This is a genomic window from Chitinophaga sp. CCNWYY40, from assembly GCF_037483205.1.
In the GTDB taxonomy this organism is placed as follows: Bacteria; Bacteroidota; Bacteroidia; order Chitinophagales; family Chitinophagaceae; genus Chitinophaga; species Chitinophaga ginsengisegetis.
This window is the reverse complement of sequence record NZ_JBBHLF010000002.1, coordinates 1-230686: the sequence shown is the minus strand read 5'-3', so window position 1 is coordinate 230686 and position 230686 is coordinate 1. Positions and strand designations below refer to the sequence as shown.

The window sequence follows — 230686 nt, the reverse complement described above, 5'->3', positions numbered from 1 at the left end:
TTCCACCGATCCATCACTCTATGCCCTTCCGGAAGACTCCGCCGACATCATCAAGCATATCAGACGCATGTATGTTACCGCAAAGGGGATCGTTCCTGTCGATAGCGCCCTGGACAAAATTGCCACTATCATCGAAGAACAGCAGCTGAAAACGGATCTCCTTTTGTTTGATATCAATTCCACAAAAGAGGATATCGAGATCTATAGCGGCCATCTCTCCTCCCAGTCCTTTCAGAAAGAATTCCCTTTTATATGGCAGGACCCGATCTATTCCAGACCTCTAAAAGATATCATTAAGTTCTCCATTGCTAAGGAGACTATTACCCTCCTCTTTTATGTGGAAGATCATTTTATCAGGATATGCTTTATGTTTATAATGCTGCTTGGCTCGTGGTACTTTCTCCGCGCTTTAAAGAAGCAATTACTGGAGTCGCCGCATTCCAATGCCGATAACCTGGTTGTTGCCCATCCCCTGCCAGCGGCGATCCTTATTACCTTCTCCCTTTTTCAATTCCTGTTTGCATCACCGCCCTTTATTTTCAACTTTGCGCTCTGGCTGCCTGCAGCGATTTGCCTGGGGATCGTTTTCAGGAGCTACATCAGTGTTTACTGGCAGCGGTTCTGGGCAATCACCACCCTTCTTTTTGTATTGGCGTGCATAGATAATATGATTTTACAGGCCTCCAGGCCGGAGCGGTATTTTATGCTGGCGGTATCAATAGGAGGAAGCATTTTTATGGCTTCCTTATTAGCGAATAAAAAGAAAAGTGAACTGAAAGAGAGAAAGATTTTATACTTCATTGCTATATTCCTGTTATTTGAAATCAGTTCTTCCTTACTGAACCTGCTGGGCCGGTTCAATGTAGCAAAAGCGCTCATGATCAGCGGGTATGTGAGTTTGATCATGGGGATTATTTTTCTGTGGGTGATCCGGCTTATCAACGAAGGCCTGGTACTGGCCTCCAGTGTATATAAACAGCCCAGCCGACAATTATTCTACCTGAATTTTAACAGGGTAGGGAAACAGGCGCCGGCCATTTTCTATATAATACTCGCCCTGGGATGGATTGTAATAGTCGCCAGGCACTTTTATCATCTCAGGGGATATGCCGCTTCAGTTAATAATTTCGTGACAATGGAGCGAACCATAGGTGATTACAATTATTCCATTACCGGTATTTCCGTTTTCATTCTTGTGCTGCTGTGTTCTTTTTTCCTGTCAAGACTCGTTTCTTACTTTGCCGCTGAACACGACGTACCTAATGATACAAACGGTACCCGGAAAAAATTCTCGCCCGGAAGCTGGCTGCTGGTTATCCGGATCTTTATCATTACAGCAGGACTGATACTGGCATTTGCAGCAGCGGGTATCCCGATCGATAAATTCGTGATTGTTCTGGGCGCGCTTGGCGTGGGTGTAGGACTCGGATTACAGGGATTGGTAAATAACCTGGTAAGCGGTTTGATCATCTCTTTTGAAAAACCGGTAACGGTAGGTGATATCATTGAGTTCGACGGAAAAATTGCCACCATAAAATCTATTGGGTTCAGAAGCAGCGTTGCCAAAAGTATAGATGGCGCTAATTTAATTATACCTAACGGCGACCTGCTAAGTCAGCATCTCACCAACTGGACAATGGGCAACAACTTCAGACGATGCCACTTAGTGGTGGGCGTTGCCTATGCCACGGATATTAACGTAACCCAAACATTACTAACCGATCTCCTGAAGGGAGATGAGAGAATCCTCTCCTACCCTTCACCCGGCGTATTTTTTAAAGATTTTGGCGACAGCGCTATAGAAATTGAACTGGTCTACTGGATCAGGGATATTAAAGAATATATGCTGGTAAGAAGCGATCTTATCGCAAAGATATTTGATGCCTTCAAAAAAGAGCATATCACCATCCCATTCCCGCAGCAAGACATACATATCAGGAATGGAGCACCAAAGAATGATATCTCCTGATTGCAGGAAAGGATATACATTTATTTACACCCAATTTCATCCGATGAACAAACGATCCATCTATATTATCCTTCTTGCCATCATACTGCTGTTCACGCTCTATGAAGAGTTGAAACTAAGACCTTACTTATTAAAGCATCATATTACCACCTTTTACATAGCGGATTCCCTGCCCAATTTCCTTGCGGTAGTAGTCTTTTTCCTGGGATATATGGTGATAAGATTCCCTGTCGCCGAACAAAAAGTGGCCAGCCTGATTTTTGCATTTGTGGCCGGGCTCACGCTGTATGAAGTTTTCCAGTTGTGGATGCCCGGCCGGACCTTTGATGTAAAAGATGTAATTGCTTCTGTACTTGGAGGCGTGTTCTGCTACCTGGTATCCCTGATCGTTAATAAAATGAGCAGGGCGAAGGCGTAAGGTAAAGAAAGAAATAAACAAAAAAGTATCCCACTTTTTCATCTAATCTCCATCTATTTTATAACAATCTTTTGCGCCTGCCGGAAGCCAGGACTATCAACCGCTACGAGGTATAAACCAGGCTGAAAATTACCGGTTTCAATCACAAATTTGTTCACTCCTTTCTCCACCCGGATGCTCCGGGTTAAAACAATGCTTCCATTCACACGGGTGAGACTTAGTTTTGCGGCGCGGGACGCAGTGCTGTTATACTGAACCACAAACCGGTCAACAGCCGGATTAGCATATACGATCATGGTGTTACCTGCCAGATCTTTCGTACTTTTTTGGCCCAGCGCCATCAACCTGTTATCCGCTTCCCCCGTGCCCAACATCATGATGGATGCTGCGGTAATATTCAGTATAAAATCGTGCGTGGTTGTATAGTCGGCCTGGCCGCACGGCCCCGGATCTGTATTCCATGCATCATAATAGCGTATACGCATAGGTATTTTGCCCGTAGCCGCAGTAGCCGGAACGGCTAAGGAAGCTGCAATATTTAACATGGTAGCACTATTATCCTGGCTGGCGTTGCCTACAGACAACACCGTTTCGCCTGCGTCTGAAAAGTTGCCGTTGTTATTCCAATCCACATATATTTTTGCCCTTGCCCATTTTGTGTTGGGGGTGTTAATAATGTTCATATTGCAGGAGCTTCCCTGTGCCACGGTTATGGAGTCTGCCGTATAAATACCATAGCCATTGGGCGGGTAGGCACTGTTGGTGTAGCTGATGTTGTGTGTAGCGCCGGTGGTAGTGAAGGAGGTGATATACCGGTCCTGCGCGTGGCTTCCTCCGGCAGGCACACAAAGCACGGGGGAACCGCCGCTGCCGCCCTTCTGAAATTCAAGGTCGTCGAGTATTACGGCACTGCCGCCGGTATTTGAAAAGGTTACTTTCACCGTTTTCATATTGGCGCTATACTCAGCGCCGGTGCTGAAATCAAGGGTTTGTTGCGTAAATGCTGACGATACAGCCGTGGTAAGTGAATATAAATTCTGTGAAGTGCCGGTTACAGGCGTAATATTTTCAACCGTTGCTTTTAACGATCCGCTTCCGCTCATCCAGTACTTCAGCTGGTAGCTGGTGCTGTTATCAAGATATACATATTGTGATAACGTTTGACCCGCGGCCAATACAAAGCAATTATTCCCTGATCTTTTTCCCACAGTGGAAACGGTGGCAGTTCCTTCCCAGGGAAACAGCTGGCTGCTGTATTCAGCGCCCCCGTTGGGCAGTTCATTACCGTTTACAACCGGCCACTGATAGCCGCGGATATAATCCACTTCCATATTGGAGCTGTCTCCGGTACCATACATCCCCAGGAAAACATTCATAAAATGATTTGGCGATTTGATACTGCTTTTATCTGACCACTCCTTCACCAGGGTTCCGTTGAGATAGTATTTAATACTGGTGGGAGTCCAGAGCAGGCCATGTGTTGCCCAGTTGGTGTGGTTGGTTAAACTGGCATTATACGTTCCCAGGTTTCCCTGAAACGTTCCATCGGCCGCCACATTTCCATGTATGGTAAAAGGCGTGTACGTGGCGGTGGATGCATTCCCGCTTTGTTCAAAAACGTCTATTTCAAAAACCTGCCCGCGTGGCCGTACACCGGTAACAGGGCCGGTTTTTGAGGTAAACGTATTACCCGCCTCTTCATAATATTTAAGATCAGGACCGGGAGAATCAAACCAGTAGGCAGCATTGAGGTTTGCAGCCTGGCTGGTGTTATTCCGTCTTGCCCTGATTTCGAAGTAGCCTCCCCGTTTGTTATCGAGATAATTTTCGTTTGAATTCCAGTCGTAGGTTTGTATCGAAGAAACTTTTCTTCCACTGGTCCAGAACGGATCGGGCGCATTATTGGATATCAGCAGCAGGATGCTGTTGCCCGTCATTCTGTAGGAAGGTTGCGGCAATGTATTATTGCGCATTTTTGAATAGCTGGAAGTATCCCTGTAGTCGATCGTTGAATAATAGTTGGTACTCCATTTATTTCTGTTCAGTAGCCCGTCATTAAATTCATCCTGCCAGAAAATCTGCATGCCCGCCGGAACACCGGCGGAACTGGGTATAGAAAGATTGGATGCCTCTACAGCATCGAGTACCCAGTTTTTGATAGTGGTAGCTGTTCCGGAAAGTGCCGTACTGCTGCCGGCGGCATTATATGCTTCTACCCAGGTATAGTAAGCGGTGGCCGGAACAACCGATGAAACATAGTACCGCGTTGTATTAGCGGCAACGGTGGCATTAGGTACGGCAGGTTTGGAATTGGTGGTATTCCAGTAAATCTTATAGCCCAGTTCAGTAGCAGCGTTATCGGTCCATTCGAGCCTTATCCAGCTCCTGGTTCCCAACAACCGGAGGTTGGATGGTGAAGCGGGCACCTGTGCATTTGTAATAAGATATAAAAACAGCAATAGCGTTAACAGTAAGTTTCTTTTCATAATGGGATTGTTAGGTTAAAGTGAAATCGACTTAATATCGGTTCTCCCAAATAATAAATTCGGGGCCATTCATCCAGTAGTTCATCAAATACTGATTATTCCCCGGCTTTGCGGCCATATTTCCGGCTATGATATCCGGCTTACCATCTCCGTTAAAATCTTTTACATCCATACATACCCACCGGCCCAGGCCAGCCACCTGTTTATCAGTATGTAATTCAAACTTCCCTTCTTTCTTTTGCAGCAGGTAAGTAAGGGCCAGGTCGGGGTGTTGCGCAAAATCGGCGAAGAAGCTGATGGCAGCGAGATCCAGGCGACCGTCGTTATCAAGATCCACCGGCACCGCTTTGTAACAGCCATAAAGCGGCTGGAAGAAAACCTGGCGGTAGGAATTGCCCATGTTCCTGAAAATATAGATGCCATGATAAGGCTTCAGTACCGGCGACTGATCCGCATTATCGCCACACGTGAAAATGATATCCCGGCGGCCATCACCATCCATATCGGCCAGCTGGAAGTAAGTGGCGCCGTACGAAGGCGGGAATGTAAGTACCTCTTTTAATTCAAAGTTTCCATTTCCTTTGTTGAGTAATTGGAAGATGCCTTCTTTCCCTTGTGCAAACAGTACCCAGATATCTTTTTTGCCATCGCCATCAATATCTTCTACATACATTCTTTCGGCGCCGGGGAGGCTAACGAGTACTTTCTTACCGGCTTTGGTAAATATGGATAGTCCACCTTCCATAAAACCAAACTCGCACACTACTAATTCATCATCCAGCATCAGCGATTGTACCGGCCGGTAAAGCCCGTCATATAAAATTTTCCTCTTTACAATTTTATTGGCAGCGATGGTAATTTCTTCCACCGCACCATTCCGCGTTACGCCGCCCGGATTAAGACTTCCTATATGTGTGAGCAGGTAACGCCCTGCACCCGCCGGTGCTATATCTACTACGGTGCTGTTATCAAGGCTATCCAACTGGCGTAATGCCGGATCTGAAACACGGAGGATATGTTTATTAATATCGGATTGAAACAGCAACTTTGCTTTTTCATCATAGTAAATACACGATGTAAAAGACGATGATTTTTTCGGAGGTAATTTCAGGGAGAAGTTATTGCCGGGCAGCCGAACAGTGAATTCCGGCTGCGCAATTTCTTCCGGCGCCAATGTGGTGTACCAGGCCACAATTTCGTTCCAGTCGTCCAGTGGAATAGCCGTTCTCATGGAAGCAATGGCCGGATCACGCAGCTGCTGCAGTGCCGGCGGCAGCAGCTTGTACTCCCCGCTGCGGTCTTTATAAATATCCGCAAAGGCGCCCATAGTTGGAAGTACGCCATTCGCCCAGATACGCGCGGGCAACAGATCCGGTTCAGGGAACTGATGACAGGAGGAACAATACTTTTCCGCGATGGACCGCCGGTGATCTGCCTTATTCCTTGCGCATCCGTAAAGTAAAATTAAAGCAACGGACCAGACCAGTGCCAGGTCCGTTGCTTTAGTTTTAGTACCCATTATTTTGTTTGATAACACCCTTGGATTCGTCGATTACTTTCCGGGGCAGCGGATACAATACAAATTCCGGTTTGGCAAATATAGAGCCTTCATCTTTTGCGTGTTGTATAAAGGTGCCCCACCGGATCATATCTTCCCGGCGGCTTCCTTCACACCACAGTTCAAAGAACCTTTCATCCATAAGTTTTTTCCTGAACGCATCCTTAGTAAACTGACCGGGTAAATAAGTGGCTACACCCGCGCGGGTTCTCACCGCATTCACCAAATCGTAGGCTTCCTGTACGGGGCCCTGGGTTTCGTTGATGGCTTCCGCCATCATCAGCAACACATCTGCATATCTCCACACTACAATATCAGTTCCCTGCGCTTCGCTGATAGCGCCGGGATCGGGACCATATTTCATGGGAATGGCGCCAATATAATTATTTGCACGGGCGTCGAATGTGGCGCCACCAGAAGTGGGCCATTTAGCCAGTAAAACGCTCAGGCGTTTATCGTTCTGATCAAATTTGTCGTATGCTTTCCAGGGCATTTTATATCCACCCCATTGTGTAATGGTGAGCCCTTCGGGATCTACATAGTTACCGGGCATACACATGGCCAGCCACAGGTTATTATTCACCGACGCATCAAACCTGCACGGGATAGCCAGTATTATTTCCTGGTTGTTGCCTTTGTTGGCGAAAGTGAAAATATCTTTGTAATTCTTTTGCAGATTGTGGCCATAGGTTTGTAATTGTCTGCCGGTACTGATGACAGCTGTCCAGTTTTTTTCATGCAGGTATAATTTCATCAGGCCCATGAGACAGATGTCTTTCGTAAACCTGCCATAATCGGATGCGGCCTGTTCGCTGGCTTTTGGTAATCCCTCCAGTCCTTCCTTATAGTCTTTCTCTATCTGGGTTACCATCCATGCGGCGTCGGGCCGGGGAATAGACGGTGCAGTGGGATTGGCTGCTTCTTTGGCATCCAGCCGGATTGGCACCGGGCCGTAGTAATTATAAAGGATCCAGGAGTAATGAGCGCGCAATGCTTTGAGTTCTGCGATATACCTGCTTTTCAGGGTTTCATCCATCTGCACGCTTTGTATTTTATCGATGTCAATAGCAATTTCAGAAATCACGGGCATCAGGCCGTTGTAATGATTCAACAGTTGCGAAAAATCTTCCGAAAAATTCAGCTGGTTAAATTTACGCCAGCCATCCCACCCCCAGGAACACACCAGTTCATCTGTGGTGAAACTGCTCTGGGCATTCCAGCCTTCATTGGCGGCGCCCCAGCCGCCTCCGTAAAAACCGGCATTGAGCATACCGGCATACATACCGGTAACTGCTGCTTTTACATCTTCTGCGTTAAGAAAGAAGGTAGAAGACGAATAGCGGTCGTATGTTTTTTCTTCCAGCGCCTTTTCGCAGGAAAAGCCGGCTAAGGAGAAAAGGAAAATTATCAGTAAAGCGTATCTGTAGTTATTTGGATATTTCATTTCTATTCCTTTTAAAATGAATAAAGTGGCTAGAATCTGGCATTCAAACCAATAGTATAAGAACGGGACATGGGATATGCCAGGTAGTTCTGCAATTCAGGATCAATTCCCCTGTAAGAAGTAATAATGAAAGGATTCTGCACATTGGCATAGATCCGTAAGCCGCTCAATACATTTTGTTTCGCAATCATTTTTCCGCCGAAAGTGTAGCCCAGGGTGATATCCCTGCACCGGAGGAAGCTGGCATTTTCCAGCCAATAGTCGGAGTTGGAAGCATAGCTGGCGTAAGGATCATTGAGCCCGGTCGGGTACTTCGCATTCACATTATCGTACGACCATCTGTCTTTTGCAATGCTCAGTACGTTCCAGCCAAATTGTCCGAGCTGGGCATATGTGCTGAATGCAGATGCATAATCCGAGTTATACTTCTTCTGTATAAAGCCATACATAAAAATGCTCAGGTCAAAATTCTTATAGCTGAAATTATTGTTGAATCCAAAGCTGTAGCGGGGCCCATCGATGCCCAGCAGTACCTGGTCGGCAGAAGAAATTTTACCATCGGGTTTCCCGGTAAGATTACCGGCATCGTCGTAGCCATTTAAGTCTTTTACCACAATGCCGCCCGGCAGGATGCCCGGCATACTGGCAGGAGCAGCTTTATCGCCCTTATAGATTCCATCGCTGATATAGCCATAGATCCCATTGAACGGGCCATCGGGGGCAATATATTTTGCCAGTGATCGTAAAGCATCCGGGGATCTCCTGACCCAGGAGTTATAGTAGTGCGACAAATTGATCGTGGTGGACCAGTTAAAGCCTCCGGGTGTTACGCTCACAATATTTTTGGTATTCAGGCTTGCATCCCAGCCGCGGCTGCGGGTTTCACCTGCGTTACCCGCCACGCTTGACACCGGGAAATCGGAAGCCAGCGGCACGCTCTGCAACAGGTTCACAATTGTTCTGTTGAAATAGTCGAATGAACCTCCTATCCTGTTGTTAAACAACTGGAAGTCCAATCCTACGTTCACATCCCGTTGTGTTTCCCAGCTTAAGTTATCATTACTCAGCTGGCTGAGGGAAACGCCGGGTAAACTGGTACCACCAAACACGTAAGAGGTATTGGCTGTATAGTAGGAGAATGCGCTTCCGCCGATGTTACTGTTACCGGTGGTACCATAACCTGCCCTTAACTTCAGAAAGCTGATTACCGGGAGATTATTTTTCAGAAAGTTTTCTTCAGAGATGATCCAGGCTGCTGAAACGCCGGGGAATGTGCCCCATTTTTTGTTGGGTGCAAAGTTGGAAGCACCGTCCCTTCTGATGCTGGCAGTCAGAATATATTTATCTGCAAAATCATAAATTACCCTGCCAAAATATGATTTCCAGATACGTGTAGGATTCCTGTAAGAGCTTACGCCGGGTCGTGGTGCGGTACCATAGCCGATGTTATTAAACAGAAAATTATCCGTCGGGAACCGGTCGTTATAAAGTCCTAAACCATCCCAATCGCTTACCTGGTAAGAATGCCCGGCCAATGCCTGGATATTGTGTTTTTCCCCGAAGCTTTTATTATAGTTGATGGTGAATTCTGAAATTTTGGAGACAGAATTATTTTCGTTGATAGATGCCTGCCCTCCTGCGCGTGCGCCATAGAGGAAGGTTTTAGGCAGATAGGCATACCGTTTCCCGGACGACTGATCATAGCTGTAATTCATTTTGGCTTTCAGGCCGGGGATCACCGTCCATTCCGCATAACCGGAAGTAAGGAGGCGGTTGCTTTTGGTATAGTCGGTGATATCCAGGAAAGACAGCGGGTTAGGTGAGTTCTGGTAATCCGGGTTGATGAGATAGTTACCGGCAGCATCTTTGAGCGGCATATTTGCCGGGTAATAAAATGCGGATAATACCATTCCGGAATATTCATTTGCCTGCGTGCCTACGTTGGCATTAATGGCATTGGATCCGGAAGCGATCACATTTACGCCCACTTTTATATTTTCGCCTACTCCCTGGTCAAGACTGATCCTTCCATTGTACCGTGTAAACGCCGAGTGTTCCAGCACGCCCTGCTGATCCAGGTAGTTGCCGGATACATAGTAACGCGTTTTATTGCTGGCGCCGGAAAGGGAAATATTATGCTGCTTTGTATAGCCTTTCCTGGTGATCGCATCTATTGCGCTGGGTAATAAAGCGGTGGTATCGATTTGTGTTTGTGTATACTTTGGAATATAGGGCGTTACGGTGGCCGGATCAGTGCTGCCATAAGGAGCAATCTTATTACTCAGCATCCATTGTTCCAGTCCTATTTTGTTACGTTGCTCCATGTATTCTTTCGTATTCAGGATATCATAAAACTTGATGATGTCCTGGAAAGCGTAGCTTCCGCTGTATTCGATATGAGGTTTGTCTCCTTTACCCTGTTTGGTTGTAATGAGCACAACACCGGCGCCGGCCCTGGCGCCATAGATCGAAGTAGCCGAAGCATCTTTCAGAAAATCGATCGATTCAATATCGTTGGGGTTAATAAAATTGAGCGGCGACCGGTCAACGCCGGAGCTGCCATACCGCGTGTCTGAAGAAGGTTCGGCGGCATTATCGTTAATGATCACCCCATCTACCACGTACAACGCCCCCGGAGAAGCAAACGATGGGTTGCTTCTTATCTGGAGATTGACGCCGGCGCCTGGCTGTCCGCTGCTCTGGATGGCGGAAACACCCGCAGCGCGGCCTGCCAATGCCTGTACCACATTGGTGGAAGCGGCCGTATTTAGTTCAGCAGTTTTTACAGAAGATACCGCACCGGTTACATTCTTTTTCTTAACCGATCCATAGCCAATTACTACTACCTCCTGTTTTTGCTCGATAGCGGCTTTAAGTACAATCTTAAGTTTTGTATTACCATTCAGCGGAACTTCCTGTGTTACCATCCCGATAAAGGAGAAAATAAGTGTACGGGAAGAATTATCAGGCACGTTGAGGGAGAAGTTACCTCCTGCATCGGTGCTCACGCCCAGCTTCGTTCCTTTCACCTGGATAGACACGCCCGGTAACGGCGCTCCGTTTTCATCTGTTACTTTGCCGGAAACTTCCACCCGCAGCGGCGCGGTGCCGGTTGAACCGGCAACATTCCGGCTAACAACAATCACGTTGTCTACAATACTATAATGAAATGGCTGCCCTTTTAAACTCAGCTCCATCACTTCCGGTAACGAGGCGTTATCTACATGGATATCCACTTTCCTGGCTTCTTTCAGCAGGTTAACATCATACCAGAAAGAGTACCCGGTTTGTTTTTCAATTAATGAAAAGATCCGTTTAAGCGACAGGTTGCGCTCATTCAGTGTCACTGACTGGGAACGGGCGCTGGCCGATATTCCCGTGCTGATAACAATTAACAGGACCGCTAGCTTCATAATTAGCAGTTTTTTTATTTTTTTCCAATTAAAAGGGATACTTAAGCTGTTCCCCTCTGAGCGGGGGAATTTTTCTTTCCGAAAAGCCTGCAATTTCATACTTTTGGTTGTTTGGATATTAAATGAAAGATTTCTGACAAGGGAATCCCGTTTAGTTCAGGCGCCGCCGCTTCATCTCGCACATGAAGCGGCATTTTTTTGAACTATTACAATAAGTAGGTAGAACAGGACCATGACTATCCTGAGTACATTATGAAAATTCTGGCTGACATAGCTTTTGGTTGATATTAATTTGTGCTATCGGGATTTAATGATGATCTTATTACCTGTAATTCTGAAATTGATGCCACTCAACTCTAACACCTTCATCATCTGTGATACTTTGGTATTACGGGAAATGCGTCCGTTATAACGGCCATCCGGTAACGGGCCATCATACTCCACATCGAGGTTATACCATCTTTCTACTTCCCGCATGATCTGGCTGATATTTGCTTCTTCAAAAACAAAAAATCCGTTCTTCCACCCCATTACTTCATCAAGATTTACGTGATCCGAAAGCGTAATCTGTCCATCTTTCCCAACAAGTGATTGTTGTCCGGGTAACAGCAGTTTTGTATTAGCGCCCTGTTTCACTTTTACGGCGCCTTCCAGCAAGGTGGTTTTTATATCTGTTTCGTTATTATATGCGTTGATATTAAAATGCGTACCCAGCACGGCTACTTCCATACTTCCGGCTTTACAGAAAAAAGGAACCGGAGCGCCTTTTACTACCTGCTTTGCCACTTCAAAATATACTTCTCCCGTGATCTCCACCCGGCGTTCGTTGTCTGAAAAAGCAACAGGGAAGCGGATAGAAGAAGCGCTGTTCAGCCATACATTGGTGCCATCAGATAATGTAAGTTTAAAGATGCCGCCCCGGGGCGTTGCCACCTTATTGTAGATGGGATCACCGGAGCCGTTTGTTCCGGCAGCATAGGAAAGATGTCCGGGCGCCTTGCTGAGATTAACAGTTCCCTGCCGCGTGATAGCCCCGCTGCCAGCGCTGTCGAGATTCACGGTGTTACCATCTGCAAGTATCAGCACCGCCTTGTTGGCGGCAGGCAATGCATCACCCTGGGGTGGTACATGCGCTGAAACGGGCGCAGTACGGCGGGCAGAGAAATGCGACCATGCCCATCCTGCTGAAACCAATATTAATACGGCAGCAGCAATCTTTGCAAAATTGAAGATCTTAGTTCTTTTGCCAGGAGCCTCCCCCTGGATAATCTTATTATACATGAACTCCCAGTCGATTTCAGCGCCATCCTCAACGGCCCCGGGACCTTCGAAATCCTTGTCCAGTATATTGTTGAACAACTCCCTGACAGCGGGGTTTTCCAGGTAGCGGAACAGCTCCTGCATTTCCTCAGGAGTACAGCGTTTCCGCGTATATTGCTGTAACAGGTACTGCAGCCTGTCATAAGTGGGAATTACCTTTTCTGTCATAAAACGTGCGGGTGGAAATTACTTCCTCCACTATATAGACTGTTGATAAAAGCAACCGTACCGGTTGAATTCAAAAAAAATGTTTTTTTATAAAAAGAGAGATAGCAGGATCCCCATAATCAGCACAGAAGATTCGTACTGGCTACTCATATAGGTCCTGATATAACGGAGGATTTCCACGAGGGAATTCTTAACGGTAGGCACGGAAATGCCCAGTTTCACAGCTATTTCCTGGTTACTTAATCCCTCCCGGCGGCTTAGGTAGTAGATGGATTGCTTCCGGCTGGAGAGGCCGTTAACCGCCTTTTGGATAATATTGGCGGTTTCAGCTACCAGTACTGCCTGTTCGGTATAATCGCCGCTTTCATGGATATTTGCCCATACCTGTTCATGCAAACGCTTGTTCCTTGCCACCCGTGAGAGGTGATCAAACACCTGGTTGCGTGTCATGGTATAAATATACTTTTGCGGGAGCTGGATATTGGTAAGGTTTAACCTGTTTTTCCAGATTTTCAGGAATACATCCTGGACTACTTCCTCTGCATCAGTTCTGGAATGGGTGAACTGGAGAGAGAACGCGAACAGGCGCAAACGGTAGCATTCAAAAAGCTCTTTAAAGGCCAATTCATCTCCTTCAGCAATATGCCGGAAGAGCGCTAGTTCACTGTTTAGCTCATTTTCTTTTTTCATTAAGTTCACTGTACAAGGTAAATTTAGTCCTTTTTTTCTTATCACAAAATTTGCCTTGCAGAACAGATAATATGCATAATTCGCCGGTGACTAAATTTGAAGCCATCCTGATTCACATTACAATAATGGGAAATATTTTTACGCAGGCTTCCCTTTCTTATTAAATTCCAGCGCAAGCGCTACCCAGTAATTAAAATCCTTTTTTGTGCTGAGATGATCCTCGTTTACATATACAAATCCCTTGTATTCCCGTCCTTTCATGATCACGGTACGGCAACCATCTTTTTTAACGGCTTCCGCATGAATAGCGGGATCAATGCGGCACATCATCTGGCCGGGGCCTGCTGTCAGGCACATTTTACCATTCACCATAAACGCAATCCGGCCAAACATCTTCTTCTCTTCAACATGCGGTACCGTTGCGAGTGCCTGCCGGATTTTATCTGCCAGCTTTTCACTGTAAGCCATGAAAATTATTTTGGGATGTTCCTGTCAAAAGTAAGCGTATCAAAGAAGATAGTCAGTGAGTCGAGCTTCCCGTTCTTTGCTTTCCAGATCTCCGCTACATCGCCGTTGATGCTTGCACCGTTGGGAAATATAAAGTCGTAGTTTCCGATCACGCAGGCATTTTCACCATCTACAATCATTTCCTTTACGCGCATCGCTTTAAACGCCCGTGAAAACCTTTTAATAACTTCTATGTAGGCCGCTTTTCCTACGGCCGGCGCCGATTTTGTCATGTCGCCGCCAATAAATCTGAAGTCGTCAGAGATAACCTGCTCCCAGCCTTCTTTCTTAGCAAAACCATTGTAATAAATTTCGAGTAGTTGTTGGGTTGACGTGGAGTTTTCCATTTTTTCTATTTTTAAGAATCAGGAATCGCAATTTTAGTTATTGCATTTTGCAAGTAAAAATAATAAAGTTATTGTAATTTGCAAGTACTTTTAAAATCAGGCGGTATGGAAAAAGTCAGATCAGATTGTCCCATTAGTTGTTCCCTGGATGTTTTTGGAGACAGGTGGTCCCTCCTTATCATCAGGGATATTATGCTCAGGGGGAAATTGTCTTACAGCGAGTTCCTGGAGTCGGAGGAAAAGATTGCCACCAACATCCTTGCTAACAGGCTGAGCGTACTGGAAGCAGAAAATATCCTTTCAAAACGGGTATCGCCGGCGAATAAGTCGAAGTTCATTTACAGTCTTACCCCAAAAGGAATAGACCTGTTGCCCATCATCATTGAAATAATGGATTGGGGGGCAAAGTACCATATAAACTGCCCGCGGAAGGAACTTGGAAAGAAGATTAAAAAAGATAAAGCCGGGGCTATCAAAGAGTATTTTGCAAAGCTGAAGAAGCAGTTTTCCTGATATGCTATTTTGAATAGTTGCATATACCAGGCCCAGGCATATGCCATTTCGGGATAACCCGTATATAAGCCGTAGATAACCCGTACCTGTAGAGATACGACTTATCTATGCCTTATCATTGTTTTTGCTATGGATATGGTAGGTCTATCTCCTGAAACACCCTTATCTGTAGCAAGGATGGCTACCGTAAACAAAAGGAGCCGGCAATACATTGCCAGCTCCTTGATTCATCTTCCCCACAGGGGATTTTTATTTTAACCCTCATCTTAAAAAGCAAACTAAAAAAAGGAGAATTTACTATTAACACCAAATACTTTTTGCCCTTACCTTAGTAAAAGTTTATGCTTATTGAGAATCATCACTTTTAGTAACCCGTATTATGTAGTGCAACCAAAATCATAGTTCGTACCTATTTGCAAACAAGATCCTGTAACATCCTGTAAATCTAAACACGCGTATTATTTCAACCAAATATCAAGTTTCATTTAAAACAACAGAACATGAGAAATCCTCTCCGGCTATTGGCGATACTATCGCTGATACTCCTGATGTTGCCCAACACTGCTTATGCACAGGAACAAAAACTTATTACCGGCATTGTGTTAGCCGATGACGGTAATCCCCTGCCCGGCGTTACCGTCAGAATCAAAGGCAGCAACCGTAACACACAAACAAATGTTACCGGGCAATACCGCATCGCGGTAACTCCGGGAGAAGTCCTGGAATTTTCTTTTATCGGCTATGAAACCCAGAGTATCCCTACAGGGAAAAACCAGACGATCGACGTTAAAATGCTGACGAGTTCCAGCTCCCTTGAACAGGTGATTGTAACGGGTATGGGTATTAAAAAGGAGAAAAAAGCATTGGGCTATTCCGTACAGGACATCAAATCGGCCGAACTGCTGAAAAACAAAGACCCTAACCTGGTGAATTCCCTCAACGGTAAAATTGCCGGCCTGAACATTACTAATTCCGGTGGCGCGCCCGGTGCTTCTGCATCCATTATCATCCGTGGTGGTACCTCCCTGGAAGGAAACAACCAGCCGTTGTTTATCATCGATGGCATGCCCATGGATAACTCCACAGGACAGGGCGATAACAGCGCCTTCGATGGTTCTATTAACCAAAGTACTACCTATAGCAACCGTGCGATGGACATCAACCCGGAAGACATTGAGTCTATTTCCGTATTGAAAGGCCCCGCCGCTGCCGCGCTTTACGGACTCCGTGCTGCTGCCGGCGCTATTGTGATCACTACCAAAAAGGGTACCACCGGTAATGTAGCCGGCTCCGTTACCAGCCGCTATATTACCAACTGGGTAAACCGGCTGCCCAAACAGCAAAGCATCTATAAACAAGGATCCAACTACAGCGGCACCTTTACCGATCAAACAGCAATGTCGTGGGGAAATAAATTTGAACCGGGAGAGAAGATCTATGATAATATGAAAGATTTCTTCCAGACAGCTAATGCGTTTGATAACAGCTTCACCATTTCAGGAGGTACTCCCACCGGCAATTTCTATCTTTCCGGTTCTAACCTGAACCAGTCGGGTGTGGTGCCTTCCACAGACTTCAACCGTTCTACCGTGCGGTTTAACGGTGAACAGAAAATAGGCATTTTTACTTTCGGCGTAAACGCTACCTATGCCCGGAGTGAAACGCAGAAAACACTTACCGGAAGCGGGTTATGGGCCTCCGGTGGTTCCGGCTATATGGAAAGCATTGTTGCCTGGCCACGGAACGATGATATGAAAGTATGGCTGAATGCAGACGGCTCCAAACACAGGCTGCTACCCGATATCCCGCTGGATACAGACATCGACAACCCCTACTGGATCATTAACCGCAATCCGCAGTCGGATAAAACCAACCGCTTTATTGGTTCGGCGTATGTAAATGTAAAAGTAACCAGCTGGTTCGACGCTACCTACCGCCTGGGCATAGACAACTACTATACGCAGCTGCGGAATTTAATTTCTCCCGGCTCCAGTGTTAAAGAGGGCTGGCAAAAAGGGATGCTGTCTGAAACAGACCGGAACTACAATTACATCAACTCCAACCTGATGCTGAACTTCCATAAAACCTTTCATAAAGACTGGGATGCCAGCCTGCTGTTGGGTACTACTACAGAAGACAGCTACACAAAATCCAATTCTGCCCGTGCAGAAAGTTTCCAGATACCGTCGTTTATCAGTATTAACAATGCTGCCAAAGAAAACCAGTACATCAGCCAGGGAATCAGCCGCAGACGGTTGGCCGGCTTCTACGGCGACTTACGGTTATCGTATAAGAACATTGTATTCGTAAGCGCTACCGGGCGTAACGACATTGCCTCTACTCTGCCGCCTCAGAACCAATCGTTCTTCTACCCTTCATTAAGTGGAAGCCTGGTGTTTACAGAACTGATCCCCAAAAACAATATCCTGAGCTTTGGTAAACTGCGCGCTTCCTGGGCACAGGTGGGTAAAGATGCTCCTACCTACCAGACCAACACTTACCTGTTTGGGCCGGAACTCACTATTGGCGGCGGTTTCCGCAACTACTGGTCGAGAGGAAATGATAACCTGAAACCCGAAACCACTACCTCCACAGAATTTGGCACCGAAATGCGTTTCCTCAACGGCCGCCTGGGATTTGATTTCACCTGGTATGTTACCACCAGCCGCGACCAGATCCTGACGCCCCGTGTGAGCAATGCCACCGGTTATATCCTCAGCTCCGTGAACACCGGTACCATTGAAAACAAGGGTATTGAAATATCTATTAATGCTACTCCCATTAAAAAGAAAGATTTCAGCTGGGACGTAATGCTTAATGCTTCGCATAACAACGGCGTAGTAAAATCCCTGCCGGGTTCCCTGCCTATTTTGTATGTAACAGATGTGCATCTCGCAGTTGGCCAGGCTGCTTCCTTTGATGGCGGCGTGTTTATGGGCGTAAGCGGTTCCGTATGGCAGAAAGATGAAAATGGTAACCTGCTGCTCGACTGGAATACCGGCTACCCCATTCCCACCACTTCCCTTACTACGTATATAGGTAACCGTGAGCCCGACTTTCTGGGTGGCTTGAATAACAGTTTTACCTATAAGCAATTTAACTTTTCCTTTCTCTGGGATTTCCGGGTTGGCGGAGATGTGTTTAATGGCACCGACTACCTCCTTACGTCTTATGGCCTGAGTGAACGCACCGAAAACAGGAACAGCGAAATCACCTTCACTGGTGTAGCAAAAAATCCAACCAGTGGAAAGTTTGAACCGGTAACTAAAACAGTGGCGGCTTCAGAAAAATACTACCGCGATGTATATGTAAAGAACGCCCCGTTTTTCCTGGAAAAAGTAAACTGGATGAGGCTCCGTTCTGTGTCCCTCTCCTACTCGCTTCCCAGAACATGGCTCACCGGCGCACGCTGGCTGAGAGACGCCACGGTAACGGCTACCGGCACCAACCTGCTGCTGCTGACCAACTACTCCGGCATGGACCCTGAAACCAGTACTGCCGGCGCCGGCGTAATAGGTTCCGGCTCTTCCGGCATCGACTATTGCGGCGTGCCTGCCACAGCAGGGTTTGCCATTGGTTTAAATCTTAAATTCTAAACGTGCGGAACATGAAAAAAATAATCTTTATCATCAGCTTGTCGTTTGCACTTACCTCCTGTAAGAAATGGGTGGACATCAACGACAATCCCAATAGCGCCAATTCATCTGTACCAACCGCTGAACAACGGCTGCCACCACTCATCGCGCAGTTCTGCGATGCGTATGAAAGCACCGGCACCCGCGCAGCCTATCTTTCACAACAACTGGCTTCTGTATATGTCAGCGGCGGCAGCAACTACAATCTTACTGCCTGGGTATCCAACAGTACCAACATACAGTGGCCGTGGCAGTGCTGGTATGTAAATACCGCCGTGAATGTGACGCCGCTGATCACCGCTGCAGAAAAAGTGCAGGCCTATCATTATATCGGCGCCGCCAAAATCATTAAGGCATGGGGCTTTGGCACCCTCGCAGATGTTTACGGCATGATGCCCTATGATCAGTTTGATGATCCCACTACCATCACGCCTAAATTTGACCAGGCATCCTACATCCAGGAAAAAGTGCTGGCACTCCTGGATGAAGCCATTGCAGACCTGCAGAAAACCCAGGGCCCCACTGCACCGGCACTGGCCAAAGGAGATATCCTCAACAATGGCAGCACCGACAAATGGATCCGCCTGGCCTATGGCCTGAAAGCCCGCTGGTTAAACCACACTTCTGCATTACCGGGTTTCAACGCACAGGCTGTACTGGATGCCGCATCAAAAGGTGCCCAATCGAAAGACCAAAGCGCCGTGATGCAATATGTGGATGAAGGTCCAACGGTAACCTCTTCTGCCAAAGAAGCGTTGCAATACACCAACACGGCTACTACCGCCAGGATCACCAAGCTGTACATGGATTACCTTACCAATAACTATACAGGCGCCCCTAAAGGCATCAATGATATGGAAGATCCGAGAGTAGACCTGCTCGTTCCCAGCACCGCCGACCGGAACGGCGTACTGCATCGTACACAGGGCGTGGATATGACCTCCGGTATTACCAATACAGGCCCGTTGTCATATACCTACAACACCAGTAACAATACTTTTTCCAACAAAGATTCTATTTATGTGATCATGCGTAAAACGCCGTATGCGCCAACAGCTACCGACCGGATACAATCCACCGGCACCTGGTACACCCGCAGGGGCGGCAAAGGTTTATTATTTACCAATGCAGAACTGCGTTTCATTGAAGCAGAAATCCTGATTAAGCAAGCCAAAAACACAGAGGCGCTAACGGCCTATAAAGCGGGTATCCGCGCGCATATGGAGCTGCTGGATATTCCTGCAGGCACCATCGACGCGTTCCTGAACAGCAGCTCCGTTGTACAGTTGCCGGCGTTGCTTACGCTTAGCAATATCATGATCCAGAAATACATTGCGCTGTCTTATTCCCCGGAGAACTGGGCAGACCTGCGCCGGTTAAATTACTGTGCCGATGCCGCCGGTAATTATAGTGAGGCCACTGGTGTTTATAAAGGATTTAAACGTCCGGCACATGTAAACACGCTGTATTATCCAGCTCAAACTGACTGGCCACGTCGCTTTGCCGTACCAAGTTATGAAATCAATTACAACAGCACACAGGTGCTGAATGCGGATCCTACAGCGAGTAGCCCGACGTATATCAGTCAGCCGGTGTGGTGGAATAAAAAGTAGAGGAACGGTGAAGTTGAAAAAACTCAGTTGGTAAATTATTATCCCAAAGCGGGTGTCAGCAATACTTTTGACACCCGCTTTTATTTTGCAGCGGGTTCCAGCAGATCCCACAAATTACCATACAAATCTTCAAATACCGCTACCCGGCCATATTCCTCGTCCTTCGGGGGCCGCACAAAATTGATTCCCTTCTCCAGCATTGCCTTATAATCTCTCTCAAAATTATCAGTATATAAAAAAAGAAACACCCGGCCTCCTGATTGATTCCCCACACTGGCCGCCTGTTGTTCGCTGGCCGCTTTAGCCAGTAGAAGACAACATTCATTTGCACCGGGAGGCGCTACCAATACCCAGCGTTTGGTATCATTGAGGCGGGTATCTTCCACCAGTTTAAAGGATAGTTTTTCTGTATAAAACCTGATGGCTTCGTCATAATCATTTACCAGCAGGCTTATATGGGCAATTCTCTGATGCATACATTGGCAGCTTTCGCTATCCCATTAAGGTACATCATCATCTTTAAAAAACGGTTGCAGGAAAAAGTGCATGATCAATAATCCCAGTACAAAACCAATACCCAGTATAGCCAGCACACTCGTTAACGGTACACTGTGGCACTGACTCGGTATGCTGCTGATCCCCACAAACGACATTTCCTTATTCAGGAAAAGCGCCATAAAACCACTGACCACTGTAAGTAAGATTAGTACAATCAATAGGATCAATAATTTCTTCCGCCACTTCCAATCGTCACCCTGTGTTTTTACAAAGTAAAAATAAACCGCGCCCGCTATCAACACTAAAATAAAAAAGCCGATAGTGAAATAAACAAAGTAAACATCTCCTTCATACTGTGATGCATCAACGCTGCAGGGATCTTTGAATAAAATAGCATAGATACGCAGTTCCCTTTTTACACGCTGCCAGAACGTAAGATACTGTGGGACCGGGGGATACAGGGAAACGGTATCAAGAACAAGTGTATCTGTAACAACAAATTTATCCACTAATGCATCCCAGAGATCCGTAGTGCCGTTATCCGCTCCCAATGTCCAGATGGCAATACCACCCAGTTCATTCTTCATCGCAAAATCATACTTCATCGACATACTGATACCATCATCAAACCAGATCTCTTCTTTTACCACGCCATACTGATCTCTTACTTCTATAAAAAAAGTACTGGTCGTTTCATCGAAGATAGCAACGGTATCAGAAGGGTATTGTTTACGGATATCACTGTAGCTTACATAGCGACTGAATACATCCGGGTTGCCATCTCTTCCCTTTTTCCACACTGCCCCGTAGTAAGGCAATAGCAGGGAAAGCTGCGCGGGTGGAATATCTCCCTGCAGGTAACGGGATACTGCTCCTGTCAAAGACTTTGAAGCATTGCCGTCCATCGGTGCAAGCGGCCCGGCTGTTTCTCCGCCGGCTTGCGTGAAATCAATGATAAAATAATCGACGTAGCTGCGCAGGGCGCGCAGATCATAGTTGTAAGAAGGGTCGTACGGAGGTATAACTACGTTAATTTTAAAATTCTTATTTGCATTTTTTAGTGTACCTGAAAGCGTAGTAATGAAGCTACTGAAAGCATCGCGCTGATGATCCGGCAACGCCTGAAAATAAATAGTAACGCCATCTGCTTTTTGTTGTACTAACAAACGGGCAAGGCTATCCGAAAATAAGGTTTGTGCATTTTTACTTTTCAGGAGGGCAAGTATGTTGCTGCTTTTTTTATCAAGAAAAATAAACTGCAGATTGCATCCTGCTGACAGGGCATCGGGAACAGACCTCACTTCATCCTGCTGGAACGCAGGCTGGATACGGCCCGTCTGGCCATCTACCAGGTATCCCAGGAAACTGTAAGTACTCAGCGCGTTAAAATTATACGTGGTATATGCCTGCTCCATCCAGTAGGGCTGGATACCCATTACATTTATTTTTTGCGAGAGGCGGACCAGGTAACGCGCACCGAGGCTGTCGCTCAATCGTAAGGTATCCACCTGATCGGGTGGCCGTCCGTACAAAGACCGGATAGCGGTGAGATGCGCGGCTTTGGTATTCTCCGCTTCCTGTTCCTCACTCTTCTTTTGCAGAATCGGCATCATTTTATCCACCAACGCATCAAGGTCGGTTCCGGGTACTGGACTATCCGGTTCCTGCACCGGTTTTTTACTGCTGGTATCTGTGTCCGGACTTGCAGGTTGTGAAGCATGACTTGATGCAATGGTATTAAGCAACGCCATCAATGAATCGAATTGCTGGTTCTCTCTTTTGGTTAATGCTTCATTTAATTTTCGTATGTCATCCTTACTAACTACCAGTGAATCCGTTAACGTTTGGTTGATGATATATAAAACGCGGGCGCGCTCGCGCGCGTGAGCATTATGTCGGAAGCGAAATACTTTTAAAATGCGTTGTATAAGTTTAGCATTCACCGCAGTATCCGATGGCACCTTCGGAGGCTTCGGCAATTTCGGCACTGGTGGCGGCTTTGGCGGCTTCGGTAATTTAACGGGAGATTCCTGGAAATAATGGCGCACACTACTGTTGTTGCCGTATACGGTACTGTTGCAATGAAAAAAAACGAGGAATGCAATTATTAGGGCGGTTATTTTTTGAGCGGGAGTCATCAGGATATTTAGATAATAAAAGATAGAAAAATATTTTTTCAAATAAAAATATTTAAATCGCTTTTTTGAATTTATATTGTGACATCAACTTGAAAACTCAATTCCATTTCTCAAAATAACGAACATCTTTCAGCCCGGAAATTTACAGGACAGTACACATCACACGGTAAGCATTAAATACTAATCCAATGATCTATGAGGCCCTTAGCTGTGTTACAGAAGACATCAACAATAACCTGAAGCGAAAATTACAGATTAACGAAGATAAGGTGATACTTTCCGGTATTGTAAACCAGGATGGATCCGTAGCGATACAAGGCGAAAACAAAATGCTTGTAACGCTTGTCAATGTTGAAAAAGAGACAGCAAGAACATCCGTTTCAAATACCGGCGCTGGTATGTATAACACTTCAGCAGCGGCGGTATCCGTGAACCTCTATGTATTATTCTCTGCTTACTTCAGCAGCAATAACTACGCGCAGGCTTTAAGATTTCTTTCCTACACCGTTGCGTTCTTTCAATCGAAAAATACCTTTACCGCACAGAATACACCCGCGTTAGATGCTGGCATCAGCAAGCTTGCCTTTGAACTGGAAAGCCCTGGGGCCGACAGGCTAAACAACATGTGGGCCACGCTGGGCGCCAAGTACATGCCATCCGTATTGTACAAGGTGCGCATGCTTACGTTCGACGATTCAATCATCAAAGAGTACAGGCCAGCTGTTGCGGGCACTGCCGGAGAAATGTTACCGGCGAGATAAATTGTTATCCTTAGCTAGTTGAAAAATATGAATGAAACAGCAATATGAAATACTGACTACTATCCGCTATCGTCATGATTTTTTCCAGGCGCTATCCTACGAAGGCATTGGCATCCGCATGTCTGCCGCTACCGGAAAACAGTTACTGAATGCAGATCTGATGCTTAAACAACAGGCATCCGGGTTCTTGTTACTATACAATACCCTGGGCGCTGGAAAGCGCAACAGGAGCGACTTACTGCGGGATAACACCACACTTACCTTTGAGGTAATACTGAAAGATCCCTTGTTTTATAACTATACCGCCATTGATGCCGCCGATATTTCCACACAGTGTTTTGTGTTTGGTAATGATGCCGCCAATGCGCCGGGCGTTTTACACCGGTATCCTTATGCCGATGCAGCAGACCTGCGCGGAACAGCTACTTTGCAGGAAACATTTTTCACCAAACCGTTCGGATTACTGACGCTGGTGCTGAATGAATCTCTACAGGATAACTACGACATCCGGTTTCAGGCCAGAAGCTCCTACTGGTGCTATTACCTGATGAGTGAACAGCTGGCAGCGCTCCCGCACCCGGTGATCCTGAACAACAATGGCGTCTCCTGTTTCAGCGAACCACTGCTGGCAGCGCTTCCGGAGAGGAACAAAGTACCCGTACTGGTATCCAATGAGCCTATTACACTTTCAGATAGGACTCCTGACGTATTAAAACTGGCGGACAGGCTGCCAGACGAAAGTAACAAACACAAGATCATCATCTCCCAGCTCCCGTCACCGGAAATCAACAGGATCTCTGCTGCAGGAAGATCATGGCATACCAATGGAAAAACGTACTCGGAAATATTTTTATACTAAACAAAAAAACACCTAATATGGCATCAACCTTCATGACCCCCGGGGTTTATATTGAGGAGAAAAATGCGTTCCCCAGTTCCATTACCGCTGTGGAAACTGCAGTGCCTGTGTTCATAGGCTATACGCAGAAAGCAGAAAGGAATGGTAAATCCCTTATCCACAAGCCTACCAGGATCACGTCCTTTGCGGAGTACCTGGAATACTTTGGCAGCGAGTTCAAACCTAAATTCACACTGGCGGATGCAGACCCCAAAGTGAAGCAGGAAACCTTCAACATCAACGGAAAACCCACCGTAGTGCAGATCAAGGACAACAACACGGCTTACTTCTACAACAGTATCCGTTTGTTTTTCGGCAACAGCGGGAGCCTCTGCTACATCCTGTCGGTAGGCACTTACGGCCATTCTGCAGATGGCCTTACCATTGCGGCAGATGATTTCATTGGCTCAGACACCAAGCCCAATGTATTTACCCTGTTGGAAAAAGAAGCAGAACCTACGCTGATTGTAATGCCCGACATCATTGCACTGGGGGCAGATGCCTATACCACGGTGTACTCGCAGGTGCTACAACATTGTGCGGACATGCAAAGCCGCTTCGGCATCTTCGACCTGGTAAAACAAAAACCGTCGGATGTGCTGGAAGAGGTAATAGGCGCCTTCCGTGACCAGATTGGCGTAAATTCACTCAACTACGGCGCGGCCTATCACCCCTGGCTGAAAACCACTATTGTACAACCGGATGAAGTGGATTTTGAAAACCTCGATGCCACCGTTGACCTGGAGAAATTATTACCTGAACCTGCTGCTGCACAAATCATCACCAAATACAAAACCAACGCCACACCTGATAAGAATACGAAAAAGAATTTCCATCAGTCGCTGAAGGCTGCCAGTCCCACGTACGTGCATATCCTGGAGGAAGTGCGTTCACAGATGAATGAACTACCGCCAAGCGGCGCCCTGGCAGGCATCTACACGCTGATTGATAATTCACGCGGCGTATGGAAAGCTCCTGCCAATGTATCGGTGAACATGGTAACAGCTCCTACGGTTAACATCTCCGGAGAAGAACAAAAAAACCTCAACGTGGATATCATGGCGGGAAAATCCATCAACGTGATCAGGCCATTTACAGGCGTAGGCACGCTGGTATGGGGTGCGAGAACACTGGATGGTAATAGTCTCGACTGGCGTTATATCAACGTAAGACGCACGCTCATCATGATTGAGCAGTCGGTAAAACTGGCTACCCGCGCTTATGTATTTGAGGCCAATGATGCCACTACGTGGATCACTGTAAAAAGCATGATCAACAACTTCCTGCAAAACCTCTGGAAACAGGGCGCGCTGGCTGGCGCAGCACCAGAGCAGGCTTTCGATGTACAGGTGGGGCTTGGTACCACTATGACACCGCAGGATATCCTGGAGGGCAGAATGCTGATCACCGTGAAGGTAGCGCTTACACGTCCTGCTGAATTTATCATCATCACTTTCCAGCAGCAAATGCAGGAATCTTAACCAGCAACTAAAATTTATTCAATAACTTTTAAAACTTGCAATTATGGCAGATGACGGCTCCACCCAATCACAGGCCACCTGGCCTATGGTAAAGTTTTCTTTCAAAGTCATGTGGGATGGCAAAGAGATCATATTCCAGGAAGTAACCGGGCTTACTTCCGAAACACAGGTAATAGAATACCGTGGCGGCAGCAATCCTGTATACTCGGTAGTAAAAATGCCGGGGATCGCCAAGTTCAATAATATCACCCTGAAGAAAGGCATCTTCAAAGGAGATACTACCCTGTGGGATAATTATGATCTCATCAAAATGAATACCATCAAGCGTTCCACCATCGTGATCAGTTTGCTGGATGAAACCGGGCAAACGGCTATGAACTGGACACTGACCAATGCGTTTCCCTGTAAAATGACCGTTACCGATATGAAATCCGACGCCAATGAAGTGGCGGTGGAAACAATGGAAGTAGCGCATGAAGGACTGCATTTAACCAAATAAAAAACGGACAACGGGTAGCGAAGCCGCAGGAATGACTTCGTTATCCGTTACTCCGCTTATTCATGGATTCAAATAAATTGTCATGCCTATTCCACCACCACCACCGTCCTCCGCACAAACGCCCTTTTACCCGCCCGTAGGATTTTACTTCCGGGTAATGGTGCCGGGTATTACCGGCGGCAATGAAGGCAACTTCCAGGAAGTAAGCGGGCTAACCGCTACCATTACGCCGCTGGAAGTAAAGGAAGGAGGTGAAAACAGGTTTACCCACCGTCTTCCGCAGGCGCCCAAATATGGTAACCTGGTGCTTAAAAGAGGCATGCTAACCGGCTCACCACTGATACGCTGGGCGCAGAACAGTATTAATCTTTTTACGTTTTCGCCGGTAGCGGTAGTAGTAAGTTTGATGAATGCCAACCGCGGATTGGTGGCCTCGTGGCAATTTGTAAATGCATATCCCGTAGCATTGAAAGTATCAGAATTCAAAGCGCAGGAAAACGTTATTGCCCTCGAAACACTGGAACTATGCTATGATTATTTTCAACAAATCAGTTAGTTATGCCTTTGGAAATAAGAGAACTGGTGATAAAAGTCACCATAGAAGAACATCCCCCGCAGGCAACCCACCACACCGGCGTGAAAGACCTGCAAGCCCTGAAAGATAAGATAGTGAGGGAATGTATGGATAAATTAATTACCAGTATAGAGAACTTACCCGCAAGATGAACCCTACAGGAGGACCCACCAAATTATTACTGGCCGGCTACGCAGATGCGGAAGCCACAGAGCTGATCGATAGTGTATCTGCCGTGATCAACCCGGATAACTATACGCTCAACTATACGATCAATTATAAAAATACGGATGAGCAGGGCGCAGTAGCGCCCACACAGATCTTCAGCAGCATGGAGTCGGGCAACTTCGACCTGGAACTGCTGGTAGATGGAACCGGCGTAATCCCTATTCCCGGCGGATTAACAGTAGATGCCTATATCGAAAAAGTGATGAACATCGCGTATAACTACCAGGGAACAGATCACCGCCCCAACTACCTGCGCATCAGCTGGGGAAACACCAGCTTTACAGGCGTATGTAAAAATATCAATATCAAGTACAGCCTGTTCAGTACTACCGGCGTGGCATTGCGTGCCGTGATCAAACTTACCGTGATTGAGTCGGTAGCCTTTGCAACGAAAATAAAAGAATCCGGCGTATCATCACCGGACCTTACACATATGCGGACCGTACTGGCCGGCGATACCCTTCCCTTAATGACCTATCGTATTTACGGTGAACCGGGGTATTACATGGAAGTAGCCAGGGTAAATGGTTTGAACAGCATCCATGATATTAAACCCGGCGACGGACTCTATTTCCCCCCGCTAAAGAAATAAATACTTATGGCAGCAGTTGTACCTATCAATATAGCAGATCCTACCCTGCAGTATACCATCACGGCAAACGGCACCGCCGTGCAATACACGTACCCTGTTATATCTGTAACGATACATCATGAATTGAACCGGATCTCCTGGGCAGAAATCATGTTATCGGATGGCACCACGGCGAAAGCATCCACCGGTGTGATCGGCGATTTTCCTGCCAGCGACAGCGACAGCTTTTTACCCGGCAACACGGTTACCATTACTGCCGGTTATGGCAATACCGGTGAAGAACTTATTTTCACCGGCGTAGTGGTGAAGCAGTCGATACAGGCCACCGATCAGGGTTTTCACCTGATCGTCACCTGCAAGCACAGCGCCGTACAAATGACCATCACAAAAAAAGATGCAGTCTTTATAAACCAGACAGACAGCGCCATCATGTCTACCACCATTAGTAATAATGGATTGAGTGGAGATATACAAAGCACCAGTGCTCTCAATGAACTGGTATTTCAGAAGTTTTGCACCGACTGGGATTTCCTGTTATCACGCGCGGAGTTTAACGGCTTCGTGGTATCACTGGTAGGCGCACAAATAGTGGCGGCCCCGCCGGTGGTAAGCGGAGAGCCGGTAGTATCAGTGGCTTTCGGCGAATCACTGATCAACTTCAACGCCTCTGTGAGCGCAGAAAAACAGGTGCCTTCCCTCACCGCTGCTGCATGGGATCCGCAAACACTGGCCATGATCACTGCTACTGCCGCGGAACCGGGGCTGAATGCGCAAGGCAACCTGGAAGCTACCACACTCGCTTCCGCACTGCATCAAACACCACTGCAACTGGTATCCAACTCACCGCTGGCGCAGGAGAGCTTACAGTCGTGGGCCAACAGCACCTTGTTGCGTATGCGCCTGGAATCTATCAGCGGACAGGTGTCCTTCATGGGCAATGCCACCGTATGGCCCAATACATTGATCACTTTAGCCGGCGTAGGTTCGCGCTTTAACGGTAACGCCTATGTGTGGGCCGTAACGCATACGCTCAAGGAAGGCGTGTGGAATACCAACGCAAAGTTTGGGTTGAACAGCAAACCTATTTATGAAAGGGAAAACTTTTCCTACTCGCCTGCAAACGGGCAGTTGCCGGCTATACAAGGACTTCAGCTGGGCACCGTAGTAGCCATTTCACAGGACCCTGGCGCAGAGTACCGCGTGCAGGTGATGCTGGCTACCACGGCTACCGGTCAACAAGGCACCTGGGCCCGGCTGTCTACTTTCTACGCCACAGAAAGTGCGGGCGCTATCTTTTTCCCGGAAGTAGGCGACGAAGTAGTAGTGGCTTTTATAGAGAATGATCCGCGTTACCCGGTCATCATCGGCTCCCTGTACGGTAAGATGAAAACGCCGCCGGTGATACCCGCAGACAATAACAATTACATCAAAGCGCTGTATACCAAAAGCCAGCTGAAAATTACGTTTGATGATGAGAACAAAATCATCACCGTGATTACGCCGGGAGGCAACAGCATTGCACTGAACGACATGGCGCAGGAAATAGTGATCCAGGACCAGAGCAGCAACAGCATCACGATGGCGCCGGCAGGCGTTACCATTAACAGCGCCAGCGATCTTACGCTGCAAGCCACGGGGCAGCTCAAACTGAATGGCATGGCCGTGAATGTTGCCGCCACCACAGCACTGGAAATGAGTGGCGCCACGCTTTCCATGTCGGCGGATACTACGCTCAGCGCCACGGGGAACGCATCTGCCACCCTCTCTTCTTCTGCCTCCACTATCATACAGGGAGGCGTGGTAATGATTAATTAAAACTTAAAAACAACTCATGGGACAACCAGCCGCAAGGATCACAGATATGCATGTATGCCCGCTCATCACACCGGCGCTGCCACCGATTCCGCATGTAGGCGGCCCGATAGTAGGACCCGGCATGCCCACCGTATTAATCGGCGGACTGCCCGCTTCTGTAGCAGGTGATCTGTGTACCTGCGTAGGGCCGCCGGATTCGGCTATCATGGGATCGTTCACGGTACTGATAGGCGGGCGGCCCGCGGTACGTATGGGTGATAGCACCGCCCACGGCGGCGTAATAGTATTAGGATGTCCAACGGTATTAATAGGAGGTTAACAATGGCAAAAGATATCAAATCATTTTTAGGGACAGGCTGGAGCTTCCCTCCTTCCTTCGACAAACCCAACGCATCCGTACTGATGGTATCTGATGTGGCAGATATTGAAGAAAGTATCCGCATTATTCTCAGCACCATTCCCGGCGAACGCACAATGCTGCCGGATTTCGGCTGCAACATCCGCAAGCTGGTGTTTGAAGTGGCAGACTCGCGTTTTTCAGGAGAACTGAATCATCTCATCTATCACGCCTTGCTGGAATACGAACCACGGATCAAACTGGTGGACTCGCAGATTGTTGACCAGACAATGGAAAGCGGCACCGTGTATGTGCAGATCAACTACACCGTGATCTCTACCAATACACGGCACAACCTCGTGTATCCGTTCTACTTCCTCGAAGGTACCAACATCAGTACGCGATGAGTAACTACTTTGAAAATATACAGGATGGCGTCAGCCAGTTGGAACGGCAACTGGATGCATTGCAACCTGCCTATGTAAAAGTAGACGACAGAAGCACCTTCGACCTGCTGGCGCAGCTGACGGCGCTCTCCAGCCAGTTTAACTATTATAATTTTAATCATCAGCCGGATGGCGACTGGCAGGAGTTCTTTCACGCGGATCTCGTGATCATGCTCATCATTTGCTCCAATCTCCAGTTCACGGCCTATGAAGAAAAATATCTCTTCCTGCGGGAAGCAATGGGCAAAGCAGGAAATGAAGCCAGTCTTTTTAAACATACCGCCGGCTTCTTCTCCCTGCTCTATGACATTGCCATTGAGCTGATGGATGTATTGCAGAAGTTATCCCTGTCAGATAAACAACAGGTGATCCGGCATTATGCAGACCAGGTGATCCAGTCCGTAGAAGAAGAAACCACGAAATTATACCGGTATGAACTACAGGTAAAACAATTGTTTCCCTATGAAACGGCTAGGCATCATACGCTCCGCAGCGCCGCTACCACAGCCAGGTTGCAGGCGCTGTTCCCCGGCATTTCAAACAATACTACCGAAGGGGAAGATACCTTCAGCGGATTTTTTTCGCTGAATGAAATTTATGACACCCTGCGTACTAAATTTTACCAGACTTCCAGCTCCTCATCTTACTATCTGAAGAATCAGCTCCACGAACGGAAACATACGCCGCATATGGGGCTGTTAATGACCTTTACGGAGCTTTACAAACACCTGCAGGACCAGATCAACGAAATGCCCAAAAGGCATCTCGATTATTACTACCGCACCATTCTGGGTATGGAACCGCTGCATGCCGTGCCGGATAAAGTACATATCCTGATCATGCCGGCGCCGCAGGTAGATAATCTTACCATCGATAAGGGAGAAATAGTGCTTGCTCCCACTATCGCCAGGAAGGAACCCCTGAAATACCAGCTGCGCGATACACTCAAAGTACATGCTACCACTATCACCGCTGTACATACCCTGTATGTAAGTAATTATCTGCAGATCGCGGCCCGGTCGCTGCAAACCAATAACATCTGCGAAGCAGCTATCTATCATGCTATTCACCCGGTAATACCGGCGCCGGCATTTGCGAAGCTCACTATCCCGCCTGTTACCTGGCCTTTGCTGGGGGAAGATCAGCACGACCTTTCGCAATCCGTACGCACAATGGAAAATACGTCGGTTGGTTTTATGATCGGATCTCCTGCTTTATACCTTACAGAAGGAAGCCGCTCCGTGCAGGTGCGGGTGCATTTCAACGCCGCCAGTTATGCGGGGCTGATAACATACCTGCAGAATTTCTCTGCCGTTACCGGCAGAAACCCCGCTGTTATCACCAGTGAACTAATGTCCGGCGCATTTCTTTTATACTACACCACTCCCACCGGATGGGCGCCCATTAAACATTACAACGTGCGTTGCAGCGCCGCGGAGCAGGCAGACAACGCCATCCTGATCAACTTCCTGCTGCGCGGCAGCGAAGCTCCTTCCGGTGTGTATAACCCGGAAGTGCATGGCGCCAATATTTCTTCAGCGTTGCCACTGGTGAAAGTATTGCTAAACAATAACAGCTTTCATCACTCCTACTCTTTCCTCCGTCACCTCGTACTGGAGCGGGTAACGGTAACGGCTAAGGTAACCGGCTTCCGGGCGGTAAAACTGGATAACAATATCGGGGAACTGAATGCCTATAGTTCTTTCAGGATCTTCGGTCCCATGCCGGCAGTAGGTTCGTTTCTTGATATCTGTAACACCAATGTTTTTAATAAGTATACAAAAGACTTCAGCATAAAACTGGAATGGCTGGAGCTGCCCAAAAATATAAATGGGTTCGATACCTACTTTGCCGCCTACCCGGGCAATATGACCAACAACGCTTATAAGGTAGGACTCAGCAGCATTAACAACGGCGTATTTTTGCCCGAACGCGGCAACCAGGAACAGTTCCGGCTTTTTGATACCTATCGTGACAAAGAAGGTGATGTGTATCTGGCAGATACCACACTGATCAAAGACCCCGACTTTAATAAGATCAGTTTCTCCAACGGAATGAAACTGGATAAAGAAGCAAAGCGCAGCGGTACAGCTTACAGGCAGGGCGCCGTCAGGCTGGAACTGTCGGCTCCTTCCGAAGCATTCGGGTACCAGTTGTATACACTCATCTTTCCTGAAATAATTTTATACAACGCCAAACACCCCTCGCGGAAAAAGCCAATGCCGGGCCTGCCTTATGTGCCGGTGGTAAAGTCCATTTCCATCAACTATACGCTGGAACATTCCGAATCATTGAAGCCCGGAAAAATATCTATACCAGGCGAAACCATGGAAGTACATCATGTGGGCGTATTCGGGAATGAAGAAATTTATCCCGGCAATGGCGCCAATGATTTCTCGCTGCTTCCTGTGTTCAATGAGGCCGGTCATTTGTATATTGGTTTTAACCAGCTGAAACCGGGAGAAGAGTTGTCGCTGTTATTCCAGCTGGAAGATAAATATTTCACTGACACCACTACCCGCCTTACCCCGTTGAACTGGAGTTACCTGGCGGATAACAAATGGCATCCTTTTGAAGGCATGTGTCTTTTATCAGACAATACCAATAATCTTTCGCGGAGTGGTATTGTAAAGATCAGGGTGCCCTGGGGCATCAATACCAATAACAGCATCATGTCGCCAGACGCCTGGTGGATCAGGATTTCAACGCCTTCCCACGAATGTATCACACCACGGGTCATTGGTATTTTCCCCAATGCAGTAACTGTAGAGCGCGTGTTTGAAGGCGTGGGCGGTTCGCTGGAAAAGGTATTGTCGCTTCCACCGCTGACCATAAAAAATACAAAGCGGGATATCCGCACAATCCAGGCCATCTGGCAACTGTTTCCTTCTTTCGGAGGCCGGAAAACAGAGCCGGAAAGTAAGTTCTATACGCGTGTCAGCGAAAGGCTGCGACACAAGCAACGGCCTGTTGCAGCACTGGATATTGCACAGGTATTACTGGAAGCTTTTCCGGAGATACTGATTGTAAAATGTATCACTGCGCCACCCGGCGCCAGGGATGAAGATGTAAGCATTGTGGTGGTTCCGCGGCAATCGGACAGCGGCCTGTTTATCAGTGCAGAACCAAAAGTAGACCTGGATACGCTGTGCCGTATCCAAAACTTTATGCAGCAGCATATCTCTCCTTTTGTTGCGTTATCGATCCGCAACCCGGTGTATGAAAGCGTGAAAGTTGTGTGCAGTATTATGTTCAGGGATCCGTCTGAAAACAACCAGAACAGCCACCTGCAACAGTTACACCTTGATATCCAGAAATATCTTTGCCCGTGGTTGTTTGATCCTTCCTCGCATTTGAAGATAGGCAGCACCCTGTATAAATCTGAACTATTAAATTATATCAACCGGCAGCCTTATGTAGAATATATCACCGGTTTTTCACTGGTGCATTTTTATTATACAAAAGATGAAGATACCGGTATGGTGACTGCCTACAGCACAGATACCGCCATAGGCGATCTTCAGCAGGTTACGCCTTCTTTGCCGCAGGCCGTGCTGATCCCGTCGAAGGAACACCTCATCACGGTATTGCGGTCGCCGGAATACAAAGAGCCGGAGCCATTGGGCATTGATGCGCTGAAGATCAGCAGCGAACTCATCATCGGTAACGACCATCCCGTTATAACGCCAACGGACCAACGACCGGATCATGCTACCGATGAAGAAATGCTCACGATCTCTATAATGCCGCCCTGATCAATATCTGGCAACTATTCATCTCTTAATATAAACTCCTGACATATGGACATGCAAAATAAAAAAGTATACGGGCGGGATGAGCTGAAACAGTATTTCAGAAATGGTGTGATGCCAACAGAAAATCATTTCGGCTACCTGATAGATTCTACCATCAACAAACAGGAAGATGGTTTTTCAAAAGATGAAGACAATGGCTTGCTGGTATCTACGCTCGGTGACTCCAAGCGGCTGGTATCCTTTTACCGCGCTACCGACGACCTGGAGCCTTTCTTCTGTATGGAAAAAGATGAACAGGACTACCCGGCCCTGCGCCTGAAACCCGGCACCGGTGAAGATGATCAGACCGGTCCCGGAAAGAGTTTCTTTTTTCATATGAACGGCAACCTGGGCATTGGAAAAAAAAGCGACCCCCGTTTTAAAATAGATGTCAACGGTTTTGCCGGTATGCAGGGACGCATGGGTACCTTCAAAACTGGCGCCGTTCCGGCCAATGGCAAATGGCATCCCATCCTGGAATCACTGGATAACTGCCAGGCATTTGAAGTAATGGCCAGAACCGGCAGGAAAGGCGCTGGCAGGGTAGCATTGCTTCATGCCACCGCGCTGGCCGCCTATGGCGGATCACATAACCGGATCAGCCAACGTTGCGCCCACTACGGCTTCTTCTGGAATAAGATCAGGCTGCGCTGGAAAGGCACCACGCACAACTATGCGCTGCAATTACGCTCCAACAGCAACTATGGAGATGGCGTGGAAATATTTTATAACATCACCCGGCTATGGAGCGATGAGCTGTTTATGCCGGATGAGTATTACTATTAATGTTGTCATATGCCCGATAGTCCCGTTCTGATCAACAGAGACAAAGCCATTGCGCCCGCAATGGATTATGATCTATTAATGAAGGAAGCGATTGCCCGCGTGCAGGAGCTATCCGGTACCGAATGGACCGATTACAACCTGCATGATCCCGGTGTAACCATCCTGCAACAGCTGTGCTATGCGATCACGGATCCCGCCTACCGTACCGCTTTCCCGATAGAAGAAATACTGGCAGATAAAAAGGGCGACATTGATCCTTTGCCGCACTCTTTTTTCCGGCGTGCAGAAATGCTTACCTCTGCACCTGTAACGGCAAACGATTATCGTAAAGTGGTGCTGGATGAAATAGACGATATAGAGAATGTATGGATTGAACCCGTGCAAACCGCCCACCCATCCGGTTGTACAAAAGGCGTATACCGGGTATTTATACAGGTGGAAGATGCGATTGCGAGGAACATGAAAGCCAATGCAGACCAGGTACAACAGCTCGCAGCGCAAACCGATCATCTCCTGCAATCGTACCGGAATATCGGGGAAGACTTTGAACCCGCAATAGTACTGCAACCACAGGAAATTTTCATCAAGGCAGAAATTTTTGTAGACAGCAGACATGAACCCCAGCAGATCCTCGCCCTGATGTGCAACGCTTTTGAAATGACTATCCATCCGCCGGTAAGATTTGTATCGGCCGCGGAAATGTATATCAATGGCCATACTGCGGAAGAAATGTATGCAGGTCCATTACTGAAAAAGGGATTCGTGGCCAACAGCGATCTGCATCCCCGCAAACAAACTGCCGATCCCGCCGACCTGATGAAAAGCGTATCAGAAGTACCCGGCGTAATGAAAGTAAAAGCCATTTACCTCGCAGATGAAAATGGTAACTTCCAGGCGAAACCTGTACAGATCAAAGAAGGCCACTACCCCTACCTGGAGATGGTGAGTGAAAAGCACGAGATAAAAATATCGAGCGATAAATTTGAATACAGTCTGCGCGATGCCGGCTTTCTCAATATGTACGAACAGGTGAAAACGGTGACCCGGAGGAAGTTTGCAGGCCATCAAAACTCCGAGGCTTCCAAACCGCTGAAAGGCACCTACCGTAACTTAGGCCAGTACTATTCGCTGCAACACTACTTCCCGGCTATTTATGGCATCGGGCATGAAGGGCTGGAAAAAGATTCACCCGCCCTCCGCCAGGCGCAGGCAAAACAGCTGAAAGCTTACCTCCTTTTCTTTGAACAACTGCTGGCCAACTATCTCGCACAGTTGAGTAACATGGGCAATTTGTTTTCGCCCTTCCTGCAACAGGTGCCCCCAACTACGTATGCCACACAGCCATTGTACAACGTACCACATGCCGCCACCTTATTAAAAGCGTTTACCGATCAGGCCATACCAGCCTCCTGGGATGATTTCAGGAAGGATAACGGAAACCCCTATATTAAAAACATGCAGGAAGCCGCAGAACCAGACAAAGTATACCAGCAGCGAAAGAACACAATCCTGGATCATTTGCTGGCCCGTTTCAACCTGGTGTTACTGAAATACCCGGTTTCTTTCTATGAACAAACGTATGCCCGCGACGCCCCTCCAACCCGGATCAGCGCGGAGCTGGAATGGAAAGCGGAGATCCTGCGCGACCTGCCGGCACTCAGCGCTAACCGCAACCGGTCGTTCAACTACCGGGAAGATATTTTTAATGAAGGCACCTTATCCGGTTATGAAAACATTTTGCATAAACTGCTGCATGTGCGCGTGGAAAAAAGAAAACGGCTTACCGCCGTATTTGACACCGGCAGCTGGAAAGTAGCGGTGAACCACCCTTCCGAACCACACCTCCATGTTCACCTGGTAAAGGAATATAAAGTAAAAGATGAACTGCTGAAAGTGAATATTGCTGAGAGCACCTCCGGTGAAATCATTACCGGTAAGAAATACGACTACGGCCGGCAATCCGTGTCCCTGCTGCGCTACGGACTGGACCCCGGCAATTACCGCATTATATATGATGAAGAAGAAGATGTTTACCTGGTGGTATACCGTCATGCTGCACACGCACTATGGCAGGTAGTAAGCCGGGAACAGACCCATGAAGAAGCTGCACAGGCGCAAAAAGAAATGATCCGGCACCTGAAGCAGATCAGTATAGCATCCGAAGGATGTTACCTGCTGGAACACCTGCTGCTGAAGCCTGCGTACACAGACAGCAGTTTTGGATTCCGTATTTACAGCAGGGCTAATAAACTGTTGCTGCAACATGCACAATGGCTCACTCTCGATGAGCGGGAAGCGCAGCTGGAAAACATGGCGCCGCTGGCAGCGGCCCTTAATGAAAAGGATGCCTATGGCAGCTGGCAACAACTACAGCAGTATTACAAGATCTACTTCTATCCGGCGGATACGCCGGAACTGTTAACAGCAGCGCATTTCACGTCGCCTGACTATAAAGCAGCCGCTGAGAAAACGATGCTGGATCTGCTGTTGCTGATCAGGCAGATGAAAACCGGGCAGCACCGGCAGGTGCGTGTGGCGCTCTATGTAAAACAGGGTGCATCGCAAATGTTGCAGGAAGACTTTTTCAAATTCGGCATGAGCATTATTTTTCCTTCATGGCCGGCGCGTTTCCAGTATAAAGAGTTCAGGAATTTCACCGAAGGACTTTTCCGGGAACATACCCCTGTACAGTTTCGCATGAACTTTAGCTGGCTGGGGATCACTGCCATGCAGGATTTTGAATCACGTTATTTCGGCTGGCTCAAAGCAATGCGTGGGGAGGGCGACCGGCCTTCCGCTGCTACTGCATTACTTGAGCTTATGATAAAAGATCCGGCATTTTCTCAACATGTAGTTACCGTATAATGGAAGCACACATCATCCGGCGATACAGCTTTGACATCACCTACGATTCGAGGCCCAGGGCTTTTGCCTTGCAGGACAAAGTAAGTATGCTTTTCCGGCAAAGCATCAGCAACCGCACGGATGAACTGCTGCAACAACTGATCCCCGCTGATATGATGGCCTCTATCGATGGCCTGGTGCTGGACATTGGCACCATTCCGTTCAAAGACCTGGAGACTGAGCTGCCGGTGAAAATACTGGCGGCTTTGCAACAGGCGCTTACCGACCTGCTGTATCATCAGCAGGCAGGCACGCAGCATAGCGTTAGCGGGGATATTACTATCCGGAAAGGCGAAGACCGGCAGCTGGAGCTGATGACCTTTTTCCTGTTGCAGGGTGTAATGCCCTGGTGGGCTACTGCCGCTGAACGCGCACAACCGGGAGATATCGTTTTGCAGTTATCAAAAACGTCTCCCGGTAAACTGGCTGATTTTATCCGCAGCATTGGCCGGAGTCAAAGTGTACGGGAGCGGATCGTGTGGCAATTTTCCGTTGCCGTATTACAGGCTATCGTGGAAGTGCTGGAGCCGGCGGAAGCGTTGTTTATTATTGCCGGTAGCCGGGAAATAGTGTTGTTGCAACAACAGCAGCAACTACTGCATACGGAAGCCAGCGAACTGGAAAAAGCCGTGTGGTTGTTTATGCTCACCTATCTCATTATGGAGCGGGGCAGCAATTTTAACCGCAAAGAGTTTGTACGCAGCAACCTGCTGAAGCTGGCCGGGCATTTCAATCTTTCTTATGAAACCATCCTGGAACTGTTTTACGAAGCATTGTGGCGATACAAATCTTCCATCCCGGAAACGGGGCTGGGCAGCTATATCAGGGATCTTTATAACGAACTAACAGTTACCCCCCAACGAAAACTGGTTTCCGGCAGCGATCCTTCTTACAAAAAATTAATGGCAGATACCGGGGAACAAATCAATGTACTCCGCTACTACCTGTTGTATGGCGCTATTCCGTGGTGGGCGCCGGGTGTTACCCCCGCGTCTCTCCAGCTGATGTTTAACAATACCGGTTACCGTGCCGCCACCTCCCTGAAACAGATGTTGCAGCTGGTATTGCAACACCAAACGGCCGCACACCGGTGGAATGGGCTGATGCAAACCAATGCAGTAGCAGTTGAGCAAACAGGGTATTTAAGGGAGATAAAAAACTGGGCAAACGACGCCATTGCCACGGCGCCCTTTGCCGGAGACACAGGTATAAAACGGTTACTACTCCGCGACGTGATCCTGCACCTGCTTACCTATGGCAGCATTTCCTGGTGGGGAAAAACGTATGCGCACTACTCTCTTAACAGCTTACTGGAGCAACTGGCCGATCAGCATCCGGACCAAACGCTGACCATCCTCGAATACGCCGCCACCTTACCTGGAGCGATGTACCGGCTTGTTACCGGCGTAAAGCCCGCGGTATTTTTCCGGCTGCTGAAAAGCAGCGGGATGAGCAGCGCCGCAGAAGAAATATACGACAACGTATATACGCTGTTAATGGCCGTGCAACAATTCGTTACGGTGAGTACCCTGCCGCCGGAGCAGTTTATCCTGCAAGCTATCTGGCAATCGCTTACAGCGACGCGCTACCGGCGGATCAGTAAGGAGGTATTGCTGCAACACCTGCTCCTTCCTACCTGGTCGGAGACTCCTGTGGCTGCGCCGCATATGATCCGTTTCCTGTTGCAACAGCTGCTGCCTGTTATTAATCATCTTTCCGGCAATACCGTGCTGGCCAATGATCTGCAGGCATGGACCATACCCGCGCATTCCGTTTCCACGCAGGAAACAGAACGCTTACCGCCACAGATAACAGTCTCCCCCGACGCGGTAACCAGCTGGCTGCAACAATTCCTGACCACGGGACAATTGCCTCCGGCAGCAGGTAACTCTTCAGTGGCTTATGCGGCAAGATTACTGCAATGGCTATACGAATATCATGAGGAATACATGAAAATGTTACAGGACAACATTACCTTATCGCCTTTCTTGTTCCGGCAGCTGGAGGAACTCTTCCTGCAACTGGAACCACATATCGAGCCGGTACAGGCATTGCTGCAACCCTGGCTGGAGAAAACCATTGCGGCAGGTAGCGCCTCGTTTACCGCAGGCAGCAATAGCAGGATCTACCAGCCCGCAGTAGCGTTCCGGTCGTTGCTGCAACGTATGCAGCGCTACACCGCTATTACCACGGAGCATCAGCAACAAACAGTGCTGGACGAAGCGCGGCAGTTACTAACGGTGTACCTTACACGCCACCGGTTGCCCGACAAATTGGGTTCCCTGTCAGTATCGGCGACCAATGAAATCATCAAAGCAACCGTGATCCTGTTGTTTAACGCCGCCCCGGCCATCCTTCAACAGCTATTTACCAGCTACCGGCAGCAATTGGCGGCCAGGCTGCAGATATATGGGTTATTCTCCTTCTATGCCGGGGTACCTGACAGTCATATCCGGCAAAGCCTGGATGTATTCGCCGTACAGGATAGTTTGCTCCTGTTGCAGGAAACAGCCGGTAATAGTCACCAGGGCAGCATCACCGACCTGCGGAAAGCCGTCCGTTTTTATAAACAGCGCAGCCGGCAGGAACGGAAATTATTCTATAGTAAAATACTACAGCATCCCGCGCTGATAGAACAAATGGCGCAGCATCTCGACGAAGAAGCTTTTCTCGATATCATGCAGGATGTGCCGCTCGGTTGGAGTGCTAACGTTACGGATGCGCTGCATGAATTGCAACGGCTGCTGGAAACACTGCTTCCCGGCAGCCAGGAAAAAATGCAGCTGCAACAGGTATTCCGGCGGTTTCACCTGCTATTGCTGGGTGCGCATATACATGTATACGATGCGCGCAGCTATGCTACCCGTTTCCTCGATTTTGTGAACGTGGCGGCGCCCGGCATTGCGGAGGCATTAATCAGCCAATTGGTAAAAACTGCGCAACAGCCGGCGGCACTATCGTATACGCATATACGGCATGTGGTACCGGTATTGCAGCAGGAAGCACAGCTAAATATTACTGCCAACCGCCACCGGGCCTTGCTACGGGAAAGCCTCTACGAAAAAGACCAGCTGCAAACCATGAGGGCCGTTACCACTGCAGCCGCCGGGCAGCCGGAAATACCGGAAGCACCGCCACGGGAACCAGAGAGCTGGGCTAAAGTAAAGAAGCCACCACTGGATACCATTTACACCGGCAACGCCGGTCTGATTATACTCCATCCGTTTATTCCTTATGGCTTTAAACGGATTGGCCTCGTGAACGACGAGGGGTTTGTAAACAGGGATGCGCAACATCGTGCGGTACACCTGCTTCAGTATATGGTAAACGGAAAGGAAATACATGCAGAGCATGAGTTGGCACTCAATAAAATAATGTGCGCCCTCCCACTGGAAGAACCGGTACCGGCAGAGATACTACTGACAAACGAAGAAAAACAGCTCTGCGAAGAACTGCTGAAAGTAGTGATCCAGCGCTGGGAGAAAATGAACAACTCTTCTGTGGAAGGCTTCCAGGCGGCCTTCCTGCAGCGCGACGGCGCGCTCTGGGAAAAAGATGATGACTGGTGGCTACGCGTGGAAGAACGAGGCTACGACATGATACTTCAAACCTTACCCTGGGGCATTGGCATGATCAAAACCCCGTGGATGGAAAAAACAATATATACAGAATGGGCATACAGTTAATAGCAGCCAATGCGGCTGCATTGGAAAAAGAACTGGAGTGGTTCCGGTTACTGGCTGAAGCACGGATGCAGCAATACTTCCAGCAATCAGTGGTGGAATACCCACCCATGCCGGACCTCTCAGACGATCCATCTGTGTACGCACAGATCATAAAACACTACGGCATGTCGCATGCCGAACGGACCATATTGCTGCTCGCACTCATCCCGCATATACAACCACAGCTGCTGGACATTTTCTTTGTTAAGAACGCTACATACGACAGGGGCTTTACAGAATTTGGCGGTATTAAAGGACTGATGCATGGCGGCTTTTTGCCAACCGGGGAAACAGCCGCTTTTCTGCTGGCTACCGGCGACCTGCAACAACGGTTTAACCTGATCCGCTATTTCAGTCCTGACCATTTCTTTGCCAAACACCAGATCCTCAGACTTACTCCTGCCGGCGAAGAGCCGCTGCTAAGCGGCACCCTGAGCCTCTCGGCCGAATATCTCAGCCTGTTTACACAAGGGCTTTCGCATCGCCCCGATTACAATACACAGTTTCCAGCCAAACGTATTGAAACGGGTATGGAGTGGCGCGACCTGGTGCTGGAGCCGCATGCGATGGAAGAAGTGGAAGATATCCGTACCTGGATAGAGCATGGTACTACCCTGTTGCACGACTGGGGCATGCACAACAAAATAAAACCTGGCTTCCGCAGTCTTTTTTATGGTCCGCCGGGAACGGGAAAGTCGCTCACTGCCTGCCTGCTGGGCAAAACGTTCAACATGGATGTGTACCGGATCGACTTGTCAATGGTGGTATCAAAATTTATTGGTGAAACGGAAAAGAACCTTGCGCAGGTATTTGACAGGGCTATCAACCAGCAGTGGATTTTGTTTTTTGATGAAGCAGATGCGTTGTTTGGAAAACGCACGCAAACCTCTTCTTCCAACGACCGGTATGCTAACCAGGAAGTGGCATACCTGCTACAGCGCGTAGAAGATTTTCCCGGCGTGGTGATACTAGCTACTAACCTGAAAGCCAATATTGATGAAGCTTTCGCCCGTCGTTTTCAATCGATGATCTATTTCTCTATGCCTGGCCCGGAGCAACGGTTACGCATATGGGAACAATCGTTTCCCGCACATATAGCGCTGGAAGATAAGGTGAACCTGGAAGACACTGCGCGTAAATATGAAATGACCGGTGGCACCATTATCAACGTAGTGCGTTACAGTTGTCTGATGGCACTGAAACGGGGAGATAAAACCATCCGGCAAAAGGATGTGCTGGCGGGCATCCGCAAGGAGTTTGGGAAAGATGGAAAGATTGTGTAAGCCTTACTGCTACTTCAGCCAGGACATATCGCTTCCTTCAAAATCACTGACCGCCAATGAAGGGACTTTAATAGACAGATCGTCTGCCGATATTTTATTTTCCATTGCCTCACTGAAGTACTTTTTATTTCCCATGGGGATATTGCGGGGGATTCCTCTTGTCCTGCTGTTGGTTCTTAATGTTTCTCTCATTCCCTCCGGACCTGTAGAGCCCATTGTTTCTAATCCCCGGGGGCTATACAAAGGGTTATCACCTGAAGCGTCAGGATACTCTTTAAGCCTGTCGCCATCTGCATATAACTCGTTCAATTTCTTCTCTGCATTGGCGCTGATAAGACTTATATTCTCCGCACCTGGTAATGAAGCGATCAGGTCGTTGGTGGCTTTTTTTGCTTCCGACCTGTTATGGGAGAGCATGCCGGTTTTATAGATCTTCTTTTTTACTTCTTCAAACAAATCAGGATGTTCCACTTCAGCCGAACCGCCGGATGCACCACCTTCCTCCGTATTCTTTCGGAAACCAAGATCGCTGTCTGAATAAATGCCGCCATACTTACTGAGAATACTGTAACGCGCCAGGTCGGATGCAGTGCCAAAATTGGTCCATGTATCATTTGGATCAGCAGGTGCTCTTTTAATATAGCCGGCCTCCTTCTGATAATGTTCTGTAAAGATGCTGTTGTCGGCAGAAATATCTTTAATAATGATTCCATGCTCGCCAGCCCAGACAGACATATCTCCAAAACCATTTTGTATATGATTAGTCCGGTCGCGCCAGCGGCTATCAGACCACAACCAGATCTGCGCAGCAGGATTTCTTTCCTTCCAGGCAAGTACATTCGTTTTCCCGCTTCCGGGCATGGAGCCTCCTATCCAGATGAAATGAATGATCTTTGGCAGGCCCCCATCTTCCTTACCCTTAAATTCACTGATGTAGTGTTCAATAGCTTGCGCCTCTTTACCTTTCTCCAGCGGATATACTTTGGGCTCCCGCATCAGTACCTGTATTAAACCATAGTTTGGTTCAAACAGTGCAGGATTCAATGCAATGATATCACTGATGGTGGGTTCCTCCTCTGTACCTTGATAAATAAACTTTCGCTGGACCGGCGCATATTGAGAGATACCATTCCTGCCTGCTATGTGATCCGCATTGCTGCGAAAGGTACGTTCCTGGGGGCTATTTCGGGTATACATGGGGATACTGTTTTCGTTAATCCGTATAATGAAATTAACGAAAAAGCGCCGGCTTTCAACATGCTAAGAGAATTAGTTTAACCCGCAGGATTATACAGATACGAGGTCTTCAACACCGACCTGTTTTCTTAAATTCATCAATGCGTACCGTACCCTTCCCAGTGCTGTATTAATGCTGATGCCAATGGTTTGCGCCATTTCCTTATAACTCAGATCGGCGTAATACCGCAGGATCAGGGCTTCGCGCTGCAGTCCGGGCAAACGGTCGAGCATCCTGTTTATTTCTTCGGTCACCTCCGCCCGGATCATGCGGTACTCCTGGCTGTGTTCCGTAACCTCCATGTAATCGCCCAGGTCATCGTTGTAGGTGACTATGGTGCTTTGCCGTTGATTAGCTTTCCTGAAATGACTGATACAGGCGTTATGGGCAATCCTTACCGCCCACGCCAGGAACCGGCTGTTATCAACATAGTGTCCCGATTGCAATGCGTTCACTATCTTTATAAATACTTCCTGGAAAATATCTTCTGCCAGGCTTCTGTCTCTCACAAGTAAAACAATAGTAGTAAAGATCCTGTTCTTATGGCGGTATACCAATGCGGTAAAGGCTGGGTTGTTTCCTGCAATATACAGGCGGATCAACTCCTGATCCGTAAGGTCACTATATGGGTTCATACACGGTTTCATAAATTTTGGTCAATGAATGTTTTCAGATGGGGGCCACCCTGAACAGGGCAGCCCTTTTATATACTGGTGGTTGTATTAGCCAACCTAGTCCTTGAGATTTAAATATTTTTTTACCTGGCTGTAGTCGTTCCAGTCGATACCTGCCGCAGATCTTGCAGACACACCACCGGGAATAATTACATACCTGTATTGATAACGTTTATCCGTAGTAGTGGTACTGATAGGTGCATTCGCAAGCAGGTCGATGGCGCCGACAGAGGCTACAAACCTTACCAGGTAACCATATTCATCTACATACGGCAACGCTTGTACGAAAGAATTGGCAGCAGTACCGAGATTGATATATACGTTAATAGACGCGTTGGCCAGTAAGGGAGCCGTTAACTTCGGAGCATCCAGGCTGGCGCCATATATGATGGTGTTAATAGTGCCATTCTGATTAAAGATGGTATCTGCAGGTGCAAACGCCACATCCTTCCAGGTGGAATAAATAACATTCGCGGTACCGGGTGCGCCTGAATCGCCTTTAGGACCGGTAGCTCCGGGAATACCACCTGGACCAACAGGACCGGCAGGACCAGCAGGTCCCTGATCTCCATCTTTGGAGCAGGCAGCAAAAAATAATACAACCGCAGTGATCAATGCATAGGGCATAAAGCGTGTAACCTGTTTCATAATGACAATTGTTTGTTTGTTTTTATTGATTAAATGAAAAGATGAAAAATTGATAGCCGCTACCATACGTTACGGGGACAGGTATCTCCATACTTGTTACCCAGCAGGAAACCGATCATGATTTCATGAGTGCCCCTGCTCACTGTATTCAGGGAAGACGCCGTATAGTCATAAGAGTAGCCGATGTTAAACTGTGAGCTGATGTTTACCCCAAACATAGCCGCCACTCCGTCGTTTATACGGTAGGAAGCGCCCAGCCAGAGGCGGTCGCGGTACATGAACCTGGCGTTGACATCTACACTGAACGGCATGGCAGTAATCATTTTCAGCATCACCGACGGCATCACATTCAGATCGTCGTTTATCCATAACCGGTAGCCGGTAGTAAAGAATAAATGTGGCACCAGTTTGCCGCTGTAAACAGAGTCGCCTACTACTTTGCCATTATCAAACCCGATTTGCTGCGGGATAATATTCTGGACGGATAAGCCGGCGAAATAATCTGCCGAGTACAGCCACAGTCCTGCATTTACTTCCGGCTTCCATTTGTTCAGTATACCGGAACTGGTGCCAAGTACTGGATCGGAAGGATCAAAGAATTCCACCCTGCTGGCATCCAGACTCACCTGTTGCATGCCGATCCCAATACCTGCGCTGACGCTGGTTCTGGGAGAAAGATTGATGTGATGCGCATAGGCGCCGCTAATGGAAAATCGGTTAAGCGGACCGGTTTTGTCGTTCAGCACAGTGAGTCCCACACCCGGATGCGGAGGCGGCGTGGCATAGTCCTGCCAGTAGGCTTTTCCGCGGGGATTACTCCCTTCCGGATCAAAGCCCGTGGGCGACGCGGTACTGTAATCCGATTTACGCAAAGGCCCCTGCAGGGTCATATACGTGGTTACCGGTGCACCTTTCATCCCTACCCACTGATGCCGGTGACTGAAGCGCAGGTCCCAGTAGTTTTCAATACCCGCCAATGCCGGGTTGATGATGAAAGGATTCATGATATACTGCGTGTAATGTGGCTGTTGCTGTGCATGGGTAACATGCACGAGCAAAACAAGCAAACCTGTGAGCACAATGTTTTTCATGGATCAGTGATTTTGGGTTAAACAGCCGGGCTGTTACTTTTTAATGATGGTAAATGCCGTTCTCCTGTTCTTCTGCCTTCCTTCCGGATTATCACTACCATCTTCCAGGGTATTGGGCGCTACCGGCTGCGTATCGCCATAGCCTATATAAGTAAGCCTGGAGCGGTCAATACCTTTGCTTACGAGATATTCCACGCAGGTTTTTGCACGGGTTTCCGACAGGCGCTGGTTAAAGGCGGGCTTACCTTTGCTATCCGTGTGCGCACTCAGCTCTATGTGCATATCCGGGTTGGCGGTGAGCAGTTCCGCGAGTTTATCCAGTGAAGGGAATGAACCTTCCTGTAACGTTGCCTTGTTGAAATCGTAATACACGTTTTCCAGCACTACCGGGGCTTCCGGCGTAACGAGCTTCGTCAGGCACAATACCGGCACCGTCATATCGGCGGTATCTTCGTTTAACGGAACGGTTATCTGCTGCGCATTTGTCGTATATCCATCTGCGTTAGCTACGGCTTTTAACGGTAAAAAATCTTCCACGGTAAAAGCATAGCTACCATCGGCGGCGGTGGTGTGCGTGTATACCACTTTATTGCTGATGGTATCTATTACGTTAATGGCTGCGCCTGCCAGCGGCGTATTATTATCGCAGGATACCACGATACCGCTTAATTGTTTCGGCGGACGGTTTTTATGTACAAAGAACAGCTCCAGGCAGCATTCTGCGGCGCGGTCGGTACCCAGCAATACTTCATCCAGCAGGTTTTTATTATTGCTTCTGCTGGTAAAATAAATATCATCTTTCACAGAGTTCACCGGGTAACCCATGTTTACCGGCGCTTTCCACGTACCTACATTTCCTTTGCTGGAGAAGAAGTCGTACCCTCCCATGCCCACGCGTTTGTCCGCAGAGAAGATCAGCGTTTTGGTAGCGGCATGATAAAATGGCGCCTGTTCATTGCCGGCGGTGTTGATTACTTCTCCCAGGTTAGCTGTTTGCAAGGGTTTACCCGATTCATCAATGGTGGCATACCATAAGTCGAAACCACCGTAACCATCGGCCCTGTCGCTGGCGTACAACAATGTTTTACCATCTTCCAGTAAATACGGTTGCTGGGTATTATTACCTGCCGAATTCACCAGTGCATCCATCACTACCGGATCGCTCCAGTTATCGCCGTTTTTACGCGACACATATATGGCCGACACTTTCTTACCATGATCAATATGCCAGCGGGTAAGGAATAGCAACTCTCCGTTGGGCGACAAACACGCAGCGCCCTGGTGTAGTCCTTCCGGTTGATCCAGCTTTAACAGGCGGATGCCGGATACCTGCCCGGCTTCATAGCTGGCGGTATATAAGCGGTTGATATAGGTATGATTTTTTTGAAAAGAACTATCCGGCCTGGTAGAGGTAAAGATGAGGGTGCTGCCGTTGCTCCACAAAGGCGCATAGCTGGCGCCAGTGGTATTTAACGCAGGAGGCGCCTTCTTTACGCTGTACTCCGACAGATCTTTTTTATTCAGCTGCGCCGTAATAAATTCCAGGTTCTGCAATTCGCGTTTAGCCGCTTCCGTGAATTTATCATTAGCGGTATAGCCGTCGAGGAAATTTTTAAATGCCTGCGTGGCCTCTTCATACTTAGCCAATGCGCGCAGGGATACCGCATAGTAATAAGACGCCAGTGGGAAACTGGTTTTATCCAGTTCCATCACGGATTCATAATAAGGCGCCGCCTTACCATAGTTATGAAGATTGCGGTAACTCTCTGCCAGCTTATATACTGCCTGTTGTTCACTGCTCACCTTTACTGTTTTATTCTTTACCACAGACACGGCGGCATACGGTTTGTAGGTATCCGGCTTCACCGTTTTGGTGCGGGAGCCCAGGTACTTTTCATAATAGGTAGCCGCTGAATTGTAGTCTTCTTTACTGTAGTACTGATCTGCCGCCTTGAGGTAGTTATAGGTAAACTGTGCGAACGACATCATACCGGATAACAGCAATGCGGAAGTAAATAATATTTTTTTCATGAGATCCTGTTGCTTTTAAAAGTTGATTACAATCGTGGACAAACAAATTCTACATCCGGTGTTCTTACCGATCTGCGACCAATGAACGTAAGGGATATTTCAAAGCTGTTGGAGCCATGCGCCATTTTGCTGAGATCGGAGGTATTGATATCATAGCTGGCGCCAAGCATCATGTTCTTATAGATGAATCCCGCGTGTGTAGTCACGGCATCTTTATACCGGTAGTTCACGCCCAGCAGGAAATCCGTTCCCGCGGCGGCATTCAACTGCCCATAGGCGCCAATCATTTTTTCCTGTGCAGGTCCCTGCTGCATGAACAGGAAGTTGGGCGTAATGCTGAGTATTTCCGACAATGTTAACTTCACGCCGCCGTGTACATTAAAGCGCATCGGGAAACGGGCATCTCCTTTGGCGCTGAACTGGTCCTGTGGTTTTGTGAGATGCATAACCGATACGCCGCCATAGATGTTAAAGTTCTTCCCGGGGGTAGCGTCATAATACAAAGCGCCTGCGCCGGCATCAAAGGAAGCTGCCGAGTTGCGGGTAAGTACATCCGATACCGGGTTGCCGGGATTGTATCCCGTAACAGGATTCCACTGCTCGCCATAGGTGAGTTTGGAAGGATCAAACCTGCGCTGGATAAAGCCGAGCTGCAAGCCAAAGTTTAACTGGTGATAATGGGAAGCGTCCAGTTTTACACCGGTGTAGGCCGCGCTTACATAGGCGGTGGTATAATTGTAGCCGCCATCGCCGGCAGTTTGGTTTAATACGCTGGCGCCTATATTAATATTTTTTGCAGTAGGTATTTCCCCGCTTACGCCATATGTTTTAAACGGGCTGATATTTCCCCACTGGGTACGGTAAATTGCCGCCACGCGGTAGTCGCCGTCAAATACGCCGGTAAGCGCAGGGTTTAACCACGACGGATATACGTAGTACTGGGAAAAATGGGGATCGGTTTGCGCCATTAACCGGGTACCGGAGCATACAGTGGCTGCAAAGATGAATAAGGTTGCAATGATCGTTCTCATTTACAATACAATTTTATGTGAATGATTTACTTTACCTGATAATAGTTACATAGCCCGTGATAGGCGCCATACCTGCCCTGAGCTTAATTACATAATAGTAAGTGGCCAGTGGCAGCTGGTTGCCCTTAAACCGGCCGTCCCACGGTACACTATAACCGGTGGAGCGGTATATCCTTTGTCCATAGCGGTTAAATACTTCCACGGTGCTTTCTGCATAATCAGACAGGTTGCTGATGATCCAGGTATCATTTACACCATCTCCGTTTGGAGAGAAAGCATTTGGCGGCGCAACGGGCTTCAGCACTTTCACCGTCATGGCGTCACGTGCCATACAACCGTACTTGCCGATGGCAGTAAGTGTGTAAGTGGCATCGTGCATAGCGGGAATTACCGGCGACAACACCGTAGGATCGGGGAAGTCGGCTGCAGGGTCCCAGGCAAAAGTGAGGTTCACCGAATCGTTGGCCACAGGCCTGAAGCTCACAACAGTACCCTGTGGCACAACAAAGGATGGTCCGGCATCTATCACCGGCTGGAGGTATACGATCACCTTACTGCTATAGGCAGAAGATCCGCAACCCGACTGATTTGCTACCTGCAACTGCACACTGTATTCACCAGGTGCCGTATATTTTTTTACCGGATGCTGTTCAGTAGAAGTGGTGCCATCACCAAAGCTCCACTCCCATTTATTAATGGTTCCGGTAGGATCTGTACTCTGATCGGCAAATACATTATCGGCGCCCTGGCAAAGGGTATCCGGCGTTACTTTAAAGGACGCCACCGGCTGACCAAAGAAGGCACTTAATGTTTTAGCCGATGAATCTTTACAACCATAAGCAGTAGTAGCCACCAGTTTCACATCAAACGGTCCAAAGGCCTTGTATTGCCAGACAGGATCTTTTGCTGTGGAGCCTGTACCACCATCGCCGAAACTCCACTGATATGAAAGGCCCGACTTATCTTTTGCTGTAGTGAGATTGGTAAACGCAGCGGTTCCATCCGGCATACATACTTTGGCCGGCAACGTGAAATCTGCTTTAGGCAGCTCATGCACGGCCACTATGGCTTTGGCGGTATCGCTGATGCAATTATGATCACTCACTGCCACCAGCTTCACGAGGTAGACGCTGTCCTTCAGGTAAGTGATGGTAAACGGATTGTTATTGGTGTTGTTTCTCAATGTACCATTGGCCAGGTCCCATTTCCAGTTGGTAATGTTTCCGGCGGAGATGGTAGACTGGTCAGTGAAAACGGCACTCTGCCTCAGGCACAAACCTGCCGTAGCAGTGAATGCAGCTGTAGGTTTAGGATATACTACCAGCGTAGTGGAAATAGAATCGGTACAGCCGCTGTCGGTGGTAAACACGTACCAGATGGTATGCGTACCGGCACCTGCGGTGGCAGGTGTGAAGTTACCTGTGGAGTCCGTAGCCGGGCCACGATAGTAGCCTTTACCGGCCACGCCATTTTGTATAGTGGCTTTGCCTACTGCTATTGTACCGGGCGTGTTTACGCAAACGCCGGTCAGGGCAGCATAGGCCAGTTGTGGTTTCAGTTTAAAAGTAGCCGTTACCGTAGTATCTTTCGTACAGCCCTTATCGGTAGTTACACTATACTTAATGGAGTAAGTGCCAAACTTCGTATAGGCGTGCGTGGGATCTTTCGCTACAGAGGTATTCGGATTCGCAGTTGTTGCGTAGGCATCCCCGAAGTTCCAGGCATGTGTACTGATGGTTTGCGCATCAGGCACTACTGCGCCGCTGGTAAACTGTACCAGGCCGCCTACCGGGAGGCAATCGCCGGGATAAGCGAAGAGCGGATTGGGTTTGGCATATACCGTAACCGTTTTTGAAACGGTGTCGCTCACACAGAGGTTGCTTACTTTCACCACGTGTTTTATAGTGTAGGTGTTATGGTCTTTGTAGGTAATCGTTTGTACGGCGCCGGTAGTGGCATTCAGTGCAGAATCATTACCAAAGTTCCAGTACCACGACTTTAAAGGCGCTGTACCTCCATAGGTAGCGTTATCAGTAATCTTCAACACCCCTCCTTCGCATAATGCCGCGGCGTTTGTAGTAAATGACGCTACCGGCTTAGCCACTGCAGCCACCTGGAAGGAAGTATCTCCCACACAGCCATCTCTTGAAATTACCGTTAACTTTACGGCAGCATTACCTACAGGAAATACTTTTCCTACCTGTATGCCACTGTCTTTTACCGCTCCCGGGAACTCCCACTGCCAGCGATCTATCAGCGGATCCTTCAGGCTTGTATCTCCCTTAAAATAAACAGTATCCAGTGTACACCCGGTATAGGTGTAGGTCATTACCGCACGCGGCTTTCCTTTCACGGGTACCGTGAATCCCACCTTCTCTGTGTTGTTACAGTTTTCAATGCTCGGATGTGTGGACATCACCGGCACATCGTACTCTCCTATAGCGCTGAACTGGTAAGTACCGGGTAAAGAGTATTTATAATAAGTGATCCCGTTGATCAGTACCGTACCGGTGCTTACCGGCGCGTTGACTGTTACATCTGCATTTGGCGTAATGGCGGTGCCGAGTGTGCTGAGCCGCCATACCATTTTTGTAGGCTTATACGCCATTAAAATGGATAATTGCACGGGCGTATTGGTACAGGTAAAATCATTCGACGTTTTAGAGGTATCATAACTGTTGTGAATAGAGCCTACGGCATTGAGGTTATTGATCAGTGTGCCTGCGTTATAACCATAACTTTCCACGCTGCCCAGGCCATAGGTAACCGCGGTGAAAGCCGAGTCGCTGCTCACAATACATTGTGCAGGTGCAGCCGGCCATCTTTTAACCACCACCGTATAACCGTTGAGGTTAGGATGCGGGTACGAGAAGTCGAACAACGGGCTGCCGTCAATCCTGAGCGAGGTAACGCCGGCTGTGGGAATGATCATGGTGAGATAGTTGGTTTCTATAAACTCACGGTCGTTCCGGTAAAAACCAATCCGTTTAATGGCCTGTTCAATAGGACTCAGGTACACCATTTCTGGATCACCTAATCCGCCATTGTTGCCACAGGCACCGGACGATGACATAAACTGCGCCACCAGTACCGGTTTATCGGATTCTATATAATCGGCGGTATTGCTAACAAACTCGTAGTAGGAATTGGCGATCAGACCGGTAAGGATAACACCATTTCTTTTTACAATGGTAGCAGGATCTTTCACGACTACTTTATAAATATTATACTGGAGAGTAGACGGCATATCATCTTCAGACGTGGGCGCGGTGAGATAACGTTTACCCCATGCCTGGAACGGGAAAATCTGCTGGATATTATTATCGCCACTGCTGCCGGTGTTATTGCAGGTGATGGCCGTACGGCTGCTGCCGGAATATACAGCCACGGGATAACACTGTCCCATTGGGTTACCGATCGATTTAATGGTAGTACCGGTCAGCTGCCGGCCTGCACCACCACCCAGCGAGGCGCCTACCAGCTGGTAAATATCCCCCCGGTTTAGTGTAACCGTAAACGGTACGCCGGCAGGCCGGCCGTTGCGGGTTAATACTGAAGGCGTGATTTCCACTACGGTATTATTCTGATTTGCTATTACGAACATCCAGGAGAAACAGTCATCTGCGTAGTTCTGCATACTGTTTACAGAGATGTAGGAATAGCCCCACGTTTCTTCCGGCATCAGCATCGTAGCACCCGAAGAAGCGCTACCATAAATATGCGCATAGGCAACAATGGGCACGTTACTTTGTATGTGAATAGACTTGCCCGTAAAAACACCTTCACCGCCGGTACCGCCAAAAGATGGCGGCAGGGAATACAGTCGTGCATCTATAGCGCCCGATTTGGGGATCAGGTCAGAAGCAATAACGGTATTGGCCGGGATGCTATACGTGCGCGTCCAGGTGGTGCCGGTAATGCTCACTGTAACTGTGGCAGGTTGCTCTGCACTCAGGTACAGGATCATTTCCTGGCTATTGCTTTGCCCCATTTCCATGAACTGGTGGTGTCCGTAGCCCACCCAGAAATCTTTCCCTTTATTGGAAAGATTCTGGGCGTATGCAACATTGGCTACGAACTGAAACAGGGTCAGGGATACGGCAAGGCAAAGTCGCTTTATATATATTAGTTTGGTTGACATCTTCTTCAATTTTTCATATTGAAATGATTATTGTTTGATGATCATTTTCGACGTCGTTGTACCATCTGCAAAAATGGTATTCAGCATATAAGCTCCTCTCTGGATATCCTGTACATCCAGCTGGTTGTTTTTACCGGTAACGGCTACACGCTTGATGGTTTTGCCATCCATCGCGTAGAGTACCAGCTGTTGAATGGATTTACGCGATTGTATAGTGAGGGAAGAAATAACCGGGTTCGGATACACCTTCACAGATCGCTGCAACATTAAAAGGCTGTCGATGTCCTGGCGCAAGGGCCGGATAGTTGCATTGGCACAAGGCCAATGCAACATCCAACACCCAATGACTAACAGTAACAACTTCTCTATGCTTACTTTTTTCATATAACTGTTTTTAGCGGATCAGGTTAATAACTCCTTTCTTCTCTGTTTTACTTCCATCTGTAAGGGTAAGATGACATACATAGATGTATACGCCGGAAGGCAGTGCCTTTCCTTTGTAGTTGCCATCCCAGCCTACAGACTGGTTATTGGATTCGAATACTTTTTCACCCCACTGGTCAAAAATGGTGATGTGCAGCTGTTTGATGATGTAACCATACACCAGCAGTACGTCGTTTCTGCCATCGTTGTTAGGTGTGAACGTATTCGGGATGTAGATGCCATCAGGTAAGGTTTTACCTTCTGCCGGCAGCGATGCTTTGTCTTCGCAACCTTTCGCACGCACAATCAGTTTCACGGTCTGTACCGGTTGTAATCCGTTAACGATATGCACCAGTCCTTCCCTGCCGGATGTTGGCAATGTCCAGCTGGTACCGCCATCCAGGGATACTTCGTAGCCGGTGGCATTGGCAACTGCCTTCCATTTAAAGCGGATCATGTTTACGCCTACGCTGTCGACCGTTACCACCGGTGTTTCCAGAACCGGCAATACATGCACAATGGCTTTGGCGCGTGCCAGTCCGGGGCATCCGTGTGTGAGTGTTTCCAGGTAATAATTACCGTCGGCGGCAATGTTGTTAATCGTGTAGTCGTTGCCGGTATGCAGCAGGTTACCGCCTGTTGGGGCATCGTACCAGTTGTACAATACGCCGGGTTCAGGATTCTTTGCAGACAAGGTAACATCCGTGCCGTTACATACGGTCATAGAGTCTTTCACGAGTTGAGCCACCGCCGGCGCATACACTTCTACTTCTTTGGTAGTATCGCCTACGCAACCTTCTGCTGCCACAATGCTCAGTTTCACTTCTTTCACGCCCGGGTATCTGAAGTACTTCAGGGTATCTTTTGCAGACGACACGGTAGAATCGGCAAAACTCCATTTCCAGGTGCTGATACCCACACCGTTGCTGGTAGTGGCAGTGCCTTTGAACAGGGCGCCGTCGTTCAGGCATCCGGTATAGTCAACGCTGAAATCAACCACCGGCGCAGGGATTACTTTTATCTGCAGGATGCTTTCAAAACTGTTGCTGCAGCTTTCTATATCCGGATGTGAAATCAGGATAGGCACTTCATACAAACCTGGTTTGCTGAAGATGTAATCAGCCGGTACGGTAAAGCGATAGTATTTCCGGTCGTTGCTGATCACAGAATCCACTGGTACCGGGTTGTTTTGCACAATATCGGTTTTAGGCGCAAGGCTGGCTACCTGGCTGAATTTCCAGGTAATCGCCGTTGGTTTCACCGGTATGAGCATGGAGAAACGGAATGGTGTTTTAGCGCAGGTGTAGGTGTTGTTCTGACCGCTGTTATTCATTACGTTGTTGAATGAAGGCAGGATGTTCAGGTTTTTCACCAGGGTACCAGCGTTGTAACCATAGCTTTCTACACTACCAAGGCCGTAGGTTACGGCCGTAAAGGCAGAATCGCTGGTTACGGTACACTGTGCCGGAGCAGCCGGCCAGCGTTTCACCACTACCGTATATCCGGCAGCGTTAGGATGCGGATAGGTATGATCGAAAGTAGCGCTACCGTCGATCAGCAGGGAGGATACGCCTCCCGTAGGTATAATGAGGGTAAGATAGTTGACAGTGATAGCCTCCCGTGTATTGCGGTATAGTCCTACCCTTTTAATGCCCTGTTCTACCGGGCTCAGGTAAATCATTTCCGGATCCCCGTTGCCGCTGGTGTTGGGGCAGCTTCCGCTGGAGGACATATACTGTGCCACCATGATAGGCTGGTTGGCTTCAATATTATCAGCCGTGCCGCTTTCAAACTGGTAGAACCGGTTGTTGATCAGGCCTGTTAAAGTGGCGCCGTTTATTTTCACTACAGTGGCAGGGTCTTTCACCAGCACACGGTAGATGTTGGTCATGAACGAACTGGCCGAGCCGCTGGAGGAAGTAGGTGCTGTAAGATACTTTCTGCCCCATGCCTGCGACGGGAAGTTCTGCTGGATCAGGTTATCGCCTGAACCGCCGGTTTCGATGCCGCAGCCAATGCCGGTACGGCTGCTGCCGGAGAACACCGCCATCGGGTAGCATTTTCCATCTTCATTGATCACTGATCTCACATGACTGCCGGACAAGTCGTAGCCTTCGCTGCCACCGCCTGGCATCATGGCGCCCAGTACCTGGTACACTTCACCTTTATTCAGTGTAACCGTAAACGTTGTATTGGCAGGTTTACCTGCCAGCGTAGGCACTGAAGGTGTGATTTCCACTTTTGTATTATCATAGTCCGCTATTACATAGAACCAGGAATAGGTGTCTGTGCTGTAATTCTGCCTGGACGACAGCGTAGCATATTCATAGCCATAGGTACCTACCGGCAGCAGCATGGTGGCGCCGGAAGAGGCACTGCCATAAATATGTGCGTAGGCAACAATGGGCACATCACTTTCTATGCTGATACCTTTATCTGATAATCCTTCTTCTATCAGGCGGGCATCGCTCAGGCCACTCTTTGGTATTATTTCGGTAGTGATGGTTTTGTTGGCAGGAATGTGATACACTCTTTCCCAGCTGGTACCATTAATACGTACTGTTACGTTAGAAGAATCCTGTGCATTGAGGTACAGCACCATGTTCTGCGAGTTATCCCCGGAGAAGAACTGGTGATGGCCATAACCCACCCAGAAGCGGGTACCACGGTTGGAACTGTCGGCCGGCTGCAGCAATTGTGAAGTAACCGTACCGCCATTGAGACCGGTAAATTTATCCAGGAAGTGTACCGAGCTATCCCTGATTACATTCGGGATATCATATACATGGCTCAGCGAATCTACGATCCATGCGTTGGCACTATCGGTGCGGCCCATCCGGATATCCTTCTGGCGCCTGATATAACCCTGCCATGGATCGATATAGAACTGATCGATGTTGAAGTTATACTGACCATTAGCCGGTGTTACATCCACATCAGTATAGAAATACATAAAGTCCCTGCCGGTAGCCAGGTTTGGCGGCCTGATACCGGAGTAGCGTCTTACCGCTATATTGTTAGGTATAGCCGTGCCCGGGTTCCAGGTAATTTTTGTTACCGTATCCGTACCAAACATAAATGTTTGCGTAACGCCCGGAGCCGGTATGGCCGGGAATGCCGGGAGTGCCGGTGGTACAGCAGTAGGCAGGAATTCGTAAGCGCCCATATCCGGTACGCCTTCTGTGAGCTTAACTGCCCTGACGGCGCCGTTGATGTCCTTATCGTTACCTTCTATCTGCACACCACGGCCATGAATAGCCCATACATCCGGGATAGCAATGGCTGGTTGCAGGGTGGTATCATCCGTAAATGCTGGTTTGTAAACAATAGAATTTATATCCAGCGTATCTGCGGCAATGTAATCATGCAACGTGGCATAGCTGCCCGCAGGCGTCTGCTGTTTCACCAGCACCGTGCCTTTTGTATACAGGGTATTATAATCGCTCTTCATGTACAGCGGGTTAGCGATATACATGGCGACACCACTGGTATCTGAAGCAAAAATGTTATTCTTCACTTTAACATTACCATAGTAAGATGCGGTATGATTGAAGTACGCGGCATAGTTATCGCCGGTGGCAGTGGAGCTGTTCAGTACCGAGTTATTATAGTAGTTGAGGTTGGAACTGCTTGCGCTATAGATACCATAGGCATTCACTCCATTGGCTTTCACGCTGATCACGTTATTGGAAACAGTGGCGCCATCTGCCTGGTAAAGTTCCAGTGCGCGGACTTCCCCGGTAATGTTTCCTCTTGCTGTAATGCGGTTTCCGGATACAATGCCTTTCACACCGGCATCGGAAGTAGCATAGTAGAGGTATATTCCGTGAACATCATCGGTGGTGTTGGTCACTTTAACTTTATTCCCAGAAATCGTGTAACCGTTGGTGTTATCTGTATAGATACCATAGGCATCAGCTGCCATATTGCCGCTGAGGTTCACCTGGTTGCGCCGGATCATGAGGCTGTCGGCATACTCTACATACAAACCGTTTGAATACGGTTTCTCTATAATATTGCTATCCAGTGTAAGTCCGCGTGTAATAGCGCTGTAACTGCCTTCCCAGTAAACACCATTCGATCCGTTGGTGATGGTATTACCGGTGATCACGTTGCCAATACCGATACATTCGTCGGCGTACACACCACTTACGGCGGTACCGGTGCTGGTGCTAACCGGCAAAGGAATAGCGCAATTAACGATACTGTCGTACGAAGATTCTTTAGCATATACCACTGCTCTCGCGTTGGTGGTACCTGCTGGTTTAATAGTGATAGCCCTCCAGGTGACGTAATCCACACTGTCCAGCTGCAACACATAATTCAAGGCAGATGTACCGGCGTAGGTAAGCGTTACCGCAGCGGCGCTGTTTGTTTCACTCCGGAAGGTTACCCTGTTTACTGCAGAAGCACCAGGGATATGATGCATGGTGATCTGCTCTGTATAGGTGCCTGCCTTTGCGAGGAAAGTAACGGGACCGGCTATACCGCATTCCAGTTTGGATACAGCACTGCTGAACGACTGGAAGTTAGTAAGACTGGTAGGCGCTGCCGGATTGATGGTATAAGTACCTGCCAGCAATGGCGGGTTCAGGTTAGCCTTTACTACAGTAGAATAAGCGCTGTCCGTACCTCCGCATATAATTAAGCAGCGGTAGTAGTTTTCTACCCCGATGGTAGTATTAAATACACTCACATATTGTGAATCGCTGGCAATTACCCACGGGCCTGTAGCAGTAGCAGAACGTTGCCACTGGTAGGTTTGTGTGCCACCCGTGCTGTTGCCGGTAAGGTCCAGTTTGATATCGGTACCCATACACACCGGTGTAAGCGGGAATACGGTTGAAGTACCCGGTACCACTGGTTTGCTGCAATTGGGAACACTCACTTCGTAAGCACCCATATCCGGTTTGGTAGTGCTCCTGGTTACACCGAGGATATCCGTGGTAATGCCTACCGGCTTACCGGTATTATCCAACGGAGAAATAACGGTGGCATAGTTACCTGCAACAGGATCTGCAAACACAGGCTGTATGGACAAGGAGTTGCTATCCAGTTTGGTAGCGGCTGTCCATGCAGCCAGCGTAGGATAATTACCACCTATATAAGCTGTATTGAAATTGCTTTTTACATAAATATCATTGTAATTGGAAGTAAGCGCGGTGCTGGTGCCGATGCTTAAACCGGTTCTGTTTCCTTTACCGGATCTGCTGACATCAAGAATATTATCAAAGAACTGGATACCGGTAGCAGTGCCTGACTGATAGAAGCCGGTAGTTCCGTTGGAAGAGGTATTCTTAAGATCATTCAGCGCAACCGTGTTGTGATAGTAGTATACATAGTCGGCGCTGTAGTTGGAGAGGCCATACTGCGTACTCTGACCACGGAAATCATAGATCACGTTATTGAAAACTTTCGCCGGATTGGTAGCAGTTGCATCTGCATAGGAGAACTCCATACCGTAAACAGTGGAGGTGCTATTTGGTGCGCCACCCAGCAGGTTGTGGATACGGTTGTTACTTATCACCACATCTGCCCCTTTGTTATCAACGCTAATACCATACACGGAGTAACTGTTATTGTCACGGCCCGGTCTGGAAATATCATTATGATCTATCAGGGTGTTGGTGGTATAGCTTACCGTAATACCTGTTTCATAAAACTCTTTTATGACGTTGTAGCTAATGGTATTGCGGGTAGGAACAGAAGCAGTAGCGCCATAGATGAGCACACCATTGTATCCGCCGGTGATGGTATTTTTTGTGATGATGTTACCATCACAGTCGTTACCGGTGCCGGTGGTGGGACTGGATTCGCTGCCGTTGATCACGATACCGGCAAATTCATTATAGGTACCGGTTTGATCGATGATGATGTTACAACGGCGGATGGCGTTGCTATCTGCATTATTGAGCATTTGCACACCATATCCATAGTCGTCGCTGGTAGCATCTATAGTGAGGCTGTCGAACGTAATATGATCGGCGCCACGCAGTTTTATCACGGCTCTTTCATTATTATCGGAAGGCGCAAATTTTATCGTATTGCCGTTACCGTTAAAGGTGATGGTATTAATAGCAGAGGTGCCTGCGATAGAATCCAGGATCAGCTGTTCCAGGTAAGGACCGGAGCCGGCTACCACATTCATTACCACAGGACCTTGTATACCGCATTCCATAGCCGCTTTGGCAGCGTTGAAGCTGATAAAGTTAGTAGTGCTGGCTGGGGCGTTTTTATTGATGGTATAACCTCCGCCGGGGAATGCCTGGTTTACTGTAAGCAGTATTGGCTGCGAGTAAGCCGTATTACCACTACATGTAACGGCTACACGGTAATAGGATGTTGTAACCGCGGTGATAACTGTATCCGGGTTGGTAAGCACATTACCGATGTTGGTGTATGTGCCCGTAGCGGTGGCTGATCTTTGCCACTGGTAGGTTTGTCCGAGCCCGATAGAATTATCGGTGAGTGACAAAGCCACTTTCCTGTTTACACAAATCACCGATGGGCTTACCTGCGCATTACCTGCCAGCGGCGGGTTAATGCAGGGACCGGGTGTAAATTCATAAGCACCGATATCAGGTGTGGAGGCGCTTCTTACTGCATTATTAATATCTACCGTAATATTTACCGGTAAACCTTTATTATCGATAGAAGCATTCGCCGGCTGATAGTTACCGGTAGTAACAGATACAAACAGCGGATTGGAACTTACTGAGTTGCTGTCCTGTAAAGAAGCGGTTTGCCAGTCGAGAAGTGCCGCGTTATTAGCGCCAAAGTAGCCCACATTGCTGGTACCGCCGCTGGCTGCCAGGTAGTAATCATTCCTGTTGGCATGAATAGTACCATTGGTAGCACCGAAATAAATACAATATTTACTGCCGCCACCACCACGCGTTACCGCAATGAGGTTATTTAAAAACTCTATACCATCGGCTTTGGATGTTTGATAAAAGCCGCGGGCAGTATAGGTAGTACCTGTAGTAGAGCTTCCATCCAGCGCAATAGTATTATGGTAATACCAAACGTTGTCGGACCCTGAATTGTAAATACCATAAGCATCTCCCTTACCAGTATAATTATACATCAGGTTATTGCTTACCACGTTTTCCAGCTGCGCGAGTGCATCGGTACTGCTGAAGTAAATGCCATAAGCTGCACTGGTGCTGTTGGGAGCGCCACCAAAGGGATTGCTGATGATATTACGGGTAACGTTTGCCTTTGTACTGAGATTTGTAAAATAGATACCATAGAACGTACCTACACCGGTACGCGCCGGCCGGCTGATCGTATTATTTTCTATCAGCGTATTAAAGGAACCGGTTACATAGATACCGTAATTATAGAAATTGCTGATCTTATTGCCGGTAACTTTATTATTACCGTTTGCAAAGGTATTGCTGCCGGTTAACGCAATTCCATAGTACCCGCCGTTGATAGTATTATCAGAGAAGATATTAAAATCGCATTTCGCCTCTCCGGTAGTAGTTGCCGAAGTGAGCGAGCTGCTGATGACGATACCTGCGTTACTGCTAGTACTGGCAGTAGAATCCAGCAGGAACGTACAGTTTTTGATGGTGTTGTAATCGGCATCATTCGTGAGATGTACGCCCCATCCGTTGCTGGTACCACTGGTTTTTATCACCAGGTTATTAAAGGTAAAATAGTCGGCGTCCGACAACCGGATCACTGCCGGTGCTGAAGAAGTGCCTGCAAAGGTAAGCGTGTTGCCGTTACCGTTAAAGGTAATGGTATTGATAGCAGAAGCGCCCGGCACAGGTGTGATGAGCAGCTGTTCGGTATAAGGACCGCTGCCTGGAGCTACGTTAAATACTACCGCGTTATTGATACCACACTTAATAAAGTTGTATGCGTCATTAAAGGAGGCAAAGTTATTACCACCGGTAGGCAGGGCCTTATTAATATTGAAGACGCCTGACACCGGCAGCGGAGAAGTGACTGTTACAGCGTTGGAGGTAACAGTGGTATTGGAAGTGACACAGGTTACGTTACAGCGGTAGTAGCTGGTGGCCGGCTGTGTGGTTACAAGCCGGTTGGTAGTATCGTTGGGCATGTTGGTCCAGGTAGTATTATCAGTGGACTTCTGCCATTGATACTTAATACCTGAAGCGACGGTGGTGCCGGACAATGTTATAATCACCTGCCCGTTCATGCAAACGGTTGATGAACCGGCAGTAGCCGTTCCTGCGGTGGGTGTACCGGTACAGGCTACGGCCGGCGTCCAGGAAAAGATCACATCCGGACGGGTGGTCATAGAACCGGTATTATCGGTGTTGGTGGTACCACATAAATAATTCAATCCGTCGGAGCGGTAAGTATGTGAAGCATCAAAGGGAAGCCCTGTTGTATAAGGTACTTCCGGGTTGTTGGTGTAGGTAAGGCGGGTATCTGAATCAGGTGCGCCGTTACATATTTCCACTACAATGTTATCTGTACCATTCCAGAAAAAGCCGGAGACAAAGGGAAAAACATTGGTGCCGGTTTGCGGAAGGTAATTAACGGGACCAAACACCTGGTTGGTGATGGGCACCCAGGTGCTGTTGTCCAGCGAGGTATCGGTGGTAGTACCAATTTTAATGGTATACTGCTCAATAGTGTCTGTACCATTGAGATTGAGCACCTTGTATTTCAGCCCGCTGATAACACCGGCATTCATCCCTGCTGCATGCAGTTCTGAAGCGCGGTACAGGTATTGGGTCCTGGTGCCTTCATAGTAATCCTGTAACGGGCACGGATATCCCGTGTTGGTGTTACCGGAAGTACTCTGACCAATGCTGATATCCGTTTGTGCCGATAGCCGGCATGCCAGCATCAGCAATACTCCTACAAGTAATGTTGTTTTATATAGATAATGAACAGTACAATTTCTCATATGAGGTTATTTGAATTTTGGTTGAATGCATTTAGAATCCCTGCCAGTTGATCCATGATTTACCATCGCGGGCATTTACCATGTCGTAGGTAAGGGAACTGGTTTGTACCAGGTAGAACCCCGCCGGATCGGCCATCAGAGATCTCGTTTTATTGATAGCGGTTCTGTCGGCGGGTAAACTGCCATACAAGCCGTTATCATTAAAAATGATCCTGCCATCCTGGGTAAAGGTGGGTGCGTCATAGCCCGGTCCGTAAGAGATTACATTCCCGCCGGTTTCCCGCCTTACAACAAAGCCAAGTAAGTCCAGCGAAGTACCGGGACCATCTATCTGGGGATAGTAAGTAAGGAAGGCATAGGCCGGCAGACCGGTGATACCGCAGGCATCATCCTTTCCGTTTACATGAAAGCCATAGTAGGTAGCCCAGTAGCTTTCATTCTGCAACGCGTGCTGGTACCATCTCCTGGGCGCCGCGGCATCAATTGCCAACGGCGTTACCGTTTCACTGATGGCGGCAGCTTTGCCATTGACCGTAAAAGTAATAGCGCCGTTTTCCCACTTCACCTGGTCGAAGCTGCTGATAGTGATGGTACTGTCTGTAAACGCCGGCATTAAAGAAATACCGCCCGGCGTGTACACGTAACCGATAGTTGCCTGCTGTACTTTACCATTGGCGATCCAGGTAAAATTTACCCGGTGCAGGTATGGATTGATGCTGATATCATAGCGGCTGGTGCCTATCGTTAACTTATGAAAATAGGTAAGTATAGCGCTGATACTGTCGATAGAGCGATTGATCCGGTGCTGGAGATAATTATCCTTATCCTGTTGCGTGGCCTTCACCAATATGGCTTTACTGCCATGGAAACGGCCGGTCAGCCAAACGGTATCGCCCACAGCACCGTTAATCGCGAATTCAAAATCGGAACCCAGGCCCTGGCCGTATTGCCCGCCATTCTGACCGGCGTCCGGATCGGAAAGCACATGCAGGTAAGAGTAGGTGTCAAACAGCAGGCAGGGTTGCTGCAAGGCTTTCAGGCGCCAGCTGCTTTCGCGCATTGTTCCGGTGCTGGCGGCATCAAAGTCGGAATACATCTGCACACGGTTAGCATCCGAGAAACTAAAATAAAAACCAAATACACTGCCCGGAACGCCCGCGGGATATACGAACGCTTTCCAGCCATAAGGCGCGGTTGTAAGCACCTGCTGGTAACGGGCCAATGTATCGTTGATACGTTCGTCCGGTGATTTATCAAACAAAGGGTCTGTTTCCTTTTTACAGGCAAACATCCCGGTGATGATGAAGAATAAGCAGATCAGATTATTTCTCATACTATTATTTTTACTCCTTCGGAGTCTTTTGTTTTAATAGAGTAACTGATTAATTTCTTTCCTGGTGCGGGTTTGAAGGCTATAAAAATTGATATGCCATACCGTGAGGAAATAGCTGACCACCATTGCTTCCTTCTGCCGCAGCCTCGACTGTGCTTCTGCTTTGGTAACGCCGTTGATGCTGGTTCCTTCCGGGATACTGTTTACGATGTCATCAAAGCCTTGCTTTCCTTCTACCAGCATGGTAGATACCATCTCTACAAAGTCTTCGTCAAAGGCCGACATCGCGTAAGGTGTTACAAAGCCATCGCGGCGGGCATTCATATCGGAGATGTTGTTCCAGTTGCCGGTGTAAAAACCAGCGCAGATCCGTTTGAATTCTACCGGGTACATCACTGTTTGATGCAGGATATGGCCAAACTCATGTTCTATTACATGGAACATCTGTTTCACATTGGCGGAATCGGAGGGTTTGTAACCTTCCATCGACTTTGTAAGGAAGTCATTTACCAGGTACAGCACTACCTTGCGGCCGCCTTCTGCGGTACCCAGGGTGATGGTGCCGTTTTCATTCCAGCTGGCGCTGCCGGAGAGAATAAAATACTTGGGGCAGTATCTTTTAAAGAAGAGCGCGCCTGCTTCCGCGATGTAGGTGTCCATCCATACTTTCTGAATGGCCGACATCACCGGGATTATTTTTTCTTCTTTGGGAGGTACCAATGTTTTGTTCAGTTCAAATTCGAACTGGTCCCATTTATACTTTACCGCAATATTAAAAGGCACGGTAAGGCTATCGTGCAGCCATTTATCCAATGGAGAAGCGGCCCAGGTATCTCCGCCGAGGCCGGGAATATCTTCCACATTGCCCAGGTCATCTTTCTTGCTGCAGGCCATCAGCAAGCACAGGGGGATGATGAGTAAGAATGCTTTCATTTGTGTATGTATTAATTTTGGTACTATCGCTGTGTTATTATCTTGGATTCAATGCTATTCCTGAGGTAGTGGCGGAAGCCGGGATCTGGAACAGGCGGCGGTTATCATCGGCCTTTAACTCCAGTACCTTTCCTTCGCGGGTGGTGTGTACCACGGGTATTTTATATCGTTGCAGATCAAACCAGCGCTGCCCCTCCTGTACATATTCTGCGCGTTTGAAATCGAGGATGGTACGGATACAAACGGTTTTTACATCGCTGATACCGTAAAAGCTCTGCATCGCCGGCAGGGAAATATTATGTTCCGAGGCGTTGTAATTCCGGATACGTTTACTGGCAAACAGGTTGAGATCTTTCAATACGGCGCTGGTGTTATTGAGATATGCATTGGCTTCTGCACGGTTAAACAATACTTCTTCGGTAGTGAACAGGGGCGTCATTACATAGGGCTGGCCAATGGTGGCATTCACGGAGTTCTTCACAAAATACTCGGATAGCTTTGGCACAAAATAATCCTGTGAGCCGTAGTAGTATAACGGGTACGACCAAACGCCGCCGGTAACATTCCGGCCGAGAATGAGCGCTTCATGCTGAAAGTCGAGATCATACCGGAGCCGGCCTGCATTGCGCCCCCACAGGGAAGGCGCTTCCACGATCAGCAGGTTGGCTTTTTCATTGGCATTGGCATAAATGTCAAAGATCTGCGCCGGAGACATGCTGCCATAAGTGGTATTCCACAGGCGCATGTTGGAGGCTACATCATTGTTTGAAAAAGTATTGTCGGCATAGGCTACTACTTTCGGGTAATCTTTTTTATACAGGTAGAACCGGGTGGCGAAGGCATATGCTGCGCTGCGGTTAAAATGAAAACGTGGTACGCTGTAGGCGTCGTCGCTGATCAGCGGCAATCCGGAGAGCAGATCCTTCTCTACCATGTCATACACGTATGCCACTGTTTTACGCTCGTACTGTTTCATTACCACTGTTTCCGGCACGGTTACATATGGTATGCCCGGATCATTTGCAGCGGTAGTGGCATCGTAGGTTTTGGCAAAAATGTTTACCAGCATAAAGTGGGCATAGGCTCTGGCCAGCAGCGCTTCTCCCCGCTGACGGGTGTAAGCGGCGGGATCAGCAGCTTTTCCACAGGCTTCCAGCGCCTGGTTGGCGGCGGCAATAGCAGTATAACAGGCTCGCCAGTAAGCTTCGGGAGAGTCTTCCTCTATCCATTGAATGTCGTTAAACAGGTAGGCGTCACCGTTAGGCCGGTAGTACTCTCCTACTCCTTTGTCGCCCACATTGTCGGACATGGCTTCGCACATGGTGATGTAGCTGGCCTGCGGATAGGCGGATCCCAGCAGCTTGCTTACTTTTACCGGTGAACTGAGGTCCGTCCAGGTGCTGTCCGGTACCTGTTCCAGGTATTTTTTACAGCCGGCGGTTACGAGGGTCATCAGTGCAAACGCTCCTATAATGACAGGCTTTATTTTTCGTTTATTCGCAGACGTTATATAGTAGATTGACATAGCTCTTCTTTTTAAATACCTACTTTTAATGAAAAAGTGAATTGTTTCTGGATAGGCTGTGCCACACCACCAGCGTTGAAAAACTCGGGGTCCTGGCCCTGCAGTTTTTTATCTGCATAAATCAGCCAGGGATTAATGGCGGCGGCACTTACTGCTACATTGCTTATTCCTGCACGTTTGATAAGTTCACCCGGCAGCTGGTAGGTAAGCGAAACTGTTTTCAGGCGGATGAAATCTCCTTTTGCCACTCTTTCGGTGGAATAGTTATAATTATTGTAGGGGTGAGCGCCTCTCAGCAAGATCTGTTCAAAAGCATCCAGCATAGAAGGAACACCGGTTTTACTTTCATCTCCCGGCATTACCCAGCGGTCATAAAACTCTTTGGGCATGGCATCGAGGTCTGAATAAGAAGTTTTAAAGGCAGGATACAAGCGGATCTTGTTGCCAAACTGGTAAGTAAAAAATATGTTCAGTGATAAGGCTTTATAGCGGAATGTATTGGAAAAACCACCGGTAACCGGTGGATCAACCGGACCTTCGTATACCAGGTGAGCTGTATTTAATGATTGCAGGTTCACATCGCCGCTGATAACGCCGTCCTGGTTGATAAAGGACGGGGAGCCTGATTTAGGATCAAGACCAGTGTATTGCAGCGAGAAAAGACTATGTACCGGGTAACCTTCGGTGTTACCACCTTCTGCTACCACTAGGTCGAAGATGCCGGGAATATTTTTTGCGTTGGTAATTTTGTTTACGCTGTATCCGAGCGTAACGTTGGATTTCCAGCCCCAAACTTTACTACGGACCACATCGCCGCCTATCATGACTTCCACTCCCCTTGAATCCATATCCGCATAGTTGGCGGCTTTAAACATTTCCCCGCCGATGCCGGAAGTTTTGATGCGGCTGATCAGGTCAAAGCTTTTGCGTGTGTAAGCATCTATACTAAAATTGAGGCGGCCGTTGAAAAGCCCGCCATCGACGCCGATGTTAGTGGTGTATAATTTCTCCCAGGTGAGTTCATCATTCTGCAGGTGCGACAAGCGGATCACCGACTCTACTTCTGTGAGATGTGGCCTGTTGGTATTAACGGTTTGGTATACGATGTTTGAATTGGTAGCAGGGCCCATGCTCGCGGTTAAGCCGTAGCTGGCGCGCAGCGTGAGATAGTCCAGCTGACGGATGTTAGCGGCGAAAGATTCCCGGTCTATATTCCAGGAACCGGCCACGCTCCAGGTGGGCAGCCATCTTGCTTTACGGGATTGACCGAGACGGTTGGAACCGTCGTAGCGGCCGGTAGCCGTAAAGTTATACTTGTTGTTATAGGCATAGGTGCCGGTAGCATAGAAGGCGGCGAAGCGATCATAGTCCCTGCTCATGCCGAAGTAAGGGAAATTGCTTTCAATGGTTTGTTTCAGGATGCGGTAGTCGGTGAAAGTGGCGCCGCCATTTTCATACTGATAACCGTAGCCGGTATTGGAAGCGTTCTGGCGATCGGCATACTTTACCTGCTGACCTACCAGTACGTTGATATTATGTTTCTGCGCGAAGGTGTCGGAGTAGTTGAGGCCATTGCGGAAATCATAGTTCAGCAGCTGGTCTTCCGTGCGGTTATAGAAGCCGCCGGCGGGCAATACTATTACCGGTTGTGCGTCGGGATTTTCCGGATCGCGGTAAAGGAATTTGTTCCTTTCTGCGATGGTAGCATTCCCGGCGGCGCGGTAAGCGTTGGCCATGTTGGCGTTCTCTGTGATCTGGTGTTCACGGGAAGATTTTACATACCTGATAGCACCGGTAAATTCGTAGCGGATGTTTTTGGTGAGTTTAAAAGACAGATCGCCCTGCAGGCGCAGATCCATCATGTTCAGATCGAGGTAATTATTTTCGAGTTCGTTGATGATATTGAAGGGAGCATAGTTTCTTCTGAAGTATTCCAATTGTCCATTTTGATCATAGGCAGTAAGTGTGCGGCTTGTATTCAGCGAATAGCTGAATGGGTTAATATCGAAATCGCGGTCGTATTGTCCTTCTACAGGGTTACTGCTGCGGGTGAGGGCGCCGGGCGCTTTCTGACGGCGCACAGAGGCCAGTGAAGAGAATCCGGCGGATAACCTGTCGGAGAGTTTATAGGTGTTACGATAATTCAGTGTGTAGCGGGTTACTTTATCCGCGAGGGTCCAGCCGTTATCGCTATAAAAGCTGGTAGAGAAATAAGATTGAGATTTATCTGTACCGGAAGAGATGCTGAGGGAATGTTCCTGTACAAAGTTGTTGCGGAAAAGCAGTCCAAACCAGTCGGTATTGGCTTTGGCATAGCGCAGCAAAAATTCCTTCCTATGTTCGGGATCGTTTTCTACCGGGAAGTTGCCGTTTCCGTCTGCATCCAGTTTTTCATATAATTTACCAAATACACCGATATCTCCCCGTGAAAGGATGTCGGAGTTGAGGATACCTTTTCTTTCCAGTTCTGCCAGTACCGACATTTGCTGGCCCGAGTTCATGATATTAAAGTTGTTGTAGTTTGGTTTCAGCTGCGTGCTGAAGTTGCCGCTGTAGTTAATAACGGGCTTGCCTGCACGACCTTTTTTAGTGGTGATCACCACAACGCCGTTCATAGCGCGGGCGCCATATAACGCCGCTGCCGCGGCATCTTTCAGGATGTCGAAGCTTTCGATATCGTTGGAGTTGAGGCCGGCTACTGCGGAACCCAGCAAGGTGGTGGGATCACCGCTGGAGAGCTGATCATTGGAGATATTTACCACGTCTTCCAGTACCACACCGTCTACCACCCATAATGGCTTGTTGTCGCCATTAATAGAGGTAGCGCCGCGGATACGTACTTTGGGGGCGGTGCCGAAGGTACCGGATACGTTCTGGATGGCTACGCCGGCTACTTTTCCTTCCAGCATGCGGCTTACATCCGTCATGCCATCAATTCTCACATCTTCTCCTTTCAGCCTGGTAGCGGCGCCGGAGAATTTTGTTTTATCGATGCTCTGGAAACCCGTTACCACTACTTCCTGGAGGCGGGTAGGTTTTTCTTTCAGTACGATGGTAAGTGCGCCGCTTCTGAATTCTGCAACGCTGATTTCTTCTGTTTTATACCCGGTAAAATTAAATACGAGGATAGCATCGTTGGCGATCTTCTTCAGTTCAAATACGCCTTTATCGTTGGTGGTGACCCCACGTGAGGTACCTTTGATAACGATGCTTACGCCGGGCAGGAGTTCTTTCTTTTCATTGGTCACCACTCCTTTTACATCTGTAATAGGAACATTGATCTTTAGCAGTGTATTCGTTACCGTTAGTGGATTCAGTTTCTTGCCACTGTCGTGTTTAATCACTACGCGGTCGTACATCACGCTATAGGAAAGCGAGTAAGGAGTAAGTAGTTTATTAAGGAGGTCGCCTACTTTTTCGTTGTGAGCATTCACGCTTACCTTATTAACATCCAGTGCTTCATTGCCTACGTATACAAAGGATACCTCTGCGAGGCTGCCTATCTTTTCCAGTGCATCTTTTAAAATGACATTCTTTAATTCGATCGTAATTTTTTTATCGAGTGCGTCCTGCAAACCGTTGCCGGCATGGGCTTGCGTCACTGCCAGCAGGAGCAGTAAGCAATAGATGAATGATAGTTTTCTTCTGAACATAATTGTTTTTTATTGGTTTCTTTGGGCCATAGGTTCCCCGTTCCGGCTTTTGGACAAAACCGGGCAATAGAGGGCCTTCTGCATAAGCAGGGTATTTTTTACTCAACTATATCATGGCAATATGTTAGCCGGGCGGTAAGGGTATTACTTGTATCATGTACTGTTTAGTTTGGTTGAAAATAGTTCTACGGTTTATTTACGGTAAGTATTGGCAATAGGCAGCCCTGTGATCAATTTTTGTGATCACTTAGTTAACTAACCAGCATGAAGTTCTTTCAGGCTAAAGGCCACCAGGATAGTATACCAGACTTTAATCTTTCTCCTTCTTAAATTTTGGTTCAGCTTTGTTGATAGCAGTTTCTCATTTTGAATATATAGTTTGGTTAACGATATAGCGGTCGTTATTTATTACCTACAGTTCCCACCAACGATGATATATCCTTTATTGATATTATCTTTTTTGACTCTGGCATCTAATGAAAAAGCAATTAATGCAAGTGCTTTCTCTAAATCGTCCACTGTGTTAAAAGATCCGTAGAACCTGCACTGTGCTGATTTTTGGTCGGTTATTACCGGCACGTTATAATATCGCTGCAGGTCTGTTGCCACTTTGGACAAAGGATCTCCCTTATAAATGAATTTGCCGCTCATTTTCTGGGCAAAGAATATTGCATCTTCTGTTCCATCCTGTAACAGCAGGTCTTGCGAGGCCGGGTTATATACCGCGCTTTTGTTGGCTGTTAATACCAGTTGGCCATTTTTATGCGGTTTGCCTTCACGGGTGTTCACCTGTACCATTCCTGATACCACTACTACCCTGGCGGCGTTGCCTTCGTGTACTTCCATGTTAAAGGAGGTACCCAGTACGGTAGTGTTGATCAGCGAAGAGGAGATGATAAAAGGATGTTTCGCATCATGGTTGATTTCAAAGAAAGCTTCTCCTTTTAATATTACTTCACGATTTTTTTTATCAAATACTTCCGGATAGGTGATACTGGAGCCTTTCTCGAGGTGTACCACTGAACCGTCGGGTAATTTCACGGTTTGCCGTTCTGATGTGGTGGCAAATACCTTTTGTTTTACGCGGTCGTGGAGCAACATATACCAGGCGGCTCCTGCCAGCAGTAATACAGCGGCTGCCGCTGCGGCTTTGTGTTTGAACAACCGGAAAATACCTTTGAAAGAACTATCTGTAACGCCTATACGCTGGTGAATGTTATTCAACATCCTGTCCGACAGGCGTTTATCTAATATATGCTTTGCCGTTAGGAGGTCGGCCTCAAAATATTCGGCGGCTACTGTTTCCAGTTCGGAAAAATCATTGGCATCGAGGTATTCTACCATCCACTCCTGCTCTGTGGCAGTCCATTGATCTTTACTTAACAGCTGTTTGAGATATTCCTTTCTGTTGGGCACTAGCGTGATGGTTTAATCTAAATACGCGCAGTTAATAAAAAAGGGTGGGTTCTTTTTGAACTTTTTTTGAAAAAACAAAATATTAATTAAAAGATAATATGAAACGGGTTCGTCTGCTTATGAATCATGGTAGTTCAGGAACAGCATCAGGAGCACGATATACTTACGGTCGCCGTTACGTTGCATATAGTCGTTTAGCTTGATCATGGCGGCAGACAGGTGTTCTTTTACAGTATTACGGGAGATGTTCAGTTCATTGGCTACTTCTTCATAGGTTTTACCTTCCAGTTTACATCTTGTTACTATTGTTCTTTTTTTAGGAGATAGTTTTGAAATCGCCTGTTCCAGCAAATGATATTGTTCTTCGTCGATGTTTTTACGCTCGATGGCTACCGCATCATCGGCGTCGGTTTGGAAGATGTTTTTGTGGAAAGCCTGTTCACGCAGCTTTTTCCTTACAAAAGATACACACATATTAAAACTGATAACAAACAACCAACCACTTACAGACTGGTCTGGTTCGATATCCTGTCGCTTTTCCCACAGGCGTGCGAAAACATCCTGGAGAATATCTTCTGTAACCACATCATCTTTCACAAACTTGAAAATATTCCGGTATACGGCCCCGTGATACTTCCAATACAAACTATCAAAGGCGCTTACTTCGTGGTTTTGTAACCGCACTACTAATTCAGCATCTGGTATATTCATATCTCTTCTTTTATATAAATCATATCGTGGAATACAATTTATATGGCTAGAAAAAAGCCAGGTCTCCCAAAGGCAATGGCCATCTATTTTGCTGCATAAATTAGTAACAAATATTATTATTTTATAAATAAATTCGTATTAGCTATAATTATAAATTATTACACACCGGTAAAGAGCTGGGAAAACGTTTGCTGGTATTGATTTTACAGCCTTATGGGAAAGATGGGAATAGAATTTTCTGGTACAGGTAGCTTCTGTACGAAGTGAAAACAGGGCGATAATTACTAATATGTTGGGGTTATGAAGGCTGGTTCATCTCATAGTGTTTCCACTCCCACTGCAACAGGGATACAATAATGGGCACCAGTGCCACACCTTTTGGAGTAAGGCTGTATTCTACACGTCCAGGCGTATCCGTGAATGTTTCACGAACAATAATCTCATCTGCTTCCAGCTCTTTCAGACATTTTGCAAACACCTTTGCAGAAATATCCCCTACAATAGCATGTAGTTGCCCGAAGCGGATTTTACGCTTGCGTAAGGCATAAATAATAATGGGTTTCCACCGGGAGCCGATAATTGATTTTGACCGTTTATTCGGGCAATCACTGTATTTGCTGAACGTCTTTTGTTTCATTTGTACTTACCTTATGGTTACTGGTATTGATCCTAAGCCGCTGTAAAATTAAGCATTTGGTTGTTGCTTTGCGTAAAAGATATACTCAATGAATTACGCATCGTTTTTTACACCGTTTCAATACAAAGGTCTGCACCTGAAGAATCGTTTTGTGATGGCGCCCATGACACGCATGGCATCGCCGGATGGCATTCCCACCCAGGCAGTAGCTGACTATTACGCCCGCCGCGCTGCCGGCGAAGTAGGACTGATCCTCACCGAAGGAACCGTGATCGACCGCCCGGCATCGAAGAATGAAAAAGACATTCCCAATTTTTATGGCGCCGCCGCACTGGCAGCATGGAAAAATGTAGTAGAGCACGTACATGCGCAACATGGTGTTATTGCGCCACAGATATGGCATACCGGCGACGCCCCCGGCATGACGGGATGGATGCCACCCGCGCCCAAAGAAAATCCTTCTACTATGTCGGTCAGCGATATCGAAGCCACCATCGCCGCATTTGCCAGCGCCGCCAAATCGGCCCAGGAAGCCGGATTCGACGCCATAGAGCTTCACGGCGCACACGCCTACCTCATCGATGAATTCTTCTGGGACAAAACCAACCCACGCACCGACGACTACGGCGGCAAAACCATCAAAGAAAGAAGCCGCTTTGCCACCGCCATCATAAAAGCCATAAGAGCCGCCGCAGGCCCCGACCTGGTGATCATCCTGCGCGTATCACAATGGAAAGCCACCGACTATAACGCAAAACTGGTGCACAACCCAAAAGAAATGGAAGACTGGATCATTCCACTGGCAGAAGCAGGCGTAGACATCTTCCACGCCTCACAAAGAAGATACTGGGAACCAGAGTTTGAAGGCTCAGATCTCAACTTAGGCGGCTGGATTAAAAAAGTGAGCGGTCAGCCTACCATCACCGTTGGCTCCGTGGGCCTTGCCGGTGATGTAATGGGCGCGTTTTCCGGTGAGGGTTCAGAAGTGGTTACGGATATGCGTGAACTGGAACGGCGCTTTCAACGGGGCGATTTTGACCTGGTAGCGGTGGGGAGATCTATTTTGCAGGATCCTAACTGGGTGAAGAAAGTGAAGGAGGAACAGTTTGATCAGCTGATGGCGTTTGATGCGGCGAGCATGGGGAGGGTGTATTAAGGGAGGCTGCAGATATAGAACATAAGAAAGCGTTCGTTGCATACATGAGAAAAACCGGGTCAATGACCGGTTTTTCTCATGTATGCAACGAACATCCTCATTTAATAGTAAATAAAATCTCTTAAATACAACTTTTATTCGATTCCAAACATGCCGCGGCGTTATTAAATTTGCGCCATGTTTAATTCCTGTACCTGGCGCCGGCCCCGAAACGCCGGACACTTTGTTCCCGTAACAATAACCCTGCTGTTAGCCCTGCTTATGCAAACAGCTTTTTTAAACGCCCAATCCAATAACAGGGCAAATTACCAACTGCTTTGGCGTATTGATGGACCCGGCCTTCAGGCTCCCTCTTACCTGTTTGGCACCATGCACCTTACTGATAGGCGCGTATTTGAGTTTAGCGACTCCGTGCTTACAGCATTACGCAACACTTCAGCTTTTGCCATGGAGGTGGATATGGATTCAATGATGACATACATGTTGTCTCCCGGAGGTCCCTTACAGGATACTGTTAACCATATGCGGCACTTACTGAACACTGAGGAGTACCACTATGTAGACAGCCTGGTAAAAGATAAAACCGGATCTTCCCTTGATCAACTGAAATTAAAGCGTTTGTGGTTCATCGAAAAACTGCTCGTCGATGAAGAGGAAGAACTTAATAAAAATGCAGCTCCTGGCCAAAAGCCGGAAAACATATTCCTGGATGGCTGGTTGCATCAGAAAGCCACCAGGCTTAATAAACCGGTGCATAGCCTCGAAAAGATCCAGAACCAGCTAGGCGTTATGAGCGCGAACGTTTCGGAAGCGCAAAAAGAAATATTCCTGTGGAGCATTGGTTACCAGCCCGCCGGTCAAGGTGATGCGCAAGACCGAACCGACCGGCTCGAAGCACGGGTAAGCTACCTCAATGAACTCGCAGACCTGTATTATGAAGGCGATCTCCAGAAAATATCAACACTTGTGGATGGTTGGAAAGACGCTGAGGATGGACCCAGCCTGGAAGTCCGGAACAAGGAAATGGTGACCAACCTTGTTTCAATGCTTAACAAAAGTAGCGTTTTCGCCGCTGTAGGCGTAGCCCATTTACCTGGTGAAAAAGGTATGTTATCGTTACTTCGGGAAAATGGATATACTGTTTCTCCGGTAAGTGCCAAATTTACTGGCGAAACACGCCGCCAACGACAACAGCTGGACAGCCTGAAAGGATATTCCTTGAACAGGATTGCAAATGGTTACAGCGTTGTATTGCCTGGTGTTCCTGTAGTATATCCTTTACCGGGTGTAAATGGTAAAATGTTCCTCGGAGGCAATGAAATAGAAGCCGGGATTGCCTTTTCGATGGATATTCCTCAACTGGCAACTGACCGTCGTCAATTGGTGCAGTCCATGATCGCCAACATGGCAGCACAGGATAATGCTATATTGCAAAAATCCTATCCTATCACATACCGCAACATATCAGGTACAGAGGCAGTCTTATTACAAAAGGACGTGCCTTTTTATATACGTGTCTTTATCATCAGCAACAGGGCGTTTCTATTTATGCACAGTTCCCAGAAAGCTGACAGCAGTGATAGAAAAGACTTTTTCCGGTCTGTGCGTTTCTATGATATTGTGCGGCCTGAAACGGTATATGATACGTTATATCAACCAAAGCTTGGTTTCTCTATGCTTCTGCCATCGGAGCACAATCATATCCACGTGGGTATGAAGGAAGGTATGCGCCCCGAAGAAGTATATTCTGCATTAGATAACGCCCATAAAATCTCTTATGTATTGCGTATAGAAAAAATGCAACGGGGTTATTATAATATTGATGATAAACAGGTGCTGGAATACCTCCGTGCATCAATACTCCGGCAAGACAGCACATTACAACTGACCGACTCTGTTTTAACGGAAAAAGACGGTTTCCCCCAATACCAGCTTACTTATCGGCATAACAATAGCTTTGTTTCCCGTTTACACTATATTCCCCGTGGCAATCTTGCCTATTGCCTGATGACAACTTATGATACCGCTCATACAGATCGCAGCTACTGGCAACGTTACCTCCAGGCTTTTCACATACTTCCATTACAGTCACAAGCCCCGGTCATAGCCTTTGTACCTGCAGATAGCAGTTTTATAATAACCGGACCGGACAAGTTTACCGGTGGACCTCTCGAACGTCAATATGGATCATCTCTTGTTGATGTTAATTATTATACGTCTATGGATAGTGCTTCTCATTCAATGTATATAATAGAAACAGAAAAATATTCCCCTTACTATCATAACGAACCTGACAGCCTCCTGAAAACGTATATGTTTAACATAGACACGACCTTTATTATAACCGGCAGTCGAAAGTACTCCCAGGATGGTTTGTCTATATATGAGGCTGATCTGAAACACCGGAATACCGGCTTACGGTTTTACCGGAAAGCAGTGGTTGCCGGACATAGCATTTACCGGTTATCAGCCATTGTCCCAGAAGAACTGGCAGGCACCGGGTATGCACAGCAATATTTTTCTTCTTTTCATCCCAGCCGGACAGATACTCTGCAGCTTCAGCAGAAAAAGCTCTCCAGACTGTTGATGGATCTACAAAGTGCCGATACTTCAATATTCAATAAGGCCAACGCTTACCTGAAACACCTTCACCCTGACAGCTCGGATACCGGACCTATTATAGGTGCGCTAGACAAGCCTTTCCCGGCCGATACCGGTATCAGTAACGCTAAAGTCCAGTTGTTGCTTTCACTGAAAAATGCAACCAGCGACTCCGTGGTGCATGCAGCCGAGAAATTATTCGTTACCACAGAGAGTGTTCCGCAACGTAAAAATATACTACGCTTCCTGACCAGTATTTCTTCGGATTCCGCCATTCTGACCTTTCTGCGTTTGGCGCCGGAACTACCGGTTGGCACTTCGTTTCCCCGGAATATTTTTGCTTTCTCTTTCAGGGAGGACAGTCTATATCAGCAATACCTCCCCGCCATGATTAATACTGCCAGCCGTTCGGAGAGCTTCCTGTATGCCTTTACTGCGTATACCAGCGACGATTCTATATGGCGTTCTCCTCAGCTCACACAATATAAACTCGACCGTCTCCTACCCGGTGTGACACAACTTTTTAAACAACAATTAAAACAATGGAAGAACCGGCAACCAGATTCAGACAGCAGCTGGTATTGGCAAAACGACTTACTGCGTACAGGCCGGATACTAGCACTACCAGGCATGCCTTCTTCCGCTGTTGAAAGCTTCCGTGAGCTACTGGCAGATACTACCATGTCGCTGCGTGCCCTGGGAACACGTGGGTTAATAAGCCAGGGCATCAAGGTAAACGATAATATCCTTCGCAAAATTCTCACGGATCATAGCGAAGCATATCCATTCATTCAGGCATTAGAGCAACAAAAACAGTTGTCGCATATCCGTCACCTGCTTACCCAGGAGCTTGTAGGACGCAGCTACGTCTCCTATTACCTCAGCGACGACTATAACGTAACAGCTATCGAGCAGGTGTCCCGCGTGAAGGCACACCCCACCGTGTCAATGATATTGTACCGTTTCAAAACAGATGAAAGTGAAGACTGGGAATATGTTTTGAACGGCCCACACCCGACGGATCCTGCTAAGATCAATTTTGAGCCGCAGCTAATGCATTGGATTGAAGGGAAAAGTACCGTCGGGAATAAAGCAAAACTCAATGCTGAGGCAGTGAAAGCTTATAAAGAGTATTTGGAAGAGGATTGAGGCTTTTTATATTGCATTAAAACGGGATAGCCTGGTCAATGACCAGGCTATTTTATTTCAGCATGCAACGATTTTGAAATTACCTTTTAAAGCCCAGTGGCGGTGACTCGTGTGTGATTATGGAAGATCAGGTTCTGCTTAACCGGCTAATGGTACTTTTTAAATTGAATTGTGCATTTATGATAAATAATTACTTTATGAAATTCTACATAATGGAGCTACAGTTCATCTTATTGAGCCTGTAAATGAGATCTCGAAAGAACGATTTGATGAATTGAAACGCTTGTTGAGCGGCAAATAATCTGGTTTCACTATTTCAATGCAAATCTAAATTCTGCAATTAGTTAAGTTGTTCAAACCACAGACTAGAAAAGTATACGCAGATCTGTATGTACTCCTGTAAACCTCTTCTCAAAAAGTATAGAAGTTCACAGGAGGTACACCTTTCTTTCAAAAAATACTATTTCTTCTCCAACAACCCGGCAATCTTATTATACAACTCCACTCCCTTCAATCCCCGCGCAATCACTCTTCCCTGTTCATCAAGCAGGAAATTATCAGGGATGCCCTGTATACCAAAAAACTGCGCTACCGGTTCGTCCCATTTTTTTAACCCGGAAACATGATGCCAGGGCATACCGTCCTTTATGATAGCGGCTTTCCAGCGATCAGCATTATCATCCAGTGATACGCTGATGATATCAAATCCTTTTTCATGAAACGCATTGAATGCCTTTACCACATTAGGGTTTTCCGCCCGGCAGGGCGCACACCAGCTGGCCCAGAAATCCACCAGCGTTACTTTGGCGTGTTGCACCACTTCTTTAAGATGTACTTCTTTACGCGCGGTATCCAGCGACGTAAAGGAAGGCATCACTACGCCGGTCAGCGTTTTCTTCGCTGTTTCAAGGCGACTGGCAAAATCTTTCCCCAATGGCGTTTGTTTTAAGGAAGGTGACAGCTTCTCAAAGAGCGGGGCGGTTTTCTGAAACTGCATGGTGTTACCGGCTATAACATTCAACGTCTCCAGCGACATAAACGAAGCAGGATGCGTTTTAATAAACCGGATGCGTATTGCTTCCATAGAATCCAGGCCGGTATAGTATTCCTTTTCCAGCGCAGCAAAAGCGGGCGTTTTGCGTTGTTCCGGTGTGCTCTTAACGGCTTCCATTTTAAGGGCCAGCAGCCTTTTGGAAGTAACAGCTATAGCCTTTTCCAGTTCCTGATAATCTGCATTTACTTTACCTGAAGTGATGATGCTGTGGCGAAGGGAATCCTTTGCGTGGAGCCGGATGTTACCTTCTTCGAGATAAAAGCGGTAGTTATCACGGATCTCCGTTGGCTTGATTGGTTTATGCAGGGCAATGTAGGTTAGCACCGGCTGACTGATACTTCCATTAAACTCAAAGTGTCCGTCTGTGGCAACCGTGGAATCTTTTACCTGTTTGTTATCCCGCAGATAATAGATAAATACGGAGTCTTTTCCTTTCCATTCTTCCACTGTTCCTTTCAGGTGGAAGTTTTGTTGCTGGGCCATTGCAAAGCCCGGAAGTAATATAAAAATGCTGAGAATATTTTTCATGAGATGTTTTTTTAGTTGATTACTCGTAACCTTCGTTCTGTGTAAGATTTGGATTCTTTTGCCTGTCGCCGAGAGGAATGGGCAGCAGGATAGCTTCTTTACGCCACCGTGTTTTACGGATGGAATACAATGCATCTGCCTGCCCGGTGCGTTTCACATCAAACCAGCGATGTCCCTGCTCACCAAACAGCTCTGTCATCCTTTCCTTGTAAATCATTTGTAACAGCGCTTCTTTGGCGATACCTGGATTCACGTCCGCCAGCAAGGGAATGCCTGCGCGTTTACGTATCACATCAATATCTGCAATCGCATCTGCCAGCTTATTTTGCTGCGCCCTGGCCTCTGCACGGATCAGGTACTGCTCTGCCAGGCGGAACATCACTACGGCTTCGTTGCTGCCATTATTCAAGGCTTTGTACTTATAATACGCCGTATCTCCATTGGATGCTTTAAGCGTCCAGGCAGACAGCCGCAGATCCCCTGCTTCAAAGGATCCGGCCAGCCAGGTAGTGAAACGGAAAACGGGATTGGTAAGACTACCGGTCATCCGGCTTCCTTCCATCGTATAATTGTTGGTACCTGCGTTGGCAAACTGAAAGATAGCTTCCTGTGATGTGAGCAGGAATACATTCTTCAGGGAATCTATGGCATACGGACCGGCAGCTATCACTGCAGTGGCCTGCTTTTCGGCTTCCGCCCAATTCTTACGGTACAACTGTACCCTGGCTAACAAAGCGGTGGCAGTCCATTTATTGGCGCGGATCCGCTTACCTGCCTCTGTAAATACGGTGCCTGCATTTTCCTGCGCATAGGCCAGGTCGCTAAGTATAAGGTCATACACTTTATCAACGGGCATGCGTGCCAGCAGCGCGTTAGTCCGGTAGTCGGATGTAACCGGCATGGGTACATCACCGAATGAATTCACTAAATAGAAATAGCAATATGCGCGGAGAAAATGTCCTTCACCAAGCAACTGCCGTTTCACCGGCGCAGATACGCCGGGTGCTGCTGCTACATTTTCCAGCAGCACGTTTACCTGGTACAGCATATTATACAAACCCGCCCAGATGGTATTCACTCCGCTGGAGGAGGCGGTGAGATTATTATCCACAAACGCCTGGTTGTCGTCGTTATAGGTAACACATTCCAGTTCATCGGATGCAATCCCCAGGCAGGAAGAAAGCATACCGCTGAAAGGCCCGCTGCCCCACACATTCTGGGTACTGGCATAAACACCACGCATCGACGAATTGGCTTTTTCATCGTCAGCAAAAGCAGCGGCTGTACTAATCTGGCTGTTGGGAAGCGCTACGTCTACAAATTTATTGCAGGAAACTCCCAGCATCAGCGTTGCCAGTAAAAATTTATATCGGAAATTCATTGTCATGTTATTCGCTGTTAAAATGATTTAAAAACCAACCTGCAAACCTGCGGTGATAGTTCGTAATGGCGGCAGTCTGTTCAGCCACGCCGTTTCGGGATCCACTACTTTCATGGGCGTCCAGGTAAGCAGGTTCTGTGCAAGTCCGTATACCCTCAGATTGCTGATCCTGGCTTTCTTCAACCAGCCGGCAGGCAGCTCCCAGGAAAGCGAGATGTTTTTAAGACGCAGGAAAGACGCATCGCCATATCTGAGATCGGAATAGAAAGCTGCATTCCAGCCCGACAAAGAATTGGATGCGCCGCTGTTGGCGGTAATCAGTTTCTGATAGGCCGCATCATCCCCGGGATGTTTCCAGGTGTCCATCGCTTCATAAGGCAGATTTTGCATAGCGCCGGCAGGTAAATACGTAAAGCCGGAAGTCATATACGACATCCAGTTCACCCCTTTCTGTTTGGTAAACTGTAAAAGGAAATCGAGCGTTAACCGTTTAAAGCGGAGGGTGTTGGTCATACCGCCATAGTATTCAGGATCAGTATCAAACAACGGCTGCAGATCTCCGCCGGCGGTGTTTGCACTCACCTGGAAGGTGCCGTTCTTATTGAGGTCTTCAACAGTATATAAACCTGTGTTGGGATCTATACCGGCATACCTGGCAATGTATACCAGGTTCAGCGACCTTCCTATCTGGTAAGAAGAAGCATAGGAAGTCTGGTCCAGTCCATCAAAACGCAACAGCTTATTATCAGGAAGAGTGAGATTAAAATGCGTTACCCATTCAAAATTCTTCTTCCGGATATTATTGCTGGTAAAGGTAAATTCAAATCCCCTGTTCTGTACCAGTACTCCCGCGAGGTTGGCGGTGATGGTGCTAAAGCCGGTAATACCCGGCAACGGATATTGTACCAGCGGATCACTGGAGCGGTTACGGTACCAGGCCGCGGAAAACAGGATCCTGTCTTTCAGGAATCCCGTTTCCAGCGCGACTTCCAGCTTCAGGTTCTTTTCCCAATGCAGGTCTGGTTTAAACAGGGCGGAAGGAGTAAAAGCAGTCTGATTGCCATACGTGGGATAAAAGATATAAGAAGTATAGGCATCAAGATATTTATAATCGCCTATCTTATCGTTACCGGTAATGCCGTAGCTGGCGCGCAGCTTCGCAAAGCTGATCACGGGGACAGCCTGCATAAAAGGTTCGCCGGATAATAACCAGGCGCCCCCCACTGCCCCAAAGTTGGAGAAGCGGTAGTTAGGTCCGAAACGGCTGGAGCCATCTCTTCTACCGGAAAAGTTCAGGATATATTTATCGTCATAGTTATAATTAACACGACCAAAAAATGCCTGGTATTTGTACTCGCTTGCAATGCTGGAAGGGCTTATAAAAGCATTGGCGGGAATGCCTGTCATTGATCCCAGGAATTCATCACTGGTATATCCTTTTACGGTGAAGCTGTAGCCTTTGTTTTGCTGGCTCTGGTAAGTAGCGCCGGCAAGGATATCCAGCCTGCTTTTACCAAATGAGGTGGCGTATTCCGCCTGCGGCTCCACAATCCAGCTTTTGAAATTATTATTCCCAAAAGCAGCTCTGCCCGTGAGGTCTGGTGTTTGCGGATTCTGCGCGGTTTTAGGTACGAGGCTCAGTTCATTTACCGTCATGGTGTTATAGCCAATACTGCTGCGGATAGTAAGGCCCGGCAGTATCATATACGAAAGCAGCGCATCAGCCATGAGGCTTTCAGTGGTAGCGGAATATTTCTGAAGCATATAGGCCAGGGGGTTATCCATCGTGATGCCTTTTTCATTCCACATTAGTCCACCGGCAGAATCATAAAGTGCGTAATTAGGCGGCATGGTAATAGAGCCTGCGAGATCCCGGCTGCTGGTAGTATTTTTACTGGAAGAATAATTTGCGCGGAAAGCGCCGTTGAACTTACGGTCGTTGGAACGGGTGTTCAGATTCAACTGGCCGGAAGCCCGGGTGTTGGGAAATTTACCGGGATACACATCTGTTTCACGGTAGTAGCCACCGCCTGCGAGGTATTGTACCAGCTCCGATCCACCGGAGATAGACGCCTGCGCATTGGTAGTAGTGGCGGTACCGCCTATCAGTTGTTTGGCAAGATTATTATCGCGCGTGGTATCCCATACCAGCAGGTCGTAAGCGTTAGCGATAGTTTTTACTTTGTTATCATTGGCAAAGGCTTCATTACGCATTGCCACGTAATCTTTTGTACTCAGCAAATCCGGGATTTTAGCGCGGCTCCCGCCGGAAGTAATATTAAGATTAAAGCGGGTGGCGCCGGCCTTGCCACGGCGCGTGGTGATGAGCACCACGCCATTGGCGCCGCGGCTGCCGTAAATAGCCGTGGCGTCTGCATCTTTCAGAATTTCTATGCTTTCTATATCCGCCATGTTGATGCTGTTAATCGGACTAAGACCGGTAGATGAATAAGCAGAGATAGCAGATTGCAGCAGGTTGATGTTCGCATTGTTGGCGGCCAGCGGAATACCATCCAATATAAAAAGCGGTTCATTGCTGGCACTGTTGTATTTGTCGACCTGTGTACGGCCGCGGATCTCCACTTTAAATCCTGCGCCGGCAACACCGGTAGTTTGTGTAATGATTACACCGGGCGTTCGGCCCTGTAAAGCAGCGAGCACATTGGATACAGGCGCCTGGTTTAATTCTTTCCCGCCTACTTTATCAATATTACCTGTGGCCATGCGCTTTGAAGTGAAGCCGTACGCCTGTACTATTTTTTCATCCAGTGCGCTCACGGATGCTTCCATCACCACGCGCATCGGTGTACCGGCAGGCGGCACTATTACTTCTCTTGTTTGAAAACCGATAAAAGTGATCTGCAACGTTTCGCCTGGTTTGGCTTTAATGGAGAACTTACCGGAAGCGTCGGTACTCACATAATCAGCCGTTCCTTTTACGCGGATGTTGGCGCCGGGCAAGGGAGAGCCATCCACAGCGATGATGATCCCTGTTACTGCACCCTGGTCAATAACAGCTTCCGGCACAATTTCCTTCTCCCGGATAATAATATTTTTATCCCGGATACTGTATACCAGGGAGCGGTCTTTTAATATCCCTGTCAGAAAGGCTTCCAGGGGAATATCTTTTACCGCCACCGAAACCGGCGTCGTGGCTTTAATTAATTCCAGGTCGTAAAATACGAGGTAGCCGGTTTGCTTCCGGATCTCTGAAAAAACCTGGTTCAATGGAATGTTATTAGCATTCAGTGTCATTGTTTGTGATACCACTTTGGCGGATACATGTAAACAACAAACTAACAGGAGATAAGCGGTGAATCGCATAACCCGGATGATTTTAGCCAGGAAACTGCTCTTGGTTCCACTGGTTGATTTTTTGGAACGTCCCAAAGGGCCAGACATGGGATGGCCCTTACAAAGCGCATAAATTTGCATACTTTTGCAATAGTTAATGGTTGATTAATAATGAGTCTACCCAGACTTTTCTATTTAAGTAACCAGGCTACTTACCGCTCCGGTTGCCCCCGGGGCGGTTTTCGTTTGTATTACTGCGACTGTACTACCAGCCGCTTTCCTTCTTCTATATGTACATTTACTTTCATCATGCGCATCACCTCTACGATATCGGAGAGGTGGAGGTTTCTTGATAACTGGCCGCCAAAGATGCGGTGCGGTACCGGTCCTTTGTAAATCACTTCCACATCGTACCAGCGCGATACCTGTCGTAGTACTTCTTCCAGGTCCATCTTTTCAAAATCAAAAATGCCATTCTTCCAGGCTATCACCTGTGACAGCGCTGCGGGCGTGAGCGATTTGACTACTACGCCGGCAGTACGGGGATTTGCCTGCGCCTGTTGCCCCGGCTGCAGCAATATTTTATCACTGCCTTTCACTACCTGTACGCGCCCATCGGTCAGGGTGGTCTGGATACTGCTTTCCTCCGTATACGCGTTCACGTTAAAGTGTGTTCCCAGTACTTCCACGGAAACGCCTGCCGGAAGGCTCACCCGGAATGGTTGTCCGGGCATTGGCGCCACTTCAAAGTAAGCTTCTCCCGTAACTGTTACCAATCGCTCTTTACCGGTAAATGCAGTAGGATAACGGATAGAGGAAGCCGCATTAAGCCATACTGCTGAATTATCCGGCAGTACTAACCTGAACTGTCCTCCCCGTGGTGTGGTGAGTACATTGTAGCTCACTTCACTGCCCGCGGCTTTCACGTCATACTTCAGCTCCCCCGCATTTTGACTGATAGCGGTATTCCCCTGCTGAATCAGCTGTTTACCGCTGCTGTCCAGCACTACCTGTGTACCATCTGCCAGTGTAAGCACGGCTTTATTTGTACCTGGCGGCACGTCTGTCTTTTTTGCAAACTGCGGCGCCGGCGGGCGGCTATGGTCACGAAGAAAATAAGCCGTACTTCCCAGCAGGAACAGCCCTGCAGCTGCCGCCCACCACCACTTCCGGGCAAACATTTGTTTTACCGGTGGTGTTGCTGCCGGCAGCTGCGCCAGGATTTGTTGATACAATTCATCAGCCGCAGCGGCGGGCAAAGTGATGTCTGTTATGTGCCTGGCCATTAATTCATCCAGTATTGCTTCATCGGGCTCGCCTTCCCGCAACGCCGCCATTAATTCAGCTTTCTCTTCAGGCGGAGCGGTCTGGTTATAAAACCGGTTAAGCAAATATTCCCATCTTGCTCTTTGCATATTGGTGGTTTGATAAGATAAAGTGGTCCTATTTACATTACTGACAACCGGGAGGGAAAGAAGGGGTAGTGGAGGAAAAAAAATTCTCAGCGGCGTACTTCCAGCAAACAGATAGCCAGCAGGCCGATGGTGTTGCCGTTATCTTCCAGGTATTGTTTTACTGACCGGAGTGCAGCCATCATATGTTTTTTAACAGTTTCCCGGGAGATATTTAACTGGTAAGCGATATCGTCATGCTTAAGCCCTTCGAGGCGGCTCATGCGGTATACCCGCTGCTGTTGTGCCGGCAATTGGCCGATAGCCTTATGCAGTAATTGTTCCAGCTCTTTTCCCAGCGCAGCTTCTTCGGTATGATTGTGATCTTCCCGGAAAGGATACAGCTCCCTGATAATGCTTTCTTCATGCGCCCGGCGTTTCATCCCGTTCAACACCTGGTTGCGGGTCATCCTGTTAATATATGCCGGCAGGTTATCAATGGTGTGCAGCGATTGCCGGTTTATCCAGATCTTTATCAGTACGTCCTGCACCACATCTTTGGCAATAGTGTCGGATGCCGTCATCCTCAGTGCGAAAGAATAAATAAAGGGATGATAGCGGTCGAACAACTGCCTGAACGCCGACTCCTCTCCCACGGCCAACTGCTCCAGCCATTGCCGCTCCAAATTCATATTTTCTTGCATGTTCCGAAACCTGCCTCCCCCGGCAGTAATTGGTTGATTTGCGGTTAAAAGTAGTAAAAAACTGATAGTTCCGGTAATATGTATCCCGGCAGCAATGATGCATCTCTTTCTGAATAATAAATGAGCAGAACTTCCTAACTTCCCGCACAACTTTGCATATCAGTTATGAGATGGATCACCCGGGAACGCCCTAAAATAGACAGGCTCGCCTGCCCCTGGCTTATCAAAAGATTTGTAGATGCCGGCGCGGAATTTATTTACGTGCCGTTCAATGATGTACTGCCAATGGCCGCCCAACTGAACGCAATCCCCTTTGATATTGCCGGCGTGGAATACACGCACTACGACGATCTCTGCACCTTCGACTATATCATCAAAAAACACCACATTGAAGACAACGCCGTTCTTGCCTTAGCTCCCATTGTTCGCGGAGCGGATACCGACCGGCACGACCTCGCCCCGCAGGCATCGGGCCTCTGGGCCATCTCCGCAGGCATGGCCTATGATGAACCGGATGATCATAAGCTGCTGGAAAAAGGAATGCTGCTGTACGATTCCCTGTACAGCTGGGCCAAATACTTACAACATGTTAAACATACCCAGCAACCTTTTGAAAACCAACTGCTGGACATCTTTAATAAATTTCTCCAACGCGAAAAAGACACTAAAAAAATACCCGCCTGGGCAAAAGAACTCAAAGAAATTATACAGGACCAGATCGATACCAACCTCAATCTCAGCCTGAAAGGACTCTCTGAAACCCTGCAGGTGCATCCCGCCTATTTATCACGCGAGTTCTCCAAATATTTTGACAACCTTTCCTTCGGGGATTATATCCGTAAATTACGGATCGATAAAGCCATTCAGCTCCTCTCCTCTACCAATCATTCGCTCACGGAAATAGCCTATCTCACCGGCTTTTCAGACCAGAGCCATTTTACCCGGATCTTCAGGGTACATACCGGTAAAAGCCCATCTGCCTATAAAAAAAGTTTAGGGAAAAAGTAAAAACTATCCTAAACCTTCGTTTTCGTGCTATTTTTTTGTGACGGGTTGTCGGACTTTACAGCCAAATTGAGCTGCTGAAGAATAATGGACACTAATAATACTACGCCTTACACGCTTCGCCAACTGGTACTTTATTTCCTCGGACTGGGCACCTGGGGCTTTGGCGGCCCGGTAGCGCTGGCCGGCTACATGCACCGCGACCTGGTAGAACAACGCAAATGGATCAGTGAAGAGGATTATAAAGAAGGTCTTGCTTTGGCGCAACTCGCTCCCGGACCACTGGCCGCCCAGCTGGGCATTTACATCGGGTATATTCATTACCGCATCCTGGGCGCCACGCTCGCAGGACTGGCATTTGTGCTGCCCTCATTCATCATGGTGGTGATACTGGGTTTCATCTATACCCAATGGCAGGGAATTCCCTGGATGCAGGCCGTGTTTTATGGCGTTGGCGCAGCAGTAATAGGGATCATCGCTATGAGCGCCTGGAAGCTCACCCGTAAATCTATCGGCACAGATAAATGGCTGACAGGCATCTATCTTATTACAGCCGCCTACACCGTATGGAAAGAAAATGAAAACATCTGGCTTTTCCTTGGCGCAGGGCTTATTTACTGGTGGCTGAAATCTCCCCGGGAAAAAATATCGCTCCCGAAAAAGAAGCCGGCAGATCTTATTAAATCATTATCATTTCCGCTCCTGTTCAATACCTCCCTCTCCACATCAGGCAATACCCTCTGGCAGCTCCTCCTGTATTTTACCAAAGCCGGCGCACTGGTTTTTGGCAGCGGCCTCGCCATTGTTCCATTCCTGTATGGTGGCGTGGTAAAGGAACATGCGTGGTTAAATGAACAACAGTTTATGGACGCAGTAGCCGTAGCCATGATCACTCCCGGCCCCGTAGTGATAACAGTGGCCTTCATTGGTTTCCTGGTAGCCGGCTTTGCCGGCGCCTGTGTAGCGGCTTTAGGTACCTTCTTTCCCTCCTACATCTTTACCGTGGTCCCGGCGCCTTACTTCAGGAAATACGGGAAACATCCCGGTATCAAAGCTTTTGTAGACGGTGTTACCGCTGCCGCTATCGGCGCCATTTCCGGCGCGGTGGTTGTATTAGGCAAAAGATCACTGACCGATGCCTGTACCATCGCTATTGCCATTATTACAGTGATTATACTATGGAGATTTAAAAAAATACCCGAGCCACTTATTATCCTCGCAGCAGCAGGTACCGGGCTTTTACTGAAAAATATCCAATGATTGTAATATCTTAACAGAACATTTCCCACCAGAAAACCGGACCATACTTCTAAACAGTTTGATAAATGAACGTTTACCATAAAAAGATCTTGATCTGCGGTTGTTTCGCCACGCTATCATTATCTGGTATAGCACAGCAAAGAACTATCCGTATCAAAGAATTACTATCACTGGTACAATCGCAGCCACAGGTAAAGGCTTCAGAACAGCAGTCCCGGGCAGCGGAATATAATGTACGTATGGCCCGGAATTCACTAATGCCGGAGCTTACCGCGGGGTATCAGGCGGGATATGCTACCTACAACAATATCACAGGCATGAGCTATCCCGGTTTACTTTTACCGATCAGCGGCCCGCCATCCACAGGGAACACCTACGACCCGGTTCCGGGGACGGCTTTAACGGCTCTCGTGAAATGGAACCCGCTCACTTTCGGACAACGCCAGGCTGCGGTAGAAAAAGCTACTGCCCAATATAAACTGGCAGGCAGCTATTACAATGAAGCGCTCTTCCGCCAGCAGTACTTAGCCATATACACTTACCTCGATGCCGTGTACCTGCAAAAGTTATTGTTGAGCTACCAGGCAAATATCGAACGCACACAAGCCGGTTTGCAGCAATCATTGATACTGGCACAACAGGGGTTACGGCCCGGTATTGACACCACACAGTTCCAGTCGGTGCTGGCACAGGCCCGGATGGACCTCCTGACGGCACAACGGCAATACTACGCACAGGTTACAGAGCTCACCCGTCTTGCTGACCTGCCGGGTAAACCGGACGATATTTTACTGGCAGATACTTCGCTGATTAGCCAGTTCCCTTCCGGCGCCGATACCACTACAAACGTTACAGCACATCCTTCTTTCCAATATTATCAGACAAAAAAAGAAGTAAGTGAAGCCGCGCTGAAGGAAGCCGGTCGCGCCTGGCGCCCCAAGCTGGATCTCTGGGCAAATGCCTATGCCCGCGGTTCCGGCGTGGATGCCGCCGGCAACATCAATAAAGCAGATGGCTGGTCGCTTTCCCGGAAAAACTATGGCGCCGGTATCCAATTGAGTTTTCCCATCCTGCAGTTTTCACAGGTAAATCTTCAGAAAAAACAATACCGGTTACTGTTGAAATCTGACGAAGCACAACTGGACCAGGTAACACTGAATCTGCAAAAGCAACAGGAAACAGCACAGTTTAATTACGACCAGAACCTGTTGATTGCACGCCAGGCATTAATACAATCACAGGCCGCGCGGTATGCTTTCGACGGATTGAAACTCAGTTATGAAAGCGGGCTGGTAGACTTTACCCGCCTGATGCAGGGACAATATGAACTGTTGAAAGCGGAAACAGGCGAAGCCGGCGCATTCCTGCAGGCATGGCATGCGCTACTGGAGCTGGCTGCCGCAAATGGCAACCTGCATGTTTTTACAGATAAACTGAAATAACGAATCATTCTTTATGAAACTAATCATTTCGGCATTAAGGCATCCCGTCACCATACTGGTAGCTGTTATTGCCATCCTCTTCTTTTCTTTCCTCTCCATCCGCAACGCAAAGGTGGATATATTCCCGCGCCTCGGACTGCCGGTTGTATATGTTGCCCAGCCTTACGGTGGCTTGTCGCCCGAGCAGGTAGAAGGTTTTGTTACTTCTTATTATGAATACCACTTTCTATACATCACCGGTGTTAAATATGTAGAGTCGAAAAGTATACAAGGCGCCGCCCTCATCAAAATAGAATTTAATGAAGGCACCGATATGAGCCAGGCAATGGCGGAAGTAGTCGGTTATGTGAACAGGGCCAGGGCGTTTATGCCGCCCGGTACCGTGCCGCCGTTTGTTACCCGGTTTGACGCCGGCAGCGTGCCGGTAGGACAACTCGTATTCAGCTCCGACAGCAGATCACTGGGTGAAATATCAGATCTGGCGCTGTTCCGCGTACGGCCTATGTTTTCAACACTGCCGGGCGTATCTGCCCCGCCGCCGTTTGGTGGTAACCAGAAAACAGTGCTGATCACCATAGATCCGGAAAAACTGCGCGGGCATAACCTTTCACCGGACCAGGTGGTGCAAACCATTGCGAAATTCAACACCATCTCTCCTGCCGGTAATGTGCGCATTGGCGATACCACTTACATCACCCCGCAAAACAGCGTCATTGAAACCCTGCAGGATTTGCAGAACACACCCCTGCAATCCGGCGCAGGACCGGCAATATACGTGAAGGATATTGCCAACGTTACGCTGGGCTCGGATGTCACTACCAGCTATGCACTGGTGAACGGCAAACGCTCTGTTTATATCCCGGTAACAAAACGCGCCGATGCCTCCACCTGGGATGTGGTACAAAGAGTGAAAGCCGCACTGCCCGACATGCAGGCCGCTATCCCGGAAGATATAAAAGTAACCTACGAATTTGATCAGTCGGGGTACGTGATCAACTCCCTGAAAAGCCTGTTGTTTGAAGGCGGGCTCGGAGCCCTTCTCACCGGCCTGATGGTATGGTTTTTCCTGGGCGACAGGCGCAGCGCACTTATCGTGATCATGATCATCCCGCTGGCATTATTATCCGCGGCTACGCTGTTATACCTCACCGGCCAGACCATCAATATTATGACGCTGGGAGGACTGGCGCTGTCTGTAGGAATACTGGTAGATGAAGCCACCGTGACCATTGAAAATATTCACCGCCACCAGGAACTTGGTAAAAACAAAGCACGCGCCATCGCAGACGCCTGCCGGGAAATAGCCGCACCAAAACTGCTGATCCTCCTGAGTATCCTCGCGGTATTTGTGCCCTCCCTGTTTATGAATGGCGTGCCCAAAGCCATGTTCCTGCCTTTATCACTGGCCGTTGGTTTTGCTATGATCGCCTCTTTCCTGTTATCGCAAACTTTTGTACCGGTTGCTGCCAACTGGTTACTAAAGGACCATCAAACACAACAGGACACCGGATTTTATTATAAACTAAAGCAAAAATATATCCACGCGGGACAACGTTTCCATACCGGTTTCGGATGGCTTACCACTTTGTTCCTTGCCGTATCGCTATTGCTCGTAGTGTTGTTGTTTTCTTTTACCGGCACAGAACTGTTCCCGCAAACCGACAGCGGCCAAACGCAAATTCGTTTACGCTTACCCGTAGGTACCCGCTTTGAGCGGACGGAAGACGCCACCAGGAAACTGCTGCATCTATCAGACAGCATTGCCGGCAAAGGCAACACGGACATCACTTCCGCCTTTATTGGCACGCAACCATCCAGCTTCCCGGTAAACTATATCCACCTGTGGACCGGTGGCCCGCATGAATCAGTAACAAAAATAAAGCTGAAGAAAGATGTGATTCCGATAGCTGTTTTCAGAGAGAAATTACGCGCCGCTGTTGCCAAAGAAATTCCAACAGCCACAGTTTCTTTTGAACCGGGCGACATCGTGGAACAGGTGCTGAACCTCGGCAGCACTAACCCCATAGAAATAGCCGTGGTAAACCGCAACCTCGCAGAAGGCCGCAAAACAGCGCAGCAACTGGTACAACAACTAAAGGCCATTCCTTCGTTACGTGATCTGCAGATTGCCACACCGTTGGACTACCCCGCCATCAGGCTGGAAGTAGACCGCGTAAAAGCTGGTCAGCTTGGCATTTCCGGCGAACAGGCCGCCCGCTCCATCGTAACCGCTACTTCTTCCAGCCGTTTTACCTCGCCTAATTACTGGCTCGATAAAACAACCGGAACCGCCTACCAGGTACAGGTGCAATACCCCGAATACCGGATGAACAGCACCGCGCAGCTGGAAGCTGTTCCCGTATCAGGTGGCATTGGCAACACGCATTACCTCAGTGAAATAGCCACGTGGAAACGCACGGTTGTTGCCGGTGAATACGACCGTCTTAACCAGCAACGCTACATCACCATCACCGCAAACATTCAGCGGCAGGATGCCGGAACTGTTTTCAATAAAGTAAACAACATTATTTCCGGCATGGGTAAACTACCCAATGGCGCAAAGATCCTGCTGCGCGGACAACCACAGCTGTTACAGCAAACGCTTACCAGCCTGCAGTTTGGATTACTGATTGCGATCATCGTGATCTTCCTGCTGATGACGGTTTACTTTCAGTCGTTCCGTGTGGCACTGGCTACCTTGTCCATTATCCCCGCAGTGATAGCGGGTTCCCTGCTATTCCTTTTTATTACCGGCAACACGTTGAATATCCAGTCGTATATGGGCGCCATTATGGCTGTTGGCGTAGCCATTGCAAACGCAGTACTGTTCATCACCAGCGCAGAGTATAACCGGAAAGAAGAGATTCCATCAGGGCATCTCCGCGCGGCGGAAACGCGCCTCCGTCCTATCCTGATGACCAGCGCCGCTATGATAGCCGGCATGATCCCAATGGCAGCAGGCCTTTCCGAAGGGGGCGATCAAACCGCACCGTTAGGCATTGCGGTAATTGGCGGCCTTTTGTTTTCAGCCATCAGCGTACTGTTTTTCCTGCCACCCGTATATCAGCTGATCATTGGAAGAAGGAAATTTGTGGCTGTTTCTTTAGATCCGGATGATGTAAACAGTATTCATCACGACAAACAATCTTAAAAAATAAATTTAATCATATGCGATCCATCGCGTTTATAAGTTTGGTTATAACATTGGCAGCCTGCGGCAATGCACCGAAGCAACCGGAGCATAAAAATGACAGTCCCGCGCCAGATAGCGTGCCGGTATTCATTTTGAAGCAGGACACTGTTAAGAAAACAATAGAGTTACCGGCAGAACTCATCCCCTACGAAACCGCAGAATTGTTTGCCAAAGTACAGGGTTTTGTGCGCAGCATGAAAGTGGACCTGGGCGACCGTGTAAAAAAAGGACAAACACTGGCCGTAATTGAAGCGCCGGAAATTAACAGCCGGCTGGCGGAATCTGAAGCTGCATTGCAATCGGCCAAAGCGAAATGGGCTTCCAGCAGGGATCATTATGAACGTCTTTACAGGGCGTCGCAGGCGAAAACACCGGGCATCGTTGCCCCGGTTGACCTGGAGCGCAGCCGCAATGTAATGCTGGCCGACAGCTCCACTTATATAGCCGCGAGCAAACAATCACAATCCTATAAGGCAGTTTCCGGCTACCTGTATATCACCGCTCCTTTCGACGGCGTAGTTACTGCGCGTAAAGCAGATCCCGGTGCGCTTGTAGGCACCAACGCCATGTTGCTTACCGTTCAGAATAACCGCACGCTGCGTCTTCGTGCAGCCGTTCCCGAGATATATACGGCGGCGGCAAGTCCTTCAAAAAATATCGACTTCCGCGTAGATGCCTACCCTACCCAACGCTTTAAAGCCACGCTCACCCGCAAGTCTGAAACTATCGATCCCGGCACCCGCACAGAGTTGTGGGAGTTCCAGGTAGATAACAGCGATCACTTACTCAAGGCAGGCGCCTTTGCGTATGTAAAGCTGCCGCTGGAACGCGGCACTACCTCGTTCATTGTACCGTTTGCAGCCGTAGCCACTACGCAGGAAAGGAAGTTTGTGATAAGAGTGCACCAGGGTCAGGCAGAGTGGGTAGATGTACGCCAGGGCATAACGGTAGACGCAGGCATTGAAATATTCGGCAACCTTTCTGCCGGTGATACCTTGCTGAAAAAAGCCACCGATGAAAGAAAACCCGGCAGCACCGGTACCTGGATATTGAAATAATAATATAATAAAGAGATGCCCGTCGCATAGTACCTGCGACGGGCATCTTTTATCCGGGCTATCTTTCCAGGATTAATACAAGCAATAACAAAACAGCAACAATAATATAACTCATCGCTGCAAAGGTACTGACGAACTACGAATGATAAACCGCCTGCGCTGAATGGTGTACCGGCAATACTCCCAGGTATCTCAGGTAACGGTCCAGCAATGCCTTATCAAACACGGGTTCTTCTATACCACTGCCTTCCAGGAAAGTAGCCACATGGGTGTTATCCCAAACGTAGGTATCCTGGTACAACTCAACGGTAGACAGTCCTTCGTGCATATTATCTTTGAACAAACTGGTGAGTGCATACAACCTGTTGGCAGGATCATCTTCCCAGATCTTTCTCCATTCTTTATACGGCAGGCCGCGCAGATCGAAAGAATAATACTTGTTCAACAAGTCAAAAAACTGCAGCAACGTAAGGTTTGTTTCCGGGCTGGCAATCAGGTTAAATTTAAGACCCAGGGCCGTCTCTTTTTTTGAAATATAAGCGATGGCTTTTGTCATGTAATCTACCGTAATCAATCCTTCCCTTAACTCCCTTAATGCGGGATATGCGTTGAACTCTATACAGTTTTTCACCAATCCTGCCCACCACTGGTAAGGTGCGCTGGCGCCGGTTTCACTGTTACACATGGCATAACCAAGCCGGTAGGTAATTACCGGCAACCCCTGCGCTGCCGCGAGGTCGGCGATGCCTTCCATCACCCATTTACTTCTTACATAACCGATATCCTTGCTCACCGCCAGCAGGTTCTGGCCGATATCATCTGTTTCCTTCATTACGGTTTTATGCGTGAATACATGCCCCCAGCTATACACCGAAATAGTGGACAGCAACACCAGGCATTTTGTTTTGCCGGCGGCAGCAAAAGCTACAATTTCCCTGAGCCCTTCCACGTTGGCAGACTTCATATAAGAGTACGGCTCAATAAAATTGACGGAGCTACCGGAATGATAAATAACATCGATGGTGTCGGCCAATTCTTTAAACCCTGCTTCCGTTAACCCCATGTCCGGTTTGGAAAAATCTCCTGTTACCGGCACAATGCGCTGGCGCAGCGATTCATCGATGTGGATGTTAAAGTTGTTCAGGCAGCCGTTGATCCGTTCCATCGCATAATATTCATTACTGGCCCTGATGAGGCAGTACACAGTTGCATTGGAAGCCAGCAGCAAATCTTTCAGCAGGTGAATGCCTACAAAACCGGTTACACCGGTGAGCAGTACGGCTTCGGGGTTTTGCAGCCTGGCAGCATCAAAATCGCGGCGGATAACGGTTCCCGGTTTCAGGTACACATCCTGCTGCAACGCTACATAAGGTTCCACATCTTCTTCCAGCACAATAGTATCTGCCTGGGCCCGGCGCGCTTCCAGGGTTTGCGCCAGGTCTTTCAGCACCGGGAACTGGTATACATCTCTCATATATACTTTTAACGACAACGTTCTTCCCAATGCCGTAACTACCGGCGCCACACGAACAGAGTTGCCTCCTATATCAAAGAAGTTGTCGGAGTTATTGATCGCCTTCCGGCCCAATACGCTTTCCCAGATGGCCGCAATGGTTGTTTCCATTGCTGTTACCGGCGGTTCATACACGGCGCTGTCTTCTTCGTATACAGCGGCCAGCTGCGACAACCTTGCCTGGTCTGTTTTTCCATTGGAGGTTACCGGTAATTTATCCAGGAAGATAAATTGCGAAGGGATCATATAACCCGGTAGTGAATCTTTCAGTGTTGCCCTGATGGAGGCGATCTCCGGCTCTTCCGCCTCCCAGTTCTTCACCAGGAAAGCGACGATATACTTATTATGTTTTTCATCCTCGCGGGTAATAACGGCCGCGTCTTTGATACCATCAACAGGCAGCAATGCTTTTTCTATCTCCTCCAGTTCTATCCTGAAGCCGCGGATCTTCACCTGGTTATCTGCCCTTCCTGAAAAAATTAATTCACCGGAAGGCAGTATGGAGGCGAGGTCACCGGTTTTGTACAGGCGGGCGCCTGGTACAAACGGATGATCGATAAAGGAGGCTGCCGTTTGAGCAGGTCTGTTCCAGTATCCCAGTGCCAGTCCTTCGCCACCGAGGTACAGTTCACCGGTACCGCCGGCGGGAACGGGTTGCAGGTGCTGGTTTAAAATATACGCCTGGGTATTGGCAACGGGTTGTCCGATAGATGAGACATATTCCCCGTTTTCATCGTGCACTACCCTGCAGGTAGCAAAAATGCTGTACTCAGTAGGCCCGTAGTAATCCACCAGTTGATAACCCAGTCCGTGTGTAAGCACCGGCTTCAGTTTTTCGCCGCCGGTAAACAGGTAGCGCAGGTGAAGATGCGGAGCCGTGCGACTAAGTGCTACCAGTTCAGGCGCCAGCACAGTAGGCACAAACGCATGTGTGATCCCGTTCCTGGTATAGAACTGCAGCAACGCCGCCGCATCCGTTCTTTCTTCATTGGTAGCTATCACCAGTGTGGCGCCGGAAGTAAGTGCGGTCCATATCTCCCAAACAGAAATATCAAAAGCAATTCCTGCTACGAGAGTAACCCGGTCGTTCGCGGTTACCTCAAACCGTTGCCTGTGCCACGATACCAGGTGCTGCAAAGACCGGTGCGCCACCATTACTCCTTTAGGCGTTCCGGTGGAACCGGAAGTATAGATGATATAGGCCCGGTCGTTTGCTGTTACCGGCACATCCGGCGTAGTAGCGGGCCATTTATCAAGACTATCCACGTTATCCAGTATCACATAGTTGTACTTACCCGCGTCCGGTAAGGCATGTTTACTGGTGGTGACCACGCAGCTGGTCCCGGTGTCTTCCAGGATCACCTGGATTCTTTTTAACGGATACGAAGGATCAATGGGAACATACGCTGCGCCTGTTTTTAAAATCCCTATTACCGCTACCAGCCATTCAATGGACCTGTCTATCCATACCGGTATAATGTCGCCGGGCTTTACGCCCTGCTCCAGCAGGTAATGCGCCATCTGGTTGGATCGCCTGTTCAGGGTGTCGTAGGTGATAGCGTCTGATTTGAATACAACCGCAGTGCGATCCGGGCTGAGCGCCGCCTGCTGATTGAAAAGAGCAATAACAGTGGCAAATGGGTCATAATGCCATTGCTCTCCCTGTAACATAAAATGTCCTGGATTTTCATACGCGTGGGTTTGCTCCACGGTAGCGTGTTTGGGTTTCATAGAATAATAATTAAAATTAAAGAAAAGGGACTATAGCTTCCCTGGGTTAAAGGTTTTCAATAAAAAAATCGCGGTGTTATTAATTTGTTTTGATATGGTTATTTCGTGATATATGGTTATTTCGTGCAGGGGCAAAACTATCTTGTTCCACTGCTATATTTCTACAGTGGGAATAAATTCCGGTTAAAAAAAAGCGGATGGTAAATCCATCCGCCTTCTAAAGAATATTCAGCTGCTCATGACTGTCTTATGCCCAAACCTTCGCTCCTGGAGCCGGTCGTACTCTTTCACATAATCCGGGTGTTCGGTTCCCATTGTTCTGTCCCACACCCGGAAATACAATCCATAGTTTCCCCTGAACTTCTTGTGGTGCAGGTTGTGATGAACAGATGTATTGAATACTTCAAACATCCACGTATACCGGAACCCGCGTGGCATCAGTTCATAACCCAGGTGGCCATACACATTAATAATAAATCCCGATATCGTAAACAACAGTACCGTAAGCGGGTGCATAGGCATCACGCAGGTAATAACCACCAGCACCCCTCCTTCCGCCACCGCTTCCAGGACATGAAAGCTGTAGGAAGTCCAGGGAGAAGGATTGACACTCTGGTGATGCACCAGGTGTGTACGTTTAAATAACTGCTTATGATGCAACAGGCGATGCATCCAGTAAAAATAAGTATCGTGTATCACAAGACTCAACACCAGGCTCACACCTATGTACCACACCGGGAAATCATGAATATCGCTATAGATCATAGTATACTGCCGTACCGGCGTTACCAGCAGTACAACAGAAATCCCGGTGAACACCAGCGTGCTTTGCATGGAATACCAGATCTCCCGGAGAAAATCTTTCTTCGATGCCAGCTTTTGCTGGATTTTAAAATGTTTAAACCTGGCTGGCAACAGCAGGTAAAATAAAATGAAAGGAATACCCGCCAACAGGAAATACCGGAGGGCAGACACGCTAAAGATCTTAACTGTAGCTTCAATGATCGGTTCCATAACCCTGAGAAATTTATCTCCCAAAATTAGAATACCGGTACGGCAGATGCAGTTAACAAAAGATAATTTCGCAGATTAACAAAGGATAATTTATCCCTTGCCCTTGTCAAGCATCCGCTTGCGGATACGGCTTAGCGACACAGGCGTAATGCCCAGCATGGAAGCAATATATTTATCGGGCACCCGGTTCACCAGGTCGAAACGCTCTGCCAGCAGGTTGCGGTACCGCTCTTCCGGCGACAACGTTACAAAGGATTCCATGATATTTAATGATTCCGATAACATGCGCATCAGGAAAAAGTTGCGCAGCGGTTCATACTCCGGGTGCGTTTTCAGTACTTCTTCCAGTACATCGTAATCTATTTCCAGTAATGTGGTAGGCTCCAGCGCACGGTAAATAAAGCGTGACGGCCGCCTGTGAATGATGGTATCGTGAGAAGCAATAAATTGTTTTTCCCAACGCAGAAACAAGGTGGCTTCATCCCCATTACTTTTAATAATATACGCCCGCATGATGCCTTGTTCAATGAAAGCAAGACGGCGTTCAGTATCACCCTCACGGATATACGTTTCATTGGCCGCCAGTTTTGCCTGCCGCGTCATGGCAAATAATGGCGCCGTGTCGGCCGGAAGTATCCCGGCCAGATCAAATAGCAGTTGCTGTAAAGTGGTGATGGATGCACTCATATGATTCGTCAGAGTGCTAATGTAAGGTTATTTCTCAATTAACCCGTCCATCACAACTGAGCGGCCTTCATTTTGGTGAGTTGCGCCAGCGTATAAGCGCCAACCGCCATTACGAGATCCCATTTAAAAAAAGGTTACAAAAAAACAGGGGGAATTTTCTGTAACCTTTTTACTGTTATAGCATCTAATTAACATGGCAGCATAAAATAAATTCACAGACATGAACTCTCCGAATAAAGAATTAAGCCAGGTATTGGCAGATACCATCAGCCGGCTACCTGAAAAATACAGGGTGGTTTTTGTGTTGCGTGAAATCGAGGAAATGTCAGTCCGGGACACTTCTTCGGCGCTGGACATTGAAGAAAACAATGTAAAAGTACGCCTGAACAGGGCAAAGGCCCTGCTCAGGGAGAATTTAAACGCCTATATGAAAGATCACGTTTATCATTTTCATTTAACCCGCTGCGACCGGATCACCCGCAATGTTTTACAGAAACTGGGCATAGAAGGGGGAAAACCATGATCTCCTCATGCTCATTCCGTCAGGAAGCGCTTCGGATATAGCAGCATGGCCCGCAGCCGGGTAACGGTGTGCATGAATAAAATCCGGGGAACCATATGTCTAAATGAGTCCTCATTTTGTCCAACTCACCCTAAAACCCATTCCCGTTGCTTAGTTTGCCGGCTACTTTTGTTTCTCCTGGGAGCACAAAAGCATCTGCAGGAAAGCATGATGGAACCGACAAAAAAATTTAACCGCAGACATTTTTTAAGCGCAGCTGCCTTAACCTTTGCAGCCACCAAACTCTCCCCCTTGCAGGCATTGGCCGCTACAGGACGCAGTGATAAAAAAGGCTACCAGGCCCCTGTATCTTTCCGGGAAATCAAACAGATCAGGGCCGGACTACTCGATGTTGGCTATGCCGAAGCCGGCCCGGCAAACGGCCAGCCCGTTATCCTCCTGCACGGATGGCCTTATGATATTCACAGCTACGCAAAAGTATCCGCCATACTGGCTGCTGAAGGTTATCGGGTAATCGTGCCTCATTTACGCGGTCATGGCACCACGAAGTTCTTGTCTGCCCAAACCTTCAGAAACGGGCAACAGGCGGCGGTAGCAAGTGATATCCTTTCGCTGATGGATGCACTTCATATAGAAAAGGCCATCCTGGGCGGCTTCGACTGGGGAGCACGCACCGCCAATATCATCGCGGCACTATGGCCGGAACGTTGCCAAGCAATGGTTTCGGTTAATGGCTATCTTATTAATAACCTGGAAAAAAACAAACAACCCTTGCCTCCAAAAGCAGAATGGGGATGGTGGTATCAGTATTACTTTGCTACCGAGCGTGGTAAACTGGGTTATACCGCCAATTGGCACGACTTCAACAAACTGATCTGGAAAAATGTTTCTCCGAAATGGGATTTTGATGATACCACTTATAACCTGTCCGCAGCCTCGTTTAATAACCCGGACTATGTTTCTATTGTGCTCCACAACTACCGCTGGCGGCTGGGTATAGAGCCCGGTGAGCAACAATACGATGCCATTGAAAAGCAACTGGCCGCAGCGCCTGTCATTGCTGTTCCATCGGTTACTTTGGATGGCGACTCAGATGGCGTGGTTCCCGCCGGTGATGGCTCTGCATATGCCCGCATGTTTACAGGCAAGCATGTACACCGTATCATCAAAGGCGCGGGCCATAACCTTCCGCAGGAAGCGCCGGAAGCGTTTTCGAAGGCCATTATGGAAGCGAATAGTTATTAATTCTCAGTAAAAAATAATTTATGAAATTAGCTGCCCTAAAAAAGAAACCAGTCCTGGTAATAGCCCTGTTTGTTTTGATGTTAACCGGCGTACAATTCATCGGGCAGCCGGTTCAAAACCAGCCGGCAACAGCACCCATAAAAGCGCCGGATGAAGTACTGGCAATTCTTCAACGCGCCTGTTACGATTGCCATTCCAATGAAACAAAGCTCAGCTGGTATGACCACATTGCACCGGTTTCATGGCTGGTATCCGCAGATGTTACAACGGCGAGATCCCGGTTTAATTTGTCGACCTGGGATACACTCTCCCCTGCCGACCAACAGGGACGCCTGTGGGAAATGGTGAATATGGTGCTTACAGGAAAAATGCCGTTGGCTACTTATGCCGCCACGCATCCCCGTTCCAGGCTTTCTGCAAAGGATATCTCTGTTTTAAAAGAGTATGTGACGAACACCAGTCCTTCAACCTACCACGATACTACCGTTATAAATGAAGCCGCAAAGGAGTTCCGGCAATTTCAACAACAGTCCCTCCCCGCAGCCGGAAACCCTGTTGCAGCGAATGGAGTGGCGTATATACCCGGCTACCGGGAGTGGCAGGTGATCAGTACCACCAACCGGTTCGACAACCACAGTATACGGGTAGTATATGGCAACGCCATTGCAGCAAAAGCCCTCAGAGAAAACCAGATCAACCCTTTTCCCGAAGGCAGTACCATTGTAAAGGTAGTGTGGAACAACATAGAAGAAAGGAATGGCGACATCACTCCCGGTTCTTTAAACAGCGTACAGATCATGACTAAAAACAACAAGCGCTTCGCGGATAGTAAAGGATGGGGCTTTGCAAAATTCAACGGCACGGCGCTCAAACCCCAGGGTGCCACGCCCATGTTTAATACCACCTGCTTCAATTGCCATAAAATAGCCAGCGGAAATGATTATGTATTCAACCTGCCGTTGGCTGATAAAGAAAATAAGCGGGAGATGTTTGACGCCGGAAACCTGCACGTGATCACATCGTTTGCCAACAGGCAGCAACAAAGCATGTCTGTGTTGTATGGTAACACCTCCGCGCAGCAAAGTGCGCTTACCGGTTACAAAACGCATGTTCCCGGCGAAATATTCCGGCTCGTTACTTACAAACAGGCCGATAATAAATACTGGTTTGGCAGTTATATCAATGGCGAAGTGCAAAGCATTGAAACGGTGTCCACGGCCTCTGATGCAGGCGTAGCAGATAAACTGACCTATAAGCTGGAACGCGGCCAGTGGCCAACCGGTAATGCTGGCGATAAAGTAAGTCCGGCTGCCAGGATCAGCGCTATATTTTCTCACAAACCATCTGTTTTTCCCTGATACTTTAACTTTTCCTGATGATAAATTAAAAATCAATATTTTTATTGCCATTAGATTGACTTCCAACAAATGAAAAAACCAGGGTTTAAAATATCTCAGGCAACCATATGGGTCAGCTCCATTGTTCTAGGGCTGTTGTCTTCCGTGCCACAAATTGCCGAGCATCATTTTCATTTGGCGGAAGCAGCTGTTAATGCCGGTATTACAGCCACCTTCGCTGTGCTGATGTGGTACTTCAATATTTTCATGTTGTCCCGGCAGGATGATAGCCCGCGAAAGCAGAGCATTTCGTATTCAAAACTGATAAGCAGCCTGTTATTTGGCCTGGTAGTAATGCTGGGCCTTGCCTGCATCCAGCAGCTAATCCTGTCGCACATCAATTTTGGACCGGTTATGCTGATGGTGGAAGTAAGAGGTATCCTGATTAACCTGGTCTTTTATATGTTCCTGCACCTGCTGCAGCAGAATTATGAAAACCAGCATGTAACGATGGAACTGGAACGTATCAAAAGCGATAACCTCAGCGCGCAGTATGAACTACTGAAGCAGCAGGTGAATCCGCACTTCCTGTTCAACAGCCTGAATACCCTGAAGGCGATGGTGGAAAGCGGCGAGGAGGAAGCAGTCGACTTCATCATCAAGCTATCCAATTTCTACCGGTTTACGCTCGAGAGCCGCAAACTGGACCTGATTCATGTCAGTGAAGAAATGGACATTCTCAATGCTTATCTTTTTCTTCAGAAAGCAAGGTTTGAAGATGGTTTTACTTTTGAGAATACGCTTAGTCCCAACACGCTGAAAACGCTTATTCCTCCTTTTACGCTGCAGCTGCTCGTTGAAAATTGTATCAAACATAATATCGTTTCCCTGGAAAAGCCTTTACATATCAGGTTATATGAAGAAGATGACCGGATAGTGGTAGAGAACCAGGTGCAGCAGAAAACGGGAGAACAAAATTCGCTGGGTGTGGGTCTTAAAAATATTGACCAGAGATACCAGCATCTGCTGAACCGGCATATTGATATTATAGGCAACGAAAAAGTTTTTCAAATCAAACTTCCGCTTATTCATGAACATCATCATCGTTGAAGACGAACTTAAAACAGCCAAGTCACTCGCAAATATTATCCTGGGATTAAAACCCAACGCTAAAATTACGGGGCAGTATCAAAGCGTGGCAAGTTCCGTCAGCGCGCTGTCTGAAGGCACCATGCCCGATTTGATCTTTATGGATATCCAGCTTGCCGACGGACTTTGCTTTGAAATATTTAAATCGGTAAAGATCACCTGCCCGGTGATCTTTTGCACGGCTTATGATGAATATACCCTCGATGCTTTTAAAAATAATGGCGTGGATTATGTGCTGAAGCCTTTTTCCAAACAGGATATACAGGAGGCATTAAGAAAGGTGGATGAACTGAAAAATTTCTTTCAGCAGAAAACAATTCCTGATCTTGGCGACCTGCTTTCAAAATTAACTCCTTCCAGCGGCAAAACCAGTTTCCTCATCTTTCAAAACCAGAAGTACAGGACTATAAATGTGGAAGACATTGCCTTCTTCTATATACGCCATGATGCCACCTGGATCATGTGTTTTGACAAGCAGCAGTATGTGATCAGCCAGTCGCTTGACCAGATAACCCAGTCGGTGTCTTCCCTGCAGTTTTTCCGGCTTAACCGCCAGTATCTCATTAATTTCAAGGCCATCAAAGAAGTGGAACCTTATTTTCTCCGTAAACTATACGTCAGGCTGGTAATTGAAACACCCGATAAACTGCTTGTAAATAAAGAAAAATCCCATAGCTTTCTTAGCTGGATGGAAGAGCGTTAGCGTTATTTTCTCCCGGTTGAAAGCTGAAAATGTCTACCTCGCGGCTTTTTAGCTTATTGCTGCCGTAGCCGGCCGGTACTTTTGAATAAATAAAAATTCAAGAGATGAAATTAATCATGATCCCCGCAATTGCACTCACATTATTTTCAGCGGTATTTGCAAACCAACGCACCGCTTCAGAGCAACCCATTGATACCGGCAATGGATTTGCCGTGCTGGAATTGTTTACCTCGGAGGGATGCTCCAGTTGCCCACCCGCCGATGCGTTGCTGGCCCGTATCCAACAGGAAGCCGGGAATAAACCCATTTATATCCTGGCGTATCATGTGGACTACTGGAACCGGCTTGGCTGGAAAGACATCTTCAGCGATCTCCGGTATTCAAAGCGCCAGTATCAATACAGTCAGCAGTTAAACAGCCAGGTATATACCCCCCAGCTGGTGATCAATGGTACATCATCCTGCGTAGGATCAGACGAAGCTGCTGTAACTAATGCAATGGCAAATGCACTGGCCAGTCCCGCTGAAGAAACCCTGAACATCAAGGCGCAGCTGCAATCCGGCAAAGCTGCGCTTACCTATAACGTTACAGGCGATGCCGGCAACAGTCGCCTGCTGGTAGCCGTAGTGCAAAAACATGCAGTCAGTAAAGTAACGAGGGGAGAAAACGAAGGACGCATGCTTTCACATGTTCAGATTGTGCGTGATCTCCGCACGTTTGACCCGGGAGCCGGCAGCGCGCAGATCAGCTTGCCCGGTGACTTTAATACACAGGAGTGGGAACTGATTGGTATGATCCAGGATTCCGGAACAGGCGTTATCAAAGCGGCCACGCGGGTTCCCTTGTAATACGGCACTATCAAAAAAAGCAATGCCCGGAAATATATTCCGGGCATTGCTTTTTAGGTAGTAGCTTATCTTTTCTACAACTCATGACGCTGTGCAAACGCTGCATTTAAGCCCGGATACAGCTTCCGGAACATCGCGTAAGTTACGCTTACCATAATAAACGCCACAACAGCGTCGATGGTGGCCGGTAAGCCGAGTACACTCAGTTTCGATGCAAAGGCAAAAATGATATCGAAGAAAATACCGGCGAACACCCACTCCTTTAACCGGAGCAGCTTACCAGGCGTTAAAAGAACCGCCACACCGGAGAGCTTGAAAATACCAAGCAGGTAAATGAAATGCGAAGGATAGCCCAGTTGCTGCGTTATTCCCCATACAACCGGGTTGCCGGTGATTTCAAAAAAACCGCTTGCGCCAAACCACAGGGAAGTAAGTACGGTTCCTATCCAATAAATTGTTGTTACTGTTTTCTGTGTCATAATCTTTTGGGTTTATGTTATTGATGACACAAAATTGTTGCAGGCAGCGGGAATAGTCCAGGTATTTTGGCGTGAAGCGGACAAATAGAGAGGCTGGTTAGACAATACACGGTGCGGGCGTTACTTCACTTTCCTGTAAGTGTTTCCTCTCCAGAATAAGCCATTGCTTTCAATGCCTATTACCTCTCCCCCTATATCCATTGCTTCATAAAAGCACTGATTAAAGTTTTTAACGGTAATTGTAAAGAGATTGGAACGGCTGTTCCGGGGCCTGTAGTCTTCGAATACATTAAAATAAATCCGGTGATACGATTTCGTACCGTAATCACCACCCGGCGCAATATTACGTATCACCAAACCAAAAGTTACATCTCCCCATGATTTTTTGGATATGGCAAATTCCGGTTTACCGGCTTCAATAAATTGCCCGGTTAATGGAGAGGTAATGATGGAGAATTTAAAGTTACTATAGTTCAGCGCATCTTCTTCAGGCAATATAATTTTAAAATAAACGGAATCCCCCGATGACGTTTCAGCTTCCTCTATTGCGTAATCGCTCTTATTAAAATCATTGCTATTCTTTAATATAACAAATCCCGCCCGTTGCTCCCAAAAGCCTTTAGCCAGGGTATCACAAAGCGGAACGATCACATCGGATTTCTGCACCTGATTTCTGATACAGAGAAATGTTTTGTTATCATTTAAGAATAGCAACTCTTTTCCATTTACTTTCTGATAGCGGCCGGATATGGCTGTAGAATTCTTTACACGCTGTCCGGTAGAGGATAAGCAAAGAAGGAATAAAAAAGTGCTTAAAAAGATTTTGTTAATATATGGGTGATCCATTGTATAAACTCTATCCCGTTATACTTCTAATAATGCGTCTACTCCAACAATAGTTTTGCTAATGGTCAAATTTACAATTCGTAGCCGGACTTAGAACCGTCATTTTGTAAAGTGTATTCTTAATGTCAAAATACTTGTCATAACGACCTTTATAATCAAACGCTGAATCTTTACTTATTTCAATAAACTCTGATTTCCTTCCTTTATTGGGGAAAATGGAATTTATCCTATAGTAGCTGGTGTATTCAATAGGTATTGAATCTTGTGTTATTTGAATTAAGTTAAGAGTATATGTGTTGCCAACTTCTATATTACAACTATAAAAAATGCCATTGTCAAAGATTTCTTTCTTGTCAAAGTTGAAAGGAAGCTTCTGGTTTATAGTAATACTATCATTCCCTTTTCTAAAAACCATAGCTTTATTTATAAAACTTTTATTGCACGTTTGTGTATACGAAAAGCGAATATATTCATACTCCACAAGTTTGACCTGCACTTGCGCACTACAAGTTAAGTAGTTGACGAATAGTATAACACATGAAATAATTGTTCTCATTTTACTTTTTTTACGGATTTTAATTCTCCCGTTGGAGTTACGGTTGTTTCTGTCGCATTTATTTTAACACCTCCTAATTCAATTACCTTTGGAACCGATACTGATGTGGCTCCCTGTTGAAATTCATATTGGGCTTTGCCCCCATCATACGAATAGGTTACTTTTTGATAACCGTTGTTCGGTTGGGAAGGAATATCAACTCTGGAAGAACTATTGATTCCAGGTCTTAGCTCACTCAATATTTTACCTTCGGTAGCTAATGCTGGTTTGTGGGCCGCATCAAAGTTGCCTGCTCTCCCCTCCTTATTTGAATAATCTCCACTGTTTTGAATTTCTGCTAAAAAATGTCCTATAGCAGCCCCTAGCAAGGAAACGTCGGCACTTTCTATTGTCATAAGATCAGAAACGTCCACCTTACCTTCTGTATAGCTATCTATAAACACATTCTTATCATCTGACTCCCCTCCTGTTAATGAAATTTCATATTTATTAGCAGAACTAATTCCTTTATCAATAATTGACGCCAATTCCGTCGATTTATAACCATTACAATCATTTGCGGCTCCATTATTTTTCAGCTTATTAGATTCATCCAATGAATAATTATTCCCAGTGGTTGATTTTAACATCCGGAGATATTCATCCTGTTGACTTTTTGACCCATTGACAATAATGTCTGTTGGCCCCATACCATCCGGATCAATAAATCTAATCGGATTATCAAAAGCATAATTGTAGGGCGAGTGCCTTCTCATTTCTTCTGATAACGGATCTAACACATGCCATCTTCCTATTTGCGCATCATACATCCTGGCCCCATAATCATACCATTCCACCCCGCTACCATCTCCAAATTCTTTACTTTGTAACTCCTTCCCGTTATATTTCATCCGGTTCTCCGTATAATTTGCCCCTTTCAACGCACTCGAACTAATCCCACTCATGGTGAGCCCAAACGGATAATAATGTGTCTCTTCCAGCAATGGACCCGGCATACTTAACACTGTTACATTGTCAAAGAACACGTCCTGTTGTGTTTCATTGCTGGTATATACATACAGGAAACCACTTTTCTGTACCGGCATCTTATCCACCGCCAGGGTTTGCAACTCATCCGGCTCTCCTTTTACCTGCCGGACACCACTGTTCTCCCCTACCAAGTTAAAGTTATCATCAAACAATACAAAATTCAGATAGGCTTTGGGTTTATCCTGTTTACTTTGGTTGGGATCTTTTTCCTTTAATCGCTGATAGTCGTTACCATTAAAATTACCGGCAAAGGGATTCAGGTTTCCGTCCTGTGCGGCGGCATGGGTGTTCCCTGCAGATGACGACTGGCCTCCAAAAGCCTGTACCAAACCAGCTATCATGTCTTCAACAGGTGCTGTTGATCCTTTGTCTTTGGGACCTGTAGATTTGTAAAAGGCCCGTGCACCTATTTGTATGCTATCGCCGGCCATTACCCTTAGCACAATGGACGGACCAATTTTCCGGCCACCGTCCTTTGCGTTTAGTTTGGCTACAAAGGCGTTTTTATCTGTGGTGTTATCCTGCGGATAACCAACTGGTTTAGCAGCACGCGTTTCCTCTACATTGCTGAACAAGGCTGTTTCTTTAGCCGTATTCTCCGCTTCCATTGTGGCGGCATACATGCTGAAATCCGATTGCTCTGTTAGTATGACTCTTACATTACCCAGATAATCTTTTACAAAGTAATCATATTTAAAATTCACGGGCTGTCCGGTTTTAAACACCGTACGGATGCGGCCTTCATTATGGCTAACAAATTGCAGAGAATCATTCTGATATACCAAACCACTAATATAGTCTGTAGTCGTAATTTTAGCAGGAACCATTGTATTATCTGTCACAATCTTTCTTAACTTACGACCGGTAGCATCATACTGATATTTTACAATGCCTTTTCCCGTGAGAGCAATACTATCCGGCAGGTTCAGGTGATTATAGTGAATAAAGACAATGTTCTTATTCAGGTCTTTAATCACATTCCCGCTGCTGTCATACCAGTAGTCTTGTGTTTCGTTGTTATTGACCTCCTTAAAATCGCCCAATTGGCTTTGACTGTTATTAGTTTTGTCTGTAACAAATGATAATTTGTTGCTGTTAACCCCATAGCCATATTTCAGACTATCGATCGTTTGAAGAGCTGTTCCATTCATACCACGTTGCGTCATGGACTGAATATTCCCGTTGGCATCATAAGTAAGCCCGCTCACTGAAAAGTCCTTCTGGTCCTTTTTCCATTCGGTGCTGCCACTGTTCTGTTGAGTAAAATCAGCTACTGTCAAACGATTGGTGAGATCATAGTTATAACCGTAAGCACGGGATATGTTGTCGCTTTTACTTTTCCATTTTATACCTGCTATGTTACTATTGTATTGATTGGTTGCAAAACCATAATCATAACTCAATTCCTGACCAAACCAATTGGCGGTATTGCCTGCTGTATTTACAAACCCTTTATTAACAGCCATTAACCAACCTCTTATATTATATTCATAATTGAGCGTTTCCATTTGAGTAGTAGCTCCTGTTACACCTAATCGCTTTGTTTTTAATTGCCCCAGTTCATCATAGCTATTTAATGAAATGGTTCTTTGCAGGCTGTCTACATCATTCACCCTATTCTTCAGAGAATCTAACCGGCCGGCTGCATCATAAGAGAACATGGCGCGCAGGGTAGTTTGGGGAGTAGTACCACTACGGAGGTTTTTATGGCGCTGATAAACACTAAGTTGTTTACCACTGAAGTCATAGAGGTTAGTGAGGACGTCTTTACCTTCCGCTATATTGTCTGAGATGCTTTGTACTACTCTTCCTTTATCGTTGTAATAAGTAGTAGTTGTAAGCCATTTATCGGTACCTAATACCCTTTCTTTTGTGCCTGTCACGAAACCATTTGTCATACTGCTGATAGCAGTAACCGGTTCTGCATAAAGGTTGCTACCTGCCTGGGGTTTATTGAAGTCGCCGCTTTCTGCGGCGTGTTTACCCATATAATTATAATTATCATAAAAAGTATAAGTCAGCGGTATTAAGGCGCTGACGGTTATATTCGGTAAAGGATTGGTAGCTACTATGCTAAAAGTATCCTGGTTAGCAACAGGGTTGATCTCGGCCTGTATTTCGCTGGTTCCTGTATCAAAACCATTTTCAAAAGTGATACTGGTACGGGCTATATACCGAGGGCGGCCATCATGGTAAGCAATCACCAGATCGGCCATTTCAGGAATGTTATGGGTAATGGTTTGGGTACCAGAAGTTGCTGTATTCATGCTAATTTGTAAGGTCTCCCTGGTGGAAGCTGAATTGTAAAGGGCTGTCATAGCAGGGCGGTTCAAATTATCATAAAAAGTAACCAACCACTGATTTTGCGCTTTCAGGTTACCATCCCTGGTAAATACCAGTCTGTCTCTTACATCATATACCATTTCTGTAGAATCAGCTCCGGGCATTTTCTTAATGATCATGCGGCTGCGGCCATCATAGCGGTAAAAAAAGCAAAGCTCCCTGGCCGTAACAGCATCTATTACCCAACTGCTTTTGATAAGCTCCACTGCCTTGGGAGGAATAACACAGCGCAGGTAACCCAGGTCGTCATAAATATAGTAGGTACAAAGCCAGCCATTATGCCCGTCTGCAGCCCCTCCGGTAAGTTCTGCCTTTTTCAGTACTACATGATCTTCTTTATCCCTGAACTCCACAACACGCGCGCCTCGCTCATCCCTGGTTACATTCTTATATAATTCTCCTGCTGCATAAACACGATTAGTGGCACTGGTAGGAATAATGCCGCCGGTAGCCGGCATATCCCAGATGCGAACGCCATCAGCAGCTATATTCATCAGGTATTGTTGTTCTACAGGTCTGTTTCCTCCCCGTTCTACGGTAGCAACATCATTCTTTGCCCAGGTATTGCCGGGAGCATAGGTTTTAAGCTCTCTGTCCAGCGGAGATGGTTCGAAATCAATCCTGTTATAATATACACTTTCACCAACAGCGCCAGGATTCAGCGTAGCATTCTGATAAAAAGCTTTCTGGCTGTTAAAGGGGTCTGTTTTGAACTTACCATCGCTGGTATTACCACTCTGTTGCGCATAGGGCAGGTATTTGAATTGCTCCCTCCCAAATTCATCATACAAAGTTGATGTTACCAGGTCTTTACCGGAGCTGCTGGCGCCTCTACTCACCGTTTGCAAAGGTCTGCCCAGGCCGTCGAAATACTGCGTATTTTGCCTGACCTCCTTCACTGTACGCGAAGTAGATGTTACTACCGCAGTGTCGGTAGCAGGCATAACGGGCTCCCATGTACGAATATAATTAATCGCCGTATTTGTATACGCTAATGGCGCTGTTACGGGGGTAGCCACAGGCCGGGTACTGCCATTGGGAACATTTTGAGCGCACAGCATATTCACAGCTCCTACCAACAGCATAGTCAAACATCCTTTTCCGGTATAAAAAGCAATATTATTATGCATATAGTCTGTTTTCGACAGGATTAACAATTATTGAGTAATCGGTTTCTGATACTGGTAGTCATATTGTTTCAGAATTCTGCCATCCTTATCCTTTATCAGCTTCAGCAGGCCGAAGCTATCATATTCGTAGTAGGTAGTTTTACCGGCAGGATCCGTTTCACTGCTGATCCCCCTCAATGGCAGGTAAGTATAGGTAGTGACCAATCCTTTACCGGCCAGCGCAGTCCTGATCTTGTTCAATTCATCTCTGAGCTGCTGATCACTGGCAGGATTGTCCAGGATGCTTTGATTGATCAGTTGTTTAACAGTATTGTAATCGCTGCCTGTAATTTTTGCAACAGGGAAGGCAGCCTGGTATCCCCATAAGTAAACAACAGCCGCATCATTGAGAGGTTTTATTTGATTAAGTCTTTTGGTTAAAGCATCATAGGAAATCTGTTCATCCAGTTTAAACAGGTTTGCTGCGGGGTTTATATTGGCAGGATTAAAAGCCGGCATTGTAACCGCCACTGGCGAGTCAAATCCATACCTTTCCAGTAGCTTGCCATTTGCATCATAACTTTTAATGCTTCCACCCACCAGCTTCCCATTCCGCGTTACGGTTTCCTGTATCACCGGGGAAATGATGTTCTTCTGTTTCAATATGTCTATATTTCCAAGCATAGCAGTATTGTTATAATCATTTGGATACTTATACGCTGTAATAATCTCTTCTCCCTTACTATTACTACTGGTTATGCTGGAAACCTGGAAACCTACGGGATTATAGCTATACGTAACTTTCTTTGCAACGTAGGAAGCGTGATTGGTTCTATCAAACAAGGTATCATAACTGGATTGCAGAAATTGAAATTCAGAAAAATTGGAATAGACTATTCTTTTCGGTGTAACGGGCGCTTCGGCAAATTCCGATATGTAATCATAACCTGCTGTAAGTGCTGTTGAATATTGTCCTGATAATATGGAGTTATAAACATTCCTTTTTACATAAACAGGAGTTGTCTGTCCTTCCGGGTAGTCGGCTTGTTTTACCAGTAGCCCTCTTTCCCAACCATGACCAATAGGAGATGCATAGGGGAAAAAATCCAGCAGCTCATCCGGGTTTGTAGCAGGATTGGTATATTCAAAAGTGGAATAGCCTTTCGCGGTTTCTGTCACCTTAACTGATCGATATCCGATATGCGATCCAGATGTTGCTGTAAGCGGAAGGTTTGTATATACCTGTCGTACCAAGAATTCACAATTAATTCGGCTTTCCGCACCAGTTAGCGGATTAATCTCCTTCTTGATAGAAGTGAGATTATAAATATATTTATTACCAGAAAGAACGGCACCACTCGAATGATTACTGCTATCATTATAGGTGTAGTTGCGAACATTAATCTGTACATTATTAACCGCGACGTCCGATATTCTCTTGATTCTTAATCCTCCAACCAGAAAATGACTCGTGCTGTTAAAATCAGGTTCAATCCAACTAAGCGCTACATGAAAACCGGGATTTAAAGAAGGATCTCCAGGAGATATCGGAAATGGTAAGTCCACCACTAACCGGTAACTTCCATTCGCAATATAGTAATTGGTTACTTCCCCCTGCTCCAAAACCAGAGTAGAAACTACGTTACCACCGGCATCTAGTTTTTGAAAATAAGCGTTGGCGGTAGTTCCACTTGCGTTTATGTCTACTACCTTATCTACATTGATAGTAGCTATCACACCTCCTAACCAGACATTCAGATTACTCGGTGGCAAATTAATGGTGAAGTTCTTTACATAATTTTGCTGGGGAGGTGCAAGCACCACGTATGCTGAATTTGACACCGTATTTGAATACTCTCCTTCTTTCCAGATCATATTATTTTCATACTCAAAAATGCTTGCGCCTCCGGTCGGATAGGTGATTTTATTTAGAGTACCTGCTTTTGTGTAAGTTGGATTTACATTTCTATCTGCACCAGGGTATATGGCATAGCTGCCATCAGATATTTGATAAGTGTAGGGAGGAATTAAACTGGTGTTGGAAGATGCCCCATTGTAGTATCCCCATTCATCTACTGCCAAGCTTAACCTGCATGGGAGCACCCCATACTCATACGAAAAAATGTGTGGTGGGATCCTGCCTGTAGAAGACACTTCTGATAAAGAGTCTAGTCTCAACCGCTTTGAATTCTCAATAACATCACAACTTTCGGATGCCTGAAAATAGCCATAATTAAATTGATATTTTTTATAGAGTATGTCGTTTGCGTTATAGATCTCTACAAAATCAAGCCGCTTGTCACCAATTACATCTTCTCTACTGGTATTGGCGATGAAGTTGATATATCCATTCCTGAATTTTATTTTCTTTAATCTTTTTCCATTAATGTAATTAACAGACTTGCAAAGATCATTTGATGAACTGCAGACGCCTGTACCAGGGCCCCCGCTCCACAATAACTGATACCTTGTTTCAACGGGATTCAGACTATAATTCGTGGTGAAATGTTCATATTCAAATTGAATACTATCTGCCTTATCTGCACTTACTATAAGCGTCAAATACCAGGCCGTAGGAGAAGAATTAAATATATCCTGTGAGGAACTAGCGCTCCCGCTCTGGCAATGTTTCACTACCTGTGTATACTCGGTCGCCTCAAAAAAGTAATCATTACCATCAATATCAGTTAATTGCCATCCGGATGCTATCTTACTTACTTTTATATTGTTGAGTGGTACGGCGCGTATGGTCCTTGACCGTTCATAAAAGAATGAGCCATTAAACTCTCCAAATGAAAAAGTATACATGTCACTTTCTCCATCCTTCGAACCATCTGCCACTCCTATTAAAAAACTTTGACTGGCATTGGTAGGATCATTGGCAGGATCAAAATAAGATTGAGATTCATCGGGTAAACCCCTAAAGTTGCGGGTGATCACACCGCCTGATTGCAAACTCCATCCCAATCCAACCCAGGAAGCAAGCTCCTCTACCTTAATACCACCACCATGATATGACAACCCAATTTTACAATTCACTGTACCCTGCTTTATTTCATAGATAGGTATGTTTATCTGGGGAATCCCCGTATAGTTACCTACGGGGATCTCGCCATATTTACCTAAAGAAGCTGCTGTTGGGCTTGAGGGTATTATGTTCTGTACTTTTTCCTTTTGTACCTGTGCATGAACAGATATCACCAGCAACAAACAAAGAGAAGAAAAAAGGGATTTCTGAGAAAAGATCATAAAAGGGATTTTTTATCTAAGGCAATAGGATGTTTCTCCGGTTAACGCTTTTTAACGGATGATTTCAGTTGCTGTATTTCCTGCTCATGCCGCTTTAACTGTGCATCCTGTTTAAGAATATAGAGTGTCAACTCCTCCACTTTCTGCAATAACTTTTTATTCATCTCTCCCAAATCCAGTCCCTCCGCTTTCACCTCTTTTTCCGAAGGCATATCCGGCAAGTGTTTATGCTCCTTAATAAAGGCATTTACTTCAGACAAAGCAGGCAAATCATAACCAGGTGCAAACACAAAGTCGGGCCAGGCGGTATTTGCCTTTACCTTTATCCTGGTAAAAATAGCGTCGCCATTCACCGCTAATTTGTATCCCTTCGTATCGGTGGTACCAATGCCTACATTTCCATTGGTGGCATTCTGAGCGCCGGCCAGGATAATGTCTCCGTTCGATTTGAACAGCAACGGCGCATAATAACCCGTACCTTGTCTCACTGCATAAAACTCCAGTGTAGGCCCGCTGACATCTGCACTAAAATAACCGTCCTTCCTTAAAGACGCTTCCCAGAGCAGGGGTTTACCAGTTGCAATACCGGTGGCAGTTTTTACGGTGAATTTTAAATCCATGTAAGCGTTGGCGTCCCCATCGCTCAAAAAGTTTACGCCTCCCCTTGTGGCACCCATATCTATCGCCAGCTTGTCTGCAGTGGGCGCCATACCTATCCCAATGTTACCATTGGCAGTGAGCGCCCCTTTCAGATTCAGGTTGCCATTGCCATCCAGGAACATTAACTGGTCTGTATCGGCTGAATAATCTATTGCCCCGTTGTCGTGAGCCAACCAGCGGAACCGGAAATTACTGGCCTTTAAACCGGTCAGACCAAAGTTGATGGAGGCACTGCTCTGGTAAATAAAACCAGACCTGAAGTTGGCACTATAGAGCCCTGTAGTGATCGTATTGGCATAAGTGTTGGGGAAATTCAATGTACTGAATGTATCTGTTTGGGCTTTTACAGGCAACCATACACATAACAAAACTGAAAAACTGAAGATAACTTTGATCATAGGGATTGAATTATATTATAATAATGACATTAAGATTCAATTTACTTTTCAGGTAACACGTTAGCCTGAAATCAGGGTATAAAGGCGGGTATAACATCGCACAAAAAGTCCTCAAACAAAACCTTTATACACCAAAAAAACTGGGAAAGTCCGGGTTATAACTCTTGCGGGCAACACATTACATTTCCAGGTATAGTTCCGAACGGTAAGGAACGGGTTCTCATTAATATTCAAAACAACTTTCTGACACAATACTATTTATAGGCTCAGCATATAAGGTATAAAGAAAGTACAATACAAAATAATATATTTTTACGAATGTCCAAATCACTTTTGATAATTTTGAAATTATATAATTCCAATTATCAATTCAACTGTGAGCCAACTTATCTACTCCCCTCACTTCACCCACGCCGCAATCGTAATCCCGCCAAGATATCCCATTATAAGCACCACTAACCACCCTGCCAGCTGCATCCATACAGGATGCCGGTAATGCTGCAGCAATCGTGTGCTGCCAGCCGCCACCAGCACCACTGCCAGGGCTACCGGCAATATGAGCCCATTGAGCGCCCCTGCCATCAGCAACAGTTGTACGGGGTTGCCGGCTATTACAAAAACAACGGTGGAGAAAAGTATAAAAACACTGATAAACCAACGCTCGTTGGCGGCAATAAAAGGATGAAATGTTTTCAGGAAAGAAACGGAAGTATAAGCTGCTCCTACTACAGAAGTAATGGCAGCGCTCCACATCACAATACCAAAGAAACGGTAACCGATTTCCCCTGCTGCTATCCGGAATACAGATGCAGGCGGATTACCGCTGTCGAGTACCGCGCCCTGTGTAATAATGCCCAACGCTGCCAGGAACAACAGCACGCGCATGATAGCTGTGATAACAATACCGCTTACTGCACTGCGGTTAACAAAGCGGATTTGCGTTGTTCCGCTGATACCGGCGTCCAGCAGGCGGTGCGCGCCGGCAAAACTGATGTAGCCGCCAACGGTTCCGCCAACAAGCGTTACAATAGCCTTTGTATCAATCACCGCGGGCCATACGCTTTGTTGTACTGCCTGCAATACCGGTGGATGTGAACTCACGGCAACGTACAGAGTAAGCAGCACCATCAGGATGCCCAGCCATCGTGTAAACTGATCCAGTACATGACCCGCCTCTTTCATCCAGAAAATAAACAGCGCAATCCCACAACTCAGCAACGCGCCATAAACCGTGTCCATGCCGGTGAGTACCTGTAACCCCAGTCCGCAGCCGCCGATGTTGGCGATGTTAAAGGCCAGTCCGCCTGTTACCACCAAAGCGGCCAGCATATAACCCAGGCCCGGCAACAACGCGTTTGCAAGATCCTGCGCGCGGTACCCGGAAACGGTAAGTACACGCCAGATATTCAGCTGTGCACCAATATCCAGCAACACTGATATCAATATTACAAAACCAAAAGACGCTGCCAGTTGCTGCGTGAATACGGTTGTTTGTGTAAGGAAACCCGGACCAATGGCGGAAGTAGCCATGAGGAACGCTGCACCCAGCAGCACGGAAGATTTTTGTTTGCTCAAGGCCGTTGTATGGTTAGTTGGTGATGATGTAATGCGTTATTAATAGCGCGCGCATATGTTACGGCGTGCGCGCCATCGCCGTGAAGACAAATCGTTTCCGCCGTTATCGGAATCGTATGCCCGTTAACGGTAGTTACCTTTTGTTCAGTAACCATTTGCAGCACCTGTGCAATCGCCTGCTCCTCTTTTTCAATGAGCGCATTGGGTTGTGTGCGGGGAGTAAGTGCACCATCATCCTGGTAGGTTCTGTCGGCAAATACTTCGCTGGCTGTTTTTAACCCGGCTTCCCTGGCAGCCGTGATAAGCCAGCTGTTACTGAGTCCGAAAAAGCAAAGCCGGGAATCCACATCTTTTACGGCTTTAACAATCACGCGGGCCATAGCCGGCGATTTAGCGGCCATGTTGTATAATGCGCCATGAGGCTTTACATGCCTCATCGTGGTATGCAGCGATTTGCAAACCAGTTGCATGGCGTATAGTTGTGTGGTGATCAATTCATATAATGCATGATCTGAAAGCTGCTGCTCCGTTCTGCCAAAATTCTCTTTATCTGCAAAGCCTGGATGAGCGCCGATAGCTACCTTATTTTCAAGTGCCAGCGTGGCCGTACGCAACATCGTATCATGATCGCCGGCATGATAGCCACAGGCAATATTGGCGCTGCTGATAAAAGGCATAATGGCGGCATCGTTGTCCAGGCCCTCTCCCATGTCGCAGTTAAGATCTATATAATGCATAATGATGATGATTAAACAGGCTGTTGTTGCAGCCATTCCTCCAGTCGTAATTTACAGGCATTTTGAAGAAAGAGCAAGTCCTGCTCCTGTTTCCACAACAGGGCAGATGCCGTTTTTTCATCCGTCATGCTAAAATGAATCTCCTGGTACGGCATACGTTGGGAAAGAGAAGGCATATCCGCGGTAATCACATGCGCCAGCCGGGCATACCCGCCGGTGGTTTGATGGTCTGCCATCAGTATAATGAGTTGCCCGTCGGGCAGCAGCTGTATAGTGCCCCTGGTGATGCCGGCCGATAGCTGTTCCTCCCGTGGTTGTGTAGCCAGCGGCGGACCGCTCAGGCGGAAGCCCATCCGGTCGCTTTGTTCCGTTAACGAAAAGGCAGCACTGATAAATTGCTGGCGGGCGTCTTCCCGTAACAGGCTCCATTGACTCCCAGGCAGCGTACGTATAATATCTTTTGTAGTGTACAGGTGACTTACATCGGCGGTCCACCGTAACGGTACCACTTCCCTGCCCCGGAACCATAAAGGGGAAATATTATCCTGCCGGAGCTGAAGGTGATCATTCTTTTTCAGCGGGCGGCCATCCAAGCCGCCGGCGCCGGCCTTTAAATGGGTGCTGTGGCTTCCCAGCCAGGGCGTAAGTGCCAGCCCGCCCCGTATCGCCAGGTAGCACCGCGCACCGGAAACAGGCTTGCTGAAACGCAATACCGTTTGCTTATTTACCAGTACGGGCCTGTTAATGTCCAGGGGCTGACCATTGACGATAGCGCCAAAATCAGCGCCGGATAAGGCGATCATGGCATCTGCATCAAACAGGAAAGCCGATGCGGGAAAATGCAGTTCAATAGCCGCTTCGGTGAGGTCGTTGCCTACCAGGCTGTTGGCTACTGCAAGCGCCACACGATCCATAGCGCCACCGGGATTAATACCCAGGTGTTGGTAACCGTATCGTCCTGCATCCTGGATAGTATCCAGCAATCCTTGTTGTACTACCTGTATCAATGTTTTTGGATCTTAAAATGTCAAATATAATGGGTCATCTCCCGGAAAGCTTCCAGCGATACGGGCATAAATCTCACCTCATCGCCGGGGCCACAATAGCAGGGAGTTTCCGCACCGGCATCAAATAACCGCAGGGGCGTGCGGCCAATAATATTCCAGCCTCCAGGCGATTCCTGCGGATAAATACCGGTTTGCGCACCGGCAATACCCACACTTCCTGCGGGTACCCTGAGCCGGGGTTGCTTTAACCGGGGCGTTACCAGCTGGTCATGCACTTTGCCCATATAGGGAAAGCCGGGCAGGAAACCCAGCATGTATACGGTGTACGTTTGTGCCGTATGCAGTGCTATGATATGCTCCGGGGATACGTTTTTGCTTTCCGCCATCGCATGCAGGTCGGGGCCCAGGGAAGGGTGATAGCATACAGGGATCTCCAACCGGCGGGGCGGAGCGGCAGCAGTTATGGCTGTCTCCTCCAGCGTTGCCGAGATCAGCTCCCTGATCTTTTCACCGGCGTTGCCATGCAGCTCCCTGTACAACACCACCGCATCGTATACAACTGTTAAGGAAGCATAGGCCGGAATAAGATCCAGGATGTATGGTTTATGCAGCTCCTGCAACTGCCGGAATGCCTGCATTACCCGGCGGTGAATATCCTCACTGATCTGTTGTTCCCATTCAATGATTACAGCCCGGTCGCCCAATGGAGATATAGTGTAGTTTCTACGCATTAGTTTATGAAGATAAAATAACTATTGCACATTACTATTAATAGCGTAAATTCATGGTACATAACGTATCCATGAATGAACCTTTTTAGCCTGGCAAAGCTTAAATTGGGTCCATCACTACTTATTTTGCTATTAGCGGATTGTTTTATTTTCTCGGGAGCAAAGGCACAAATTAAAGCAGACTTCAATGCATCATCAACCAGCGATTGTGAACTGCTACTAACAACATTTAGTGATAAATCAACAGGCCAGCCTATATCCTGGCAATGGGACTTCGGTAACGGTTATACCTCTACTGAACAGCACCCGGGGGCTACCTATGTCAAACCCGGCGTATATACGGTATCCCTCACGGTAAAAGATGCAGCCGGACAATCAGCTACCATCACCAAAACAGGATTTATTACCGTAAGATCCAGACCTAAAGTGGATTTCACAGCCACCAACGTAACCGGCTGCGCACCTTTACAAACCACCTTCACAGATAAATCAGACCCGGTAAGCGGCACTCTCCTTACCTATACCTGGGATTACGGAGATGGCACCACCGGCACCGGCAGCACCAGTACGCATACTTATCAGCAGGCCGGGAAATACCCGGTAACACTCATCGTTACCAACAGCTATCAATGCACCAGCTTCAAATTAGTGGATACCATGGTAAAGGTAGCCCCTCCCATTGTAGCCGGTTTTTCCGTACCCGAAAAAATATTCTGCAGCGCCCCTGCCACCGTGCAGCTCACCAATACTTCCACCGGACCAGGTACCCTCGTTTACAACTGGGCTTTTGACGACGGCAGCACATCTTCTTTAAAAGATCCCGGCACGCATACCTTTACCAGCAAAGGGCTCCACGCTATTACGCTGACAGTAACCAATGAAATGCATTGTACCTCGGTCAAAAAAGCAGCCGATATTAACGTGGCCGCCTATACTACCAACTTTACCTTTCCAGCCCCCGTTTGTGCCAACACACCCGGCACTTACGGCGGCGTATTTGCTACTACAGATCAGCTCAAAGTAGCCTGGGAAATAAACGGGCAACCAGCTTTGAACAACGCGGACAATACCACTATCTACACCCCTCCTGCTACCGGTTCGTTAAATGTTAAACTAACCGCTACCTATGGTAAATGTGTGGAGGTGGTAGAAAAAAAACTGGATATAAAACCATCTCCCACCTCCAGTATCAGCGTGATGATACCTCTTTTTTGTAACATGCCCGCTACCGCCACGTTCACGGACAATGCTCCTGCTGCCGCTGCCTGGCAATGGGACTTTGGCGACGGGCAAACTTCTACCGCGCAACATCCCGCACATAGCTATACTACAGCCGGCAACTACACCGCTACCCTGGTAACCACCAGCAAAGATGGCTGCGCAGCTACTACCAACAGCAGCTTTGATATAGCCCCGGTAAAAATAACGGCAGATGGAAAAAACAGGAGCGGTTGCGAAGGATTAATAACCACCTTTGGCGCGGTGGTTAACAATGCAGACGTTATTAAAACCTATCAATGGGACTTCGGCGATGGTAGCCCGGTATCTGCGTTAGCAGCGCCTGTACATCAATATAATAATGCGGGCATCTACACCGTTTACCTGACCTATACTACCGTCAACGGCTGTACGGGAAAGGTAGAAACAGTGAATAAGGTAGAAGTATATAAAAAGCCTGTTCCTGAATTCTATTCACCGGACGCTCCGGAAATCTGCGGTAATAACCCGGCTGCATTCAAAGACCAGTCGGATATTGGCGACAGCTGGCGATGGGATTTTGGAGATGGAGCCACCGGCACCGGTAAAAACACTACGTATAGCTACCAGCTACCGGGAACGTATACCGTACAGCTGATAGTAGGTAATCATACCTGTTACGATACCATTGTTAAAGAGAAATACATTACCGCTACCAATCCATTCCCCCGGTATTCGATCCGGCCGGTCGACTGTAACAAACGCACCACCATTGTTTTTGAAGATCATTCCATCGGGGCGGAATCCTGGCAATGGTCCTGGGGCGATGGTACCGATACCGCCTATACCGTACCTACCGCAACTTTAACGCACGTTTTTCCCGGCAGCGGCACTTACCAGGTGGCACTTACTACGAAAGACAGTCACTGTACCACGCATGAAGGACTAACGGTAACAGTGATTGCTCCGTCGCCTGTGGTGATCAGCACCGATAAAAGTACGCTGTGCAGCAACGATGTGCTGGGCGCCGCCATCACCAGCTACAACCCGGCTATCTATAAATCTTCCGGCTACAAATGGCTGGCTGGTGGCATCGATCAGAGCGATCCTGACGACCAGCAAACATTCATCTACAAAAATCTTTCTCCCGGCAAACAACTCATACAACTATCAGCCGAAAACCTGCAGGGATGTATAGATCTCAGTAACATCGTTCCTGTAAATGTACGGGGCCCCGTTGCTGCCTTTAAACTGCCTGCCGCCAAATGCGCGGGCAGCGAACTGAGTTTCACTGACATGACCAATACCACTTACAGCGCAGGTATTAGTGAGTGGCAATGGGATTTCGGAGATGGCACTCCCGTAGAAACCTTTACCAAAGGACCTTTCCGGCACACCTACAAACAACCGGGAAATTATAACCCTATGATGAAGGTGACTGACAAAGAAGGTTGTGTAAGCTATGGCTATGATAATACCCTCCAGGTAAAAGGCCCTCAGGCCGTATTCGATGCCAGCAGCTATCTTGTTAAACCAGGCACAGATGTATACTTCTACAACAAATCCAGCGAAACCGGTGGCGCTATCACCAGTGTGAACTGGAGTTTTGGAGATGGCCATACTTCTACTGCCACCGGAACAGTAACAAACAACTACACCCTGCCAGGCGCCCACCAGGTAGTACTGCGCGTGCAGGATAATAATGGTTGTGAAGACAGTGCCAAAAAACAGGTAAGGGTATCCAGCGTTGGCGCCGACTTTACCTATAGCTCCCGCTTTGCAAATGGTGGCAGTTGCGCACCTATGATCTTCTTCTTTACCAATACTTCTCTCAGCTATACTTCCAGCTATTGGAGCTTTGGCGACGGCACTACTTCCATTGAAGCCAATCCTGTACATACCTACACGGAACCGGGACTTTACGAGGTGATCCTAACCGCACAGGGAGAAGCAGGTGTAACAGACAAATACATTGATACCATAGAAGTAAAAGGCCCCTATGCCGCTATAATAGCCAGTTCAGACGGCGGATGCCTGGAAAAGGAAATTCAGTTTAATGTTGTCAGCAAGGGTTCGCAGGATTTCAGCTGGGATTTTACGGACGGCATTATTCTTCATACCACCGACAACGTAGTGAAACACGTCTTTAAAACGCCTGGCATTTATCAGCCGAGACTACTGCTGACTGATGCCGCCGGTTGCAGAGGCAGCGCCCTTCTCCGCAACCCCATCGTTATTGATAAACTGGATGTGCAGTTAACACCAGTACCAGCTATTCTTTGCGGTAAAGGAACCGTTACGTTCAATCCTGTATTCAACAGCTTCTCTATTGACCAGTTAGGCAAACCAGCTACCTATAAATGGGACTTCAATCCCTCACTGGTAGCATCCAACGAAACAACAGCTACTCCTTCTTTTTATATTCCTGCACCGGGTAAATATGACTTTAGTTTTACCACCACCACCGCTTATGGTTGTAAACAAACGGTAACTACTAACGTGAACGTATATACTAAACCGGAAGCCATTATTGCAGGCCCCGATAAAGTATGTGTATCCTCACCCGCCGGCTTTAGTGGCAGCGCTGCGAACGACAATGGTCTTACCTGGGAATGGAACTTCCCTAACGGGGAAAAACCAGCCGGAAGTAAGCCTCCGCAACAGGTATTCTCCCAGCCTGGTCCGGCAGATATATCCCTTGTTGTTACCAATAAAGATGGATGTACTGATACGGCCCATCACCTCTTAAACGTACTGCCTTTGCCCGATGCAAAAGCCACCTCTATGAGTGAATTTATCTGTTTGCATAATACTACCCTGTTACAGGCTACCGGTGGCGCCAGCTATGAATGGACGCCGGTTACAGGACTCAGCAACCCGCTGATCGCAAACCCGTCGGCTAGTCCTGATACCAATACCACCTATCATGTGAAAGTAACAGACAGCAACGGATGTATCAATACCGACCAGTTAACGCTGCAGGTAATCCAACCGTTTAAGGTAATGGCTTCACCGGATACCTCCCTGTGCCAGGGTGCAGTGCTGCCGTTATATGCTTCCGGCGCTGACTATTACAAATGGGAAGGCACCGGGCTGGCAAATCCTAATGAAGGCGTTACCACTGCTACGCTTACTAACACAGGTAACTATACCTACGCGGTAACAGGCTATGACAGCAAAGGATGCTTCTCTGATAAAACATCCCTGCAGGTAATCGTAGCACCGTACCCGTTAGTAAACACTGGCCCCGACCGGAACGTTCCTGCCGGCACACCCGTACAGCTCACGGCCTCCGCCAGCAACGATGTGGTCAGCTACAAATGGTCGCCATCACAGGACCTCAACTGCCCCGGCTGTGGCAGCATACAGGTGATACCCAATCTTACCACCACCTACGCCGTGGAAGTGGAAAACCGCTATGGCTGCAAAGCAAAAGACGACGTTACCATACACATCCTGTGCAATCAATCTGCCATTTACATGCCTAACGCATTTACGCCCAACCAGGATGGACAAAACGATCGCATCTATCCTAAGGGAAAAGGCGTAAAGGAAATCGGGTACCTGCGTATTTATGACCGCTGGGGGAAACTCATCTTTGAAAATATTCATTTCCAGATCAATACCCCTGCCGCCGGTTGGGATGGCCGGATCAACAATCAGGAAGCCGCTTTTGGAAGCTACATTTATTACATGCAAACCATCTGCGAGAACGGGGAGAAATTTGAATTCAAAGGAAGCATTCTACTGATAAAGTGAGTCGGCCACCAGCATCTTCATAGCATTGTATGCCCCGTCCGACAGCCGGTACGGCCGTTCGTTTACCATCTGCACAAACTCAACGCTAAACGCCAGGAACAAGGGAAAGGGACTGCCCGGTGAAACGCTGGCGGTAAGCGTGAGTGGTTCGGTAAGGTGGCTATCCAGTACCAACGCCTCACTGCTTACTTCGTCGCTTTCATACTGCGCTTCCTCAAAATCAATCGCGCTAAAGCCACAGGTAATGATTACATGCGTAGCGCCACGGGGCGACTGTACCTCCCTTGCCGGATAGAATGGCGGTATTACAATAGTTCCTTCCCCGGTAACACGATCAATGGTTGCCGTTAAAGGCGCATAAAAAGAAGTGCTCATCCCCCTCTCCGTATTGAACTCAAATTTTTCCATGATCTTTATGTCGCCATTCATCACGTTGCGATATCCCCGCTCACTGGTTACATCGGCTTTTATCACCTTCAGGAACTCCCTGAGGAGGCGGGGTGTAATTCCACTATCGGCAGCATTCCTGATCATATAACGGAAAGCGGAACGAAGCAATTTTCCTGCCCGGCCAGCCCGGCCAAATTCCATGCTGTTTTCCCTGCTACGCTGGAATGCAGGATCAGCCGATATCCGCGCCCCGGATACGCCGGATCGCTTTCTGACTACATAACCACGTTTGGTTTTATAAAAAGATAGATTTTCGATTGCGCCATTAAATTGCAACAATCCGTCCTGTTTACTCATCGTTAAAATGTTTTCGTTAAAAGATAGGCAGTTTAGATAGCTATGCCTGTTAAGCTCCGCCTGTTGATTACACAAACGTACCAGGCGAAAGTATCCACTACCCTGCATGCGTAAAAACAAAGCTGCCGCTTTTACCGCTTTTTGCCGCTTTTTGCCGGAATACGTCGCACCGGTTTATGCATAGTGCATTCATAGTGCATGGGGAGTGCATTAGGAGTCCATCAGGAGTGCATGCTAACAGTATAGATGACGCATGGGATACGCAGGTCCGAAGCATGGCAGATGCAGGTGACAGGTAGCTTCACGGCGCCGGGGAGTTAAGTAAGGTACTGATGTCTGCCAGTACTGCCGCAAGTTTACCGGGTTGTGATAAAAAGGGGGAATGCCCGCTGGTGAGCGTATACACCTTTTCGCAAGGTAAAAGATACTGCATGCGCCTTTGGCTGGTAATACCCAGGGCTTTATCCTGCAGGGTTTCAATATAAAATCTCCGGATGGGTTGTTCAGGCGATGTATCCGTCCGGCTATTCTCCTTGTTCCCCGCGGGTTTTACAGGTTCCGGGGTTAATTTGCTGATGGCCCACTGTGCTACCGGGTCTTCACAGTCAGCATAAAACAACTGCTTTGCTTTCTCTTTGTTCACCCTCACGGTAGCATTGCTTTTGTCTATAATCAAAGATGACTGCATAAGAGAGATGGTATCGTCCTGCATGATTTCCGGCGGAGACATGCCCTCCGGTAACAGGAAGGCCGATAGATAGATCAGTCCTTTTATCTTATCCGGATATTTCTTTGCCAATTCTGTAATCACCATTCCTCCTGAACTATGACCGAGTATAATTACGGGCTGCTGTTGCTTTTCAAGCAAAGCGCCAATCCGCGTTGTATACGAATGAAACTCTTTTCCATTGCCTGTATAGTCGGGAGTAATTACCACGAAGCCTTTCTCTTCCATAAAAGGCTTTAGCTTATCCCAGCACCAGGCGCCGTGAAATCCGCCATGCACCAATATAAAAGTATCATTAGGTTGTTGTTTCATTGGGTTACACGATCCATTTGATAAGCCCAATAGACTTATGATGATCAAAATGATTTTGCAGCAGTACATGATATCGTCTTACTTTTCCTGTTTAGGTTTCGATGTTTCCGCTCACGAAAATATCTACTATCTGCTGCTGAAAATTGTAAGTTTCCGACAATCGGTTAATGCTACAGGATAATATTTGCCACCTTTATGTTCATTTGGCTTTGCAATAATTTCGGGTTTAAACCTGAAAGGTCTTTTGTTTGCCTGATAAAATGTGCCTGGTCAAAATAATTTAACTGGTAAGCAATATCAGAGAGCTTATTGAAAGATTTGCCTGCTATCAGTGTGAGGGCTTTTTTGAAGCGGATTGTTTTGATGTAATGCCTGGGTGTAACACCGATAGTTGTCAGGAATTTTCTTTCCAGTTGTCTTTCTGAGATATTATAACAATCACACAACTCCTTAACAGTAACCATTTCCACCCGGTTCTTTATATGCTGTATACAATGCCTGATAAATGTGTCCTGCCCTTTTACATCAGCTATCTTTGCCGCAAAATATGCTGACAAAACCTGTATGATATCCGGTATGCTTTTTTTAGATGAAATAATATCTGTAAAAGATGTCCGTGAGAATTCATCTAACTGAATTTTTTGATTGGTCAGTTCATGGGCATTCATTCCAAATAATTCATGGATGGCAGCGGGGTGTAAAAGCACGCCCAATGCTAAAAACGAAGGATTGTCCCTGTTTTCTGTTGGTGTGGTCGTTTGTCCGTATACCATTGTTCTCTTTGGAAAATATCCTTCGGGGTCCAATGCAAACTCCATAACTATCCCGGAAGAATCGTCTACAAATGTCCGTATCGGCGATTCATTCGTCGTACTCCGTTCTACTTTCAATGTCCAGAAGTATTGAACAAACGAACGTAACATGGTTGCGGGCGCTATGATTTCATGTTTAATCAGATAAATTCAGTTTATTTGGGAATGTATAATTATAATATTCACTTAACATGATAACCGGCAGGTAAAATACTACCTTTATCCGTTCAAACAAAACTCAACAGGAATGGAAATACCAGGTAACTTCATTAAAATATTTCCGGAATATCAGGATGTTTTCTATGATGATTTGGAAAATCACAGGAAATACTTCCTGCCATTATGTTCTATCAACCTGAAATTCTTTTCGCAAGACAAAGATCAGTGGTTACATTTTGTTTCTGTAAAAGAGATATATGACGGCCGGGTAGGTGAAAACACTACCTCGTTTCACACAGATTACACCAGGTGTGATATGTTCGGGTTTGATATCATAGATGGCAAATATAAGTTTGACGCGGATTGGGAATACTTTACCGTTTCCACTGAAATTTTGCCGGAAAATTATCACCTGGAGTATAGCGATGAAGAGATCCAGTATAATTTTAATGAGGCAATGTACCAATTAAAGAAGTCGTACTATAAAAAGTTCGGAAAACTGTATGACCGGGATTTCTACAGACCCGGTTTAACGGTAGATGGAATCAGGAAATTAGAAAGACTGCTGAAACTTACTGCAGAAGATATACACAAGGATGAACCTTCAGATTACTTCGCAGAAAGTATAAGTAAAAAAATCAATGGCGTAATAGATGAAGTTAATGTAGCTAATCTCCCGCTCGATGAATGCGAATACGCCGGCACCAACCTGATAGATAAGCCTGTTAAGGCAGATGGAAGTATTTTCAACTATATAGCCTGTATGGAAGGATATAATTTCCAGGAAAATGCCGCTGATCAGATCTATTTGTTTTATGATGATCAGATGAAGAAGGCCGTGATTTGTTTGGAGTATACCTGATAAAAGTCTGTAAAAACAGAAGGCACCCTCTTTAGGCGCCTTCTGTACACTGTATTATAACCCTATGCCTACCATTTTACTTTCAGTTCAGAACGCCTGTTCTGTTTATAATCCTCTTCTTTACATGGCACACCATCTTTACAACCGTTCACAGGGTTGCTTTCCCCTTTATTGCTGTAGTAGAGGCGTTTCGGATCGAGGCCCTTATTAACGAGGTAATCTATTACTGCATAACAACGTAACGCCGACAGATCGGTATTATACTGATCAGAGCCACGGTTATCAGTAAAGGATGAAATCACGATCTTCCAGTCGGGATGACGCTTCAGCACCGCTGCCACCTGGTCCAGGATCCTGCGGGATTCAGTGAGCAGGGATGCGCTGTTATAATCATAGAGGAACTTCAGTTCTTCCAGCTGCTGTTTATCTGTTTCTTCTTCCGCAGTATGCTTTCTCGTTACCAAACCTGGCTGCCCGCTTGTTACAGGTGGCTGTGGTGTGGTAGCAGGATCTGTTGTCACCGGCGCCGGGTTCTCCCTGCGGTTAATCCGGCTAAAGTAATCGGGATCAGAGAAGTAATAAATATCATCCTTACCCATGCTGCCCGGTTTGTTGGAAGCCAGGTAACCTTCATAGCCATTACGTTTCAGGATCAGTCCCAGATCATCGGCGCCGGAGTTGAACGGCACTTTCATGTTCTCGGGTGTTTCCCAGCTGGACTTCCCTCCTTTCACGCGGTAAATGTCGTAGCCGCCCATTCCTGCATAGCCCCTGCTGGAGAAGTAAAGGATACCGTCTTCGTTAACGGTGGGAAAGGTTTCTGCTGCTACTGTGTTCACCTGGCTGCCACAGTTAAGCGGCGCGCCCCAGGAGCCGTCTGCCTGCTTCTCCGAGTACCAGAGATCTGTTTGCCCCAAACCACCCGGGCGGTCTGATACAAAATAGAGTACATCGCCACCGGTGCTAAGCACCGCATGACTGGAAGAATATCCGGTTACGTTGATGCCGGGCATCAGTACCGGTGTTCCCCATTTACCATCTTTTTTTACAGATTGATAGATCTGCAACTGGCGGACACCATTTACGAGTCCTTTGCCGGTAACAGGTACACCCTTGCCCTGTATGTTGATAGTGGCATAGAGGGTATCTTCTGTGCTGTTAAGACATACCGGGCCAATATGATAATCGTATTTACCTAACAATGCAGGCGCCAGTTCTTCCAGGTACATATCGGTATTGCTACCGGTGTATTGCTGGTAAACGTATGCTTTATAATAAGGTTGTTCAGTGCGTTTATCGATAGGTGGTTTTGACTGCGAACCATTATTAAGCGCCATCGTGCGGTATCCGTTTGACATCAGCAGCAATCCTTTCTGTACTACCCCGCTTACCAGGTCGGAGCCCTGGGTGTTCAGTTCCTTAACCGGTTTTAACTGCACCGGAACGCCCTGTTTACGCCATACAACAGCACTGTCGCAACCCTGCAGCGCAATGTCTTTTAATTTAAGACTGTCCGCATTGGAGGTGGTGAACAACGCATACTGCTGCTTTGCTTCCTCATATTGCTCCAGTTGCCGGAGCGCTTCTCCATACGCAAAATAAACCGCTGCAGGACGGTCGGGACGGCCCGTGATCTCCTTGTATACATCCGAAGCTTCCTTAAAGTAACCGATCTCCTGGTAACTATGAGCCATCTTCATCAGCTCATTTACCGGCATCTTACTTCCCTTGTTACGGGCAATCCTGTTATAAAGCGCTCCTGCCTCTGCATACTCCTGTCTTGCATAAGCTGCATCAGCCAACTGCGACAAGCTTTTCTGCTCCTGGCTGTACAGGTTGGAGGCAATCAAAAACAGCGGAATAATAATTATAGTGCAACGTATCATACGGGTAGTAACTAAGAGTTAAAAATACCTGGGATTCCTTACAGTGAAATTTTTCGAAGGGATTAAGAAGCCTAATGATATTTCATGCGATCCACCCTGGTAACCTGCCATTTTATTAATACTCAGATCGTAGGAATACCCGATGCGGAGATTTTCTGTAGCATAGAATTCCACCATCACGCTGGCCGCATCCAGTTCACTCAGGTCTTTCTGCAAACCGGTTTTGTTCCACAAACCCACACCCGTACGATAGGATGCGCCGGCCCACAGCTTTTCGCCGATCAGCAAAAAGGCATTGATGTCTACGTTAGTAGGTCCTTTAAAATCTTCTTTGATAAGAATAGAAGGCTTCAGCTGTAAGTTATCGCCCAGCGGGAACATAGCACCTGTAGTAATATACAGGTGCTGTGTTTTACGGATAGTAGAATAATTGTTTCCTTTCCAGCTGTAACGGGTAGCATCAGTATAGAGAGAAAACAGGTCCATGATGGAAGCACCTGCATAAAAGCGGGGAGTATAGTAATAAACCCCGAAGCGGGCATCCGGCACCCACACACTCTTTTTACCCAGGGGTATGGCGGAATCGTCGTTATCGGTGTATTGCAGCGCGTTACCGTCAATAGAATACTGGGTAACGCCACCGCCTAACCCGATGCAAAGCCGGCGCGTATCTTCATCGTCCAGCGGAATCCGGTAGGAGTACGAACCATACAGTGACAAAGCATCCTGCGGGCCCAGTTTATCAAACAACATTTGCAGCCCCAGTCCCACCTTGTTATCACTGGCAGGCGTTACTCCGTCTACCGACACGCCGCCTGTACGGGGCGCGCCGGGAAATCCGGCCCACTGATGGCGGTATACGGTGTTCACATACAGGTCTTCCTTATAGCCTGCATAGGCAGGATTTATGCTTAACCCGTTGAACACGTACTGGCTGAACTGTATGTTCTGTTGCGCCACTCCGCGCATCCCTATTGCCAGCAGCATCACCATTATTCCTGCTCTGAGTACTGTTTGCATCTTTTACTTTTTTTGTAGCAGATAATATTTTTATTGTCTTTTACCGCAGTATTGTTATCCAGCCTTTATACTTTTTAATACCACTCTCCTTCTTCACTTCCAGTATATAGTAGTAGGTGCTTTCGTTCAGGTTGGAACCGTTCCAGTCGTTACGGTAATCCTTCGATTGGTACACCTGTCCACCCCAACGGTTGAAGATGTAGATCGCAGAACCCGGATATTTCTCCAGCCCGCCGATGACGAACCTTTCGTTCTTGCCATCGCCGTTTGGCGTGATCACATTCGGGAAGGATAAGTCTGAACCTTCTACTCCTACCGCAGACACCCCTACGTTATTGGTACTATCGGCATCCGGCATGTTTGTACTGTAAGCGGTGGCTTCGTTGATCAGCTGTCCGCCTTCTATTACACGGGCTGTCAGCGTCATTTGTACGGAAGCTCCAACTGCCAGGTCGCCAATGTTCCATTCTATCAGTTTAGTCGCCGGCGTTACCACTACGTCTCCTCTTTCTGCGGAAGTATGACTAGGCACATCCAGCTGTACCGGTAAGCGGTCTTCTGCTTTCACAGCGGTTACCGGTATGTTACCCGCATTCCTTACGGTGATGCGGTAGGTCAGGTTCTGACCCATGCGGTAAGGTCCAACTGCCGGCGCCACGATCTCTTTGGTTACAACCAGGTCGCCTGCCAGTTTATCGGTATCTGTGATAGTGACAGTAGCGTCGCTGGCAGCACCTTTCGTGAAGGTGTAGCTGGCCGATTGTCCGCCGGTGAGCATGAATATCACTGTTTCAGGTGATTCCACTTCACTGTCGTTCAGCACACTCACGGGAACGGTTACACTGCTGGCGCCTGCCGGGATGGTAATCGTACCGGTAATGGCGGTGTAGTCAGCATCCGGTGTGGCCGTACCACCTATCATGTATTGTATAGTGATGGCGTCTGCTGTGCGCTTGCCGCTGGCCAGGCTGATGGTGAACTCGCCGTTGACATTCGGCTCAGTCGCATCCGGTCTGCTGGCGGTAACAACCAGGTTCAGGTTCGTGTTATCATCGTCTGCAATGTTTACGGTAGCAGTGCTGTTAGTACCTGCGGTGTAGTTAACGTTGCCCGACTTACCACCGGTAACAGTAAGTATTACTGTTTCCGGCGCTTCTATCAGGTCATCATTTGTTACGCTTACGGGAACGGCTACACTATTCTGACCGGCAGGGATTACTACCGTGCCTGTGAGGGCGGTGTAGTCAGTGCCACCTGTGGCACTACCTGCTATGGTATAAGTAACGGTAATGTCTTCAACAGGTATTTTACCGCTGGCAAGACTGATCGTAAACGCTCCCGGTGTAGCTGGTTCTGCCGCATTTGGCGTAGTGGCACTAACCACCAGGTCCAGGTTGGTGTTATCATCGTCTGCTATGTTCACCGTAACAGTATTGCTGGTACCTGGTGTGAACACCAGGCCGGTAGCAGTACCGCCGGTTCCTGTGATAATTACTGTTTCATTTCCTTCAATCAGCTGGTCGTCGGTTACGGTTACCGGTATGGTAACGCTGTTCTGACCTGCCGGGATTACTACTGTACCGGTGAGGGTGGTATAATCGGCGCCACCTGTAGCCGTACCTGCTATGGTGTAGCTGGCGGTGATATCCACGGAAGCGGTAACACCTGTTGGTAAACCAATACTGAAGCTTCCATTAGCAGCCGGTTCTGCACCGTCGGCGTTTTTGGTGACGTTCAGCACCAGGTTGTTTTCATTATCCGTGATGTTCACGGTAGCATTACCGGTACCTGTGAGGGTAAAGCTGGTAGAGGTACCACCGTTCAGTGTCAGGATCACAGTTTCTGTACCTTCTATCACCTGGTCGTCTGTTACGGTTACGGGAACGGATACACTATTCTGACCCGCCGGGATCACTACCGTACCTGTAAGGGCGGTGTAATCTGCATTCGCGGTAGCGGTACCAGCAATGGTGTAGGTTACGGTGATAGCTTCTGAAGAAGTAATGCCTGCCGGCAGACTGATAACAAAGTTGCCGTTAGTAGCCGGTTCTGCGCCGTCTGCACCTTTTGTAACGGTCAGCGCCATGCTGGCCGGCGTGCTGCTTTCATTATCGGTGATATTTACGGTAGCACTACCATTGCCGGTGAAAGTGAAGTTGGCAGAAGTACCGCCGTTAAGCGTACCAATTACTGTTTCTGTTACTTCTATGATCTGGTCATCTGTTACGGTTACGGGAACGGATACACTATTCTGACCCGCAGGGATCACTACCGTACCTGTAAGGGCGGTGTAATCTGCGTTCGGGGTAGCGGTACCGGTTACGGTATAGTTCACCGTGATGTCTTCAGATGAAGTGATACCTGCAGGCAGGCTCACAGTAAAGTTGCCGTTAGTGGATGGTTCTGCACCATCTGTTCCTTTGGCGATGGTCAGTGCCAGGCTGGCCGGTGTGCTGCTTTCATCATCAGTGATGTTTACGGTAGCATTACTGTTGCCAGTGAAGACGAAGCCGGTGGATGTTCCGCCGTTGAGCGTCATCGTCACGGTTTCAGTTACTTCAATTACCAGGTCATTTACCACGGTTACGGGAACGGCTACACTATTCTGGCCTGCAGGGATGGTGATGGTTCCTGTGATGGCGGTGTAATCTGCACCACTGGTAGCGGTACCACCTATCGTATAGTTTACGGTGATGTCTTCAGAAGAAGCGATGCCCGAAGGCAGACTGATATTAAATCCACCGTTGGTAGCCGGTTCTGAAGCATCTGTTACTTTGGTTACAGTAAGTACGCGGTTAGCCGGTGTGTCCTCATCATCTGTAATATTCACGGTGGCATTACCAGTACCTGTAAAGGTAAAGCTGGTGGATGTACCGCCGTTCAGTGTCATGATCACGGTTTCGGTGTGTTCAATCAGCTGATCATCTGTTACTGTTACCGGTACATTCACACTGTTCTGTCCTGCCGGGATCACTACCGTGCCGGTGAGGGCCGTATAATCTGTTCCGCTGGCAGCAGTGCCGGTGATGGTGTAGTTCACGGTAACATCTTCAGAAGAAGCAACACCTGCTGGCAGGCTGATGGTAAATGCACCATTTGTTCCCGGCTCTGCGGCGTCTGTGGTTTTAACCACACTCAGCACCTTGTTGGCAGGATCGCTTTCATCGTCGGTGATGTTTACCGTAGCATTGCCTGTACCGGTGAAGGTGAAGCTGGTGGATGTTCCGCCGTTCAGTGTCATGATCACCGTTTCGGTGTTTTCAATCAACTGATCATCCATTACTGTTACCGGTACGTTCACGCTATTCTGACCAGCAGGGATCGTGATGGTGCCGGTGATGGCGGTATAGTCTGTACCGGCAGTTGCGGTACCACTAATGGTATAGTTAACGGTGATAGCTTCAGAAGAAGCGATACCGGTTGGCAGGCTGATGATAAAGCCGCCGTTGGTAGCTGGTTCTGATCCGTCTGTTGCTTTGGTTACAGTAAGCACCTTGTTCGCTGCTGTGTTCTCATCGTCCGTAATATTCACGGTGGCGTTGCTGGTACCTGTGAAGGTAAAGCTGGTAGACGTACCGCCGTTCAGTGTCATGATCACGGTTTCGGTGTTCTCAATCAACAGGTCGTTGATTACGGTAACCGGTACATTCACGCTGTTCTGACCCGCCGGGATAATGATCGTTCCGGTGATGGCCGCATAGTCTGCACCACTGGTAGCGGTACCACTAATCGTGTAATTAACGGTGATAGCTTCAGAGGAAGCGATACCTGCAGGCAAGCTGATGTTAAAGCCGCCGTTGGTAGCAGCTTCTGCTGCGTCTGTTGTCTTTAATACCTTCAGCACACGGTTAGCCGCTGTATTCTCATCATCCGTAATATTCACGGTAGCATTACCACCGGTAGTGCTGGCAGTGAAAGTGAAGCTGGCAGAAGTACCGCCTGTGATAGTGGCATCTACGGTTTCGGTATTCTCAATGAGCTGGTCATTTGTTACTGTTACCGGAACCACTACACTGTTCTGACCCGCAGGGATTACTACAGTACCGGTTAAGGCGGTGTAATCCGTACCACTGGTGGCAGTGCCGCCTACGGTATAGTTTACCGTAATGCTTTCGGATGAAACAATGCCAGCCGGCAGACTGATCGTGAAGCTACCGTTTGTAGCCGGTTCTGCGCCGTCTGTTGTTTTCACAATAACGAGGGTGCGGTTAGCCGCGGTGTTCTCATCATCTGTGATGTTCACGGTGGCTGTGCTGCCACCGGTGAAGGTGAAGCCGGCAGATGTACCACCCGTGATAGTCATACCCACTGTTTCGGTATTTTCCAGGATCTGGTCATCCATTACCGGTACCGGTACGGTTACGCTATTCTGACCGGCAGGGATTACCACGGTACCACTGAGGGCGGTGTAATCTGCTCCGCTGGTAGCTGTACCGTTGATGGTGTAGCTCACGGTGATCGCTTCTGAAGAAGTAATACCTGCAGGCAGGCTGATGGTGAACTCACCATCCGTACCTGGTTCTGCGCCGTTCTTAGTAGCGGCTACAGCGAGTATGCGGTTAGCCGGGATGTTGTCGTCATCCAGTATGTTTACAGTGGCGCTGGTGGTGCCGGTGAAAGTAAAGCTGGCAGAAGATCCGCCGCTCAGCGTCATCACCACTGTTTCTGTATTTTCTATCAGTTTGTCGTCGATCACCGGTACGGAAACAGTCACACTGTTCTGACCTGCAGGGATCACTACCGATGCGCTCAGCGTAGTGTAATCAGTCCCTGCGGTGGCGGTGCCGCCGATAGTATAATTTACCGTTACGTTCTCAGATGCGGTAATACCGGCAGGCAGACTGATCGTGAATGTACCGGCTGTAGACGGTTCTGATGCGTCGGCAGCTTTGGCTACACTAAGAATCCGGTTAGCCGGGATGTTATCATTATCGGTAATATTCACGGTGGCGTTACCGGTACCTGTAAATACAAAGCTGGCAGATGTACCGCCGTTCAGCGTCATGATCACGGTTTCGGTGCCTTCAATGATCTGGTCATCTGTCACTGTCACGGGCACGGCTACACTATTCTGACCGGCAGGGATGGTGATCACTCCTGTGATAGCGGTGTAGTCTGTACCAGCCGTAGCAGTACCTGCTATGGTGTAGTTAACAGTGATGTCTTCTGAAGAAGTAAATCCGGCAGGCAGACCGATACTAAAGCTGCCGTTGGTAGCCGGTTCTGCGCCATCGCCTGTGTTGGTTACCACCAGTACGCGGTTAACAGCCGTGTTATCATCATCTGCAATATTTACGGTAGCATTACCGCTGGTAGTGCTGGCAGTGAATGCAAAGCTGGCAGATGTACCGTTAGTCAGCGTCATGATCACAGTTTCTGTGCCTTCAATGATCTGGTCATCTGTAACGGTAACTGGTACGGCTACACTATTCTGACCGGCAGGTATGAGTACTGAACCGGTAAGGTTGCCGTAATCAGTACCATTCGCGGCGGTACCGGTGATGGCGTAGTTCACGGTGATATCTTCTGCTGCAGTGATACCGGCAGGCAAACTTACATTGAAGTTGCCGTTGGTGCCTGGTTCTGCACCGTCTGCTGTTCTGGTTACCAGCAGCACACGGTTTGCAGCGGTGTTATCGTCATCATTAATATTCACAGTAGCATTACCGTTGGTAGTGCTGGCAGTGAAGGTAAAGCTGGTGCTTGTACCACCTGTAAGCGTAAGGATCACGGTTTCGGTGTTTTCAATGATCTGATCATTGATCACACTCACTGGTACGTCTACACTATCCTGTCCCGCTGGGATCACTACCGTACCGCTAAGGGTGTTGTAATCGCTTCCACTTGTGGCGGTACCACTTACGGTATAATTCACGGTAATATCTTCGGCCGAGGTTACTCCTCCAGGCAAACCGATCCTGAAGCTGCCGTTTGTTGCCGGCTCAGCTGCATCGCCTGCGTTACTTACGCCCAGTACCCGGTTAGCCGGCGTGTTATCGTCGTCTGCGATATTCACGGTAGCATTGCCGCTGGTGCTGCTTGCCACGAGCGTGAAGTTGGTGGAGGTAGCTCCTGTAGCCGTTAATATTACTGTTTCTGTATTTTCTATGATCTTATCGTCGGTTACGACTACGGTTACCGGTGCACTATTCTGACCAGCAGGGATCACCACGGTTCCACCCAGGGCGGTGTAGTCAGTACCGCTGGTAGCGGAACCGCCTATGGTATAATTAACCGTGATATCTTCTGATGCAGTATAGCCTGCCGGCAGTCCTACTGTGAATGTGCCATTGGTAGCTGGTTCCGCACCGTCTACAGGATTGGTCACATTGATCACCAGGTTAGCCGCCACATTGTCGTCATCTGCAATGTTCACAGTAGCATTACCGCTGGTGGTGCTGGCAGTGAAATTGTAGCTGGTGCTGGTACCACCTGTCAGCGTGAGGATCACCGTTTCGGTAGTTTCAATTACCTGTTCGTTGATCACCGGTACAGTTACTGTTACGCTGGTTTGACCTGCAGGAATGATCACCGAGCCACTCAGCGCGGTATAATCTGCGCCGCTGGTTGCAGTACCACTGGTGGTATAATTCACCGTGATGTTTTCATCTGCGGCAACACCTGCAGGCAAGCTGATGGTAAATACGCCATTGGTACCTGGTTCTGCCGCGTCGGTGGTTTTCACCACAGAGAGTACGCGGTTAGCGGCCGTGTTATCATTGTCTGTAATATTCACGGTAGCGCTGCCATTGGTAGTGCTGGCGGTGAGCGTGAAGCTGGTGGAAGTACCGCCGTTCAATGTCATGATTACGGTTTCGGTATTTTCTATCAGCTGATCATCCTGTACCGGTACTGAAACGGCTACACTGTTTTGTCCTGCTGCGATCACTGCGGTACCTGTAAGTGCGGTATAGTCTGTGCCGCTGATGGCAGTACCCGTTGTAGTATAAGTAACGGTGATGTCTTCAGCCGCTGTATATCCGGCTGGTAAACTGATACTGAAGGAACCATTGGTAGATGGTTCTGCGGCATCTCCTGCATTAGCAACGCTCAATACCAGGTTAGCGGCCACGTTATCATCGTCAGTGATATTTACGGTAGCATTACCGGTACCTGTGAAGGTAAAGCTGGTGGATGCACCGCCCGCGAGGGTGGTAATCACTGTTTCTGTATTCTCAATGATCTTGTCGTCTGTTACAACAACGGGAAGGTCTACACTATTCTGACCTGCCGGGATCACTACTGTAGCGCTTAAAGCGGTGTAATCAGCATTGGCGGTAGCTGTACCTGCTACGGTATAATTCACGGTAATGTCTTCTGCTGCGGTGATACCTGCAGGCAGACTTACGGTGTAGGCGCCATTTGTTGACGGTTCAGCGCCATCTGCTTTTTGTGCGATAGTCAGTACCAGGTTGGCCGGGTTAGTGGCTTCATTATCTGTGATATCTGCGGATGCGCTGCCATCGGTGCTGCTTGCCACCAGGTTGAAGCTTGTACTGCTACCACCTGTTAAGGTTACAATCACTGTTTCTGTATTCTCAATGATCTGGTCATCTTTTACAGCAACCGGGAGGCTCACACCTGGCTGGCCCGCAGGCAGTACTATGGAGCCAGTGAGAGCTGTGTAGTCACCACCGCTGGTAGCAGTACCGGCTACGGTATAATTAACTGTGATATCCTGAGAGGCGGTGTATCCTGCAGGCAAACTGATCGTGAATGCCGCGTTGGCAGACGGTTCTGCACCATCTGTGTTTTTCGCAATGCTCAGAACAAGACCGGTCGGCGTATTATCATCATCTTCAATATCCATAGAAGCATTACCGCTGGTAGTGCTGGCCGTGAAGTTGAAGTTGGTGCTGGCGCCGTTGTTCAGGGTCATGATCACGGTTTCGGCACCTTCAATGATCTGGTCATTGGTTACTGTTACCGGTACCACTACCGTGTTCTGGTTGGCCGGGATCACTACTGTACCGTTAAGGTTGGTATAATCCGTACCATTCACGGCAGTACCGGTGATGGTATAATTTACGGTTACATTTTCTGCAACGGTAACACCTGTGGGCAGGCTGATCCTGAATTCACCATTGGCAGCCGGTTCTGCTGCATCGGTGGTCCTGATCACGCTCAGCACCAGGTTATCCGGTGTGTTATCGTCGTCCGCAATATTCACGGTAGCATTACCATTGGTAGTGCTGGCGGTGAAGGTAAAGCCGGAAGAAGTACCGCCGGTGAGACTCATAATCACCGTTTCCACGTTTTCTATGATCTGGTCATCTTTTACGTTAACTGGTACAGATACCCCATTCTGACCAGCAGGTATGATCGCCGTAGCGCTCAATGCCGTATAGTCGTCGCCGGTAGTGGCGGTACCTGTAACGTTATAGTTCACCGTGACAGGCACTGATGAAGTATAACCGGTTGGCAGGGTGATACGGAACGAGCCGTTGGTACCCGGTTCAGCAGCATCTGCTGATTTAGCCACACTGAGTACAAGGTTAGCCGCTACCCCATCATCGTCTGTAATATTTGCGGTAGCATTACCATTGGTAGTGCTTGCCGTGAAGACAAAGGCCGGAGAAGTGCCACCTGTAACAGTAGCTATCACTGTTTCTGTTCCTTCTATAATCTTATCGTCTGTAACGGTCAGCGGTACAGGTGCACTGTTCTGGCCGGCAGGTATTACAACAGAGCCGGTGAGTGTAGTGTAATCTGTTCCGTTAACGGCGGTACCTGCGATGGTATAATTTACTGTTATTGGCAGGGCCGATGTAACGCCGGCAGGCAAACTTACGGCGAATGCGCCGTTAGTACCTGGTTCAGCTGCATCGGTTGTTTTGGTAATGCTGATTACCTGGTTAGTTGCGGTATTATCATTATCAGCGATGTTCACGGTAGCAGTGCTGTTACCGCTTGCAGGCGCAAAGTTAAAGCTGGTGCTAACACCACCGGTAAGGGTCAACGCTACGGTTTCTGTTCCTTCTATTACCTGGTCGTCGGTTACATCTACCGCTACTTTAACATTGTTCTGACCAGCAGGTATCTGTACAGTCCCGGACAGCGCGGTGTAGTCGTCGCCACCTGTGGCGGTACCGGCTACGGTATAGCTTACGGTGATGTTTTCCGATGAGGTGTAACCTGCAGGCAGGCTGATAGTGAATTCTCCATCTGTAGACGGCTCTGCACCATCTCCAGTGTTGGTTACCAGCAATACTTTATTTGCGTTGGTATTATCATCATCAGCGATATCCAGACTGGCTGTGTTGCCGGCTGCATCTGCACTGTAGGTGAATGAGTTACCGTCTGTACCACCTGTAAGGTTTAATATAGCCGTTTCCGTATTCTCAATAATCTTGTCATCTATTACCGACAGCGGGATGGTAATGCTGTTGTTATTGGCCGGCAGGGTAATAGTGAAAACTGAATAGTCGGTATTACGTATGGCAGTACCAGTCATGTTATAGTTCAGCGTGATATTGGCGGCGGAAGTATAACCGGCAGGCAGGCTTATCGTATAGGCGCCAGCGGTAGATGGTTCTGCAGCATCAGTGGTCTTCACCACTTTCAATACCTGGTTCACAGCAGTGGCGTCATCATCTGCAATGTTCACGGTAACATTATCGTTGGCCGGATCCGGCGGGAAGATGTAGGCGTTACCACCACCATCTGTAGCGCTGCCCGACAAGAGCGTGATTGTCATTGTTTCAGTAGGCTCAATGATCTGGTCGTCCAGTACCTTGAGATTTACTGATATAGCATTGGTATTAGCCGGGATCACAATAGTGCCCAATGCTTCATAGTCCACACCGGATACAGCGGTACCAGATACGCGGTATCCTACCGTAACATCCTGTGCGGAAAGAGCCGCACCTGCCAGCTTCACTGTAAAGGAGCCGTTGTTAGCTGGTTCTGAGGCATTGGTGCCGGGAATTACCTGCACCGGCGTGGTGCTGGCAGCATTGGCATCTATAATATTTACTACCGCTCCATTACCGGAAGGATCTATGGTAAACGGATAACTGCTGGAAGCTGCGCCGGTGAGTGTCAATACCACGGTTTCTGGTCCTTCGATGATACCATCGTTACCGGCGTCAACATCTATGAACACTTCATTGGCTCCTGCTGGGATCACAATATTACCACCCGACAGTCCCAACAAGTTGTAGTCAACTGTATTATCGGCTGTTCCTCCCATCGGGCTATTAGCAAAGGTCACCACCACATCTTCAGAGCTGGTAACACCCGGTGGCAGGGAAATCCTGTACTGCCCGTTAGTGCCGCCTTCTATAGCATCGGACACTTTGGTGAGTAACACAATATTGCTGTTGGCAGCATGATCATTGTCGGTGATATTCACGGTAGCAGAGCCGCCGCCACCTGCAACGGTGTAGGTAAACAGTGCGTCGCTACCTCCGGTGATATTCATGATCACGGTTTCATCCGGCTCAATCACGGTGTTGTCTATCACATTCACGGGAACGGATACACTATTCTGACCGGCCAGTATGGTGATGGTACCGGTAATAGCCTGGTAATCTGTACCAGGAGTTGCGGTGCCACCGGCAATGGTATAAGTTACCTGGATATTGTTGGCTGCGGTAATGCCTGTTGGCAGGCTCACTTTAAAGCTACCGTTAGTAGATGGTTCTCCCGCATCGGCTGCTTTGGTAACAGCCAGTACCTGGTTGGCAGCGGTGTTATCATCATCCGCCACATTCACCGTTGCGTTGCCGTTGGTAGTGCTGGCGGTATATGCAAAGCCGCTGCTCGTGCCACCGCTAACAGTAAGGATCACGGTTTCTGTACCTTCTATGATCTGATCGTTGGTAACGGTTACGGGAACGGTTACACTATTCTGGCCGGCAGGGATTACAACGGTACCTGTAAGGGCGGTGTAATCGGTGCCACCTGTGGCTGTACCACCAATTGTATAGGTGACGTTGATGTCTTCTGATGGTAAGATACCGGTAGGCAAGCTAATAGTAAACTCACCATTGGTACCCGGTTCTGCCGCGTTGCCGGTGTTGGTAACACTCAGTACACGGTTGGCCGGTGCGTTTTCATCATCAGTAATATTTACGGTAGCATTGCTGTTAGTAGTGCTGGCAGTGTAAGTGAAGCCGGTGCTGGTGCCGCCGGTCAGCGTGAGTATCACCGTCTCGGTGTTTTCCACAAGCTGGTCGTTGATCACACTAACTGGTACGGATACACTGTTTTGACCCGCAGGCAGGGTTACCGTGCCGGTAAGCGCCGTGTAGTCCGCACCGCTTCCCGCGGTACCTCCTACTGTATAGCTTACGGTAATTGGTAACGCCGCTGTATAACCTGTAGGCAAACTGATCGTAAAGGCGCCGTTGGTGCCTGGTTCTGACGCATCGCCGCCATTCACCACACTCAGTACCTGGTTCGCGGCAATATTATCATCATCGAGGATATTAGCCGTAGCACTGCCGTTGGTAGTGCTGGCGGTAAAGGCGAAGCTGGTGCTGGCGCCGTTGGTAATGGTGGCAATGATCGTTTCAGTACCTTCTATGATCTCATCATTTGATACGTTTGCAGGAATCACCACGCTGTTCTGACCAGCAGGTATAATCACGCTGCCACTTAATGTGGTATAGTCTGTACCGTTAGTACCGGTACCTGTAACTGTATAGTTAACCGTTACCGGTTCTGATGTGAGTATAGTTGAAGGGAGACTAACCTTGAAGCTGCCATTAGCAGCAGGTTCTTCAAGATCTGCCTGTTTCACAATGCTGAGCACACGGTTGGTCGCTGTGTTGTCGTCATCTGTGATATTCATTGTTTCCTGGCCATTGGTAGGGCTGGCAGTGAAAACAAGACTGCCGGCAGTGCCACCGGTAATAGTTACTACAACTGTTTCGGCGTTCTCAATGAGTTTATCATCGATCACGTTTACAGGCAGTGTAATACCGTTTGCACCGGCAGGGATGGTAGCGGTGCCGCTAAGGGTAGCGTAGTCTGTTCCACCGGTAGCCGTGCCGCTTACGGTATAATTCACCGTAACAGGCTGGGCGATCGTTACCCCTGCAGGCAGCTTAATGTTGAACACATTGTTTGTTGCCGGTTCGGCGGCATCGCCTGCTTTGGTGATGCTGAGCACGCGGTTGGCCGGGTTATCATCATTATCGATAATGTTTCCCGTAGCGCTGCCTTCAACCGGATCCGGGGTAAAGGTAAAACCGCCGGCAGTGCCACCAGTGATAGTTATTACTACTGTTTCTGTGCCTTCTATAATCTGATCATCCACCACGTTACCAGCTGAAGCGCCACCCAAAGCACCAGCTGGAATAGTAACTGTTCCGCTGAAATGTCCCGGAGTCAGGCCGTTATAATCTGTACCTAATAGTGCAGTACCACTTACCGTATAATTTATGGTTACGGGTTGAGAAACGGTTACTCCCGGAGCAAGCAGGTAGTTGAACCTGATAGTACTGCCTCCTTCGGCTCCATCGCGGGCTACCTGCACCCTTATCATGCGGTTAGCCGCGGTATAGTCGTCGTCAGTAATGTCTACTGTAGCGGTTTTAGCTGTTGTGGATGCGGTGAATACAAAGCTACCACCGGTTCCGCCGGTAATAGTCGCAACAACTGTTTCGGTCGGTTCAATGATCATATCATTGATAACAGTAACCGGTACGGCCACACTATTCTGACCAGCCGGTATGGTTACAGCGGCAATGGTGTTATAGTCAGTGCCGGCAGTAGCCGTTCCTGCTACAGAATAATTCACGGTAACAGGCACAGAAGAAGTGATTCCCGCAGGCAGGCTTACGGTGAAGCTGCCCGGGGTACCAGGTTCTGCTGCGTTACCGTTATTGCTGATGCTCAGCACACGGTTAGCGGCAGTGTTATCATCATCGGTGATATTTGCAGAAGCATTGCCGTTTGTAGTGCTGGCGGTATAATTAAAGTTGGTAGAAGTACCGCCGGTGAGCGTTACTACTACTGTTTCGGTACTTTCTATCTCCTGGTCGTTGATCACATTTGCAGGCAGTGCAACACTGTTCTGTCCTGCCGGGATGGTTACCGTACTGCTTAATGCAGTGTAGTCCGTACCACTGGTAGCAGTACCACCTATGGTATAACTTACAGTAATATCTTCCGAAGGCAAAATACCTGTGGGCAGGCTGATCTTAAATGCTGCGTTGGTAGCCGGTTCTGCAGCATCAGTAGTTTTAGTGATGCTCAGTACACGATTGGCTGCTGTGTTATCGTCGTCGTTAATGTTCACCGTAGCATTACCGTTAGTAGTGCTGGCAGTGAAAACAAAGCTGGTGCTGGTACCACCGGTGAGGGTCAAAATAACCGTTTCGGTATTTTCCATCAGCTGATCATCGATAACAGTTACAGGCACCGTTACGCTATCCTGACCGGCGGGTATTACCACCGTATTAGTAATTGTAGTATAGTCGGTACCGTTAGTAGCCGTACCGCTTACGGTATAAGTTACTGTGATAGGTTCTGAAGAAGTGATACCTGTTGGCAGGCCGATTTTGAACGCTCCATTGGTAGCTGGCTCGGAAGCATCGCCACCGGCATTGATCACGCCTAAAACACGGTTAGCCACGGTATTATCATCATCGGCGATAGTTGCCGTAGCGCTGCCGTTGGTGCTGCTCACAGTGAAAGTAAAGCTGGTACTGGTACCGCCGGTCACCGTTGCAATAACGGTTTCTGGGATCTCTATGATCTTATCATCAGCAACGGTGAGCGGTAAGGACACACTATTCTGTCCTGCAGGCAGCAGAACAGTTGTTCCCAGGGCGGTGTAATCTGCGCCACTGGCGGCAGTACCGGTAGGCGTATAGGCTATGGTAATATCTTCTGATGAGGTGACACCCGCAGGCAGGCTGATCGTGAAAGCGCCATTGCTAGCCGGTTCTGCGGCATCAGTTGTTTTAACGATACTCAGTATACGGTTGGTGGCAATGTTATCATTATCAGCGATAGTAACAGCAGCGTTGCCGTTGGTAGTGCTGGCGGTATAGGTAAAGCTGGTGCTGGTACCGCCGGTAAGCGTTACAAGCACAGTTTCCGGAATCTCAATCACCTGGTCGTCGGTTACACTAACGGGCAGGGCTACACTTGGTTGACCAGCCGGTATCGTAACGGTACCTGTAAGGGTGGTATAATCAGACCCACCTGTGGCTGTACCGCCTATGTTATAGCTGACGGTAATGTCTTGAGTTGGGATAATACCTGCCGGCAAACTGATGGTAAAACCACCATTAGCTGCCGGCTCTGATGCGTCGGCCGTTTTGGCGATACTCAATACCAGGTTGGCCGGTATGTTTTCATCATCTATTACATTCACGGTGGCATTACCGGCAGATGTGCTCGGTGTAAGGTTGAAGCTGGTAGAGGTACCGCCTGTTACGGTCAACAATACTGTTTCAGCGTTTTCTACAAGCTGGTCGTCGCTTACGATAACCGGCACGGCTATGCCGTTCTGGCCCGCAGGGATGATTACTGATCCGCTCAACGCGCCATAATCCGCGCCTGGTGTGGCGGTACCGCCAGTGCTATAGCTCACGGTAATATCTTCCGATGCGGTAACACCCGCTGGCAGGTTTACATTGAAGGCGCCGTTGATAGCCGGCTCTTTAGCATCGCTGCTCCAGGTTACGCCTACGGTTGTTTTAGCAGGATTATTACTGTCGTTATCATTAATGTTCAGAGAAGCAGCTGCCTGTGTGCCGCTGATATTATAACTGCTGCCGCTGGTGGCGCCGGTGGCGGCGTTCAGCGTAACTGTTACGTCTTCTGTTATTTCAAGGATGTTATCATCGGTAACCACTACGGGCAAGGCTACACTATTACTTCCCGCCGGGAAGGTAACAGTGCCGTTCAGCGCCGTATAGTCGGCGCCGTTAGCAGCCGTACCTGTTATGGTATAGTTCACGGTAATATCTTCTGTGGCCACTACGGATGCAGGCAAGCTGATACTAAAGGAACCGTTCTGTGTACCTTCTGTACCGTCCTGTACTTTGTTGATGGCCAGTACTTCTTTGACAGCAGTTAAACCGCCAAAAGTAGAGAAGTTCTGAATACCGCTGAATTCAACGTATTCCACGCCATCCTGCTGACCGGTAGCGGATGGGGCGATCTCGGTAATATTCGCCAGTCCCTGGGGAGCCAGATCGGCCAGGGTAGCGGTAATATCACCAGCATGCTTGAACCATGTCCACCGTTGTGCGCCTGTTACGCCGCGGGTACCGGAGAGCATGTTCTCTGCATTGGTTCTTTCTACAGGATTCCAGAAGAGGCGAAGCGTTACGCCATTGTTCTGAGTCAGATTAGCACCGGTATAGGTAATCTGTACCAGTCTGCGCATTAACTGCGTACCATAATCGGTACCGCTGTTTTTGCCCAGCGCTGCGGTCATATCCCTGTTCACATCTACAATAGCAGACAGTTTGGTTACGTCCATTGTGTTGCCGTTCAGGGCAATGGAAGCAATGTATTTATTAGGATCAGAAGGATCAATGAAATAAAGTGTGCCGTTATTGATACAGGTGGCGGCCACTGTTCGCACGGTAGCATCCGGCACCAGGTTGGCGGTGCGTTCAGGATGACTGGTAATGAGTGTAAACACCACACCATCTGTAAGTGCGCTTACATTTTCGAAGCTCACTACACCTCCGTTAAAGGCGGTGGCAGGTATTTCAGTAACTGTACCGGTAGCAAAGTTACCGTCGCCATCCTGGTCGATCATGATGGTGAAATCGGCTGCTGCGGTACCTCCTACGGTGATGCCGTTCAGATCGAACTGCAAACTGAGTGGCTGCGTGCTGATATCATAATTGGTGAACTGCGTTTTCCATTCCTGGGTAAGGCGTTCAGCGATACAGCTGCCAACCGGCAGGTCGGTGCCGGTTACCGTGAGCGCATTGCTGTTGCTGCCGAGTATGAGATAGCTTTTATCTGCACCGAAAGTACTTGTGTTATCTGCATTGGTAGCGGCAATGGAACGGATACCGGCAGTGAGGATAGAGCCGGTATGTACGCTGCGGGATTGTTTCTGTACAAGCCCTTCTGCATCATCCCTACCAATACCAAAGATGTTGTTTTTATAAGTACTATTAGCGGTAGCGTTCCAGATCACGGAGCCGTTTGTGGCCAGGTAATTCTGCGCCGCTGATTGGTCAAGCGTGATACCGTATTTAATACCGAGGTATGATTCTATCTGCCGCGCCTGTGTAGACGTGAGTGCAGATTTGTATACAATCACTTCAGGGATCTTACCATTGAAAATCCGGCTGTCAAATGAATTATCATCTCCGGTACGACCACCTACTTCAAAGAAAGGACCATCTGCCTGCGGCGCACAGTTTGTACCGAGTGGGCCCTGTTTACCGTTCAGCCAGATGCTTCCGTTCAGCGCGTTGGCAGCGTTTACATACACACCCCTGGCAATGATTGGCCCGGTATAAGGAGGCGTGGATTGTGCTACAATACATCCTGCGCCGTCAAGTCCATAATTACCCGGGGTCGCCATCACAAGTCCCCTGCCCGTGTTGCCTATTGCCACCCAACTGCCGTTAGTAGCGAAAATACCGTTCATCGAGTTCACAACAGGGCCTTCCAATGCATTTACAGAGAAGATAGAAAGGTTAGCCGATGTATTCCAGTTGATGGCATCACTTCCTTTAAGGGATTTGCCCGATGCACCGCTGAAATCAACCGCCGGGTTAAAGTTAATACCATTAGGAACACGAACGATACCTGCTGAAGCAGTGATCGGATCTGTATGACTTGGTTGTGCAGCACGCAATTCTGTCACCATAGTACCGCTTTGGTTCAGCCATTGTTCTACCTGGTTGCTGCCATTCACCTGTACGTCTGCATCTGCTTTCACCCACAGCTTTTCACCCTGCACGCCACCCGGTGAGGTAACGAAACTGGCAAAAGTGAAGTATTGCCCATTGGTAAGATCAAGGGTGGTTGAATAGCTTGGAACGCCGTTCACGTCTCCTTCAGACAGCTGGATGAACTGGTCTGCCCCGTCAAAAGTAGCATCGCTGCTTATTGCCAGGTAAGGCGTGGTAGCGCTTAACGGCAGCTGATTTTTCGGGATGGAAATGGCCACCGAACCAACGGTACCTGTTTCCTGCACTTTCCAGATTCTCGCCATACGTGTAGTTACAGCGGAGCTACCGGTGATGGCGGTGGTAAATAAAGTGCTGGCGCCATCATCGCCCCACACCATATATGATTTATCTGCTGCGAATGTATTGGTATTGGCAAGATTGCTTGCAGCAATGCCGCCCAGACCCACTGTGGGCTGGAAGCCTGCATTGATGCTCCTGCTCTGCTTCTGTACCAGTCCTTCCACATCATCGCGGCTGATACCGGTGATATTGTTTTTATAAGTAGCATTGGCCGTAGCATCCCATACTTTAGTGGTGCCATCAGTAGCCAGGTAATCGGTAGCAACAGTTTGATCTATCGTATAGCCGTACTTGATAGCCAGGTAAGTGGATACACGTTGCCGTTCAGTGGCGGTTAACGCGGCTGGATATACGATAATATCTCCCAGCGTACCGTTCCAGGACTGGTTAATGTCCCACGGAGCGCTACCTACCTGGGCGCCGCCGGTACCTGTATTCCAGGCTTTCGCCAGTGGCCCGCCCAACACTTTCATTTTACTGTACAAGGTGGCATTGCCGCCATTGCCGGCCCATGATCCCACCATTTCATTAAACATGCCCGCCTGCCAGTTACCGGCAGCACTTACCACGTCATCGGCATATCCCACAAAATCGGCTGTGCCATTGCTGCCAATCGTGGCAATACCGTTACCGGTGCTGGTACCTGCAGCGCCATATCCGAGCATATATCCGTTGCCGGTGATGGTTGATAAACTACCGGTACCGAAGAATGTTCTGGCACTGGTGCCTAACGGCAGCTTGGTAATATCCAGGTTCAGATAATCGGCCCCGTCAAATTTCACTACCGGGTTAAAGTTGGCGTTGTTTGTAGTATTATTCATGTACAGCGGCTGACTTGCCGGTACAGTTGTTTGTGTAGCGTTGTTCAGCTCTGATGCGTAATCCGTCCAGCCATTGATAGCACTGTTGTCTGTAGTGCTGGATGTACCTGCATCGGCACGCAGCCACAAGCTGGTACCAACCACACCACCAGGCGTTTTGATAGACGCACCGTAAGTGAAGTATTGGCCATTAGTTAAATCCACCGTAGCGGCATATTGTTTCACACCGTTGAGGGTGGTAGCTGTCACCGGAATGAACTGGTCCGTTCCGTCGAAGGTATCGTCATTACTGATAATGAGGTACGTTTGCGCGGCATTGGGCAGTGCGTTGTATGGCACTGCTACCTGTACGTTGCCAATGGTACCGGTTTCCTGTGCCCTCCAAACCCTTGCCATGCGGTAGTTAGCCACAGGGTGGCCAGTGAGCGGAGTTTTAAAGAGACTGCTGCCGGCATTATCTCCCCATACCATGTATGATTTATCCGCTGCAAAGGCATTCGTATTTTCTGTATTTGTTTCAGACAGGCTGTTCAGGCCGATAGCCAGTTGCATGCCGTCTGCTGTATTACGGGATTGTTTCTGGTTAAGATCTTCTGCGTCGTCGCGGCCGATACCGGTGATATAGTTTTTATATGCACTGTTTGTTGCAGCGTTCCATATGGTGTTGCCATCGGTGGCCAGGTAATTAGAGTTGCCATTATTCAGCGAAATACCATACTTGATGGCCATGTAAGTATTGACACGCTGTTGCTCATTTGGAGTGAGTGCATTTGCATACACGATCAGGTCGCCCATTCGGCCACTGTAGGAGTTGGGACCGTTCCAACCAAGCTGGAAGGGGGTATTGTTACCGGTAAGTATACTGTTATTATTACCGTTAGCTACGTTTAACCCATTCCGGTAAATGGCCTGCCGGTTGGCCGCAAGACTATTATCGTTGGTGTTTGTCCAGAGAATGATCTGGTTATTGATATCTCCTGCATTATAGCTAAGACGGTTACTGACATACGGCGCATCCCAGTAAACAGTATTATCAGACCAGGTGGCATGCAGGGTGAACTGGGTGCCTGTGCCGGCAGGTTCTGTAAAAATAACTGTGGCAACAGTATTCGATTGGCTACCTGCAAAAAATGCGGCTTCTCCGGTGTAAGTACCTGTCTTCAGCAACGAAACACCTGTCATTGCATTGATCACATTGGTGCCACCATTAAACTTCACCACCGGGTTAAAGTTCATGTTGTTCGTAGCATTATTGAAATACAACGGCTGACTGGCCGGTGTAGCTTGTGACATATTATTCCCATTAGGGCTGTAGTCGTTCCAGCTACTGATCGGTGTGTTATCTGCGTTGGCAGAAGTACCCAGATCCGCGCGCAGCCATACCAGGCTACCGCTGTTTACTCCGCCGGGATATTTTACCGCAGCACCGAAGGTGAAATATACACCATCAGGCATCAGGCTGGAGTTGAGCGTAATTGTTTTATCTGCATTCAGCGGCAGCTCCTGGTTAATAGTAGCAAAAGTAGGATCTGTACTGATCAACAGGTATACTTTCGTACCCGGTGCATCCGCTTTGAGTGTAATTGGCTGATCCGCCCAGTTGGTTTTATCTACCTTCCAAACGCGGGGCAGGCGGCGGGTAACGTTTGTTCCGCTTATAGTACTTCCGTAAGAGGTAGCTAACTGCCCGTTATCTCCAAATACAAAGAAAGATTTATCGTTGGTAATAGTATTAGTATTCTGTTCATTGGTAATAGCAATGCTGTTACCCAGGGAGAGGGTTACAAAACCAGTGTCTACACTGAGCGATTGTTTGGTGTTCAGTGCAGTGGCGTTATCTCTTCCTATACCGGTAATGCGTGATTTATAGATCGCATCAGCGGTCCAGTATTTAGAACCATCGGTGGCGAGATAGTCAGTGGCGCCCTTACCGATCGTAATACCATATTTAATACCGAGGTAAGATTCTACCGACTGGCGTTCTACATCTGACAATACACGGTTATAGGCGATCACTTCTCCCATTTTGCCATTCCAGTAAAGTCCCCTGGCGGCAATGGTACGGGAACCAATAGAAACTAAATTGGTAGTGAGTGGCGCTAAACTAATAGTTCCCTGGTTGTCGAGCGCGTAGTCTTGAAACACACGTACTCCATTGGGTGTATTATTTAACTGGGCACCGCTAAAAATATATGGCTTACCGGTCTGGAAAGAATTATTACCGGTTACAGCAATCACTTGTGCAGCATTTTCAAGGTATTGCAATTTTCCGGAAACGATCCGGAATTCCATTCCATGAGCTGCACCCACATCGCCGCTACTAATAAGATCTCCGGCATTGGCATATGCGGGACTGCTACCCACCGCAAAAACGGTAGCTGTAGCCGGATTTATACGCGTAGTAGTAATATCCAAAAAGTCGTCCGTACCATCAAACACAAGGCCGTAGTTGAAGTTAAGCGCCTTTGCATCCGTGATAGGCTGACTGCCCACTACACCCTGTAACGCATTATTGCCATAGTTACTATAATCGCTCCACTGGCTGCCACCAGACATACCATCATCTGCACGCAACCAGAAATTAATACCATCTTTTACACCATTCGGCCCGGTGATGGCCCTGGCGAAAGTAAAGTACGCGCCATCAGCCAGCACGTTGCTGTTAACAGTAACGGTACCATCGGCATCCAATGCGTAAGTAGCATCCCCTGCACCAAAAGTAGCATCAGTACTTACGAGCAGGTAAGTCCGCGCGTTGCCGCCGGACAATTTGAAAGTAATATCCTGGTCGGCCCAGTTATTTTTCTGTGCTTTGAAAACGCGCGCCATGCGGTTGTTAATATTACTGATACCAGTTACCGGTGTCAGGAAAGTAGTAGCCTCGCTGTTGTCGCCAAAGGTGAAGAAAGAAAGATCGTTGGTAATAGCCGTTGCATTGTCTTTGTTAGATGCAGCAATTGCCGCACCCACAGCAATGGTTACTATGCCGGTATCGGAACTCACGGACTGTTTCTGATACAGCATGCCCCTGTCGTCACGGCCTATACCGGTAATATGTTTAGCGTAGCTGCCACCAGTGGAGGCTTGCCACATTTTAGTGGTACCATCACTGGCGAGGTAATCCACAGGCGTGTCTATTCCCAGCGTAAGACCGTACCGCAGCGCCATATAGGATTGTACCTGCTGGCGTTCCACGGCGCTCAGCTTACGGGAATATAATATTACTTCAGGTATATCACCATTGAACACCGAATTGTGACCGGCCCCGATATAATCCCTGTTGCCGACTGGTGACACGAAGTTTACCGCGTTGGTATTGGCTGTCAGTAATACCTTTCCATCAATACCAGCAGCCCAGTCGTTGGTGGCGCTCCAGATATTCAGCATATGCGAATTGTGCACATTTACACTGGCAGGGTAAGCAAAGTTTCTGCGGGCCGTGCCGGAGCCAAAGTAAGTATATTGATTGTTATTGCTCCATACATATACAGACTGGTTACTGGCATAAGTTCCTCCAAATTCAAAAGGATAATTGGCGCCAGCGGTAGCTGCATCAACATTGGATGTTTGTACGCTAAATATTTCGCCGGCGGTAAAAGTATTGGCGATCTCCGGCTGCTGTATGAAATAATTGCCGCCGGCGCCACTGCCGGCAAAGCTGATACCAGGGTTAAAGTTAAAGGATGCTTTCTTCCAGGGCACACTTCCTCCACTAACAAGCGACCATGTGCGACCGGCAGCGCTCAGCTCTTTCCATTGCGTGACGTTGTTGCCGCTCATTACTGCGCTATCCGCACGGGCCCATACTTCCAGGCCGGCGGCTATACCTGCCGGTGCTGCCTGTGCATTGGCAAAAGTGAAATAGGCGCCGTCTGGCAGGTCACTGCCGGCAACCGTCAGCACCCCTCTTGAATCCAGTACATAAGCCTTATCCCCTGCCCCGAAGGTTTCATCGTTACTTATCAGCAGGTAGTTCGTATTATTTCCTCCCAGCAAAGCCAGCCTGATATCATTCGTCCAGTTGGTGCGATCTACTTTATAGATACGCGCCATGCGCACGGTAATATTACCCAGCCCGGTAACGGCCTGGGTATACGTAGCTGCCTGTCCGTTATCGCTGAATGTAAAGAAAGAAAGGTCGCTGGCGATATTGCTGAGATTTTCAGCATTGGATTCTGCCAGGCCACTTCCCGCGCTGATGGTTACATTGGCGCCGTCCAGCTGTGAGCGGCTTTGCTTCTGGAGCAAGGTGCCGTTATCATCCCTGCCTAAGCCGGTAATACGTTCCCCGTAACCGGTATTTTTGGAGGCGGTCCACATCCGGGTACTGCCATTGCTGGCGATGTAATCGGTCATGGCGCCGGCAGCGGTTTTTAAAGTGAGGGCATATTTCAGGGCAAGATAACTATTCACCTGCGCACGCTCGGTGGCGTTCAACTGCCTGTTGTAGAAGATCACTTCAGAAATGCGGCCGTTGAAGATGGAGTTATGTCCTGCGCCGATGGCCGTGTTCTGCCCTGCACCTCGCTTGAAATCAACCGGGAAGGTAGTGCTGCTGCCTATCGTTTTACCATCGAAGTTCAGCGCCCAGCTGCCTGGAGCGCTCCAGTTATTTAATATATGCGCCTTCTGTACATTAAAGCCTGTCAACGGATAACCGGGTCGTGTGGTAGTTCCGAAGTGCGTATAGTGGGATCCGTTATAAACATAAAACTGGTCGGTAAGCGTACTTGGGTCACCGCCAAATTCAAATGGGAAACTGGGCGTGGTAGAAGTAGCTGCCAGGTTGGAGAACTGCACGGAGAATATTTCACCTGCGGTGTAGGTTTCGGTAAACCTCGGTACGGAGAAATAGTTGTTCGCCAGGATGCTTACACCCGGGTTAAAGTTAACAATGTTCTTTTCCCAGGAGATAGGTGCGGCAAGGGCTAAAGGCCATTCTCTCTGTACCGCCTGATCTGCCCATTTGGTGATGTTACCATCAACAACCGTCGCACCTGCATCTGCTTTCACCCATGCCTGCAGATTAGTGGCTACTCCGCCGGGGAAACGCTGCTCCAGACCGAAAGTAAAGAATGCACCATTGGCCAGGTCGGCGCTGGAAAGGGTTACTGTACCTGTGCTGCTCAGTTTCAATTCACGGGTAATGGTGCCAAAAGCTGCGTCTGTACTGATAAGCAGGTAATTATTCTGATTACCGCCGTCCAGTTTCAGGGTTACCTGCTTGGTATTATCCCAGCCGGCAGTTTTCTGTACCTTCCAAACGCGGCCCATACGCTGTGTGGCGTTTGTGCTGGTTACCGCAGTAAAGTAACTGGTAATACCGTTGTTATCACCAAATACCAGGAATGATTTATCCTGTGTGAAAGTATTTGTATTGGCAGCATTGGAAACGGCCAATGCATTTCCTAATGCAATGGTCACGATGCCGGTATCCTGGCTCAGCGATTGTTTCTGATTCAGCATGCTGCAATCATCGCGGCCAATACCGGTGATGCGCGTGCCGTAACCTGTATTGGAGGCAGCGGTCCATATTTGCACAGCGCCATCGCTGGTAATATAATCCGTTGCACCCGCATTCAGCGTGATACCGTATTTCAGCGCCATGTATGATTCAATGCGCTGTATTTCTGCAGGAGTAAGATCACGGTTGTAGATGAATACTTCAGGGATCAATACCTTTGAAAATTCACCGTTAAACGCACCGCCCACATCCAGGGTCCATACGCCGGCATCAGAAGCCGCACCGTTTTTCAGCAGAACCCCGTTGCCTTTAAATTCATATGCGCCGGTTGCTCCCCTTTCAAATGAGTAGAGTTTACCTTTTGTGGTTATTGCATTTCCGGTATTCAACCAGGCTTCCGAATACAGCCGGTTTTCCGTCCCGGCGTGCCAGCCCAATAATTTATTACCGGTGGAACTGGTGAATACGCGGCCGGTTTGTGAGCCTTCCAGAAGTCCCATACCCATAATGGAATAAGCGCCCGTTACACCAGCTGAAGCAGGTACTACGTGCGCGTCGTTACCATCATAATAAATGGCGGGGTTGAAGTTCACCATGCCGGTGGTATTGTCCGGATCACCTGTCACAATCATGTGATTGGCATTCCCGGAAATATCGCCCCAGTTCACGCCGTTCACTGCCTGATCCGCCCTGTACCAGGCCCGGATGCCGCTGTTTACACAGGCAGGCCCCTGGAAGGTCATAGGGATGCTGTTGCCAAACTCCGATGTACCGCAATTGTTGGCGGGTATACGGAGCGTGGCTGTCCAGAAACCGATGCCGGTGGCGCCGGGTCCTGTATTATAGGTAATCGTTTGTGTAGAAGTACCAGCGGCTAATCCTGTTAGGGTCGTAACATAATATTGCCCGCTCGTTTTGTTCGTAGCGGGATCATTGGCGTAAATATCTACCGTGTATTGCGCACCGGCTGTTATATTTGGTATCGTGAGTTGCAACTGGTACTGCCCTCCCCCCTGTGCGGTGGATGAAACCAGTACCGGCGTTTTGCCGGCAGCAGCTGTGTAAGTACAGTTACCGGCTGGCAACGCGATGCCCAGACCGGTATTATTATAAATGGAGTTATTGGTGATGATCACTTTGTTAGGGGCGTCATTGTTAATGCCCGTGGCTTTGTTGTCGTGTATCACGCAACCGCTTACCTGTGCATCCGTTACCCCTGCGCCACCGTAAAACCAGATGGCGTGGTTAGTGTTGTTCACCAGGGTATCGCCTGCCAGATCTACATCTGTTACCGCATTGGCGCCGTTTACCACGATGCCCGACCGGGTTTGATTATAGAAAGATGAATTAACGATATCCACATTGCCTCTGGCGAAATTGCCGCCAAACTCAATACCATCCGTATTATTGGTGAACTTTGAATTAGTTACCTGGAAATTTGTGGCTGCAGCAGCTACAGTAATACCATCTACATCGAATTCATTAAAAGTAACATTATTGATGGTGACGTCTGTAGCGCCTGCCAAAAACCCAATACCATAGTCCCCGTCGTCTGTAGTGGATAGCTTGTCCCCGTTCAGCACGGAGTTAGTTATATTACATCCGTTCACCGTACTTTCAAACCTGATGTAGTAGTTGCCGGCGTACACTCCGGGCACACGGTTTTCTATCAGCGCATTATTAATTGTAATATTGCTGGCAGCGCCATTGAACCAGATGCAACTAAGATCGTTTTCATTGATACTAATCGTATCCAGGGTGATATTATTCGTAGTATTATCGAAGCGGATAGCATAGTCCCCGTCATCATCCGCGCCTATCACGTTCAGATCTACCGTAGTCCGGTTAATCTCAAAATTAGTAGTAACAAAATCGCAATAGATACCAAGCGATAAATTGCTCCACAAGCTATCAATGGTTACATTTCTGAACATCACATTATTGGCCGTTTCCACTGCACCGGCAGTATTATCGAGCACAATACCATTCTGGAAACCACTGATGTTACTGTTGGTTAGCGTAAACCCGTTCACGCCCGCATCCCTGAACACAATACCCTCAGCGCCACGCACATTTCCCGCTGTGCTGAGCTGGATATTATCCATTACCAGGTTGGTCTGCATACCGTTCATAAAATAAAAAGCCCGCCCGATAACAGGGCCGGCGCTATTAGCAGGTTCTACATCCGTAGAATATATATTCTTTACCGTTAGATCCGTTGATGCCCCCTGCACCCTCATAAATGCATTCAGGAAGTTACCAACCGTACTGAAAGATCTTATATTATCAATGGTGATACCTGTCCTGTTCGGAAAAATATCTACATCAATATCCCCGTTGTTCTGTATGGTAAAATTCCGGATAGTTACACTATCTGCATTAATCACAAAGGGATTAATAACGGAATTGGTACCGGTGGAATACAGCAAGATCTTGTTCTGCCCATCGATAGTCAGCTTCTTTGACGTAATGGTGGGCATGGAAGACGCGAGCGTAATCTGGCCGTGTACATTGAACACGATGTTATGCGGCCCCGCGCCCGCTGCGTTTGCATCCAGGATCGCCTGTCTTAATGAACCAGGCCCCGCGTCATTGGTATTGGTGACGGGGAAGCTGTTTGCAGTCGCGGCAACGGTCATCATCATGCCAAACAGTGCCAGCAACAAACGCTTACAGCCTTTACTGAAAAATCTTGAATCGGGATTCGTAACATTAAAGAGGGACATAATGCAATAAACTTTGTGTAATGAGGGGGCCGGTCGGCTATGTTGTACATAGCAAACAGGGAAAGATCCTTTCCAGGAACCTTTGCGTGCTTGTATTCAGATATGGTTGCTTATTAAAAACGGTAAACTGCTCTTTTCATCCGGTACAGATCCAACACAGGTCGCATCACAGGTTTCATAATTGACGGGATTTTTGACAGTACAGCATTGTAAGGCCCGCATGTTGCGGTAATTGGGTAAAGCTTTCCATAGGAAAATATTAAGATTACAAAAAAGGATACGGGTATCATTAGTTCGTCCTGAAAAAATTCTTAGAATTGCTCACATGACTCAACGGAACAAATCTACTAGGTAAAAGTAGATAAACTATACCTGCGCGGTTGTCGTTATCATTCAATGCACATGTAGTATTTACACTACATTCCTTTCCAATCTGCCTGAACACTTCTAAAAAAATCCCAGGAACGCTGTACCACCGCGTCCCTGGGTAACCGACTGTCCATTAGAGTGCATTGCACTCATTTTATTAATCCCTATCCTATGAAAACTTATTGAACAAATGCAAAGTGGTTTTACCGGTATTCTTTCAGGGCTGCCGGTGTTCCGCAGAAACAAGGTGGTTGCTGGCCCTAACATCTTAGTGTCATATCAACACTAAAAATATGGCAGTGTTTTTATGCTGCCGGCTCAGATCGACTTTGCAAAAGTAGCAGACGCCTGCCGGTTTTGAGGTAGTACTTCTTTTAGTAGCGTATAGTAAAAAATTTACAATACTGTAATATATATACGAAGAAAAAAACGTTAATTTAGTGGGCGATAAACCGCTATGCCACCTGTGTTCCCTAACCAGCATCTAAAATGATAAATATACTGATAGCAGATGACCACTCGATAGTAAGACTTGGTATGAAACAAATTATCTGCTCCCTGCCCGGCGCCATGCTTGTTACAGAAGCCAGAACATTTGATGAAGCCATTTTCCTTATGGAAGCCCAAAACTTCGACCTGATGATACTGGATATTAATATGCCCGGTGGAAACAACCGCCAGATGATCGATGCTGTGAAACTACGGCAACCGGGTATCAGGATACTGGTTTTTTCTGCTTACGATGAAATACTGTATGCCCTTAACTATATCCAGGCAGGTGCAGATGGTTATATCGAAAAAAATTCTCCGGATGAAGAATTCAGAATAGCCATCAATGCTGTTCTTAAAGGGGAAAAATATATCAGCAGGGCAGTCAGGGATCTGCTGATTGGTAAATTTACGGGGCAACAGGAGCGTTCCAACAACCCCTTCTCGGTGCTTTCTCCCCGTGAAATCGAAGTAATGAACCTGCTTACAAAAGGACTCCCCCTGATAAAAATTGCAGAGATACTCCACTTGCAGCTAACCACCGTGAGCACTTACAAGACACGTATTTTTGAGAAAGTAGGCGTAAAAAATGTGATCGCGTTAATCGAAAAAGCGCAGATGTACCAGGTAGCTACCCATTAATGCGAAGCTGCAGCGATACTTTAGTGCCTCCGTTTACACCAGGATAGGCAAACATTCTGCCGTTGATCAACGTAAGCAACTCCTTTACAAGGATCAGCCCTATTCCGGCGCTGTCGTACTGCCCGTTGCCATCCTTTTCCGCGTGATTGATCCAGTCTCTTATTGCCGGCGACATACCGTAGCCGGTATCGGATAAATGTATGGTTAAAACACCTTCACCTCTTTCAGCGGTTAATTCCACTACTCCCCTGGCGGTGTATTTTATGGCATTATCCAACAGGTTATGCAACACAACCGCCAGTAACAGCTTGTTTACTACAACCGTGGTTCCTGGCGGAATATGATTGATAACGGCTATCTCTTTTGAGCCGGATACCGGTCTGAAGATCTCTATCTTTTCTTCTATCAGCTGGCATATGTCTACCGTATCTTCAGCAAATTCACCTGTCAGGAAAGAGATCCGCATATAATGGATCAGGTTATCTACCAGGTGATGCATGCGATAAAGACTGTCGTAAGTAACCGTTTTTATTTCCGTCTCATTTAACACACCGGAAGAGGGTTCATCTTTATTAACCCTGAGTAAAAACCTCAGCGGCGTTTTAATATCATGGGTGATTGCAGCCAGAAGCCGCTTATGCATAAAACTTTGTTTACGCAGCTGTTCATCGGAGTCCTGGAGTATAGTCATTGTTTTCTCCAGCTCCCTGGTGCGGCTTGTTACCTTTAGCTCCAATAGCCGGTTCTTCCGCCTTATACTCCTGATATGTATTTTGTATAGTAAGATGATGAGACAGATCAGCGTAGCTAATACTGCCAGTCCGAACCAGAGTCTTTCATAGAACGCTTTCTGTACGCTGATGACGAGTACCTTTTCGATATACTGATCTCTCCCAAACCCTTTCAGCTTCCGGATACGGATACGATAATCCCCGGACGATAAAGAAGAGAAAGTGATGGTTTTATCGCTGTTCACAGGTAACCATATCTGTTCTTCCCGCCGGTCATCTTTCTCCAGTGAATAATAAAACTGCAGGTTCCTGGGATCGCCAAAATAGGGAGAGCTGATATGTAACCGGAAAGTTTGAAAATTATTGGGCAGATCAAATTGTGCGGAGGCTTCTGTTACTTTCAGGTTATGCTCCACCCAGTCTACATATATTCCTTTGTCCGGCATCTCCATCCGGATAGCAGACGGCGTAAACTGCACCAGCCCATCCAGCGATGGCAAAGAAATATCGCCGTTGTCATACTCAAAGGCGCAGGGTTCACAGCCGCCGTTAAACTCGTTCGTATTAAAGCCCTGGTCCTTTCCGAAATAATAGTAGTATACATCGTGCTGCTTTCCATCTGCAAAATCAAGTGCATCCTGCCTCCTGATCCTGAATAACCCTTTATTTGTAGTGAGCCAGAAATAACCCTGGTCGTCTTCCGTAATACAATGAGTGGTAGCCATATACCGCTGCCGGTCCTGCGGCAGGGCCACCAGCCGTTCATTCCGGTAAAGAAAAACGCCCTTGTTATATGTAGTGATCCAGACTTCTCCCCGTTTGGGAATATAGATACTTCGTATATGCCCTTCTTCCAGCCCCCTGATAGTGTCGGTACGTCCTGACGGCAAATGCACCCTGTATAGCCCTTTGCCTGTGCCCACCCATAAAATGCCTGTTCCCGGTTTTCCTTCTTTCAGGTAGGTAACATCATCAACCGCGGCAGGAAGAAAATGTAATGGCTGCTTTAGATCAGCCGTTTTCAGATAGTACAGTCCGGGATATTTTCCGCCCACCCATAAATTTCCATCAGGATCGATGCAAATCTGGCTAACGAGGTACGGTAATTCAATCTGGCGCAGCATCTGGCTGAAATCCGGTGATACCGCCATTAACGTTTTTCCACCTCTACCCCAGTATCTTCCCTGGCTATCACGGACCAGTGTATATTTCTCCATCGTATTTTCCCTGTTGAACGACGACGGCAGCCAGCTATATTTTCCTTTTTGATTAAAGACGAGCCCGGAAGATGTTACCACCGCATTGCCCGGGAAAGGTGCCTGTGCATAAAATACTTCCGCTTCTGAAGTATCAGATTTACGCACTATAAATTGTTGCCTGGTAGCAATATAGAAGCCCTTTGTGGAACTTCCCAGGAAAACCCGGTTGTTAAGCTGATCGTAATAGATGGAAGAAATGTAGTTCCGGTGTAAATCGAAATCACGCAGCACCAGCGAACTACGTATACCCACGCCCGGTTCTATCTCTAACTGGTAACAATTTTTATCCGTATAAATAAAAACCTGGTGCGCCGCCAGGTTCCAGAACAATTCCATTTTACATTTAGTAAAAGCAGGGTCAGACAATACGTCTCCTATAAGCGGTACTTTTACAGGCTGCCCCTTCTCCCATCCCGTGATGTGTCCATCCCTGTTAAGGTAGAAAAGCCTGCCACTGTAAACAAACAAACGCAACAGATCGAGCTGGGGCTGTATAATGCGATACGCCAGCTTCCCCTGCTTTACAAGGGAAATGGTATCACGATATACAGCAAAATAACTTTCTTTATCCAACGGCATCACAACCGGACGCTCCTTTGCAAAATGCGCGGCATAGTCATCAGGCCATCCCCTCATGGGGTAGTAGTCGTTATTAAGGGCAGCATACCGCTGGTATTTATATCCAGGCAGCTCCGTGCCCATGTGCTTTACCCTACTCTCCGTAACTGTTAATATTTCCCCCTGGTCGGTTTCTACCGTTATAGCGGTATCATTGGGGTGGACCCTGGCCATCCTGCTGCTTTTCAAGCCAGGCACGTTATCGCTGTTAAAATTGAGAAAGTAGTTGCCATCAAACCTTGTTAACCCGTTTTCCGTGGCCAGCCACAGGAAACCATTCTTATCGGGCACAATAAATTTGACGCTGTTTTGCGGCAGACCATCATCATCAGTAAAACGCCTCACAAAATAATGCACAGATGTGTCCATTGAAACAACGGACTCCGCTGGCATGAAGTTCAATAAAAACAGGTTGAGACAAAAAATAAGGTTCATCTTGGCAATAAAAACACTTCAACACGACAATACAATATCACAACAATACAACAACATCCGTAATATTTCTTTATTTATAGGCCGATAAAGATATAAAATATTTGATTGTTCCCCGGAAGCCTGCCTGGGTAACACATTCTTTTTATTTACAAGAAGAAAAACGGGAAAGTGGATTTGGCTGGTATCAGGTTGATAGCGTAATGCGTGTAGAAACAAAAAAGGCCTGCAGACTTTCACCTACAGGCCTTTTTATTAAAACGGATCGGTAAGCTCACTAATCCGGATAAGTTTTTTATTGACGAATTCTTCGATACCCAATTCCGATAACTCACGTCCGTACCCGGAACGTTTGGTACCACCGAATGGAAGATCGGCTTGTGTCCAGGTGGGATGGTTGATAAATACCATACCGGTATCTATCTGGTCGGCTACTCTTTTCCCCCGTTCGATATCCTGGGTGAATACAGAACCACCTAATCCAAAATCAGAGTCGTTGGCAAGCGCGATAGCTGCGGCTTCGTCTTTAACCCTGTAGAAAGAAGCTACAGGTCCGAAGAGTTCTTCATGGTAAGCGGCAATACCTGGCCTCAGGTCGGTGAGTATAGTTGGTTGCATAAACGCCCCTTCCCTGTCACAGCGCTTACCGCCCACTAATACAGTAGCACCCTGCGCAACAGACCGTGCTACCTGGTCGGCCAGCTGCACCGCAGCAGCTTCACTGCTCAATGGTCCCAATTCCGTAGCGGGGTCCATTGGATCACCCACTTTTACCTGTGTGAACTTTTCTTTGAATTTCCGCAGAAACTCATCAGCCACAGGCTCAACAACAATAATCCGTTTAGAGGCAACGCAACATTCCCCGTTATTATTCAAACGACCTACCATAGCCCATTCCACAGCCTTATCTATATCAGCGTCTTCCAGCACAATAAAGGCATCATTTCCTCCCAATTCCAGTACTGACTTTTTTAAGTACTTGCCTGCTTCCATAGCAATACTGGCACCGGCTTCTTCGCTGCCGGTAAGTGAAACCCCTTTGATACGGTTATCGGCGACTAATGCCGACGCCCTTTTACCGGAAATCAGAAGATTGGTATAAACACCAGCAGGAGCATTCGCCTCCCTGAACAAATCTTCGATAGCGATAGCACATTGCGGCACAATAGACGCATGTTTGACCAGCACCACATTACCTGCCATGATATTGGGGGCAGCAAAACGGGCCACCTGATAAAAGGGGAAGTTCCAGGGCTCTACTCCTAATAAAACACCGATGGGACTGTAGCGGATAAAAGCTTTACCATATTCCGGCTGAAGTGGTTTGTCGGTTAAGAATTGCTCCCCGTTGGTGGCGTAATAATCGATAATGTCCGCACTCAGGTCTATTTCACCGTAAGCCTGTGCAATGAGTTTCCCCATTTCAAGAGTAATCAGGCGGGCCAACCTGTCGCGCTGCCCACGCATCAGCGAAGCCACTTTATGTAAAAGGGCGGCACGTTGCTCATAGCTGGTTTTACGCCACGCTGTATAAGTAGCTACTGCAACAGTGATGGCTTTATCAACAGCGGATGCTGTCATCTCCTCAAATGTCTGTACTACTTTGTTCGTAGCAGGATTAATAGTTTGGATAGACATAATTTTTCAGTTTTCTTTTATACAATCAGGCACTGCATGCAAACCTTAAGGTGTGGCTATCTGTAACACGATACGGCCTTCTATCTCGCCTTTTTTCATTTGATCGAACACGGTATTAATGTCTTCCAGTTTCGCCGCATGAATGGTTGCCTTTACTTTTCCTTCCACTGCAAATGAAATAGCTTCCTGCATATCTTTCCGGGTACCAACAATAGAACCCCTTACTGTGTAGCGATTGAGTACTGTATCGAAAATGGGCAGATCAAAACTGCCGGGCGGTAACCCGTTCAACGCGATGGTACCCTTACGGCGCAAGGCGGAAAGGCCTTGTTTAAAAGCAATGGGCGATACAGCTGTTACCAGTACGCCATGCATGCCTCCTGTTTCCTTTTTCAGGTAAGTACCCGGATCATCATGCAAGGCATTAACGGTAAGATCGGCCCCCAGGTTGCGGGCAAGAGCAAGCTTATCCTCGGCTACATCTATAGCTGCTACATGCAACCCCATAGCCTTGGCATATTGTACAGCCAGGTGTCCTAAACCACCAATACCGGATATGGCTACCCATTCGCCTGGTTTGGTATCTGTTTCTTTCAACCCTTTATATACTGTAACACCAGCGCACGTAATCGGCGCCATTTCCATAAAGTTGATGCCTGCCGGGAAACGGGCTACATAACGGGCATCGGCAACTACATATTCGGCATAACTTCCGTCAACACTGTAACCACCATTCTGTTGTGACTCGCAAAGGGTTTCCCATCCGGTGATGCAATATTCACAGCAACCGCAGGCACTGAACAACCACGGTACCCCCACGATATCACCCTCCCTGATATGTTGTACGCCTTTACCTAAGGCAACCACATAACCCACGCCTTCATGTCCGGGTATCAGGGGTAGCTTTGGTTTCACCGGCCAGTCGCCCTCACAGGCATGCAGATCGGTATGACAGACGCCACTGGTGATGATTTTTACCAGGACCTGGTTTTCGCCTGGTTCTTTCACAGGAACCTCCTCAATTTGCAGCGGTGCGCCGAAGGCGTGTAGTACCGCGGCTTTCATCGTTTTGGGTATCATTTGTTTTGTATTGAAAATGATGAATAAATTGTGTAAAACGCAATAGACTACTGCAAAGAAACACCAAAGCATTCCTGCTTTCTATGACAGCCGACAGTTACAATACTGACGGATATCAGCTGTTTCTGTTAATTGTTTTAAACCAGGAAAATGTGGGCGGAGGATTTTTTGTAAGGCAGGCATTTCAGGATTGGTTCAGCCTTGAGCCCGGGACGAGATGTATTTGATGCTGGTTATCGATATCAGGAGAAAGAAACAGAGACCTCACTTAAAACGCTGCGCGAGCATAAATGCCAGCACAGCAGAAGAGTTCCTGCTGTGCAATGGCTGAACTGCGTTGTGGGCATATTGGAACAGTAAGGTGTACTTTAAGGATTGCCAGATCTATTTTAAATTTTTATCCAGATAATTTTTCAGATCAACAATATAGCCGTCGAAGAAATCTTCAATTATTTTTTTATTGCCGGGGTTTACTATTTTACCGTTGGGATCAAAAACGCTTTCGGGGTATGCCAATTTATAGTTAATCTTCCGGGATGTAGCTGCGCCTAAAAGCCCACCGTTTGGCGATATGCTGCTTTGTGTTCTTCCGGCTCCTGGCTGGACAAATTTATATTCATTAAAGGGCACATCATTTTCTGAAACCACATCGTTGCCGGGGCTTATTGTAAGTTTGGCATCGAAAATAGTGGCGAAGATCTTGGACGCGATGCTGTAGCTCACAAGCAGGGTGTCTTTTAAATCCGTAACCACGCCAATATACGTCAGGGATATAAGGTCGGCACCACATTTCGTTTTATCGCCGATCGTTGCAAAATCCCGGTAAGCCAAAAACGTTTTTTTAACATCGTTGGTGTAATCCAATTTAAGTCCGCGATGGCTTTTAACATAATTCACCACAGCATCATAAAGCTGTTCCTTCGTTTTGCCGGGATAGGCAAGTTTTACATATTGCACATCATCTACCGGTTGCACTTTCCCGATGTACCCTCCTGTAGATTCATCTATTTGCGGCTTCACCTGAAAATATATGCCCTGTGCATTGGTATCAATTGAGAGTAGCATAAAGATGAAGAGTAGCGCTGCTCTGATATTTTTCATCATAAAAATAAATTTGATTAATTACGGCTATATCTGCTATTGAAATCTACTTTTGTGATCACTCCCTTATTATCCACATGTACCGTTGTTATGGTAACATATTGACTGGTCCATCTGGTATCTTCCGCTGCCCTTTGCCCGGTTATCACCGTTTGCCCAAAACCATTTGTAGCTGTTTCAATATAACCAGGTGTATAGGTACCACCAGACGTGTTGGTGACGTTTTCATATACTACCACCTGCCCGCCAGTTTCATCGGTAGCTGTTCTGGTAGGCACGCCCCAGCTTTTATATAGTTCGGAGAGCTTTGCACCCACCCATGAAGCCTTCCAGGCTTCTCGCTTATAAATACCCCTTTTGTAATCGGCATACAGTTTATCGGCAGCATAACGTTCGGCTAATGCTTCTTTAGTCTTTTTGTCAAGTTTTGCTTCCTGTCCAAAAACTGGTATTCCAGCAAAAAGACAGAGAACAAAACACAATGAATAAATGAGCTTCATGATTTTTTATTTTTTAAGGATAACGTTTTTTTATTTTACTATCGGGTTATAGTATGAAATTATTGTACCAGCGTGTTTTATTCTTCGCTGTTGTAATAAAGGGAACCAGTAACATCTGGCGGCTACAATATTTGTCATGTCCCATCAGGAAACACTTTTCAAATTTAATTCCTTTGCTTCGTAAAAACAATACTGAAAAACCAGTGAGTAAGGTCGTTTATCTGCGGTATATCTGTGCTGGGGCAATTACTTTGTGGGCGGTTATTGCAGGTAGAAATAAAAGCGTTTAGATACACTTACACTTTCGTAGGTAAATTATCAAATCCTTTACTGGCAATGGTTGCAGGAGTTTCTGGTATTTTTGGAATCAAAGTTCTTTAACACCTTACCACATTGGGATTTTGTGCAAATAAAAAAGGTCCACTTTCGTGAACCTTTATAAATAACTGATAATCAGGTGCCCAGAACAGGAATCGAACCTGCACTCCGTTGCCGAAACAAGATTTTGAGTCTAGCGCGTCTACCAATTCCGCCATCTGGGCAATCTTACTAATGAACTTCGCCGCGTCAATTGCGGGATGCAAATATAGAAACTCTTATTTAATCTGCAAATAAATTTTACATTTTTGTATAAATAAATTTCGTATCCCGCATAAACAGGGCGTTTCAGGAGTTCACAAATGACGAAAATACCCTAAATTCAAAGATGGAAAACAAGATACACATCGGACTTATCAGGGAAGAAAAACACCCGCATGACAACAGGGTAGCCTTTACACCTAAACAATGCCAATGGATCATGCAGCACTTTCCACAGGTACAGATTTACGTACAGCCATCCCCGTTACGAAGCTTTAAAGACGATGAATATGAAAAAGCAGGCGTTCCGCTGCGGGAAGACCTCTCCCACTGCACCATCCTGCTGGGCATCAAAGAAGTGCCCACCGATAAACTGATCGCAGGAAAAACATACCTCTTTTTCAGCCATACCAAAAAGAAACAGCCGCATAACCAACGTATGCTGCAAACCATCCTGGAAAAAAATATCACGCTTATAGATTATGAATGCCTCATACACCCCGACGGACAACGCATCCTGGGCTTCGGCTTCTTTGCCGGCATAGTAGGCGCACATAATGGCCTCATGGCATACGGAGAAAAAACACGGTCCTTTCATTTCAAAAGGGTACATACCTGCCACGACTTCCAGGAACTGATCAATCATTACTTCGGCATCAAACTGCCACCGCTGAAAATAGTGATCACCGGCTCCGGACGCGTAGCAGCAGGCGCGCTGGAAATAATGGGTATGCTGGGCATCAAATATCTTCCCCCGGAAGAATACCTGGTTAACACCTACTCCTACCCGGTATATACCCAATTAAAAGCAGGTGAGCTTTACCTGCGGAAAGACGATAAAACATACAGCCGGGCCGACTTCCACGCACATCCGGAAGCATACGAGTGTCGCTTCCTCCCCTACGTTACCGTAAGCGATATCCTCATGAACGGTATCTACTGGGATGAAAAAATCCCGCCACTCTTCCAGGCAGATGACCTCAAAAAAGAAAACTTCCGCATACAGGTCATCGCCGATATCACAGACGATACCAACGGCTCTATCCCCTGCAACCTGGGCGACAGCACCATTGAAAACCCCGTGTACGGCGTTACAAAAGATACGATGCAGCAAACCGCACCCTATCTTCCCGGAACGGTAGACATGATGTGCGTAAGCAATTTACCGAATGAACTGCCGCGGGACGCTTCGCAATATTTCGGCGATCAGCTGATGAAATATGTATTTGATGAATTGCTGAAAACAAACAGCGAAATGATCAGTAATGCAACGATTGTTGCGAATGGCCGGTTAACAGAGCGGTATGCCTACCTGGAAGATTATGCAAAGGGGAAGCTATCGTAGCAGGTTAACAGCCCCTTTCAGTTGCTTTTCTATTCCATCTATGTTCTTGTAACGGATGAAATATACATATGCTCCCAGCGGTTGTAGCTGCCCTTTGTAAGTACCATCCCATCCCTGCATTACATTGGTGGTAGAAAATATTTCCACCCCCCAACGGTCAAATACCCTGAACTCCAGCAATACCTGCCCATTCGGCTGCCGGAGCCGGAACACATCATTCAGGCCATCTCCATTTGGAGTAAATGCATTTGGTACATACATATCCACCGCACATTCCTTTGCCACTGTTTGCAGGGTAACCATACCACATTCATTGGAAACAGCCACACGGTAAATACCCGGGTAACGGATGGCATAAACATTCCCGGTAAAACCGTTCTGCCACTCATACCTGTCGTAACCCGGCGCCAATGTTACAGTAGTTGGCCGGCCGGAAAATAAGCATATTTCTGGGACAAGACTAACCTCCGGCTTCTCTTTTAAAGCCAGATGTACAACAATGGTACTATCACAGCCGCTTGTGGTAAACAGCGTGCTCACATACCGCGCAGCGGTGGTCACACTTCTGCCGTCAGGCAGCGTATAGTGTTCTCCGTTGCAAATGGTGTCATATTTCTCCAGGTTGTAAACAGGCATCACGGTAAGCCGCGTGGTAATAATACTATCACAGCCATAAAAGGAAGTGAAGGAAGACACATACGTACCGGAAACCTTCACAGACCGGCCATCCGGCAATATATAAGGCTCTCCTTCGCAGGTGATGGCAGTCTTTGCAATGTTATAGCGGGGTTGCATCTGCAGGTTCGTAACAATAATACTGTCGCAGCCTTTCCTACTCTTGAAACGGGAAGTATACTGTCCCGTAACATTTACCACACGGCCATCCGGCAAACGGTAAGTGTTGCCATCACAAATATTAACAGATTCCTCCGTAGTATAAACAGGATTCACCACCAGGGTTGTAATGATAATACTGTCGCAGCCCACCGAGGAAGTAAGCGTACTGTTATAGATACCTGCATCCGTCACCACCCTCCCATCCGGTAACCGGTAATTATCTCCCTCGCAAATAACTGCATCCTGCGGATAATCCCTTTCCGGCACGTTTAGCTCAGTGGTAATAATACTATCGCAGCCCTCGTAAGTTTTTAGGGAAGATGTATAGCTACCGGAACTGTTTACCTTTCTACCATCCGGTAACTGGTACTCCTGCCCACTGCAGATAGTCACTTTTTCAGTGAGCTGATACACCGGCAACACCTTTAAAGTAGTGGTAATAATACTATCGCAACTATTGCTTAATCTCTTCAGGGTACTGATATAAACGCCGGCTGTATTCACTTTCCTGCCATCCGGCAAAGTGTAGGTATCCTTACTGCAAATACTCTTTGTAACGCTCTCCTCACTATTGCCCCCTATAATGATATCCTGCGTTTTTTCATCTGTACTGCATTGACGCGTCACTTTTACTTTTGTGGTATACTTTTTTTTAGCAGCGTATGTATGTTGTGGCGATAAATCAGTAGAAGTAGTGCCATCTCCAAAATCCCATAATACACTGGTTACGCCCACTTCATTATTCAACTTAAAAACAGGACTGCCACCGCATATATCCGAAACGGTAAAGTCGGCAGGAAAATAAAGGAAGCTATTTACAAATGTGGGAAAAGACAAGGATGTTCTGTGCCGCCCCATGCCGGTAGGGTCCATATCTATCGCGTCCCGCTGAAAATTACACCCTATCCCTCTCACCTCGGGGTTATGAATCATCCCCACATACCGGTAGCCCGCATTATATACCTGTTCATATCCCATATAAATATGTCCGTCGGGCCCCATCTGAATCCCACCCATCTGGATATTATCGGTATTGGTTACAATCGTTTGCTGCGAAGCATTGATGTTGGGGGCGGTCAAATCATACTGAAATAATTTACCCCAATGGAGATAATTCATACTCACAACATACAACAGTTTGCCGCTGATGGTAAACTCAATGCCAAGTGGGAAAATAACATTCAGCGAGGCAAAAGGAGGACTGATCACGCCCGTGGTGTTATTAAACTTCAGCAGATCTACCACACTCATCGCACCCTGCCTTATAGATCCCAGGGAATGCACCAAAGTAGCGCCATCAGGTGAAAACTTGATATAACCGGTTTCCTCCCATCCTCCCGGATGAATAACAGCGCCGGTAGTATAAGTAGTGGCAGCAGATAATCCGGCGGGTGAAAGCAGGTATACGTGAAAGGTAGCGCCATTGGCCGAATGCGTCACTATCCAGTAATCCCTTCCGTTACAGTGCCGGGTTGCCGCCATTTTTTCCGTGCTCTGATTCTTATTCAGCAACAATGTATTTTTTGTCGAAGGAATAATATCACCGTTTCCGTTATCCAGTGCCATATCCAGTATATTGTAACGGAATCCCTTACCAGTCATAGTGGTAAACAGGTAATACTGTCCCGGATGTCCCGGAAAAGGCACCGCAATACCCGACTGTACACTGGATGGATCGCCCATAAGGCCCGTTCCATTAGGCATGATACCGTGTTGGGCGTTCCAAACCGTAGATCCTTCTGTATAAAAAAGCAATTTGCCGGTGGCGCCGTCACAAATAGTGGCTACCCCTTCGCGGGTGTAAGTTTGTCCATCTGTGAGAACTGTGGCGGGGGTAGTGTTGAAGTCAAGCCCGGCGTTATATCCGAAGTACCAGATATTAATTTCTTTCTGGGCATGCACGATAACGGGCAACAATAAAAGCAACAAACAAACTCTGGCAACTCGAAGCATATCAGGATAAATAGAGCACCAAAATACAAAAAATCTACAGGTATAAATAATACGGCCGCAATAATTCTACAAATCCGGGCGTATACACCCGCTCCGCATCATACACGGAAAGTTCGCTGATCACCGTATTCACCGGCTTCCGCGAAAAAATGCCCACGGTCCGGAAAAAGCCGTGCTTCACACTCTGCCGGATATACAACACCTGCTTCAAATGAAGCCCCGCCTCCAGCGCCAACACCCGGAAACCTTCAAAGGCGGTATAAGGCAGTAACACCGACAACTCGCCGGACACGGCCAGCTGCTGGTCAACCGCCGTCAGCAACTCCCCGTAGCTCAGGTTGGTGGCGTGCATGGCCTGGTCTTTCGCTGCCTGACCACTTTTCAATGCACGCTCGTAGAACGGCGGATTGCTGATAATAAAGTCATACTTCACGGCGCCATCCATTTTTCGTATATCCTGGCGCGTTAGGGTTAAACGATGCGCCCAGGGTGATTCATCAAAGTTTTGTATGGCCTGGTGGGCGGCCCCGGCGTCCAGTTCTACTGCTGTAATAACGGCATCTACCTGTTGCGCCAGCATAAGGCTCAGCAGCCCGGTGCCGGCGCCTAAATCCAGTATAGCCGGCGCCGTTATCTCATTGTCGGCCAGGTATTGCGCCGTGAAAGCTCCTTGTATACAGGCGTCTGTACAAACTTTCATGGCGCAATGCTCCTGGTGAACGGTAAACTGCTTGAATTTAAAAAATGTATTTGCCATTTTTATTTTGAATCTAACACCACAGCGAGGTTAGGCATCCGTAAGTTACGGTGTACGGATACGGGGTTGGCCTGCCTGATCACACAGTGCTCTACCTTACCGCTGCCACTTACACGATCCGGCAACTGCTGTACGTATAATACCTGTGGTACGTTCCGGTTGATACCCACTACTGCCTGCTTCGCAAAGCGACTGTAGAATTTGGCCACCAGCTGATTTTTTCCTTCTTTCAGCGATAACAATAATACTTCCGATTGTGTACCTCCCCTTTCCGGGTTATTGTGCAATAGCTGCTCTTCTCCGTTCAGGTATACCGCAATACCATCTCCACTATTAAATCCTACCAGGTAGTCACCTGCTTTCGGAGCCGTGATCTCCTGTAAAATATAACCGGCCACACTTTTATCGGCGGTTAAAGCAATGGGAGCATCATTCTTCCAGTCGCTGTGCAGGGTCCATGCGGCGTTATCGTTATTCGGCCAGGGTTTGGAAGGGTCAATATCTTTCACACTGCCATGCGTACCATCAATACCGGACCAGAAAGGACCTGCGCTGTACATCGGTCCCCACTGCAGGGAAGCCGGATCATTTTTCAGCGGACTGGTAACGCCACCATCCAGCAATACTTCTTTGATGCTGCCGTTCAGCGTGAGTAAAATGCGTTTGCCTTTTTCTGCATCACTGTATACCAGTTGCAATGCTGCAGGGTGTTGTGTGGTAAATGCCCACTGCTCGCCCACTTCACTGCGGTAATAACTTTCATAATCAATGCCGGAGAAGCTGAATAGCGGCGTGGCATTATCCCTGCTCAAACGGGTGGCATGACGCAATAAATGAACTGGCGTAATATCTACCGCGCCTTTGCAGGCAACTGCCAGTACAGCAATGTCTTTATCTGCCAGCTTAAAATCTGCGGGTAACTGAAGTTGTGTGTTACCATCTTTGGAAGATATTTTAACGGGTACTTTCTTTCCGTTGCTCAACAAGGTTACCTGGCTGATCTTACTGTTCAGTCCCGGTAAAATGATAGTGCCGTGTTCCGGCTGCTGCAATAAATGCAGGTATAATTTGCCTGGCTTTGTAGTTACTTCACCCCAGGCAAAGGTAGTATCAAAGGGATTGGCAGATGCGCTGTAAATGGCTTCACCGTTGAGTTTCAGCCATGCGCCGTTTAACAGCAGTACATCTTTTTCAAAATCTACTACCGAACCATCGCCACGCGGACCGATGTTCAACAGGTAGTTTCCGCCACGACTTACCACTTTAATCAGTCCTTCCAGTTTTTCATGCGCTTTGTCTTCCGCCTTGCCATGCTCCTGCCAGCTGCGATAGCCCCAGGTTTCATCATACACCGAAGCAGGCGTTTGCCATGCGGAAGCAATCTTATAATCAGGATACTGGTTATCTCCCATTACACAAAAATCACCGGCGTCATTACCCAAGCGGCCACTCACCATACAACCCGGTTGCAGGCGATGTACAATATCCGCCAGGTCCCTGCTCTGCTGCGCGGTGAGCGATCCCATATCAAACCATATCTCGGATACCGGGCCGTAGTTGGTCATCAGCTCCGTTACCTGCTTCTTGTTAAATTCATGATGTTCCGGCGTAATAGGATCACTGTTGCTGCTGGAAATAGGATATGCCTGCGGAAAGTGCCAGTCGATCAAAGAAAAGTACATCCCAAACTTCAACCCATGCCTGCGGCACGCATCCGATAATTCTTTCAGCACATCCCTTTTGAAAGGCGTTGCATCTACCACATTATAATCGGTGTAAGCAGTATGAAACATGCAAAAACCATCATGATGCTTGGAGGTCATCACTACCGACTTCATGCCCGCAGCCTTTGCCAGCAGTACAATAGAGTCGGCATTCCAGTGTTCCGGGTGAAACTGTTTGGCGATATCGCCATAGGTATCGCTGTAAATACCGGCATGCGCCTGTATCTGTTCACTGTATCCTTTTGTAACGGGCTTGCCTTCCCAAACGCCTCCCAGCGTGGAATAAATAGCGCCCCAGTGTATAAACATGGAATACTTCTGATTCTTCCACTCCGTTTGCGCCACAGGCTCCTGCGCCTGCACAAACTGACCGGTGATAATAAGCCCCAGTAAAAAGACAAAGATTTTCTTCATAGATAATAAGCGGTTATATGCCGACATAAAGCTAAATCGTTATACTGTTGGTTAAGAATAGGATTTTAGCAATTAGCAGTTTGTTTTTAGCCTGACTTGTTAATGAAATTAAAAAGCAGCTCTCGCCGTAGGCACCGCATCCAGCGACGTAAAGTCGCCCGCCAGGTATTTATAGTAGGCGGTAATAGCAATCATACCCGCATTATCAGTACAGTACTCGAATTTAGGAATAAACGTGCGCCAGTGGTGTTTCCGGCCATATTCCGTTAACGCAGTCCGCAACCCGCTGTTGGCGCTCACGCCGCCGGCAATGGCAATATCGCGGATACCTGTTTCTTCAGATGCCTTCACCACCTTATTCAGCAATATGCTTACAATACGGTGCTGGATAGACGCACAGATATCAGGCAGGTTTTGCGCAATAAATGCAGGATCTTTCTGCTGGTTCTCCTGCAGGAAATAAAGGATCGCCGTTTTCAATCCGCTGAAACTGAAGTTCAGGTCGGGGATCCGTGGCTCGGGAAACTTAAACCGCGCGGGATTACCGGTTTGGGCGTATTTATCTATCAACGGGCCGCCGGGATAAGGCAAACCCAATATCTTGGCACTTTTATCAAAAGCTTCTCCGGCAGCATCATCCAGCGTTTCACCAATCACCCGCATGCTCAGCGGACTTTCACATAAAACGATCTGGGTATGACCACCAGACACGGTTAAGCATAAAAACGGGAAGTCGGGTTTGGGATCATCAATAAAGTTAGCCAGTACATGCGCCTGCATATGATGCACGCCTATCAGGGGGATATCCAGCGCCATCGCCATTGATTTGGCGAAGCAGCTGCCCACCAGCAGGGAACCGATCAATCCGGGTGATTGGGTAAAGGCAATCGCACTCAGCTCTTCCCGCTTTACCCCCGCGGTTTTCAGCGCTATGTCCACCACCGGCACTATATTCTCCTGGTGCGCGCGGGAAGCCAGCTCCGGCACCACGCCACCGTATTGCTCATGTACCTTCTGACCGGCAATATGATTGGATAACACCTGCCCGTCCACGATCACTGCTGCTCCTGTATCATCACAGGACGACTCTATAGCTAATATTTTAACCGACATAAGGCGCAAAATTAATAAAAAAGGCGGGAAAACCCCGCCTGTACAACAGTCACGCTGTTGCCCGTTATGTATAATGCCTGCTTAGTTACTACGGATGGCCACCACCGGATCCAGCTTACTGGCTGTATAGGCCGGGATAAAACCCGCGAGCAGCCCCACCAGGGCAGATATGCTCAACCCGAATATTACCGAACCCGCGGACAGCACCATCTCAAAGGTACCAGACAGGTTAATAATTAATGTAAGAAAATAAACCAGCAGCAAACCAAAAGTTCCTCCCAGTAAACACAAACTCACCGCTTCCAGCAAAAACTCCATCAGGATAATACCCCGGCGCGCTCCTATGGCCTTTTTCAAACCAATGATGTTGGTCCGTTCCTTTACCGTTACAAACATAATATTCGCAATACCAAAAGCCCCTACTATCAATGCAAAGATGGCAATCATTCCCCCGCCCATATTGATCGCTGCAAACATCGCATTCAGGCTGTCGTTAGCGGTACTGATTTCATTCAGGGAAAAATCATCCTCTTCTTTCGGCCTTAACCGGTGAGACGCGCGCACCACTCCTCTCAGCTCATCTTTCAGCTGATCCATACTCACATTGGGTTTGGCCTTTATCAGGATATACGGGTCCGCAAAACGGCGTTCATCCACCACTGTACGGGCAAAGCGGTAAGGCAGTATAATGGCATTGTCGTACCCGATGCCGCCAATCATGCTCTCCCCCTTCTTCTTCAGCACCCCAATGATCTTTACATCCCTGCCGGCCACTTTCACCACCTTGCCCATAGCCGCTTCCGGCGAAGGGAAAAGCCCGTCCCAGATGGTAAAGCCCAGGATCGCCACATTGGTGCCGCTGTTACTTTCACTGTTGGCAAAGAAACGGCCGTCGAGGATCTGTAAGGTCTGTATCTGGTCAAAGTCGTTCGTCACCGCCATCATCGTCACTCCATCCATATAATCATCTCCATATTCTACTTTCTTATTGCCCGATTCAAAATTGAAAGAAGCAAAACTGGCACTCTGCACCTTATCCTGTATGGGTTTGAGATCCTTATATTCCGGCTCCGGGCGGTTCATATATTTCCACCACGGATATTCCCCGTTGCCGCCCCAGGGCCACTTCTGCATATATACCACATCGTCGCCCAAATCGGCCAGATCCTTTCTGATGTTGTGTTCCAGGCTACCGGTAAGCGTAAATACCGCGATGATACAGAAGATGCCAATGGTAATTCCAAACAACGATAAAAAAGTGCGCAGCTTATTCACCCGCAGCTCCTGCATCGCCATTTTGAAACTATTCCATAATATTTTAAGGGTTGCTATCATATTCCAAATTTAGCGGATTTATCGGCACGGGCAGCGCCAATAAACACGAAATATAGCCGGACAAAAAATTTAGTTACCTTTGCTGCCATTTTTCGGATATTTATGAAGTACGCTAACGAAATCAGTAAAAGAAAATCCTTTGCTATCATCGCTCACCCGGATGCCGGTAAAACTACGCTGACAGAGAAATTCCTCCTGTTTGGCGGCGCTATTCAAACAGCCGGTGCGGTGAAGTCCAATAAAATAAAGAAGCACACCACTTCGGATTTCATGGAAATTGAAAGGCAAAGAGGTATCTCCGTAGCCACTTCCGTTATGACCTTCGAATACCGCGATATCCTTGTTAACCTCCTGGATACGCCCGGTCACAAGGACTTTGCGGAAGATACCTACCGTACGCTGACTGCCGTAGACAGCGTGGTACTGGTGATCGACTGCGTAAAAGGGGTGGAGGAACAAACGGAAAGACTCATGGAAGTATGCCGCATGCGCGATACACCCGTGATCATCTTCGTCAACAAAATGGACCGTGATGGTAAATATCCGTTCGATCTCCTGGATGAACTGGAAGAGAAACTCAACATCCGGGTACGGCCTCTCAGCTGGCCCATTAATATGGGCAGCGACTTTAAAGGCGTTTACAACCTGTACGATAAAAGCCTCGTAGCTTTCCTGCCCAACAAGAAAGCCACAGACGAAGACGTGGTGCCGCTCACAGATCTCAGCAGCAGCTACGTTGATGAACACTTTAACGCAAAAGACGCCGCACAACTGCGCGGCGATGTGGAACTGATCGAAGGCGTGTACGATGCCTTCAATAGAGAAGATTACCTCGCCGGTAAACTGGCGCCCGTTTTCTTTGGCAGTGCCGTAAACAATTTCGGGGTGAAAGACCTGCTGGATACGTTTGTGGACATCGCGCCCATTCCGCGTAACCGCACCGCTACCACCCGCGAAATAGACGTAAACGAAGATAAATTCAGTGGATTCATTTTTAAGATCCATGCCAACCTCGATCCGCGCCACCGCGACCGTATCGCCTTCCTCCGCGTTTGCTCCGGTAAGTTTGAAAGAAATAAATTCTATCACCATGTTCGTTTAGACAAAGACGTTAGGTTCAGCAACCCTTACAGCTTCCTTGCCCGCGAAAAGAACGTGGTAGACGACGCCTATCCCGGCGACGTGGTAGGTTTGTTTGATACCGGCAACTTCAAGATCGGCGATACCCTCACGGAAGGGGAAAACTTTTACATCACTGGTATCCCAAGCTTCTCTCCTGAGCTGTTCAAGGAACTGGTGAATAAAGATCCGCTGAAAACAAAACAACTGGAAAAAGGTATCCGCCAGCTTACAGATGAAGGCGTGGCACAGCTGTTTACCCAGCATGGTGGCAACCGCAAAATCATTGGCTGCGTGGGCGACCTGCAGTTTGAAGTAATCCAGTACCGCCTGCTCCAGGAGTACGGCGCCGCCTGTCAGTTCAATACCCTGCCTTTCTACAAGGCTTGCTGGCTCACCGGTCCGAAAGAAAAGATTGAAGAATTCATCCGCTTTAAATCTTCCAACATCGTGGAAGATAAAGACGGCCATATCGTATACCTGGCCCAGTCGGAATGGTACCTGAACACCGAACGCACCAACAACCCCGATATCCAGTTCAACTTTACATCAGAAATTCATAAATAGACATACTGCTTTTGCCGTTGGCTTCTTCAGAAGCTAACGGCAAAAAAAAGCCGCTTCCTGTGAACAGGCGCGGCATTACTTGTACGACCAACTCAAATTATTGCTTTATTGAGAATATTTTGATTTAGGTGTGTATCGTGTGTGTTATACAAAAATAGGCACAGCCATCCACTCCCCTTTCTCGAAGTGGGAAAATGATTTACGCAATCGGGAATCTTTATTCGGGAGAAATAGAATACTGGAAAATGTATTCCTCTGTAGTGCCGTCCCGCACGCCTTCTACGCGGGCATCCAGGTGCCTGGCATCTTTAAAACGGTAAGTAATTTTCCTGGGGAAATCATTGTTCAGGTCTTCCGCCACAAAACCAATAGCTTTCAAAACCCGCAGTTTCAGGTGTATGGTAGCTGGCTTGTCCTGCCCTTCATAGGCAGGAATATAAAAGATATCGGCTCCTCTTCTCACCAGCTGCATGGACTGTTGTAAGGCACTGTCCGCCCCTACTACCCGCCAGGTTTTTCCTTTCCAGGTAGAATCGTTGATCCGGCTCCAGGTTTCCACGATGGTGCTTTTGCGGGTGTTCATCTTCCAGGTGCCCTCCAGCTTGTCCAGGAAACGGAAATCAGCAGGACTTACCTGGCCGGCTGCCCGCAGGCTGCCGGCCAGTAACAGGATCAGCAGCAGGTAACTACTGCTGTACCACCGCTTCTTCGCCATAGATCTGTTGTTTGTATTTGAGAGAGGGAGAAGTCAGTAAAGGTCCGATACCCAGCTCAGGCCATTTGGTATCCACTTTCCGGATGGTAGCGTCGTCCGCAACAATGATATTGGGCCAGTCGCGCTCAAAATTGTCCAGCAGCCTGGTTTTCAGCGTACCGTCCATACCAATGCCGCCAATATATTTACCGGGTTCACCGGAAGGTACACGAACAATAAAGCTGTCGCGCTTAGGGTCCAGGTTATTACAGAAACGCCATAATGCAGACGCCAGATCGCTTACATCCACCGTATGCTCCACAAAAAGGATCATCTTAACGCCTGCCAGCGCGGGCAGGGTATAGAGCTGTTCATTCAGCTCCCGTACATGCGAAGGGCGTGCCTTTTCCACCGCTACCAGGATACAGGAAATATCCAGCGGCAGCAGCGAAGCGTTGATGCCTTTGATTTCCGGGAACTGCTGCATGATGGCGGCAGTATCCAGCTCGCGCGGAGCCGGAGCGGATATAAAAGTAGTGTCCTGTTCTTCTTCATATTTACGGGTACCATCGATACACATTTTACCGCCAAAGCCCATTTTGGAGCAGGAGTGGTCCAGTACATCCATCGGTCCCTGGCTCAGGTAGATGTCGGAAGCGGGGTTCAGGTGTTGGAAGACATACTGCGCCAGTTGCTTATAATCGGTGATCTTTGTGCCGTCGTCTGTTACTACCAGGATCTTGTTAAACATCATCTGGCCGGCGCCCCACATGGCGTTCATCACCTTCTGCGCCTGCCCGGCATAATCTTTTTTGATCTGCGCAATCACCAGGTTATGAAACACGCCTTCCACGGGCATTTCCATATTGATGATTTCAGGTACCAGCGTCATTTTGATAGGCGCCAGGAAAATACGTTCGGTGGCTTTACCTATCCAGGCATCTTCCTGCGGAGGAATGCCTACTATCGTCGACGGATATACGGCGTCTTTGCGGTGCGTAATAGCCGTTACATGAAATTTAGGATACCAGTCGGCCAGTGAATAATACCCGGTATGATCCCCGAAAGGGCCTTCCCAGATGAGTTCTTCAGAAGGTTCCACATAACCTTCAATCACAAAATCCGCATCTGCGGGTACTTCTATCTCCGGTTGGGTAATACACTTCACCAGCTCCACTTTCTTCTTACGGAGAAAACCGGCCAGCATATATTCATCCACGTTTTCCGGGAGTGGTGCGGTAGCGGAGTAAGTATAAACAGGATCTCCGCCCAATACTACGGCAACGGGCATACGCTTATTCAGCTTCTTGTATTCCATGAAGTGTTTTGCGGATACTTTGTGTTTATGCCAGTGCATGCCGGTCATATCTTTTTCAAATACCTGCATGCGGTACATACCTACGTTGCGGGTGCCGGTAAGCGGGTCTTTTGTATGGATCACAGGCAGGGTGATAAAAGGGCCGCCATCTTTAGGCCAGCAGGTAAGCACCGGCAACTTGCTGAGATCCGGGTTAGCCATTACCACTTCCTGGCAGCTGCCTTTTCCGCTCACTACCTTTGGCATCCAGGAAGCAAACTGTCCGAGCTTTGGCAGCAGGGCCAGTTTATCAAGTATACTTTCCTTTGGTTTGGATAATAATTTAAAGAGATTTTCAATTTCACCGGCTACATCGTCCAGTTCACTCACGCCCAGCGCCAGGCACATACGCTTGTAACTGCCCATAGAGTTGATCAGCACGGGGAAGTCGGTACCGGTATTTTCAAACAGCAGGGCTTTGCCCCCGTCGGGCGATTTGCTGACCCTGTCCGTTATTTCAGCTATTTCCAGTTTAGGGTCCACATAAGTTTTTATGCGCACCAGTTCTCCAGCCTGTTCCAGCGTGTCTATAAAGTGTCTGAGATTTTTATATGCCATGTTTGAATCTTATTACCAATCAACAAAAGTAACCATCCCGCACCGCAATAAAAAATGCCCCCCATGTAAATATGGGAGGCATCTCATTTATTCCATTTTCAGTTATCAGTTCACTATGGTAACACCCGCGTGGAATACGGCTCTTGGCCTTGATGGGTAGTAGCGTACCGGGGCTGGTACCGGAACAGGTATTACGGCCGGGTAGTAAGCCGGTCTGGCGTATACCACTCTTTGAGGGCGGTAGCAGTCGTCATACCTGTCGCGTACATACACTCTTCTGGGGCGCTCGCATCTTTCCCAGCGGTCATCGTCATAACGGTCATGTCCGCGTCCGTGTCCATATCCGTGGCCACGTCCATGTCCCCTGTCATATCCCCTTTGTGCATAAGTGGTGAGCACAGTGCCGCCAATAAGCAGCATCAACAGCAGTACTTTTTTCATGTTTCTTTGGTTTTTAGTTCAAGATCGGTTGGCAAATAAAAGTTGTGGTGTGTTATTCATTTCAACCCGCATACCGGGCAAAAGTGGCATCTGTAACAACATAAGTGGAACCCGGATATGCGATAAAAGTATACCTGTGAGGCTTATGCGGTTTCCTGTGATGCTTTTTATACGGTCTTCTATGATGATGCGGTGGTGTTGGCGGAGCCGGTGGCCGGTGATGCGGAGGCGTTGGTGGCCTGGGCAATCCTGGCGGTAACGGTGGCGCCGGCGGATGTGGTAAATGTGCCGGAGCCGGTGGCCTGGGTGGCAGTGGTGGTGCAGGCGGCCTTTGCTGTGCAGAAAGGCTCATAGAACCTGTTATCAACATCACTGAAGCTATATTTAAAAACTTCCTCATGGCACTTCTTTTTCGTTAGTTAAAACAGGCAGTTGCACACCAACTTATTTTTGTAGCGGCTGTTGTTTCATTACTCTCTCCGCGATTTGTGATTCTGCGATCCGCCATAAGCTGGTGGCTGCATTAGTACCTGTTTGAACTCATAAATTCAACAACTATGCCAATAAAAAAAATCCCGGCGGTATGCCGGGATTGAAACTATAAATAAAGTATTAGACAGTATGACTATCAATACATTACGGTCTGAGTATCGGGCAACGGGTAGCCTTTTGTTTGCCCCAGCCACTACCACCACCCAAACGGTAAGTAATGGTAAACCCGGAAAACGCATACCAGTCCTTGTGCTTATCAGAACCGCGTATAGTACCATCTGCAGGATAGGTTCCCGGCGTCACTTTACCGGTTACTTCATCGCCCCGGTAAGCCATGTCCACTGATTTCTGACCACGATAGGTCAGCAATGTATTCTGGTCTACGTAGTTGGTGCTCACATCATCCATATAATCCGTAGTGGTAGGACGCAGCCCTATTTCAAATCCAAGGGTCCAGTTATCATTGATGATCGCTTTTACACCCGCTCCAAACGGAAAGGAAAAGGAGAACAGGTCGTAAGGCTGACGGGTAGGATACTGCGGTAATCCCTGCCCTTCCGTGCCCAGGGGACGAAGCCGCACGCGGTTACCCGACTGGTCTTTAGCCGTAGGATCAAATCCAAAACCACCCACTCCCACGAACACGTAAGGCGTAAACCCTTTTTCATCGAGGTCGAAAAAGTTGATTTCGCCAATCAGGCTGCCTTCAAAAATATTGGTCCGGAAACTAAGGTTACGCGCTACCAGGTCTTTGGAAGAATTAGTGCTGTCTGCGCCGGTAGCAATACCCCAGGTAAAGGATCCACGGATAGTGAGGTAACGGTTAATATCCTTTCTCACCAGCAGTCCGAGTGCAGGCCGGGTATATTTCATATCCACCCTTTGCTGGGAAAGATCCCCGCTGTAATTGCTGATACCTGCAAAAGCGCCGACATGCCAGTCCTGCGCAAAGGTGAAAAAGGGAACTGCCATGAATAACAACAGTATTCCGGTAGATTTGGAGAATTTCAATGTATTTAAGTTTAAGAGGTTAGTCCTTATTATTCGTGCAACCATTTAACGTTATTATCACAATTTTTATTTGGTGCCCCCTCCCAAACTTTCTACCGCATTTCCCGGCACATTACTTTAAAAATGTAAAAATAAACTAATAAACCAATTAACTAATAAACAATTAAACTAGCATCTTATATAAGCCCATCCTTCCTGTTGCCTTTCCACCAGGTGCGCTACAGCTGCCGACACCACCTCCACAAAGGGAAACAGCTGATCTGTTGCCAGCTGACGGCTGTTCAGGGTATTCCGGCAAATGAGGAACCGGACGGATTGCCCATGCAGGGCCGATATTTTTTCGGGGAAAGGGTGACCATCGGGCAGCAATAAATTCCAGGCATGACCATGTACTACCACCTCTATGGCTATACGGGTTTTTCGTTCGTTGGTGTAATTAAGAAGATTATTGAGCTGCCCGAGCATAGACAGCTGGGCATCCCGCTCACCGGATGTGATTTGAAAAACTACCTGCATGCTGACAAACCTAACTAAATATTGGCAAACCCGAAAGTAATGGCATCAACATTAGGTGGATGTTATTGTCAGAGATGATTCTCTGTTCGTTTTTCATTATGCAACTCATACTGTACCTTTCTCAGCTTCTCTTCCAGCTTGCAGTACTTCTCTCTTGCCTCACGCAGCTGGTACTGTAATGAAGCCTCTTTTTGCGCCTGTTTTACAAGATTAATATTGGCTATCCGCAAAGCCTTGAAATGATGGTACAGGATTGCCCAACCCAGTAACAACAATAATGATAAAACAATGATGACGGCTACCATAAGATAAAAGGTTATACGATCATATCAATCAACTATGCTAAACCACCGGGAAATGGTGTTGCGAAGGCCGCAACTCCATAACAGGATTGATAGGACAAAATAATTCAGGCTATAAAAACCGTATGAATGGCCCCGCTGATGGTGCAAACATGACACGACAACTAAAGATATTGATTCCCGTAATTAACGGTTTGTCCATTTTAGCTTTTTCCTTTCTTTCTCCCGGGCAATCTCTCTTCCGGCAACAAATTTTCTACATATTATAAAAATACGCACTGAGTAAAAAACATATCATATTGAAAATCAATCATATAAAATGATCCGAAAATTTACGTCTCCGGTGATCATAAAAAAAATTAAATTAGGGATAATGTTCATGTAGTTAGCTTCTTATCAAGGACGTAAATCAGCATGTACCGGATCCAATGAAAATCAACTAAATCCCTCATATTGTATGGCCGCCCTTCTGACCAAAGAACAACTTGAAAATTTTGCTTTACAAGGGTTATCTTATGCAGATGATCATGTCAGTGATCCCTTTAATATCAGAGATGTGGCAGAACGCCTCGGTATTTCCTACTCCTACTTCTATCACAACTTTGTGAATTACATGGGAGAACCCTTCTGGCACTATGTTAAACGTCACCGCCTGGAACTTGGCGCCGGCCTGCTACGGCACAGTGGCTATAATATCGGCGAAATCAGCGAGTATTGCGGATATGCCACTACAGCAGCTTTCAGCAAAGCATTTAAACTACATTTTAAAGAAAGTCCGAAAGATTTCCGCCGCATCATTATCCTGCCTAATGAAAACAGAACGCTGCAGATCACTAAAACCATCACAGCAGCAATAGGAAATGATGCATTCCAGGAACTGTTCAATTACGACCGCTGCGAAAAACTCAGAATGCCGGATAGTATCCTGTACTACTCCTTCATTTCACGTGGCCAGGACCCAATCGCAGAAATGATCGCCCGCATGAACACCTATCATAACCTGTTTAAAAAGATGCAGACGCTATACGATCTGCCGCAAAGCAGGATCATTACAGGCACCCTCGATGCCGTGCCGGTAACCAACTATGAAAAACTATCGATGTTCGCCGGATTGCTGATTCCAACATCCGCCATAAGCGCACATATCCAGTTGCAGAAAAACCACTCCTATCTCGCCACAAAACGGATAGCAGGCGGCAACTACCTCAAACTGCCGGTGCCAATGGACTTTGCCACTGCAGGCATGCCAATGTATAATTTTATCAGTATGAACTGTAAGGAAGGGGTATTCAAGATGAGCGGGAACCACTTCTTCATCTCGCTGGACGGACCAACATACTCTGAAATATTTATCCCGCTGCTCAAAAAACATTATTAAAAAGAAAACGGAATGATCAGGAGATCATTCCGTTTGTTCCTTTTTTATTTGGTAAATACAGCCCGGAAGCAATTGGCGCTCGTATTCACCGTATCTTTCTGCGGCTTACCCGTTCCGTAAAACTCATCCAGGAACCCCGCTGCATCCGACCAAACCGTTTGCATCATTCCCTGGAAACGCGGCTTCATTTCCTTAGTGGCACTGGCCCGGTAGTCATACATATCCTTCAGCTGCAGCTTTGCATTAGCCGGCATCCTCCACGGACATGTGATCACCGACAGCCCTTTCATTGCCAGGTACACCGGCGTTTTATCCGGCCGCTCATAATGCCAGTCGCAGATAACCACATCTTTTGGAACCAGGTCCACCGCACGGTGCGTATTGTTCATGCTCGCCTCCCAGGCGCCTAAACCCGTCAGCTTGCCATCCAGTAACCTGTCGCCCCACATCCACAGCTCACGCCCGTTCTGCGCCAGGTGATTCCGGATTGTCCATACCTCCCCGGCAAATAATTCGGCTTTGTCGCGGCCGCCGCAACGCGGGCATTTATCCTCCCCGATATAAAACACTTCATCCATGCCTGCATGAAAGGCGGTACTCTCAAATACATCACAGATCTCATCCACCAACTCAAATACAATCTTATGTACACCCGGATGTAACGGGCAATAACTCTTGCAATACAAACCATCTGCATTTGGCCATACATAGTTCGCCGGCATCTTTACCCACGGCGTTTCATCAAAATCAGGATATACCTTCAGCAGGTTGCTGGTAGTACCGGCCCACGACTGATGACCCAGCAGGTTAATCTGCGGAATCAGCCGGATGTTATGCTTACGGCAGGTTTGCACCAGCTGCTTTACCTGTTGTTCGGTTAAGCCGCCGGCATCACGCAGCTCGGGGTGCGATTTAAACTGGTAATTAAAATCAACGCGCAGCACCAATGTGTTGATATGCCGCGGCGCCAGTTCTGTGTCAATAAATTTCAGGAATGGGGCCAGCCCCTCCGCTCTGGGCGCAGCTATACAAAAACCACGAACAGGCAAAGTATCAGCCGGCAGGGGTTTTGCAAAGGAAAGGGAGCTACTGCCGCAAACGAGCAGTAAAAGGGCAAACAGTTTTTTCATAACGCTTAAATTTTTACAGGCATGTCGTAAAATAATAAAAGCAGTGCGCAACTGCAACCTTTTCACCGGAACAAATGTATAATGAGCATTCTAATGTTATACACTTTGATTTTTAATATCTTTGATAAAAGCACTACCTCTATGAACGAGATCAAACTACCGTTTACTGCCCGTCTCACTTTTACCCTGTTTTCGATCATTCTCATTATATATATAGCCCATGTTGGCAGCGGTATCATTGTTCCGTTAATGTTTGCCATGCTTATCGCCATCATGCTGCTGCCGGTTGTTCACCAGCTGGAGAAATGGCGTCTCCCGCGGGGGCTTGCGGCCATCATAGCGGTGCTGCTGTTTATCATCGGCATCCTGCTGCTGATGCTCCTCCTCGCCAAACAAATGGAAGCCTTTATCTCCGACTTCCCGCAACTGGAACAAAAACTCACGCTGGTGATCGATTCCACTCAGGATTGGATCAACACCAAATTTCATATCAACTCCAGCACACAAATGAGCTATGTGGAAAAAGCCATGATGGGCACGCTCGGAACTGCCACCAGCTTTGTCAGCCAAACATTCCTGTCGCTTTCCTCCCTGCTTGTGTTCGTGGTATTTGTATTCCTGTATGCTTTCTTTATCCTCTTCTACCGCAGGTTGCTGGTATCTTTCCTGATAAAGATCTTCCAGGAACAACACCGCGAAAAATTACTCACCGTAATTGCCAGCACACGCACCATTATTAAAAGCTATGTAGGCGGACTGATGATAGAAATGGTCATTGTAGCTATTCTTAACACTGTGCTGTTCTTTATCCTGGGTATTAAATATGCTATCCTCCTGGGCGTAATGGCCGCCATCTTTAATATCATTCCTTATGTAGGGATCTTAACGGCAGCGATTCTCATCATCCTGGTAACACTGGCTACGGGTACGCCTATACAGGCATTACAGGCAGGTGTTGCCCTGTTCCTCATCCACGTACTCGACAGCAACGTGCTTTTCCCCAGCATTGTGGGTTCCAAAGTAAAGATCAACGCATTGGTCACCATTATCGGTGTGGTGCTTGGAAATATGTTATGGGGCATCCCCGGTATGTTCCTCGCTATTCCGACCATCGCCATTATTAAAATTATTTGTCAGAATATAGAAGAGATGAGCCCCTGGGCTATTTTGCTTGGCGATGAAGCCAAACCGAAAGTAAAGAAAATCAGAAAAACGAAAATTGACGAAGCAAAGTCATAAAAAAGACTGTTCAATATAAAAAAAGTTGCCCCGGAAATACCGGAGCAACTTCTCACTATAAATCAACAACCAATTGCTATGATAATAACGGATCTTTCTTCAACCTGTTCTTATATACCCAGTAAAACACAACCGGGAATATAAAAAGATTAAAGAAGGTATCTGTGATCAGACCGCCTATCACCACACGCGCCAGCGGTCGTGCGGTTTCCGAACCAATTCCCATACTGGTGGCTGCAGGCAACAACCCGATCGCCGCCATCATGGCGGTCATAATCACCGGGCGTACCCTCGACTCCACCCCATCGTGAATGGCCGCTGCCAGGCTGAAATCCCCTCCGCGGTGCATAGTCCGCACATTCGTTTTGAACTTCGACAGCAGGATCACACCATTCTGTACACAGATCCCAAACAACGCGATAAAACCAATACCCGCGGATATACTGAAGTTCATACCGGTAAGCCACAGCGAAAAGATCCCGCCGATAATCGCAAACGGCACATTGTTCAATACCAGCAAGGCATCTTTCACCTTTCCGAAAAGTATAAACAGGATCAGGAAAATCAGCAACAAACTGATAGGTACTACCTGCATCAGCCGTTTGGTAGCCCGTTGCTGGTTCTCAAAATCACCGGCCCACTCCAGCGAGTAACCCTTTGGTAAAGTGATCTGCTCACCCACCTTCTGCTGCGCCTCCGCAATAGTGCTGCCCAGATCCCTGCCCCGTACCGAAAATTTTATGGCGCCGTAACGCATATGCTTATCATGATAGATCATACTGGGCCCCACTATATGATCAATCTCTGCAATCTCTTTCAACGGAATCTTATTTCCCCTTATAGTCGGTATGGTTAGATTCCCTATCGATACCTCGCTTTCCCGGAAACTCTCGGGGTAGCGTATACGAAGATCAAAGCTCTTCTCCCCCTCATAAATCCGGGTAGCGGCTTTTCCGCCAATCGCCATCTCTATCACGGAGTTGGCATCTTCTGTGGTAACCCCGTACAACGCCATCTTTTGCTGGTTCAGGTTGATGCGTAATTCCGGCTGACCAATATTACGCAGTATCCCCAGGTCCTCAATACCGTGCACTCCTTTCAGGATCTTCTCTATCGATTCTTCTTTGTCTTCTATCAGCTTAAAATCATCTCCGAATAACTTCACTACAATAGAGCCCTTCACACCGGAAACCGCTTCCTCCACATTATCCATGATCGGCTGGGAAAAATTCAGGGTAATACCTGGAATACCCGCCAGCTTTCCATTCATCTGCTCTATCAACCGGGCCTTCGATAACCCGCTCTTCCACTCACTTTGCGGGTAAATGTCTACGTGAAATTCAATATTATAAAACCCCGTAGCATCTGTACCATCATTGGGCCGCCCCGTTTGAGACATCACCTGCTTCACTTCCGGAAAAGTCAGCAGCTTCCGCCTGATATCATTGGCTACCTTCACCGACTCTTCCAGCGATGTGCTCAACGGTCCGGTGGCCCTGATGTAAATAGCGCCCTCATTGAGTTGTGGCAGAAACTCCGTTCCTAAAAAACGGAAACAATATAACCCAAACGCCAGTACGGCCAGCGACACGGTAAAGGCTACACGCCGGTGACGGAAACAGTAATTAAAGATGCGGAGTGTAATACGGTTAATAAACGCCAGGAAAACATTATGCTTCTCCTTTACATTCTTCCGGAGCAATACACCCGCCAGCGCGGGTACCAGTGTAAACGTAAGGATCAACGCCCCCAGTAAAGCAAAACCCAGTGTCCAGGCAAGCGGGGAAAACATCTTCCCCTCTACTTTTTCAAAAGTAAAGATGGGCAGCAACCCCGTGATGATGATCAGCTTTGCAAAAAAGATCCCCTTCCCGTTCTCCAGGCAGGCTTTCCGGATCAACCCCGCCTTGCTCAGTTTATTAAACCGCTCCATCCCCACACTATGCGCCTTCCTGTCCAGCACCACAAAAATCCCTTCCATCATCACCACAGCCCCGTCAATGATAATCCCGAAGTCGATCGCCCCCATCGACAACAGGTTAGCGCTCATCCCTTTTATCCGCAAACAAATAAACGCAAACAACAACGCCAGCGGAATCACCACAGATACAATCACCGTAGTGCGCCAGTCGGCCATAAACAGGAACACAATCACCGTTACAAAAATGATCCCTTCCAGCATGTTGTGCAACACGGTATGCGTGGAAAAATCGATCAGGTCTTCCCGGTTATAAAAGGGCTTTATCTTTACATCATCGGGCAAAATACGTGTATTCAGCTCCGTTATCTTCTGCTTCAGCGCCTCTATCACTTCCGCAGGGTTCTCCCCTTTCCGCATCACCACGATGCCTTCCACTACATCATAATCCTGATCGCGCCCCACCTGTCCCAGCCTCGGCAGCGCCGATATACTTACATCGGCTACATCCTTTACCAGGACGGGGGTACCATTGATATGGTCTACAATGATGTTCTTAATTTCTTCCGTGTTATTGAGTATCCCGATCCCTCTCACTACATATGCCTGCGCATTTTTCACAATCACATCGCCTCCTACGTTGATATTACTTTTAGACAATGCCTGGTACATCTCCTGTGCCGTAATATCATACTGCACCGCCTTATCGGGATCAATGGTCACCTGGTAAATTTTCACCTCTCCCCCAAAACTTACAATATCCGCCACACCGGGCACGGATAACAGGTTCCGCTCAATTACCCAGTCCTGCAACGTTTTGAGCTCTGCTACAGACAGCTTGCTGCTCTGAAGCGTATACCGGTAAATTTCCCCGGTAGGGCCATATGGCGGCTCTATTTCAGGATCCACGCCATCCGGCAGCGAAGCCGATGTAATATTATTATTGATCTGTTGCCGCGCAAAAGTATCATCCACGCCGTCGTCAAAAATTACTTTCACCACGGAGAGGCCGAACAGGGAAGAAGAACGGATGTACGTTTTCTTTTGCGCCCGGTTCATGGCAATCTCTATTGGTCTTGTTACAAACTTCTCCACTTCTTCTGCGCTCCTGCCCTGCCATTGAGTGATGATAGTCACGGAAGTATTGGTTACATCCGGAAACGCATCTACGCCAATCTGCCTAAAGCTGATATAGCCTGCAATAGCCAATATACCGGTGGCAAAAAAAATGAAGTATTTATTGCTTAAAGAAAAAGCAAGTACGCGCTTAATAAATCTGTTCATAGTGATGGGCTTTACTGCTGATCCTTCAGCGTTTCATAAATGAATACCTGCCGGGAAGCTATCACCCGGTCGCCCTCTTGCAGGCCTGCACTCACATAGGCCCGCCCATCGCTGGTTTTATCAATCTTCACCTCTTTTACGGTCACGCCGCATTTCGCATTGGAACGTACCAGCACGTAGTATTTGTCGTGGTCAAAAATGATCCCCCTCGATGGAATGCTTACGGTATTACTATCGGAACGACGATTGGCTTTCACACGCACAAACATCTCCGGCTTTAGCAGGAAACCCGGGTTTTTCACTACCACCCTGGCTTTCATCACTTTATTTTCGGGGTCCAGTATATTGTAGATCTTGTCGATAGTACCATAGAAAATTTTATCCGGATAAGATAAAGTGCTCATCTCTACTTTATCTCCCTCCCGGATACCGGCGATGTCCGACTCAAAAATGTTGATCATCGCCCACACCTCATTGAGATCGGCCACCACAAAAATAGGATCCGTGTTATCCGGCCGCCACTGCATACTTTCAGCGGCGCGCTTGCTGATCACAAATCCAGGTACCGGCGCTTTCACGGCATAATCCGTACGATGCCCGCCGCCATTGATATCCAGGATAGCCTGCGATTTATTATAGGCGGCTACAGCCTTATCATAGGTACTCTTTGCTTCTTCATATTCGCGCTGGGAATTCAACCCGCTCTTATAAAAAGATGCCGCCACTTCCATATTCCTTTTGGCGGTTTGCATATCATTAACGGATATACGCTGATCGGCTGTAAACCCCGCCATTTCCGGGCTTTTAATAATAGCCAGCACCTGGCCCTTTTGCACAAAATCGCCGGAATGAACTTTTACGGCGGTTACAATGCCACTCACCATCGGGAAAATGCGCGCGGTTTTATCTTCATTCTCGGTGATTTTCCCGGTAAGCAGCAACTCATTTTCAACCGGTCGTGCAGTAGCGGTATCAACTACCAGCGTGCGGAGCAGTGAGTCTGAAAGTGACCATGAACGCGGCTCTTCAGGCGTCACTTTGCTGCCGCAGCCGGTGATGATACCACTAAGGGATATAATGATAACAATTGCAGGTATATGCCGTTTTACTAAATATTGCATGTAAAAAAAATTTATCAGGGATGAAAAACAGGTGTACCGGTGGTGTAATTAAGCGACTCCAGTGCATGTAAGCGGTCGTATTTCAGCTCATTCATTTTGAGTACGTTGTTCCGATAGGCATCATACAGATCAATGAATTCAAGCAACCCGATATTATGAAGCCGGAAATTCTTCTCTACCTCATTCATCATCGTGGTGTATTCATTTTCAAAACCGGGATCAAATTCCCGCACCAGCTTTTCTGTTTGTAACGCCTGTTGCAAGCTATTCATCACTTCATGCGCCAGCTCATCTTCCTGCCCCTCCAGCTGTAGTTTGCTGCTCTCCAGCGCCGCCTGTGCGGTTTTAATATTCCCCTGGTTCCTGTTAAAAAAAGGCAATGGCATCGATACACTCAACCCGTTATAGTTACGCTCAAAGTTGCCCTGCTTATCATAGGAAACTCCCAGCTGCAGGTCGGGTACGGCCATCGACTTCTGAAGACGCACGTTCAGGTGATTATAGTTCACCGTTTCCTGCGCTATCTTCAGATCGTAGCGGTTTACCCGCGCAGTATCCAGCAATGATTGAAAGCTGTATTCCAATGCCATCGGTTTATCGCCAACGCCTTCCGGCAACACCGGCCGGATCACCGTACCAGGTGGCACTCTCATCAGCAATGCCAGATCGGACTGCGTTTCCCGGATCTCCTGCTGCAACTGCAAATGATCATGTTGCAGATCGTACAACATAGATTTGATACGCACAATTTCCTTCGGCGCAATATTCCCTTGCGCCTGTTGCGCCGTAAACACACTCACTACCGTTTGTAAAAAAGTAATCTGGCTGGCAAATGTTTCCAGCGACTGCTCCTTGTAATAGAGATCGTAAAAATTATCATGAAGAGAAAACCGGAGAGTACGCAACAGGTCGTAGAACTGGTACTCACTCATTTTAACCCCGCTCTGGGCCAGCTTCACCGCCTTGTTGCGCTTGCCGGCCAGTTTGAATAACTGCTCCGCCTGCAGGCTGTTCTGTCCGGCGTAAGAAAAGTCGAACCACTTCCGGGTGGTATGATTATACAATACATTCTCAAAAGTCACCTGCGGATTATCGTACAGCTTTGCGGTGATCACGCCTGCTTTGGCCGAATCAATGCTGTAACGCTGTGTAAGTAAAGGAATATTTCTTTGCAGGAATTGCTGCTCCGCCTGTGGCAATGTTAGTGTCAGTGTATCTGTAACCTGTGCTGATGCTGTAATACGGAACACAGTGGCAAACAGTACAAGCCCTGCTAATCTATTGATCATACAACTTTTTTTCGTTGCACAAAGATGGTAAGCGTCTATTAGCAGCTTATTAGAATGAAGTTAAAACCGGGTTAGAATTTTCCGGCGGGAGTAAAGAAAATATTAAACGTGGTTCCCTGGCCTAACACACTGCTTACCGTGATGGTAGCCTTATGCAGCTGCAGGATCTTTTGTGTCATAGATAAGCCAATACCATATCCATCAAAAGGATGCGCATTATCCGCGCGGTACAGCGGCATAAAGATCTTTTCGGTATCAGTTGCCGCTATACCAATGCCACGGTCGCTTACAGACAAGGTGATACCGCTGCCGGTATAAGAAAGCCGGGCACTAACGTCACGGTTATACGAAAATTTAAACGCATTGCGGATGATGTTCTGCAACGCCAGGGTCATCAGCGAACGGTTGCCGCGGATACAAAGCAGGGCAGCATCTTCCGGCAAGCCGCTGAGTTGCACATGCAGCTGCAGCGGCGTTGATTTATGACGCCAGTACTCCGCCAGTTCCCACAATAACTCATCCAGCCGGATCAATTCACTGTTGGCTTCCGTTAAATTGGCATCTACTCTTGTAAGCTGCAACAGGCCATCCGTAATAATCTTCAGTTTCTCCGACTCACCGAGCAAAGTACCCAGCGTTTGTACATATTCATCCCGGCTCCGGCTGTTCTGCAGCGTGACTTCTATCTCCCCGATAATAGTGGTTAATGGCGTACGCAACTCATGAGAAGCATTGGACACAAAAGAACGCTGCATATCAAAAGCCTGTTCCAGGTGTTGCAAAAGACCATTAAAATTAGTGGCCAGTTCATCTATTTCATCTTTATTCAATCCCTGCTGCACCCGCATGTGCAGGTTGTTGGAGCGGATCTTCTGCACCTGCCGGTTAATGCTTTTGATGGGTTCCAGCGCTCTGCTGGCATACCACTGCCCCATCAGGAAAGTGATCAGCAATGCTGCAAAAAACATCACGATCAGGATCCACAAAAGATACTGCAGCTGCTGGATGCCCGCGGTATTACGCGCGGTTACAATCACTACAAAGTCGCCCTGGTTATCGGGATAATAGATCCCCAACCCCGACTCTTCCTGGAAACGGAACCGGTACACTTCCCTGTGACGGATGGTTTCCAGCAGCGACACCGGCCAGTTGTACCTTGTTTTTTCAATGAACACTGCCTGGTTATGCTGATCATAAATATTACTGAATTCATCGGGTATCCGTTCCCGGTAGCTCTTCTCTATTTCGAGGAATTTCTTCTTCGTCAGCTCGTCCTTTTCCAGGTACACCTGCGCCGTTACCAATGCACGCATCTGCAACAGCTTATAAAAACTGTTCTGGATATATTGGGCAGATAACAGGTATATCAGTACGAAAACAACCGTAAGAATAATTCCCGAAATCAGGGTAAACTGCAGTGATAGCCGGTGCCGGATCTTCATAAGCTTATTTCTGTTTCATCACATAACCCATCCCAACTACGGTGTGGATCAGCTTTTCGCCGGTAAAGCCTTTTTCAATTTTATTCCGGAGATAATTAACGTATACATCAATGGTGTTGGTGCCCGTGTCAAACTCCAGGCCCCATACGGCCTCAGAGATGAGCGCGCGGGACAGCACCTTGCCCGTATTGCGGAGCAGCAGTTCCAGCAACGCATATTCCTTTGCGGTGAGCACAATTTCCTGTCCATCGCGGCTGGCGGTTTTGGTATGGGTATTCAGCTGAAGATCCGCAAACGTAAGCACCGCCTGCTCCTGGTGGAAATGACTTTTTCTTCTCGACAACGCATTGATACGGGCTATCAGCTCGGAAAAATGAAAAGGCTTGGCGAGATAGTCGTCGGCGCCGGCATTGAGTCCTTCTACAATATCCTGCGTGGCGTTCAACGCTGTGAGCATTAATATAGGTACACTGATTTCCAGTGCGCGCAGATTTTTACATACAGCCGTTCCGTTTATACCCGGCAACATCAGGTCCAGTAAAATGAGATCGTAATCCTGTTCCAGGGCAGCCTGCTGACCGGCAATTCCATTTGTATGCACATCCACCTGGTGGTGATGCTCCTCCAGCCCGCGTTTGATGAAAGCGCCCACTTTAACTTCATCTTCTATAACCAGTATTTTCATATCAAAAAATTATAAGCAATAACCCCTGCAAAAGTAGGATTGTTTACCCGGGCGGGCATTAAAGCGGGATTAAAATCGAGGTTCCTATGGACAATTTCGCAATATCTGTTAGCTTTGCTCCAACCTAAACCGGCAACCGTATCATGCATTTACCCGTTTTAAGTACCGGCGACCTGGTGCTGAGACCCATAGAAGATAAGGATACCGCCGCCCTCTTCAGGCATTTTTCAGATGATGCGGTCACAAAATATATGGACATTGATTCTTTTTCCAATATCAGTGAAGCCACACATATTATACAGTTCTTCCGCCAAAGCCTGGAAAAGGAAGAAGGCATGCGATGGGCCATCACACTGGCCGGAAAGGACGAACTGATAGGCACCTGCGGATATCACAAAATCAACAAAACACATTTCAAAGCGGAAATCGGGTACGACCTGCAACCGGTTTACTGGGGCAAAGGCGTGATGAAAGAAGCCATCAGCGCCATGCTCACCTATGGCTACGAGGAATTACAGTTCAACCGCATTGAAGCCTTTGTGGACCCGGAAAACCAGGCGTCTTCCAAATTGTTAAGCAGACTGGGATTCCGGTATGAAGGTTTTTTAAGAGATGCCTTCTTTGAAAAAGGAAAATTTGTAAACGCAGAACTCTACAGTCTTTTAAGACACGAACATACAAGGGAATCTATTTTCTAATTATTATATACCATGAGCTTACAATTCCGGCATGCTACAGAAGCCGACCTGCCACGGATCGTTGAAATTTATAACACTACTATCGCCGGCCGGATGGTGACCGCCGATACGGCGCCTGTTACCGTGGAAAGCCGGCTGCCCTGGTTTCATGCACACAACAGCACTCACCGTCCATTGTGGATGATAGACGACGACGGCAGCAATGTAGGCTGGATGAGCTTTCAGTCTTTTTACGGCCGCCCCGCCTACAACGGCACCGTGGAAGTAAGTATCTACCTCGATGAAACAGCCCGTGGCAAAGGATTAGGCAAAAAAATACTGCAACATGCCATTACCGTGGCGCCGGAATTTGGCGTACAAACCCTGCTGGGTTTCATCTTTGCACACAATGAACCCAGTCTGAAACTGTTTATGAATATGGGTTTTGAAGAATGGGCGCACCTGCCGGAAATTGCGGTGCTGGATGGTGTGGAAAGAAGTTTGAAAATTTTAGGAAGAAAGATCTGACCCCGGCTACAACATTCCTTCAGTTTTCGGGGATAATTTCGGACCGTAAATCAGGAAAAATATGTGGTGGTTTTATGCATTGCTATCCGCTTTCTTCGCGGCACTAACCGCTATCCTCGCCAAAATCGGGGTAGCGGACGTCCCTTCCAACCTGGCTACCGCCATCCGGACGATCGTTATACTGGTACTGGCCTGGGCTATTGTATTTGCAAGAGGGGAATATAAAAGTTTCGGCGCCGTATCAAAACACGGACTGCTCTTCCTCGTATTATCCGGCATTGCTACCGGCTGTTCGTGGATCTTTTATTTTAAAGCGCTCCAGATAGGGAAAGTATCACAGGTAGCGCCGGTGGACAAGCTCAGTGTAGCGCTCACCATAATCCTGTCAGCCATTTTCCTGCATGAAGAACTCACCTGGAAAACAGCCATCGGCGCCGGACTCATTATAGCCGGTACATTGGTGCTCATCTTAAAATAAAATCAAAAAAATCAGTGTAATCCTGGGAAAGACAACCTCCGCGGCATTTACTCCGCTTCTATTTTGTACACACAACGGCGGGCGCCGTTGATAATGTGTTCCATCCGCGACACATTCATTTTTTCTCCGAGTATGCTGACAAACGTCCTCATCTCGGAAGTACAGATATTATCACATTCTGTGGCGGCACAGCAAATGGGACAGTGATTCTCTATAAAATAATAGGTATCGCCTTCTTTTTTCCATTCAGCCAGGTAGCCTTCCCCGGAACGGATGGCCGCAAACGAGGTAAGCCGGTTTTCAATACCGTTAACCCCTTCCAGGGCACTGCTGTATTTTTCCAGCTGGCTTTTCTCCCGGGCGTTCACTACGTTATCGAGCGCTTCCTTACCCAGCACATTCTTAATGGTCTGGATCAGCTGAAGGGTGAGTTCGGTATGTGTGTCGGGAAAACGGGCATTACCCAGGGGGGTAAGGCTCCATATTAAAACAGGGCGTCCTACGCCCTTGGAAGCACTTTCCGATTGTACCAATCCTTCTTCTGCCAGTTTGAGCAGTTGAAGCCTGGCGCCCTCTCCGGTAATACCCAATTCATTGGCCAATTCTGCTGCAGACAGCGGTCCCCGGGTCTTGAGCAACGTCAAAAACCGTTCGGCAGCATTCTTGGTTCGTATTGGATAATTTTCCAAGTTCTTACTTGTTTTATTCTCAAATATCGGTATTTTTGTGAAAGCTAAAAAAAAGATTTTGGGATTTTGGTGAGTTTATGAGATCCTTCATCAAAATTTAATCTCATAATCATTTAAATCTCTAAAAGTTAAATATTAATGAACGTCCTGATATTTAATGGTGCAATAGATGATCGTCCTTATGCCACGGCTAACCAGCTGGCGGTGTATCTGACGGAACAGTTAAAAGAGAAAGGATTTTCCCCGGAGATATTCAGTCTGGGTAACGCCCAAATCCCCTTTTTCTCCCAGGCGGAAGCAGGAACAAAACCACCCGCAGTAGACGCTATGTGCAAAGCTTTTTGCAAGGCGGATCTGCATATCTGGATGACTCCTTTATATCATGGCAGCATGACAGGCGCCATGAAAAATTGCCTGGACTGGCTCGAAATGACAAGCAAGAACCAGCGTCCTTATTTAACAGGAAAGGTTGTAGCTTTGCTGTCCTGGGCGGACGGCACCCAGGCCATGCAGGGTATAAATGCGATGGACGCAGTGGCAAAGGCACTAAGGGCATGGGTTTTACCATATTCCCTGCCTATTTTGAAAGACAACCTGTATGACCCGGAAACCCGCGGGTTCACTGAGTTCTATAAAAATAAACTGGATACGATGGTGCAGTTACTGTGTGCGGCTAAATCGCATGTAGTGGCTGGTATTGAAGGATAAACAGATAAGGAAGGCCGGGAAACCGGTAAATAGCTAATTAAAACAAATTCTGAGTATGATAACCGTTTCAGAAAAAGCAGGAGAATATATCAAAGCGCTGATGGAAAAAGAACATCATGCGCCGGGCACCTTTGTGCGTGTAGGCGTAAAAGGTGGTGGTTGCTCAGGTCTTGAATATGTGATGAAATTTGAAGCAACTGAAGAAGAAGGCGACCAGGTTTTTGAAGATAAAGGCGTAAAAGTAGTGGTACAAATGAAAAGCCTCCTGTACCTGTATGGTACAGAACTGGACTATTCTGATGGACTCAACGGAAAAGGCCTCTACTTTAATAATCCAAATGCAACCAGAACGTGTAGCTGCGGCGAAAGCTTTGCGGTTTAAATATTAAACTTGTATGATCAACAGTAACGAAATAATTGATGATATAGCCAATAAGGAGTACGAGTTTGGCTTTAGCACCGATATTGAAATGGATATAGCTCCTCCGGGGCTGAATGAAGATATCATCCGTTTTATTTCGGCGAAGAAGAATGAGCCCGAATGGCTGCTGGAATGGCGCCTGAAGGGATTTGCCGCGTTTAAGAAAATGGAATTCCCGAAATGGCAGCACTTTGAAATGCCTAAGCTCGATCTGCAGGCACTTTCCTACTATGCCGCCCCCCGTAAGAAAAAACAGCTCAACAGCCTGGATGAAGTAGATCCGGAACTGCTGGCCACCTTCGCAAAACTGGGTATTCCCCTGAATGAACAGAAAGCCCTTACCGGTGTAGCCGTAGATGCCGTTTTCGACAGCGTTTCCGTAGCCACCACTTTCAAAGGAAAACTGAAAGAAATGGGCGTGATCTTCTGCTCTTTCGGTGAAGCAGTACAGGAACACCCCGACCTGGTAAAGAAATACCTGGGCAGCGTAGTTCCACATACTGACAACATCTTCGCAGCACTCAACGCCGCCGTATTTTCCGACGGCTCCTTCGTATACATTCCCAAAGGCGTACGCTGCCCGATGGAACTGAGCACTTACTTCCGTATCAATGCGCAGAACACCGGACAATTTGAACGTACCCTGATCATTGCAGACGATAACAGCTACGTAAGCTACCTCGAAGGCTGTACCGCTCCTATGCGTGATGAAAATCAACTGCACGCAGCAGTAGTGGAACTGATAGCACTCGAACAGGCGGAAATAAAATACTCTACCGTACAAAACTGGTATCCCGGCGATAAAGACGGTAAAGGCGGGATCTATAACTTCGTTACCAAAAGAGGTATCTGCAAAGGCGCTGCCAGCAAGATCTCCTGGACACAGGTAGAAACCGGCTCCGCTATTACCTGGAAATATCCCAGCGTAATCCTGCAGGGCGACCATTCCGAAGGTGAATTTTACTCCGTAGCAGTAGTCCGTAACAAACAGATCGCTGATACCGGTACCAAAATCCACCACATCGGTAAAGGCACCAAAAGCCGTATCATCTCCAAAGGTATTTCTGCCGGCAGAGGTGACAACAGCTACCGCGGCCTGGTATCCGTTGGGCCACGTGCCGACAATGCACGTAACTTCACCCAGTGCGATTCCCTGCTCATCGGTAACCAATGCGGCTCACACACGTTCCCGTATATCGAATCAAGAAACAAAACTGCCATGATCGAACACGAAGCCACCACTTCGAAAATCGGTGAAGACCAGATCTTCTACCTGAACCAGCGTGGCATCGACAGCGAAAAAGCAGTAGCCCTGATCGTAAACGGTTATGTGAAGGAAGTACTGAACCAGCTCCCAATGGAGTTTGCAGTGGAAGCACAAAAATTATTATCTATTACACTTGAAGGAAGCGTTGGATAACTCATTATCCAATTAATACATACAGAACGAAATAAAACAATCATGCTGACGATTAAAAATCTGCACGCAGAAGTAGAAGGGAAAAAAATTCTGAAAGGCATTAATCTCGAAATAAACAAAGGAGAAATGCACGCCATCATGGGGCCTAACGGTTCCGGCAAAAGCTCATTGGCTTCTGTTCTGGCGGGACGGGATAACTACACTGTCACCGAAGGTGAAGTTTGGTTCAACGGCAAAAATCTGCTGGATATGGCTCCGGAAGAACGCGCCCGCGAAGGTGTTTTCCTCGCTTTTCAATACCCCGTAGAAATTCCAGGTGTTTCTAACCTCAACTTCCTCAAAACCGCACTGAACGAAATCAGGGCGTATAAAGGTCTCCCGGCCCTCGAAGCCAGGGAATTCCTGAAGCTGACCAAAGAAAAACAACAACTGGTTGACTTCCACTCCAACCTGATGAACCGTTCCCTCAACGAAGGATTCAGCGGTGGCGAAAAGAAACGTAACGAAATTTTCCAACTCGCTATGCTGGACCCACAGCTGGCCATACTGGATGAAACAGATTCCGGACTGGATATCGATGCACTGCGTATTGTTTCAAATGGTGTAAACAAATTACGCGATGCAGAAAAATCTTTCGTAGTGATTACTCACTATCAACGCCTGCTGGAGTATATCATACCTGACTTTGTGCATGTATTATACAACGGCCGTATCATTAAAACCGGTACCAAAGAACTGGCACTGGAACTCGAAGAAAGAGGATACGACTGGCTGAAAGAGGAATTACATTTGAAAGAATCTGTATAAAAAGAACTATGACAAGCGATATGATATTGCCATTTTACCAGGCGTTAACAGAAGATGTAAATGCACTGTCGGCACAGGTTCCGGCCCTCGCTACGGATACGCTGCAGGACATCCGCCGCAAGGCGCTGGAGCGTTTCTCTGCAATAGGCTTGCCTACGCTGAAAACGGAAGCATGGCGCTACACGAATATTCAGCGCTACCTGAAAGAGTTTCCTTATGAACTGCTCTCTACCGCTTCCCCCGTTTCAGAAGCAGTAATAAACAGCACCGCTATTCCTGAGCTGGACTGCTACCGCATCGTGCTGGTAAATGGCCACCTGCAGGCGGATCAGTCTACCCTGCCGCAAGGTAAAGGTATTACCCTTGGCGCCATGAGCGCCCATACTACCGCACCAGGCTTTGTTACTTATTTCAACGAACAGCACCACCTGGCCGCCGAATCATTGGCACAGCTGAATACAGCCCTCTTCGCAGATGGCCTGTATCTTGAACTGGCTGCCAACACCGTGCTCGATAAACCAATACATGTAGTAAACGTTTACTCCTGTACAGCGCACGCCTTCATTCAGCCACGCCACCTGTGGATCCTGAACAGAAACGCGGCCGCTACTATCATCGAAACTTCCGTACACCCGGAAACCGCCACCATCGCTTTTGCGAACAGTGTACTGGAAACCGTGGTACTGGAAAATGCAGAATTGTGGCATTATAATGTACAACAGGGCGCCGAAAGCTTCCGCGAAGTACATACCACCGCTGCACAGCAACACAAAGACAGCCGTTATCACCATTTTAATTTCACCCTGCCAAACACCCCGTTCACCCGTAACAACCTGAGCGTGGCCCTGAATGGCAGTCATACCGAAACTAATCTGAACGGTTTATATATTGCCAGCAAACACCAGCATGTAGATAACCATACCTTTATGGATCACATCATGCCCGATTGCAACAGCAACGAACTGTACAAAGGCGTACTGCTCGATAACGCCAACGGCGTATTTACCGGCAAGATCCTTGTACACCAGGAAGCACAGAAAACAAATGCTTTCCAGCAGAACAATAACCTCCTGCTCGGTACCAAAGCGGACATCAACTCCCAGCCTCAGCTGGAAATTTATGCCGACGACGTAAAGTGCAGCCACGGTTTTACTGCCGGTCAGTTCAGTGAAGAGTCCATGTTCTACCTCCGCTCACGCGGTATAGGCGAAGACGCGGCAAAAGCACTGATGGTAAACGCCTTCTCCCACGACATCACAGATGCAGTGAAGGTGCCTGCCCTGCAACATTTCCTGCAGACGCAGATTGCGGAGATCATGAATAACTAATTTTACAATGGAACATATTGCTAACATAATAACCGACGGCCTGGACGTAAAGCAGATCAGAAAGGATTTTCCTATCCTGCAGCAACAGGTACATGGTAAACCGCTGGTATACTTCGACAACGGAGCTACCACGCAGAAACCACAGGTTGTAATAGACACGGAAGCCCGCTGTTACGAAGAATATAACAGCAATGTGCACCGGGGTGTACATCACCTGAGCCAGGTAGCTACCAACGCATACGAAAAAGCCCGCATCACCATTGCAGGTTATATCAATGCCGCCGACCCGCATGAAGTGATCTTCACCGCAGGTACCACCGCCAGCATCAACCTGGTAGCCAATACCATGAGCCGCCGCTTCCTCAAACCAGGCGACAGCGTTATCATTTCCGCCATGGAACACCATAGTAATATAGTGCCCTGGCAGATAGCCTGCGAAGAAACCGGCGCCACACTCAAGGTAATTCCTATCAACGACCGCGGTGAACTCCGGATGGATGCATACGAAGCCATGCTGGACGACTCCGTGAAAATAGTAGCCGTTACCTACGTTTCCAATACAATGGGCACCATCAACCCGGTGCAGGATATTATAACGCTGGCGCATGCACGCAATATACCGGTACTGCTCGATGCCGCTCAGGCGATCCAGCATATCAGTATTGATGTACAGGCACTCGACGTTGATTTCCTCGCTTTCTCCGGTCATAAAATTTATGGACCTACCGGAACCGGTGTACTCTATGGCAAAAAGGAATGGCTCAATAAACTGCCCCCCTACCAGGGTGGTGGCGATATGATCAAAACCGTTACTTTCGAAAAAACAATATACAACGAACTGCCGTATAAATTTGAAGCCGGTACCCCTAACATTGCTGGTGGCATCGCACTGGGCGCGGCTATCCAATACCTGCAGCAAACCGGGATCTCCAAAATCCAGCAATGGGAAGAAGAGCTGATGGAATATGCCATGCAGGAACTACGACAGATCGATGGTATCCGTTTTATCGGAGACGCAGCAGAAAGAAGCGGCGCTATCTCCTTCCTGGTACACAACATCCATCCGTTTGATATGGGTGAACTGCTGGATCAGCAAGGCATCGCCGTAAGAACAGGACACCATTGCACCGAACCACTGATGGATATCTTTAAAATCCCCGGTACGGTACGTGCATCCCTTTCTTTCTATAATACCAAAGAAGAAATAGACAAACTGGTAGCCGGCATAAAAAGAGCCAGCGCCATGCTTTTGTAAACAGGTGAATATGACGATTCAGGAAATACAGGAAGAAATTATATCCGATTTTTCGGTGATGGGCAGCTGGGAAGATAAATACGAATATATCATCCAGCTGGGTAAGGAATTACCACTCATCTCAGAAGAATTTAAAACGCCGGACAATCTCATCAAAGGCTGCCAGTCGCGCGTGTGGCTGCATACAGAGCTGAAAGACGGCAAATTGTTCTTTACCGGCGACAGCGATGCCGTAATCACCAAAGGGCTTGTTAGCCTGATGATTTATGTACTTTCCGGTCATACACCACAGGAAATTGCCGCAGCAGAAATTTATTTTATCGATGCCATCGGCCTGAGCAGCCACCTCTCGCCTACCCGCTCCAACGGGTTACTGAGTATGCTCAAACAAATGAAGCTGTACGCCATCGCCTACCAGGCTAAAATTAACCAGCAATGAGTGAAGCAACATTAAGAGAACAGATAGAAGCACAGCTCAAAACCGTATTCGACCCGGAAATCCCGGTGAACATATGGGAACTTGGACTGGTATACGAAGTAAAGATCAAGGAGAATAACAGGATCGGTATCGATATGACCCTTACCGCTCCCGGCTGCCCCGTAGCCGGCGATATTATCCGGGAAGTAGATGAAAAAATAAGAAATATAGAAGGCGTTTCTGATGTAGATGTTCACCTTACTTTTGATCCGCCCTGGACAAAAGACATGATGAGCGAAGAAGCAAAGCTGGAACTCGGCTTTCTGTAAAAAATCACAATACTTACATACTAAAACCAAATATCAAATACACTGCGTAGTGTTATCTGATATTTGGTTTTTTATTTTATGGAATTATTTACTTTGCGGTTTAAATCGTTAATCCATTGAACCTATCCGACGAACAAGTGCTTGCTATGGCGCCTGATGAATCTTCCCGTAAATCCGGGAAGGACCTGGCCAATCCGGCTAAATGGGTGAGTAAAGGCGTCAGCGAAATAGCGTTATGGGGCGAATGCCAGGGCAGCGGCAGTAAACCATACCAGACACAGATAGACACCGGCAACATGGCATTCAAATGCAGTTGCCCCAGCCGTAAGTTTCCCTGCAAACACGGACTGGGACTGTTGTTGCTCTACTCCAGGCAGCGGGCTTCCTTCCCCGAAGAAACACCGCCCTCCTGGGTTAGCGAATGGCTCGCCAAACGCGCAGAAAAAGAAGAGAAGAAAAATACAACGCCCACTGCTACAGAGAAGCAGGCAGATACCACCGCCCAGGCCAAAAGGCAACAGGCACGCATGCAGAAAGTAAGCGACGGCGCCGCAGAACTCCTCCGCTGGATGAAAGATCTCGTGCGCAACGGTATCATGGACATGCCCGAAAAAGATCCTTCCTTCTTTGAAAATATGATCCGCCGCATGGTAGATGCACAGGCCCCCGGCCTCGCCGCCATGATGCGCGAACTGGCAGACATCAGCTACTTCCACGACGGATGGCAATCCGTTTTCATCACCCAGCTCACCCGCATTTACCTCGTTATACAAGGCTATCAGCATATCAGCGACCTCCCGCCTGCACTACAGCAGGATATCCGTACCCTCGCCGGATTTTCCACCTCGCAGGAAGAACTGAAGGAACAAACCGGGATCACCGACACCTGGCAGGTACTGGGAAAACAAACTACGGAAGAAGACCGTCTCGTGGTAGAACGCTATTGGCTATACGGCGTAAATACCAAACGCCCCGCGCTGATCCTGCAGTTTTATGTACGCGGGCAAAGCACCATCACCAACGCCCTCACACCCGGCAGCGCCATCAATGCAGAACTGGTATTTTACCCTTCGGCAGCACCGCTGCGCGCACTCATCAAACAACAGGTAACAATACCGGCCAATCATACCTTCAACGGCTACGCCGGATGGCAGGAAGTAGTAACCGCACAAACCGCCATCAGTGAAGTACTGCCCGTGTATAACGACCAGGTATACACGATCGCAGACCTCACCCCCGTTTGGCACGCGGAACAATGGTGGCTGCAGGATAGCCGCCGGCAATTGATGCCCGTGAAAAAAACATTCCAGCACATCTGGAAACTGCTGGCACTGAGCGGAGGAACACCCCTGCACATGGCAGTTACAGGTAAAGAAACCCAATACGAACCCATTGGCGTTTGGCACGAACAGGAATACAAAATATTATAATGGAGCACTGGAATCAACTCATCAATACTGCCCTACTTGGCACGGCTAAAAAGCCGGCCGACAGCACCGGTATGAGCGGCCCCCTGCAACAGGCGGCCAATACCATACTGACCGGCGATAACACAGATAAAGAAGATAAGTTCCTGCAACTGGCGGCAGTACTCTACAACTACCGGCTAAGCGGTACCCAACCCGTAACCGCCAGCGTAGCACCCACGAAAGTGTGCCCGCCGGAAACAAAGCCTTACTGTAAACCCGCCGCCGTTAGGGTATTACAACAGGTACTGGAAACAGACAGCATCCAGCTCCTCCAGCTTTGGCTGGAATACTGCGCCAAAGCCAACGTACTCCTGCCACCGGCGCAACTGCCCGTGATGCTCGATAAAGGCTGGCGGAATAAATCGCTGCGGGCTTTGATCGCTGCCACAGGCGGGCAACGCGCGGAATGGCTCGGGCACTTTAACCCCGACTGGAACTTTTCACGCGTGGCAGACACTATCGAAGACAGGTGGCAGAACGGCGCCACGGCACAACGTGTAGAAGCGCTGAAAGAACTGCGTGCAGCCGATCCCGTAATGGCCCGCACCTGGCTGGAACAATCCTGGCCCAAAGAAAGCGCCACCGTGAAAACGGAACTGCTCTCCGTACTGGAACAACCCGCAAACCCTGCAGACGTTCCCTGGCTGGAATCCCTGCTTACTGAAAAAAGTAAACAGGTAAAAGAAACCGCCACCCGCATCCTGAAAAAACTGCCCGGCTCCTCGCTGCATGAAAAATACTGGCAGATCATAGCCGGCGCCATACAACTCGATGAATACGGACAGGTAACCGTAGCCCTCCCGGAAATAACAGACGACAGCATCTTCCAGAGCGGCATCGAAAAACTCAGCAACGATAAAACCATCACGGATGAAACACACATCCTCTACCAGCTGATCAGCCTCGTACATCCCGCCCGCTGGGAAGAGCATTTCAAGCGGAATACGGAAAGGGTGATCGCCCTTTTTCAGTTGCAGGATTCGCTGAAACCCTTTATCCCGGCGCTGGTGCTGGCCATCGCCTGGTTTGAAGACAAGGAGCGCGCCCTTTCGTTTATGCATCACAGTGAAACATTTTATATAGATATCATTCCCATGCTGCCGCCGGAACAACAGCAGCAGTTCAGTGAAAAGTTTTTTGATGAACACCCGGATTCCATCATCCAGTACGCCTGCAACAACCAGGAAGAATGGAGCCTCCCGCTGTGTACCCGGATATTCAAATATGCGGCCACACAGCCTTACACCTACAACCAGCAATTCATGAACAATCATATCCGGCAAATACCCGTGGCCATTGCCGCCACCCTGGACGATATCACGCCCGTGGAAGCCTATCACACCGGGTACTGGAATAATATAAAGGTTCACCTGGGCCGGCTGCTCCAGGCAAAAAGCCAGATACAATCACTTTAATCCAAACACATTAATCAACATACCATGTCAGACATTTTACGTTACCACGCCGAACAACTGTATGCACAGGAGCTGGAAGAACTGAAAAAAGACGACCCGGGGAAGCGTCCGCAAAACTGGTTACTGACACCCCAATCGGTGGTCACCTACCTGATCGGCGGAAAACTGAAGAACGGTTTTGAAGTCACCCCTAAATATATTGGCAGCAAACGCCTCATGGAAATCGCGGTTGCTACCCTCGCCACCGACAGGGCCCTGCTGTTGTATGGCTTACCCGGTACCGCCAAAAGTTGGGTGAGCGAGCACCTGGCCGCCGCCATCAGCGGCGATTCCACGCTCATTATACAGGGCACTGCCGGCACCAGCGAAGAAAGCGTGCGGTACGGCTGGAACTATGCCCGTCTGCTGGCAGAAGGCCCTACCCGGAATGCCCTGGTGGAAACGCCGGTGATGCGCGCCATGCAGGAAGGTAAAATTGCCCGTATAGAAGAACTCACCCGCATCGGCGCCGATGTGCAGGATACCCTCATCACTATCCTGTCGGAAAAAACGCTTCCCATTCCGGAACTGAATACAGAAGTTCAGGCTACCAAAGGATTCAACATCATTGCCACCGCCAACAACCGCGATAAAGGCGTAAATGAATTATCCAGTGCGCTGAAACGCCGATTCAATACCGTTATCCTGCCTGTTCCGGATTCTATGGAAGAAGAAATTGATATCGTAAGAAGAAGAGTGGAAAGCTTTGAAAAAACAATGGAGCTGCCGGCAGAAAAACCGGCGATTGAAGAAATCCGCCGCATCGTTACCATCTTCCGGGAACTCCGCAACGGCGTTACCCTCGATGGTAAAACCAAGCTGAAGTCGCCCGGTGGCACCCTCAGCACTGCTGAAGCCATTTCTGTGGTTAACAATGGTCTCACCCTCGCCGCCTGGTTTGGCGATGGCACCCTCAATGCTGCCGATCTTGCCGCAGGCATCATCGGCGCCGTAGTGAAAGACCCCGTTCAGGATAAACTGGTTTGGCAGGAATACCTGGAAACGGTAGTGAAAACACGCGAGGAATGGAAAGATGTGTACCGTGCCTGCCGCGACCTGGCGTAACGGAATATTAAGGATCAAGTCCACCTTTGAAGCGTGCTTGAAGCATGGTTAAAGCATAGATGAAGCGTATCAGGTCCACCTTTGAAGCATGGTGGAAGCGCCTTTAAAAGGTAGGAAAGCCTTCTTCAGGACCTCATGTTTTACTTTAAGGTAAATTTTATAACTTAATCATAATGTGCTCATTGCATAACGATTGCTTAAAAATTACTTTCAGTATATTTTCCGGGAGATGTCAAACCGCAGGCATCCCACTCATTTATTAATAATGATCGACGTATGTCTGTACATATATTAGGTATCCGGCACCACGGCCCTGGCTCCGCCAGGAATGTAAAAGCTTTTCTGGAAGAGCTGCAACCGGATATTGTGCTGATCGAAGGACCGCCGGAAGCAGATAGCCTGTTGCAATGGGCCGGTCATGACGACCTCCAGCCGCCGGTAGCGATCCTTGCTTACCAGCCGGATAGTCCGCAGAAAGCCTGCTTCTATCCCTTTGCTGCATTCTCACCGGAATGGCAGGCAATGCTGCATGCCAAAACCCATCGCATCCATGCCCGCTTTATGGACCTCCCGCTGGCCCATGTATTCGGAATGGAAAATGAAGCCGCCGCAAAAAGAGCGGCCGGAGCGCAAAAGGACGAAACCCAAAAAGAAGATGAAACCCAAAGCACAACCCCGGACGGAGAGACTCCACCTGCGGAACTAAACAACTCCACAGAAGAATTCACGGCGGCGGAACTGGACATGGAATTTCTCCCGCCATCACCGCAGGACCCGGTCGCCCACCTGGCCCATGCCGCCGGCTACGACGACGGCGAGCGGTGGTGGGAACATATGTTTGAATACCGCCTCGGGCAGGAACAGGTATTTGAAGCCGTACATGACGCCATGCACGCACTCCGGGAAGAACTCCCCCGGCGGTACGACCGGAAAGAAGCCCTCCGCGAAGCCTGGATGCGGAAATGCATCCGCCAGGCGGAAAAGGAAATGTTCCAGCGCATAGCGGTGATATGCGGCGCCTGGCACGCACCGGCGCTGCAAACCATGCCCAAGCAAAAAGACGATAACGACCTGCTGAAAGGGCTGCCCAAAACAAAAGTGGAATGCACCTGGATCCCGTGGACGTATAGCCGCCTCAGTTATGAAAGCGGCTACGGCGCAGGCATCCCCTCACCGGGATGGTACGAACATATCTGGGAACATCCCGCCGATGATGGCACCCGTTGGATGGCCCTCGTGGCAAAGCTCTTCAGGGAGCAGCAACAGGATACCTCTGTGGCGCACGTAATGGAAGCCGTACGCCTGGCCAATGCGCTGGCGGCCCTCCGCCATTATCCGCGGCCCGGACTGGAAGAACTCAACGAGGCCACCCTCAGTGTACTCTGCAACGGGGAAAGTATCCTCATGCAGCTGATCCGCGATGAACTGATTGTACGCAACCGCATCGGGAAGGTGCCCACGGAAGTACCCACGCCCCCGCTGCAAACCGATATCACCCGGTGGCAGAAAAAACTGAGACTGCCCCAAACGGCGGACTTTAAAGACTATACCCTCGACCTCCGGAAAGACACGGACCTGGAAAGAAGTATCTTCCTGCACCGCCTGCAACTGCTGGAAATACACTGGGGAAAACGGTTTGAAGTATCCGGTAAAGGCACTTTTAAAGAACAATGGCGCCTGCAATGGGACCCCGCCTTTTCTATTGACATCATTGAAAAAGGCAGCTGGGGAAATACGGTAGCAGAAGCCGCCACCAGCTTTGTAATCAACACTGCTAATAATACCGGCACACTGCAACAGGTGTGTAAAATGCTGGAATCAGCCATCCCCGCGGAACTCCCCGCGATAGTGGAAGTGCTGATCCACCGGATCAACAACCTCGCCGCCGCTTCCGGCGATGTGCTCCAGCTGATGGAAGTAATTCCCTCCCTGGTAAATATCAGCCGGTATGGCAACGTACGCAAAACAGATGCAGCGCTGGTTAACAACATCACCGAAAGCATGATTGGCCGCATCTGCATCAGCTTACCCGCTGCCTGCACGGCGGTAGCCGATGATGCCACACTCCCGTTGCTGGACCTTTTCTTTGCCATGAACGACGCCATTAACCTGGTACAGGATAATGACCTCACCGCCTCCTGGCAGGACACACTGCTGGTCATTTCCGGCAACCCGCAGTCGGCACCCATGATAGCCGGCTACGCCTCCCGCCTCCTTTTCGACGCCAAAATAATGACGGGGGAAACACTGGTAAAAGCTTTCAGTGTATCCATGTCCGTAGCCAATCCGCCTGCACTGGCAGCAGCCTGGCTGGAAGGCTTTCTCAGGGGCAGCGGCACTCTCCTGTTACTGGATGAAGAGCTGTGGAGCATGGTGCACAATTGGGTTTCTCAACTGGAAAATGATATTTTCATACAGGTATTGCCGTTATTACGCCGCACCTTTTCTAACTTTACTGCCCCGGAAAGAAAAAAACTGGGCGACAAAGTGAAACACGGCGGAAATGGAACCAGCATAAAAGCAACTACCACAGGGGATATGGACCATGAGCGGGGCGCCCGTGGCATCCCGGTAGTGATGCAATTGCTGGGATTTAAAGACGCTAAACTATTACCGGATGGAGCATGAAGAACAGGTTCGCAGGTGGCGGCTCATGCTGGGAGGATCCCAGAATGATGGCACCTCCTTTTCGTTAAATAAAACGGACCTGCAGTTGGACAAAACGCTGGAAGCCCTGTACGACAGCACCAGGCAGGGAGGATTAGGACCATCCTCTCCCAATGTAAGCCGCTGGCTGGGCGATATCAGGAGCTACTTTCCCGCCTCTGTGGTGCAGGTAATGCAACAGGACGCCCTCAAACGCCTGAACCTCACCCAGATGCTCTTTGAAAAAGAGATGCTGGAAAACATAGAACCCGATGTACACATGGTGGCCACCCTGATGACATTGAGCAAGGTAATCCCGGAAAAAACCAAAGACACCGCCCGGCAGGTAGTAAGAAAAGTAGTGGATGAACTGATGCGGAAACTGGCACAACCAACCCAACAGGCCATTACCGGCAGCTTAAACCGCAGCGCCCGCAACCGGCGCCCACGGCACAACGAGGTGAACTGGCCCCTCACTATCCAGAAAAATCTGCAACACTATCAACCGGACTATAAAACCATCATCCCGGAAACACTGATCGGATACGGCCGTAAACGGTCGGCGCTGAAAGAAGTGGTATTATGCCTCGATCAAAGTGGTTCAATGGGTACGTCTGTCGTTTATTCTGGTATATTTGGGGCGGTAATGGCTTCTATCCCGGCACTAAAAACACAAATGGTGGTGTTTGATACCGCCGTGGCAGACCTTACAGAAGAATTGCAGGACCCGGTAGAACTGCTGTTTGGCGTACAACTGGGCGGTGGTACAGATATCCATGCCGCATTGAAATACTGCGCGCAGATCATCACCAAACCAGCAGACACCGTGCTTGTATTGATCACCGATCTCTTTGAAGGAGGAGATGAAAAAAATATGCGGAAACGCTTTACTGAACTTGCAGCAGCAGGTGTACAGGTAATCGTACTGCTGGCGCTGAATGATGAAGGTGCCCCCAGTTACGACCACGAGAATGCCCAATTCCTGGCTAACCTCGGAATACCCGTATTTGCATGCTCCCCGGACAAATTTCCGGAGATGATGGCCTGCGCATTGAGCAAACAGGATGTTGCTCAATGGGCCGCAAAAGAAGATATTGTGCTGAAAAAATAAACTGAATCTATCTATACCCTTATGCCATACAAAAAGGAAACTATACTACCTCTTGTTGAAAAACTGAAACAACTGAATGACTATGAAAACATCGCAGGCACTATACAGTCCGGGGTAGATTTCCTTACAGGGCATACCTATGAAACACCACCGGTATTTCCCACCGCTGAAGCCGCCCGGCAAATGGGACATTTTATTTCCCTGCTGCAGATTCCCGATCACTGGGACGACAACGACCGGCTCATCCTGAAGCTGATTTCACCTCCGCTTACCTGGAACGAATGCAAAGAAACTTTCCTGACTACCATCATTCCCATGTTGGATATGCCCGGAACTTCCTCCTCCATCGTATTGCGGTTCAGCTACTTTACCAGCTACCTCCAGCAACGGGGTTGCACACCGGAAGAAATCGGCTCCCTCATGATCAGCTATTCCAGGGACGGCAACAACTTCGACCTGGCGCCGCTGAAATTCACGCCCCTGCGCAAATTCCTGCAGGACCTGATCAAAAGTGCGGAACCACACGTGATCAACGCCTACGTAAACACCTGGCGTAAGAAAGGATGGAACTCCCTCTTCTTCCGGCTCCTCACCAAAGGGCACCCGGACCGGGAAATGGAATACCTGGAAAGCATCCTCCTGCTGCCGGAGTACCTCCCGGATCAACAGGCCGTGTCACGCGTATTATTGCAAAACAACCCGGGCAAGTATGAACCGCTGATCGAAAAAACAACCACGCAGCTGGCCGCAGTACCCGACTATGCAGCTGCGCTCAGTGGTTATTATCTGCTCGCCGGTCATCTCCCGGAAAAATATAACCAACGGCTGCTGAAAGCAGCCTACGATTTCCTCGACATGCCGGTGGCAGGCCCGTACACACCGGAATCGGGATACTCAAAAGTAACAGGGAATGTACCGCCCAACAACATGCCTCCCGGCGTGCTGGCTGTGCGCGGCCTACTGCACCTCGACCGCCCCGCGGCCGTTCCTTATCTCGGTAACCTGCTCTCCCAAAAACGTTCCCTCCACCCGGAAGCCTTCCAGGTGCTGGCAGACGAATTACAGGAACAGGCTGCCCCCATGCTGCTGCACGCACTGGAAAATGATTACGACGCCAGAATAGTACTGCCGGTACTCTCCCAACTGAACAAAGCACTGTATATAGATCAGCTCTGGCCATACACACTGCATAAACTGAAGTCCGTTCGTACACTCGTGGCCGTTATACTGGCGGAACACCCGCAGGCGCTGGAAAGAGCAGCGGAATTACTGGGGCATAAGAAAGCGGATCAACGCTTAACTGCCGTACAGATCCTCTCTAAACTCGACAACCCGCATGCACGCGAACTGCTGCAACTGGCGCTTCACAAAGAAGTAAACGACGATGCCCGCGACCTGATGCTGGAAACACTGGGAGGTCATACCCTCACGGATACCGACGACCTGGTGCTCGTTACCAAGTTGGTGATGTTTGCAAAGAAAAGACACAAGCTCTCCAAACCGGCAGAGAAATGGCTGGACGACAAAGCCCTGCCACCACTCTATTTGCTGGATGGCACCGTAATGACCACCGACATGATGCGCTTCCTTATTTACCGCATGTCGAGGGTAACGGAAGTACACGCCGACGTGGAAGCCAAACCCCTGCTGCGTTTGATCGACAGGTCCCGCAGCGGCGATTTTGCCCGCGCACTCTATAAAGCCTATGCCGACCAGGGCGGCGATCTGAAACTAAAGTATCTCATGACCCTCACGGCCCTGCTGGGAGACGACCTGCTGGCAGATACGCTCCGGGAAGACATACAGCTCTGGATTACCACCAAACGCCTCAAAATGGCAGAACACGGCGTGGGCGCACTGGCCCTGCATGGCAGCAATAAAGCCCTCCGTGAAGTGGAATTCTTCTCACGCAGGTACCGCTTCCGCAAAGCAGTAGTAGGCGCCGCAGCCCTCAGGGCGCTGGAGCTTACCGCTACGGAAAGAGGCATGACACTGCATGAACTGATCGATTCATTGGTGCCGGATTTTGGCTTCGACGGATTGTACAGGTCCTTTGAAGTAAAGAACGAAACATACCGCGCCTTCCTTGACAGCAACTTTAAACCGGCTTATCTCAACGATAAAGGCCGTCGCTTGAAAGCGATCCCGGTAGCCACCCCCAGGGACATCAGGAATGCATTCAAAGCGCTGCCAAAAGAAATGGCCGACACCATCAGGGTACAAACACAGCGATTGGAACTGTTCCTGGAAGAACAAAGAAAATGGAGCGCTGCAAAATGGCAGGCGGTATTTCAGCAAAACCCCGTGATGTCTGCTTTTGCAACGCGACTGGTATGGGCATTATTTGATGAAGCCGATCAACTGATCACTGCCTTTTACTGTGATGAAAACATAACGCCGAAAACAGTTACAGGCGACGTTCTTACCATTCCTGAAAATGCACACATAAGGATATTGCATCCCGTTCACCTGGATGCAGCCACCCTGCAGCAATGGAAAAATAAATTCAATGAACTGCCTGTTGAACCGGTGTTTCCTCAACTGGAAAGACCGGTAACTTTATCGCAGGGTTATGCAGCCGTGGAATACGATTATGGCGACGCTTCCATGGAAAACGGTTTGCCAAGTGGTTATATGGAACAGGAAGGTTAATAGGAGGTTCTTTTAAATCACGGGATTTTATTGTATTTTTTCACCTTAACCAAGTGAACAATAAAAATCTACGTATGCTAAAACTACGCTCCACACTGGCATTTGCCTGCCTGCTACTGCTGTTGGCAGGGCCCTTGCCGGCGATCAACATTATTCCGCAGCCGTCGGAAGTAAAAACATTATCCGGCACATTCTCTTTATCCGGCGCCACTGCCATCATTCCAGGCAAGTGCGCCGGCGAGGCCAACCAGCTGCAACAGGCATTACAGGAAACATATGGTCTTTCTCTCGCCCTGAAACCTACCGCTAAAAACAATTACATCCGCTTCTCCCTGAATGAAAAACTGGAAAAGGAATTAGGGAAAGAAGGTTATCAACTACAGGTAACGCCGGATAACATTACCATCACCGCAGCCACGGCCACCGGTGTGTTTTATGGTATCCAATCTTTACGCCAGCTCATTACAGCCAACGGCAACGCCTACACGATCAATGCCGTATCCATCAAAGACAAGCCCCGTTTCGGCTGGAGGGCATTCATGCTGGATGAAGGCCGTTACTTCAAAGGCGGCGAAACCGTAAAGCGCCTGCTCGATGAAATGGCACTGCTGAAAATGAACGTATTCCACTGGCATCTGACCGACGACCAGGGCTGGCGCATTGAAATAAAAAAGTATCCCCTGCTCACCAGCGTGGGCAGCAAACGCGATTCCACCCAAATAGGTACCTGGAACAGCAAAGTATATGATGGCAAACCTCATGAAGGGTTTTATACACAGGAACAGATTAAAGACATTATTAAATACGCAGCCGACAGGCATATCACTATTATCCCTGAAATAGAAATGCCGGGTCACTCCAGCGCCGCTATTGCCGCGTATCCCTGGCTGGGCACCACGCACACGCCTATCAAAGTACCTGGCAAATTCGGTGTGCATTACGATGTTTTCAACGTATCCGATCCTAAAGTGATCGCTTTCCTGGAAGATGTGTTGCAGGAAGTGATTGCCTTGTTCCCGTCCAAAGTAATCCATATTGGCGGCGATGAAGTAAAATACGACCAGTGGAAAGCAGACGCCGGGGTAAACGCCTATATGAAAGCACATAAACTGGGCTCACCCGCCGACTTACAGATTGCTTTCACCAACAACATCTCCAACTACCTCGCCCGCAAAAACCGCCGCATGGCCGGTTGGAACGAGATCATGGGCAGCAAACTGCATGAGTTCACCGATAGCAAAGATGTTTCCGCCACCGAAAAACTCGCGGCCGGTACCATCGTACAGTTCTGGAAAGGAGAGCTGAAACTCATCACCGATGCGGTGTCCAAAGGATATGACGTAATCAATTCCTATCACGCCATGACTTACCTGGATTACGACTACAAGGAAATACCGCTGGAAAAAGCTTACAGCTTTGACCCCATCCCTGAAGGACTGGATCCAAAGTATCACGCAAAAATACTGGGCAGTGGCTGCCAGATGTGGGGCGAATGGATTCCAGATGTAAAAACAATGAACCACCAGGTGTTTCCGCGCCTGGCGGCCTATGCGGAAGATGGCTGGACTGTTCCTGCCAACAAAAACTTCACACAGTTTTCCAATGCACTGCAATACTTCTATACCCGTTGGGATAAAGAAGGTATTCAGTACAACAAATAATTATAACAGCTATTGCAGCAACTGTTTGGCTGCAATAGCTGTTTATTTCGCCGGCAGCAGCTTCAGGGTATCGCCCGCCTTCTGTAGATGATAAACGATGATCCCTCTGGTGTTTGCAGTTAACGCATCAGGATCGTTTTCCCTGAAAGCCGGGAAAGTGCGTACCAGCGTTTTCCCTTTTATAAAAAATGTATCCTGCCCCCTGTAAGCCTTTTGCTGCATGGTATCCAGCGAGTAGGTATTAATCCTTGTGATTTTGGGCCCTATGTCAAAAGCATAGATCTTACCGAATTGACCGGTACCTTCAGAAAGCATCTGTAAATAAAGCTCCGATTTACCGTTTCCGTCCAGGTCCGCGATCATCATATTTTTCAGCGCTCCCTTCACGTCTTTTTCAATGGTGCTGTCTACCTGTGTGGAATCTTTTTTGCTGCCCACCGCCAGGATCAGATCCCGCATGCTGCTGTTGCCACGGGCAATAGCGGAAATACGGTAATCTCCGTAGGTGGTATCCAGTGTCACGCTTTTCACATCTTCTGTTGCAGGCGCCTGCACCGGCGCATTGGCAGAGTCTTTTGCTGCCCGTTCTTCTTTATTTTGCATGGGGCTGTTGCAGGCTGCAAAAATCATCACCGGCAACAGTGATAGTCTGAAAAATATACGATCCATAGTCCGCTGGTTTTAAAATCAGACCCGGTCGCTGAGATACGGCCGGAACTTCCTGCCATCAATGTTTTTTACGCTTATTGGCTTTGGTATCCTTACTGTTATGTGTGGTATCATCGCCTTTATCGTCTTGTTCTTCATTCTTCCTGCTGTCAAGATTATCCCTGATTTCAGGCCGCGGCAGATTGGAAAAAGATTGCTGTTTACTTTGCCGGGTATTTTCATTTCTGGTGCCTTTCATAAGACAAATTTTTAGTGAACAATACCTTAGGCGCCACAAAAGCAGTGCCTCACTCCTTCCGGCTATGTATGGGCAACCGGTAAGGGATAGCGTGTCTGTCGCTCCACTTTTTGACGGACAATATCCACAGTAAAAACGGGGAAGGAATAACGCAGAGAGGGGATAACTAAAATAGGATCAGTGGCTTATCTCCAAAAGTGCTCTGCCGCAGGAAAGGGCGCATGATATCTGCTTGTTATCTTCCTGAACATAAATTTATTTTTTTATGAAAAACCTACCAGCTACCATCGGACTTATAGGCGTTCTTACCCTCTTTATTTTCTTCAGGGGTAACCCGGACAAGGCGCAGGCGGCTCCGGTAAAGCCTATACAAACTGACCAGATTGAAGTATTTGCACAGGACACTTTTCCACCTAAGCCAATGGACACAGTGATGAAACACAAGAAGAAAAAAGATAAAAAAGGAGATACTTCCTGGCCACAGAAAAGAGATACTTTATTCAGATGATTTTAGCGGAGGGGAATTCCCCTCCTTTTTTTATTGTTCAAGCGTACCAAATAAACCGTTCTTATAATCCTGTATAGCCTGCTCGGTTTCTTCGGCAGTATTCATTACAAAATTATCTTTCGCTGCTACCGGTTCATTGATGGGTTCCGCGCAAAGGTATAACAGCCGGGTATTTTCAAGCGCGGTGATGTGAATGTCCGCTTGCTCATCGTCCTTATCAAATACTACAAGATGATAGCCTGTTACTGCTGTTCCGTTCACTTCTATTTTTCCATCCACTACATACAGCAGCGTCCAGTATCCACGTGTAGCCGTAAGCGTTACCTCTTTCCCGGCTTCCACATTTCCCCAGATAGCAGTGATAGGTGTGAAGTTTTTTAACGGCCCGGTTTTACCTTCATATTCGCCGCCCACAAGGGTAAGGTGTACACCTTCTTTTTCCGCTACCGCGGGCATTTCCGTTCCTTTAATATACTGGTACCAGGGATCTTCTGCTTTATGCGCGGCGGGCACATTAAACCAGAGCTGCAACAGCTCGTAGTTCCCCCCTTTCTTCAGAAATTCTTCCGACGGGCCTTCACTGTGCAGGATCCCTTTCCCGGCAAACATCCATTGCACGTCGCCGGCGGTTACGGTCATGGCATTACCTGCATTATCGCGGTGGTAGCCCTGACCCTGCAGCATAAAGGTAACCGGCGCAAACCCGCGGTGAGGGTGCGGATGCAGCCTGTCTTCCGGCGATCCGGGCGCAAAATACTTAGCCGGCATGTGATGCACCACAATAAAAGGATTGGCAAAACGGAACTGCATAGTGGGCAGCGACTGCCGCACTACTTCCGTGTCGGTAATATGTTTTTCGCGTCCTTCGAGAACGTGGAGGATTTTCTTCTCCATAAAAAATATTTTATCGGATCAGTTTTAACCTGGCTTTTTCCACGGAGCTGCGGAACATTTTCAGGATCAGTACTTCATAATTTTCAATGATGATCACTTCTCCTTCCCGCGGAATGTTTCCGTGGATGTAGTTTATTAAACCGGAAAGGGTTTCATAATGTTCGCTTTCCGGCAGCGGGTAAGGTAATAATTCATTGATATCTGCGAGGTATTCATGCGCATCCACAATAAAATTATCATCTTTCTGCTCTACAATCGGCGCTTCATGATCATGTTCATCCTGGATATCCCCTACCAGCTCTTCCAGGATGTCTTCCATTGTAACAATTCCTTCGGTATCGCCGAATTCGTTGGTTACCACGGCCATTTGCAGGCGTTGTCCCTGGAAGGTGCGCAGCAGGTCTTTTATTTTCATGCTGTCCGGTACATAAAATACCGGCTTCATGATATCCTTTATATTATGGAGTGTTTTTTCGTGCATTCCCTTTACTACATCTTTGGTATATACCACGCCTTTCAGTTCGTCGAGCGAACCGCTGGACACGGGATACCGGGAATATCCATCTCTGATTACCTGGTCTATCAGTTGGTCCAGGGGCAGATTGATGTCGAGGGAGGAAATATCTTTACGGTGGGTGAGAATTTCTTTTACGCGGCTGTCGTCAAACATAAATACATTCTGGATCAGTTCCCGTTCGGTTTCCTCAATCGCGCCGCCTTCCTGGCTTTCAGAAATGATCAGTTTCAATTCCTCTTCCGAATGGATTTCCGACTCCCCGGCGGGTTTAATGCCCATAAGACGAAGGATACTGTTGGCGAAGCCGTTGAGCAGCCAAATAAAAGGACGGAAGATCACGAACAGCGCCCGCAGCGGGATGGCCACCACCAGCGTGGTGGGCAGCGGTTTGCGGATGGCCATTGATTTAGGGGCCAGTTCCCCGAAAACGATATGCAGAATGGTAATAATGGTAAAAGCAATAGCTACGGCGATTACATGGGTGGCGGCGAGTGAAATGGTAACACCCAGGCTTGCCATCAACTTTAGTACGATGGCGGTCATTACCGATTCGCCTACCCAGCCAAGGCCCAGTGAAGCCAGCGTAATTCCCAGCTGCGTCGCCGCCAGGTATCCATCCAGGTTATTCAGGATGCTTTTGGCTGCTGCAGTGGCTCTTTTGCCTGCTACGCTGCCTTTGCTGTTGATTTGAGAGGAACGTACTTTAACAATGGCAAATTCTGCCGCAACAAAGAATCCGTTTAATAATACTAATATAATTGTCCAGAAGAGTTGCCAAAGCATGTAGTTGTTAAATTGGTTCGCAACCCCAAATATAGGTAAATCAATTTTTATACGTTCGGGTATTTTGAGGAATTACCATTTATAAATTAAAATTTAGGGAGATATATCACCGGTTTTACCTTTCTTCCATGCAATTTTTTCCAAGCAGTCTACTTATTTCATAGAGTTTATGTATTTTGTGGGGAATTAAGGCTGGCACATTAATAAAAAATGGAGAAAGAACTTACTACCCTCGCTGCACCCGCAGCTACGAGCACAAATGAATCAAATGCTGCAACGCCGCAGGAAAGCGTTAACTTTAGAAAACAGCGCTGGATTTATGGTATAGCAGGCATCCTCATACTAGGTGTTATACTTGGTGTGGCATGGTGGCAATCGCCCGATTTCCGCACCTACGTGGAAGACGTACCTCCTACTTTTTATTATTTCCTCATAGCCGGGTTTATTTTCGCCATGATCGACGGCGCCATTGGTATGTCTTACGGCATTACCTCTACTACCTTTTCCCTGTCGATGGGTATTCCGCCTGCATCAGCGAGTACGGCAGTACATATCTCCGAGATCCTCAGCTGCGGCATTGCCGGCTGGATGCATATGCGGATGGGAAATGTCAATAAAACACTATTTAAACTGCTGATATTACCGGGTATTGCCGGAGCGGTGATCGGCGCTTACCTGTTGTCGTCGCTGGAACATTACGCACAATACACCAAGCCGGTGGTATCGCTTTACACACTGATCCTCGGCACGGTAATCCTGATGAGGGCCATTAATGCGCAGCGTAAGAAGCACGTGGCTAAAAAAATAAAGAGGATAGGCCTGCTGGGCTTTGGTGGCGGATTTATAGACGCCATCGGCGGCGGTGGCTGGGGTTCTATCGTATTATCTTCCCTGATTGCCGGCGGCAGACATCCCCGCTTTTCGCTGGGCACGGTAAAGGCTACCCGCTTTTTTATCGCCATGCTCAGTTCCCTCACTTTTGTAACCGTGTTGTACCATGTACACTGGGATGCCGTACTCGGCCTCGTGATAGGCAGTGCCATCGCTTCTCCCATTGCGGCAAGAGTATCCAATAAAATTTCTGCTAAAACTATTATGGTGGCGGTAGCGGTAATTGTGATCCTGGCAAGTATGAGGAGCATCTACATGTTTGTGCTCAAAATCATATAGTCGTAGCCGTTAATCGTTGCTTACCTGCTGGTTTACCTTTAAAGTAATGGGCTTGTTGATTTCATATTCCACCAAAGCTTTAATGGTGATCACTTCGCGGTCGCTGAAAGGCCGCTGCGGAAGGAATTTCGGATCTATGTCCACCTGGATTTCGGCGGTCCGGTCTTCAAAAAGATAGTTATTACCACGGAGCTTTTTAGTAACGTAGCCGGTCACCTTAACGGCGATGCTGTCGTTGTGCAGTTGCCGGGCATTGCGCATCACCTCTCCGATGGTGTAAGTCCGTTCCTGCAGAGCGAACAGGGGAAGCAACAAACATAGCATCCAGCTTTTCATGATAAATATATTGGTTTGCTAACACCATAAACAATAATCATGACAGATTGTTCACCGAACAGATACATTTAGTTATCTTGTAAATCATAAACTTCAGGTATGGGATTCCTCAAAACGTACAGCAGTATGTTCTGGTTACTGGCAGGCATCATCGCAGGCAGTATTGCCGGGCTTATATTTGGTGAGCGTGTAGCCATTATTAAACCATTGGGTGATGTTTTTTTAAACCTGTTGTTTACTGCCATTATACCACTGGTATTCTTTGCTATCTCCTCTGCCATTGCCAACATAGAAGCAGGGCATAAGCTGGGCCGTATCCTCGGCGTTATGTCGCTGGTATTTCTGAGTACCGTTCTCATCTCTGCCTTTCTTACGATTGTGGCCGTCTGGATATTTCCTATCCACCAGCAGGTAACCCTTACAAAAGATGTGAACCTGGAACAGCCGGGTAACTGGGGGGAACAGTTGGTACGACTCCTCACCGTGAATGAATTTTACGAGTTGCTGTCACGTAAAAATATGCTGCCGTTCCTCATCTTCTCCGGGCTGGTTGGTTTTGCCGCTATGCGTACCGGTGAAAAAGGCGCTGCTTTCCGCGGCTTTCTGCAATCCGGTAATGAGGTGATGAAAGATATCCTGACGCTCATTATGAAATTGGGCCCTGTTGGGCTGGGCGCCTACTTCGCTTACCAGGTGGGCACCCTAGGACCACAACTGTTTGGCACCTACGCGCACTCCCTCGGTATTTATTATGGCTTTGGCATCGTGTATTTTATTGTTGGCTTCAGCGCGTATGCGTTTGTTGCCGGTGGTATACCCGGCATAAAAATTTTCTGGAAGAATAATATTATCCCTACCCTTACTGCTGTTGGTACCGGCAGCAGCATCGCTACTATTCCGGCTAATCTCCAGGCAGTAGAACGGATGGGCGTTCCGCGCGATATTGGTAATGTGGTGGTGCCATTGGGCGCCACGCTTCACAAAGACGGCTCCAGCATTTCTTCCATTATAAAAATGGCAGTGGTGTTTGCCATGTTCGGAAGGGGCTTCGATGGTGTAGCAGTAATCTTAATGGCACTAGGCGTTACCGTTATAGCCAGCATCGTGGAAGGCGGTATTCCTAACGGCGGTTACATCGGCGAACTGCTGGTGATGAGCATCTACGGCTTCCCCATAGAAGCGCTCCCGCCGCTGATGATTATCGGTACACTGGTAGATCCGCTGGCTACGATCCTCAATGCAACGGGAGACAATGTTGCCGCTATGCTCACAACACGTTTTCTGCGAGGGCGGGCGCCGGCAATTTCGTAAATGCCTGCTCCAGGTCGGCCAGCAAGTCGGCTGTTTCTTCCAACCCTACTGATAAACGTATCAGGCTATCGCTCACGCCTGCTGCCCTTCTCTTTTCTGCGGGAATGGATTTATGGGTCATGGCCGCGGGGTGACACAACAAACTTTTGATACCGCCCAGGCTTTCCGCCAGTTTAAAATAGTGCGTGGAGGTAACAAAAGCAGTGGCTGCTTCCGCCCTGTCATCTTTCAAAGTAAAAGATATAATCCCTCCAAACCCTTTACTCTGCCGCTTTGCCAACTCATGCCCCGGATGCGATGGCAGCCCCGGGTAAAACACTTTATCCACTGCCGGATGTTTCTCGAGATATTCTGCCAGCGCCTGCGCGTTAATACCATGCTGCTTAATACGCAGATGCAATGTTTCAATGCCACGTATCAGCAGGAAGCTATCGAATGGCGAAAGAATAGCGCCGCAGGCATTCTGATAAAATTTGATCTCCTCTCCCAGCTGTAATGTTTTAGCTACTACTACCCCCGCAATCAGATCGCTGTGGCCGCCCAGGTATTTGGTAGCGCTGTGGATCACCAGGTCGGCGCCCAGCTGCAGCGGCTTTTGCAGCACGGGGGAAGCAAATGTATTATCTACACAAAACAAACAGTTATGTGCTTTTGCAATGCGGCCAATGGCTTCAATGTCTGAAATCTTCAACGTTGGATTGGTGGGCGTTTCCAGCCAGATCAGGCGTGTGGCCGGCGTGATGGCGTTGAACACCGCCTGCGTATCAGAAGTATCCACATAGCTTACTTTGATACCAAACTTCTCATATACTTTATTGAATAACCGGAACGCACCTCCGTAAATATCATCTACCGCTACAATTTCATCGCCCGATTTCAGGAGTTTGATCACCGCATCAATCGCTGCCAGGCCGCTGGCAAAGGCAGATGCAGTAGCGCCGCCTTCCAGCTTTGCAATGATCTTTTCTGCGGTTTCGCGGGTTGGATTATTGGACCGGGCATAGTCGTATCCTTTATTTACGCCGGGCGCGTCCTGCACAAAAGTAGAGGTCTGATAAATAGGCACGGCAATAGCGCCTGTTTGCGGATCCACGGGAATAGAATGGATCAGTTCAGTGATAGTGCTCATCTTTGTTTGATTTTTAGTTTGATGAAAATTGATTAAACAGGTCCGTTAAATGAGCATATCAAAAAGGTGGGAGCATAAAAAAAACTCACCTGGGAGCCAGATGAGTTTTCTAATATTGGAAGAATAATATAAAGTAAAACTATTGATCTGACTTATCTTTCCTGGTCCGTAAACCGGGATGGATGCAGCACCTTTCACTGTTTGCACAGTGATGGTTGCTAAGGTATCGTCGGGCCATGTCCCTCCTCCTTTCTTGATAAGCTATTTAAAGAACTGGTGCAAAGATAAGGCAGAAAAAATAACTTCCAAATTTATTTTCCTACAAAATCAGTAGACTATTGTTTATGTGCGAGTGTTAAACGGATGCCTTCTTCATAAGAAGTAGGTTTCACTTTAAAATGCTGCTCAAACTTTGTAGAGTCGAAAATATAGGGATAGTTGCTTTGGTACAGCATTTCCTTCATTTCCCGGATCGTGGTATCAAACAGCCCGGAGAGCGTAAGCATAAAGCTGCCCAGCTTCATATACTTAGGTTTTACGCCCATCTGGGTAGCAATCATATTCACATATCCGTTGCCGTCGGGCGCAGGGTTGGCAGTGGGCAGATGCCATACCTGGTTCCAGGAAGTATCGTCCTGGGAAAGCAGGTACAATCCTTTGGCGGCATCCGGCGTAAAGGTGTAGCTATGTGTCTGATCGTCTTTTCCGAGCCACATGGCATTGCTGTTCTTCCTGAACTTATCGATGATCAGCAGGTTAAGGAAACCGGTTTTATCGGCGCCGGGTCCGTAGAAGTCGGCGGACCTTGCAATGGTGGCGGTCAGGTTACCGGCCTTCACCTCGTTCATCAATTGGGTGGCAATAGCCGCACGGATCGTTCCTTTCTTACTGGCCGGATGATACGGCGTATCTTCTTTCATTGGGCCGCTTACTAACCCGTAAGGATATACGTTGTCGAAGAAGATGAGTTTTGCACCGGCCTCTTTGCATGCATTAATTACATTGGTCATGATCTTCGGCCATGCGTCTGACCATACCTTGATATCATATTTGAGACCGGCAGTAAGAAATACCACGGCGCTGCCTTTTACGGCTTTCTTTGTTTGCGCGGCATCGGTAATATCAGCCGGTACCAGGTCGGTAATGCCTTCAATGGATTTCGGCGAACGGCTTACGAGACGTACCCTTTTGCCGTGGCGCACCAGTTCGGCAGCCAGATCGTTAGCAATAATACCTCCTGCACCGAGGATTGTATATAAGGGCTGGATAGAAGAATCAGACATAAAATGAGGATGTGTTTATTATGATAGACGAATGAGTGAACGGAATATTTTATTTCAGGGGTCTAATGGATCAAAAACATTTACCTGCAGCGACCGGAGGTCTGGCAGGAACGACAAAAAGTAAAGATCGGCTTGCTTGATATCTGCCGCAGGCATGTATCCCAGCTCTGTTGTACAGCGTTGGGTAAACATCGGGCTGTTCACATAGGCTAAGTGCATGACATCAGACACGCACATCATCCTTTTATTGGCTGGTATGCCGCTCTGCCACACGATCCTTACGGCATTACGCACGTTGGTGGTGGTGTGGCGGGCATAAGGATCTACCATTACCGCTGAAGCCGGGATCTTTAGTTCATTTACCAGGTATTTCTTCATTTCCACCGCTTCGGAATATTGGGTCCCCACGGGTCTTACATGCCCACCGGATACAATAATGAAGGGGGCCATTCCTTTGCGGTACAGTTCTGCCCCGGTGCGGCAACGGCTTTTACCGGTTTCGCTGATTGTTTCCTTTGCCACGGGGCTTGCCCCCAAAATAAGCATGGCGGTGTATGGATATTTGTTCCAGTCTGTTTTCTTTATTTGTTTATACGCTTCTTCATTGGTACCGGATAAGGGTTCATAGCGCACGGCTTCATCGCGGCGGTTTAGTTCCAGTAGGCCCAGCGCCACCTGCAACGACGGCTGGAAAAATAAGTCCGGCTGCTTTTCCGCCGCCTGTTCCATTACACGTTGCACCATTGTCCTGTAGGCGGGCGATAACACATAATAAGTGGCAGAGTCAATCACGGGGTAACGCAGCCCTTTACCGTTCGTATAGGCATTAAGGATATAGTTCACCCCATCGGCAGCGTCTTTCCAGGCAAGAGAGAGGAATGCGGCGTCGGTTTTGCCGGCATATAGCTGGAACAGGCCACTGCCCCGCATTTCGCTTAACAGGCGTTCCATTTCCTTTGGGTGCTGCTGCAATAATGTAAGAAAGGCGCCACTCACTTCATTAATGGTACCACTGCTAAACTGCAAAGAAGCGGTAAGATCGCCGCTACTCACGGGATGGGCTACACGCTGTGCGTAGGTGTTGCGCAATGCGATAAGCGTGCTGTCTTTATTCATCAGCTGTGGCAGCCCGGGCACACGCTCCAGCAGTGTGAACAGGTAAAAGATCCTGTCCTGCAAAACGCTGGTTCCCTTGTAAAATTTGTAATGCAGGTCCGGCGAAGCAGGTTGACCAAATGTACAGGATAACACCAGGAGTAACAGGCCGGTAAGAAAGCAGTTTTTCATTAAAGCAGGTATTACAGGAACAATAATACAAAAGGAAAAGGGAACTTTATCTTCTCCCTTAAATATAACCTATATTTTATATACCAATATTTAAACCTTGAAGCCTGACGGTATATGAAAGTTTTAATAGGTAAAAATATATAATGTATTAAATATAATCATATATAGGAAACTCAGCAGAAAATACATACCCATTCTTTTTGTTTTTCATTGATTATCTATTAGTTACGGAATATAAAATCATTTATTTTCGTCGCGGTTTAGCCACCAAGCCAACGTCCCAATCATATGTAACAATGTATACAACCCAAGAAAAAAAGACCTTTGTACGTTATGCTGTGTTAACGATAATGGTGATTGTTCTGATGACCTTTTTTATGATCATCTCTTTAAGAAAGAAAGAGTCAGCACAGTTAAGCATAGTTGTTAAAGACCTGATAGCCACCAAAACAGATGTTGGTCATATTGACCAGGCCGTACAGCTGCTATATGCAGCCGATAATAACTTCCGCGTATATACGCTTACCTACGACAAGCATTACCTGAATGCTTATGTGGGTCAGTTGAGCAGCATTACTGCGCACCTGGACAGCGCCATGAACTCCGCCAAAAATGAGAAGCAGCTACATGCGCTCCTGGCCGACAAAGCAAGGAAGTCGCAGCTGTTCCTACAGACACGGCAATACGTAGATTCATTACTGCAACTATCGCAGGTATGGGACACGGCCACCCAGCCCCTCCCCCTGCAACAACTGGGCAATATCAAAATACCGGCGCCTAATATAAAAGCTGATACCATTGTTACTACAGAAACAGCTACCACCAAAGGCCGCAAGAAATTACTGGGCCGCATCAAGGATGCGATCAGTAATAAATCGCAGGTACAGCAAACCAGCCAGCAGGTGAAAATCGTTCAATACGACGCCCCTAAAGAGGGCAAAGCCTTTTCAAAAGATCAGCTGTCAAAGATCCAGGCCGCCTATAACAAGTTTATAAAAGACGCCACCGAAAGTCATAATAACCTGAAGCAGAAAGAATATGCCCTCGTTATTGCCAACGAACGGCTGTTCTCCGGGCTGCTTCTCCTCATGGCCAACCTGAAACAGAATATTGTAGCGGAAACCGATAAGAAGCGGTTACAGCTGGGCCAGGACATCGATCATTCCCTCTACAGGCTGGATAAGCACAATTACTGGGAAATTCCCCTCATCCTGTTACTGGCGGGGATCATTATATATGGTATCGTCCGTTTATACCGCTACGACCTGGCTTTGCTGAGGGCCAAGCAACAGGCGGAAAAGTTTGCTCAACAGAAAAGCGACTTTGCAGCTACCATCAGTCATGAAATACGCACACCGGTGCAGTCGGTGCTCGGCTACACGCACCTGCTGGAGCGCGACCAAACACCGGAAACGGTGGCGGCTATACGTCATTCGGCAGAAATGCTGTTACAGGTGGTAAATAACGTGCTCGACTACACGCGGATGGAATCTGCAGAGCCGCTGTTAAGGGAAGAGAAGTTTGCTCCCCGCACCGCTATTGAAGAGGTGTGCAATACCCTGGCCGTACAGGCATCCATGAAATCACTGACGCTGGATGTAAACATTTACTTCCCCAGCACCTTAATTGTGTTGGGCGATGCCTTCCGGTTGAAGCAGGTATTGATTAACCTGGTGGCCAACGCCATTAAATTCACGGAAAAAGGGGGCATTACCGTAACAGCGCATATGCGTGACAACAACTTATTACAGGTAAGCGTAAAAGATACAGGTGTAGGTATTTCACATAAAGAACTACCTTTGGTATTCGATGCTTTCTCTCAGGGAAATAACCATTATCATAAAGGAAGCGGATTGGGATTGCATATTTCCAAGAAGATCATCGAGCTGCACAACGGAAAGATACATGTAGAAAGTCTTGCAGGAAAAGGCTCTACTTTTTATTTTGAAATCAGGTACAAGCTGATGACCCCATCACCTGTTACCAAAAAAATTATTGTCCCGGTGAATAATACATCTACAAACGCTACTATTCCGGCAGGTATCCGGTTACTGGTGGTTGAGGACAGTATCCTCAACCAGAAACTACTGGCCCTGATGCTGGACAGAATGCAGGCTTCCTACCTGATTGTTTCTTCAGCAGAAGAAGCGCTGGAAGTATACCATCGTGAAGCATTCGATTTTATACTGACCGACATTGACCTCCCCGGTATTGATGGACTGATGCTGACCAACATGATCCGGGAATTACCTGACAAGAAGAAAGCCGCAGTAACCATTATTGCCATTACCGGTAATGTTATGGAAGATGATATTGAGCTGTATCTCCGCTCAGGTTTAAATGATTACATCATGAAGCCTTACCGCGAAGAGGACATCCTGGAGAAAATTACCAGGCATCACCAAATGGCTTAAATTGCGGAATGACCATCGCCGATCAGATCATTGCTTTCAACAGCCAGCTGCATTTCCCGGGCAAGTTGCCCGCAGGTATACGTGTGATGAACCCTTTCCGGGAAGGCCCCGGTATTATGGGTATCATGACCCAGTTCTACAAAAAATTTTATGACGACAAACAGCCGCGGCAACTGATCCTGGGCATCAATCCCGGCCGGCTGGGATCGGGGTCTACCGGCGTACCCTTTACGGATACCAAACGTATGTGGGAAAAGTGCGGCATTGAAATTACCGGGCTTAAAACGCACGAGCCTTCTTCTGTTTTTGTGTATGACGTGATAGACGCCTATGGCGGGGTGAAAAAGTTTTACCAACATTTTTATATCAGCTCCATTTGTCCGCTTGGATTTACCTCTCTCCAACCCGGCGGAAAAGAAATAAACTACAATTATTACGACAGCGCTGCTTTAACAAAAGCTGCTTATCCGTTTATTGTGAGCAGTTTAAAAGAACAATTGCAGTGGAATATCAGTCGTGAGGTATGCTATTGTATGGGGACGGGAAAGAATGCCGCGTTCCTGCAGGCATTAAATGAAAAGGAGAAATTTTTCGGGGCCGTTGTTCCGTTAGAGCACCCCCGTTTTGTGATGCAGTATAAATCCAAAACGAAGTCGCAGTATATCGACAAATACCTGACGGCTTTTGAGGAACACCCATAACCCCAACCTGTGGATTTTTTACGCCGTCTGAACCGCAATCTGGTCTGCAATGTTGTTCAGCAGTCCCATGTTTAAACGACGGCCGTTGTCTGTAGCGCCTGGCGCACGCACAAATCCGTCCTCATCTTTTTCCATCATTACCTCTTCTCCGTCTACATCTACCAGAAAGCGTTCAGCTGAAGAGGGCTTTACATAAAAGCGGCCTCCGGAAGTTTTGATCATAAAAGCGTTCATAAGATTCTTTTTTCTAAGAGATCTTACGCAAACCACGGACCAGCTATGTCAGGACAAAAAATAAAAATATTGATTCCAGATCAGTTCGAATTCTGCCTGGGAAATTAACTCCGGAATAAACTGTCGTTCTTCACTGATCTCTTCCAAACCGGGCATTACCTGGTCGGACAAGGCGGTACCGCCAAAATGAAAATTGCTGCAGGCAATGCCGAAGCTTCCATCCGGGTAGATTTCAATTTTCCGGTTTTCGAAACGCTGCGAATCTATCTCACTGTACAGGTATATTGGTTCGTCTTCAAAATGATGAAGCCAGGATACTTTGAGATACTCCATGCTCAGATTTTTACAAGACGGCAGTCCCAGGTATCTTTGGGTTGTTCCGGTACCGGATCGGGCGTTACCACCCCGGTGATCTGGTAGATGTTGCCTTCTTCATGCAACCGGTCGCCTATCTGAGGAGTCAGTTCCTCTTTGAAGCGGATGGTGGCAATAATACCGAACGACTTGTAACTATGAATTTTCACAATACTCGCAGACCTTACGGGTAAGAGCAATTCGGCCTTTTTGCGATTGTGACTCCTGTACAGGGAGAACATCAGCCATAATGCGAGGGCAAACAGGCCAAGGAGCAGCAGATTCACGGCTTTTTTTAGGTTTAGGTTGAATAAATATGTTATGGTTGAACCGCACCTCCTGTTGGCATAAAAGAGGTGGTACTACAATATAGTGAATTTAACACATGTAAACAATTTTTTTTACAAGGGCGGGCGGATTGGTCCCGGGGAGGAGACATGGAGAGTAGTGCTTACTTAAAGGTTACTTCCCGGATGCTTCTCCGGTGCTTCGGACATGGGTACCTGATGGACTATCCATGCACTATCTATACTGTTCGCATGCACTCCTCATGCACTATTGATGCACTATCCATGCACTATCTATGCACTATCTATATATTAAGGTCGCCAGAGTCCGCTGATGGTCTAGTCCTGGTATAGGTTTACACTTTTGTTAGATAATCCTGTTTGAAGTTTACAATATAAGTTTTTAGTCCTAC

Annotated in this window: 148 protein-coding genes, 1 tRNA gene and 1 riboswitch (1 of these 150 cut by a window edge); of the genes, 65 read left to right on the top strand and 84 right to left on the bottom strand. The window is 47.9% G+C overall.

What is annotated here, in order from left to right; all coding sequences use genetic code 11:
* Positions 1-1969, top strand: the 3' portion of a protein-coding gene (locus V7S65_RS06645; protein ID WP_336388785.1) for a mechanosensitive ion channel family protein. The gene continues 362 nt to the left of window position 1, outside the view; only the last 1969 of its 2331 coding nucleotides appear in the window; its start codon lies beyond the left edge, outside the window; the stop codon is at positions 1967-1969.
* 43 nt (positions 1970-2012) lie between these two features.
* Positions 2013-2387 (top strand): VanZ family protein, encoded by a 375-nt coding sequence (locus V7S65_RS06640; RefSeq protein WP_336388786.1) that lies wholly within the window; start codon positions 2013-2015, stop codon positions 2385-2387.
* A gap of 53 nt (positions 2388-2440) precedes the next feature.
* Here V7S65_RS06640 and V7S65_RS06635 read toward each other — a convergent pair whose 3' ends face one another.
* The 8 genes from V7S65_RS06635 to V7S65_RS06600 form a co-directional block, all read right to left on the bottom strand.
* Positions 2441-4873, bottom strand: a complete 2433-nt coding sequence (locus V7S65_RS06635; RefSeq protein ID WP_336388787.1) for a GEVED domain-containing protein — start codon at positions 4871-4873, stop codon at positions 2441-2443.
* A gap of 31 nt (positions 4874-4904) precedes the next feature.
* The gene (locus V7S65_RS06630; protein WP_336388788.1) at positions 4905-6392 is read right to left on the bottom strand and encodes an FG-GAP repeat domain-containing protein; all 1488 of its coding nucleotides are present in this window, start codon (positions 6390-6392) and stop codon (positions 4905-4907) included.
* A complete protein-coding gene (locus V7S65_RS06625; protein ID WP_336388789.1) occupies positions 6382-7875 on the bottom strand; it encodes a RagB/SusD family nutrient uptake outer membrane protein in 1494 nt (497 codons plus the stop codon). Before V7S65_RS06625 ends, V7S65_RS06630 begins: the two co-directional genes overlap by 11 nt.
* A gap of 29 nt (positions 7876-7904) precedes the next feature.
* Entirely contained in the window at positions 7905-11288 is a 3384-nt protein-coding gene (locus V7S65_RS06620) for a TonB-dependent receptor (protein ID WP_336388790.1), read from the bottom strand.
* Between the two features lie 297 nt (positions 11289-11585).
* On the bottom strand, positions 11586-12776 hold the full coding sequence (locus tag V7S65_RS06615; RefSeq protein ID WP_336388791.1) for a FecR family protein: 1191 nt from the start codon (positions 12774-12776) through the stop codon (positions 11586-11588).
* Positions 12777-12863: 87 nt separating this feature from the next.
* Complete coding sequence (locus V7S65_RS06610; RefSeq protein WP_079467620.1) at positions 12864-13466, bottom strand: RNA polymerase sigma factor; 603 nt, start codon at positions 13464-13466, stop codon at positions 12864-12866.
* A gap of 138 nt (positions 13467-13604) precedes the next feature.
* Positions 13605-13934, bottom strand: a complete 330-nt coding sequence (locus V7S65_RS06605) for a TfoX/Sxy family protein (RefSeq protein ID WP_336388792.1) — start codon at positions 13932-13934, stop codon at positions 13605-13607.
* A 5-nt stretch (positions 13935-13939) separates the two neighbouring features.
* Positions 13940-14320 carry a nuclear transport factor 2 family protein gene (locus tag V7S65_RS06600; protein ID WP_336388793.1) on the bottom strand — a complete coding sequence of 127 codons (381 nt, stop codon included), beginning with the start codon at positions 14318-14320 and terminating at the stop codon, positions 13940-13942.
* 105 nt (positions 14321-14425) lie between these two features.
* Here V7S65_RS06600 and V7S65_RS06595 point away from each other — a divergent pair, with 105 nt between their 5' ends.
* The 3 genes from V7S65_RS06595 (at position 14426) to V7S65_RS06585 (ending at position 20081) form a co-directional block, all read left to right on the top strand.
* Positions 14426-14833, top strand: coding sequence for a winged helix-turn-helix transcriptional regulator (locus V7S65_RS06595; protein ID WP_079467623.1), 408 nt, complete (start codon positions 14426-14428; stop codon positions 14831-14833).
* Positions 14834-15333: 500 nt separating this feature from the next.
* On the top strand, positions 15334-18429 hold the full coding sequence (locus V7S65_RS06590) for a SusC/RagA family TonB-linked outer membrane protein (protein WP_336388794.1): 3096 nt from the start codon (positions 15334-15336) through the stop codon (positions 18427-18429).
* Positions 18430-18440: 11 nt separating this feature from the next.
* Positions 18441-20081: a SusD/RagB family nutrient-binding outer membrane lipoprotein gene (locus V7S65_RS06585; protein ID WP_336388795.1), complete on the top strand. Its 1641-nt coding sequence runs from the start codon at positions 18441-18443 to the stop codon at positions 20079-20081.
* An 80-nt stretch (positions 20082-20161) separates the two neighbouring features.
* Here the strand turns inward: V7S65_RS06585 and V7S65_RS06580 are convergent, their stop codons facing one another.
* Complete coding sequence (locus tag V7S65_RS06580; protein WP_336388796.1) at positions 20162-20557, bottom strand: VOC family protein; 396 nt, start codon at positions 20555-20557, stop codon at positions 20162-20164.
* Between the two features lie 24 nt (positions 20558-20581).
* Entirely contained in the window at positions 20582-22330 is a 1749-nt protein-coding gene (locus tag V7S65_RS06575) for a glycosyl hydrolase family 18 protein (RefSeq protein ID WP_336388797.1), read from the bottom strand.
* 166 nt (positions 22331-22496) lie between these two features.
* Between V7S65_RS06575 and V7S65_RS06570 the strand changes: the two genes are divergently transcribed.
* From V7S65_RS06570 to V7S65_RS06495, 16 genes are all read left to right on the top strand, one after another.
* Positions 22497-22619 carry a hypothetical protein gene (locus tag V7S65_RS06570; protein WP_262488086.1) on the top strand — a complete coding sequence of 41 codons (123 nt, stop codon included), beginning with the start codon at positions 22497-22499 and terminating at the stop codon, positions 22617-22619.
* Positions 22620-22905: 286 nt separating this feature from the next.
* Positions 22906-23478 (top strand): DUF4255 domain-containing protein, encoded by a 573-nt coding sequence (locus tag V7S65_RS06565; protein WP_079467627.1) that lies wholly within the window; start codon positions 22906-22908, stop codon positions 23476-23478.
* A gap of 31 nt (positions 23479-23509) precedes the next feature.
* The gene (locus V7S65_RS06560; RefSeq protein WP_336388798.1) at positions 23510-24337 is read left to right on the top strand and encodes a hypothetical protein; all 828 of its coding nucleotides are present in this window, start codon (positions 23510-23512) and stop codon (positions 24335-24337) included.
* Positions 24338-24354: 17 nt separating this feature from the next.
* Positions 24355-25857 carry a phage tail sheath family protein gene (locus V7S65_RS06555; RefSeq protein WP_079467629.1) on the top strand — a complete coding sequence of 501 codons (1503 nt, stop codon included), beginning with the start codon at positions 24355-24357 and terminating at the stop codon, positions 25855-25857.
* A 43-nt stretch (positions 25858-25900) separates the two neighbouring features.
* On the top strand, positions 25901-26356 hold the full coding sequence (locus V7S65_RS06550; protein WP_079467630.1) for a phage tail protein: 456 nt from the start codon (positions 25901-25903) through the stop codon (positions 26354-26356).
* An 82-nt stretch (positions 26357-26438) separates the two neighbouring features.
* Entirely contained in the window at positions 26439-26912 is a 474-nt protein-coding gene (locus V7S65_RS06545) for a phage tail protein (RefSeq protein WP_079467631.1), read from the top strand.
* Between the two features lie 2 nt (positions 26913-26914).
* Positions 26915-27082 carry a DUF5908 family protein gene (locus V7S65_RS06540; protein ID WP_159454144.1) on the top strand — a complete coding sequence of 56 codons (168 nt, stop codon included), beginning with the start codon at positions 26915-26917 and terminating at the stop codon, positions 27080-27082.
* Positions 27079-27750, top strand: coding sequence for a CIS tube protein (locus V7S65_RS06535; protein WP_079467632.1), 672 nt, complete (start codon positions 27079-27081; stop codon positions 27748-27750). The genes V7S65_RS06540 and V7S65_RS06535 overlap by 4 nt, the downstream gene beginning before the upstream one ends.
* Before the next feature lie 6 nt (positions 27751-27756).
* On the top strand, positions 27757-29565 hold the full coding sequence (gene vgrG / locus V7S65_RS06530; RefSeq protein ID WP_336388799.1) for a type VI secretion system tip protein VgrG: 1809 nt from the start codon (positions 27757-27759) through the stop codon (positions 29563-29565).
* Between the two features lie 16 nt (positions 29566-29581).
* Positions 29582-29884: a PAAR domain-containing protein gene (locus V7S65_RS06525; protein ID WP_079467634.1), complete on the top strand. Its 303-nt coding sequence runs from the start codon at positions 29582-29584 to the stop codon at positions 29882-29884.
* A gap of 2 nt (positions 29885-29886) precedes the next feature.
* Entirely contained in the window at positions 29887-30309 is a 423-nt protein-coding gene (locus V7S65_RS06520) for a GPW/gp25 family protein (RefSeq protein WP_111580469.1), read from the top strand.
* On the top strand, positions 30306-34103 hold the full coding sequence (locus V7S65_RS06515; RefSeq protein WP_336388800.1) for a hypothetical protein: 3798 nt from the start codon (positions 30306-30308) through the stop codon (positions 34101-34103). Before V7S65_RS06520 ends, V7S65_RS06515 begins: the two co-directional genes overlap by 4 nt.
* A gap of 45 nt (positions 34104-34148) precedes the next feature.
* Positions 34149-34928, top strand: coding sequence for a hypothetical protein (locus V7S65_RS06510; protein ID WP_079467637.1), 780 nt, complete (start codon positions 34149-34151; stop codon positions 34926-34928).
* A 9-nt stretch (positions 34929-34937) separates the two neighbouring features.
* Positions 34938-37793 carry a hypothetical protein gene (locus V7S65_RS06505; protein ID WP_336388801.1) on the top strand — a complete coding sequence of 952 codons (2856 nt, stop codon included), beginning with the start codon at positions 34938-34940 and terminating at the stop codon, positions 37791-37793.
* The gene (locus V7S65_RS06500; protein WP_336388802.1) at positions 37793-41518 is read left to right on the top strand and encodes a contractile injection system tape measure protein; all 3726 of its coding nucleotides are present in this window, start codon (positions 37793-37795) and stop codon (positions 41516-41518) included. Before V7S65_RS06505 ends, V7S65_RS06500 begins: the two co-directional genes overlap by 1 nt.
* A complete protein-coding gene (locus V7S65_RS06495) occupies positions 41503-42840 on the top strand; it encodes an ATP-binding protein (protein ID WP_079467640.1) in 1338 nt (445 codons plus the stop codon). The genes V7S65_RS06500 and V7S65_RS06495 overlap by 16 nt, the downstream gene beginning before the upstream one ends.
* Before the next feature lie 9 nt (positions 42841-42849).
* Here V7S65_RS06495 and V7S65_RS06490 read toward each other — a convergent pair whose 3' ends face one another.
* From V7S65_RS06490 to V7S65_RS06415, 16 genes are all read right to left on the bottom strand, one after another.
* Positions 42850-44037, bottom strand: coding sequence for a glycosyltransferase (locus V7S65_RS06490; RefSeq protein ID WP_336388803.1), 1188 nt, complete (start codon positions 44035-44037; stop codon positions 42850-42852).
* Positions 44038-44127: 90 nt separating this feature from the next.
* Entirely contained in the window at positions 44128-44712 is a 585-nt protein-coding gene (locus V7S65_RS06485; protein ID WP_336388804.1) for an RNA polymerase sigma factor, read from the bottom strand.
* A gap of 96 nt (positions 44713-44808) precedes the next feature.
* Entirely contained in the window at positions 44809-45399 is a 591-nt protein-coding gene (locus tag V7S65_RS06480; RefSeq protein ID WP_336388805.1) for a hypothetical protein, read from the bottom strand.
* Positions 45400-45458: 59 nt separating this feature from the next.
* Positions 45459-46490 (bottom strand): PorP/SprF family type IX secretion system membrane protein, encoded by a 1032-nt coding sequence (locus V7S65_RS06475; protein ID WP_336388806.1) that lies wholly within the window; start codon positions 46488-46490, stop codon positions 45459-45461.
* 33 nt (positions 46491-46523) lie between these two features.
* Positions 46524-48521: an OmpA family protein gene (locus V7S65_RS06470; protein ID WP_336388807.1), complete on the bottom strand. Its 1998-nt coding sequence runs from the start codon at positions 48519-48521 to the stop codon at positions 46524-46526.
* Between the two features lie 26 nt (positions 48522-48547).
* Entirely contained in the window at positions 48548-49552 is a 1005-nt protein-coding gene (locus V7S65_RS06465; protein ID WP_079467646.1) for a PorP/SprF family type IX secretion system membrane protein, read from the bottom strand.
* 31 nt (positions 49553-49583) lie between these two features.
* A complete protein-coding gene (locus V7S65_RS06460; RefSeq protein ID WP_336388808.1) occupies positions 49584-53693 on the bottom strand; it encodes a PKD domain-containing protein in 4110 nt (1369 codons plus the stop codon).
* 27 nt (positions 53694-53720) lie between these two features.
* A complete protein-coding gene (locus tag V7S65_RS06455; RefSeq protein WP_336388809.1) occupies positions 53721-54077 on the bottom strand; it encodes a T9SS type A sorting domain-containing protein in 357 nt (118 codons plus the stop codon).
* A 10-nt stretch (positions 54078-54087) separates the two neighbouring features.
* The gene (locus V7S65_RS06450) at positions 54088-63009 is read right to left on the bottom strand and encodes a right-handed parallel beta-helix repeat-containing protein (RefSeq protein ID WP_336388810.1); all 8922 of its coding nucleotides are present in this window, start codon (positions 63007-63009) and stop codon (positions 54088-54090) included.
* Positions 63010-63040: 31 nt separating this feature from the next.
* Positions 63041-64342, bottom strand: coding sequence for a DUF4302 domain-containing protein (locus tag V7S65_RS06445; RefSeq protein ID WP_336388811.1), 1302 nt, complete (start codon positions 64340-64342; stop codon positions 63041-63043).
* 33 nt (positions 64343-64375) lie between these two features.
* Positions 64376-65275, bottom strand: a complete 900-nt coding sequence (locus tag V7S65_RS06440; protein ID WP_079467651.1) for a zinc-binding metallopeptidase — start codon at positions 65273-65275, stop codon at positions 64376-64378.
* A gap of 37 nt (positions 65276-65312) precedes the next feature.
* Entirely contained in the window at positions 65313-66800 is a 1488-nt protein-coding gene (locus tag V7S65_RS06435) for a RagB/SusD family nutrient uptake outer membrane protein (RefSeq protein WP_336388812.1), read from the bottom strand.
* Between the two features lie 11 nt (positions 66801-66811).
* Positions 66812-70453: a SusC/RagA family TonB-linked outer membrane protein gene (locus V7S65_RS06430; protein ID WP_336388813.1), complete on the bottom strand. Its 3642-nt coding sequence runs from the start codon at positions 70451-70453 to the stop codon at positions 66812-66814.
* Positions 70454-70861: 408 nt separating this feature from the next.
* Positions 70862-71869: a FecR family protein gene (locus V7S65_RS06425; RefSeq protein ID WP_111580485.1), complete on the bottom strand. Its 1008-nt coding sequence runs from the start codon at positions 71867-71869 to the stop codon at positions 70862-70864.
* A 117-nt stretch (positions 71870-71986) separates the two neighbouring features.
* Entirely contained in the window at positions 71987-72580 is a 594-nt protein-coding gene (locus tag V7S65_RS06420; protein WP_079467655.1) for an RNA polymerase sigma factor, read from the bottom strand.
* Between the two features lie 298 nt (positions 72581-72878).
* Positions 72879-73217: a winged helix-turn-helix transcriptional regulator gene (locus V7S65_RS06415; protein ID WP_079467656.1), complete on the bottom strand. Its 339-nt coding sequence runs from the start codon at positions 73215-73217 to the stop codon at positions 72879-72881.
* An 88-nt stretch (positions 73218-73305) separates the two neighbouring features.
* Between V7S65_RS06415 and V7S65_RS06410 the strand changes: the two genes are divergently transcribed.
* Both V7S65_RS06410 and V7S65_RS06405 read left to right on the top strand, forming a co-directional pair.
* On the top strand, positions 73306-74373 hold the full coding sequence (locus V7S65_RS06410) for an oxidoreductase (protein ID WP_336388814.1): 1068 nt from the start codon (positions 73306-73308) through the stop codon (positions 74371-74373).
* A gap of 261 nt (positions 74374-74634) precedes the next feature.
* A complete protein-coding gene (locus V7S65_RS06405) occupies positions 74635-78123 on the top strand; it encodes a TraB/GumN family protein (protein WP_336388815.1) in 3489 nt (1162 codons plus the stop codon).
* A 460-nt stretch (positions 78124-78583) separates the two neighbouring features.
* On the opposite strand, the gene V7S65_RS06400 is transcribed toward V7S65_RS06405, so the two are convergent.
* The 5 genes from V7S65_RS06400 to V7S65_RS06380 form a co-directional block, all read right to left on the bottom strand.
* Positions 78584-79705, bottom strand: a complete 1122-nt coding sequence (locus V7S65_RS06400) for a TlpA disulfide reductase family protein (protein ID WP_336388816.1) — start codon at positions 79703-79705, stop codon at positions 78584-78586.
* 19 nt (positions 79706-79724) lie between these two features.
* Positions 79725-81092: a RagB/SusD family nutrient uptake outer membrane protein gene (locus tag V7S65_RS06395; RefSeq protein ID WP_336388817.1), complete on the bottom strand. Its 1368-nt coding sequence runs from the start codon at positions 81090-81092 to the stop codon at positions 79725-79727.
* A gap of 21 nt (positions 81093-81113) precedes the next feature.
* A complete protein-coding gene (locus V7S65_RS06390) occupies positions 81114-84410 on the bottom strand; it encodes a SusC/RagA family TonB-linked outer membrane protein (RefSeq protein ID WP_336388818.1) in 3297 nt (1098 codons plus the stop codon).
* Between the two features lie 221 nt (positions 84411-84631).
* On the bottom strand, positions 84632-85795 hold the full coding sequence (locus V7S65_RS06385; RefSeq protein ID WP_336388819.1) for a FecR family protein: 1164 nt from the start codon (positions 85793-85795) through the stop codon (positions 84632-84634).
* A gap of 86 nt (positions 85796-85881) precedes the next feature.
* Positions 85882-86463: an RNA polymerase sigma factor gene (locus V7S65_RS06380; RefSeq protein WP_159454148.1), complete on the bottom strand. Its 582-nt coding sequence runs from the start codon at positions 86461-86463 to the stop codon at positions 85882-85884.
* Positions 86464-86640: 177 nt separating this feature from the next.
* Here V7S65_RS06380 and V7S65_RS06375 point away from each other — a divergent pair, with 177 nt between their 5' ends.
* The 5 genes from V7S65_RS06375 to V7S65_RS06355 all read left to right on the top strand — a co-directional run bounded on the left by V7S65_RS06375 (position 86641) and on the right by V7S65_RS06355 (position 94433).
* Complete coding sequence (locus V7S65_RS06375; protein ID WP_336388820.1) at positions 86641-87483, top strand: chromate resistance protein ChrB domain-containing protein; 843 nt, start codon at positions 86641-86643, stop codon at positions 87481-87483.
* An 84-nt stretch (positions 87484-87567) separates the two neighbouring features.
* Positions 87568-88740 (top strand): chromate transporter, encoded by a 1173-nt coding sequence (locus V7S65_RS06370; RefSeq protein ID WP_336388821.1) that lies wholly within the window; start codon positions 87568-87570, stop codon positions 88738-88740.
* 65 nt (positions 88741-88805) lie between these two features.
* On the top strand, positions 88806-90182 hold the full coding sequence (locus tag V7S65_RS06365; RefSeq protein WP_336388822.1) for a TolC family protein: 1377 nt from the start codon (positions 88806-88808) through the stop codon (positions 90180-90182).
* Between the two features lie 13 nt (positions 90183-90195).
* Positions 90196-93333 (top strand): efflux RND transporter permease subunit, encoded by a 3138-nt coding sequence (locus V7S65_RS06360; protein ID WP_336388823.1) that lies wholly within the window; start codon positions 90196-90198, stop codon positions 93331-93333.
* 17 nt (positions 93334-93350) lie between these two features.
* A complete protein-coding gene (locus V7S65_RS06355) occupies positions 93351-94433 on the top strand; it encodes an efflux RND transporter periplasmic adaptor subunit (RefSeq protein WP_079467668.1) in 1083 nt (360 codons plus the stop codon).
* A gap of 136 nt (positions 94434-94569) precedes the next feature.
* Here the strand turns inward: V7S65_RS06355 and V7S65_RS06350 are convergent, their stop codons facing one another.
* The 3 genes from V7S65_RS06350 to V7S65_RS06340 all read right to left on the bottom strand — a co-directional run bounded on the left by V7S65_RS06350 (position 94570) and on the right by V7S65_RS06340 (position 99378).
* Positions 94570-97677 (bottom strand): non-ribosomal peptide synthetase family protein, encoded by a 3108-nt coding sequence (locus tag V7S65_RS06350; protein ID WP_336388824.1) that lies wholly within the window; start codon positions 97675-97677, stop codon positions 94570-94572.
* 228 nt (positions 97678-97905) lie between these two features.
* Positions 97906-98691, bottom strand: a complete 786-nt coding sequence (locus V7S65_RS06345; RefSeq protein WP_336388825.1) for a sterol desaturase family protein — start codon at positions 98689-98691, stop codon at positions 97906-97908.
* Between the two features lie 90 nt (positions 98692-98781).
* A complete protein-coding gene (locus V7S65_RS06340; RefSeq protein ID WP_079467670.1) occupies positions 98782-99378 on the bottom strand; it encodes a Crp/Fnr family transcriptional regulator in 597 nt (198 codons plus the stop codon).
* Positions 99379-99598: 220 nt separating this feature from the next.
* On the opposite strand from V7S65_RS06340, the gene V7S65_RS06335 reads away from it, so the two are divergent.
* From V7S65_RS06335 to V7S65_RS06310, 6 genes are all read left to right on the top strand, one after another.
* The gene (locus V7S65_RS06335; RefSeq protein WP_336388826.1) at positions 99599-99901 is read left to right on the top strand and encodes a sigma-70 family RNA polymerase sigma factor; all 303 of its coding nucleotides are present in this window, start codon (positions 99599-99601) and stop codon (positions 99899-99901) included.
* Between the two features lie 207 nt (positions 99902-100108).
* The gene (locus V7S65_RS06330; protein ID WP_336388827.1) at positions 100109-101146 is read left to right on the top strand and encodes an alpha/beta fold hydrolase; all 1038 of its coding nucleotides are present in this window, start codon (positions 100109-100111) and stop codon (positions 101144-101146) included.
* Between the two features lie 20 nt (positions 101147-101166).
* Positions 101167-102504 (top strand): heme-binding domain-containing protein, encoded by a 1338-nt coding sequence (locus V7S65_RS06325; RefSeq protein ID WP_336388828.1) that lies wholly within the window; start codon positions 101167-101169, stop codon positions 102502-102504.
* Positions 102505-102573: 69 nt separating this feature from the next.
* The gene (locus V7S65_RS06320; protein WP_079467673.1) at positions 102574-103593 is read left to right on the top strand and encodes a sensor histidine kinase; all 1020 of its coding nucleotides are present in this window, start codon (positions 102574-102576) and stop codon (positions 103591-103593) included.
* The gene (locus V7S65_RS06315) at positions 103574-104335 is read left to right on the top strand and encodes a LytR/AlgR family response regulator transcription factor (protein WP_336388829.1); all 762 of its coding nucleotides are present in this window, start codon (positions 103574-103576) and stop codon (positions 104333-104335) included. The genes V7S65_RS06320 and V7S65_RS06315 overlap by 20 nt, the downstream gene beginning before the upstream one ends.
* A 104-nt stretch (positions 104336-104439) precedes the next feature.
* Positions 104440-105183: a DUF1223 domain-containing protein gene (locus tag V7S65_RS06310; RefSeq protein WP_336388830.1), complete on the top strand. Its 744-nt coding sequence runs from the start codon at positions 104440-104442 to the stop codon at positions 105181-105183.
* Between the two features lie 74 nt (positions 105184-105257).
* Here V7S65_RS06310 and V7S65_RS06305 read toward each other — a convergent pair whose 3' ends face one another.
* From V7S65_RS06305 to pxpB, 9 genes are all read right to left on the bottom strand, one after another.
* Positions 105258-105662 (bottom strand): DoxX family protein, encoded by a 405-nt coding sequence (locus V7S65_RS06305; protein ID WP_079467676.1) that lies wholly within the window; start codon positions 105660-105662, stop codon positions 105258-105260.
* 120 nt (positions 105663-105782) lie between these two features.
* Positions 105783-106328, bottom strand: a complete 546-nt coding sequence (locus tag V7S65_RS06300) for a hypothetical protein (protein ID WP_336388831.1) — start codon at positions 106326-106328, stop codon at positions 105783-105785.
* Positions 106329-107060: 732 nt separating this feature from the next.
* Positions 107061-111566 carry a DUF6443 domain-containing protein gene (locus tag V7S65_RS06295; RefSeq protein WP_336388832.1) on the bottom strand — a complete coding sequence of 1502 codons (4506 nt, stop codon included), beginning with the start codon at positions 111564-111566 and terminating at the stop codon, positions 107061-107063.
* A 27-nt stretch (positions 111567-111593) separates the two neighbouring features.
* On the bottom strand, positions 111594-114794 hold the full coding sequence (locus V7S65_RS06290) for a hypothetical protein (RefSeq protein WP_336388833.1): 3201 nt from the start codon (positions 114792-114794) through the stop codon (positions 111594-111596).
* A gap of 41 nt (positions 114795-114835) precedes the next feature.
* Positions 114836-115852, bottom strand: a complete 1017-nt coding sequence (locus V7S65_RS06285; RefSeq protein ID WP_336388834.1) for a hypothetical protein — start codon at positions 115850-115852, stop codon at positions 114836-114838.
* Between the two features lie 399 nt (positions 115853-116251).
* The gene (locus tag V7S65_RS06280) at positions 116252-117427 is read right to left on the bottom strand and encodes an NRAMP family divalent metal transporter (RefSeq protein ID WP_336388835.1); all 1176 of its coding nucleotides are present in this window, start codon (positions 117425-117427) and stop codon (positions 116252-116254) included.
* Positions 117424-118200 (bottom strand): 5-oxoprolinase subunit PxpA, encoded by a 777-nt coding sequence (locus tag V7S65_RS06275; protein WP_336388836.1) that lies wholly within the window; start codon positions 118198-118200, stop codon positions 117424-117426. Before V7S65_RS06275 ends, V7S65_RS06280 begins: the two co-directional genes overlap by 4 nt.
* On the bottom strand, positions 118176-119171 hold the full coding sequence (locus V7S65_RS06270) for a 5-oxoprolinase subunit C family protein (protein WP_336388837.1): 996 nt from the start codon (positions 119169-119171) through the stop codon (positions 118176-118178). The genes V7S65_RS06275 and V7S65_RS06270 overlap by 25 nt, the downstream gene beginning before the upstream one ends.
* 20 nt (positions 119172-119191) lie before the next feature.
* Entirely contained in the window at positions 119192-119902 is a 711-nt protein-coding gene (pxpB, locus tag V7S65_RS06265; RefSeq protein ID WP_336388838.1) for a 5-oxoprolinase subunit PxpB, read from the bottom strand.
* 126 nt (positions 119903-120028) lie between these two features.
* On the opposite strand from pxpB, the gene V7S65_RS06260 reads away from it, so the two are divergent.
* Positions 120029-124858, top strand: a complete 4830-nt coding sequence (locus V7S65_RS06260) for a PKD domain-containing protein (protein ID WP_336388839.1) — start codon at positions 120029-120031, stop codon at positions 124856-124858.
* Here V7S65_RS06260 and V7S65_RS06255 read toward each other — a convergent pair.
* The 3 genes from V7S65_RS06255 to V7S65_RS06245 form a co-directional block, all read right to left on the bottom strand.
* The gene (locus V7S65_RS06255) at positions 124844-125605 is read right to left on the bottom strand and encodes a hypothetical protein (protein WP_336388840.1); all 762 of its coding nucleotides are present in this window, start codon (positions 125603-125605) and stop codon (positions 124844-124846) included. The genes V7S65_RS06260 and V7S65_RS06255 overlap by 15 nt on opposite strands.
* A gap of 301 nt (positions 125606-125906) precedes the next feature.
* Positions 125907-126644, bottom strand: a complete 738-nt coding sequence (locus tag V7S65_RS06250) for an alpha/beta fold hydrolase (protein ID WP_336388841.1) — start codon at positions 126642-126644, stop codon at positions 125907-125909.
* Between the two features lie 170 nt (positions 126645-126814).
* Entirely contained in the window at positions 126815-127582 is a 768-nt protein-coding gene (locus V7S65_RS06245) for a helix-turn-helix domain-containing protein (RefSeq protein ID WP_339545660.1), read from the bottom strand.
* A 121-nt stretch (positions 127583-127703) separates the two neighbouring features.
* Here V7S65_RS06245 and V7S65_RS06240 point away from each other — a divergent pair, with 121 nt between their 5' ends.
* A complete protein-coding gene (locus V7S65_RS06240) occupies positions 127704-128477 on the top strand; it encodes a hypothetical protein (RefSeq protein WP_336388842.1) in 774 nt (257 codons plus the stop codon).
* A gap of 68 nt (positions 128478-128545) precedes the next feature.
* Here the strand turns inward: V7S65_RS06240 and V7S65_RS06235 are convergent, their stop codons facing one another.
* The 3 genes from V7S65_RS06235 to V7S65_RS06225 are packed head-to-tail and all read right to left on the bottom strand — an operon-like array spanning position 128546 to position 157583.
* Positions 128546-130363, bottom strand: a complete 1818-nt coding sequence (locus V7S65_RS06235; RefSeq protein ID WP_336388843.1) for an OmpA family protein — start codon at positions 130361-130363, stop codon at positions 128546-128548.
* An 18-nt stretch (positions 130364-130381) separates the two neighbouring features.
* Complete coding sequence (locus tag V7S65_RS06230) at positions 130382-131383, bottom strand: PorP/SprF family type IX secretion system membrane protein (protein WP_079467689.1); 1002 nt, start codon at positions 131381-131383, stop codon at positions 130382-130384.
* Between the two features lie 40 nt (positions 131384-131423).
* The gene (locus tag V7S65_RS06225; RefSeq protein ID WP_336388844.1) at positions 131424-157583 is read right to left on the bottom strand and encodes a Calx-beta domain-containing protein; all 26160 of its coding nucleotides are present in this window, start codon (positions 157581-157583) and stop codon (positions 131424-131426) included.
* 858 nt (positions 157584-158441) lie between these two features.
* Here V7S65_RS06225 and V7S65_RS06220 point away from each other — a divergent pair.
* Positions 158442-159083, top strand: a complete 642-nt coding sequence (locus V7S65_RS06220) for a response regulator (protein ID WP_111580590.1) — start codon at positions 158442-158444, stop codon at positions 159081-159083.
* Here the strand turns inward: V7S65_RS06220 and V7S65_RS06215 are convergent.
* The 6 genes from V7S65_RS06215 to V7S65_RS06190 all read right to left on the bottom strand — a co-directional run bounded on the left by V7S65_RS06215 (position 159073) and on the right by V7S65_RS06190 (position 166984).
* Positions 159073-162126: a sensor histidine kinase gene (locus tag V7S65_RS06215; RefSeq protein ID WP_336388845.1), complete on the bottom strand. Its 3054-nt coding sequence runs from the start codon at positions 162124-162126 to the stop codon at positions 159073-159075. The two genes, V7S65_RS06220 and V7S65_RS06215, sit on opposite strands and share 11 nt — an antisense overlap.
* 252 nt (positions 162127-162378) lie before the next feature.
* On the bottom strand, positions 162379-163761 hold the full coding sequence (locus V7S65_RS06210; protein ID WP_079467692.1) for an NAD-dependent succinate-semialdehyde dehydrogenase: 1383 nt from the start codon (positions 163759-163761) through the stop codon (positions 162379-162381).
* Positions 163762-163806: 45 nt separating this feature from the next.
* Positions 163807-164841: an alcohol dehydrogenase AdhP gene (gene adhP / locus V7S65_RS06205; protein WP_111580593.1), complete on the bottom strand. Its 1035-nt coding sequence runs from the start codon at positions 164839-164841 to the stop codon at positions 163807-163809.
* A 384-nt stretch (positions 164842-165225) separates the two neighbouring features.
* Positions 165226-165945, bottom strand: a complete 720-nt coding sequence (locus tag V7S65_RS06200; RefSeq protein ID WP_336388846.1) for a hypothetical protein — start codon at positions 165943-165945, stop codon at positions 165226-165228.
* A gap of 14 nt (positions 165946-165959) precedes the next feature.
* The gene (locus V7S65_RS06195; RefSeq protein WP_336388847.1) at positions 165960-166442 is read right to left on the bottom strand and encodes a hypothetical protein; all 483 of its coding nucleotides are present in this window, start codon (positions 166440-166442) and stop codon (positions 165960-165962) included.
* A 458-nt stretch (positions 166443-166900) separates the two neighbouring features.
* A tRNA-Leu gene (locus tag V7S65_RS06190) sits at positions 166901-166984 on the bottom strand.
* Positions 166985-167148: 164 nt separating this feature from the next.
* Between V7S65_RS06190 and V7S65_RS06185 the strand changes: the two genes are divergently transcribed.
* On the top strand, positions 167149-168366 hold the full coding sequence (locus tag V7S65_RS06185; RefSeq protein WP_336388848.1) for an NAD(P)-dependent oxidoreductase: 1218 nt from the start codon (positions 167149-167151) through the stop codon (positions 168364-168366).
* Here V7S65_RS06185 and V7S65_RS06180 read toward each other — a convergent pair.
* The 5 genes from V7S65_RS06180 to V7S65_RS06160 form a co-directional block, all read right to left on the bottom strand.
* On the bottom strand, positions 168358-171156 hold the full coding sequence (locus V7S65_RS06180; RefSeq protein WP_336388849.1) for a T9SS type B sorting domain-containing protein: 2799 nt from the start codon (positions 171154-171156) through the stop codon (positions 168358-168360). The genes V7S65_RS06185 and V7S65_RS06180 overlap by 9 nt on opposite strands.
* A gap of 34 nt (positions 171157-171190) precedes the next feature.
* Complete coding sequence (locus V7S65_RS06175; protein WP_336388850.1) at positions 171191-171913, bottom strand: tRNA1(Val) (adenine(37)-N6)-methyltransferase; 723 nt, start codon at positions 171911-171913, stop codon at positions 171191-171193.
* A 2-nt stretch (positions 171914-171915) separates the two neighbouring features.
* Entirely contained in the window at positions 171916-174051 is a 2136-nt protein-coding gene (locus V7S65_RS06170; RefSeq protein ID WP_336388851.1) for an alpha-L-fucosidase, read from the bottom strand.
* A gap of 108 nt (positions 174052-174159) precedes the next feature.
* The gene (gene tsaD, locus V7S65_RS06165) at positions 174160-175164 is read right to left on the bottom strand and encodes a tRNA (adenosine(37)-N6)-threonylcarbamoyltransferase complex transferase subunit TsaD (RefSeq protein WP_079467699.1); all 1005 of its coding nucleotides are present in this window, start codon (positions 175162-175164) and stop codon (positions 174160-174162) included.
* Between the two features lie 81 nt (positions 175165-175245).
* Positions 175246-176499: an ABC transporter permease gene (locus V7S65_RS06160; RefSeq protein WP_079467700.1), complete on the bottom strand. Its 1254-nt coding sequence runs from the start codon at positions 176497-176499 to the stop codon at positions 175246-175248.
* A gap of 102 nt (positions 176500-176601) precedes the next feature.
* On the opposite strand from V7S65_RS06160, the gene V7S65_RS06155 reads away from it, so the two are divergent.
* Positions 176602-178185, top strand: a complete 1584-nt coding sequence (locus V7S65_RS06155; RefSeq protein ID WP_079467701.1) for a peptide chain release factor 3 — start codon at positions 176602-176604, stop codon at positions 178183-178185.
* A 217-nt stretch (positions 178186-178402) separates the two neighbouring features.
* Here V7S65_RS06155 and V7S65_RS06150 read toward each other — a convergent pair whose 3' ends face one another.
* The 3 genes from V7S65_RS06150 to V7S65_RS06140 form a co-directional block, all read right to left on the bottom strand.
* Positions 178403-178900: a DUF6265 family protein gene (locus tag V7S65_RS06150; protein WP_079467702.1), complete on the bottom strand. Its 498-nt coding sequence runs from the start codon at positions 178898-178900 to the stop codon at positions 178403-178405.
* A complete protein-coding gene (locus V7S65_RS06145; RefSeq protein WP_336388852.1) occupies positions 178872-180794 on the bottom strand; it encodes a menaquinone biosynthesis decarboxylase in 1923 nt (640 codons plus the stop codon). The genes V7S65_RS06150 and V7S65_RS06145 overlap by 29 nt, the downstream gene beginning before the upstream one ends.
* Positions 180795-180899: 105 nt before the next feature.
* The gene (locus tag V7S65_RS06140; RefSeq protein WP_111580611.1) at positions 180900-181235 is read right to left on the bottom strand and encodes a hypothetical protein; all 336 of its coding nucleotides are present in this window, start codon (positions 181233-181235) and stop codon (positions 180900-180902) included.
* Between the two features lie 192 nt (positions 181236-181427).
* On the opposite strand from V7S65_RS06140, the gene V7S65_RS06135 reads away from it, so the two are divergent.
* On the top strand, positions 181428-181589 hold the full coding sequence (locus V7S65_RS06135) for a hypothetical protein (RefSeq protein WP_159454153.1): 162 nt from the start codon (positions 181428-181430) through the stop codon (positions 181587-181589).
* 282 nt (positions 181590-181871) lie between these two features.
* On the opposite strand, the gene porG is transcribed toward V7S65_RS06135, so the two are convergent.
* From porG to V7S65_RS06120, 3 genes are all read right to left on the bottom strand, one after another.
* Positions 181872-182699 (bottom strand): type IX secretion system protein PorG, encoded by an 828-nt coding sequence (gene porG, locus V7S65_RS06130; protein WP_407934870.1) that lies wholly within the window; start codon positions 182697-182699, stop codon positions 181872-181874.
* A gap of 207 nt (positions 182700-182906) precedes the next feature.
* Positions 182907-183254, bottom strand: a complete 348-nt coding sequence (locus V7S65_RS06125; protein WP_336388854.1) for a DsrE family protein — start codon at positions 183252-183254, stop codon at positions 182907-182909.
* Between the two features lie 68 nt (positions 183255-183322).
* Complete coding sequence (locus tag V7S65_RS06120; RefSeq protein ID WP_079467707.1) at positions 183323-183559, bottom strand: hypothetical protein; 237 nt, start codon at positions 183557-183559, stop codon at positions 183323-183325.
* Between the two features lie 454 nt (positions 183560-184013).
* Between V7S65_RS06120 and V7S65_RS06115 the strand changes: the two genes are divergently transcribed.
* Positions 184014-184934 (top strand): helix-turn-helix transcriptional regulator, encoded by a 921-nt coding sequence (locus V7S65_RS06115; RefSeq protein ID WP_079467708.1) that lies wholly within the window; start codon positions 184014-184016, stop codon positions 184932-184934.
* A 44-nt stretch (positions 184935-184978) separates the two neighbouring features.
* Here V7S65_RS06115 and V7S65_RS06110 read toward each other — a convergent pair whose 3' ends face one another.
* Positions 184979-186064, bottom strand: a complete 1086-nt coding sequence (locus V7S65_RS06110; RefSeq protein ID WP_336388855.1) for a family 20 glycosylhydrolase — start codon at positions 186062-186064, stop codon at positions 184979-184981.
* Between the two features lie 141 nt (positions 186065-186205).
* Here V7S65_RS06110 and V7S65_RS06105 point away from each other — a divergent pair, with 141 nt between their 5' ends.
* The gene (locus tag V7S65_RS06105; RefSeq protein WP_159454155.1) at positions 186206-187303 is read left to right on the top strand and encodes an AI-2E family transporter; all 1098 of its coding nucleotides are present in this window, start codon (positions 186206-186208) and stop codon (positions 187301-187303) included.
* 76 nt (positions 187304-187379) lie between these two features.
* Here V7S65_RS06105 and V7S65_RS06100 read toward each other — a convergent pair whose 3' ends face one another.
* From V7S65_RS06100 to V7S65_RS06080, 5 genes are all read right to left on the bottom strand, one after another.
* Positions 187380-190505 (bottom strand): efflux RND transporter permease subunit, encoded by a 3126-nt coding sequence (locus tag V7S65_RS06100; RefSeq protein WP_336388856.1) that lies wholly within the window; start codon positions 190503-190505, stop codon positions 187380-187382.
* Positions 190506-190516: 11 nt separating this feature from the next.
* A complete protein-coding gene (locus V7S65_RS06095) occupies positions 190517-191626 on the bottom strand; it encodes an efflux RND transporter periplasmic adaptor subunit (RefSeq protein WP_336388857.1) in 1110 nt (369 codons plus the stop codon).
* A gap of 14 nt (positions 191627-191640) precedes the next feature.
* Complete coding sequence (locus V7S65_RS06090) at positions 191641-192915, bottom strand: TolC family protein (RefSeq protein ID WP_336388858.1); 1275 nt, start codon at positions 192913-192915, stop codon at positions 191641-191643.
* 71 nt (positions 192916-192986) lie between these two features.
* Positions 192987-194357 (bottom strand): sensor histidine kinase, encoded by a 1371-nt coding sequence (locus V7S65_RS06085; RefSeq protein ID WP_336388859.1) that lies wholly within the window; start codon positions 194355-194357, stop codon positions 192987-192989.
* A gap of 4 nt (positions 194358-194361) precedes the next feature.
* The gene (locus V7S65_RS06080; protein ID WP_336388860.1) at positions 194362-195042 is read right to left on the bottom strand and encodes a response regulator transcription factor; all 681 of its coding nucleotides are present in this window, start codon (positions 195040-195042) and stop codon (positions 194362-194364) included.
* Between the two features lie 143 nt (positions 195043-195185).
* Between V7S65_RS06080 and V7S65_RS06075 the strand changes: the two genes are divergently transcribed.
* The 3 genes from V7S65_RS06075 (at position 195186) to V7S65_RS06065 (ending at position 196725) form a co-directional block, all read left to right on the top strand.
* Positions 195186-195740, top strand: coding sequence for a GNAT family N-acetyltransferase (locus tag V7S65_RS06075; protein WP_079467716.1), 555 nt, complete (start codon positions 195186-195188; stop codon positions 195738-195740).
* A 12-nt stretch (positions 195741-195752) separates the two neighbouring features.
* The gene (locus V7S65_RS06070; protein ID WP_079467717.1) at positions 195753-196247 is read left to right on the top strand and encodes a GNAT family N-acetyltransferase; all 495 of its coding nucleotides are present in this window, start codon (positions 195753-195755) and stop codon (positions 196245-196247) included.
* Between the two features lie 61 nt (positions 196248-196308).
* Positions 196309-196725 (top strand): EamA family transporter, encoded by a 417-nt coding sequence (locus V7S65_RS06065; protein WP_336388861.1) that lies wholly within the window; start codon positions 196309-196311, stop codon positions 196723-196725.
* A 47-nt stretch (positions 196726-196772) separates the two neighbouring features.
* Here V7S65_RS06065 and V7S65_RS06060 read toward each other — a convergent pair whose 3' ends face one another.
* Positions 196773-197414, bottom strand: coding sequence for a helix-turn-helix transcriptional regulator (locus tag V7S65_RS06060; protein ID WP_079467719.1), 642 nt, complete (start codon positions 197412-197414; stop codon positions 196773-196775).
* A gap of 138 nt (positions 197415-197552) precedes the next feature.
* Between V7S65_RS06060 and V7S65_RS06055 the strand changes: the two genes are divergently transcribed.
* The 15 genes from V7S65_RS06055 to V7S65_RS05985 all read left to right on the top strand — a co-directional run bounded on the left by V7S65_RS06055 (position 197553) and on the right by V7S65_RS05985 (position 216158).
* Positions 197553-198122: an NADPH-dependent FMN reductase gene (locus V7S65_RS06055; protein ID WP_079467720.1), complete on the top strand. Its 570-nt coding sequence runs from the start codon at positions 197553-197555 to the stop codon at positions 198120-198122.
* A 55-nt stretch (positions 198123-198177) separates the two neighbouring features.
* Entirely contained in the window at positions 198178-198504 is a 327-nt protein-coding gene (locus tag V7S65_RS06050; RefSeq protein WP_079467721.1) for a HesB/IscA family protein, read from the top strand.
* Between the two features lie 13 nt (positions 198505-198517).
* On the top strand, positions 198518-199963 hold the full coding sequence (sufB, locus tag V7S65_RS06045; RefSeq protein WP_079467722.1) for a Fe-S cluster assembly protein SufB: 1446 nt from the start codon (positions 198518-198520) through the stop codon (positions 199961-199963).
* 42 nt (positions 199964-200005) lie between these two features.
* Complete coding sequence (sufC, locus tag V7S65_RS06040) at positions 200006-200770, top strand: Fe-S cluster assembly ATPase SufC (RefSeq protein ID WP_079467723.1); 765 nt, start codon at positions 200006-200008, stop codon at positions 200768-200770.
* An 8-nt stretch (positions 200771-200778) separates the two neighbouring features.
* A complete protein-coding gene (gene sufD, locus V7S65_RS06035; RefSeq protein ID WP_336388862.1) occupies positions 200779-202098 on the top strand; it encodes a Fe-S cluster assembly protein SufD in 1320 nt (439 codons plus the stop codon).
* A 7-nt stretch (positions 202099-202105) separates the two neighbouring features.
* On the top strand, positions 202106-203353 hold the full coding sequence (locus V7S65_RS06030; protein ID WP_336388863.1) for an aminotransferase class V-fold PLP-dependent enzyme: 1248 nt from the start codon (positions 202106-202108) through the stop codon (positions 203351-203353).
* Between the two features lie 10 nt (positions 203354-203363).
* On the top strand, positions 203364-203792 hold the full coding sequence (locus tag V7S65_RS06025; RefSeq protein ID WP_079467726.1) for a SufE family protein: 429 nt from the start codon (positions 203364-203366) through the stop codon (positions 203790-203792).
* On the top strand, positions 203789-204100 hold the full coding sequence (locus V7S65_RS06020) for a DUF59 domain-containing protein (RefSeq protein WP_079467727.1): 312 nt from the start codon (positions 203789-203791) through the stop codon (positions 204098-204100). The genes V7S65_RS06025 and V7S65_RS06020 overlap by 4 nt, the downstream gene beginning before the upstream one ends.
* Positions 204101-204216: 116 nt before the next feature.
* A complete protein-coding gene (locus tag V7S65_RS06015) occupies positions 204217-205530 on the top strand; it encodes an SWIM zinc finger family protein (RefSeq protein ID WP_079467728.1) in 1314 nt (437 codons plus the stop codon).
* Positions 205530-206984, top strand: coding sequence for a DUF5691 domain-containing protein (locus V7S65_RS06010; RefSeq protein WP_336388864.1), 1455 nt, complete (start codon positions 205530-205532; stop codon positions 206982-206984). The genes V7S65_RS06015 and V7S65_RS06010 overlap by 1 nt, the downstream gene beginning before the upstream one ends.
* A 24-nt stretch (positions 206985-207008) precedes the next feature.
* Complete coding sequence (locus V7S65_RS06005) at positions 207009-208088, top strand: ATP-binding protein (RefSeq protein WP_079467730.1); 1080 nt, start codon at positions 207009-207011, stop codon at positions 208086-208088.
* Between the two features lie 276 nt (positions 208089-208364).
* Positions 208365-210716, top strand: a complete 2352-nt coding sequence (locus tag V7S65_RS06000) for a DUF5682 family protein (RefSeq protein ID WP_336388865.1) — start codon at positions 208365-208367, stop codon at positions 210714-210716.
* Positions 210706-211845 carry a VWA domain-containing protein gene (locus V7S65_RS05995; RefSeq protein ID WP_079467732.1) on the top strand — a complete coding sequence of 380 codons (1140 nt, stop codon included), beginning with the start codon at positions 210706-210708 and terminating at the stop codon, positions 211843-211845. Before V7S65_RS06000 ends, V7S65_RS05995 begins: the two co-directional genes overlap by 11 nt.
* A 21-nt stretch (positions 211846-211866) precedes the next feature.
* A complete protein-coding gene (locus V7S65_RS05990) occupies positions 211867-214497 on the top strand; it encodes a DUF4132 domain-containing protein (RefSeq protein WP_336388866.1) in 2631 nt (876 codons plus the stop codon).
* 74 nt (positions 214498-214571) lie between these two features.
* Complete coding sequence (locus V7S65_RS05985) at positions 214572-216158, top strand: beta-N-acetylhexosaminidase (RefSeq protein WP_336388867.1); 1587 nt, start codon at positions 214572-214574, stop codon at positions 216156-216158.
* Positions 216159-216200: 42 nt separating this feature from the next.
* Here the strand turns inward: V7S65_RS05985 and V7S65_RS05980 are convergent, their stop codons facing one another.
* Together V7S65_RS05980 and V7S65_RS05975 are read right to left on the bottom strand one after the other, a co-directional pair.
* Complete coding sequence (locus V7S65_RS05980; protein ID WP_336388868.1) at positions 216201-216827, bottom strand: hypothetical protein; 627 nt, start codon at positions 216825-216827, stop codon at positions 216201-216203.
* 58 nt (positions 216828-216885) lie between these two features.
* Positions 216886-217065, bottom strand: a complete 180-nt coding sequence (locus V7S65_RS05975; protein WP_336388869.1) for a hypothetical protein — start codon at positions 217063-217065, stop codon at positions 216886-216888.
* 265 nt (positions 217066-217330) lie between these two features.
* On the opposite strand from V7S65_RS05975, the gene V7S65_RS05970 reads away from it, so the two are divergent.
* A complete protein-coding gene (locus V7S65_RS05970) occupies positions 217331-217573 on the top strand; it encodes a hypothetical protein (protein WP_111580630.1) in 243 nt (80 codons plus the stop codon).
* Positions 217574-217603: 30 nt separating this feature from the next.
* On the opposite strand, the gene V7S65_RS05965 is transcribed toward V7S65_RS05970, so the two are convergent.
* The gene (locus tag V7S65_RS05965) at positions 217604-218467 is read right to left on the bottom strand and encodes a pirin family protein (protein WP_336388870.1); all 864 of its coding nucleotides are present in this window, start codon (positions 218465-218467) and stop codon (positions 217604-217606) included.
* Positions 218468-218477: 10 nt separating this feature from the next.
* Positions 218478-219767, bottom strand: a complete 1290-nt coding sequence (locus V7S65_RS05960; RefSeq protein WP_079467739.1) for a hemolysin family protein — start codon at positions 219765-219767, stop codon at positions 218478-218480.
* A 210-nt stretch (positions 219768-219977) separates the two neighbouring features.
* On the opposite strand from V7S65_RS05960, the gene V7S65_RS05955 reads away from it, so the two are divergent.
* Positions 219978-220937 (top strand): sulfite exporter TauE/SafE family protein, encoded by a 960-nt coding sequence (locus V7S65_RS05955; RefSeq protein WP_336388871.1) that lies wholly within the window; start codon positions 219978-219980, stop codon positions 220935-220937.
* Positions 220938-220946: 9 nt separating this feature from the next.
* On the opposite strand, the gene V7S65_RS05950 is transcribed toward V7S65_RS05955, so the two are convergent.
* Positions 220947-221273: a NirD/YgiW/YdeI family stress tolerance protein gene (locus tag V7S65_RS05950; protein WP_079467741.1), complete on the bottom strand. Its 327-nt coding sequence runs from the start codon at positions 221271-221273 to the stop codon at positions 220947-220949.
* A 99-nt stretch (positions 221274-221372) separates the two neighbouring features.
* Between V7S65_RS05950 and V7S65_RS05945 the strand changes: the two genes are divergently transcribed.
* Positions 221373-222584: a dicarboxylate/amino acid:cation symporter gene (locus V7S65_RS05945; protein ID WP_336388872.1), complete on the top strand. Its 1212-nt coding sequence runs from the start codon at positions 221373-221375 to the stop codon at positions 222582-222584.
* On the opposite strand, the gene V7S65_RS05940 is transcribed toward V7S65_RS05945, so the two are convergent.
* From V7S65_RS05940 to V7S65_RS05930, 3 genes are all read right to left on the bottom strand, one after another.
* Positions 222541-223713 (bottom strand): trans-sulfuration enzyme family protein, encoded by a 1173-nt coding sequence (locus V7S65_RS05940; protein ID WP_336388873.1) that lies wholly within the window; start codon positions 223711-223713, stop codon positions 222541-222543. The genes V7S65_RS05945 and V7S65_RS05940 overlap by 44 nt on opposite strands.
* Positions 223714-223862: 149 nt before the next feature.
* A riboswitch (SAM riboswitch) is annotated at positions 223863-223976 on the bottom strand.
* Positions 223977-224048: 72 nt separating this feature from the next.
* Positions 224049-224996, bottom strand: a complete 948-nt coding sequence (locus V7S65_RS05935) for an NAD-dependent epimerase/dehydratase family protein (protein ID WP_079467744.1) — start codon at positions 224994-224996, stop codon at positions 224049-224051.
* A 54-nt stretch (positions 224997-225050) separates the two neighbouring features.
* The gene (locus V7S65_RS05930) at positions 225051-226283 is read right to left on the bottom strand and encodes a YdcF family protein (RefSeq protein ID WP_336388874.1); all 1233 of its coding nucleotides are present in this window, start codon (positions 226281-226283) and stop codon (positions 225051-225053) included.
* Between the two features lie 296 nt (positions 226284-226579).
* On the opposite strand from V7S65_RS05930, the gene V7S65_RS05925 reads away from it, so the two are divergent.
* Together V7S65_RS05925 and V7S65_RS05920 are read left to right on the top strand one after the other, a co-directional pair.
* The gene (locus V7S65_RS05925; RefSeq protein WP_079467746.1) at positions 226580-228697 is read left to right on the top strand and encodes an ATP-binding protein; all 2118 of its coding nucleotides are present in this window, start codon (positions 226580-226582) and stop codon (positions 228695-228697) included.
* Between the two features lie 8 nt (positions 228698-228705).
* Positions 228706-229398, top strand: coding sequence for a uracil-DNA glycosylase family protein (locus V7S65_RS05920; RefSeq protein ID WP_336388875.1), 693 nt, complete (start codon positions 228706-228708; stop codon positions 229396-229398).
* Positions 229399-229416: 18 nt separating this feature from the next.
* Here the strand turns inward: V7S65_RS05920 and V7S65_RS05915 are convergent, their stop codons facing one another.
* Genes V7S65_RS05915 through V7S65_RS05905 form a run of 3 tightly spaced genes read right to left on the bottom strand, consistent with a single transcriptional unit; the run spans position 229417 to position 230273 of the window.
* Positions 229417-229632, bottom strand: coding sequence for a hypothetical protein (locus V7S65_RS05915; RefSeq protein ID WP_079467748.1), 216 nt, complete (start codon positions 229630-229632; stop codon positions 229417-229419).
* Positions 229633-229680: 48 nt separating this feature from the next.
* Positions 229681-229965 carry a DUF6881 domain-containing protein gene (locus tag V7S65_RS05910; RefSeq protein ID WP_079467749.1) on the bottom strand — a complete coding sequence of 95 codons (285 nt, stop codon included), beginning with the start codon at positions 229963-229965 and terminating at the stop codon, positions 229681-229683.
* Between the two features lie 2 nt (positions 229966-229967).
* Positions 229968-230273 carry a hypothetical protein gene (locus V7S65_RS05905; RefSeq protein WP_079467750.1) on the bottom strand — a complete coding sequence of 102 codons (306 nt, stop codon included), beginning with the start codon at positions 230271-230273 and terminating at the stop codon, positions 229968-229970.
* Positions 230274-230686 lie beyond the last annotated feature (413 nt).

Excerpts from the sequence above, each read along its gene's own strand:
- V7S65_RS06640 (WP_336388786.1), top strand. The coding sequence starts at position 2,013 with ATGAACAAACGATCCATCTATATTATCCTTCTTGCCATCATACTGCTG.
- V7S65_RS06635 (WP_336388787.1), bottom strand. The coding sequence starts at position 4,873 with ATGAAAAGAAACTTACTGTTAACGCTATTGCTGTTTTTATATCTTATT.
- V7S65_RS06630 (WP_336388788.1), bottom strand. The coding sequence starts at position 6,392 with ATGGGTACTAAAACTAAAGCAACGGACCTGGCACTGGTCTGGTCCGTT.
- V7S65_RS06625 (WP_336388789.1), bottom strand. The coding sequence starts at position 7,875 with ATGAAATATCCAAATAACTACAGATACGCTTTACTGATAATTTTCCTT.
- V7S65_RS06620 (WP_336388790.1), bottom strand. The coding sequence starts at position 11,288 with ATGAAGCTAGCGGTCCTGTTAATTGTTATCAGCACGGGAATATCGGCC.
- V7S65_RS06615 (WP_336388791.1), bottom strand. The coding sequence starts at position 12,776 with ATGACAGAAAAGGTAATTCCCACTTATGACAGGCTGCAGTACCTGTTA.
- V7S65_RS06610 (WP_079467620.1), bottom strand. The coding sequence starts at position 13,466 with ATGAAAAAAGAAAATGAGCTAAACAGTGAACTAGCGCTCTTCCGGCAT.
- V7S65_RS06605 (WP_336388792.1), bottom strand. The coding sequence starts at position 13,934 with ATGGCTTACAGTGAAAAGCTGGCAGATAAAATCCGGCAGGCACTCGCA.
- V7S65_RS06600 (WP_336388793.1), bottom strand. The coding sequence starts at position 14,320 with ATGGAAAACTCCACGTCAACCCAACAACTACTCGAAATTTATTACAAT.
- V7S65_RS06595 (WP_079467623.1), top strand. The coding sequence starts at position 14,426 with ATGGAAAAAGTCAGATCAGATTGTCCCATTAGTTGTTCCCTGGATGTT.
- V7S65_RS06590 (WP_336388794.1), top strand. The coding sequence starts at position 15,334 with ATGAGAAATCCTCTCCGGCTATTGGCGATACTATCGCTGATACTCCTG.
- V7S65_RS06585 (WP_336388795.1), top strand. The coding sequence starts at position 18,441 with ATGAAAAAAATAATCTTTATCATCAGCTTGTCGTTTGCACTTACCTCC.
- V7S65_RS06580 (WP_336388796.1), bottom strand. The coding sequence starts at position 20,557 with ATGCATCAGAGAATTGCCCATATAAGCCTGCTGGTAAATGATTATGAC.
- V7S65_RS06575 (WP_336388797.1), bottom strand. The coding sequence starts at position 22,330 with ATGGCGTTGCTTAATACCATTGCATCAAGTCATGCTTCACAACCTGCA.
- V7S65_RS06570 (WP_262488086.1), top strand. The coding sequence starts at position 22,497 with ATGCGTTGTATAAGTTTAGCATTCACCGCAGTATCCGATGGCACCTTC.
- V7S65_RS06565 (WP_079467627.1), top strand. The coding sequence starts at position 22,906 with ATGATCTATGAGGCCCTTAGCTGTGTTACAGAAGACATCAACAATAAC.
- V7S65_RS06560 (WP_336388798.1), top strand. The coding sequence starts at position 23,510 with ATGAAACAGCAATATGAAATACTGACTACTATCCGCTATCGTCATGAT.
- V7S65_RS06555 (WP_079467629.1), top strand. The coding sequence starts at position 24,355 with ATGGCATCAACCTTCATGACCCCCGGGGTTTATATTGAGGAGAAAAAT.
- V7S65_RS06550 (WP_079467630.1), top strand. The coding sequence starts at position 25,901 with ATGGCAGATGACGGCTCCACCCAATCACAGGCCACCTGGCCTATGGTA.
- V7S65_RS06545 (WP_079467631.1), top strand. The coding sequence starts at position 26,439 with ATGCCTATTCCACCACCACCACCGTCCTCCGCACAAACGCCCTTTTAC.
- V7S65_RS06540 (WP_159454144.1), top strand. The coding sequence starts at position 26,915 with ATGCCTTTGGAAATAAGAGAACTGGTGATAAAAGTCACCATAGAAGAA.
- V7S65_RS06535 (WP_079467632.1), top strand. The coding sequence starts at position 27,079 with ATGAACCCTACAGGAGGACCCACCAAATTATTACTGGCCGGCTACGCA.
- vgrG (WP_336388799.1), top strand. The coding sequence starts at position 27,757 with ATGGCAGCAGTTGTACCTATCAATATAGCAGATCCTACCCTGCAGTAT.
- V7S65_RS06525 (WP_079467634.1), top strand. The coding sequence starts at position 29,582 with ATGGGACAACCAGCCGCAAGGATCACAGATATGCATGTATGCCCGCTC.
- V7S65_RS06520 (WP_111580469.1), top strand. The coding sequence starts at position 29,887 with ATGGCAAAAGATATCAAATCATTTTTAGGGACAGGCTGGAGCTTCCCT.
- V7S65_RS06515 (WP_336388800.1), top strand. The coding sequence starts at position 30,306 with ATGAGTAACTACTTTGAAAATATACAGGATGGCGTCAGCCAGTTGGAA.
- V7S65_RS06510 (WP_079467637.1), top strand. The coding sequence starts at position 34,149 with ATGGACATGCAAAATAAAAAAGTATACGGGCGGGATGAGCTGAAACAG.
- V7S65_RS06505 (WP_336388801.1), top strand. The coding sequence starts at position 34,938 with ATGCCCGATAGTCCCGTTCTGATCAACAGAGACAAAGCCATTGCGCCC.
- V7S65_RS06500 (WP_336388802.1), top strand. The coding sequence starts at position 37,793 with ATGGAAGCACACATCATCCGGCGATACAGCTTTGACATCACCTACGAT.
- V7S65_RS06495 (WP_079467640.1), top strand. The coding sequence starts at position 41,503 with ATGGGCATACAGTTAATAGCAGCCAATGCGGCTGCATTGGAAAAAGAA.
- V7S65_RS06490 (WP_336388803.1), bottom strand. The coding sequence starts at position 44,037 with ATGTATACCCGAAATAGCCCCCAGGAACGTACCTTTCGCAGCAATGCG.
- V7S65_RS06485 (WP_336388804.1), bottom strand. The coding sequence starts at position 44,712 with ATGAACCCATATAGTGACCTTACGGATCAGGAGTTGATCCGCCTGTAT.
- V7S65_RS06480 (WP_336388805.1), bottom strand. The coding sequence starts at position 45,399 with ATGAAACAGGTTACACGCTTTATGCCCTATGCATTGATCACTGCGGTT.
- V7S65_RS06475 (WP_336388806.1), bottom strand. The coding sequence starts at position 46,490 with ATGAAAAACATTGTGCTCACAGGTTTGCTTGTTTTGCTCGTGCATGTT.
- V7S65_RS06470 (WP_336388807.1), bottom strand. The coding sequence starts at position 48,521 with ATGAAAAAAATATTATTTACTTCCGCATTGCTGTTATCCGGTATGATG.
- V7S65_RS06465 (WP_079467646.1), bottom strand. The coding sequence starts at position 49,552 with ATGAGAACGATCATTGCAACCTTATTCATCTTTGCAGCCACTGTATGC.
- V7S65_RS06460 (WP_336388808.1), bottom strand. The coding sequence starts at position 53,693 with ATGTCAACCAAACTAATATATATAAAGCGACTTTGCCTTGCCGTATCC.
- V7S65_RS06455 (WP_336388809.1), bottom strand. The coding sequence starts at position 54,077 with ATGAAAAAAGTAAGCATAGAGAAGTTGTTACTGTTAGTCATTGGGTGT.
- V7S65_RS06450 (WP_336388810.1), bottom strand. The coding sequence starts at position 63,009 with ATGAGAAATTGTACTGTTCATTATCTATATAAAACAACATTACTTGTA.
- V7S65_RS06445 (WP_336388811.1), bottom strand. The coding sequence starts at position 64,342 with ATGAGAAATAATCTGATCTGCTTATTCTTCATCATCACCGGGATGTTT.
- V7S65_RS06440 (WP_079467651.1), bottom strand. The coding sequence starts at position 65,275 with ATGAAAGCATTCTTACTCATCATCCCCCTGTGCTTGCTGATGGCCTGC.
- V7S65_RS06435 (WP_336388812.1), bottom strand. The coding sequence starts at position 66,800 with ATGTCAATCTACTATATAACGTCTGCGAATAAACGAAAAATAAAGCCT.
- V7S65_RS06430 (WP_336388813.1), bottom strand. The coding sequence starts at position 70,453 with ATGTTCAGAAGAAAACTATCATTCATCTATTGCTTACTGCTCCTGCTG.
- V7S65_RS06420 (WP_079467655.1), bottom strand. The coding sequence starts at position 72,580 with ATGAATATACCAGATGCTGAATTAGTAGTGCGGTTACAAAACCACGAA.
- V7S65_RS06415 (WP_079467656.1), bottom strand. The coding sequence starts at position 73,217 with ATGAAACAAAAGACGTTCAGCAAATACAGTGATTGCCCGAATAAACGG.
- V7S65_RS06410 (WP_336388814.1), top strand. The coding sequence starts at position 73,306 with ATGAATTACGCATCGTTTTTTACACCGTTTCAATACAAAGGTCTGCAC.
- V7S65_RS06405 (WP_336388815.1), top strand. The coding sequence starts at position 74,635 with ATGCAAACAGCTTTTTTAAACGCCCAATCCAATAACAGGGCAAATTAC.
- V7S65_RS06400 (WP_336388816.1), bottom strand. The coding sequence starts at position 79,705 with ATGAAAAATATTCTCAGCATTTTTATATTACTTCCGGGCTTTGCAATG.
- V7S65_RS06395 (WP_336388817.1), bottom strand. The coding sequence starts at position 81,092 with ATGACAATGAATTTCCGATATAAATTTTTACTGGCAACGCTGATGCTG.
- V7S65_RS06390 (WP_336388818.1), bottom strand. The coding sequence starts at position 84,410 with ATGCGATTCACCGCTTATCTCCTGTTAGTTTGTTGTTTACATGTATCC.
- V7S65_RS06385 (WP_336388819.1), bottom strand. The coding sequence starts at position 85,795 with ATGCAAAGAGCAAGATGGGAATATTTGCTTAACCGGTTTTATAACCAG.
- V7S65_RS06380 (WP_159454148.1), bottom strand. The coding sequence starts at position 86,463 with ATGAATTTGGAGCGGCAATGGCTGGAGCAGTTGGCCGTGGGAGAGGAG.
- V7S65_RS06375 (WP_336388820.1), top strand. The coding sequence starts at position 86,641 with ATGAGATGGATCACCCGGGAACGCCCTAAAATAGACAGGCTCGCCTGC.
- V7S65_RS06370 (WP_336388821.1), top strand. The coding sequence starts at position 87,568 with ATGGACACTAATAATACTACGCCTTACACGCTTCGCCAACTGGTACTT.
- V7S65_RS06365 (WP_336388822.1), top strand. The coding sequence starts at position 88,806 with ATGAACGTTTACCATAAAAAGATCTTGATCTGCGGTTGTTTCGCCACG.
- V7S65_RS06360 (WP_336388823.1), top strand. The coding sequence starts at position 90,196 with ATGAAACTAATCATTTCGGCATTAAGGCATCCCGTCACCATACTGGTA.
- V7S65_RS06355 (WP_079467668.1), top strand. The coding sequence starts at position 93,351 with ATGCGATCCATCGCGTTTATAAGTTTGGTTATAACATTGGCAGCCTGC.
- V7S65_RS06350 (WP_336388824.1), bottom strand. The coding sequence starts at position 97,677 with ATGAAACCCAAACACGCTACCGTGGAGCAAACCCACGCGTATGAAAAT.
- V7S65_RS06345 (WP_336388825.1), bottom strand. The coding sequence starts at position 98,691 with ATGGAACCGATCATTGAAGCTACAGTTAAGATCTTTAGCGTGTCTGCC.
- V7S65_RS06340 (WP_079467670.1), bottom strand. The coding sequence starts at position 99,378 with ATGAGTGCATCCATCACCACTTTACAGCAACTGCTATTTGATCTGGCC.
- V7S65_RS06335 (WP_336388826.1), top strand. The coding sequence starts at position 99,599 with ATGAACTCTCCGAATAAAGAATTAAGCCAGGTATTGGCAGATACCATC.
- V7S65_RS06330 (WP_336388827.1), top strand. The coding sequence starts at position 100,109 with ATGATGGAACCGACAAAAAAATTTAACCGCAGACATTTTTTAAGCGCA.
- V7S65_RS06325 (WP_336388828.1), top strand. The coding sequence starts at position 101,167 with ATGAAATTAGCTGCCCTAAAAAAGAAACCAGTCCTGGTAATAGCCCTG.
- V7S65_RS06320 (WP_079467673.1), top strand. The coding sequence starts at position 102,574 with ATGAAAAAACCAGGGTTTAAAATATCTCAGGCAACCATATGGGTCAGC.
- V7S65_RS06315 (WP_336388829.1), top strand. The coding sequence starts at position 103,574 with ATGAACATCATCATCGTTGAAGACGAACTTAAAACAGCCAAGTCACTC.
- V7S65_RS06310 (WP_336388830.1), top strand. The coding sequence starts at position 104,440 with ATGAAATTAATCATGATCCCCGCAATTGCACTCACATTATTTTCAGCG.
- V7S65_RS06305 (WP_079467676.1), bottom strand. The coding sequence starts at position 105,662 with ATGACACAGAAAACAGTAACAACAATTTATTGGATAGGAACCGTACTT.
- V7S65_RS06295 (WP_336388832.1), bottom strand. The coding sequence starts at position 111,566 with ATGCATAATAATATTGCTTTTTATACCGGAAAAGGATGTTTGACTATG.
- V7S65_RS06290 (WP_336388833.1), bottom strand. The coding sequence starts at position 114,794 with ATGATCTTTTCTCAGAAATCCCTTTTTTCTTCTCTTTGTTTGTTGCTG.
- V7S65_RS06285 (WP_336388834.1), bottom strand. The coding sequence starts at position 115,852 with ATGATCAAAGTTATCTTCAGTTTTTCAGTTTTGTTATGTGTATGGTTG.
- V7S65_RS06275 (WP_336388836.1), bottom strand. The coding sequence starts at position 118,200 with ATGGCTGCAACAACAGCCTGTTTAATCATCATCATTATGCATTATATA.
- pxpB (WP_336388838.1), bottom strand. The coding sequence starts at position 119,902 with ATGCGTAGAAACTACACTATATCTCCATTGGGCGACCGGGCTGTAATC.
- V7S65_RS06255 (WP_336388840.1), bottom strand. The coding sequence starts at position 125,605 with ATGAGTAAACAGGACGGATTGTTGCAATTTAATGGCGCAATCGAAAAT.
- V7S65_RS06250 (WP_336388841.1), bottom strand. The coding sequence starts at position 126,644 with ATGAAACAACAACCTAATGATACTTTTATATTGGTGCATGGCGGATTT.
- V7S65_RS06240 (WP_336388842.1), top strand. The coding sequence starts at position 127,704 with ATGGAAATACCAGGTAACTTCATTAAAATATTTCCGGAATATCAGGAT.
- V7S65_RS06235 (WP_336388843.1), bottom strand. The coding sequence starts at position 130,363 with ATGATACGTTGCACTATAATTATTATTCCGCTGTTTTTGATTGCCTCC.
- V7S65_RS06230 (WP_079467689.1), bottom strand. The coding sequence starts at position 131,383 with ATGCAAACAGTACTCAGAGCAGGAATAATGGTGATGCTGCTGGCAATA.
- V7S65_RS06225 (WP_336388844.1), bottom strand. The coding sequence starts at position 157,583 with ATGTCCCTCTTTAATGTTACGAATCCCGATTCAAGATTTTTCAGTAAA.
- V7S65_RS06220 (WP_111580590.1), top strand. The coding sequence starts at position 158,442 with ATGATAAATATACTGATAGCAGATGACCACTCGATAGTAAGACTTGGT.
- V7S65_RS06215 (WP_336388845.1), bottom strand. The coding sequence starts at position 162,126 with ATGAACCTTATTTTTTGTCTCAACCTGTTTTTATTGAACTTCATGCCA.
- V7S65_RS06210 (WP_079467692.1), bottom strand. The coding sequence starts at position 163,761 with ATGTCTATCCAAACTATTAATCCTGCTACGAACAAAGTAGTACAGACA.
- adhP (WP_111580593.1), bottom strand. The coding sequence starts at position 164,841 with ATGATACCCAAAACGATGAAAGCCGCGGTACTACACGCCTTCGGCGCA.
- V7S65_RS06200 (WP_336388846.1), bottom strand. The coding sequence starts at position 165,945 with ATGATGAAAAATATCAGAGCAGCGCTACTCTTCATCTTTATGCTACTC.
- V7S65_RS06195 (WP_336388847.1), bottom strand. The coding sequence starts at position 166,442 with ATGAAGCTCATTTATTCATTGTGTTTTGTTCTCTGTCTTTTTGCTGGA.
- V7S65_RS06185 (WP_336388848.1), top strand. The coding sequence starts at position 167,149 with ATGGAAAACAAGATACACATCGGACTTATCAGGGAAGAAAAACACCCG.
- V7S65_RS06180 (WP_336388849.1), bottom strand. The coding sequence starts at position 171,156 with ATGCTTCGAGTTGCCAGAGTTTGTTTGTTGCTTTTATTGTTGCCCGTT.
- V7S65_RS06175 (WP_336388850.1), bottom strand. The coding sequence starts at position 171,913 with ATGGCAAATACATTTTTTAAATTCAAGCAGTTTACCGTTCACCAGGAG.
- V7S65_RS06170 (WP_336388851.1), bottom strand. The coding sequence starts at position 174,051 with ATGAAGAAAATCTTTGTCTTTTTACTGGGGCTTATTATCACCGGTCAG.
- tsaD (WP_079467699.1), bottom strand. The coding sequence starts at position 175,164 with ATGTCGGTTAAAATATTAGCTATAGAGTCGTCCTGTGATGATACAGGA.
- V7S65_RS06160 (WP_079467700.1), bottom strand. The coding sequence starts at position 176,499 with ATGATAGCAACCCTTAAAATATTATGGAATAGTTTCAAAATGGCGATG.
- V7S65_RS06155 (WP_079467701.1), top strand. The coding sequence starts at position 176,602 with ATGAAGTACGCTAACGAAATCAGTAAAAGAAAATCCTTTGCTATCATC.
- V7S65_RS06150 (WP_079467702.1), bottom strand. The coding sequence starts at position 178,900 with ATGGCGAAGAAGCGGTGGTACAGCAGTAGTTACCTGCTGCTGATCCTG.
- V7S65_RS06145 (WP_336388852.1), bottom strand. The coding sequence starts at position 180,794 with ATGGCATATAAAAATCTCAGACACTTTATAGACACGCTGGAACAGGCT.
- V7S65_RS06140 (WP_111580611.1), bottom strand. The coding sequence starts at position 181,235 with ATGAAAAAAGTACTGCTGTTGATGCTGCTTATTGGCGGCACTGTGCTC.
- porG (WP_407934870.1), bottom strand. The coding sequence starts at position 182,699 with ATGGCAGTTCCCTTTTTCACCTTTGCGCAGGACTGGCATGTCGGCGCT.
- V7S65_RS06125 (WP_336388854.1), bottom strand. The coding sequence starts at position 183,254 with ATGCAGGTAGTTTTTCAAATCACATCCGGTGAGCGGGATGCCCAGCTG.
- V7S65_RS06120 (WP_079467707.1), bottom strand. The coding sequence starts at position 183,559 with ATGGTAGCCGTCATCATTGTTTTATCATTATTGTTGTTACTGGGTTGG.
- V7S65_RS06115 (WP_079467708.1), top strand. The coding sequence starts at position 184,014 with ATGGCCGCCCTTCTGACCAAAGAACAACTTGAAAATTTTGCTTTACAA.
- V7S65_RS06110 (WP_336388855.1), bottom strand. The coding sequence starts at position 186,064 with ATGAAAAAACTGTTTGCCCTTTTACTGCTCGTTTGCGGCAGTAGCTCC.
- V7S65_RS06105 (WP_159454155.1), top strand. The coding sequence starts at position 186,206 with ATGAACGAGATCAAACTACCGTTTACTGCCCGTCTCACTTTTACCCTG.
- V7S65_RS06100 (WP_336388856.1), bottom strand. The coding sequence starts at position 190,505 with ATGAACAGATTTATTAAGCGCGTACTTGCTTTTTCTTTAAGCAATAAA.
- V7S65_RS06095 (WP_336388857.1), bottom strand. The coding sequence starts at position 191,626 with ATGCAATATTTAGTAAAACGGCATATACCTGCAATTGTTATCATTATA.
- V7S65_RS06090 (WP_336388858.1), bottom strand. The coding sequence starts at position 192,915 with ATGATCAATAGATTAGCAGGGCTTGTACTGTTTGCCACTGTGTTCCGT.
- V7S65_RS06085 (WP_336388859.1), bottom strand. The coding sequence starts at position 194,357 with ATGAAGATCCGGCACCGGCTATCACTGCAGTTTACCCTGATTTCGGGA.
- V7S65_RS06080 (WP_336388860.1), bottom strand. The coding sequence starts at position 195,042 with ATGAAAATACTGGTTATAGAAGATGAAGTTAAAGTGGGCGCTTTCATC.
- V7S65_RS06075 (WP_079467716.1), top strand. The coding sequence starts at position 195,186 with ATGCATTTACCCGTTTTAAGTACCGGCGACCTGGTGCTGAGACCCATA.
- V7S65_RS06070 (WP_079467717.1), top strand. The coding sequence starts at position 195,753 with ATGAGCTTACAATTCCGGCATGCTACAGAAGCCGACCTGCCACGGATC.
- V7S65_RS06065 (WP_336388861.1), top strand. The coding sequence starts at position 196,309 with ATGTGGTGGTTTTATGCATTGCTATCCGCTTTCTTCGCGGCACTAACC.
- V7S65_RS06055 (WP_079467720.1), top strand. The coding sequence starts at position 197,553 with ATGAACGTCCTGATATTTAATGGTGCAATAGATGATCGTCCTTATGCC.
- V7S65_RS06050 (WP_079467721.1), top strand. The coding sequence starts at position 198,178 with ATGATAACCGTTTCAGAAAAAGCAGGAGAATATATCAAAGCGCTGATG.
- sufB (WP_079467722.1), top strand. The coding sequence starts at position 198,518 with ATGATCAACAGTAACGAAATAATTGATGATATAGCCAATAAGGAGTAC.
- sufC (WP_079467723.1), top strand. The coding sequence starts at position 200,006 with ATGCTGACGATTAAAAATCTGCACGCAGAAGTAGAAGGGAAAAAAATT.
- sufD (WP_336388862.1), top strand. The coding sequence starts at position 200,779 with ATGACAAGCGATATGATATTGCCATTTTACCAGGCGTTAACAGAAGAT.
- V7S65_RS06030 (WP_336388863.1), top strand. The coding sequence starts at position 202,106 with ATGGAACATATTGCTAACATAATAACCGACGGCCTGGACGTAAAGCAG.
- V7S65_RS06025 (WP_079467726.1), top strand. The coding sequence starts at position 203,364 with ATGACGATTCAGGAAATACAGGAAGAAATTATATCCGATTTTTCGGTG.
- V7S65_RS06020 (WP_079467727.1), top strand. The coding sequence starts at position 203,789 with ATGAGTGAAGCAACATTAAGAGAACAGATAGAAGCACAGCTCAAAACC.
- V7S65_RS06010 (WP_336388864.1), top strand. The coding sequence starts at position 205,530 with ATGGAGCACTGGAATCAACTCATCAATACTGCCCTACTTGGCACGGCT.
- V7S65_RS06005 (WP_079467730.1), top strand. The coding sequence starts at position 207,009 with ATGTCAGACATTTTACGTTACCACGCCGAACAACTGTATGCACAGGAG.
- V7S65_RS06000 (WP_336388865.1), top strand. The coding sequence starts at position 208,365 with ATGTCTGTACATATATTAGGTATCCGGCACCACGGCCCTGGCTCCGCC.
- V7S65_RS05995 (WP_079467732.1), top strand. The coding sequence starts at position 210,706 with ATGGAGCATGAAGAACAGGTTCGCAGGTGGCGGCTCATGCTGGGAGGA.
- V7S65_RS05990 (WP_336388866.1), top strand. The coding sequence starts at position 211,867 with ATGCCATACAAAAAGGAAACTATACTACCTCTTGTTGAAAAACTGAAA.
- V7S65_RS05985 (WP_336388867.1), top strand. The coding sequence starts at position 214,572 with ATGCTAAAACTACGCTCCACACTGGCATTTGCCTGCCTGCTACTGCTG.
- V7S65_RS05980 (WP_336388868.1), bottom strand. The coding sequence starts at position 216,827 with ATGGATCGTATATTTTTCAGACTATCACTGTTGCCGGTGATGATTTTT.
- V7S65_RS05975 (WP_336388869.1), bottom strand. The coding sequence starts at position 217,065 with ATGAAAGGCACCAGAAATGAAAATACCCGGCAAAGTAAACAGCAATCT.
- V7S65_RS05970 (WP_111580630.1), top strand. The coding sequence starts at position 217,331 with ATGAAAAACCTACCAGCTACCATCGGACTTATAGGCGTTCTTACCCTC.
- V7S65_RS05965 (WP_336388870.1), bottom strand. The coding sequence starts at position 218,467 with ATGGAGAAGAAAATCCTCCACGTTCTCGAAGGACGCGAAAAACATATT.
- V7S65_RS05960 (WP_079467739.1), bottom strand. The coding sequence starts at position 219,767 with ATGCTTTGGCAACTCTTCTGGACAATTATATTAGTATTATTAAACGGA.
- V7S65_RS05955 (WP_336388871.1), top strand. The coding sequence starts at position 219,978 with ATGGAGAAAGAACTTACTACCCTCGCTGCACCCGCAGCTACGAGCACA.
- V7S65_RS05950 (WP_079467741.1), bottom strand. The coding sequence starts at position 221,273 with ATGAAAAGCTGGATGCTATGTTTGTTGCTTCCCCTGTTCGCTCTGCAG.
- V7S65_RS05945 (WP_336388872.1), top strand. The coding sequence starts at position 221,373 with ATGGGATTCCTCAAAACGTACAGCAGTATGTTCTGGTTACTGGCAGGC.
- V7S65_RS05940 (WP_336388873.1), bottom strand. The coding sequence starts at position 223,713 with ATGAGCACTATCACTGAACTGATCCATTCTATTCCCGTGGATCCGCAA.
- V7S65_RS05935 (WP_079467744.1), bottom strand. The coding sequence starts at position 224,996 with ATGTCTGATTCTTCTATCCAGCCCTTATATACAATCCTCGGTGCAGGA.
- V7S65_RS05930 (WP_336388874.1), bottom strand. The coding sequence starts at position 226,283 with ATGAAAAACTGCTTTCTTACCGGCCTGTTACTCCTGGTGTTATCCTGT.
- V7S65_RS05925 (WP_079467746.1), top strand. The coding sequence starts at position 226,580 with ATGTATACAACCCAAGAAAAAAAGACCTTTGTACGTTATGCTGTGTTA.
- V7S65_RS05920 (WP_336388875.1), top strand. The coding sequence starts at position 228,706 with ATGACCATCGCCGATCAGATCATTGCTTTCAACAGCCAGCTGCATTTC.
- V7S65_RS05915 (WP_079467748.1), bottom strand. The coding sequence starts at position 229,632 with ATGAACGCTTTTATGATCAAAACTTCCGGAGGCCGCTTTTATGTAAAG.
- V7S65_RS05910 (WP_079467749.1), bottom strand. The coding sequence starts at position 229,965 with ATGGAGTATCTCAAAGTATCCTGGCTTCATCATTTTGAAGACGAACCA.